210 protein-coding genes, 1 pseudogene and 3 riboswitches (2 of these 214 cut by a window edge) are annotated in these 226,007 nt (G+C 60.7%); of the genes and pseudogenes, 138 read left to right on the top strand and 73 right to left on the bottom strand.

Translation table 11 applies throughout. The annotated features are described in order from the left end of the window. The 8 genes from ACSEXW_RS05500 to ACSEXW_RS05465 all read left to right on the top strand — a co-directional run. On the top strand, nt 1-1,961 hold the 3' portion of the coding sequence (locus ACSEXW_RS05500) for a rhamnogalacturonan lyase family protein (protein WP_438445102.1). It extends 3,013 nt beyond the left edge of the window; only the last 1,961 of its 4,974 coding nucleotides appear in the window; its start codon lies off the left edge, out of view; its stop codon occupies nt 1,959-1,961. 155 nt (nt 1,962-2,116) lie between these two features. Further along, the gene (locus ACSEXW_RS05495; protein WP_438445101.1) at nt 2,117-2,908 is read left to right on the top strand and encodes a helix-turn-helix domain-containing protein; all 792 of its coding nucleotides are present in this window, start codon (nt 2,117-2,119) and stop codon (nt 2,906-2,908) included. Between the two features lie 85 nt (nt 2,909-2,993). Continuing rightward, nucleotides 2,994-3,893 carry a DMT family transporter gene (locus ACSEXW_RS05490; protein ID WP_438445100.1) on the top strand — a complete coding sequence of 300 codons (900 nt, stop codon included), beginning with the start codon at nt 2,994-2,996 and terminating at the stop codon, nt 3,891-3,893. A 115-nt stretch (nt 3,894-4,008) separates the two neighbouring features. Further along, on the top strand, nt 4,009-4,989 hold the full coding sequence (locus tag ACSEXW_RS05485; protein ID WP_438445099.1) for an aldo/keto reductase: 981 nt from the start codon (nt 4,009-4,011) through the stop codon (nt 4,987-4,989). 23 nt (nt 4,990-5,012) lie between these two features. After that, nucleotides 5,013-5,381 carry a MerR family transcriptional regulator gene (locus ACSEXW_RS05480; protein WP_438445098.1) on the top strand — a complete coding sequence of 123 codons (369 nt, stop codon included), beginning with the start codon at nt 5,013-5,015 and terminating at the stop codon, nt 5,379-5,381. 38 nt (nt 5,382-5,419) lie between these two features. After that, a complete protein-coding gene (locus ACSEXW_RS05475) occupies nt 5,420-5,722 on the top strand; it encodes an EthD family reductase (RefSeq protein ID WP_438445097.1) in 303 nt (100 codons plus the stop codon). Between the two features lie 116 nt (nt 5,723-5,838). Continuing rightward, nucleotides 5,839-6,690 (top strand): alpha/beta fold hydrolase, encoded by an 852-nt coding sequence (locus ACSEXW_RS05470; protein ID WP_438445096.1) that lies wholly within the window; start codon nt 5,839-5,841, stop codon nt 6,688-6,690. Nucleotides 6,691-6,710: 20 nt separating this feature from the next. Next, nucleotides 6,711-7,295, top strand: coding sequence for a TetR/AcrR family transcriptional regulator (locus tag ACSEXW_RS05465; protein WP_438445095.1), 585 nt, complete (start codon nt 6,711-6,713; stop codon nt 7,293-7,295). Nucleotides 7,296-7,307: 12 nt separating this feature from the next. Here the strand turns inward: ACSEXW_RS05465 and ACSEXW_RS05460 are convergent, their stop codons facing one another. Further along, nucleotides 7,308-8,162 (bottom strand): SDR family NAD(P)-dependent oxidoreductase, encoded by an 855-nt coding sequence (locus ACSEXW_RS05460; RefSeq protein ID WP_438445094.1) that lies wholly within the window; start codon nt 8,160-8,162, stop codon nt 7,308-7,310. A gap of 106 nt (nt 8,163-8,268) precedes the next feature. Here ACSEXW_RS05460 and ACSEXW_RS05455 point away from each other — a divergent pair, with 106 nt between their 5' ends. After that, the gene (locus ACSEXW_RS05455; RefSeq protein WP_438445093.1) at nt 8,269-8,763 is read left to right on the top strand and encodes a MerR family transcriptional regulator; all 495 of its coding nucleotides are present in this window, start codon (nt 8,269-8,271) and stop codon (nt 8,761-8,763) included. 13 nt (nt 8,764-8,776) lie between these two features. Here the strand turns inward: ACSEXW_RS05455 and ACSEXW_RS05450 are convergent, their stop codons facing one another. After that, on the bottom strand, nt 8,777-9,517 hold the full coding sequence (locus tag ACSEXW_RS05450) for an SDR family NAD(P)-dependent oxidoreductase (protein WP_438445092.1): 741 nt from the start codon (nt 9,515-9,517) through the stop codon (nt 8,777-8,779). Between the two features lie 119 nt (nt 9,518-9,636). On the opposite strand from ACSEXW_RS05450, the gene ACSEXW_RS05445 reads away from it, so the two are divergent. Next, complete coding sequence (locus ACSEXW_RS05445; RefSeq protein WP_438445091.1) at nt 9,637-10,521, top strand: LysR family transcriptional regulator; 885 nt, start codon at nt 9,637-9,639, stop codon at nt 10,519-10,521. 72 nt (nt 10,522-10,593) lie between these two features. Here ACSEXW_RS05445 and ACSEXW_RS05440 read toward each other — a convergent pair whose 3' ends face one another. The 3 genes from ACSEXW_RS05440 to ACSEXW_RS05430 all read right to left on the bottom strand — a co-directional run bounded on the left by ACSEXW_RS05440 (nt 10,594) and on the right by ACSEXW_RS05430 (nt 12,325). Next, nucleotides 10,594-11,187, bottom strand: a complete 594-nt coding sequence (locus tag ACSEXW_RS05440; protein ID WP_438445090.1) for an NAD(P)H-dependent oxidoreductase — start codon at nt 11,185-11,187, stop codon at nt 10,594-10,596. Beyond that, nucleotides 11,184-11,603, bottom strand: a complete 420-nt coding sequence (locus ACSEXW_RS05435) for an SRPBCC family protein (RefSeq protein ID WP_438445089.1) — start codon at nt 11,601-11,603, stop codon at nt 11,184-11,186. The genes ACSEXW_RS05440 and ACSEXW_RS05435 overlap by 4 nt, the downstream gene beginning before the upstream one ends. A gap of 68 nt (nt 11,604-11,671) precedes the next feature. After that, a complete protein-coding gene (locus tag ACSEXW_RS05430; protein ID WP_438445088.1) occupies nt 11,672-12,325 on the bottom strand; it encodes a TetR/AcrR family transcriptional regulator in 654 nt (217 codons plus the stop codon). A gap of 198 nt (nt 12,326-12,523) precedes the next feature. Here ACSEXW_RS05430 and ACSEXW_RS05425 point away from each other — a divergent pair, with 198 nt between their 5' ends. The 8 genes from ACSEXW_RS05425 (at nt 12,524) to ACSEXW_RS05390 (ending at nt 20,237) form a co-directional block, all read left to right on the top strand. Then, nucleotides 12,524-12,865, top strand: a complete 342-nt coding sequence (locus tag ACSEXW_RS05425; RefSeq protein ID WP_438445087.1) for a DUF1801 domain-containing protein — start codon at nt 12,524-12,526, stop codon at nt 12,863-12,865. Nucleotides 12,866-13,001: 136 nt separating this feature from the next. Further along, nucleotides 13,002-14,162, top strand: coding sequence for an epoxide hydrolase family protein (locus tag ACSEXW_RS05420; RefSeq protein ID WP_438445086.1), 1,161 nt, complete (start codon nt 13,002-13,004; stop codon nt 14,160-14,162). Nucleotides 14,163-14,235: 73 nt separating this feature from the next. Continuing rightward, nucleotides 14,236-15,351, top strand: a complete 1,116-nt coding sequence (locus ACSEXW_RS05415) for a winged helix DNA-binding domain-containing protein (RefSeq protein WP_438445085.1) — start codon at nt 14,236-14,238, stop codon at nt 15,349-15,351. A gap of 89 nt (nt 15,352-15,440) precedes the next feature. Further along, nucleotides 15,441-16,358 (top strand): helix-turn-helix transcriptional regulator, encoded by a 918-nt coding sequence (locus ACSEXW_RS05410; RefSeq protein ID WP_438445084.1) that lies wholly within the window; start codon nt 15,441-15,443, stop codon nt 16,356-16,358. A gap of 165 nt (nt 16,359-16,523) precedes the next feature. Continuing rightward, nucleotides 16,524-17,651, top strand: coding sequence for an acyl-CoA dehydrogenase family protein (locus tag ACSEXW_RS05405; protein ID WP_438445083.1), 1,128 nt, complete (start codon nt 16,524-16,526; stop codon nt 17,649-17,651). 23 nt (nt 17,652-17,674) lie between these two features. Continuing rightward, nucleotides 17,675-18,493 carry a phosphate/phosphite/phosphonate ABC transporter substrate-binding protein gene (locus ACSEXW_RS05400; RefSeq protein WP_438445082.1) on the top strand — a complete coding sequence of 273 codons (819 nt, stop codon included), beginning with the start codon at nt 17,675-17,677 and terminating at the stop codon, nt 18,491-18,493. Nucleotides 18,494-18,571: 78 nt separating this feature from the next. Next, nucleotides 18,572-19,765, top strand: a complete 1,194-nt coding sequence (locus ACSEXW_RS05395; RefSeq protein WP_438445081.1) for a cobalamin-independent methionine synthase II family protein — start codon at nt 18,572-18,574, stop codon at nt 19,763-19,765. Further along, complete coding sequence (locus tag ACSEXW_RS05390; RefSeq protein ID WP_438445080.1) at nt 19,749-20,237, top strand: hypothetical protein; 489 nt, start codon at nt 19,749-19,751, stop codon at nt 20,235-20,237. Before ACSEXW_RS05395 ends, ACSEXW_RS05390 begins: the two co-directional genes overlap by 17 nt. Nucleotides 20,238-20,252: 15 nt before the next feature. Here the strand turns inward: ACSEXW_RS05390 and ACSEXW_RS05385 are convergent, their stop codons facing one another. Beyond that, complete coding sequence (locus tag ACSEXW_RS05385) at nt 20,253-21,110, bottom strand: selenium metabolism-associated LysR family transcriptional regulator (RefSeq protein ID WP_438445079.1); 858 nt, start codon at nt 21,108-21,110, stop codon at nt 20,253-20,255. 193 nt (nt 21,111-21,303) lie between these two features. Between ACSEXW_RS05385 and ACSEXW_RS05380 the strand changes: the two genes are divergently transcribed. After that, entirely contained in the window at nt 21,304-21,768 is a 465-nt protein-coding gene (locus tag ACSEXW_RS05380; protein WP_438445078.1) for a nuclear transport factor 2 family protein, read from the top strand. A gap of 290 nt (nt 21,769-22,058) precedes the next feature. Here the strand turns inward: ACSEXW_RS05380 and ACSEXW_RS05375 are convergent, their stop codons facing one another. Further along, nucleotides 22,059-23,411: an MATE family efflux transporter gene (locus tag ACSEXW_RS05375; protein ID WP_438445077.1), complete on the bottom strand. Its 1,353-nt coding sequence runs from the start codon at nt 23,409-23,411 to the stop codon at nt 22,059-22,061. Nucleotides 23,412-23,548: 137 nt separating this feature from the next. Here ACSEXW_RS05375 and ACSEXW_RS05370 point away from each other — a divergent pair, with 137 nt between their 5' ends. The 9 genes from ACSEXW_RS05370 to ACSEXW_RS05330 all read left to right on the top strand — a co-directional run bounded on the left by ACSEXW_RS05370 (nt 23,549) and on the right by ACSEXW_RS05330 (nt 32,824). Then, the gene (locus tag ACSEXW_RS05370) at nt 23,549-24,274 is read left to right on the top strand and encodes a TetR/AcrR family transcriptional regulator (RefSeq protein ID WP_438445076.1); all 726 of its coding nucleotides are present in this window, start codon (nt 23,549-23,551) and stop codon (nt 24,272-24,274) included. Next, nucleotides 24,271-25,377: an MBL fold metallo-hydrolase gene (locus ACSEXW_RS05365; protein ID WP_438445075.1), complete on the top strand. Its 1,107-nt coding sequence runs from the start codon at nt 24,271-24,273 to the stop codon at nt 25,375-25,377. The genes ACSEXW_RS05370 and ACSEXW_RS05365 overlap by 4 nt, the downstream gene beginning before the upstream one ends. A 132-nt stretch (nt 25,378-25,509) precedes the next feature. After that, nucleotides 25,510-26,187: a nicotinamide riboside transporter PnuC gene (gene pnuC / locus ACSEXW_RS05360; protein ID WP_438445074.1), complete on the top strand. Its 678-nt coding sequence runs from the start codon at nt 25,510-25,512 to the stop codon at nt 26,185-26,187. After that, entirely contained in the window at nt 26,184-27,188 is a 1,005-nt protein-coding gene (locus tag ACSEXW_RS05355; RefSeq protein ID WP_438445073.1) for an AAA family ATPase, read from the top strand. The genes pnuC and ACSEXW_RS05355 overlap by 4 nt, the downstream gene beginning before the upstream one ends. 24 nt (nt 27,189-27,212) lie before the next feature. After that, entirely contained in the window at nt 27,213-28,100 is an 888-nt protein-coding gene (locus tag ACSEXW_RS05350; protein WP_438445072.1) for an NrtR DNA-binding winged helix domain-containing protein, read from the top strand. A 111-nt stretch (nt 28,101-28,211) separates the two neighbouring features. After that, nucleotides 28,212-28,676, top strand: a complete 465-nt coding sequence (locus ACSEXW_RS05345; protein WP_438445071.1) for a MarR family winged helix-turn-helix transcriptional regulator — start codon at nt 28,212-28,214, stop codon at nt 28,674-28,676. A 2-nt stretch (nt 28,677-28,678) separates the two neighbouring features. Further along, a complete protein-coding gene (locus tag ACSEXW_RS05340) occupies nt 28,679-29,260 on the top strand; it encodes a hypothetical protein (protein ID WP_438445070.1) in 582 nt (193 codons plus the stop codon). Between the two features lie 62 nt (nt 29,261-29,322). Continuing rightward, the gene (locus ACSEXW_RS05335; protein WP_438445069.1) at nt 29,323-30,915 is read left to right on the top strand and encodes a hypothetical protein; all 1,593 of its coding nucleotides are present in this window, start codon (nt 29,323-29,325) and stop codon (nt 30,913-30,915) included. Between the two features lie 190 nt (nt 30,916-31,105). Further along, the gene (locus tag ACSEXW_RS05330; RefSeq protein ID WP_438445068.1) at nt 31,106-32,824 is read left to right on the top strand and encodes a copper amine oxidase N-terminal domain-containing protein; all 1,719 of its coding nucleotides are present in this window, start codon (nt 31,106-31,108) and stop codon (nt 32,822-32,824) included. A 94-nt stretch (nt 32,825-32,918) separates the two neighbouring features. Here the strand turns inward: ACSEXW_RS05330 and ACSEXW_RS05325 are convergent, their stop codons facing one another. After that, a complete protein-coding gene (locus ACSEXW_RS05325) occupies nt 32,919-33,383 on the bottom strand; it encodes a DUF8821 family protein (RefSeq protein ID WP_438445067.1) in 465 nt (154 codons plus the stop codon). A 21-nt stretch (nt 33,384-33,404) separates the two neighbouring features. Next, the gene (locus ACSEXW_RS05320; RefSeq protein WP_438445066.1) at nt 33,405-33,884 is read right to left on the bottom strand and encodes a GyrI-like domain-containing protein; all 480 of its coding nucleotides are present in this window, start codon (nt 33,882-33,884) and stop codon (nt 33,405-33,407) included. A gap of 109 nt (nt 33,885-33,993) precedes the next feature. Between ACSEXW_RS05320 and ACSEXW_RS05315 the strand changes: the two genes are divergently transcribed. Next, nucleotides 33,994-34,956, top strand: coding sequence for a helix-turn-helix transcriptional regulator (locus ACSEXW_RS05315; RefSeq protein ID WP_438445065.1), 963 nt, complete (start codon nt 33,994-33,996; stop codon nt 34,954-34,956). Between the two features lie 106 nt (nt 34,957-35,062). On the opposite strand, the gene ACSEXW_RS05310 is transcribed toward ACSEXW_RS05315, so the two are convergent. The 8 genes from ACSEXW_RS05310 to ACSEXW_RS05275 form a co-directional block, all read right to left on the bottom strand. After that, nucleotides 35,063-35,857 carry an ABC transporter permease subunit gene (locus ACSEXW_RS05310; protein ID WP_438445064.1) on the bottom strand — a complete coding sequence of 265 codons (795 nt, stop codon included), beginning with the start codon at nt 35,855-35,857 and terminating at the stop codon, nt 35,063-35,065. A 38-nt stretch (nt 35,858-35,895) separates the two neighbouring features. Beyond that, nucleotides 35,896-36,699 (bottom strand): ABC transporter permease subunit, encoded by an 804-nt coding sequence (locus tag ACSEXW_RS05305; RefSeq protein WP_438445063.1) that lies wholly within the window; start codon nt 36,697-36,699, stop codon nt 35,896-35,898. Nucleotides 36,700-36,705: 6 nt separating this feature from the next. Beyond that, a complete protein-coding gene (locus tag ACSEXW_RS05300) occupies nt 36,706-37,587 on the bottom strand; it encodes an ABC transporter ATP-binding protein (RefSeq protein WP_438445062.1) in 882 nt (293 codons plus the stop codon). 33 nt (nt 37,588-37,620) lie between these two features. Beyond that, nucleotides 37,621-38,235 (bottom strand): TetR/AcrR family transcriptional regulator, encoded by a 615-nt coding sequence (locus ACSEXW_RS05295; protein ID WP_438445061.1) that lies wholly within the window; start codon nt 38,233-38,235, stop codon nt 37,621-37,623. 179 nt (nt 38,236-38,414) lie between these two features. Next, nucleotides 38,415-38,987 (bottom strand): CBO0543 family protein, encoded by a 573-nt coding sequence (locus ACSEXW_RS05290; protein WP_438445060.1) that lies wholly within the window; start codon nt 38,985-38,987, stop codon nt 38,415-38,417. A 76-nt stretch (nt 38,988-39,063) separates the two neighbouring features. Further along, complete coding sequence (locus ACSEXW_RS05285) at nt 39,064-39,906, bottom strand: DUF2935 domain-containing protein (RefSeq protein WP_438445059.1); 843 nt, start codon at nt 39,904-39,906, stop codon at nt 39,064-39,066. A gap of 79 nt (nt 39,907-39,985) precedes the next feature. Continuing rightward, nucleotides 39,986-41,224 carry a molybdopterin-dependent oxidoreductase gene (locus tag ACSEXW_RS05280; protein WP_438445058.1) on the bottom strand — a complete coding sequence of 413 codons (1,239 nt, stop codon included), beginning with the start codon at nt 41,222-41,224 and terminating at the stop codon, nt 39,986-39,988. 35 nt (nt 41,225-41,259) lie between these two features. Then, nucleotides 41,260-41,691, bottom strand: coding sequence for a MarR family winged helix-turn-helix transcriptional regulator (locus ACSEXW_RS05275; RefSeq protein ID WP_438445057.1), 432 nt, complete (start codon nt 41,689-41,691; stop codon nt 41,260-41,262). 124 nt (nt 41,692-41,815) lie between these two features. Between ACSEXW_RS05275 and ACSEXW_RS05270 the strand changes: the two genes are divergently transcribed. After that, the gene (locus ACSEXW_RS05270; protein WP_438445056.1) at nt 41,816-42,403 is read left to right on the top strand and encodes an NAD(P)H-dependent oxidoreductase; all 588 of its coding nucleotides are present in this window, start codon (nt 41,816-41,818) and stop codon (nt 42,401-42,403) included. Nucleotides 42,404-42,509: 106 nt separating this feature from the next. Here the strand turns inward: ACSEXW_RS05270 and ACSEXW_RS05265 are convergent, their stop codons facing one another. Further along, nucleotides 42,510-43,283: an AraC family transcriptional regulator gene (locus ACSEXW_RS05265; RefSeq protein ID WP_438445055.1), complete on the bottom strand. Its 774-nt coding sequence runs from the start codon at nt 43,281-43,283 to the stop codon at nt 42,510-42,512. A 129-nt stretch (nt 43,284-43,412) separates the two neighbouring features. Between ACSEXW_RS05265 and ACSEXW_RS05260 the strand changes: the two genes are divergently transcribed. The 3 genes from ACSEXW_RS05260 (at nt 43,413) to ACSEXW_RS05250 (ending at nt 49,050) form a co-directional block, all read left to right on the top strand. Continuing rightward, nucleotides 43,413-46,214: a glycoside hydrolase family 3 protein gene (locus ACSEXW_RS05260; protein ID WP_438445054.1), complete on the top strand. Its 2,802-nt coding sequence runs from the start codon at nt 43,413-43,415 to the stop codon at nt 46,212-46,214. Between the two features lie 373 nt (nt 46,215-46,587). Next, entirely contained in the window at nt 46,588-47,889 is a 1,302-nt protein-coding gene (locus ACSEXW_RS05255) for a GntP family permease (RefSeq protein ID WP_438445053.1), read from the top strand. A 21-nt stretch (nt 47,890-47,910) separates the two neighbouring features. Beyond that, complete coding sequence (locus ACSEXW_RS05250) at nt 47,911-49,050, top strand: glycerate kinase family protein (RefSeq protein WP_438445052.1); 1,140 nt, start codon at nt 47,911-47,913, stop codon at nt 49,048-49,050. Nucleotides 49,051-49,097: 47 nt separating this feature from the next. Here ACSEXW_RS05250 and ACSEXW_RS05245 read toward each other — a convergent pair whose 3' ends face one another. The 4 genes from ACSEXW_RS05245 to hprK all read right to left on the bottom strand — a co-directional run bounded on the left by ACSEXW_RS05245 (nt 49,098) and on the right by hprK (nt 52,774). Continuing rightward, nucleotides 49,098-50,126 (bottom strand): CdaR family transcriptional regulator, encoded by a 1,029-nt coding sequence (locus ACSEXW_RS05245; protein ID WP_438445051.1) that lies wholly within the window; start codon nt 50,124-50,126, stop codon nt 49,098-49,100. 88 nt (nt 50,127-50,214) lie between these two features. Beyond that, nucleotides 50,215-51,162 carry a sigma-70 family RNA polymerase sigma factor gene (locus tag ACSEXW_RS05240; protein ID WP_438445050.1) on the bottom strand — a complete coding sequence of 316 codons (948 nt, stop codon included), beginning with the start codon at nt 51,160-51,162 and terminating at the stop codon, nt 50,215-50,217. 49 nt (nt 51,163-51,211) lie between these two features. Then, complete coding sequence (locus ACSEXW_RS05235) at nt 51,212-51,655, bottom strand: carboxymuconolactone decarboxylase family protein (RefSeq protein WP_438445049.1); 444 nt, start codon at nt 51,653-51,655, stop codon at nt 51,212-51,214. 195 nt (nt 51,656-51,850) lie between these two features. After that, a complete protein-coding gene (hprK, locus tag ACSEXW_RS05230; RefSeq protein ID WP_438445048.1) occupies nt 51,851-52,774 on the bottom strand; it encodes an HPr(Ser) kinase/phosphatase in 924 nt (307 codons plus the stop codon). A gap of 109 nt (nt 52,775-52,883) precedes the next feature. On the opposite strand from hprK, the gene ACSEXW_RS05225 reads away from it, so the two are divergent. From ACSEXW_RS05225 to ACSEXW_RS05165, 13 genes are all read left to right on the top strand, one after another. Beyond that, nucleotides 52,884-54,359 carry a protein adenylyltransferase SelO gene (locus tag ACSEXW_RS05225; protein WP_438445047.1) on the top strand — a complete coding sequence of 492 codons (1,476 nt, stop codon included), beginning with the start codon at nt 52,884-52,886 and terminating at the stop codon, nt 54,357-54,359. A gap of 156 nt (nt 54,360-54,515) precedes the next feature. Next, nucleotides 54,516-55,202, top strand: coding sequence for a TetR/AcrR family transcriptional regulator (locus ACSEXW_RS05220; protein WP_438445046.1), 687 nt, complete (start codon nt 54,516-54,518; stop codon nt 55,200-55,202). Then, nucleotides 55,199-56,590: an MATE family efflux transporter gene (locus ACSEXW_RS05215; RefSeq protein WP_438445045.1), complete on the top strand. Its 1,392-nt coding sequence runs from the start codon at nt 55,199-55,201 to the stop codon at nt 56,588-56,590. The genes ACSEXW_RS05220 and ACSEXW_RS05215 overlap by 4 nt, the downstream gene beginning before the upstream one ends. A 144-nt stretch (nt 56,591-56,734) precedes the next feature. Further along, nucleotides 56,735-58,249, top strand: a complete 1,515-nt coding sequence (locus ACSEXW_RS05210) for an ArnT family glycosyltransferase (RefSeq protein ID WP_438445044.1) — start codon at nt 56,735-56,737, stop codon at nt 58,247-58,249. A gap of 163 nt (nt 58,250-58,412) precedes the next feature. After that, a complete protein-coding gene (locus tag ACSEXW_RS05205) occupies nt 58,413-59,219 on the top strand; it encodes an ABC transporter permease (protein WP_438445043.1) in 807 nt (268 codons plus the stop codon). Further along, the gene (locus tag ACSEXW_RS05200) at nt 59,219-59,998 is read left to right on the top strand and encodes an ABC transporter permease (protein ID WP_438445042.1); all 780 of its coding nucleotides are present in this window, start codon (nt 59,219-59,221) and stop codon (nt 59,996-59,998) included. Before ACSEXW_RS05205 ends, ACSEXW_RS05200 begins: the two co-directional genes overlap by 1 nt. 6 nt (nt 59,999-60,004) lie before the next feature. Further along, nucleotides 60,005-61,015 carry an ABC transporter ATP-binding protein gene (locus ACSEXW_RS05195; protein WP_438445041.1) on the top strand — a complete coding sequence of 337 codons (1,011 nt, stop codon included), beginning with the start codon at nt 60,005-60,007 and terminating at the stop codon, nt 61,013-61,015. 66 nt (nt 61,016-61,081) lie between these two features. Further along, nucleotides 61,082-62,335, top strand: a complete 1,254-nt coding sequence (gene yedE / locus ACSEXW_RS05190) for a selenium metabolism membrane protein YedE/FdhT (protein ID WP_438445040.1) — start codon at nt 61,082-61,084, stop codon at nt 62,333-62,335. A 1-nt stretch (nt 62,336) separates the two neighbouring features. Next, entirely contained in the window at nt 62,337-62,594 is a 258-nt protein-coding gene (yedF, locus tag ACSEXW_RS05185; RefSeq protein ID WP_438445039.1) for a sulfurtransferase-like selenium metabolism protein YedF, read from the top strand. Nucleotides 62,595-62,676: 82 nt separating this feature from the next. Beyond that, nucleotides 62,677-63,132 carry an 8-oxo-dGTP diphosphatase gene (locus ACSEXW_RS05180; RefSeq protein ID WP_438445038.1) on the top strand — a complete coding sequence of 152 codons (456 nt, stop codon included), beginning with the start codon at nt 62,677-62,679 and terminating at the stop codon, nt 63,130-63,132. Nucleotides 63,133-63,218: 86 nt separating this feature from the next. Continuing rightward, entirely contained in the window at nt 63,219-63,578 is a 360-nt protein-coding gene (locus tag ACSEXW_RS05175) for a nucleotide excision repair endonuclease (protein ID WP_438445037.1), read from the top strand. A gap of 166 nt (nt 63,579-63,744) precedes the next feature. Then, nucleotides 63,745-64,443 (top strand): cyclic nucleotide-binding domain-containing protein, encoded by a 699-nt coding sequence (locus tag ACSEXW_RS05170; RefSeq protein ID WP_438445036.1) that lies wholly within the window; start codon nt 63,745-63,747, stop codon nt 64,441-64,443. A gap of 14 nt (nt 64,444-64,457) precedes the next feature. Continuing rightward, nucleotides 64,458-64,886, top strand: coding sequence for a DMT family transporter (locus tag ACSEXW_RS05165; RefSeq protein ID WP_438445035.1), 429 nt, complete (start codon nt 64,458-64,460; stop codon nt 64,884-64,886). A gap of 119 nt (nt 64,887-65,005) precedes the next feature. On the opposite strand, the gene ACSEXW_RS05160 is transcribed toward ACSEXW_RS05165, so the two are convergent. Further along, nucleotides 65,006-65,374, bottom strand: a complete 369-nt coding sequence (locus ACSEXW_RS05160) for a hypothetical protein (RefSeq protein WP_438445034.1) — start codon at nt 65,372-65,374, stop codon at nt 65,006-65,008. Nucleotides 65,375-65,735: 361 nt separating this feature from the next. Here ACSEXW_RS05160 and ACSEXW_RS05155 point away from each other — a divergent pair, with 361 nt between their 5' ends. Genes ACSEXW_RS05155 through ACSEXW_RS05130 form a run of 6 tightly spaced genes read left to right on the top strand, consistent with a single transcriptional unit; the run spans nt 65,736 to nt 70,536 of the window. Then, complete coding sequence (locus ACSEXW_RS05155) at nt 65,736-66,113, top strand: GntR family transcriptional regulator (protein WP_438445033.1); 378 nt, start codon at nt 65,736-65,738, stop codon at nt 66,111-66,113. Nucleotides 66,114-66,115: 2 nt separating this feature from the next. Beyond that, nucleotides 66,116-66,835: an ABC transporter ATP-binding protein gene (locus ACSEXW_RS05150; RefSeq protein ID WP_438445032.1), complete on the top strand. Its 720-nt coding sequence runs from the start codon at nt 66,116-66,118 to the stop codon at nt 66,833-66,835. Beyond that, a complete protein-coding gene (locus ACSEXW_RS05145; protein WP_438445031.1) occupies nt 66,835-67,578 on the top strand; it encodes a hypothetical protein in 744 nt (247 codons plus the stop codon). The genes ACSEXW_RS05150 and ACSEXW_RS05145 overlap by 1 nt, the downstream gene beginning before the upstream one ends. Beyond that, complete coding sequence (locus ACSEXW_RS05140) at nt 67,575-68,660, top strand: DUF4097 family beta strand repeat-containing protein (RefSeq protein ID WP_438445030.1); 1,086 nt, start codon at nt 67,575-67,577, stop codon at nt 68,658-68,660. The genes ACSEXW_RS05145 and ACSEXW_RS05140 overlap by 4 nt, the downstream gene beginning before the upstream one ends. 9 nt (nt 68,661-68,669) lie before the next feature. Continuing rightward, the gene (locus ACSEXW_RS05135) at nt 68,670-69,599 is read left to right on the top strand and encodes an ABC transporter ATP-binding protein (RefSeq protein ID WP_438445029.1); all 930 of its coding nucleotides are present in this window, start codon (nt 68,670-68,672) and stop codon (nt 69,597-69,599) included. Continuing rightward, a complete protein-coding gene (locus ACSEXW_RS05130) occupies nt 69,583-70,536 on the top strand; it encodes an ABC transporter permease (protein ID WP_438445028.1) in 954 nt (317 codons plus the stop codon). Before ACSEXW_RS05135 ends, ACSEXW_RS05130 begins: the two co-directional genes overlap by 17 nt. Nucleotides 70,537-70,696: 160 nt before the next feature. Here ACSEXW_RS05130 and ACSEXW_RS05125 read toward each other — a convergent pair whose 3' ends face one another. After that, entirely contained in the window at nt 70,697-71,920 is a 1,224-nt protein-coding gene (locus tag ACSEXW_RS05125; protein ID WP_438445027.1) for an MFS transporter, read from the bottom strand. A 160-nt stretch (nt 71,921-72,080) separates the two neighbouring features. On the opposite strand from ACSEXW_RS05125, the gene ACSEXW_RS05120 reads away from it, so the two are divergent. The 6 genes from ACSEXW_RS05120 (at nt 72,081) to ACSEXW_RS05095 (ending at nt 76,815) form a co-directional block, all read left to right on the top strand. Further along, nucleotides 72,081-72,584 carry a MerR family transcriptional regulator gene (locus ACSEXW_RS05120; RefSeq protein ID WP_438445026.1) on the top strand — a complete coding sequence of 168 codons (504 nt, stop codon included), beginning with the start codon at nt 72,081-72,083 and terminating at the stop codon, nt 72,582-72,584. After that, nucleotides 72,581-73,012, top strand: coding sequence for an SRPBCC family protein (locus tag ACSEXW_RS05115; protein ID WP_438445025.1), 432 nt, complete (start codon nt 72,581-72,583; stop codon nt 73,010-73,012). Before ACSEXW_RS05120 ends, ACSEXW_RS05115 begins: the two co-directional genes overlap by 4 nt. A gap of 42 nt (nt 73,013-73,054) precedes the next feature. Further along, nucleotides 73,055-73,438, top strand: coding sequence for an iron chaperone (locus ACSEXW_RS05110; protein WP_438445024.1), 384 nt, complete (start codon nt 73,055-73,057; stop codon nt 73,436-73,438). A 120-nt stretch (nt 73,439-73,558) separates the two neighbouring features. After that, a complete protein-coding gene (locus ACSEXW_RS05105; protein ID WP_438445023.1) occupies nt 73,559-74,650 on the top strand; it encodes a threonine aldolase family protein in 1,092 nt (363 codons plus the stop codon). Nucleotides 74,651-74,716: 66 nt separating this feature from the next. After that, nucleotides 74,717-75,742: an SDR family oxidoreductase gene (locus ACSEXW_RS05100; protein WP_438445022.1), complete on the top strand. Its 1,026-nt coding sequence runs from the start codon at nt 74,717-74,719 to the stop codon at nt 75,740-75,742. A gap of 155 nt (nt 75,743-75,897) precedes the next feature. Continuing rightward, nucleotides 75,898-76,815, top strand: a complete 918-nt coding sequence (locus ACSEXW_RS05095) for a PadR family transcriptional regulator (RefSeq protein ID WP_438445021.1) — start codon at nt 75,898-75,900, stop codon at nt 76,813-76,815. Nucleotides 76,816-76,931: 116 nt separating this feature from the next. Here ACSEXW_RS05095 and ACSEXW_RS05090 read toward each other — a convergent pair whose 3' ends face one another. The 3 genes from ACSEXW_RS05090 to ACSEXW_RS05080 all read right to left on the bottom strand — a co-directional run bounded on the left by ACSEXW_RS05090 (nt 76,932) and on the right by ACSEXW_RS05080 (nt 79,878). Further along, entirely contained in the window at nt 76,932-77,948 is a 1,017-nt protein-coding gene (locus ACSEXW_RS05090; protein WP_438445020.1) for a hypothetical protein, read from the bottom strand. Continuing rightward, the gene (locus tag ACSEXW_RS05085) at nt 77,935-78,288 is read right to left on the bottom strand and encodes a PadR family transcriptional regulator (RefSeq protein WP_438445019.1); all 354 of its coding nucleotides are present in this window, start codon (nt 78,286-78,288) and stop codon (nt 77,935-77,937) included. The genes ACSEXW_RS05090 and ACSEXW_RS05085 overlap by 14 nt, the downstream gene beginning before the upstream one ends. A gap of 171 nt (nt 78,289-78,459) precedes the next feature. Next, on the bottom strand, nt 78,460-79,878 hold the full coding sequence (locus tag ACSEXW_RS05080) for an FAD/NAD(P)-binding protein (protein ID WP_438445018.1): 1,419 nt from the start codon (nt 79,876-79,878) through the stop codon (nt 78,460-78,462). 271 nt (nt 79,879-80,149) lie between these two features. Between ACSEXW_RS05080 and ACSEXW_RS05075 the strand changes: the two genes are divergently transcribed. After that, a complete protein-coding gene (locus tag ACSEXW_RS05075) occupies nt 80,150-81,652 on the top strand; it encodes a DEAD/DEAH box helicase (protein WP_438445017.1) in 1,503 nt (500 codons plus the stop codon). Nucleotides 81,653-81,723: 71 nt separating this feature from the next. Here the strand turns inward: ACSEXW_RS05075 and ACSEXW_RS05070 are convergent, their stop codons facing one another. Further along, on the bottom strand, nt 81,724-82,368 hold the full coding sequence (locus ACSEXW_RS05070) for a guanylate kinase (RefSeq protein ID WP_438445016.1): 645 nt from the start codon (nt 82,366-82,368) through the stop codon (nt 81,724-81,726). Between the two features lie 207 nt (nt 82,369-82,575). On the opposite strand from ACSEXW_RS05070, the gene ACSEXW_RS05065 reads away from it, so the two are divergent. The 6 genes from ACSEXW_RS05065 (at nt 82,576) to ACSEXW_RS05040 (ending at nt 85,851) form a co-directional block, all read left to right on the top strand. Then, the gene (locus ACSEXW_RS05065; RefSeq protein WP_438445015.1) at nt 82,576-82,824 is read left to right on the top strand and encodes a spore gernimation protein GerQ; all 249 of its coding nucleotides are present in this window, start codon (nt 82,576-82,578) and stop codon (nt 82,822-82,824) included. 13 nt (nt 82,825-82,837) lie between these two features. Next, nucleotides 82,838-83,218 carry a spore coat protein gene (locus ACSEXW_RS05060; RefSeq protein ID WP_438445014.1) on the top strand — a complete coding sequence of 127 codons (381 nt, stop codon included), beginning with the start codon at nt 82,838-82,840 and terminating at the stop codon, nt 83,216-83,218. Next, nucleotides 83,215-84,351 carry a zinc-dependent alcohol dehydrogenase gene (locus ACSEXW_RS05055; protein ID WP_438445013.1) on the top strand — a complete coding sequence of 379 codons (1,137 nt, stop codon included), beginning with the start codon at nt 83,215-83,217 and terminating at the stop codon, nt 84,349-84,351. The genes ACSEXW_RS05060 and ACSEXW_RS05055 overlap by 4 nt, the downstream gene beginning before the upstream one ends. 27 nt (nt 84,352-84,378) lie before the next feature. After that, nucleotides 84,379-84,573 (top strand): hypothetical protein, encoded by a 195-nt coding sequence (locus ACSEXW_RS05050; protein WP_438445012.1) that lies wholly within the window; start codon nt 84,379-84,381, stop codon nt 84,571-84,573. Between the two features lie 11 nt (nt 84,574-84,584). After that, nucleotides 84,585-84,884, top strand: a complete 300-nt coding sequence (locus tag ACSEXW_RS05045) for a spore coat protein (RefSeq protein ID WP_438445011.1) — start codon at nt 84,585-84,587, stop codon at nt 84,882-84,884. A 166-nt stretch (nt 84,885-85,050) separates the two neighbouring features. Further along, on the top strand, nt 85,051-85,851 hold the full coding sequence (locus ACSEXW_RS05040) for a GNAT family N-acetyltransferase (RefSeq protein ID WP_438445010.1): 801 nt from the start codon (nt 85,051-85,053) through the stop codon (nt 85,849-85,851). 24 nt (nt 85,852-85,875) lie between these two features. On the opposite strand, the gene ACSEXW_RS05035 is transcribed toward ACSEXW_RS05040, so the two are convergent. Beyond that, complete coding sequence (locus ACSEXW_RS05035) at nt 85,876-87,177, bottom strand: Nramp family divalent metal transporter (RefSeq protein ID WP_438445009.1); 1,302 nt, start codon at nt 87,175-87,177, stop codon at nt 85,876-85,878. Nucleotides 87,178-87,390: 213 nt separating this feature from the next. Between ACSEXW_RS05035 and ACSEXW_RS05030 the strand changes: the two genes are divergently transcribed. Beyond that, entirely contained in the window at nt 87,391-87,807 is a 417-nt protein-coding gene (locus ACSEXW_RS05030) for an Rrf2 family transcriptional regulator (RefSeq protein WP_438445008.1), read from the top strand. A gap of 156 nt (nt 87,808-87,963) precedes the next feature. Then, nucleotides 87,964-88,830, top strand: coding sequence for an SDR family oxidoreductase (locus tag ACSEXW_RS05025; protein WP_438445007.1), 867 nt, complete (start codon nt 87,964-87,966; stop codon nt 88,828-88,830). Between the two features lie 107 nt (nt 88,831-88,937). On the opposite strand, the gene ACSEXW_RS05020 is transcribed toward ACSEXW_RS05025, so the two are convergent. Then, a complete protein-coding gene (locus ACSEXW_RS05020) occupies nt 88,938-90,044 on the bottom strand; it encodes a GIY-YIG nuclease family protein (protein ID WP_438445006.1) in 1,107 nt (368 codons plus the stop codon). A gap of 210 nt (nt 90,045-90,254) precedes the next feature. On the opposite strand from ACSEXW_RS05020, the gene ACSEXW_RS05015 reads away from it, so the two are divergent. Further along, nucleotides 90,255-91,004 (top strand): hypothetical protein, encoded by a 750-nt coding sequence (locus ACSEXW_RS05015; protein WP_438445005.1) that lies wholly within the window; start codon nt 90,255-90,257, stop codon nt 91,002-91,004. Nucleotides 91,005-91,274: 270 nt separating this feature from the next. Here the strand turns inward: ACSEXW_RS05015 and ACSEXW_RS05010 are convergent, their stop codons facing one another. Then, nucleotides 91,275-92,831: an ABC-F family ATP-binding cassette domain-containing protein gene (locus ACSEXW_RS05010; protein WP_438445004.1), complete on the bottom strand. Its 1,557-nt coding sequence runs from the start codon at nt 92,829-92,831 to the stop codon at nt 91,275-91,277. A gap of 76 nt (nt 92,832-92,907) precedes the next feature. Beyond that, a complete protein-coding gene (gene thrC / locus ACSEXW_RS05005) occupies nt 92,908-94,296 on the bottom strand; it encodes a threonine synthase (protein WP_438445003.1) in 1,389 nt (462 codons plus the stop codon). Between the two features lie 252 nt (nt 94,297-94,548). On the opposite strand from thrC, the gene ACSEXW_RS05000 reads away from it, so the two are divergent. After that, a complete protein-coding gene (locus tag ACSEXW_RS05000) occupies nt 94,549-95,409 on the top strand; it encodes a ChbG/HpnK family deacetylase (protein ID WP_438445002.1) in 861 nt (286 codons plus the stop codon). 65 nt (nt 95,410-95,474) lie between these two features. On the opposite strand, the gene nudC is transcribed toward ACSEXW_RS05000, so the two are convergent. After that, nucleotides 95,475-96,350 (bottom strand): NAD(+) diphosphatase, encoded by an 876-nt coding sequence (nudC, locus tag ACSEXW_RS04995; protein ID WP_438445001.1) that lies wholly within the window; start codon nt 96,348-96,350, stop codon nt 95,475-95,477. A gap of 102 nt (nt 96,351-96,452) precedes the next feature. Further along, nucleotides 96,453-96,779: a thioredoxin family protein gene (locus ACSEXW_RS04990; protein ID WP_438445000.1), complete on the bottom strand. Its 327-nt coding sequence runs from the start codon at nt 96,777-96,779 to the stop codon at nt 96,453-96,455. Nucleotides 96,780-96,963: 184 nt separating this feature from the next. Between ACSEXW_RS04990 and rlmN the strand changes: the two genes are divergently transcribed. The 8 genes from rlmN to ACSEXW_RS04950 all read left to right on the top strand — a co-directional run bounded on the left by rlmN (nt 96,964) and on the right by ACSEXW_RS04950 (nt 110,506). Continuing rightward, nucleotides 96,964-98,028, top strand: coding sequence for a dual-specificity RNA methyltransferase RlmN (gene rlmN, locus ACSEXW_RS04985; protein ID WP_438445206.1), 1,065 nt, complete (start codon nt 96,964-96,966; stop codon nt 98,026-98,028). Nucleotides 98,029-98,191: 163 nt separating this feature from the next. After that, on the top strand, nt 98,192-98,812 hold the full coding sequence (locus ACSEXW_RS04980; RefSeq protein WP_438444999.1) for a TetR/AcrR family transcriptional regulator: 621 nt from the start codon (nt 98,192-98,194) through the stop codon (nt 98,810-98,812). 14 nt (nt 98,813-98,826) lie between these two features. Then, nucleotides 98,827-99,243, top strand: coding sequence for a DUF3995 domain-containing protein (locus ACSEXW_RS04975; protein ID WP_438444998.1), 417 nt, complete (start codon nt 98,827-98,829; stop codon nt 99,241-99,243). Between the two features lie 239 nt (nt 99,244-99,482). After that, nucleotides 99,483-100,229, top strand: a complete 747-nt coding sequence (locus tag ACSEXW_RS04970) for a hypothetical protein (RefSeq protein ID WP_438444997.1) — start codon at nt 99,483-99,485, stop codon at nt 100,227-100,229. 3 nt (nt 100,230-100,232) lie between these two features. Next, a complete protein-coding gene (locus tag ACSEXW_RS04965) occupies nt 100,233-101,726 on the top strand; it encodes a polysaccharide deacetylase family protein (protein WP_438444996.1) in 1,494 nt (497 codons plus the stop codon). A gap of 181 nt (nt 101,727-101,907) precedes the next feature. Further along, the gene (locus ACSEXW_RS04960) at nt 101,908-102,930 is read left to right on the top strand and encodes an agmatine deiminase family protein (RefSeq protein ID WP_438444995.1); all 1,023 of its coding nucleotides are present in this window, start codon (nt 101,908-101,910) and stop codon (nt 102,928-102,930) included. 50 nt (nt 102,931-102,980) lie between these two features. Next, the gene (gene aguB, locus ACSEXW_RS04955; protein ID WP_438444994.1) at nt 102,981-103,859 is read left to right on the top strand and encodes an N-carbamoylputrescine amidase; all 879 of its coding nucleotides are present in this window, start codon (nt 102,981-102,983) and stop codon (nt 103,857-103,859) included. Nucleotides 103,860-104,461: 602 nt separating this feature from the next. Further along, a complete protein-coding gene (locus ACSEXW_RS04950) occupies nt 104,462-110,506 on the top strand; it encodes an Ig-like domain-containing protein (protein ID WP_438444993.1) in 6,045 nt (2,014 codons plus the stop codon). 48 nt (nt 110,507-110,554) lie between these two features. Here ACSEXW_RS04950 and pepT read toward each other — a convergent pair whose 3' ends face one another. Together pepT and ACSEXW_RS04940 are read right to left on the bottom strand one after the other, a co-directional pair. Then, entirely contained in the window at nt 110,555-111,787 is a 1,233-nt protein-coding gene (gene pepT, locus ACSEXW_RS04945) for a peptidase T (protein ID WP_438444992.1), read from the bottom strand. 139 nt (nt 111,788-111,926) lie between these two features. Continuing rightward, nucleotides 111,927-112,676, bottom strand: coding sequence for an MBL fold metallo-hydrolase (locus ACSEXW_RS04940; RefSeq protein WP_438444991.1), 750 nt, complete (start codon nt 112,674-112,676; stop codon nt 111,927-111,929). Between the two features lie 140 nt (nt 112,677-112,816). Between ACSEXW_RS04940 and ACSEXW_RS04935 the strand changes: the two genes are divergently transcribed. Continuing rightward, entirely contained in the window at nt 112,817-113,245 is a 429-nt protein-coding gene (locus ACSEXW_RS04935; RefSeq protein ID WP_438444990.1) for an Lrp/AsnC family transcriptional regulator, read from the top strand. A 65-nt stretch (nt 113,246-113,310) separates the two neighbouring features. On the opposite strand, the gene ACSEXW_RS04930 is transcribed toward ACSEXW_RS04935, so the two are convergent. Further along, a complete protein-coding gene (locus ACSEXW_RS04930) occupies nt 113,311-114,564 on the bottom strand; it encodes a purple acid phosphatase family protein (RefSeq protein ID WP_438444989.1) in 1,254 nt (417 codons plus the stop codon). Nucleotides 114,565-114,750: 186 nt separating this feature from the next. On the opposite strand from ACSEXW_RS04930, the gene ACSEXW_RS04925 reads away from it, so the two are divergent. The 4 genes from ACSEXW_RS04925 (at nt 114,751) to ACSEXW_RS04910 (ending at nt 119,470) form a co-directional block, all read left to right on the top strand. Beyond that, a complete protein-coding gene (locus ACSEXW_RS04925; protein WP_438444988.1) occupies nt 114,751-115,464 on the top strand; it encodes a polyphosphate polymerase domain-containing protein in 714 nt (237 codons plus the stop codon). Nucleotide 115,465: 1 nt separating this feature from the next. Next, nucleotides 115,466-116,164: a DUF4956 domain-containing protein gene (locus ACSEXW_RS04920; protein ID WP_438444987.1), complete on the top strand. Its 699-nt coding sequence runs from the start codon at nt 115,466-115,468 to the stop codon at nt 116,162-116,164. A gap of 39 nt (nt 116,165-116,203) precedes the next feature. Next, the gene (locus ACSEXW_RS04915) at nt 116,204-118,096 is read left to right on the top strand and encodes a CotH kinase family protein (RefSeq protein WP_438444986.1); all 1,893 of its coding nucleotides are present in this window, start codon (nt 116,204-116,206) and stop codon (nt 118,094-118,096) included. Between the two features lie 216 nt (nt 118,097-118,312). After that, nucleotides 118,313-119,470, top strand: a complete 1,158-nt coding sequence (locus tag ACSEXW_RS04910) for an aldo/keto reductase (RefSeq protein ID WP_438444985.1) — start codon at nt 118,313-118,315, stop codon at nt 119,468-119,470. Nucleotides 119,471-119,546: 76 nt separating this feature from the next. Here the strand turns inward: ACSEXW_RS04910 and ACSEXW_RS04905 are convergent, their stop codons facing one another. Beyond that, complete coding sequence (locus ACSEXW_RS04905; protein WP_438444984.1) at nt 119,547-120,389, bottom strand: 1,4-dihydroxy-6-naphtoate synthase; 843 nt, start codon at nt 120,387-120,389, stop codon at nt 119,547-119,549. After that, entirely contained in the window at nt 120,386-121,042 is a 657-nt protein-coding gene (locus ACSEXW_RS04900) for a futalosine hydrolase (RefSeq protein ID WP_438444983.1), read from the bottom strand. The genes ACSEXW_RS04905 and ACSEXW_RS04900 overlap by 4 nt, the downstream gene beginning before the upstream one ends. 161 nt (nt 121,043-121,203) lie before the next feature. Between ACSEXW_RS04900 and ACSEXW_RS04895 the strand changes: the two genes are divergently transcribed. Further along, complete coding sequence (locus tag ACSEXW_RS04895) at nt 121,204-121,836, top strand: LysE family transporter (protein ID WP_438444982.1); 633 nt, start codon at nt 121,204-121,206, stop codon at nt 121,834-121,836. Here the strand turns inward: ACSEXW_RS04895 and ACSEXW_RS04890 are convergent. Then, nucleotides 121,833-123,260, bottom strand: a complete 1,428-nt coding sequence (locus ACSEXW_RS04890) for an amino acid permease (protein ID WP_438444981.1) — start codon at nt 123,258-123,260, stop codon at nt 121,833-121,835. The genes ACSEXW_RS04895 and ACSEXW_RS04890 overlap by 4 nt on opposite strands. Before the next feature lie 295 nt (nt 123,261-123,555). Between ACSEXW_RS04890 and ACSEXW_RS04885 the strand changes: the two genes are divergently transcribed. The 6 genes from ACSEXW_RS04885 (at nt 123,556) to thiM (ending at nt 133,204) form a co-directional block, all read left to right on the top strand. Then, on the top strand, nt 123,556-124,881 hold the full coding sequence (locus tag ACSEXW_RS04885; RefSeq protein WP_438444980.1) for an APC family permease: 1,326 nt from the start codon (nt 123,556-123,558) through the stop codon (nt 124,879-124,881). A 108-nt stretch (nt 124,882-124,989) separates the two neighbouring features. Next, nucleotides 124,990-125,114, top strand: a riboswitch (guanidine-I (ykkC/yxkD leader). A 51-nt stretch (nt 125,115-125,165) separates the two neighbouring features. Next, nucleotides 125,166-125,888, top strand: coding sequence for an urea amidolyase associated protein UAAP1 (locus ACSEXW_RS04880; RefSeq protein WP_438444979.1), 723 nt, complete (start codon nt 125,166-125,168; stop codon nt 125,886-125,888). Between the two features lie 20 nt (nt 125,889-125,908). Then, a complete protein-coding gene (locus ACSEXW_RS04875; protein WP_438444978.1) occupies nt 125,909-126,559 on the top strand; it encodes an urea amidolyase associated protein UAAP2 in 651 nt (216 codons plus the stop codon). Nucleotides 126,560-126,604: 45 nt separating this feature from the next. Next, entirely contained in the window at nt 126,605-130,315 is a 3,711-nt protein-coding gene (gene uca, locus ACSEXW_RS04870) for an urea carboxylase (protein ID WP_438444977.1), read from the top strand. Beyond that, the gene (gene atzF, locus ACSEXW_RS04865) at nt 130,312-132,108 is read left to right on the top strand and encodes an allophanate hydrolase (RefSeq protein ID WP_438444976.1); all 1,797 of its coding nucleotides are present in this window, start codon (nt 130,312-130,314) and stop codon (nt 132,106-132,108) included. Before uca ends, atzF begins: the two co-directional genes overlap by 4 nt. A gap of 80 nt (nt 132,109-132,188) precedes the next feature. After that, nucleotides 132,189-132,298: riboswitch (TPP riboswitch) on the top strand. Nucleotides 132,299-132,385: 87 nt separating this feature from the next. After that, nucleotides 132,386-133,204: a hydroxyethylthiazole kinase gene (thiM, locus tag ACSEXW_RS04860; RefSeq protein WP_438444975.1), complete on the top strand. Its 819-nt coding sequence runs from the start codon at nt 132,386-132,388 to the stop codon at nt 133,202-133,204. Nucleotides 133,205-133,692: 488 nt separating this feature from the next. Here thiM and ACSEXW_RS04855 read toward each other — a convergent pair whose 3' ends face one another. Together ACSEXW_RS04855 and ACSEXW_RS04850 are read right to left on the bottom strand one after the other, a co-directional pair. Further along, nucleotides 133,693-134,571, bottom strand: coding sequence for a transposase (locus ACSEXW_RS04855; RefSeq protein WP_438444974.1), 879 nt, complete (start codon nt 134,569-134,571; stop codon nt 133,693-133,695). Between the two features lie 420 nt (nt 134,572-134,991). Continuing rightward, nucleotides 134,992-135,652 (bottom strand): annotated as a pseudogene (locus ACSEXW_RS04850) (NAD(P)H-dependent oxidoreductase). A 144-nt stretch (nt 135,653-135,796) separates the two neighbouring features. Here ACSEXW_RS04850 and ACSEXW_RS04845 point away from each other — a divergent pair. The 5 genes from ACSEXW_RS04845 (at nt 135,797) to ACSEXW_RS04825 (ending at nt 139,041) form a co-directional block, all read left to right on the top strand. Next, entirely contained in the window at nt 135,797-136,162 is a 366-nt protein-coding gene (locus ACSEXW_RS04845; RefSeq protein ID WP_438444973.1) for a winged helix-turn-helix transcriptional regulator, read from the top strand. Next, entirely contained in the window at nt 136,163-136,687 is a 525-nt protein-coding gene (gene def / locus ACSEXW_RS04840; RefSeq protein WP_438444972.1) for a peptide deformylase, read from the top strand. It begins immediately after the preceding gene. A gap of 65 nt (nt 136,688-136,752) precedes the next feature. Then, complete coding sequence (locus ACSEXW_RS04835) at nt 136,753-137,430, top strand: response regulator transcription factor (protein ID WP_438444971.1); 678 nt, start codon at nt 136,753-136,755, stop codon at nt 137,428-137,430. Continuing rightward, the gene (locus tag ACSEXW_RS04830; RefSeq protein WP_438444970.1) at nt 137,427-138,479 is read left to right on the top strand and encodes a sensor histidine kinase; all 1,053 of its coding nucleotides are present in this window, start codon (nt 137,427-137,429) and stop codon (nt 138,477-138,479) included. The genes ACSEXW_RS04835 and ACSEXW_RS04830 overlap by 4 nt, the downstream gene beginning before the upstream one ends. Nucleotides 138,480-138,537: 58 nt before the next feature. Further along, nucleotides 138,538-139,041, top strand: coding sequence for a hypothetical protein (locus tag ACSEXW_RS04825; RefSeq protein ID WP_438444969.1), 504 nt, complete (start codon nt 138,538-138,540; stop codon nt 139,039-139,041). A gap of 33 nt (nt 139,042-139,074) precedes the next feature. On the opposite strand, the gene ACSEXW_RS04820 is transcribed toward ACSEXW_RS04825, so the two are convergent. After that, nucleotides 139,075-139,929: a helix-turn-helix domain-containing protein gene (locus tag ACSEXW_RS04820; RefSeq protein WP_438444968.1), complete on the bottom strand. Its 855-nt coding sequence runs from the start codon at nt 139,927-139,929 to the stop codon at nt 139,075-139,077. A gap of 138 nt (nt 139,930-140,067) precedes the next feature. Here ACSEXW_RS04820 and ACSEXW_RS04815 point away from each other — a divergent pair, with 138 nt between their 5' ends. Together ACSEXW_RS04815 and ACSEXW_RS04810 are read left to right on the top strand one after the other, a co-directional pair. Then, nucleotides 140,068-142,026, top strand: coding sequence for a glycoside hydrolase family 127 protein (locus ACSEXW_RS04815; RefSeq protein ID WP_438445205.1), 1,959 nt, complete (start codon nt 140,068-140,070; stop codon nt 142,024-142,026). Nucleotides 142,027-142,218: 192 nt separating this feature from the next. Further along, on the top strand, nt 142,219-143,301 hold the full coding sequence (locus ACSEXW_RS04810) for a GGDEF domain-containing protein (protein ID WP_438444967.1): 1,083 nt from the start codon (nt 142,219-142,221) through the stop codon (nt 143,299-143,301). A 40-nt stretch (nt 143,302-143,341) separates the two neighbouring features. Here the strand turns inward: ACSEXW_RS04810 and ACSEXW_RS04805 are convergent, their stop codons facing one another. Further along, nucleotides 143,342-144,016 carry an HNH endonuclease gene (locus ACSEXW_RS04805; RefSeq protein WP_438444966.1) on the bottom strand — a complete coding sequence of 225 codons (675 nt, stop codon included), beginning with the start codon at nt 144,014-144,016 and terminating at the stop codon, nt 143,342-143,344. A 122-nt stretch (nt 144,017-144,138) separates the two neighbouring features. Between ACSEXW_RS04805 and ACSEXW_RS04800 the strand changes: the two genes are divergently transcribed. From ACSEXW_RS04800 to ACSEXW_RS04775, 6 genes are all read left to right on the top strand, one after another. Beyond that, a complete protein-coding gene (locus ACSEXW_RS04800; protein ID WP_438444965.1) occupies nt 144,139-145,002 on the top strand; it encodes an MBL fold metallo-hydrolase in 864 nt (287 codons plus the stop codon). Between the two features lie 71 nt (nt 145,003-145,073). Beyond that, complete coding sequence (locus tag ACSEXW_RS04795; protein WP_438444964.1) at nt 145,074-147,605, top strand: WG repeat-containing protein; 2,532 nt, start codon at nt 145,074-145,076, stop codon at nt 147,603-147,605. A 153-nt stretch (nt 147,606-147,758) separates the two neighbouring features. Further along, complete coding sequence (locus tag ACSEXW_RS04790) at nt 147,759-150,131, top strand: ATP-dependent DNA helicase (RefSeq protein WP_438444963.1); 2,373 nt, start codon at nt 147,759-147,761, stop codon at nt 150,129-150,131. Beyond that, the gene (locus ACSEXW_RS04785; protein WP_438444962.1) at nt 150,124-151,296 is read left to right on the top strand and encodes an MFS transporter; all 1,173 of its coding nucleotides are present in this window, start codon (nt 150,124-150,126) and stop codon (nt 151,294-151,296) included. Before ACSEXW_RS04790 ends, ACSEXW_RS04785 begins: the two co-directional genes overlap by 8 nt. A gap of 153 nt (nt 151,297-151,449) precedes the next feature. Next, on the top strand, nt 151,450-152,229 hold the full coding sequence (pdaA, locus tag ACSEXW_RS04780; RefSeq protein ID WP_500797269.1) for a delta-lactam-biosynthetic de-N-acetylase: 780 nt from the start codon (nt 151,450-151,452) through the stop codon (nt 152,227-152,229). A gap of 88 nt (nt 152,230-152,317) precedes the next feature. Continuing rightward, on the top strand, nt 152,318-152,779 hold the full coding sequence (locus tag ACSEXW_RS04775) for a c-type cytochrome (protein ID WP_438444961.1): 462 nt from the start codon (nt 152,318-152,320) through the stop codon (nt 152,777-152,779). Between the two features lie 46 nt (nt 152,780-152,825). On the opposite strand, the gene ACSEXW_RS04770 is transcribed toward ACSEXW_RS04775, so the two are convergent. The 3 genes from ACSEXW_RS04770 to ACSEXW_RS04760 form a co-directional block, all read right to left on the bottom strand. Continuing rightward, nucleotides 152,826-154,211, bottom strand: coding sequence for an MFS transporter (locus tag ACSEXW_RS04770; protein WP_438444960.1), 1,386 nt, complete (start codon nt 154,209-154,211; stop codon nt 152,826-152,828). Between the two features lie 182 nt (nt 154,212-154,393). Further along, nucleotides 154,394-154,960 (bottom strand): hypothetical protein, encoded by a 567-nt coding sequence (locus tag ACSEXW_RS04765; protein WP_438444959.1) that lies wholly within the window; start codon nt 154,958-154,960, stop codon nt 154,394-154,396. 94 nt (nt 154,961-155,054) lie between these two features. Further along, complete coding sequence (locus ACSEXW_RS04760; protein ID WP_438444958.1) at nt 155,055-155,642, bottom strand: bifunctional transcriptional activator/DNA repair enzyme AdaA; 588 nt, start codon at nt 155,640-155,642, stop codon at nt 155,055-155,057. A gap of 160 nt (nt 155,643-155,802) precedes the next feature. On the opposite strand from ACSEXW_RS04760, the gene ACSEXW_RS04755 reads away from it, so the two are divergent. Then, on the top strand, nt 155,803-156,324 hold the full coding sequence (locus tag ACSEXW_RS04755; protein ID WP_438444957.1) for a methylated-DNA--[protein]-cysteine S-methyltransferase: 522 nt from the start codon (nt 155,803-155,805) through the stop codon (nt 156,322-156,324). Beyond that, complete coding sequence (locus tag ACSEXW_RS04750; protein ID WP_438444956.1) at nt 156,321-157,250, top strand: DNA-3-methyladenine glycosylase family protein; 930 nt, start codon at nt 156,321-156,323, stop codon at nt 157,248-157,250. The genes ACSEXW_RS04755 and ACSEXW_RS04750 overlap by 4 nt, the downstream gene beginning before the upstream one ends. A gap of 70 nt (nt 157,251-157,320) precedes the next feature. Here the strand turns inward: ACSEXW_RS04750 and ACSEXW_RS04745 are convergent, their stop codons facing one another. Further along, entirely contained in the window at nt 157,321-157,632 is a 312-nt protein-coding gene (locus ACSEXW_RS04745) for a (2Fe-2S) ferredoxin domain-containing protein (RefSeq protein ID WP_438444955.1), read from the bottom strand. Between the two features lie 165 nt (nt 157,633-157,797). Beyond that, complete coding sequence (locus ACSEXW_RS04740) at nt 157,798-158,136, bottom strand: L,D-transpeptidase (RefSeq protein ID WP_438444954.1); 339 nt, start codon at nt 158,134-158,136, stop codon at nt 157,798-157,800. Between the two features lie 167 nt (nt 158,137-158,303). Between ACSEXW_RS04740 and ACSEXW_RS04735 the strand changes: the two genes are divergently transcribed. The 5 genes from ACSEXW_RS04735 (at nt 158,304) to rarD (ending at nt 162,683) form a co-directional block, all read left to right on the top strand. Further along, a complete protein-coding gene (locus ACSEXW_RS04735; RefSeq protein WP_438444953.1) occupies nt 158,304-158,549 on the top strand; it encodes a YiaA/YiaB family inner membrane protein in 246 nt (81 codons plus the stop codon). Between the two features lie 149 nt (nt 158,550-158,698). Next, nucleotides 158,699-160,396, top strand: a complete 1,698-nt coding sequence (locus tag ACSEXW_RS04730; protein WP_438444952.1) for a methyl-accepting chemotaxis protein — start codon at nt 158,699-158,701, stop codon at nt 160,394-160,396. A 107-nt stretch (nt 160,397-160,503) separates the two neighbouring features. Then, nucleotides 160,504-161,421: an exopolyphosphatase gene (locus ACSEXW_RS04725; RefSeq protein WP_438444951.1), complete on the top strand. Its 918-nt coding sequence runs from the start codon at nt 160,504-160,506 to the stop codon at nt 161,419-161,421. Between the two features lie 32 nt (nt 161,422-161,453). Next, the gene (locus ACSEXW_RS04720) at nt 161,454-161,630 is read left to right on the top strand and encodes a YjfB family protein (protein WP_438444950.1); all 177 of its coding nucleotides are present in this window, start codon (nt 161,454-161,456) and stop codon (nt 161,628-161,630) included. Nucleotides 161,631-161,786: 156 nt separating this feature from the next. After that, on the top strand, nt 161,787-162,683 hold the full coding sequence (gene rarD, locus ACSEXW_RS04715; RefSeq protein ID WP_438444949.1) for an EamA family transporter RarD: 897 nt from the start codon (nt 161,787-161,789) through the stop codon (nt 162,681-162,683). A 71-nt stretch (nt 162,684-162,754) separates the two neighbouring features. Here rarD and ACSEXW_RS04710 read toward each other — a convergent pair whose 3' ends face one another. From ACSEXW_RS04710 to ACSEXW_RS04700, 3 genes are all read right to left on the bottom strand, one after another. Further along, nucleotides 162,755-163,138, bottom strand: coding sequence for a VOC family protein (locus ACSEXW_RS04710; protein WP_438444948.1), 384 nt, complete (start codon nt 163,136-163,138; stop codon nt 162,755-162,757). 34 nt (nt 163,139-163,172) lie between these two features. Beyond that, nucleotides 163,173-163,880, bottom strand: coding sequence for a class I SAM-dependent methyltransferase (locus ACSEXW_RS04705; RefSeq protein ID WP_438444947.1), 708 nt, complete (start codon nt 163,878-163,880; stop codon nt 163,173-163,175). Nucleotides 163,881-163,946: 66 nt separating this feature from the next. Further along, nucleotides 163,947-164,933, bottom strand: coding sequence for a MerR family transcriptional regulator (locus ACSEXW_RS04700; RefSeq protein WP_438444946.1), 987 nt, complete (start codon nt 164,931-164,933; stop codon nt 163,947-163,949). A gap of 215 nt (nt 164,934-165,148) precedes the next feature. On the opposite strand from ACSEXW_RS04700, the gene ACSEXW_RS04695 reads away from it, so the two are divergent. Then, entirely contained in the window at nt 165,149-167,032 is a 1,884-nt protein-coding gene (locus ACSEXW_RS04695) for a flagellar assembly protein A (protein WP_438444945.1), read from the top strand. 25 nt (nt 167,033-167,057) lie between these two features. Continuing rightward, a complete protein-coding gene (locus ACSEXW_RS04690) occupies nt 167,058-167,423 on the top strand; it encodes a response regulator (protein ID WP_438444944.1) in 366 nt (121 codons plus the stop codon). 117 nt (nt 167,424-167,540) lie between these two features. Here the strand turns inward: ACSEXW_RS04690 and rnjA are convergent, their stop codons facing one another. Continuing rightward, nucleotides 167,541-169,271 (bottom strand): ribonuclease J1, encoded by a 1,731-nt coding sequence (rnjA, locus tag ACSEXW_RS04685; protein ID WP_438444943.1) that lies wholly within the window; start codon nt 169,269-169,271, stop codon nt 167,541-167,543. A gap of 242 nt (nt 169,272-169,513) precedes the next feature. Here rnjA and ACSEXW_RS04680 point away from each other — a divergent pair, with 242 nt between their 5' ends. The 3 genes from ACSEXW_RS04680 (at nt 169,514) to sfsA (ending at nt 174,158) form a co-directional block, all read left to right on the top strand. Next, a complete protein-coding gene (locus ACSEXW_RS04680; protein WP_438444942.1) occupies nt 169,514-170,359 on the top strand; it encodes a DUF72 domain-containing protein in 846 nt (281 codons plus the stop codon). Nucleotides 170,360-170,387: 28 nt separating this feature from the next. After that, the gene (gene hrpB, locus ACSEXW_RS04675) at nt 170,388-172,985 is read left to right on the top strand and encodes an ATP-dependent helicase HrpB (protein ID WP_438444941.1); all 2,598 of its coding nucleotides are present in this window, start codon (nt 170,388-170,390) and stop codon (nt 172,983-172,985) included. Between the two features lie 474 nt (nt 172,986-173,459). Continuing rightward, nucleotides 173,460-174,158 (top strand): DNA/RNA nuclease SfsA, encoded by a 699-nt coding sequence (gene sfsA / locus ACSEXW_RS04670; RefSeq protein WP_438444940.1) that lies wholly within the window; start codon nt 173,460-173,462, stop codon nt 174,156-174,158. Nucleotides 174,159-174,192: 34 nt separating this feature from the next. Here sfsA and ACSEXW_RS04665 read toward each other — a convergent pair whose 3' ends face one another. Beyond that, on the bottom strand, nt 174,193-175,173 hold the full coding sequence (locus ACSEXW_RS04665; RefSeq protein WP_438444939.1) for an HD-GYP domain-containing protein: 981 nt from the start codon (nt 175,171-175,173) through the stop codon (nt 174,193-174,195). Nucleotides 175,174-175,326: 153 nt separating this feature from the next. Here ACSEXW_RS04665 and glpK point away from each other — a divergent pair, with 153 nt between their 5' ends. Both glpK and ACSEXW_RS04655 read left to right on the top strand, forming a co-directional pair. Beyond that, nucleotides 175,327-176,832, top strand: coding sequence for a glycerol kinase GlpK (glpK, locus tag ACSEXW_RS04660; protein WP_438445203.1), 1,506 nt, complete (start codon nt 175,327-175,329; stop codon nt 176,830-176,832). A gap of 83 nt (nt 176,833-176,915) precedes the next feature. Beyond that, nucleotides 176,916-177,557, top strand: a complete 642-nt coding sequence (locus ACSEXW_RS04655; RefSeq protein WP_438444938.1) for a DsbA family oxidoreductase — start codon at nt 176,916-176,918, stop codon at nt 177,555-177,557. Between the two features lie 75 nt (nt 177,558-177,632). Here ACSEXW_RS04655 and ACSEXW_RS04650 read toward each other — a convergent pair whose 3' ends face one another. Genes ACSEXW_RS04650 through ACSEXW_RS04640 form a run of 3 tightly spaced genes read right to left on the bottom strand, consistent with a single transcriptional unit; the run spans nt 177,633 to nt 179,259 of the window. Next, nucleotides 177,633-178,067, bottom strand: coding sequence for a GNAT family N-acetyltransferase (locus ACSEXW_RS04650; protein WP_438444937.1), 435 nt, complete (start codon nt 178,065-178,067; stop codon nt 177,633-177,635). Further along, on the bottom strand, nt 178,064-178,771 hold the full coding sequence (locus ACSEXW_RS04645) for a hypothetical protein (RefSeq protein WP_438444936.1): 708 nt from the start codon (nt 178,769-178,771) through the stop codon (nt 178,064-178,066). The genes ACSEXW_RS04650 and ACSEXW_RS04645 overlap by 4 nt, the downstream gene beginning before the upstream one ends. 17 nt (nt 178,772-178,788) lie before the next feature. Then, the gene (locus ACSEXW_RS04640) at nt 178,789-179,259 is read right to left on the bottom strand and encodes a hypothetical protein (RefSeq protein WP_438444935.1); all 471 of its coding nucleotides are present in this window, start codon (nt 179,257-179,259) and stop codon (nt 178,789-178,791) included. 199 nt (nt 179,260-179,458) lie between these two features. Between ACSEXW_RS04640 and ACSEXW_RS04635 the strand changes: the two genes are divergently transcribed. Next, complete coding sequence (locus tag ACSEXW_RS04635) at nt 179,459-181,135, top strand: glutamine--tRNA ligase/YqeY domain fusion protein (RefSeq protein WP_438444934.1); 1,677 nt, start codon at nt 179,459-179,461, stop codon at nt 181,133-181,135. Nucleotides 181,136-181,213: 78 nt separating this feature from the next. On the opposite strand, the gene ACSEXW_RS04630 is transcribed toward ACSEXW_RS04635, so the two are convergent. Continuing rightward, entirely contained in the window at nt 181,214-181,723 is a 510-nt protein-coding gene (locus ACSEXW_RS04630) for a GNAT family N-acetyltransferase (protein ID WP_438444933.1), read from the bottom strand. 73 nt (nt 181,724-181,796) lie between these two features. After that, nucleotides 181,797-183,035, bottom strand: a complete 1,239-nt coding sequence (locus ACSEXW_RS04625; RefSeq protein WP_438444932.1) for an aminopeptidase — start codon at nt 183,033-183,035, stop codon at nt 181,797-181,799. A 172-nt stretch (nt 183,036-183,207) separates the two neighbouring features. Here ACSEXW_RS04625 and ACSEXW_RS04620 point away from each other — a divergent pair, with 172 nt between their 5' ends. From ACSEXW_RS04620 to wsfD, 18 genes are all read left to right on the top strand, one after another. Beyond that, nucleotides 183,208-183,846 carry a hypothetical protein gene (locus tag ACSEXW_RS04620; RefSeq protein ID WP_438444931.1) on the top strand — a complete coding sequence of 213 codons (639 nt, stop codon included), beginning with the start codon at nt 183,208-183,210 and terminating at the stop codon, nt 183,844-183,846. 230 nt (nt 183,847-184,076) lie between these two features. Further along, entirely contained in the window at nt 184,077-184,859 is a 783-nt protein-coding gene (locus ACSEXW_RS04615) for an aldo/keto reductase (protein ID WP_438445202.1), read from the top strand. A 53-nt stretch (nt 184,860-184,912) separates the two neighbouring features. Next, nucleotides 184,913-185,185, top strand: coding sequence for a YkgJ family cysteine cluster protein (locus ACSEXW_RS04610; protein WP_438444930.1), 273 nt, complete (start codon nt 184,913-184,915; stop codon nt 185,183-185,185). Between the two features lie 209 nt (nt 185,186-185,394). Further along, nucleotides 185,395-187,083, top strand: coding sequence for a response regulator (locus tag ACSEXW_RS04605; protein WP_438445201.1), 1,689 nt, complete (start codon nt 185,395-185,397; stop codon nt 187,081-187,083). 11 nt (nt 187,084-187,094) lie between these two features. After that, nucleotides 187,095-188,150 carry a HEAT repeat domain-containing protein gene (locus ACSEXW_RS04600; protein WP_438444929.1) on the top strand — a complete coding sequence of 352 codons (1,056 nt, stop codon included), beginning with the start codon at nt 187,095-187,097 and terminating at the stop codon, nt 188,148-188,150. Then, nucleotides 188,147-189,610: a glycosyltransferase family 2 protein gene (locus ACSEXW_RS04595; RefSeq protein ID WP_438444928.1), complete on the top strand. Its 1,464-nt coding sequence runs from the start codon at nt 188,147-188,149 to the stop codon at nt 189,608-189,610. The genes ACSEXW_RS04600 and ACSEXW_RS04595 overlap by 4 nt, the downstream gene beginning before the upstream one ends. A 15-nt stretch (nt 189,611-189,625) precedes the next feature. After that, complete coding sequence (locus ACSEXW_RS04590; protein ID WP_438444927.1) at nt 189,626-192,820, top strand: hypothetical protein; 3,195 nt, start codon at nt 189,626-189,628, stop codon at nt 192,818-192,820. A gap of 532 nt (nt 192,821-193,352) precedes the next feature. Further along, nucleotides 193,353-194,438, top strand: a complete 1,086-nt coding sequence (locus ACSEXW_RS04585; RefSeq protein WP_438444926.1) for a BMP family lipoprotein — start codon at nt 193,353-193,355, stop codon at nt 194,436-194,438. A gap of 10 nt (nt 194,439-194,448) precedes the next feature. Next, entirely contained in the window at nt 194,449-196,002 is a 1,554-nt protein-coding gene (locus ACSEXW_RS04580) for an ABC transporter ATP-binding protein (protein ID WP_438444925.1), read from the top strand. Nucleotide 196,003: 1 nt separating this feature from the next. Then, nucleotides 196,004-197,086 (top strand): ABC transporter permease, encoded by a 1,083-nt coding sequence (locus ACSEXW_RS04575; RefSeq protein ID WP_438444924.1) that lies wholly within the window; start codon nt 196,004-196,006, stop codon nt 197,084-197,086. Next, nucleotides 197,083-198,033 carry an ABC transporter permease gene (locus ACSEXW_RS04570; RefSeq protein WP_438444923.1) on the top strand — a complete coding sequence of 317 codons (951 nt, stop codon included), beginning with the start codon at nt 197,083-197,085 and terminating at the stop codon, nt 198,031-198,033. The genes ACSEXW_RS04575 and ACSEXW_RS04570 overlap by 4 nt, the downstream gene beginning before the upstream one ends. Nucleotides 198,034-198,215: 182 nt before the next feature. Next, nucleotides 198,216-199,712, top strand: a complete 1,497-nt coding sequence (locus tag ACSEXW_RS04565; RefSeq protein WP_438444922.1) for an FGGY-family carbohydrate kinase — start codon at nt 198,216-198,218, stop codon at nt 199,710-199,712. A 168-nt stretch (nt 199,713-199,880) separates the two neighbouring features. After that, nucleotides 199,881-202,442 carry a S1C family serine protease gene (locus ACSEXW_RS04560; RefSeq protein ID WP_438444921.1) on the top strand — a complete coding sequence of 854 codons (2,562 nt, stop codon included), beginning with the start codon at nt 199,881-199,883 and terminating at the stop codon, nt 202,440-202,442. Nucleotides 202,443-202,486: 44 nt separating this feature from the next. Next, nucleotides 202,487-203,233, top strand: coding sequence for a class I SAM-dependent methyltransferase (locus tag ACSEXW_RS04555; RefSeq protein ID WP_438444920.1), 747 nt, complete (start codon nt 202,487-202,489; stop codon nt 203,231-203,233). 424 nt (nt 203,234-203,657) lie between these two features. Continuing rightward, entirely contained in the window at nt 203,658-204,020 is a 363-nt protein-coding gene (locus ACSEXW_RS04550; RefSeq protein ID WP_438444919.1) for an EamA family transporter, read from the top strand. A 7-nt stretch (nt 204,021-204,027) separates the two neighbouring features. Beyond that, nucleotides 204,028-205,290 carry an ArnT family glycosyltransferase gene (locus ACSEXW_RS04545; protein WP_438444918.1) on the top strand — a complete coding sequence of 421 codons (1,263 nt, stop codon included), beginning with the start codon at nt 204,028-204,030 and terminating at the stop codon, nt 205,288-205,290. Next, nucleotides 205,283-206,257, top strand: coding sequence for a phosphatase PAP2 family protein (locus tag ACSEXW_RS04540; protein WP_438444917.1), 975 nt, complete (start codon nt 205,283-205,285; stop codon nt 206,255-206,257). Before ACSEXW_RS04545 ends, ACSEXW_RS04540 begins: the two co-directional genes overlap by 8 nt. Further along, nucleotides 206,254-207,684, top strand: a complete 1,431-nt coding sequence (wsfD, locus tag ACSEXW_RS04535; protein WP_438444916.1) for a glycan biosynthesis hexose transferase WsfD — start codon at nt 206,254-206,256, stop codon at nt 207,682-207,684. The genes ACSEXW_RS04540 and wsfD overlap by 4 nt, the downstream gene beginning before the upstream one ends. Nucleotides 207,685-207,747: 63 nt before the next feature. Here the strand turns inward: wsfD and ACSEXW_RS04530 are convergent, their stop codons facing one another. Next, the gene (locus ACSEXW_RS04530) at nt 207,748-208,116 is read right to left on the bottom strand and encodes a VOC family protein (protein WP_438444915.1); all 369 of its coding nucleotides are present in this window, start codon (nt 208,114-208,116) and stop codon (nt 207,748-207,750) included. 253 nt (nt 208,117-208,369) lie between these two features. On the opposite strand from ACSEXW_RS04530, the gene ACSEXW_RS04525 reads away from it, so the two are divergent. After that, nucleotides 208,370-209,830, top strand: a complete 1,461-nt coding sequence (locus ACSEXW_RS04525; protein WP_438444914.1) for a CAP-associated domain-containing protein — start codon at nt 208,370-208,372, stop codon at nt 209,828-209,830. Nucleotides 209,831-209,900: 70 nt separating this feature from the next. On the opposite strand, the gene ACSEXW_RS04520 is transcribed toward ACSEXW_RS04525, so the two are convergent. The 9 genes from ACSEXW_RS04520 to ACSEXW_RS04480 all read right to left on the bottom strand — a co-directional run bounded on the left by ACSEXW_RS04520 (nt 209,901) and on the right by ACSEXW_RS04480 (nt 217,740). After that, the gene (locus ACSEXW_RS04520) at nt 209,901-210,629 is read right to left on the bottom strand and encodes a glycerophosphodiester phosphodiesterase (protein ID WP_438444913.1); all 729 of its coding nucleotides are present in this window, start codon (nt 210,627-210,629) and stop codon (nt 209,901-209,903) included. Nucleotides 210,630-210,753: 124 nt separating this feature from the next. Next, on the bottom strand, nt 210,754-211,809 hold the full coding sequence (locus ACSEXW_RS04515; protein ID WP_438444912.1) for a metallophosphoesterase family protein: 1,056 nt from the start codon (nt 211,807-211,809) through the stop codon (nt 210,754-210,756). Between the two features lie 197 nt (nt 211,810-212,006). Then, nucleotides 212,007-212,699 carry a PspA/IM30 family protein gene (locus tag ACSEXW_RS04510; protein ID WP_438444911.1) on the bottom strand — a complete coding sequence of 231 codons (693 nt, stop codon included), beginning with the start codon at nt 212,697-212,699 and terminating at the stop codon, nt 212,007-212,009. 36 nt (nt 212,700-212,735) lie between these two features. Then, nucleotides 212,736-213,113, bottom strand: coding sequence for a PspC domain-containing protein (locus ACSEXW_RS04505; protein WP_438444910.1), 378 nt, complete (start codon nt 213,111-213,113; stop codon nt 212,736-212,738). A 3-nt stretch (nt 213,114-213,116) separates the two neighbouring features. Further along, on the bottom strand, nt 213,117-213,425 hold the full coding sequence (locus ACSEXW_RS04500; RefSeq protein ID WP_438444909.1) for a LiaF transmembrane domain-containing protein: 309 nt from the start codon (nt 213,423-213,425) through the stop codon (nt 213,117-213,119). Between the two features lie 227 nt (nt 213,426-213,652). Next, nucleotides 213,653-214,171: a DUF116 domain-containing protein gene (locus tag ACSEXW_RS04495; RefSeq protein WP_438444908.1), complete on the bottom strand. Its 519-nt coding sequence runs from the start codon at nt 214,169-214,171 to the stop codon at nt 213,653-213,655. Between the two features lie 923 nt (nt 214,172-215,094). Beyond that, nucleotides 215,095-215,970, bottom strand: coding sequence for a MetQ/NlpA family ABC transporter substrate-binding protein (locus ACSEXW_RS04490; RefSeq protein ID WP_438444907.1), 876 nt, complete (start codon nt 215,968-215,970; stop codon nt 215,095-215,097). A gap of 92 nt (nt 215,971-216,062) precedes the next feature. Next, a complete protein-coding gene (locus ACSEXW_RS04485; protein WP_438444906.1) occupies nt 216,063-216,725 on the bottom strand; it encodes a methionine ABC transporter permease in 663 nt (220 codons plus the stop codon). Nucleotide 216,726: 1 nt separating this feature from the next. After that, the gene (locus ACSEXW_RS04480) at nt 216,727-217,740 is read right to left on the bottom strand and encodes a methionine ABC transporter ATP-binding protein (RefSeq protein ID WP_438444905.1); all 1,014 of its coding nucleotides are present in this window, start codon (nt 217,738-217,740) and stop codon (nt 216,727-216,729) included. Nucleotides 217,741-217,826: 86 nt separating this feature from the next. After that, nucleotides 217,827-217,974, bottom strand: a riboswitch (SAM riboswitch). Nucleotides 217,975-218,257: 283 nt separating this feature from the next. Between ACSEXW_RS04480 and ACSEXW_RS04475 the strand changes: the two genes are divergently transcribed. Continuing rightward, entirely contained in the window at nt 218,258-218,869 is a 612-nt protein-coding gene (locus ACSEXW_RS04475) for an acetate uptake transporter (protein WP_438444904.1), read from the top strand. 147 nt (nt 218,870-219,016) lie between these two features. Here ACSEXW_RS04475 and ACSEXW_RS04470 read toward each other — a convergent pair whose 3' ends face one another. Continuing rightward, nucleotides 219,017-219,664, bottom strand: a complete 648-nt coding sequence (locus ACSEXW_RS04470) for a GGDEF domain-containing protein (protein WP_438444903.1) — start codon at nt 219,662-219,664, stop codon at nt 219,017-219,019. A 354-nt stretch (nt 219,665-220,018) separates the two neighbouring features. Here ACSEXW_RS04470 and ACSEXW_RS04465 point away from each other — a divergent pair, with 354 nt between their 5' ends. Next, the gene (locus ACSEXW_RS04465; protein ID WP_438444902.1) at nt 220,019-221,212 is read left to right on the top strand and encodes an EAL domain-containing protein; all 1,194 of its coding nucleotides are present in this window, start codon (nt 220,019-220,021) and stop codon (nt 221,210-221,212) included. Here the strand turns inward: ACSEXW_RS04465 and ACSEXW_RS04460 are convergent. The 3 genes from ACSEXW_RS04460 to ACSEXW_RS04450 form a co-directional block, all read right to left on the bottom strand. Continuing rightward, on the bottom strand, nt 221,202-224,105 hold the full coding sequence (locus ACSEXW_RS04460) for a DEAD/DEAH box helicase (RefSeq protein ID WP_438444901.1): 2,904 nt from the start codon (nt 224,103-224,105) through the stop codon (nt 221,202-221,204). The genes ACSEXW_RS04465 and ACSEXW_RS04460 overlap by 11 nt on opposite strands. Next, nucleotides 224,102-225,721: an SWIM zinc finger family protein gene (locus ACSEXW_RS04455; protein WP_438444900.1), complete on the bottom strand. Its 1,620-nt coding sequence runs from the start codon at nt 225,719-225,721 to the stop codon at nt 224,102-224,104. Before ACSEXW_RS04455 ends, ACSEXW_RS04460 begins: the two co-directional genes overlap by 4 nt. 181 nt (nt 225,722-225,902) lie before the next feature. Continuing rightward, on the bottom strand, nt 225,903-226,007 hold the end of the coding sequence (locus tag ACSEXW_RS04450) for a GNAT family N-acetyltransferase (protein WP_438444899.1). It continues 405 nt past the right edge of the window; 105 of the gene's 510 nt are visible here — the last part of the coding sequence; its start codon lies off the right edge, out of view — the gene reads right to left on this strand; the stop codon is at nt 225,903-225,905.

Genomic DNA, 226,007 nt, shown 5'->3' with positions numbered 1-226,007 from the left:
TATTCAACGCGGCAACAGGCACGCCGGTGGATACGGTCGATTATTTTGCACCGTACAACATCACCTCCAACTGGGGCGATGCCAACAATAACCGCAGCGACCGCTTTAACGGAGCAGTGGCCTATATGCCGAAGAACGGCGTGTTTGGCGCAGAGCCTTATCCTACGGTGATCGAGGTGCGTGCCCACTATGGCCCGCAGTTTATAGCGGCGTATCAGTATATTGACGGTAAGATTGTGAAGGTCTGGTCGTTCACGCTGGCCGAATGGAACGCCGGCAATAATCAGGGCAATCACAATATTAAGGTTGCGGATGTGGATCATGACGGGTATAGCGAGGTTGTGCTCGGCGGCATCGCGATAGACCAAGACGGAACGATCGTATGGAGCACCAACGGAACCAGAGGGACGGTAGCCGCGGGTCACGGCGATGCCTTGCATGTAGGAGCCATGGTGCCTGACAGCAACGAGATCTATGTGTTCCAGCCCCATGAAGCCAGTCCTCCGAACAATGTGACCTTGGTTCGCGGTTCCTCAGGGGAACCGGTGTGGACGTATTCGGCAAACCTAGGCGATGTTGGACGCGGTGTTGCGGCAAATGTCACTCCTCTGCCAGGCTTCGAGGTATGGGGCATCCAGACGCCGATGTACAATATTGTGAGCGGTGAAGTGATTACAACTGACGTCGGCGGCATTGGCACAGCCAACAAGGCTCCCGTTAACTTCATCCTGTATTGGGACGGAGACCTCCTTAACGAGTTCTTCGACGGGCCGGATAATGCAACGACAACAGGCGCGCCATCCATTACGAAGTTTAATTATGATGTTGCAACCAAGCAAAGTGAGCTTACTACGCTTCAGACCTTGACGGGGACCTATTCCAATAACGGAACGAAGGCGAATCCAAGCCTGATCGCCGATATCTTCGGAGACTGGCGGGATGAGGTTCTTGTACGCACGAACGACAATAAGTCTCTACGAATCTACACGACGGATATTCCGACGGAGCATGTGATTTACACGCTGATGAATGATCCGCAGTATCGGTTGGCGGCGAACTCGCAGAACGCGATGTACAACCAGCCGGCACATCTGGGCTTCTATCTGGGTGAAGACATCCGCGGTGAAGTTCAGGGGATGAAGCTTCCGGTGCCGAACATTTATTATACGGTAGGGAGTTCTGGCGGATCCGGAGGCTCCGGCGACGGGTCCGGAAGCTCCGACGGTGGATCCGGCAACCCCGGCGGCGGTCCAGCAGCCCCGACGGCACCGGGTCCGGTAACTCCTGCACCGACTCCGGTTACTCCGTCTCCAAAGCCGGTACAGCCAACTCCGGAGAAGCCGGTGCTGAACCGTGCCATCGCGAATGCAGAGCAGACCAAATCTCACGCGGAGCAAGCGCTGCAAAAGAATCCGCCGGTTCACTTCTCCGACGTACCGGAGACACATTGGGCTGCGAAAGCAATCCAATATGCCTCTCAGCTTGGTGTGATTCAGGGCGGAATGAACGGGGAGTTCAACGGTTCGGATCAGGTGACACGGGCTGAATTCGCTGCGATGATCGTCCGTGCGGTAGGGATGGATACGAAGGGAGCGGACGCTTCCTTCTCCGACACCGATGGCCATTGGGCGGATGCTTATATCCGAGCCCTGCATCGTGCAGGTATTGTGAACGGTACGGGCAATGGCACCTTCAATCCGGATCAAGAGATCACTCGTGCCGAGATGGCGGCCATCCTTGCCCGTGTGCTGAGCATGAGCGCGGCTGGCGGGGCATCGAAGTTCTCCGATATCAGCGGGCATTGGGCTGCAGACTACATCGATCAGCTCAGCCAAGCAGGTATTGTGAACGGGGTCAGCGAAGGCAGGTTCGCACTGAACGATACCGCTACCCGCGAGCAGTCGGTGGCGATCATCATACGGATGCTGAACGTCGTGCTTGATCTCGGTCTCCAACTGTAACCATAACTAACCAAGGAGCTAAGCGGCTTTGCCCCGTTTAGCTCCTTGGCTTTTTTATTCTCCGCGGCTTTCCTTTAGGAAAATTATGGGGGGGGATCTGGCTAAGAACTTCGTTCGGATGTATCATGGTGAAAATGGTGGAAGGGGGGGATTCCATGAAACCGAACGGCAGCACTTCCAAGTTGACCTACCTTAAATGCATCGTGGATGGTGTGGAAATCAAACGGTGCCGGCAGACCTACCAAAGCTACAAGCCGCACGTGCACAACGAATTGTCCATCGGCTATATTGAGGAAGGCTCCACGCATGTGGAATTTGGAGGAGATACCCTATCCTTCGTCAAGGGCGACGGGATTGTCATTCCACCGCTTACGAGTCACTGCTGCTCCCCGACAGACATTCGGCAGTGGCAGTTCGTAATGCTCTATATTGAACCCCGCTATTACGAGGGCAGCGTGAGATTCGATCAAGTCATGAAGCTGTCCGGTGATTCCCTTCGGCAGGTAACCGCATTTGTTCACTTGTTGGAAACAGAAGAGGATAAAGGTACGCTGGAAAGCCGATTGATTGAACTGTTGGTGGAGCTGGGGGAGCCTATAGCGGGGGAGACCCATCCAGGTGAGGAAGACCATCAGGCGGAGCGGGTCATGGAAATACGCAATTGGCTGGTGGACCGGTATCAAGAGAACTGGACGCTGGAGACGCTGGAGAATACCTTCGGTCTCAGCCGTTTTGCCATCATCCGCCAGTTTAAACGCAGATTTCACACCACACCAAGAGCGTTCCAATTGCAGGTAAAGGTCGCTGCCTCCAAAAAGCTGCTTGCTGAAGGGGTTGAACCATTCGAGATCATGGAGCGGGTCGGATTTTATGACCAGGCGCATTTTATAAGGGAATTCAAGAAGATGAGCGGCGTTACACCGAAGGGTTATCTGCAGAGCTTATAGATGGGCGTGCCCCGTCAATTTCGTACAATACGGCCTCTTAGGGATCGGATACGATGAGAGTATTCTGGAAATAAGGGGTCTTCGAATGGATCGGTTGAGATTGACGCTTGTCATGGTCGTATGGGGAAGCATTGGGGTTTTTACGCGGCATATCGAGCTATCTCCTTTTGTGCTGGCTTTCTTAAGGGCGGTGATCGCCCTGCCGGTGTTGTTGGTATTAGGAATAAGGAGGCCTGCAGGCCAACGGGTTACTTTCCGCCAAACAAAGCCCTATCTGGTATCCGGCGCACTGATCGGATTAGCTTGGGCCGCCCTCTTCTACGGGTTCCAGAACACGAATGTCTCTACAGCAGTCATCATCTATAACATGTGTCCGGTGTATGTCATGCTGGTGGCACCCTTCGTTCTCAAGGAACGACTGACCCGATTGCGGATGGGCATCGTTGGATTCTCGTTTATCGGATTATGCCTGGTTGTAGGTACGGGGGGCTTCGGTGCTGCCGGGTTATCGTCTCAGGGGATGTGGGGGATGATTCTCAGTGGGGTGTCGGGCATGCTGTATGCGGCTATCGTCATCATCAACCGTAAAGCGGCCAATCAAGTGGATCATACTCTCGCTACATTGCTTCAAATGGGTGCAGCCGGTCTGGTTTTATTGCCGTTCGTGCTGGCGGAGGGGGAGTGGGGGCAGGTTCTGGCTGCGGACGGGACGGCGATCCTATTGACATGCATTCTTGGAGTGGTCCATACAGGCCTGGCCTACAGTCTTTACTTTTCAACCTACCACCGAGTGTCGTCCATCGAGATTGCCTCCTACGGCTATTTGGAGCCGGTGTTCGGTATTGTGTTTAGTGTCCTCTTGCTGGGAGAGACCTTTGCCCTGACGCAGCTGATCGGTGGCTTGATGATCCTGGGATCTACCTATTGGGGGGAATGGATGCATCAGATAAGGCCTAACTCCAGCAACAGCAAGGCGGCTACTTGAAGGCTCCATAAAAAAACGCTTGCCTTAAAGTGTACTTTAAGCTGTACGATGAATAGGAGCCAAAAACATATGCGTGGGTTTGGCCCTATTCTTGGATGGGAAGGTGTGGTAAACCTTGAAGCAAAGAACGTTAGGCAAGAGCGGTTTGGAGCTGTCTGCACTCGGACTCGGTTGTATGGGCATGTCTGATTTTTACAGCGGGCGTAATGATGAAGAATCGATCCGGACCATACACAGAGCGTTAGAGCTTGGTGTGACCTTCCTGGATACGGCCGATATGTATGCGGTCGGAAAGAATGAAGAGCTCATCGGCAGGGCCGTAAAGGGGCGCCGCAGCGAAGTCATTCTGGCAACCAAATTCGGGCAGGTTCGAGGCGGGGATGGTAAATTCCTAGGTGTCAACGGTCGACCGGAGTATGTAAGATCGGCTTGTGAAGCCAGTCTTCGCCGTCTTGGTATGGACTATATCGACTTGTACTACCAACACAGGGTTGACCCTCAAGTTCCGATCGAAGAAACGGTTGGCGCTATGTCCGAGCTGGTGAGCGAGGGCAAAGTCCGTTATATCGGCTTATCCGAGGCTGCCGCGGGGACGATTCGGCGTGCGCATGCTGTGCACCCGATTGCCGCACTGCAGACAGAGTATTCGCTCTGGAGCCGCGACGTCGAAGATGAGATATTGCCGGTATGCCGTGAGCTCGGGATCGGTTTCGTTCCCTATAGTCCGCTCGGACGGGGATTTCTTACGGGACAGATCCGGAAGTTTGAAGACTTGGCCGAGGACGATTTTCGGAGGTTCTCCCCCCGTTTTCAAGGAGATCATTTCGTGAAGAATTTAGAGCTTGTAAGACGTGTGGAAGAGATTGCAGCCGAGAAGGGCGTAAAGTCCTCTCAGTTAGCATTAGCTTGGCTGTTGGCGCAAGGGAACGACATCGTTCCGATACCGGGAACGAAGCGGAGGGAGTATCTGGAGGAGAATATCGGCGCTATTGCGATTGAACTGTCGAATGAGGAATTGGCTCGTATCGAAGAAGCGGCTCCTATAGGGGCGGCCTTCGGAAACCGTTATGCGGATATGAGAAGTGTAAACCTGTAACAGGGTTGCAGGAAGGTGTTCATGTGAGTATTTCAATCAAAGAAGTCTCGGAAAAGCTGGGGATTCCTCCCCATACCATCCGCTACTATGAGAAAGAAGGATTGCTCCGCCCCATTCAACGAGACCGGTATGGAAACCGGGTGTTTGAACAAAGGGATCTGGATTGGATGGATATCATGATGCGCTTGCGCGCAACCGGGATGCCGGGTGCTCTCATCAAGCAAATGGTCGATCTTGCCGTTCAGGGTGATTCCACGATACCGGAGAGAATAGCAATATTAGAGAAACACAAGCTCGAACTGCAAAGAAAGCAGGTAGAGCTGGATAAAGCGTATGAGGCTGTAAACAAAAAACTATCGATCTACGAGTCCTTACTTAGAGAACGATCATGAAGGATTGGGACGATCGACATGTGAAGGAGAGGTTCATTATGGTTGTCTTGTCATTTGCTTATCCTTATGGAGAAGTACTGGACTCCGAGTATTACATGACAAGCCACGTTCCAAAGGTCAAGGCGGTCTTGGCTTCATTCGAAGGCTCCCGGGCTGTAGTGCGTAAAGACATTGCTCCCGACAAAGGCCCCTATCAACTCACCATCTCCTTATATTTCCGTTCTGCGGCAAATATGGAACAGTTCCTTGCAGATCCCCGAATTCCAGAGCTTCAGCAAGATATCGCCAATTTCTACAGCGGCGCACCCCATGTCTTGACCGAGGAACAGGTTGAGGTTTGAAATAGATGAAGAAGGGCCATCCGGTAAGGGTGGCCCTCGGCCATTGACAGACAATGGTTTTTACCGTATATTTTGATTGACTGATGCAGTCAATCAAAATAAGGAGGGCGGGGGAAATGCCAAACTCAAAGGAGTTTTCCGCTGAACAAGGCTTGTTTCAGCAATGCGAGGTCCTGTCGAAGGACCGAACACGAATTGGATACAGATCGATCGGCGAGGGGCCTGGGATTATCCTTGTTCATGCTGCATTAAGGGATTCTGAAGACTATACCCGCTTAGCCATTGCACTTTCTCACTCTTTCACCGTTCACCTCATGGATCGAAGAGGCCGAGGCTTGAGTGGTCCACAGGGTCCGGAGTATGCTATGGATAAGGAATGCGAAGATGTTCAGGCCATCCGGGAAGCGACAGGCGCCAACTATTTGATTGGACACAGCTATGGAGGACTAGTCTCGCTGGAGTTGGCCAGAATGGACGATTCGATCACCAAAGTCGCTTTGTATGAACCTGGAGTATTAATTCATCCGATGGACGAAGCTTGGATGCACCTTTACGAGCAGGCGATGCATAAGAAGGATCACCGTGGCGCGTTTACTCACTTCGTGAGAGGAATGGGCTATACCCCCTTAACACAGCTCCCCTATTGGTATGCGAAGCTTATCTTAAGGATCATGGTGCAAGGAGACCATTGGGGGAAAACCGCCCGATTGCTTCAGCAAAATTTAAAGGAGCACCGTGAGGTGCAGCGACTTTCCTCTTCCTATCAACATTACAGCGATACCAGAGCAGATGTATTATTGATTCAAGGGGGCAAAAGTTCAGATTCCACCAAAGAAATGATCGAGATATTAAACCGGACGATCACTCGATCGACGGTGGAAACCGCCAACAAGCTGGACCATTTTGGACCTGAGAATAACGGCGGGCCTGACCAGATCGTGGGCCTGCTAACCACCTTTTTTCTTTAATCCCAAAGGAGTTTGAATCCATGCCGCGGTTAAAAGAAGACCAACTTCAAAAAATCTACGAGGAACGCAAGCAACAGATTACGTCGGCTGCAGTCCAAATATTTGCCCAGCGAGGCCTCCCAGGCACAAAAATCAGCATGATCACCGCAGAAGCAGGCATAAGCCATGGACTGTTCTATCATTATTTCAAAACCAAGGAGGAGCTCTTTACCTCCTTGGTCCGGGAAGCGGTTGAAACATCAATGAAGGAAATCGACAACTTAGGCCAATTAGCGGGATCGCCGATTGATAAGATAAGAGCTCTCACACAAAGCATGCTCGATGAGAACGGAGCTCCTTATTTTATGCTGCTCCATCGGGCCCGCAATTTCGAGGAGGTTCCTGAAGAAGTCAGCCAACTGATTCAAAACTACCCGATGGATGTTTACGTCAAACGGCTGCTCCCCCTATTTGAGGAAGGGCAACAACGTGGGGAAGTCGCAGATGGCAATCCGGAGGAGTTGATCGCTAATTACCTCACCATCCTATCCGGCGTGATGGTATTGGGCAAAGGCTATGCGACTCCCCAAGTGGATTGGCTGTTGAGATTTGTGAAGAAGCGATGATAGCTTACGATCTCAACGATGCAGGATATAGTCGTGCTCGTAAATCGCCTGGACCCGTTCCAGTACGTTCTGTGCTTGATCTTGAAACTGTAACGCTGCAACCTGACCCTTCACCAAAAACACCCCGGTCTTATCGCGATGTTCCCCGAGCGCACCTTCGTACAGCTTGCTGGCTCCGCGGGTAGGGGGGGCAAAGAACAGCTTCATAAGCACGGTTACGAAGAGAGGCAACCCGGATTTCTTCCCCTTACGAAGCGTATTGTTGCCGCCCGGATCAACACTGCGGATCTTGATGCCGTCCTTGGCTAGCTGCGGCGCAATGGCCTGCGTCCATAGGGAAAGAGCTAGCTTGGAGGTGGCGTAAGGACCAAGCAGCTTCCGGAAGGTTTTGGGATGCTCCAATATATCGACCGTAAACTCCTTCGTCCATTTCTGCGCAGAAGAGGAGGTGTTGATCACCGTTTTGAACTGGCCCCGCATAATCGGTTCCTTCAATTCCATCAGGATGATGTACGGAACAACCGTTAGCAGCTCATAATGCCGTTCACGCCCTTGCTTCGAATAGCTCAGCTCGGGAAAGGACCCGCCAGCGTTGTTAAACAGGATATCAATCCGCTGTTCCTTGCTCTTGATCTCTTCCAGGACCTGCCGCAAGCTGGCGTAATCGGCAAGATCAGCCGTTTTGTAAATTCGAAGCCGTCCAAGACGGAGTGCGGTTTGGATTCGCTCATCGTCCGACGGAAAGTCCGAACGATTCAGAGCAATCACCTGCCAGTCCTCCGACAGCAGCTTCCGGGTTAATTCCAATCCGATTCCTGCGCTTGCGCCTGTAATCAATGCGATCGATTCACTTGGTCTCCTGTTCATCGCACATCTCCTCCTGATACCGGGATTCCCCTTGATAGTGCACATTGTATAAGTTGGAGTCGACTCCAAGTCAAGAAGACCATCATCTACACAAGGAGGGGACAGGATGAAGGAAGAGCGGAGTTATACGATAAAGCAAACCGCCGCACAAACCGGAATTTCCGAGGATACGATCCGGTACTATGAGAAGATCGCGCTGCTGCCCCGGGCTGACCGGAAGGATAACGGGCACCGCATCTATCGGCAGGAGGACATCGATACGATCCGGCTGATCTCCTGCCTGAAGAAAACGGGGATGCCGCTCGGTGAAATGCGGCCCTTTCTGACCGTCTCCGCCGATGCCGATCCCGCGGAATATCCCGAGCTGGTGGAACACTTAAGAAGCCATCGGGAAACGATCATATCCCAAATCGCCTCTCTGCAGCAGGTCGTCGATTTCATCGATATGAAGCTGGGGGAGGGAAAAATTCGAAGAGATTGCTCCGATGACAGTCCGGAAGCCACGGCGGGAGAGGCGAAGCCCAAGCCCGTCTCACCTGTAGAGATGGCCTTTTTCCCAGGATCGGCTGGGGGGCGCAAGCCGCCGGCTTCCGGGGGGTAACCCGTAATAATCCTTACAAGGTTTGTCCGCTGTCAACGGTGATGATCTGACCGGTCATGGCTTCCTGTTCCAAGGCGGAACAGACCATGGACGCAATATCCTCGGGTGTCGAAATGCGCTGCAACAACAGATGCGGGGCCAGCCGGTTCATTTGGTCTTCCCTTCCGGCCCACCATCTTGTGGAGACGGCACCCGGTACGATGCAGTTGACCCGAATATCGGGAGCCAGCGCCCGCGCCAACGATTTTGTGAGTCCGTGAACGGCGGCCTTCGATACGGCGTAAGGCAGCGAGGAGCCTAGGCCTGTTTGGCCCGCTATGCTGCCGAGATTGACGATCGCCCCTTGATGATTGTTCTTCATGTAGGGGGCTACAGCCCGCGCGCAGTAGAACATCCCTTTCACATTCACCGCGAATAAGTCGTCCCATACCTCCTCCGTTGCCATCTCCAGATCATCCATTGGAATATGTCTGGTGATGCTGGCATTGTTAACGAGCAAATCCACGGTTCCGAATTGCTGAACAATGGTTTCAATCATGCCCCGGACTTCCTTGTCCTGGGAGACGTCTGCTTGCAGGGCTATAGCCCGCCCTCCCTTAAGGTTAATCGAATGCACGGTTTCCTCTGCATCGGTTTGAGAACGTGAGTAATTCACGATAACGGTTGCGCCTCGTTCAGCCAGTGCGCAGCTGGTCGCTCTGCCAATCCCCGTACCGCCCCCGGTAACAAGAGCCACTTTATTCTTAAGTTCCATCCTAACTCCACTCCTTTACGTTCTTTGATTTTCATTGTAATCGCCCCAACACTATTTGTATAATTGAATGAATTGAAGCATTAATTCAATTTCAATGAATTGTCGTAGGGGGATGGACCGTGGAGCTCAAGACGTTAAAAACTTTTCAGCTCATCGTGAAATACGGGAGCTTTATACGCGCGGCGCAAGAAATGAACTATGCGCAGTCCACCGTCACGATGCAAATGCAAAAGCTTGAATCCGAACTGGGGGTTCAGCTTCTAGAGCGTGGAAGAGAGATTAGCCTGACGGAAGCCGGAAGACTGTTCTATGAGCAGAGCCTGCAGATCGTAAGAAATATGGAGCACCTCCAGTCAAGCTTAACGGATCTGAAATCGGGCGAAACCGGGCATGTGCGCATAGGGGCCACGGAGCCAACAGCCAGTTACCGCTTGCCCGGCATCTTGTCGACATTCATGTCCGCCTATCCGAATATCCGCATTTCCGTGGAAATCTCGAACACTCCGGCCCTTAGCGAGCGCATCCTCAAGGGGGACATCGATTTCTCCCTTACTACGGCGCCTAACATGGGCACCGGCTTGTATTTCGAACCGTTATATCAAGAAGAGTTCGTGGCCTTAATGCCCGAGAATCATCCGCTTGCGCGGAAGGATGTCATAGAACCGGATGATCTTCGAGGCAGCAGGCTGCTCATCACATCATCGACCTGCCCCTATCGCAGGAAGCTGGAGATGGTGATGCAGGAAAAAGGGAATGTGTCTCTCGACACGATGGAGATCGGGAGTATGACGGCGTTGAAATTTTATGTGGAGAAGGGGATCGGAATCGCGCTTGTTCCTCAAATTATGGTGGAGCCCGAAAAGGGGACCGTAACGAAACCGATCGGTGGAAGCCTGGTCCATATGACCTGCGGGATCCTGTGCAAGGAGTCGGCATACCCATTCCAGCTGGCGAGTCATAAGCTCTATCAATATCTAAAGCAGGAGCTGGAGGCACATCCATAAAAAGTGAAAGCCCGCGCCGGCGGGATAGGATGATGATCCGGTACGGAACGGGCATGGTTGAAGAACCGCAAGCTAGAGGGATGCTGAACCGTTCCTCTTCATTTCGTCTAGTATACGTTTTCGAACAACGATGGGATTCAGGTCGGGAGAGGTGAGGTGCTCCACATAAGAAACCGCACTGTGATCGATCTCGTCCTCGCTGGCCTTGTTGGCGTTATAGAACTTATAATGCGGCAAGAACGTCATCCCGATCTGGTTGGCAAACACTTGCAACGGGCGTACCAGTTCGCTGATCGTGTAGCCAATCAGGCCGCCGGACTGGTAGGATGCTTCATGGCCTCCGATCGACATAGCCAGGAGGAGCTCTTTCCCCGCCACAGCCCTGCCGCCGTCCCCGAAGAGCCAAGTCGTGGTAAACACATCGTCCAGCCACATCTTGAGCAAAGCCGGCATGCTGTACCATTGGATGGGGAACTGCAAGCCGAACCGATCATGCTGGGCCAGAAGGCTCTGCTCCTTCTCCGCGTCGATGGAAAAGTCCGGATATGCCTTGTATAATTCATGAACCGTTATGGGATGGGGGGTGCCACGCAATTCCGCCAACCAGCGTTGATTGACACGAGACCGTTCGATATGGGGGTGAGCCACAACGACCAAGGTTCTCATTGGGCGGCACCATGTGCTGCAGCCTCGATCGTCGCTCGCATAACCTCTGCTCCCCGATGTACATGGGCTTCAATCTCCGGGGCGAGATGCTCGGGGAGGAAATCCGTGATCCAGACGAGCTTGGCGCCGTTATCGCCATGGGAAAAGACTTGAAAGGTTGCATGATGATGCAGCAATGGCATGCGTCCTTCCTTTACCGCGTACGCCATTCGGCGCTCCTTGTGATCGATGGAGATGATGAACTCCCGAACTTGACCGCCATTGGGCAGAATGAGCGTTCTTTCGTGACCGTTGATCAGGGTATTCTCGGTATAACCGGGGACAAGACGATAATGGACGGCACCTACATCGCTGACTGCAGCCCATACCTGCTCGGGCGATGCAGCAACCATAATTTCCTTGCGAATCGTTGGCAATGGATCACGCTCCTTGAGACCATTATATTTTTGATTGAGTTGTCAGTCAACCATAAAATGTAAACTGGTTATCCCAGTTTGAAGAACGAAACCGCCGACTCCGCGATTTGATCGAATTTCTCGCTAACGAAGCGGTTGATGTCGGCATCTGCCATACCTTGAGCGGTGAAATCCTGAAGCAGCTGATCCAGGTAATTCACTCCTTGAGAAATGGCTCCCCAAAATTGCATGGACATGAGATTCGCGTCTCCCGGACGGATAACGCCTTGTTGAATTCCCAGTTCAATGGCTTGTGTCATCGGTTTGATGAAGCTCTTCATCCATTCAAAGGGCGACAGCTCTCCAGGCTCATATAAATGATGCAGATCCAGACTGATTCGCATATAGAAACGCTGGGTCTCCGGATCTTGGACGACGCGTTCACAGTTGAGCAGGGCGAAGTTTTTGAATTGCTCCAGCACAGGGGCATGTTGTTCGAAATAGGCCGTCGTATATTGAAGGGACCGGGTCATCGTAGATTCGTAAAGCTCACGAAAGAGCTGCCTTTTATTCTTGAAGTAGTAGTAGACCAACCCATGTGCAAGACCCGCCTGGTCCGCCACATCGCTTAAGTTCGCGGCCGCATAGCCCTTTGCCACATAGACACGAATGGCCGCCTGCAATATCTCTTGCTTCCGCTGCTCTCGAATGGCCTCGTTCTGTTTCTTCGTACGGGGAGACATGTCATCAACACCTTATGCAGAAGTTATATCTCCAGTATACTCGATGCACCCCCGTACAGACAGCGCGATGAACCTTACCCTAAATTTTCGGAAGAATTATGGAAAAAAGGAGGGAATTGGAGTCTACAATCGAATCCACTTATACGGACTGGAGAAATACCAGCCTGGAGCACATCCATATCGAAGGAGGAGATGAATATGAACCCGGAAGTGACGAATTTTATTGAGGCTCTGAAGGAGCCGTGGCAGGTGGAGCTGGTGATTGCCCTGCGTGGAGTTGTCCATGAGGCCGTCGAGAACGTTCAGGAGCGTATCCAGTACAAGAAGCCTCATTTTCTGAAGAACGGCAAGTACCTTGCCGTCATCTCGCCCTCGAAGGACGCGGTCAGCTTCACGCTGTTCAACACGACTGGACTGGAGATTCCGGAGGATCTGTATGAGGGTCCGCCGGAGAGGAAGACGCTGAAGCTCCGCAAAGGGCAAACCGCCGATAGGGGCGAGCTTGCGGCTCTGTTGAGCAAAGCGGCTCAAACGTTATGAGTGCTGCAGGTCCCCATCGTTAGGTGGGGGCCTTTTTTTTTGACTATACGCAGGCACCTTGACATAAGGCTGTCAGGGTTCGTGGTTTAATATGGGTATTGTAAGCAAGATAATCCAATTCAAGGAGGCCATTCCCATGACAAACTCAAGACCAGCCCTTTCCGAGGCAAGTACCGAGATGGTTCCGTTCCACATCTCCATCCCGCAAGAGGATCTGGATGACCTCCGGAATCGATTGTCCCGGACTCGCTGGCCGGACGCTCTAGACGGAGCCGGCTGGAAATATGGGGTATCCCTCGACTATGTGAAAGAGTTAGCCGCCTATTGGGAGAAGGAATACGATTGGCGTAAATTCGAAGCCCGCTTGAATGCGTACCCCCAGTTCATGACGAATATTGATGGGGCCAACATTCACTTTATCCATGTCCGCTCGCCTGAACCGGATGCGTTCCCCCTGCTGCTCACCCACGCATGGCCCAGTTCGATTGTCGAGTTTATGGAACTAATCGGTCCGCTCAGTGATCCGCGCAGTTATGGCGGCGATCCGGCCCAAGCCTTCCACCTGGTCATCCCGTCCGTACCTGGATTCGGATTCTCGGGGCTTACAGCCGGATGGGATATCGCTCGCATCTCTCAAGCCTGGGATATCCTTATGAAGCGCTTGGGCTATATGGAATATGGTGCTCACGGCAGCGATTGCGGTGCACTTGTGTCGAGGGAGCTTGGTATCCAGAAGCCGGAGGGCCTTCGGGGCATCCATGTGCTGCAGCTCTTTTCTTTTCCTTCCGGGGATCCGGCGGAGATGGCGGACTTATCGGAGGAGGATCAGCGGAAGCTTCAATTCCTGGCCCAGTTCCAAGAGCGTGCGGGTTTCAACTCGATCCAATCCACACGGCCGCAGACCCTCTCCTATGGACTGTCGGACTCGCCGTCCGGCCAGCTTGCTTGGATTGCCGAATTGTTTTGCGGTTTCGGCGATCATGTGGATTTTATTGACCGTGATGCATTCCTGTCGAACGTCACCTTATATTGGCTGACCAATACGGCAGAATCGTCCGCTCGTTTGTATTATGAGAATGCACACAACCATGGTCCGGAGCCGCAGGGACCGAATACGATTCCTACAGGGGTGGCGGTATTCGGACATGATTTTAAATCGATCAAGCGGTTCGCCGAACGTGACAATACGAATATCGTGCAGTGGTCGGAATATGAGCGGGGAACCCACTTTGCCGCGATGGATGCGCCGGATCTCCTCATTCCCGATATCCGGAATTTCTTTCAACGATTCCGCTAACGCTAGAGAACAAGATTGGCTATAAAAGAGGGGAGCTACACGCATGGATGCAGCAAAAAGAGCACCGTTCGAAATGTCAGCAAACGATAGAGAGCCCGGTACCGTACTCTGCAACCGAGCGTTGAACCGCGCCTTGCTGGCAAGGCAATGGCTGCTTAGCCGTGCGAAGCTCCCCGTCTTGGAGGCCATCGAGAGTCTGGCCGGGATGCAGGCGCAATCCCCGGCTGCCCCTTATTTCGCTTTGTGGTCGCGGGTAGAGGATTTTCGGCACGAAGAATTGTCGGGGCTCTTAAGGGATAAGCGGGTTATACGGATGGCATTGATGAGGGCCACCCTGCACTTGGTCACGTCTCGTGATGCTTTGCGGCTTCGCCCCTTGCTGCAGCCCGTCATGGACCGCAGCCTGAAGGGAGCCTTCGGCAAGCAGCTTCAAGGAGTAGACCTCGAGGCACTTGCTGCAGCCGCAAGGGAATGGGTCGAGAAGGAACCTATGACCTTCCATGAATTGGGCCTGCGTCTAGGCGAGCATTGGCCCGGTCTCGACCCGGAGGCTGCAGCGGGTGTGGTTCGGAATAGGATCCCGCTTGTGCAAGTACCGCCGCGGGGGGTATGGGGGATGAGCGGTCAGGCTAAGCATACGTCCGTTGAGGCATGGCTAGGCCAGCCCTTATCCTACGAGGTCGAGCGGGAATGGCTCATTCGAAGGTATTTGACCGCATTCGGACCGGCAACCGTCAAGGATATTCAAGTATGGTCAGGACTTACACGTATTCATGAAGATATAGAATCTCTCCGTCCGTGTCTGATCCCATTCCGCAACGAACAGGGCGAGGAGCTGTTCGATCTGCCGGATGCACCTCGGCCTGATCCCGATACGCCATCTGCACCACGCTTCCTTGGCGAGTTCGATAATATGCTGCTGTCCTATGCGGACCGCAGCCGGATCATGGATGAGGCGTACCGCAAACGTCTGTTCACTTCCAATGGGATCGTCCGCGCAGCGATCCTCGTCGATGGATTCGTTGTGGGCAGCTGGAAGCTGACGAGCGGCCGTGACCGTGCGGTCCTGCATCTGGAGCCCTTTCGAGATCTTTCCCAACAAGATCAAGAGGCTCTATCTGAAGAGGGGGCACGGCTGCTTCATTTTGTAGTTCCGCATGCAGCTGCAACGGAGATTATTTTTCACTGACCGTTCGGGGACAGAGGGCCGGAGGATAAAGGTGTAGAATAAGGAATGGGTGATATTCCCATTACAGGTTCCGGATTGGAGGCTGTTCCATGAAGCTGGATCGCTTGCTCGCGATTACGATGACCTTATTAAATCAACCCCGCGTCAGCGCAACGGACCTTGCCAAGCGATTCGAGGTTTCCCTGCGAACGATCTACCGCGACATGGAAGCGATCAATCAAGCCGGTATCCCCATAGTGTCCTTCGCCGGATCGGATGGAGGGTATGAGATAATGCAGGGCTACCGATTGGATAAGCAAGTATTGTCGCTGGAGGATTTCGCCTCCATCTGCTCCGCCTTGCGCGGAATACGGTCCGCGGCGGATCATTCTGAGATCGATCCATTGATCGAACGAATCGGCGCGCTAATGCCTAAGAACACAGCGAGGGATCCGATCTATATGGATCTCGATTTCAAGCCGGCACCCAATGATAAAGTGCATATCGGCCCCCTGCACCAGGCGGTCAGAGACCTTCAGCTTGTTTCCTTCACCTACTTAGATAACAACGGGGTGGAAACCGAACGGAAGCTGGAGCCGATGGGTCTTTTTCTCAAAGGATATGTCTGGTACGTATACGGGTACTGCCTGACCCGAATGGACATCCGCGTATTTCGCCTGTCCCGTATAGGTGAACTGAAGATTTTGCCGGACCATTACATGAGGCGGGATTATTCGCTGGAAGATGTCGAACAGCAATTCATGAGCAGAGCGGATTATAAGAAGGTGCAAGCAGTATTACGGTTTCAACCGGTGATGAAAACCCGGGTGCGCGATGAATTCGGGTTCGACCAAGTCCAAGTGAATGCTGACGGCACCTTGTCGCTCACCACCTATTTCTCATCCATGGAACGTGCCATCGCCAAGATCTTGAGCTTCGGCAGTATGGTGAAAGTATTGGATCCCCCGGATTTATTCATGAATGTGAACCGTGAAATCCAGAATATGGTGGAGCTGTACGAGCTTTGATGAGGGCCATCCGACGCAGGATGGCCTATATTCCATTTTCTTATGGACTATATGAAAAATTATCACCCTATCTTTGAAAATATGATATATTAATTTAGATGAATTCTTATCGACTCGGAATGATAATCTACCAAACAATATTAAGAAGCAAAGGAAGGTCTCATTATGGAATCGATCTATCAGAGATGCAGAGATTTTGCAGCGTCCTTCATAGCGCCTTATACGGATCGGACGGACAGCGAGTCGAGATTCCCCGAGGAATCCTTCAAGGCGCTTGGGGAGCAGGGCCTCCTGAAGCTGCTGATTCCGGAGGCATACGGCGGGTTCGGCAAAGGACTGGAGGAGCACGCCCAGGCTTGTCTGGCCTTCGCGGAGACCTGCTCCACCACGGCTCTATGCTATATGATGCATAACGTTGCCGTCATGTGTCTGGTCACCCATGGCAGCGAAGAGCTGAAGAAGAGAGTCTTCACCGATGTTGTAGAACACGGGAAGTTCCTGGCGTTGGCCTACAGCGAGTTCGGGACCGGCACCCACTTCTATCTTCCGGAAATGACGGCGGTGGTGAGCGGCGACCACACCACGTTCAACGGGAAGAAGAGCATGGTCACGTCCGCATCCTACGCGTCCTACTATCTCGTTCTGGCACCTTCCGTGGAGGAAGGGAAGATCAACAACTGGGTGTTCCCTCTGGAAGCCGAAGGCCTTTCCTTCGAGATGTCCGGTTGGCAGGGGATGGGGATGCGGGGCAATTCGTCCTGCCCCATGCGGGTAGACCAAGTCAGGCTGGATTCCTCCTACCGCATCGGAGCGGAAGGCACGGGCGAGGAGCAGGTCTTCCAAGTCGTCGCTCCCTTCTTCATCACGGGGCTTGGCGCGATATACAGCGGGACGGCCCTGCATATGTTCGAGGTGGCCAGCGGCCATGCTGCGGGCCGGAAGTACCCGGATGGCAGATCGCTGTCCCATATTGAGACCGTTCAGGTCCATATCGGGAACATCTACAAGCAGGCCTCCGCCGCGAAAGCCATCACGCTGGAAGCGGCCCGAGCCGGGGCTAACGGAGAAGCGGACGCCCTTGCCAAGATTCTGGCGGCCCGCATCTTTGCCTCGGAGGCCGCTATCGAATGCGGAAGGCTGTCCATGAGAGTGGGCGGAGGGAAAGCTTACAATAAGGCGCTTCCGTTGGAGCGGCTGCTGAGAGACGCCTATGCCGGTCAGATTATGGCTCCAAGCGCCGACGTTCTGACGATCTGGCTTGGAAAAGCATTGACGGGTCAGATGATTCCCTAAAGAAAACAAAGGAGTGAGCTCCGTTGAGTAATACGAGAATAAGAGTCGGTGCGGTGATATATGATCCTAGGGTTACCGTGATCTGGGGGATCATCGCGGATTTTTTCAAAGAGGAAGGGCTGGAAATCGACTGTGTCTTCTACAAGGATTATGAAGGTCAGGTCGACGGCTTGATGAATCGGGAGATCGATATCGCCTGGAATTCCCCTCTGGCATGGCTGGATACCTACTTAAGGACCGACGGGAAATGTCAGATGGGATCCATGAGGGATACGGACAGAGACCGGAATACCGTCTTCGTTGTCCGCAAGGACAGCGGCATCACCGACCTCAAGGGGCTGAGAGGCAAGACGATCGGCTTCGGAGCCATCGATTCGCCTCAAGCAAGACTGATCCCCATCAACCACTTGCATCAGAACGGACTGGAGTATGGGGCGGACTATGTGGAGAAGAGGTTCGATATCGGCGTGGGGCTCCATGGAGACCATGTCGGAGGCGAGCTGGATGCTCTCAAGGCCTTGATGGCGGGCGAGGTGGACGCCTCGGTCACGCTGGACCTGAACTGGGAAGCTTGGAAGAAGGATGGCACCGCCGATGAGAATCAGCTGGTCTGCATCGATACAACGGCGTTGTTCGACCACTGCATCTTCACGGCACATCCGGATTTCCCGGTCGAGAGGTTCGCAGAATGGCAGAAGGTGCTTCACCGCATGGATTATACCAACGAAGCCCATCAGAAGATGATGGATATGGAAGGCTTGAAGGAATGGGTGGAAGGCAGAACGACGGGATTCCAGCAGCTGCGCGAAGCCAATGACTATCTGAAGTTCTTGAATAAGTAATTCCCCGAAAAGAGAAGCGTGGAGCTTTCCGCTACTTCTCTTTTCCCTATTTCTATATCACTTCGGGAGATTGAGACGATGAATAAGCAGATACCGTTATTCCCCACTTCCTTAATCGGCAGTATGCCCAGATCCAAGATGGTGCTAAGCGCCTTGAGAATGATGAGAAGCGGAAGGATCGACCCCAACGACTTCAAGCGGCTTATCGAGGAGGAGACCGGCAAGGTCGTCAAGCTGCAGGAGGAGCTGGGGATCGACATCATCACAAGCGGCGAGCTGGGACGGGATAATTATGTGTCCTTCGTCTCCGGTAAGATCGGCGGGGTACGAATGATGAGCATGAGTGACATGCTCGATTATGTGGATGACAAAAAGGCGTTCGAGGATATGCTGACCGCACTGGATGTTCCGGCTGTGAGTATTAAGAATGCGATCTGCGTGGGGAAGCTGCAGTACAAGGGGGATATCGTCGCCAACGAGCTGCTGAGCCTGAAGAGGTTCACCGACAAGCCCGTGAAGATCACCTTGCCGGGCCCCTATCTCCTTACCCGGTCCATGTGGCTTCCGAACCTCTCCGGTCAGGCTTATGGGAGCAAGGAAGAGCTCGGACAAGACGTGATCCGGATTCTGAAGGATGAGATCGATCACCTCGTAGGCATAGGGGTTGATGTGATTCAATTGGATGAGCCGGTATTAACCGAGGTGGTGTTCACCGAGGGAAAACCAAGGTCCTTCATGTGTGCGGCCCTCTCCGAGAGGAAGGATCCGAAGGAGGAGCTTGAATTTGCCGCTTCCTTGATCGGACCGGTCATGGAGCATCTCGGACGGACCGGGACGGTTGCTTCTCTGCATGTATGCAGAGGCAACTGGAGCAAGAAGGAAAGCACCTTATTGACCGGACCCTATACCCCGCTCCTGGAGCTGTTCGCCAAGGTCAATCCGAACTTGCTGACCCTTGAATTCTCAACGCCCCGAGCTGGGGAGCTGAATTCCTTGCTGGCTGATGCGAGGATTACCGGGCATACGGCGCTTGGCTTAGGTGTGATCAACCCGCGTACGGATGAGATAGAGGCTGTAGATCCAATCGTTTCACGAGTGGAGGAGGCCTTGACCTATCTTCCGCCGGAGCGGGTATGGCTGAATCCGGACTGCGGATTCGCGACCTTTTCCAATAGTCCGGTCAATGTCCTTGAGACGATATCGGGCAAGCTCCGCTCCTTAACGGAAGCGGCTGCCATCCTAAGGAGAACTTATCATGAAGCGGGCCAATGAGGATGCAGCCTCCCTATACGAGTCGAAGCGGTACGATATCAGCTTCCGAGGAACCTCGAACGATCTCTCCTCGGTGAAGATCTATACGAATAAGAACAGCTTTCAGATCGAGAAGCAGATCAGCTTTGACTCGGAGACCAAACCTATCAGCAGTGTGGAATACTTCGCAGGCTCCGTGTTAAGCAGCATCCTCTTATCGTTCCTGGAGCAGTCGAGAAAAAGAGGCTCCATCATCGAAGAGATGGAGGGGGTCTTGAACCTCTCTCTGGAGAACCCTCTATCGATGCTTGGCGTCAAAGGGTATGACGAAGAGCCGGTTATCCGAAGCATAACCGTGACGGTCTTCTTATATGTGGATCTGGAGGACCCGGCTTTTGATGAGTTTTGCCTGGAGGCGCTGGCCAAGTCCCCGATCTACAATACGTTAAAACGGTCCATGGAGCTGGAGGTTTTGTTCAAAAGGCTGATTTGAAGGGCCTTCTCTCTATCAGACGGGGGCCGTTGCCACTTGCACGAACGCCTCAAGAAGGGCTTGGCTGGAGGAGTCGCGCATCCATACCAAGTAAAATTGCCGCTCCGCCGGCAATTCCTGCACGACCTGAAGGCGGCCCTGCTGAATCAGGCTTTCGACCTCCAGATGGGAGACAACGGCAAGTCCCATTCCGGCTTCGACCAGCTGGATGATGAGCCCGGTATCGCTCACCTCTGCGGCACATTTCACTCGATCCGGCATCAGCCCCATGGCGGACACGGCCTGCTCGAAGGCGGCTCGCGTGCCGGAGCCGGGTTCCCGGAGCACGAACGGACAATCCCGCAGGTCCCGTTCCGCCCATTCGGGCTGGTTGGAGATGATGACCAGCTTGTCTGCCGCCATAGGGATGTATTGCGCCTCGGGATGCTCGGGCTTGGTCCCCACATAGGCAATATCAATGGAGCCGCGGTAGAGCGAATCGAGAATTTGCTGCGAATCCGTCACGGCGACGGATAATTCCACATGCGGGTAGGTAGAGTGAACGTTCATCAGGATCTTGGGCAGCAGGTGTTTGGCAGGGATGGTGCTGGCGCCGATGCGCAGGAGACCCGACAGCTGGCTGCTTGCACGGTGGCAGGCATCCGACAGCTTGTTCCATATCGCCAGAATATTCTTGCCGTTCGCATAGACTTCACGTCCGGCTTCGGTCAGCTTGATCCCATTGTCTTCCCGCCGCAGCAAGGTCACGCCGAGATTGGCCTGCAGGCGCCCAATCTGCTTGCTGACGCCCGGTTGGCTGATATTCATCGCATCGGCTGCGGCCGTAAAGCTCCCCAGCTCGCATACCTTTATGAAGGTCTCCAAGTATTTCATATCCAACGGGAATCACCTGCTTACACATCGTTATTACGCATCATACCTCACACGAACAAGCCTTGCCAAGGAACGCGCCAGTCGGGGGTTATCATGTCGCTTTCATACAATACAGCGGCTGCCGGACCATGAGAGGATGAAAGGGATGGTACGGCTTCGTTCAAGGTCCATCAATGAAAGGGAGGAATGTGTTGTGAGCGACAACCAAGAAATCATTCCATGGGTGAACAAGCTGTCTATAATGGAGACGGTATCCCGATTTGCCCTGCACGCGGATAATCGGGAGTGGGAGGAACTGCAGCGCCTCTTCACAGAAGACGTACAATTGGATTACACCTCCCTAACAGGCGGAGAGCCCGCTACGATTCCGGCGAAAGTGTTGATGGACAGCTGGCGAACCGCATTGACCCCTTTGAAGACACAGCACCTGATCTCCAATCATGTCATTGACTTCGAGAATGAACAACAGGCAACCTGCCACGCCTACTTTCAGGCGCAGCACGAACTTCCCAACCCCTTTGGCGGCAGCCAATGGACCCTTGGGGGGAAATACCGGTTCCGGCTTGTTAAACAAGAAGCCCATTGGATAATCGCGGAATTGACCATGACCGCCGTATGGGCGGCTGGAAACCAGAACATTATGAACCTGGGCAAGTAAGGATTTCATCGGGGTGAAAAGGATAGGCCTTCCCGCAAATATGGCACACGACTTCGATGGAACGGCCCGTCGTGCAAGCGTCCATCAGCTCGTCCTTGTCCCCCATAAGGCATATCGGTAATGCCCGGATGCAGATGTCGTGAAGCTGCATCACATTTTATCCTTGAAGCAGCTCGGTTTTGCTTTATATCCAATCCACCGTATCTATACTCGATACCAACGGGCGCTCGTAGGGCGCCTTTTTTACAAAAAAAGAGGGCCATCCCGTCAAGGGTGGCCCTTTGCCTTTTCTACTGAACCAAGGCTTCCATATCCGGCTGCAGCCGGTTCCGCAGCACATACAGCATGGCGGCTCCAACTAGGAACGCCACGGCATCCGCAATGACGAGCGACCAGACCACCCCATGGAAGCCGTTCGTTTGGTTGGCTACATAGAGCACGGGGATCAGAGTCACTCCCTGAATGACCGACATGATGAACGCGGCGGTTCCCTGCGCCGTTGCTTGGAAGATCCCCGTGAACAGCGTGGTCATTCCGGTAATAAACAGCGACAGGAACGTCACGTGCAGAATGTAGCTGCCCATCTCAATCAATTGCGGGTCATTCGTAAACAAGCCGATCAAGTGGTCCGATATCAGATAGACGATGATGCCGAATACGACTGCTAATGCCACGATGGTTTGGATGGTAAATCCAATGGTTTGTTTCATGCGCAGTTTGTTCGCGGTGAAGGTAAAGGCAATAAGCGGCACGACTCCCTCGCATAGTCCCATCAGAATAAACTCCGGGAATTGCAGCAGGCGGGAAGAAATGCCGTAAGCGGCAACCGCCTGATCTCCATACGCCACAAGAAAATGGTTAAAGACGAGCGACATGGCCCCCAGGAAGACGCTCATCACAAAGACGGGGACTCCGATCTTGAATACATTGCCGAGAATGTCCTTGGACAGCTTGAACCATCTTATGGAGACGGTTAGGAACGGGCTCTTGTATCCCATATGGAAGACATAGAAGATACTCGCAACCAGGTTCGAAATCACCGTAGCGGATGCGACGCCGATTACACCCCCATGGATCACGAAGATAACCAGCGCATCAAGGATCATATTCACGACAACACTGAGCATCATCCCGATCATTGATGTGATGGCCGCCCCCTCCGAGCGTACGATATTCTCCAGTGTGAAGAAGAGGACGACGCATGGCGAACCGATGAGCATCAGCGTAACGTAGTCCTTCGTAAAGCCGAAGGAGTCAGGCGTTGCCCCCAGGCCGCGAACGATGGAATCGATGAACGGGAGGCCTACAGCCATCACGATGAGTCCGAGAAGAAGGCTGCTATATAAGGCGAAGGAGGACACCTGCTTCACATCCGTCAATCTTTTCTCCCCCAGCAAACGGGAGATGAATGCGCCGCTGCCGATGCCAATCAAGTTCCCCAGTGCCATAATGACCGCAAACAACGGCAAAGTGAGCGCGAGTGCGGTTAACATGGCGGAATTCTGAAGGGTGCCGAGGAAATAGGCGTTCAAGATGGAATAGATGACGCTCATGGACGTGCCTAACATCATCGGTACGGCGAAGTGGGCGACGGCTTTAGCGATCGGGGCTCGTTCAAAGTAATGGAGGTTCTCTGTATCCATGCGGATCACCACTTTCTGCAAGTTTTAAAAACCTAATCTAACAGTGTTAGATTGAAACCTTACAGTGTTAGATGATATCATGAACATAGAAACCTGTAAAGCATAAACTTACACTGTTAGATAAAAGGGCGGATTCGATGAAAAAGCAGCAGCCTCAAATTTCGGAGGACAAAATTTTGGAGGCTTCATGGGTGCTTCTTGGAGAAGAGGGCATCGAGAAATTCAGCATGAGACGATTGGCCGACAGACTGGGGATCCAGGCCCCTTCTCTGTACTGGTACTTCAAGAGCAAGCAGAGCCTCTATCAGCGTCTGGCCAACCAGGTCTCGAAAATGATCTTGGAGGAGTTCCACTCCGAGGGGGACTGGAAGGAGCAGCTGACGGGGTTAGCGGTGACGGTGCGGCGTGTGCTCAGCCGGTATCCCTGCTCCACCCAGCTCATGATGATGACGCTGCCCCACGAGCCGGACATCATCCGCTTCACGAACCGGATGCTGCTCTGTGTGGAAGCGACGCCGCTGGAGCAAGAGCACAAAATTCAGGTGGTTACGACGCTTGTGAACTATGTGTTCTACTTCGTTCTGGACAATTACCAGCATGAGCGCAATGTCTCTACTATGCTGAATGACCAGGGAGCCGCCCCCGGCGAGGAGATGGTTCGCCTTCTGAATGGCATGAGCGAGCAGGATGCGGGATTGTTCCGGAGGATGTTCACGAATGGACTGTTCGAGCTCATGGGGACCGACCGGGCGTTTGAGTTCGGCTTGAGGCTGATTCTGCTGGGGATTGAACAGGTCATCGAAGAGCAGATGAAGGAGAACACAAAGACGCGATTCGATTCCAGAGAGGTTGATGAACAATGATCGTGATACTCCTCGTGATAGCGGCACTGGGCGTTGCCGCGGCATTGGTGATCAATCTGCATCCCGTATTCGGGGGCAACCCGAGCAGGGAGCAGAAGGAGCGGTACTTGACACTCGGCCATTATGTGAAGGGGAAATTTGTGAATCAGGTGCCGACCAAGATGGACATTAGCGTATCGGAGTACGTCTCGATGCTTAAGGAGACCTTATCAGGCGCCGAAGGCCGTAAACCTGCCGGTCCGCTGCTCGTTTCCAAGGTGGATTGGAGCAGGATCAACAAGGGGGAGGACAGCCTTACATGGTTCGGGCATTCCGCCTTTTTACTCACCCTCGACCAGAAAAAGCTGCTTATCGATCCGATGCTGGGGCCGGTAGCCTCGCCCGTGTCCTTCGTAGGAAGCAAGCGCTACAGTAAGGATCTGCTGCCGATCATCGACGAGATGCCGCGGATTGATGCGGTATTGATCACCCACGATCATTACGACCACCTGGATTACCCCTCGATACGAAAGCTGAAGGACAAGGTCGGTCATTTTTTCGTCCCCTGTGGGGTAGGGACCCATCTGATCCGGTGGGGAGTCGCCGAGGAAGCCATCACGGAGCTCCATTGGTGGGAGGAGGTGCAGTTCCAAGGCTTAACCATCGCCTTGACGCCCTCCCAGCACTTCTCCGGAAGAGGGCCCGCCAATCGGGATACGACCTTGTGGGGGGGCTGGGTCATCCTGGGGTCTAGTACCCGGTTCTATACCAGCGGAGATGGCGGGTACGGTGCACATTTTCAGGAGATCGGAGAGAAGTACGGCCCCTTCGATATAGCGTTAATCGAGGGCGGCCAATATGACCGGCGCTGGTCTTGGGTTCATATGACGCCCGAGGAAGCCGTACAGGCTCATGCGGATGTGCGGGGGAACACGATGATGCTCATTCATTGGGGAGCCTTCACCCTTGCCTATCACGGTTGGGCTGAGCCTATCGAACGGGCAATAACGGAGGCTGCAAAAGCGAATGTGAGGCTGATCGCCCCCCAAATCGGAGAAACCGTTGCCTTACACGGAGAGCTGACCGCCGCCGCGAATGCCCCATGGTGGAAATCACCGGTATGATCACCGGACTAAGCGTTGAAAAAAAGCAGGGCCGCCCATATAGGGCGGCCTTACTTCGTATGGCAAATATTTCTTGCCAATGATAGTAACATAATGTTACTATCATAACAACACGAAGATGAGGGTGAGCATATGGGGAAATTACTGAAAGGCTGGAATCTCTTTGAGCTGGCGTGGTTAGGTTTGTTTTCGGCAGTGGCAATCGTTCTGACGATTCTGATGAAGGATACTTTCTTTGGGTTTACGGTCTTCATAACGGGAGTGCTGTGTGTGGTTCTGGCGGCCAAGGGCAGCCTGATGACCTACGTGTACGGCATGTATAATACCTTCGGTTACGCCTATCTGGCTTACACCAACGGGTTGTATGGGGAGCTGATGCTCAATCTGCTCTTCTTCGTCCCGATGAATGCCATCGGATTCTATATGTGGAAGAATCATCGGCACGGCGGCAAGCTGGCCATGCGGCAGATGAGCCGGAGGAACCTGCTCCTTGTAGCCGCAGCATGTCTCGCCGGTACCTTGGGGTTAGGCTTCGGTCTATCCTTCATAGCCTCGCAGAACTCGCCTTATATCGACGCCCTGACGACGGTGCTGTCCGTGGCGGCAACCTTTTTGATGGTGTATCGGTTTAAGGAGCAGTGGCTGCTGTACATCGTGCTGAATATGTTCACCGTGCTGCTCTGGGTGATTCGTATGATTGACGGAAGTCCGGATGGCGGCATGATGATCGTCATGTGGGGGGCCTACTTGGTGAATGCCGTCTACGGTTACTACACTTGGAACAAGGGTGTGAAGGAGGCCCAGGTATGAAGACGCTGGGTTTGACTCTGGGGAAGTTCGCCCCGCTGCATAAAGGACATCAGTACATGATCGAGACGGCCCTGAGTGAGGTCGATGAATTGATCGTGGTCATCTACGATACGACCGTTACCACTATCCCGCTGCACATTCGAGCCAATTGGATACGCAAGCTCTACCCCACGGTTCGGGTGATCGAGGCTTGGGATGGTCCGGACGGGTATTCGAATGACCGGGAGCACGAGATCCGGGAGGAGCAGTACATTCTGGGGATACTGAAGGGCGAGCAGGTGACCCACTTTTATTCCAGCGAGTTCTATGGGGAGCATATGAGCCTGGCGCTGGGGGCCGTCGACCGGAGAGTGGATGAGGAACGGAAGCAGGTTCCGATCTCGGCAACGATGATTCGGTCCGATCCTTATCGGCATCGGGCCTTTATTGACGATCTCGTATACCGGGACCTGATTACGAAGGTGGTATTCGTCGGTGCGATGTCGACAGGCAAGTCCACCATAACCGAAGCCTTGGCCCGCAAGTATGGGACGACATACGCCAGCGAATACGGAAGAGATTATTGGACGGAGCATCAAGTGGACCGAAGAATCGGTCTGGAGGCTTTTGACGAGATTGCGGTCGGGCATGTGGAACGGGAGGAGCGGGCCCTACAGCAGGCCAACCGGTATCTGTTCGTGGATACGAATGCCATTACCACCTACATGTTCGCCTTGGATTATCATGGCCGTGCGCCGGAGCTGTTGACCCGGATGGCTATGGAAAACGCGCAGAGGTATGACCTGTTCTTCCTATGCGACGACGACATTCCTTATGAGGATACGTGGGACCGGAGCGGGGATCAGAAGCGGCACGTCTTCCACAAGCAGATTATCGCGGATTTAAAGGAACGGCGCATTCCCTACATTACGCTGCGGGGCAGTCTGGAGGAGCGGATGCGCAAGGTTGACGAGGTGTTGGGGCGGTTTAGGCCATACGCTAACTTTTACGGAGAGAATTGAATGAATGGGAAGGAGGGGTGACACGTGGATAGGCGGGATCGCGACGGTCTGACGGAACGCGAATTCATGGAGAAGTACACGGTGGACCATTACGAGCGGCCGTCGGTGGCGGCGGACATGGTGATCTTCACGGTTACGAATACGGAGAAGGACAATTACCGGAAGCTTCCCGGCAAGGAGCTCCGGGTACTGCTCATCCGGCGGGGCGCCCACCCCTTCCTGGCACACTGGGCCTTGCCCGGCGGGTTCGTCCGGCCGAACGAAACCACGGAGATGGCCGCGGCGCGGGAGCTGCGGGAGGAGACCGGCTTGGACCACGTGTACCTGGAGCAGCTGCATACCTTCAGCGACATCGGCCGGGACCCGCGTGCCTGGGTCATGAGCTGCAGCTATATGGCGCTGATCGACAGCGGCAAGGTACGGCTGGAGGCAGGGGACGATGCTGCCGACGCCGCTTGGTTCAAGGTTAGCTATCGTCTTCTGCGGGAGCAGAAGGAGCTGGTCGAAGACGGATCCGTCAAGACGCAGCAATATGAGCTCAAGCTGAGTGCGGAAGCGGGAGAGCTGGTGGCCATCGTACAAAAGACGGTGACGATCCGTTCAACCCTGTCCTCCACCGTGTACAGCATGGTATCGAATGAAGGACTGGCCTTTGACCATGCCAAAATCATCGCGTATGCCATCGAACGGCTGCGGGGGAAAGTGAACGATTCCGATATCGCGCTCCATCTGATGCCGCAGCGGTTCACCTTGACGGAGCTGCAGCAGGTCTATGAAGTGATTCTGGATAAGGAGCTGTTGAAGGCGGCGTTCAGACGCAAGGTGGCGGATCTGGTGGTGGAAACGGATCATTATACCGAGCATGCCGGCCATCGGCCCTCCCGCTTGTACCGAAGAAGGCTGGAGGATTAGGCGGGTTCGATGTTGAGGGCAAGGAGCTTGCCGGAAGTGCCGGGGTACGCTATAATCAGTGACATAACATTGATGATATGTCATTGATTAACGATGAAGGAGGGCTGTACCTTGAATCCCATTGAAGAACTGCGTTATCTGATCCTGGCGGCACAGCGGGAGGGGAGCCGGACCTTCACAGAGCTGCTGAAGCCGCTTGGGCTGACGACCTCCCAGAGTGAAGTGCTGCGGGTCCTTGACGACCATGAACCGTTATCCCTGATCGAGCTGGGGCAGCTGCTGGTCTGCGAAACCGGGAGCCCCAGCCGGCTGGTGAGCCGGATGGTAGAAGCGGGGCTTATCGAGCAGAGGCCGTCTCCCGTGGATTCCAGGAAGGTTCAGCTCTCCTTGACGGAGGAGGGCACGAGCAAGGCAAGGATGGTCAGGGAGATGGAGAACCGCTTCTATGATGCCCTGACCCCCCTGCTGGAGGGACGCCCGGTTCAGGAGCTGATGCAGCTATTGTGGATGCAAGTGAAAGGGAAGCCGACGGGCCGTGCGCTGGCGCTCCGCAAAGACAAAGAGGGGGAGGTATAGCCATGCCCGAACCCATGCTCCGAACGCTATACAAGTGGGCGACCCTAAGAACGGTGTTGCCCTTGCTGGCCCTGACCGCAGCCTTGATGATCGTGGTCAATACAGTCCATCTGCCGATAACGGTGCCCCGGATTCGGGAGGTATCTCCGGGAGCAGAGCTTCTCGATATGCACATCTTCTATACGAAATCTGAAACGTACTCGCTGCTGGATGGACTGCTGCCGGAGGGGCGGCGCATCTATATCGGAATGTTGGTGGGGTTCGATTTTATTTTCCCTGCGGTCTATGCCGTTACCTTCTCTCTGATCATCACCATGCTTTATCGAAACGTGATCTCTGTTCGGCCCTTAACCCGGGGCCTGGTATGGCTTCCCCTTGTGGCGGGGCTGTTCGATTGGTCGGAGAATGGGAGTATCCTGATGATCCTTCTTCATTATCCGGACGTGAGTGTCGCCGCTTATGCAGCGGGATATCTGACCTTGGGGAAGTGGATCTCCATAGGGCTGAGCTTGGGTGTCGCGCTAGCCGGAATCTTCTATAGGCCGGCCGCAGTACGGGGAAAAGACCACTCTGCTAGGAATTGACAGATGGATCGGTTTGGCATTATGGTTGCTATAGTGAATGCTAAGCGAAGGAGACGGCTTGTATGCAAATAACATCCGGAAGCGGACAAGTCAGCAGTTCCTATTATACCGATACCAGCGGCTCCACTGCCGTGAGAACGGCAACGACCGCAGACAGTACGTCCTCTTCGGGCACAACGGAGGAATCACCGGCAGCCATCTTTGAGCCGTCGGCTCCCAGTCCGGATATGTCGTTTCTCTATACGAAACCGATGGCGTCGGCTCAGACGCTCGCCGCGGAGTCTATTACGGCAGCAGAGGGCGACCCTCCTGCCGGGCCGCAGACCATATACGATCAATGGCTGGCTGATCTGGAGTCTGCCTTCCAGGATTATTCAGCAGCCGTAAACCAAGCGATCGATGACTTTGCATCCGTGCTCACCGCAGAGGATAAGCTGGCCATACACGACGGGGTCGAGAATTGGTTTCAGTCGAAGCGGGACGAGCTGGCAACCCTGCTGACGGACACGGAAGAAACCTCGAAGGCGACCCTCCTGCAGACGGCAGATGATGAACTGGCGGCGAGGAAGTCGACGTTTCACGATCAGGTCGGGGCCCGAATGGAATTTGCCGTATGGAACGAGACCTTGGCCGGTCAGGCTGTTACGATGAACAAGACCATATCGGATGCTATCCGTCAAAGCCCGGAAGGCGTATCCACATCGGATCTGGAGCAATGGATGGACCAGCTCGACACATGGGCGGCGGATATGCAGCAGCAGCTGAGCGACGAATTGGAAGGGTTCCCGGCTGACATTCAGGAAGCCTTTGTCTCGGAGGGCGAGCTGAACACCGCTAATTTGAAGCTGGCTATCCTGGAGCAGATGAGGGATACGTTAACGGCAAGGAATGAAGCGGAAGCAGCCGCCGGCGAATTCCATCAGAGCTGGCTGGACAGCCTGGATCCGCTTGCCTCCGGCTTCTTGGCCGAGGTCAACAAGAAGTTCTACAGTCTCAGCAGCGTCAGTTCACAGGACTTGGACCAGCTGGGGAAGAATATCGATCAATGGCTGAACGGCCTGCAAGGCAGCTATCAGACCGGATTGGCCGGTCAGATCGACGCTTCCATGGTGGGCGTCTCGCTGAAGTTCGGGGAACTCTCCGCCGACCAGCTCGACAGCCTGCGCAGCACGATGTGGCAATCGGTTACGAACCTTGCACGCCAACGCAATGCATACGTCGATTCGGGTATGGTGAAAGCCGTTGATCCGAAGACCGTCTTCTCCTCCGGCTACAACCGCGCCACCTACGAATACGGTACGGGCCCGAGCAAAGTGACGATGAAGCTCGAGAAGGTATCCTCCAGCAACCGTGATACCGCATGGTGTTATGTGGTGGATGCCAACGGGCAGAAGCGTGCGTTGAGCCTGTCGTTCGCCAATGATTCCATGACGGAGAAGATGCGCGAATACTTGAAGGAGACCAAGGTGTATGGAGCCACCCTCTCGCTGGAGAAGCTGAATGCTCTGATGGGCAAGGTTCGTTCGACCGCCTCTTCGTTCGAGGATATTAACTGGGACCGGCTGGAATCCAAGGTGAACGGTTCGGAGGAGAAGAGCCGATTAGGGGATTGGATTGCGCAGTTTGCGAAGCTGTTTGTTTCCATGAAGGCGTAAGCAGTCCCGAATACTGCAAGATAAACAAAAGGCTATCCGATTGAGGATAGCCTATTTCGATTGGGGCGTGCTACATGGTTGCCAACGATAGGTATGCGCCAAACGGACTAGGGAACGGAGATCATGGTTGTCGGATCATCAGGAAATTTGTTACAATAGTGGTGGAAATTATTTAAGAGGGGGAGAGCGTTTGAGAAGCTTAAAAACGGCATTCATTACGAGTACGCTTACGGCCGCATTGCTAATTCCGAATGCCGCCTATGCCAAAGAGGCGACACAGCTCCATGTCGAATTTAATCAAGTGAACATTAAAGTCAACGACAAAGATTTCATCGGGAATAATATTTTGTATGATGGAACCACGTATGTGCCCATTCGCGATGTTGCGGCGATGCTGGGGCTGGCCGTCAACTATTACGACAAGACGGAAACGGCCTATATCGGGCAGATTGGTGCAGGAGAATTTGCGGCGGATAACCACGACATCGATTCCTGGGATGTGATGACCCCTGCAACCCCCAGCAACGCTCCCGTTAGGGAGAAGTCGGACGCCACCATTAACGTCTATATGAATCAAGTCACCGTTAAGGTGCACGGGATGCAGCTGAAAGCCAATACGTTCTTATACGAGGGAACAACGTTCGTTCCCATTAGGGCCGCTTCCGAAAGTATTGATGTTCCGGTGAAGTACGATGAAGCGACCGGTACCGCCTATATCGGGAAGACCTCTCACACGTTCCCCACTGTCGTCGAACAGCCTAAGGCTCAGCCTAAAAGCGGCATGTATGCCGTCCCCGCGGAGGGGGACATGGCAGGCTGGCAATTATTAAAGGGCCACCCCTATGAAGGAAAAGCAAATATCTACTTCATGACTAAGGGTAGCGTCCAACAAGTCAAGATGGAGCCGATTCTTCAGGAGGACTTAGACCAAGTCGTGCAGTGGGTAGATTCCAACGGGAACAAGAGAACCAATACCGTAGGCCAACTGTATGAATTATTCGCAGGGTTGAGCAATCAATACACTACTGAGATTTTGGTCAATACGTTCGGAGATCTGTACATCAACTGGTTTGCGTCCAGTACGATCGATGCTTTCAGTGTGGTAGATCAGTATCTCAAAGAAACGGGACAGATCCCGGACCCGACAAGCAATGTGACCTTGAAGCCTGATTCCAAGATCGTCCCCGTAGAGCAGGACAACCTCAATAAGGGAGCGGGGGTCGGGACCTTCTTCCATGCCGTTGACAAATTCGGCACATACAAAGGCCAGTATCAGGACAAGGATGATCCGTATTATACAGCAAGGATTATCGATGGACGTCTGGTCGTACCCCCGCTCCTTTCCGAAGGCTGGATCGGACTTGATGTATTGGCGAAGATCTATAATGCGGATGTCGCAGTAGAGAATCAAGATATCATATTCAAGGCCAAACCCTCCGCAGGTAAACAGCAAGAGTATTTCCATCTGACCCTTCCTTCGGATTGGGGGACCAAGGATGGCAGTACGACGAAGGATGGCATCAAAATAAAGAACTTTACATACGGTCTTACGGATGAGTGGGTCGATGCGGACGGGCTGGAGGCAGCAGGTGTCTACGTCATCAATTATCCCAATTCTGATCCCGCAACCGGCGAACTTCAGAGCGTCCACCGGTTCTATACAGAGGATAAATCCCATAAGAGAACGACTCTGTATGAAATCGTGTTGCCTAATGCAACTTATAAGGAAAACGAAACTTATACGCTCAGTGGAATCCGCCTGAAACGAACAAGCGGAAACAACTACTCCTATAACACAGCGGACTTAATCAGTCATAATATCATCGGTTCGCAGACGAAGGTTAGGCCGTACTTTAATATTCAAGACTTGAAGAAAGCCGGCATTCTCAAAGAATATACCCCCAAATAAGCTTCATTCAAAGGAACAGGCCCATGCCGTTGTGCATGGGCCTTTCCTGTGCAGCGCGGCTTCTGTTCATCATCAAGCCACGGCATATGCAGCCTCAATATTCTCCCTTAATGACGAAGAAGGAGCCGCGAATGGTTCCGGCCAGCTTCGACTTCTGCCGGGCGAACTTGAACTTCGGTTCCAGCTCCTTAGGGATCTCCATCCCTTCGGAGAGCTTAAAGCCAACGGCCCGCTTCTTCGGATCATCCACCGTATACATCACGTTGACCCCAAGGCCATCCTCGTAGAAGACGAAGGCCCACCGGATATTCTCCACTTGGAAACGGGACGTCTCCAACGGCTTGGCCGCAAATTCAATATTGCGTTCTTCCTTCAAGATCCGGGTCACATAATCCAGCGTATCCTGGCTTTCACTGGCGGGTACAACCGTAAAGGCATGCTTGTACTTGTTCATAAAGTAGCGGGCTTCATTGGCCCGCAGACCGGCAAGGGCTTCGGCAACCGGCGAAGATTCCAGACCGATGGTGGACACTTTCGAGAAATCAACGGTATAGGACATGCTCAAGCCTCCTCGATCTGCTTATTTGCGAACAACGGGAATCCACATCTCCCCATACACCAGGCCGTCCCGTCTCCCCATCTCTACGCTTGCATTCGGTCCGCCGACATAAGCGAAATCCTCCGCTCCCGGCAGGACTTGGCCAAAGGCAATGCCGGTCAGGGTCAAGTTCAGCTCCCCTGCCGTCGGGGCTTCCCCTTTGACCACCAGGTACTCCCCCTTGGGGAACTGGATCAGCCTGGTTTCCCCCGGTACCGATGCGTGGGTCATGACGCCGGCATAATGCATCAGCTTGTGATTCACCGCTTCGTTTACGGCGAAGATGTAATCATTGTCGGCAACGGCCTTGAGAGAGTCCAGTCTTCCATCTTGTTGGACGGCCGTCCAGAAGACCGCCTTTTCCTTGTTGATACCGGCATAATCGTTGTAGCCGCTCTTCAGCTCCGTCCCAATACCCAGGACTGTGAAGCTATCCTTTTCTTCCAGGGTGTAAGCTGCCATATGGACACCGTCCTTTTTTCGTATAGGGTCAAATGAGTTGCCTTTTCATCTGACAAGATTATAATAACTTTAAATCATGTCAAAAGGTGAACCTATTTAGGAGGCCCCGATGAAAAAAGTGGAGCGGATCAATATCATCATGAGATATATCAACAATCGGGCCAGCTTCACCATCTCGGAGATCATGCAGGAGTTCAACATCTCCCGCTCCACCGCGATTCGGGACATCCGGGAGATCGAGGCTATGGGGATGCCGCTCACTGCGGAGGTTGGGAGGGATGGCGGATATTTCGTCATGAACAACTCCGTCCTGCCCGCGGTTCGCTTTACCGATAATGAGGTGAAGGCTCTTTTTGTCGCGTTTATGGCTACAAGAAATCAGCAGCTTCCTTATCTCAAGAGCCGGCAGTCCTTGGCGGAGAAGCTGCTGGGCCTCATCTCCGAAAGCCAGCAGGAGGAGCTGGTGCAGCTGAATCAGATCCTGCTCTTCGAAGGGACGAATCCCCATAATCCCGACTTGCTGGAGCTGTCGGACCTTCCCCATCCGATGCTGGAGACGCTCATCCAATTGCTGCTCTCGGACCGCTATTTGTGCTTGACCCTTCAGGAGGGGCGAGGACTCCGATCTTACCCGGTTTATCTTCTGCACCTGTATCAAGAGAAAGGAATGTGGCTGATTGAAGGCTTCGATCTGCAGGAGGAGAAGAGGGGGATATTCCCGGTGGACCAGCTCACCGAGGTGAAGCCATATCCGGAGAAGAAAAGAATGAGTAAGAAGAAGATCATGGAGGCCTTACGGAAGCAGCGGGAAGGAGTGAACCTGATCCTCGAGCTGGGTCCGAAGGCGATAGCCCAATATAAGAAATACCATCCGTTTAAGGTATCCCTTGCTTATACGGACCCTTACCAAACCAGGGCCTTGCTGAAAGCGGCTATCCCTGCGGATCGGACGGAAGAATGGGATGAGATGGCCGATTGGCTGCTTTTCCTGGGGAAGGATATCAAAATCAAGGAAATGCCTGAAGAGTTACAAGCAGGTCTGCAAGAGAGATTACGCCTATTCTGCCCCTAAGGGAGGGTGGACAAACGCCGAATCGTGACCGACTGTACGAGCTGCTAACCGAAATAGGTTCATAAAAAAGGAGGGGTACCGGAAGGTGCCCCTCTTGCTTCACGAATCAGATGGTGAGCTCCCGCTTCCGGTACAGGATGTAAGCGGAGGCAGCCAATCCTACCGCCAGTCCGATGGCCAGCAGAGCGATTCCCGCGTGAATGCCGTTGCCCTCCACAATGCGCGCATAGCTGAAATACTTGAACGGTGTAAGAAGGTTCAGGATGCTCAGGCGGTCGGTCAGGTCGGTGATCTTCGCCAGGACGAAGGTGCCCAGCATGATGCTCGCCGCCACGGAGCCAGACGTTCTGGGCTGCTTCAATGCCGCGGCTACCGCAGCTCCGAAGAACAGGAAGATGAGCTGAACCAAGAACAAGCTCACCATAAACAGTACGATCTCCCCGGTGATCGGCTCTCCCTTATTGTAAGCGGAGACCATGAGCAGGGACGAAAGCAGCGTGACAAGATTCAGGATCACGACATTCGCCAGGGCGGCCAGCAGCTTGGCCGTGATGATGGTCCCCCGCGATACGGGCTTCACCATCAGGAACTCGACGGTTTTGTCCCGTTCCTCCTTGGCGATGATTCCGCTCCCCAGCAGGACGGCATGAATGCCCGCCGCCAGCTCGATATACAAGAACAGCATGGCGAAGAAGCCGCTCATCTGCGTTACGTCGAACGAGGCGATACCCAACAAGGCCTTCACGGTTTGCGGCAGCTTGTCAAAGACTTCGCTGCTGGCTCCGCCGGCCGAATAGGCCGTATACTTGCTCATGCCGCTGACAACAAGCAGAAACATACATACACTCCATATGATCAGGGCCTTCCGATGCGCCTTCAGTTCCCTCAGGATGATATTCATCCTCCGACCTCCCCTTCGATGGAATCCGCCGAGCCGAATCAGCTTACGGCATGGATGTCTTTTCTCATATAGACCGCGTAGCTTAACACGACCGCCGCCCCGACAATCACGGTACCGGCGATCAGATACGGCACCTCGTACCCGGCATGGGCCAGAATATACGTGTTGTCGAAGTACCGGAAGGGCGAGAGGAGCCTTACTGCACCCGCCTCTTTGCCGGCCGCGAGCAAGGCGCCGATCATATACAAGCCGAATACCACGCCCAAGGATAACGGAAGCACGTTCCGCAGCTTGGAGAAAAAGACGGAGACCGCCATGCCGATGGCCAAGAAGATCAGCTGAATGAAGAACAGGGTCAGATTAATCAGGAGAAAGAGCTTGTAGCTGAAGTCCCCCGTTTGGATGCTGCCCGCAAGGACCGATGTCACCGCATTGAACAGGAGCTCTGTGACGACAAGGATGGAGAAGGCGGCCAGCAGCTTGGCGCTGACGATGGAGGCACGGGAAACGGGCTTCACCAGCAGGAAATCCGCGGTTCGCTCCCGCGTCTCCTTGGTCAGAATGGAAACCCCGAGGTTCATCGCTTGAATCGCCCCGCACAGCACGATGAACGAGAAGATCATGGAATACAGCCCCAGGATCGTGGTGATCATATCCAGGTTGATGCCAAGCATCGCCCGGACGCTCTCCGGATAACCGCCGAGCAGCTTTCGGAAATCCTCCGCATCCTTCGAGATGCTGGGGTAGAGGGACAGGTAGATGGCAGCCAGCGCGCTCATCGCGCAGGCCCAGATGAGGGCGGACTTCCTCATGGACTTGAGCTCATGCCACACCATATTCATGACGGATTAGTCCTCCTTCACGTAGTAATGCATGAAGATTTCCTCCAGGTCGGGCTCCACGATGGTGATGTTGGTAAGCTCAACCCCGGCGATCCGCTTCATCATGGCGTTGATGTTGCCCTTGAAGATAAAGTGGGCTGATGTGCCCTTCACCTGCATATTGCTGACGCCCTCCATCTCGATGGATGCCGGATCGATCCCGGCTCTGGACTCCAGGCTGATCTTCTTGTAGCTGTTCTCCTGCAGGTCGCTGATCTTCTCCTGCTTGATGATGCGCCCTTCCTTAATGAAGGCCACCCGGCTGCACATCTTCTGCACCTCGCTCAGGATATGGGAGGAGAAGAAGACCGTGGCACCCTTACGGTTCTCGAGCGCAATCAGCTCGAAGAACTTCTGCTGCATCAGCGGATCGAGACCGCTGGTCGGCTCGTCGAGAATGATCAGCTTGGGCTCGTGCAGCAGACCTTGGACGATGCCGACCTTCTTCTTGTTGCCGAAGGAGAGGTCCTCGATCTTCTTCTTCAGGTCCAGATTCATGATCTCAGCCAGCTCATGGATCCGCTTCGTACAGTCCTTCTTATAGAAGCTGGCGGAATACTGCAGCAGGTCGATGACGCGCATGCCGTCATAGTAGAACACCTCCGAAGGCAGGTACCCCAGCTCTCTTCGGATGTCGGGATGCTCGGCGCAGCTCTTGCCGAAGATGGTGGCGCTGCCGCTTGTCGGATGGATCAGACCCAGCAGCGTCCGGATCGTGGTCGATTTGCCCGCGCCGTTCGGACCGATAAATCCGAAGACTTCCCCTTCCTCCACCTGCAGGCTCACATTGGTGATGCCCCTGGCATTGCCGTAGCTCTTGGTGAGATCCTTCAGTTCAATCACGCTCATGGTACGTCCTCCTCTGGGTTAGGGACTCTCCCACTACAGATACTCCGGTTTATAAAAGTTAGCCCGCAGCAGGTCGATGCTCCGGAAAAAATCCTTCTCGATCGCCCGGATGTCAAACCGGTTTTGCTTGGACATCTGGGTGGTGAAGCCCTCTGCCATCCAGACCAGCATGCTCATCAGCAGCTTGATGTCGACATTCTCCTTGAACTTGGTCTCATCCACGCCGGCCAGGGCAATCCTGTTGCGGATGGCCTCCCCTTCGGACAGGATGGCCGCAATCTCCTGGCGAACCTCCTCGTTCGTCTCCATGAAGACGCTGGTCAAGAAGGCGAGAACACCCGCATGCTTCTCGATCACGGCCACCTTGATCTCCGTCGCTTGCTTCAGCCTGTCGAAAAAATCCGTCAGCGCATGGTCGAACTTGGCCTCGATTTCGTTCATGACCAGGTCGCTGCAGTAGCGGATCAAGTACAGATAGAGCTCCTTCTTCGTGCCGAAGTAGTGGAACACCATGGCCTTCGAGATGCCGGCATCCGCGGCGATATCGCTGATGGACGTCTTCTTGTAGCCGTTGGTGCCGAAGCATCTCAGCGCCGCATCGATGATGGTGGTCTGCTTCTCGATGGTCAAGCTCAGAAACTTCTCCACATGGTTCACCTCCCTGCGAATCATAAACCGATTCGGTTGATACGATCATAACGCCATAAACCGATTCGGTCAATAGATAAAAAATGCAGGCGCAGAGCCCCTATTGGATCAGGCTCCCGTCTGCATAGCGGGACAAAGTATAGGGAAAGAATGGGGACCACCTGACCGATGGAAGGCGGTTAGACAGAATGCTCCTTCTTCTGGGCGTGTACGAAGAGGTCCGTGACCCACTTGCCCAGCAAGCCGCCCGCGTAGAATAACAGGAACACCAGCCAGTAGGAGGCTTGATCCAGCCGGTACAAGTCGGCTGCAGACAGCAGGGGCTTGATCCCGTAGGCGAACATCAGGGAATAGAGAATCAGGTAGAGATAGTAATTCTTGCGGTGATGCAGCGTCCATTGATAGAAGAGCATAAATGTGGCGGCGATCAAGGACCCATCCAACCCGAAGCTGGCGGGAGGATAGGGGGATATCTTGTACGGATAAGCCCATAGATGATGCGACGTTGCATACAGATCCACATGGGTGGCGATCAGATGGATGGCCAGTCCGAAGAAACCAACGCGGAAGGCCATCTTCCGGTCGAGGAAAAAGACCAAGGCCACCAGGGGCAGAACCAGAACGAGGACGCAGACCCAGAACTGCCAGGATCCGAAGCTGGAGTAGGTCTTCCAATAATCCGAGAAGCCTTGGGTGACCGTTGCGAGTTGATCAGACAGCGAGCGTAATTGATCTTCCTGGTTATCCGTCATGATGGGTATCCCTCCATGCCTTAGGCTCCCACCAACTGCATGACCTATACATTTTTTCCATAAAATAAAAGCCGTCCTACTCGGTTTGAGCGGACGGGGTGAAGGAAGGTTTGGTCAAGCTGCAGTCCCGGACGGGGACATGCGGGACGTACAGGGAGAGCTTCCGCAGGAAGTAGCAGGACTCGGGAAAATGGTGCTCGATGAACCGCAGGCTTAGCCGGCTCAGGACACGCTGGTTGACCAGCAGCTGGACCACCTGGCGCACCACCACTTCGAAGCCGGTAACCGCTGCGGCGATATCCTCGGCGAATTGCAGCTGTACGGGGAAGTTGGGCGGGGTGAAGCGCAGATACTTCCGGATCTGCCGCTGCTTGATCATGAGGGCGGAGAAGGTGGTCTGGGCCCGCTGAACCTTCTCGATCCAGCCCAGCTCCGCCACGTCCAGATGGTTGATGAGCAGGCTGGCGTGTCCCAGCTGATCCTCCAGCCAGAGATCGACGAGATCGGCAAGCGACAGAGGAGCCGGCTGCTGACCGGCCATGTAGGAGGAGAGGAGCCGGAGATACTCGGCATTCTCGCTGCCAGTCCCGTTCATGTAGGTCGGAGTTAGATTCAGCTCGATCCGGTTCTCGATCCGTAGATGCTGCATCTGCCCTTCGAATTGAAAATACCCATAGGCGACGGGCTGCGCCGAGCGGGCCAATTGAATCATGGAGGGGTCCGACGTTTCAAGCCGGGGATCGAGCTTCAGCAGCTGCTCGAGCAGATCCCCGAAGGCTTGAATATAGCCGGCTGCCGTCTGAACGTTGCGGACATCACTGGGGGAGAGGGCGTTGTAGACGAAGTAAGCATGATCCTGCAGGATCTCCAACCAGAACCGGTGCTCCTCCCACGGGGTAAAATAGCTGGGCGGCGTCATCGTATTCCTCCTCATCGCACTGCATACTCTTACAGCCTATGACGGCTGCAGAGCATTCATACGTCCAGGCGGCACAGAATCAGGCGGGCGGGACCCATATCCAGGCGTCCTTGGAATAGCCTCGCTTCTCCCAGTAGCCGGTATGCTCTTCGGCGATCAGCTCGATCCGGTTCAGCCACTTAACCGACTTGTACGCGTACATCTGGGGGACCACCAGCCGGACCGGGCCCCCCAAGTCCTGGGGAATCCGCTTGCCGTCCAGCAATAGGGCCACCATCACATCCTCCATCCAGGTCTGCTCGATGGTGATGGCATCCGTATACTCGCCGTCCGACGAGTAGAACTTCACCATCTTCACCCCATCCTTCACCCCCGCATGCTCCAATAGCCGGTTCAAGGGGATGCCCTCCCAGGTGCAGCCGTTGACCGACCAGCCTGTCACGCAGTGAAAATCGCTGACCTGCACCTGGCGGGGGAAGGCCAGGAATTCCTCCCAGCTCCATCGGATGGGCCGGTCCACCAATCCGTCAACCGTAAAGGACCATTTCTTCGGCTCGAACTGGGGGATGTCGGTCACGGTGTAGATCCGGAAGCTGCCCTTGGCCCCGCCTCCTACGGGCGGGAGTGAATCGGGCAGAGGCACCGGCTGCGGGACGTCTGCAGCCCACGCATCGTGATCCTGCAGATTCGAGAGGTTGGAGCCGCCGGCGGCGGAGTTCCACCAGCGGATCAAGGAGGGGGCGGAGGCGGCCGCCAGAACCGCTCCCACTCCCGCCTTGATCAAGGATCTTCGGGACAGGTGGCGGAGGAGTCTGCCGGAAGAAGGCTCGTAGGTGCCGAGCTCCAGCACCTCCGCCGGTTTGGCCATCGGCGTATCCCGGTCTGCACGCCGCAGCCAGCGGCTCCGTGTAATCGAATGGTACACGGCATAGGGGATCCCGACCCATGTCAGCAGATCATGAATGAGCAGCGCCGCGTTGCTCCAGGCCGGCGGAAGCGAGCGGTACCCCCACAAGACCAGTCCCGATCCGATCCAGCCGGCCAAGAGCGCCAGCACGACCGCCAGGTTGCCCTGCCGGGTTCTGCGGCCGGACAGTTGGCGGAGATGCTGGCGGAGGTACGGCAGGTACAGGACGACCACCGCCAGCGACACAAGTCCGGCCGCGATATGGAGCTGCTTCAGCCATACCCGGCCTTCGCCTAACAGAGCCCGCATGGGCGGCAGATAGAGCACAATGCCGCTTACCGCCAGTAACAGTAAGATCCAAGCATTAGCCGCATGCAGCTTGCGCAGTTTCAAGCCCCATCCCCGAATCATATGGCGGTCACCCTCCCTTTTTCCCTATTATATGGTCAGCCCCCTGCGAATACCTTCTTCATGAGCACCTCAAGTGCGTGTTCCACTTCCGTACGTTCTGCTGTGGTAAGCGAGCGGGTGCGCTCGGCGAACCGGGCTTCGATGACCCGGAACACTTGGTTCATCAAGTCATGGCCCCGGGGAGAGAGGCGGATATCCTGCTTGCGCCGGTCGGCGCCGCCGGCCGCCTTCTCGCACAGCTGCTTCTCGGTGAGCTTCTTCAGCTCGCGGCTGGTGTTGGGCATGGACATGCCGGTACATTCGCTGATCTGGCTCAGCGTCACCGGCTCGCTGACGTAGATATATTCCAGGATCTTGTATTGGACCGGCGTGACGGCATCCAGCGGAAGGCCCTTGGTCATGTCGTGCGTCATCTCATGGACGGCGGTCGTAAAGCGAACGAATTTCTGAAACAGCGGGTTGGTCATGGCATGATTCCTCCTTCCTTCACCATAGCAAATCAGTTATCAAAAAACAATTATCATTTGACAACTATTCGTCAGGCGTGCTACCTTTTAGTTATCATATGATAAGTAATTGGAGGGAAGAAGCATGAACGTCCTGTTAATCTTTACCCACCCCAACCACCAGAGCTTGAATTACGCCTTCGCTCAGGAGGTGATCGAGGGATGCCGGGAGAATCCGAATGTCACCGCCATTGAGGTGCTGGACCTGTATGAGGAGAAGTTCGACCCGGTGCTGGTCTTCAACGAAGAGAAGCGGCGGCGTGACATGCACATGGATCCACGGCTGGAGAAGTACCGGAAGCAGGTCCTGTGGGCGGATAAGCTGGTCTTCGTCTATCCCATCTGGTGGGGGAGGCCTCCGGCCATGCTGCTGGGCTATATCGACCAGATGTTCAGCGCAGGGTTTGCGTACCGGTCGAACGGGGGGATTTTCCCGGAGGGGCTCCTGAAGGGCAAGTCGGTGGTCTGCATCTCCACCATGATGGGGCCGGCCTTGTACCCGATGCTGTGGCTGAACAACGCCCATAAGGTGCTGATGGGCCGGGCGCTGTTCCGCTATGTCGGCATACGCAAGGTGAAGTTCTTCGAGTTCGGCAGCATGGAGAGCAAGCAGGGGACGCAGCAGCGGAAGCTGGAGAAGGTCCGCCGGTATTTCAGGCGGCTTGCGGCCTAAGGAGCCGAACCGGCTCCTTGGCGGCGCAGCATCAAGAGCCCTTACGGCCACCGGAACGGATCCGGGGCGGGAAGGGCTCTTCGTCACTTGCGGACCGCTGCGCCGTCTACCGCGTATCCCGGTGATGAAGGCGGAACTCTTGGGCGGTGATCCCGCTGGTCGTCTTGAAGATGCGGCAGAAGTTGCCGAAGTCGGGGAAGCCGGACCGTCGGGCGATTTCCCGAACGGGCAGTTGGGTGGACGCCAGCAGGATCTTGGATTCCTGAAGCCGCCGGGCTTGGATGAACTGATAAGGACTCTGGCCCGTAATCTGCTTGAAGAGGGTGTGGAGATGCGGGATACTGATGCCCGCCATATCGGACAGCTGCTGCAGGTGGATCGGTTCAGCGAAGTGCGCTTCGATCCAATCGGTGACCCGATTGATCTCCGGACTGCGCTTGTGTCCCGGTTGGGCGGCCTCAGGCGGAGCTTGGCACTGCCAATACAGCTGCCCGTAGATGTAGCAGGCCAGCTTGCGCAGATCCGGCGTCCCGCTGTGGAACTCGGTCAGGATCCGACTGATGAAGTCGTGGAAGACGGCCCGGTCCTGCCACTGGCTCAGCCGGGGAACCGGACTGGCGGTCTCCCCCAGGAAGGCGACGACGATACATGCATACGGATCCTCCTGATCGGCCATATAGATCGTGGCATCGCCGGAACGGTGCCACAGGACGGTGCCGGCGGTGACCTCCACCGTGCGGTTCTCCAGCTCGAAGAAGCCGCGTCCGGAGACGAAGATCTCGATGTCCTGCCGGCCCTCCGGAATGATGCGGGGCATATGGTTGCGGGTACGGGGCGCTTGGTAATGCCAGATCGTGTGAAGTTCGGGAATCTCGATCATATAAACACCTAACTGTTCATCGTTTCCGACAATTTAACTTTCCATATTGCTATATTATTATAAGATTGATCATATTTTCAGACAAGTGCGGGGAGCGGATTCCCGGCTTGGCGTTGTGGAGGGAATCACTTGAGTGCACATCCGTTTGGCATACCCCTGGAGGGCTTCGCCGAATTCAGCCGGAAAGTCGCTGCGGAAGGAGCCGTGCTCCTGAAGAACGAAGGCGGAGCGCTTCCGCTGCGCGAGGGAGAGCGGGTCTCCGTCTTCGGGCGGAGCCAGATCGACTATTACCGCAGCGGGACAGGTTCCGGCGGCAGTGTGAATGTGGCCTATACGACCAACCTGCTGGGAGGGCTGCGCAAGAAGACGCAGCTTGCCGTCGACGAAGAGATGGCCGCAGTCTATGAGAAGTGGCGGGAGAGCCATCCGTTCGATAACGGTGGAGGCGGCTGGGCGGCGGAGCCGTGGCACCAGCAGGAGATGCCCCTGACCGATGAGCTGGTGGCCGAGGCCAGAAGCCGGTCCGGCAAGGCGATCGTGGTCATCGGCCGTACGGCGGGGGAGGACCAGGATAATGCCGACGCCCCGGGCAGCTATCGGCTGACGGCGGATGAAGAGGCGATGCTGAGGCTGGTCACGGCCCATTTCGAACAGACCATTGTGGTGCTCAACGTCTCGAATATCATCGACATGAGCTGGATGAACGATGGGGCGCATCTCCACCCGATTCCCTGTGTGATCTACGCTTGGCAGGGCGGCATGGAGGGAGGCAACGCCATTGCCGACGTGCTGGCCGGAGACGTGACTCCCAGCGGCAAGCTGACGGACACCATCGCCTATTCCATCGGCGACTACCCCTCCACCCGGAATTACGGCCATGAAGACCGCAACGTCTACCAAGAGGACATCTATGTGGGCTACCGCTACTTCGAGACGTTCTGCCCGGAGCGAGTACAGTATGCGTTCGGATACGGCTTGTCCTATACCGACTTCCAGGTGGAGTTCGGGGAAGCCAAGCAGGCGGACCGGGACGGAACCCTCTGCCTGGAGGCCGAGGCCACGGTGACGAATACCGGAAGCGCCTATGCGGGCCAAGAAACGGTGCAGCTCTACTACGAAGCGCCCCAGGGCCTATTGGGCAAGCCCGTCAAGGCGCTGGCCGCCTTCGCCAAGACGCAGCTGCTGCAGCCGGGAGAATCCCAGCGCCTGACGCTGCGCTTCCCGGTGAAGGCCATGGCCTCTTATGACGATGCCGGCGCCACCGGCCATGCTTCCGCATATGTGCTGGAGGCCGGAGTATACCGGCTCTATGCGGGCACCAGCGTAAAGGACGTGGTCCGGCTCACCGTAGAGGGGCAAGAGGGCTATGCGGTGGAGACGCTGCAGGTCGTGGAGCAGCTGGAGGAGGCACTGGCCCCGGCGGTGGCCTTCACCCGCATGAAGCCGGGTCCCCGCCGTCCGGACGGCACCTATGAGCTCACCTACGAATCCGTGCCGACGCGCAGGGAATCCCTGGCGGACCGCATCGCCCGGCGGATGCCCGTTACGCTGGAGCAGACGGGAGACCGGGGTTACAAGCTGCGGGATGTCCAGGAGGGCCGGGTCAGCATGGAGGCCTTCATCGCCCAGCTGTCGGATCAGGACCTGGCGGCCATCGTCCGGGGAGAGGGCATGTGCAGTCCGCTGGTTACCCCGGGGACGGCTTCTGCATTCGGCGGGGTCACGGATGGGCTGCAGCGGTTCGGCATCCCTGTGGCCAGCACGGCGGACGGTCCCTCGGGGATCCGGATGGACAGCGGGCACAAGGCCACCCAAGTGGCGATCGGCACGCTGCTGGCGGCTACCTGGAACCCGGAGCTCATCGAGGAGCTGTATGTGCTGGAAGGCCGCGAGCTGCTCAGCAACCACATCGACGCCCTGCTGGGGCCGGGCATGAACATCCGCCGCAGTCCGCTGAACGGCCGGAACTTCGAGTACTTCTCGGAGGATCCGCTGATCACCGGCCTCTTCGCCGCCGCGTGCACCCGAGGGATCAAGAAGGGCGGCTCCAACTCGACCTTGAAGCATTTTGCCTGCAACAACCAGGAGAAGTTCCGCCACACTGTAGATGCCGTCGTGTCGGAGCGGGCGCTGCGGGAGCTCTACCTGAAGGGCTTCGAGCGGGCGGTGAAGGAGGGGGGCGCCGATTGTATCATGACTTCCTACAATCCGGTCAACGGGCATTGGGCGGCCTCCAATTACGACCTGAACACAACGGTGCTGCGCGGGGAATGGGGCTTCGAGGGGATCGTGATGACGGACTGGTGGGCCAAGATGAATGACGTGGCGGACGGCGGTCCCGGCGATGTCCGGTACACCGGCTTCATGGTCCGTGCCCAGAACGACCTGTACATGGTAGTCAGCAACTATGGCGCGGAGATCAACTCCAATGACGACAATACGATCGAATCGCTGGAGAACGGCACGCTGACCCGCGGGGAGCTGCAGCGCAGCGCGGCCAACATCTGCCGCTTCCTGATGAAGGCGCCGGTCTTCTCCCACAGGACGGCCATCGTCGAGGAGACGGTGCAGGCCTTCCGGGCTCATCCGGAGCTGGCACCGGAGCTGGCACCGGAGCGGGTGCAGGCGCTGAGAGACGACGCGCGGGTGCGCCCGGATCCGAAGGGACCGACCTACATCCGGGCGGACGGCGAAGGCGTCTACTGGATCACGGTCCAGATGTGGTCCACGGACAGCCATCTGGCCCAGAGCGCCTGCAACGTGACGCTGAACGGCCAGGCCATGACCACGGTCCAGACCAACGGCACCGACGGGAAGCCGATCCGGCGGCGGCTGGTCAAGATCAAGCTGGAGGCCGGAGTCTACGAGATGCGGCTGGAGTTTATCAAGCCGGGTCTGTCGATCGACTGGATCGAATTTGCACAGGCGTAAGCAGGAGAAACATTTAGAATGTTAGCCAAAACCCAGGAGCAAACAGCGGCCTTATCTCGCTTAGCTTCTGGGTTTTTGGCGTCTGCGGCGGCCTGTTCAGCATAATGGGACACCTCTATTCAACGCCAGTCCCCTGGGTCTGATATTGTGCAAATGCACTATAAAATTCATGGTTCTATCAATAGATATTCGGGTCCGGCGATTCTATAATGAAACCGTATTCAGATTGCGCAGCTGTCAACCGGAGGGGGAGTAATGAAGGGGGTTGGCCGGATATGCGTGTGATTGTAAGCGGTTATGTGAAAAATAATACAAGCCGCGATTCCGTAGCTTAAAAAAACAACCAGACGTAACCTTAGGGAGGATTCATAAGATGACGACAGCATTGACAATCAGCTGGTTCGGCGCCGTAGCCGGCCTTGCCTTAGCCATTGGACTGATTCTATTGAGACTGGCTCCGACATACGCCTTGATTCTAGGAGCCATCGTCGGAGGCTTCATCGGCGGCGCAGACTTCTCGGAGGTCATCAAGATTCTGATCTCCGGCACCCAGAGCGTGCTGGGCACCGTAATCCGCATCATCGCCGCAGGCGTGTTCGCCGGAGTGATGATGGAATCGGGAGCGGCGGAGACCATCGCGAAGGTGATCGTAGACCGTCTCGGCGGGACCAAGGCCATGCTGTCCCTGGCCCTGGCTACGATGATCATCACGGCGGTCGGCGTATTCATCCCGGTGGCGGTGCTGATCGTGGCCCCCATCGCGCTGTCCGTCGGCAACAAGATGGGGTATTCCAAGGTCGCTCTGCTGGTCGCCTTGTCCGGCGGAGGCAAAGCGGGGAACATCATCTCCCCGAACCCCAATACCATCGCAGCGGCAGGCGGGTTCAAGCTCGACGTGAACCAAGTGATGCTGGGCGGACTGATTCCCGCGCTGTTCGGTCTGGCCGTCGCCGTCACCATCGCCTCGCTCATCAAGTACAAGGGCACCAAGGTAACGGATGAGGAAGCCGCCGAGCTGGAGAAGTCCAGCTCCACGAACCTGCCTCCTCTGGCCAAGGCGCTGGTCACTCCGGTCATCGCCGTCGTGCTCCTGATGATCAGCCCCATCGGATCCATGCTGGGGATCGACGCGCTGGCCCGGTTGAAGATCGACTCGCTGTTCATCCTGCCCTTCGCCGGGATCGTGGGCTCGCTGGCGCTGGGGAAGAGAAAGCAGCTGCTGGACTACTGCACCGCCGGACTGAACCGCATGACCCCCACCATCCTGATCATCATCGGCGCCGGCGCCATCGGCGGACTGATCACCGCATCGACGCTGCCGACCGAGGTGGTGGCTCTCGTGAAATCGTCGGGCATCTCCGGCATGTTCCTGGCTCCCATCGCGGGCGTTCTGATGGCGGCGGCTACCGCGTCGACCTCGACGGGCGTTATCCTGGCTACCGGCTCGTTCTCCAACGCCATCATCAATACGGGCGTCGCGCCGCTGTCTGCCGCGGTGATGACCCATGCCGGCGCTACGGTCATCGACCATCTGCCGCACGGAACTTATTTCCACGTCACGCGTAATGCCATGGGGATGTCCATGAAGGACCGGATGAAGGTGGTCCTCTTCGAGAGCATGGTCGGTCTGACGATGACGATCGTGTCCGTAATCATCTACGGTTTTATCGCCTAAACCAGAACGGGAGTGAATCATATGGGCAAGACATTCTTATTGGCACCGGATTCGTTTAAGGAAAGCATGACCGCCAAGGAGGTGTGCGAGGCGATGGAGCGGGGCATCAAGCGCGCCGTTCCGGATGCCGAATGCATCCACGTACCCATGGCGGACGGCGGCGAGGGCACCGTACAGTCTCTGATCGACGCGACAAGCGGCACCCTGATCGAAAAAGAGGTGACCGGTCCCCTGGGCACCCCGGTTCTCGCCAGGTACGGCATTCTCGGAGACGGGAAGACGGGCGTCATCGAGATGGCCTCCGCCAGCGGCATCCATCATGTGACCAAGGAAACGAAGAATCCGCTGGTCACCACGACGCTCGGAACGGGAGAGCTGATCCGGGATTGCATCGGCCGGGGGATCACGAGCATCATCCTCGGCATCGGCGGCAGCGCCACGAATGACGGCGGCACGGGCATGGCCAAGGCAATAGGCTACCGGTTCCTGGACAAGAACGGACAGGAGCTGCCCTTGGGGGGCGGGTATCTGGGCGAGCTGGACCGGATCGAGACCGCAGAGGTAATGCCGCAGCTGAAGCAGGTGAGCATCCTGGTGGCCTCGGACGTGACCAACCCACTGTGCGGGGAGCGCGGCGCATCGGCCGTGTTCGGTCCCCAGAAGGGGGCTACCCCGGATATGGTGAAGCAGCTGGACCGCAACCTGCTGCACTACAGCATGGTAGTGAAGGAGCAGCTGGGCATCGAGATCGCTGAGGTGCCGGGGGCAGGCGCAGCAGGCGGCCTCGGCGGCGGATTGATCGCCTTCACCAACTCGACGATGAGGAAGGGCATCGAGATCGTCATCGAGTATACCCAGCTCCGGGAGAAGCTCCAGGGTGTGGATTACTGCTTCACCGGCGAGGGTGGCATCGACTTCCAGACCAAGTTCGGCAAGGCTCCGTTCGGCGTGGCGCAAGCGGCCAAGAGCGTGGATCCCCGGATCAAGGTCATCGCGCTGGCGGGGTATATCGGCAAGGACGTGGAGACGCTGTATGAGGTGGGCTTCGACGCCATCTTCGGGATCGTGCCCGGAGCGGCGGAGCTGGAGACCCTGCTGACGCAGGGGCAGGACAATGTGGCCCGCACCGCCGAGAGCATCGCCCGGCTGCTGCAAGACTAATGAGAAGAGGGTGTTCCGCCTAAGTGCGGGACACCCTCTTTTGGGGTTCAATGGATCCGGTGGATCAGCATGAACAGAAGCTCGGTGAGCTCCAGGATATGCTTCGGGTCCTTGCCGGTCAGATCATGAATCCGGTTCAGCCGGTAATTCAAGGTGTTGCGGTGGATCATGAGCCGGGCGGCCGTCTCGTTGGCGTTCAGATTGCAGCTGAGGTAGACCTGCAGGGTCCGGATCAGCTCCTCGTTCTTCTCCAGCAGGTGGGAGAGCCGTTCGGCCCGCGGATCGTGCTTCAGGTGCTTCGACAGGTCGGCGATGAACTCGCATTGGGCATAGGAGATGGCCCGTTCGCTCCAATAGACCCCCTTCAAGACCCGCAGCGCAGCCTTGGCCTGAGTGAAGGCCTCTGCGACCGTATCGGTCCACTTGCTTACAGCCAGGACCGCTTGGGGGTCCGCCTGGAGAAGGCGCTGCTGCAGCGCCTCCAGCTTGGGAGCTTCCTGGACGATGATGCAGAGGGACTGCTGCGTGATCTTGAAAGTGGGAAGCTCCTTCGTGAGTTCCTCCGGAACCTCCCGGGGGAATTCCGCCACCACCACCAGGCTGGTCTTGCTGAGCTGGATGCCGTAGGAGGCGGAGAGCTCCGTCATCTCCTGGGTATAGACAGTGTCGGGATGGATCAGAGCGTTGAAAAATTCCTGCTTCCGGTGCTGCTTCAGATTCTCCCGTTCCAAGGCGATGCTCTGCTCGATCAAGAGAATCACCGTGGATCGGACCAGATTACCGAAGGGCCGAGTCTCCTCCACCTCGCCGCTGATCCCGACCGTTCCGACGATGGTGCCGTTCAGCTCGATCGGCAGATTGATGCCCTTCTTGGCGAGCTCCCCTTCCTCGTGGATCTCCACGGCTTCCCGCCGCCGGATGGCTTCCACAGCGCCGGGATGAAGCGTGCCGATCCTGGCTTTTTGGCCGCTGCCGATGATCATGCCGGTCCGGTCCATCAGATTGATGTTATAGGGGATGTCCTTCATCATCCGGTCCACGATGTTCTGGGCCTGCTGACGCGTCAGCTCGTACATGGTGCCACTCCCTCGTCCGGGACGGTTCGACCGTGAGGGTCCCGTACCCTTGTGCATACGAACAATGTTTGCGGGCGTTATGCCTCGCTTACAGTGTACCATCTGCGGACGGGCCGGGGGAATGGGAATCCGCCAGGCGGATCCGGGTCAGCTTCTCCGGGTTGGAGACCAGATAGAGGGTGCGGATTGCGGAGAAGTCTGCGGTCGGCTCCCAGGCGAACGCCAAGGGAGGTCGGTCCGGCCGGATCAGGAGCAGCCCGGGCTGGCCGCTGATCCGGACCGGGAGCAGCCGCCCCTGCAGCGACCCCTTGCGCGCGATGCCGGCGAAGAAGGCGGTGATTCGGTCCCGGCCTTGGATGGGACGGAGCGCTGCGCGCACGACGCCGCCTCCGTCGCTCAGCATGACCGCATCCCGGGTGAGCAGCCGGAGGAGGGAGTCGAACCGGCCGTTCTCCAGCGCCTGGGCGAAGGACTGCACGAAGCGCTCGACGGTGGCGTCAAGCGCTTCTTCGTTCCCTTCGGAGGGCCGCTGTCCCAGCTTGGCGGAGGCCCGGCTGAAGAGCTTGCGGCAGGCCGCTTCGGACCGGTCCAGCATATTGGCGATTTCCCCGTACTCGAGGCCGAGGGACTCACGGAGCACGAAGACGGCGCGCTCGGCGGGCGTGCAGGTTGCCAGCAGCACGAGCAGGGCGTAGCCCAGCCGCTCCCGCCGGAGCACCAGCTCCTGCGGCGTATCCTCCGGTCCCTGCGCGATGACGGGCTCCGGGAGCCACGGGCCGGGGTAGGTTTCCCGCTTGCGGGGAGCGGCCTTCATCATGTTCAGAGCCCGGTTGGTGACCAGCTTCAGAAGATAGGCCCGCGGATGTGCCATGGCAGGGGCGTCCGGTTTGCTGACGGCAACGAACACATCCTGCACCGCGTCCTCGGCCTCGCTGACAGAGCCCAGCATCCGGTACGCGACGGCTGTCAGCAGCGGTTTATATTCACGGTAGAGGCGCTCGATGCGATCTGCCGTCGCGTAATCCGTTGTCGTCATGATGCGGGCCTCCTTATGCGGGATTAGGGGAGGGCTGAAGTTCTGTCGTTCAGAAGCAGCCCGGGTACATGCCGGTTGTGACCGCCATGCGGTTCCAGCAATTGATGGCGTTGATGGCCATGAGCAGGGCGACGATCTCGCTCTCGCTGAAGTGAGCGCGGACCTCTTCATACAGGTCCTCGGACACGCCCTTCTCCGGAAGGCGGGTCACGGCTTCGGTCAGGGCCAATGCCGCTCTCTCCCTGCCGGTGAACACCGGAGACTCCCTCCAGACGACGACCAGGTTCAGACGCTGTTCCGTCTCCCCCATGCCCCGCAGGTCCTTGGTATGCATATCGACGCAGTAAGCGCAGCCGTTGATCTGGGAGGCGCGGATCTTGATCAGCTCGTAGAGCACAGGCTCAAGGCCCATCTTCTGGGCAGCGGATTCCAGCTGCAGCAGGGCCTGGAAGCCGGCCGGGTTGGCGGTACGGTGGTTCATGCGCAATTTCATGGTACACTCCTCCTGGGATTCGGATGGTTGCAAGATGGTTACGAGATATAGACAACCGAAGGCCCGGTTTTGTGACAGGAGGAGGGGCGGGAAGGTATGATAGAAGGGAGAGAAGGCAGGTCCCGAGAAGAAGTGCTTGGGAGAACGACGCCAAAAAGGGCCACCCCAATGGGCGGCCCCTCGATCCAACGGTGCTTAGCCCCCGTTCCTCTCACCTTCCATAAGACGGTTCATAAAATCTTCCGCCGCCACGTATCCCTGCTGCCGGAGGTACCAATTATTAGCCGCCGCTTCGACCAAGCCGGCTACATCGCGTCCGGGCTGAAGCTGAATCTCGATGTGGGGGATGCGCACCCCCATGTATTCGGTGAACTTGGGCTCCAGCTCCAGCTCGTTGTTCAGCGCGTCATCCTGCCACTTCGTGAGCTCGATGTCGAGCACGATCCGGGTCTCCTCCTGGAACGCCTTGCGCCCGTAGAGACGGGACACGTTGATCAGGCCGATGCTGCGCAGGGCCAGGAATTCCTTGGTGGCATTGTTGTGGGTGCCCAGGATGGTCTCCGGGCTGATCTTCTTCAAGACCACGATATCGTCGGCCACCAGCCGGTGCCCGCGGCGGATGAGGGTGTGGGCCGTTTCGCTCTTGCCGACGCCTGACTTGCCGCGGAGGAGAATCCCGATGCCGGAGACGTTGACGCAGACGCCGTGGACGGCGATCTCGGGAGCCAGGGCATTGGACAGGTAGATCTCCAGCAGCTCCTGGAACTGATAGGTCTCCAAGCCGGTGCGGAGGAGGGGGATCTGCTCGTCCTCGCAGTATTTGGTCAGATACTTCAGGCCTTCCTGGTTATTGGTGACGATGAAGCAGGGCGGATGGTACTTGACGATGTTGCCGATCCGCTCGTTGCGCTCCTCCTCGGTTAGCTTATGCAGGTAAAAAATCTCGCGGTGCCCCAAGAGCTGGATATGCTCCATCGGGAAAAAATCGAAATAACCGACGAATTCCAGACCTGGCCGGTGGGCCCGGGTCTTGGTGATGGGACGGTCCAATTGGGTGCCTCCGGCCAGAACCTCCAGGGAATACCGGGTCACCAAATCTTGTACGGTAACGAGCTTCATTGCGGATTCTCCTTCAACCGTGTATCGGATAAATTCATGAGTCATGGGGATTGCTCCACTTCGTTTTAGAATAAACTATGTTCCAAAAAGACACAACAAGGAGCCCAAAATGAAGGAAAACCTAATCGATCTTGCTGCCGGATGGAACTTTGACAACAGCTATGCGCGGTTGCCGGGAGACTTCTTCACCCGGATGAACCCCGCCCCGGTGCGGAGTCCCCGTATCGTCATCTTCAATGAACCGCTGGCGCTGTTCCTGGGGCTCTCAGCCGAAGCCCTCCAGACCCCGGAGGGAGCGGAGATCTTCGCCGGCAACCGCGTGCCCGAAGGAGCCGACCCGCTGGCACAAGCCTACGCAGGCCACCAGTTCGGGCACTTCACCATGCTGGGCGACGGCCGGGCCCTCCTGCTGGGAGAGCAGATAACCCCCCGCGGGGAGCGGGTGGACATCCAGCTGAAGGGCTCGGGCCGCACACCGTACTCCCGGAGGGGAGACGGCCGGGCCGCGCTGGGGCCCATGCTGCGGGAGTATATTATCAGCGAGGCCATGCACGCGCTGGGGATTCCAACCACGCGCAGTCTGGCCGTGGCGGCCACCGGGGAGACCATCTACCGGGAGACGGACCTGCCCGGCGCCGTGCTGACCCGCGTGGCGGCCAGCCATCTGCGCGTCGGCACCTTCGAGTACGCGGCGCAGTGGGCAGACGAGGCGGAGCTTCGCGCGCTGGCCGACTACACGCTGGAGCGCCACTATCCGGAGGCGGAGGCAGGCGGGAACCGGTATTTGACCCTGCTCCGGGAGGTCGCCATGCGCCAGGCGGCCCTGATCACCCGATGGATGCTGGTCGGCTTCATCCACGGGGTGATGAACACCGACAATATGGCCCTCTCGGGCGAGACCATCGATTACGGCCCCTGCGCCTTCATGGATGCGTACGACCCGGCGACGGTCTTCAGCTCCATTGATACCCAAGGCCGGTACGCCTACGGCAACCAGCCCCATATCGGGGCCTGGAACCTGGCCCGGTTCGCGGAGACGCTGCTGCCGCTCCTGCATGAGGACGGGGAGCAGGGCGTGAAGCTGGCGGAGGACGTGCTGGCCGAGTATCACGAGGAGTACGACCGCCGCTGGCTGGCGGGGATGCGGGCCAAGCTGGGGCTATTCCGGGAGGAGCCGGAGGACCGGGCCCTGGCGGAGGAGCTGCTGGGACTCATGCAGAAGCATCGAGCCGACTACACCAGCACCTTCCGGCTCTTGGCCGACGGCAAGGCGGAGGAGACGGCCATGGGGGACAGCCCCGAATACCGGGCGTGGCTAACGCGCCGGCAGGCCCGGCTCGCCCGGCAGCAGGAGGGGCCGGAAGCCGTGCAGCGGCTCATGCAGAGCAGCAGCCCGGCGGTGATCCCGCGGAACCACCGGGTGGAGGAGGCGCTGGAGGCCGCCGTGCAGGACGGCGACTTCGGCGTCATGGAGCGGCTGCTCGATGCCCTTCGCAGCCCGTACGAGAGCGTTCCTGAGCGGACCGAGTACTGCACCGCGCCGGCGGCGAACGGCCGGCCGTACCGCACGTTCTGCGGAACCTGACAAACAAGAGAGCCTTCCCAGTGCGGGAGGCTCTCTTGCGTTGCGGCGCACCGGATAGCTGTGGAAAGCTCGGAGCTCCCCTTGACAGAAGGAGGCGCTTGCCTATAATGAAACATAGAACGAATCGTCATTCTATACTTGAAAGGGGTCCGGACCATGGTTTACAGAACCTCCAAGGAAACGCAGGACCGCAAGGATGCCAAGCGCCAGCATATTCTCGATACCTCGGCGAAGGTGTTTGCCAAGCGGGGGTACCACCATACGGCTGTGAAGGATATCGTGGAGGAGGCCGGCGTGTCCGTCGGCAGCTTCTACTTCTACTTCAAGAGCAAGGAGGAGCTGTTCGAGGAGCTGTTCCTCTCCATCGTCCAGGCCTTCAACGACATGTCCGAGCAGGTGCTGGACGTGAAGCATTTCAGCCTGACCAAGAACATGACCCGGGTCATTACGGCAAGCCTGTGGATGCACCAGAAGCACAGGGAGCTGGCCAAGATAATGCTCATCGAAGCGGTGGGGCTGAATCCGGCGTTCGAGAAGAAGCGCATGGAGAGCTTCAAGGCCTCGTGCAGGACCATGGAGGAGTGGTTCCGGCGCTTCAAGCTCCACAATCCGGTCCATATTCCCGACGAGCGGGTAGCGGCGCTGGCCTTCGAGAGCTCGTTCCACTACCTGGCCATCGACTGGCTGGAATCGGACGGAAGCAAGCCGCTGACGGATTCGGCCTATGCCTTCTCCATCTACCATCTGCAGGCACTCAGAGTTCCTTTTGAGAATGCGGAGGTCGAGCGATATGCGCTGGAAGTATTGGATGAATTGAATGGACGGGAAGCGGGGGCCCCATGAAACCATCCTTCGGCAAAGACTTCACCACCGGCAGCATTCCCCGGCACCTGGTGCGATTCGCGCTGCCCATTCTGATCGGCAATCTGCTGGCCACCGGGTACAGCATCATCAACGCCATATGGGTCGGCAAGCTGCTGGGCAAGGATGCGGTAGGCGCCGTAGCCGTCAGCTTCCCTATCTTCCTCGGCACGGTGGCCCTGTGCTCCGGTGCGACGCTGGCCAGCTCGATCCTGGTGGCCAAGGCCTACGGGGCCAAGGATCACGCCGTCATCCAGAGAGTGGTCAACCATTCCTGGTCCATCGCGCTGATCCTGATCCTGACCGTGACGGCCGGAGGCTATCTGCTGTCGGATTCCCTGATTCGGCTGATGGGGACGCCGGAGGAAATTCAGTCCCTGGCCGCCGGCTACTTGAGGATCTCCTTCGTCGGCTTCGCCGGTCTCTATCTCTCTTACCTGGTCTCTTCCGTACTCCGGGGCGTAGGCGATACCGTGGTGCCGCTCCTCTTCGTCATCCTCTCGACCGTGGTCAACGCCGTGCTGGATCCGGTCCTGATCATGGGCCTGGCAGGCTTGCCCGAGCTGGGATTGAACGGCGCCGCGCTGGCCTCGCTCATAGCTACCGTCCTTACGACCGTCATGGGCATCCTCTACGTGAAGCGAAAATACAAGGGTGAGCCCATCCATCCCACCCGCCTGGAATTCGACGGCAAGGCGGTCGCCGAGATCTTGAAGCTCGGCCTCCCGTCCTTCGTCCAGCAGATGCTGCTGTCCATGGGCTACGCCTTCATCACGGTATTCGTGAACGGCTACGGTGCGGCGGCCATCGCCGCCTTCGGGGTGGCCAGCCGGCTGGACTCCATCGTCGCCATGCCCGCCATCGCCATGATGATGGCGGCTTCCACGCTGACGGCCCAGAACCTGGGGGCCGGGAAGGGCGAACGGATCAAGGACGTGCTGAAGTGGGGGATCGTCATCAATATTCCGGTGATCGTGGTCGTATCCGCCGTCTGCGTATCCTTCCCCGAGGCGGTCATGCGCATCTTCGTCCGCGAGCAGGACGTCATCTCGTCAGGCGTCGATTACCTGCGCATCGTCGGAGCGGGGTATCTGTTCTTCATCTTCTTCTACGTCTCCAACGGAATCATTAACGGAGCGGGGAAGACCGTCTCCACCTTGATCATCTCGTTCATCTCCCTGTGCGTCATCCGCATTCCGCTGGCGGCGCTGCTCTCGCACACGAGCCTGGGGCTCCGGGGCATCTGGGCGGCTATCGTCATCAGCTTCGCCGTGACGACGGCCAGCAGCCTGCTGTACTATGCCTCGGGCCGGTGGCTTCCGGACCGGGGCCGGAGCGGGGCGAAGCCCCATCGGATGGCGGCGGAGTAAGGACCGGCATTCATCCCTGCGCGCAGGCTCCCGCCATTACGGCGGGGCCTGTTTTTTGTCGGAGTCCGGCGGGCGGAGACTTTAAGCGCAGTTTCAGGCAGGGCGGCTATAATGGGCTCATCGAGAATCGGAAGGAGGCCGAAGATGAGAACCGTCCGCCATACGCTGGTCCGGGGGATCCAATCCATGGGATGGGTTGCCCTGGGGTTGATTCTGCTGGCCAATATCGTCTTCAACAGCGTCATTACCGGGAACGAACGGCTCCTGATCCGGGGGAACAACCTCCTGTTCGCCGGCACCGGCGCCATTCTCGCCGTGGTGCTGCTGCTCGTTCTCTTCCAAGCCGTCCGTAAGCTTCCCCCGGTCCTCTTCCTGCTCGTTACGCAGCTTCTGTACGGCACAGCGATTCTGGGGTGGATTCGCCTCTCCCGGGTGGTTCCCTTCGCGGATCAGGGAAGTGTCTATCAAGCTGCCCTGAACTTCAATGCGGGCCGCTATGCGGACTTCCTGAAGGGTGGCTACCTGGATCAATACCATCACCAGATTCCCCTGACGCTGATGTTCGCTCTCCTGCTAAAGACCTTCGGCGGCGGCTATCAGGTGCTGCAGGGCTTCATCGGCCTCTGCACACTCGGGCTGAATGCGGGCCTGTACACGCTGGCGCGGGAGCTTCATTCCGAGCGGGCGGGCCGTCTTGCGGTGCTGGTCTCCATGCTGTTCGTCCCCACGGCGCTCCTGACCATTTACGTCTATGGGGACATCATTGGACTATGCTTTTCCGTCTGGGCGCTCTTCTTCATCGTCCGATACGGGCGTGGAGGCCGCTGGACCTGTCTCCTGGCGGCAGCCATTCTGATCGGCATCGCCATGCTGTTCCGGACCAATATGATCATCCTTCTGGCTGCCATGGCACTCTATCTGCTGCTTAAGCTGCCGCCCCGGAGATGGGCATCGGTGCTGCTTCTGCTGGCTTCCCTAGGCGGGGGCTACGGACTCCAAGCGTATGCCGCTGCCAAGACGGGCTTCGACCCGGCCAACGGCATGCCCGCCGTGCTGTTCGTGAACATGGGCTTGGAGGAGGGGCCGAGGGCGGAGGGCTGGTACAATGCCTCCACGGTGCGGAACTACACGGCCTCCGGCCGGGATGCGGCCCGGGCGGCGGAGCTGGGAGACCGCTTGCTGGGGGAGCGGCTCTCCTATATGGCCGATCATCCGGTATATACAGCCCGATTCTTCGGGCGCAAATTCCTGACCACCTGGACGGAGCCGACCCAGGAGGCGCTCTACTTCACCATGCCCCATAACCAGAGCAAGGAGGTCTCGGCGTATTACAAGAGCGGCGCCTTCTGGAACAGCCTGTACGGCGGCCCGCTGGGGACCGCGGTGCAGTGGTTCTGCAAAGGGATCGTCTTGCTGGTGCTGACCGGGGCGTTCTTCAGCACGGTTCCCAAGGGAAGCCGTCTCTCGCCCGAGACGGTGCTGCTCCTGCTGGCCATCGGCGGAACGATGGTCTTCCACCTGGCCTGGGAGACCAAGTCGCGGTATATTTATCCCGCGTTCCTGCTGATGGTGCCTCTGGCGGCGGGAGCCTTGGCCGAGCTGGCGGAGGCTCTGCGGGAACGTCTGCTTCGGCGGACGGAGCTCCGGCAGGAGAGTTAGACTATACTCATACATTACATTGCCCGCCCTTGCGGGGAAGGACTATGATAAGCCGTGACGCGAGGTTACGGCTTTATCGGCATGGTGCCGCAGCGTTATGTAGGCGGCGCTCCTCTTAGCCCAGAGGAAGGCAGCCTTGATCCAACAAGGGAGAGTGATTCCCATGCAAGCCTTCCGGCTGATGCGCGCGGTGGCGTTCGCTTCCTACAAGCAGGCTACGGCGTTCCGGTCCCAGATGGCGGTGTCCATCCTGACGGGGCCGGTTTATTTTCTCATCCAATTCTTCATCTGGAGCGCGGTATACAGCACGAGAGAGACGGTCAACGGCATGACGTTCGGGCAGATCCTGTCCTACTACGGCTTGGCCGCCCTGATCAATTACCTGATCTTCGACTCGGCCGATTGGGACGTGCAGGACCTGGTCCATTCCGGAAAACTGGTGACCTTCCTGCTGCGGCCCGTTTCGTACCGGTTCTACGCCTTCTCGGCGAAGACCGGCAACCGGCTGCTGGCGTTCCTCCTGGAGCTGGTCCCCGTCTACTTCATCTTCTACGGCGTCTTCCACATCCACCTGGTGCCGAAGCACCCGCTGTGGTTCCTGGTCTCCGTCACGCTCAGCTTCCTGATGACCTTCCTCGTGAACTTCTGCATCGGCACCTGCGCGTTCTGGCTCATGAGAGCCCATGGGGTCCGCCGGATGTTCATGCTGTTCAAGGACTTCAGCGCCGGGGTGTTCGTGCCGCTGTCGTTCTTTCCCGATGTGCTGCAGACGCTGGTGTTCTTCCTGCCCTTCCAATTCATCAGCTACGTGCCGATCCAGGTGTTCCTCGGGTCCTACCAGCTGGCGGGGCATGCCATGAGCCTGCCCACCATCGTGGGGGTTCAGGCCTCGGCAGTCCTGGCCATGTGGGGCGTGGCAGAGCTCCTCTGGAGACTCGGCATCAACAAATTTACGGGGGTGGGGACCTGATGTCCGTCGTCCGACTATACCTGCAAGGCATGAAGACCTCCATCGCCGGTCGGATGACCGACCGGGCCGATTACCTGATCAGCATGGCGATCATGCTGTTCTTCGATATGATCATGCCCTTGGTGACGGTGATCATCTACAGCACGGGGGCCTCTTTTCCGGGGTGGGGGCTCTACGAGGCGCTGCTCATCCAGGCCATCTTCTTGTTGGCCAAGGGCATCTCTTATCCGTTCTTCTTCGGGCTCGTCTGGAATACGATCGGCCGGGTGCGGGACGGGACGCTGGATCTGCTCCTGATCAAGCCGCGGAGCCCTCTCGTCATGCTGATCGTGACGGCCTTCGACGCGGAGGACCTGGGCAAGCTCATCGGAGGCGTCTCCTTGTTCGCCGTGGCCTTGGCCCATCTCCCCGCCATGGCTTGGGCCGATTGGGGCGCCTTCTGGCTCCTGTTCGGGTCCGCCGTGCTGATGTTCTTCGCCTTCGCCCTGTTCATGTCCGGCATTACCATCGTCTGGGTCGGGACCTACCGGGTGTATGAGATATTCGATTCCGTCACCATGTTCTCGCTCTATCCGTCGTCCATCTTCTCCAAGTCGTTCCGGAACGTCATCACCATGCTGATTCCGGTGGCGGCCATGGGCTCCCTGCCGGCTTCCGTCCTGCTGGGGAGGCCCGCGGAGGGGGCGGTGGCGGCGGTTCCGGTGGTGCTGCTTTTTACGGCGGCGTCTTACGGGTTCTGGGTCCGGATGATGAAGCGCTACAAGAGCGCAGGAGGGTAACCACATATGATCCAAGTGCAGGGATTGAATAAGACCTACGAATCCTTCGAGCGGGGCCACACGTTCCTGGAGGCGCTTAAGAGTATGGTCGTCCGCAAGAAGAAGACCGTCGAGGCGGTCAAAAACGTCTCCTTCCAAGTGGCGGAAGGGGAGATTATCGGCTTCCTGGGGCCCAACGGAGCCGGCAAGTCCACGACGCTCAAGATGCTGAGCGGCGTCCTGGAGCCCAGCGGGGGATCGGTCCGCATCCTCGGGTACGTGCCCTGGAAGGAGCGGAGGAAGTATGTGGCCCACATCGGGGCCGTCTTCGGGCAGAAGTCGCAGCTGATGTGGGATATACCGCCGCTGGACGCCTTCTACATGAACAAGGAAATCTACGGCATCCCCAAGGAGCCGTTCCTCGAGACGCTGAATGAAATGACGGAGCTGCTCCAGGTGGAGGACGTCATCCGCAAGCCGACCCGCCAGCTGTCGCTGGGGGAGCGGATGAAGTGCGAGTTCATCATGGCCATGCTGCACCGGCCGAGGATCGTCTTCCTGGATGAGCCGACCATCGGGCTGGACGTGGTGGCCAAGGAGAAGATCCGGGGCTTCATCCAGGAGATGAACCGCAAGGGGGTCACCTTCCTGTTGACGACCCACGATATGGAGGATGTGGAGCGGCTGGCGAAGCGGATCATCGTCATCAATCACGGCGACATCGTCTTCGATGACGGGATCGACGTGCTGAAGCAGTATTTGGGGGCGAAGAAGCGGGTCCGGCTGGTGACGGAGCGTCCTTGGGACGGCGGGTGGAGCCATGCATCCTTCACGGTCACCGGCGTGAACACCGGGGGGGCGGGCCTCGAGCTGGAGCTGGATCTGGGGCGGATCAAGCTGATCGATTTTCTGGCGGGGATGGAGGAGCGGTACGGCATTGCCGACCTGTCGATGGAGGATATTCCGATCGAGAGCATCATCAAGGCGCTGTATGGAAAGCGGGCCAACCCATCTCAACCCGATACTGTCCGTCCTTGACAGGCTTTGTTATAATGGGGTTTGGCCTAATAGGGTCATTCCATTATGAAAGGACGACAAGCCTTTATGGGACTAGGTAGTTGGTTCGCCGAGCTGCGGGAGAAGTGGTTCGGCAAGTCGTGGAGCCCGATGTTCGTCACTGTGGCGGCGGGTATCCTAAGCGCAATGTACTTCGGCATTACAGGCACATTCTGGGCCGTGACCGGGGAATTCACCCGGTATGCGGGCCACGGGATGGAGCTGTTGGGAATCGATCCCCATCAGCTTACCTACATCGACAAGATCATGAAGCTGGAAGGGTCCACCCTGGACCGTATTGACGGCTGGGTGGTCGGGGGCATGTTCCTCGGAGCCTTGATGAGCGCTCTCTTGGCGGGTCAATTCAAGATCCGGATGCCGAAGCAGAAGCGCCGTCTGGTGCAAGGGTTCGTTGGCGGCATGATCGCGGGCTTCGGCGCGCGGCTGGCCATGGGCTGCAACCTGGCCTCCTTCTTCACCGGCATTCCGCAATTTTCGTTCCACGCTTGGCTGTTCACCATCGGCATGGCCGGCGGCACCTTCATCGGCGTCAAGCTGGTGCTGCATCCGCTCCTCTTGGGCAAGCCGAAGCTGACCAAGGCGGCTCCCGGAGCCCGGTCCATGGTCTCGACCCGCTCGAAGGTCCAGCCGTGGATCGGACTGGCCGTGCTGGTGCTGGGCGTAGCTTTCGTCGCCCTGGAGATCGGAGCGGGCAAGCCGAAGCTGGCACTGGCCGGATTGTTCGGCCTCACCTTCGGCCTCTTGATCCAAAGGGGTCAGATCTGCTTCACCTCGGCCTTCCGGGACCTGTGGATCACCGGACGGGCTACGATGATGAAGGCCCTGTCCGTCGGCATGATCGCGGCCACGCTGTGCACGGCGGTCATCATCAATCTGGGCGTTCCGCAGAAGATCATGTGGGCCAGTCCGGGCGCTCTGATCGGCGGTCTGCTCTTCGGCATCGGCATCGTAGTGGCCGGTGGCTGTGAGACCGGCTGGATGTACCGGGCTATGGAAGGCCAGGTCCAATTCGTCGTCGTAGGAGCCGGGAACATTCTCGGCGCCGGTATCCTCGCCTGGGGCTGGGACCATTGGAAGCTGTTCGACGGTCTGGTGGACGGCTACGAGAAGGTCAACCTGATCTCCAAGTGGGGCTGGTCGGGAGCCATTCTCGGCACGGTCGGCTTCCTGCTCGCGCTCTATCTCTTCGCTTCCTATTGGGAGAAGCGGGTCCGTTACAAGGCCCAGAGCAAGGGCCAGGCGGTTCTGATGCAAGCATCCGTAGCGAAGGAGATGGCGTAAGATGGCGAAGAAGAATCCCTTGTCGGACATTCGTCCGACCATGACGCTGGATCTGGAGGGGGAGCCTTGTCCCTATCCGGTGGTCTACAGTCTGGAATCCATGGAGCAGCTGAAGTCCGGTGAGATCCTGGAGGTGATTGCGGACTGCCCGCAATCCTTCTTCGCCGTACCGGAGGAAGCGCGCCGCGCCGGGTACGTGATGCTGGGCGAGCCGGTTACCGACGGGCCGGTCATCCGGTTCTATATCCTGAAGCCGTAACGATGCGAGGGCCCGCCCGGGTTGAATGACCGGGCGGGCCCTTCCTGCTGCCGATCAAGGAATAGAGGAAGGAGGGGGACGTGTGTCCAAGGTAGAACTGACGAACATGTGCATGGTCTATGATAGAGCCCGCCGGCGGGTCCTCGTGCAGGAGCGGGTCAAGTCCTGGAAGGGAGTGGCCTTCCCGGGGGGACACGTGGAGGACGGAGAGAGCATCACCGGGTCCGTCATCCGGGAGATCCGGGAGGAGACGGGGCTCACGGTCTCGAACCTGGAGCCCTGCGGCATCATCCATTGGTACAACGACGAGACCGGAGAACGCTATATGGTATTCAATTACCGGACGGAGGTCTATAGCGGCGAGCTGATCGGAGAGACGGCGGAAGGCAGAGTCTTCTGGGTGGACCAGGACGAGCTCTGGAGCCTGCCGTTCGCCGAGGGCTTCCGGGAGCGGGTGCCCATGTTCCTGGACCGTGCCTGGAACGAGGCTTACGGGATATGGAACTCCCAAGGGACGGGGCCGGTAAGCTGGCTGTAGCCGGGGCTGGATTAACCCGCCGGAATGTCGTATCATGAAGAGTCGGCATCAGGCCGGCCAGCAAGACAATCGAGGAGTGAACGTCCATGATCCTGATTACCATCCCAACCCCGGATGTGAGCATCACCAAGCAGGAAGCGCCGCAGATGAGCCACATATACGGGTTTACCGATTTCCACCTGATCCCGAGGGACCGGGGCGGAATCTTCATGTTCTACAATGAGAAGAACGAGCTGCTGTTCGTCGGCAAGGCGCGCAAGCTGCGTCCCCGGATCAAGAAGCACTTCGAGGACTCCGTGTCCGCCATCAAGATGAACCGGGACGAGGTCACCCGGATTGATGTCTGCGTCGTGGAGAATCCCGTGCACCGGGAGATCTACGAGACGTACATCATCAACGAGCTGAAGTCCAAGTACAACGTGGACAAGGTGCTGTTCGACCGATAAGCGGCATGAATGCGCGGCCATGGAGAAAGTCCGGGGAACCGGGCTTTTTTGGCGTTGGGGCGGAAAGGGCGTCTCGGACCGGCAACGATGGGACATATGTCCTTTTGGCGGCGGTGGAGGAAGGGTACAATGGGGACATCAAGCAGTCGCGGGAGGAGCGGGACGGATGAACAGGGTTCAAGACCAGGAGGCCATCCGGAGGATTCTTCGGGAGAGCGGGCTGGAGGAGGTGTTCCGTCCGGAGGTGGCGGAGGGTATGGAGCTCCGCACCTTCACGGACGGGGAGAAGATCTGCACCATGGGCGAGGTACTGGATGGGCTGTACGTGCTGGCCTCCGGCAAGGCGAAGATTTATACGCTTCTGCCCAACGGCAGGTCCATGCTGATCCGGTTCTCCCGACCGCCCAGCCTCATCGGGGATGTAGAGTGGATGGCTCAATACCCGGTGAACAACATGGTGGAGGCGGTAGGGGAGTGCACCCTGCTCTTCGTCAGCCGGGAGCTTATCCTGGGACGGGAGCAGGATCATACGGCGTTCCTGCAGTTTATGATCCGGAACTTAAGCCATAAGGTGTACACGTTGGGCAGTGCCTCGGCCATGAATCTGCTCTATCCGGTGGAGAACCGGTTCGCCAGCTATCTCTTGTCCGTGACGGAGGGCCCCGGTGGAGCGGAAGGAGCGGAGGAGCTCCGTACCTCCACGTTGTTGGAAACGGCGGAGCTGCTCGGCACCAGCTACCGTCATCTGAACCGGGTCATTCGGCAGCTTATCGCCGAAGGAGTGCTGGAGCGGAAGCGGGGACGGCTCACTGTCGTGGACGCCAGCCGCCTGCGCAAGCTGGCCAACAACCAAATGTATACATGAACGGGGGAAACGTTGTGATCGGAGTGTTCTATTCGCTCTTAGCCGGATTGGCTATAGCGGTGCAAGGCATCATGAATACGAAGGTGAGTGAGAAGGCCGGCTTCTGGCTGACCAACGCCCTGGTCCACGGCTCCGGGTTCCTCGTGGCGCTGGCCGTCTTCGGATTGGTCCGGGACGGACAGCTGGGGTCGCTGGGCAGCGTGAACAAGGGCTATTGGCTCGGGGGAACCGTGGGGGTCGTCATCGTCTACTCGGTGATGAAGGGGATCGGCCAGCTGGGAGCGACCTATTCCATCGCCATATTGCTGGTGGCCCAGCTGTCAGCGGCCTTGGCCATCGACAGCCTCGGCTTGTTCGGAGCCCGAATGGTGCCCTTCTCCTGGAACAAGCTGATCGGCATCGGGATCATGGCGGCGGGCATCGCCGTCCTGAAGTGGAAGTAAATCCGCCTTATGCGTGGGGGAAGCCGGGCACCGGGGCACCGGCGTTGGAATTAAGGCGGTGTGTGGCCATCGGCCGCGAGGCCCCGCGTGTTAGGCAGCCTCGGCGGGACTTGAGGGCCTTAGGGGACCTTGTAAAGCCCATCGATCGCTTGAACCGCCAGCTCCAACGCTTTGATTCTTCTCTCCAGCAACGTCCTCTGGGGACTGCCGGTCTTGGACTTCGCGTAGCTGTTCTCCACCGAAGGGAGTAAACCCGTCAGAACACGGCGGGCCTCCGCCGCATCTTCCGAGGTATAAGAATGGGGGCGTTGATTCCATACGTGCTCCAGCACCGCCAAGCCGATGGAAACCGCTTGGAGCCGTTTCTTGACCAGGGTCGTATTGGCGCCGCTGCGAGTCATCTGGGATAAGGCATTCTCCAGCTTGCGGATGGTTGATTGCATCGAGGCAAGGGACTCCAGCCGATCCGATACGGAACGCTCTTCCATGTGAGGATGCTCCTTTCTCGCCGTTACTCTCGCACCTAGTTTAACATAGCCCATGCCCCAAAAGCTGCCCTCCCCCAGACGGGAGGCCGGTTGCGAAGCCCCTAGCGGGCAGTATAGGTGCCATCCGTATATCCTTAAAGCCGACAGCCCGCCCGGGCTGGGGCAGCCAACCGGCGGACTTCGGTTCCGCCGGTTTTTTTGTTCGACTGGGGGGGACCAGTCAACGGCTCAGACGGAGTGAAGCAGGCTAAGCCGGTTATTTTTGGGAGGATCAGGGATTGACAAGGGGGCGGAAAGAGAATATTGTTATAGTGCACTAGTTCAATAGTGTACTGGTTGTGGTGTGAAGGGGGGCAGAACGGTGCAGCTGAATTTTAACAGCCCGAAGCCGATTTATCTGCAGATGGTGGATGAGGTCAAGAAGGCCTTGGCCAGAGGAGAACTCTTGCCGGGGGATAAGATTCCGTCCTTAAAGGAGCGAGCACAGATGTCGCAAGTCAATCCCAATACGGTGCAGCGGGCTTATCAGGAGATGGAGCGGGAGGGTCTCACCGAGACGCTTCGGGGCCAAGGCACCTTTATTAAGAAGGACCCGGAGCTGCTGCAGCGGATCCGTTCGGAGATGGCGCAGGCCGCCGTGCTCCAATTTATCGAAGAGATGCAGGGGCTGGGCATCGAGCCGGGCGAGACGGAGCGGCTCTTGCACGACCACTTATTCCGGGGACCGAAGGAGGGATGACCATGAGCGTGGCCATGGAAGAGCAGGTGAACATGATCAAGCTGGAGGGCATTCACAAGCGGTATCTGCTGAAGCATGCCGTGAACGGGATCGACCTTGAGATTCGGAGAGGCCGTATCGTCGGCCTCCTGGGCCCTAACGGCAGCGGCAAATCCACCCTGTTGAAGATGATGGCGGGCTTGATCCATCCCAGTTCGGGGACCATCCAGGTCAACGGAAGGGAGCCGGATGTGCACAACAAGCACCAGGTGGCCTATCTGCCCGAGATCGATCATCTGTACGGCTGGATGACGGTGAAGGAGACCCTCCGGTTCATCTCCGGGTTCTACCGGGATTGGCAGGCGGATAAAGCGGCGGAGATGGTCGGGACCATGGAGCTGGACGTCAACCAGAAGGTCCGGAATCTGTCCAAGGGGATGCGGGCCCGGCTGAAGCTCATCGCCGCCTTAGCCCGCCAAGTGCCGCTGGTGCTCTTGGATGAGCCGTTCTCAGGCATCGATCCGTCCTCCCGGGCCAAGATTATCCGCTCCATCCTCCGGGAATTCCAGTCTGACCAGCAGACCATCGTGCTGTCGACCCATTCGGTAAGCGAGTCGGAGCCGATGTTCGACGACGTGATTTTTCTCCAGCAGGGCCGGGTTAGGATCTACGACTCCACGGAAAACCTCCGTGCCGAGCACGGCTGCTCGCTGGAGAGCTTATGGGAGAGGGTGTACGGGTAATGGGCTTCCGGAATTTGTGGATGAAGGAATTACGGGGAGTTCTCCCCATCTATGCGGTGTATGCGGTGGCCGTCGTCATTCTGAACGCCATCATCTTCTACAAAATCGACATCATGCAGGATGACACCATCTTCGTGCTGTCGCTGCTGCTGCCTTTTATGCTGGTGTCCGCGCTGACCGTCGGTCTGGCGTATTACCAGCTTCATATCGAGTGGAAGACCAATACGGTCTACCTCCTCTTCTCCCTCCCCATGCGGGGGTGGAAGATCTTGACCGCCAAGCTGTCGGCCTTATTGCTCTTTTTAATTGCGGCTCTTTTATGGACCGGTGTCTGCTTCTCCCCACTTCTCTTCAAGGTGGATTGGGTGCACATCCGGTTCGATGAAGAGTTCCGGGAGATGCTGCCCGAGCTCCTCCGCGTGATGCTGAACTGCGCGTGGATCTTTCTTCTGGCGGTCATCTTCCTGCTGGTGCTGATCCAGTTCACCTTCCTGTGCGGACAGCTGGCGGCCAAGCTCAAGTGGGTCTTCATGCTCTGCGCCTTCTTCGGGATGTTATGGCTGGTTATGCGGATAAGCCCGCTGCTCACCGGCCTGCTCGGCTGGCTCCCCGGGATCCCGATGGAAGGGGACGAGTGGAATCAGGTGTTCCTTCAATCCGGCGCCTTCCTGGTGATGGCGTTCCTGTGCGCGGGGCTGACGGTCCTGAACGGTTATCTGATCGAGAAGGAGGTGGAGGTATGAGGACCCTGTGGTTCAATCGAAGGCTGCTGCTCCTTACCTCTGTCGTGGTGCTGCTGGCGCTCTCCATTCTCGATGTTTCCTTCCGGAAGGAGGAGGTGTTCGAGCGGTTCTTCCACCAGTTCGTGAATGAGGAGAAGATGGATGCAGTGCGTGAGGCGAGGCCGGAGGTGACGGTAGAGAGCCGATCCCAAGCCGAATATCCGAGCCAAGGACTCTCAAGCGTTGCCCTGCTGAAGACGGGAGGGAACGTGGAGGTTACCCGTTCGGAGGATGCAACCATCCGGCTGGACGCGCACATCCAGGCGACCGCTTCCGATGAAGCGGAGGCCGGACGCAGGCGCGACACCGTGCAGATTAAGGGGGAGACGCGGGACGGCCAGCTGACGCTCACTCCTGTTACGGCATCCGGCAAGCCGGTGGACTCCCGGAATATAACGATCGATTATACGCTCCGGGTTCCGGATGGCCTGCAGCTGAACCTGGAGAACCGGAACGGCACGGTCAGCATCCGAGGCCTCCGCGGGAACGCGGACGTGACGGCCGGCTACGGCTTGCTGGAGATCCGGGATACCGCCGGCAATCTCAGCTTGAAGCTGGAGGGCGGCAGCGTCTATCTGTCCCGCATTACGGGGAATGTGAAGCTGGATAACCGGCAGAGCCGGCTGACGGCCGACCATATCCAAGGCTCGGTGTCGCTGGACAGCCATCTGGGGCACAACGACTTGGCCGAAGTGAAGGGCTCCGTTACCGGGAAGATCGGGCAAGGCTCAGCCCGCCTGCGGGACGTAACCGGTCCCGTGGAGCTGGAGGGCGAGAATACCGATTTGCATCTGGAGGGAATCCGGGGGAACATGAAGCTGTCGAATGAGTACGGCGATACCACTCTCCTGCTGTCGGAGAAGGAAGGCTACTCGTTGGATGCGGCGCTCCGTGGCGGCCGGCTTCATACGGCGCTGCCGTTCCCGGCCGAGAAGCGGGAGAACGAAGAGGCGGATACGCGGTTGAAGGGAACCGTCGGAGCAGGGACATGGAAGACGGAGCTGAACACGCGCTTCGGCGATCTCTATATTCATACTAACTAGGAGGCGGACATGAGTCAGGAACCTATTGTAAGTTTGCGCCAAGTGACCAAACGGATCGGGCGCTCCACCATTATTGACGATCTGACGTTCGACGTGCCGCAAGGCGAAATATTCGGCTTTCTCGGACCCAACGGGGCCGGCAAGACGACCACCATCCGCATGATGGTGGGTCTGATGGCCATTACGAAGGGCAGCATCACCATCAAGGGCAAGGACGTGAAGACCCAGTTCGAGCAGGCGATCCGCCATGTGGGCGCCATCGTCGAGAACCCGGAGATGTATAAGTTTCTAAGCGGGTACCACAATCTGATTCACTTCGCCCGGATGGTCCCCGGCGTGACGAAGGAGCGGATCGACGAGGTGGTCTCGCTGGTGAAGCTGGAGAACCGGATCCACGACAAGGTGAAAAAATATTCCCTCGGCATGCGCCAGCGTCTCGGGGTGGCCCAGGCGCTGCTGCACCGGCCCTCCCTCCTGATCCTGGATGAGCCGACCAACGGCCTCGATCCAGCCGGCATCCGGGAGCTGCGGGACTACCTCCGGCACCTGACCCGGGTGGAGGGGATTACGGTCATCGTCTCCAGCCACCTCCTGTCGGAGATGGAGCTCATGTGCGACCGGGTGGCGATCCTTCAGAAGGGACGGCTGATGGATGTGAAGCCGATTCATGATTTCATCGGATCGAACGACCAGGCCCAGACCTATCTGTTCGAGGCGGAGCTGGATGATATTGCACTGGCGGCCGTCCGCGACATGGCAGGCGTGCGGGATGCGAGGGCTGTGCCGGAGGGGGCGGAGGTTGTGGTCGACCGGGAACGGATCCCGGAGATTCTCAACCTGCTCATGCGGATGGAGATCCGGGTATACGGCGTCCGGGCAATCCGGCAATCCCTGGAGGACCGGTTCCTGGAGATGACGGGGGGTGTGGCAGTTGGTTAATCTGATCCGCAATGAGAACATGAAGCTGTACCGCCGGCCGCGGACCTGGATTATGGTCGCATTCATGATTGTAGCGGTGCTTTTTGGCAGCATCATGAATTGGTATTACGACGGCCGGAATGTAGAGGCGGGGGCGTGGAGAAACCAAGTCACCCAGGAAAAAACGCAGTATGCGGAAATGCTGAAGGATTCGAAGCTTCCGGAGGAGAACCGGAGTCGGATTCAGGATAGGATCGCCGTTATCGACTACCGGCTGGAGCATGACATCCGTCCGGAGGACGGTACGATGTGGGGCGGCATCAACGGCTGTGCGGAGCTGGTTATCCTGATCACCCTCTTCACCGTCATCATCGCTGGGGACAGCTTGGCAGGAGAGTTCACCACGGGCACCATCAAGCTGCTGCTCATCCGGCCCGCCAGCCGGCTGAAGATTCTCGTCTCGAAGTATCTCTCCATGATTACGTTCGGTCTGCTCCTCTTGATCATTCTCTTTGTCGTCTCCGTATTGGTGAATGGGCTCCTGTTCCAATTCGGAGAGATGAATCTACCCTTGGTTACGGTGGATGGGACCGGGCACATCCTGGAGAGGAACATGGTGGCCCATCTGTGGCAGACGTATCTGCTGAACGGCGTATCGACGATCATGTTCGTCACGATGGCCTTCATGATCTCCTCCGCCTTCCGCAGCAGCACCATGGCCATCGGATTCTCCATCTTTGCGCTGTTCGCGGGCACCCTCTTCCTGGAGCTTCTGCACCAGTACGGATGGAGCAAATATATGCTGTTCGCCAATATCGACCTGTCGCAGTATTTGAGCGGAAGGCCGTACCAGGAAGGGATGACGATGACGTTCTCCATCCTGGTGCTGGCAGCCTACTTCATCGCGTTCAACCTGACGTCCTGGCTGGTCTTCACCAAGCGGGACGTGGCCACCTAAGAGTGACAACGAAGAAGCCGATTCCGGCTCCGCGTTCCATGCGGAGCCGGAATCGGCTTCTTGCGTGTTGGCATAATGAAAATCCGCGGATGAAGCCGCGGGCTCGGTTCCGGTTGGATTTCGTCCAGCGGCATCCCCCGGCGGATATGGCGGAACCGCGTCAAGCCCGCTCGGGCAAGGAGCGCATCCGACGGAGTCCGGGGAATAGCACCATCCACAGGCCGGCGACGGCCAAGGTGCCGATGCCGCCGATGAAGGCGGCGGGGACGGCTCCGACGAAGCCCGCCAGCGTGCCGGATTCGAATTCGCCCAGCTGGTTGGAGGTGCCGATGAACAGGGAGTTCACGGCGTTCACCCGGCCCCGCATCTCATCGGGAGTCTGAAGCTGCACCAGGGAGGAGCGGATGACCACGCTGATCACGTCCGAGGCTCCGGTCATCAGGAGGGCGAACAAGGACAGATACAGGTTGGTGGAGACGGCGAAGAGCATAGTGGCCAGTCCGAAGACACCGAGGGCTCCGAACAGGGTCAGACCCACGCCCCGCTTGAGCGGATAGTAGGCCAGCACAATGGACATCAGAAGAGCGCCGACGGCCGGTGCGGTCCGCATGAGCCCCAGTCCCCAGGGGCCGGTATGGAGCACGTCCTGGGCGAAGATCGGCAGAAGCGCCGTGGCCCCGCCTAAGAGGACGGCGAACAGGTCCAGCGAGATGGTGCCCAGGATCATCTTGTGCCGGAAGACGAAGACCATGCCGCCGAAGAGGGAGTGCAGGGTGACAGGCTCGGCCCGGCGGACGAAGGGCTGGCGCGTCCGGATGAAGAAGGTCAGGGCTGCGGCGGTGAACAAGGCCGTTACGGCCGTAACGTAGACGGTGGAGGGCCCAAAGGAATAGAGCAGGCCGCCCAGGGACGGGCCGAGAATCTGGGATGTCTGCCCGGCGGAGGTGGTCCAGGAGATGGCCTGTTGGAGAAGCTCCTTCGGCATCAATTGAGGCAGCAGGGCTGTGGAGGACGGATTCTCGAAGGCCCGGCAGGCCCCGACGATGGCGGCCATCAGGAGAATCTGCTCCCGTCCGAGCCAGCCGGACAAGCTGCCGGCCAGCAGCAGCGCCGCGACCAGGCCCTCGGTGATCTGGCACAGGAATACGATCCGGCGGCGGTCGAAGCGGTCCGCTACCTGGCCGACGACCAGGGTCAAGAGCACCATGGGCAGGAATTGGGCCAAGCCGACGAGGCCCAGGCTGAAGGCGTCATGGGTCAGCTCGTACATCTGCCAGCCGATGGCGACGGAGAGCATCTGGAAGGAGGTGGAGGACAACATGCGGGATATCCAATAATTCGTAAAGGAGGGCTGCTTCAGGACAGACTGGCGAGGTTCTAACATGATGATAGGCACGTCCCTTCGTTCACTTTCATAGAAATAACGTTTATTATACTACTAAATAAATCGTGCATAAATTGAAAAAAGGCTTGCACCTTACGGTACGTCACGTTTTATAGTGAAAGCAGGCAGGACAAGCCGGCATCACGACAGGAGGGGGAGCATGGCTTACTTGAAGGTAGGAGAGCTGGCCAGGCTGACGGGGCTTACCATCCGCACGCTGCGCTATTACGACCAGATGGGGCTGCTTCACCCATCGGCCCAGACGGAGGCCGGGCACCGGCTGTATGAGGAAGCCGATCTGGCGAGGCTGCATCAGATTCTGACGCTGAAGGAGTTGGGGCTGTCCCTGGAGGAGATCAAGGCGCTTCTGCTGAGCGGGCAGGTGACGCCGGAGGAGACCGTCCGGCTGCAGATGGAGCGTCTGGAGCAGGAGATCTGGCAGCGGAGCCGGCTCTTAGAGCTGCTCCGGCACGTCTCGAAGTCGATGCAGCGGAAGGCCCCGATCCCCCTGGAGGACTTCACCGGCTTGCTGCAGGCCATGAAGGCGGGCCACGAGAAGCTCGTCATCGGCAGGAGGACGGACTGGATGCACAGCCTCGAGCGGCTGGAGGCGGTCTTGTCCGAGGAAGAATCGAATAACCCAATGAAGGAGGAGTTGGAATGACCGAAAGATTCGTAAGGCACGCTACTTTTACGGTGGAGCACAGGTATGCCGCATCGCCCGAGCAGGTATACCGGGCATGGGCGGAGCCTGGATTGAAGGCCCGCTGGTTCTCGAAGGCCGAGCTCTTCGATTTCCGGGTGGGGGGACGGGAGTTCAGCCGGGGCGGTCCGCCCGAAGGACCGGTCTTCACCTTCGACGCCTGCTATCAGGAGATCGTCCCCGGGGAGCGGATCGTCTATTCGTATACCTTGGACGCTGGCGATACGCGGATATCCGTCTCTATCACCACCGTAGAGCTGTTCCCTGTGGAGGGCGGAACCCGGCTGGTCTTCACCGAGCAGGGCGCCTTCTTCGACGGGCATGACACGCCGGAGATCCGGGAGCACGGCACCCGGGAGATGCTGGGGACGTTGGGGAAGACTCTATAACAGCTGCCTCTCCACGGAGGCAGTCCATTGGAGGGGGATGGAATGGAAACATCGATCACGACCATCGACGCCTATATCGGGCAATTTCCCCCGGACATCCGGGAGATTCTGACGGAGATCCGCCGGATCATCCGGGAGGAAGCGCCGGAGGCGGGGGAGAAGATCGGCTATGTCATGCCGACGTTCACCTTGAACGGGAACCTGGTGCATTTCGCCGCCTTCAAGCATCACATCGGCTTCTATCCGGCTCCCAGCGGCATTGAGGCCTTCCAGGAGGAGCTGTCCGCCTACAAAGGGGCCAAGGGCTCCGTGCAGTTTCCCTTGGGAGAGCCGGTGCCATATGACCTCATCCGGAGGATCGTCCGGTACCGGGTGGAGGAGAACCGCAGCAAGGCCGGGACGGGGGCCAAGCGCAAGAAAACTTAAGATGGGACAGGAAGGGCCGCAGCCATGAAGATGGAGGCGGCGTTTTCTTTTTTGAACGGGGCGGCCTGTGGTATCTTAGAGATACGCAATCATTCTAACGGTACAGAAAGAAGGAATCCCATGGAGCAGACAACCGCTCTGCAGGAAGCATGGAAGGCGGCCCGCTTCCCCTTATCGGGTCACGGGAAAAGGAACGTCCGGGTGCTGACCGAGGCATTCCGGGAAATGGACGGACTTACCGACAGCGACATGTACGGCAAGGGGGAGGTCATCGAGGCCTTCCAAACCAAGATGGCGGCGGTGCTGGGCAAGGAGGCGGCGGTGTTCTTCCCCAGCGGGACCATGGCCCAACAGATCGCGCTCCGGCTCTGGTGCGACCTCAAGGAGCTCCGTCGGGTGGCTTACCATCCGCTGTGCCATCTGGAGATCCACGAGGAGGACGGACTGAAGCGGCTGCATCACCTCGAGCCGGTGCTGCTGGCTCAAGCGGACCGCCTGATTACCCTTGAAGATGTACAGAATATGGGGGACGGAATCGCCTGTCTGCTCCTGGAGCTGCCGCAGCGCGAGATCGGAGGGCAGCTGCCGGATTACGGCACCTTGAAGGCCATCTCCGCCTACTGCCGGGAGAAGGGGATCGCCCTCCATCTGGACGGAGCCCGTCTGTTCGAGGTGCTGCCTTACTACAAGAAGACGGCCGCCGAGGTGTGCGCGCTGTTCGACAGCGTGTACATCTCCTTCTACAAGGGCATCGGCGGGATCGCCGGGGCCATTCTGGCGGGAGAGGAGGCGTTCGTCCGGGAGTCGTCCGTATGGAAAAGACGTCACGGCGGCGACCTGATCAGCCTGTACCCGTACATCGTCAGCGCCGATTATTACTACGATCTGCGCGTCGGACGAATGGAGCGGTACTACGAGCAGGCCGTGGAGCTGGCCGCCTGGTTCAACGGCTGTCATGAAGCCGTGCGGACGCTGCCGGCGGTGCCGGTCAGCAACATGTTCCATGTGCACTTCGCCCGGCCCAAGGAGCAGATGGAGCCGCTGCTGGCCGGGATCGCGGCCGCAACGGGCGTCGCTTTCACGGCCCGGCTGAAGGAGCTGGAGGGAGCCTGCTCCTTCGAGCTCAGTATCGGAGACCAGTACGGGGCAGCTCCGAAGGAAGCGGTGGCGGAGGCCTTCCGGCTGCTGGGCCAAGGCTTGGCGGCCGTCTAGGGACGTCCGGCGCCATCTGCAACGAAGCAAGTCAAAAGCGGGATATCGGATATGGAGGTGGAAGGAATGAAGGTGCTTTTTATTGGAGGAACGGGGACGATCAGCTCCGCCATTACCCGCCAGCTGGCGGAGTCGGGGACTGAGCTGGTGCTGGTGAACCGGGGGAACCGGAGCGGGTCGCTGCCCGCAAACGTCACGGTGCTTCAGGCCGACATCAACGACGAGGGGCGGGTGGCGGAGCTCCTAGAGGGGATGGAGTTCGATGTGGTGGCGGATTTCATCGCGTTCCACCCGGCGCAGCTGGAACGGGATTACCGGCTGTTTAAGGGAAAGACGAAACAGTTTATTTTTGTCAGCTCCGCGTCCGCTTACCAGAAGCCGCTGTCGGATTACCGCATCACGGAGGGAACGCCGCTCGCCAACCCGTACTGGGAGTACTCCCGGAATAAGATCGCCTGCGAGGAGTATCTCATGAAGCAGTACCGGGAGACGGGCTTCCCGGTGACGATCGTGCGGCCGAGCCACACCTACGACGAACGCTCCATTCCTCTCGGCGTGCACGGCCGGAACGGCACCTGGCAGGTGGCCAAGCGCATGCTGGAGAACAAGCCCGTCCTGATTCACGGGGACGGCACCTCGTTGTGGACCCTGACCCACAACAGCGATTTCGCACGGGGCTTCATCGGACTGATGGGCAACCTCCATGCGCTGGGGGAGGCGGTCAACATCACCTCCGACGAGTCCGTGACCTGGAACCAGATCTACGAGACCATCGCCCGGGCGCTGGGGGTTCCGCTCCAGGCCGTGCACGTCTCTTCGTCGTTCCTCGCCGCCTGCAGCAAAGAGGACTACCGCGGAGGCCTGCTCGGGGATAAAGCGAACACCGTCGTGTTCGATAACGCCAAGCTGAAGCGGCTGGTTCCGGGCTTCACCGCCACGGTCCGCGTCGACCAGGGCATCCGGCAGACGGTGGAGTATATTCTGGCCCATCCCGAATACCAGCGGGTGGATGAGGAGTTCGACCAGTGGTGCGACAAGGTCATCCGGGCCTTGGACGCAGCGGCGCTGTCGGTGGCCGAGACGTTGTATTGACGGGAATGAGAGAGCCGCAAGGCAAGAAGAAGGCTGGACTTGGGATAACCGAGTCCGGCTTTTTTTGATGGATGGGTGCGGGGGAAGTTTACGTCAACAATATCATATGTTATTATTAACATAGGTTAAGGGATTTTAGAGAGGAGCTTGGAAGCATGTCCATCCCCCATGCCATCTTAGGCATCCTGAGCAGCGGGCCACAGACCGGGTATGAGCTGAAGAAGATCATCCAGGATTCTCCCTTCATGCCGTGGTCGGGCAATAACAACCAGATCTATAAAGCCTTGGTGGAGCTGTTGGAGGACGGGTTCGCCACCAACGAGGTTCATCACCAGGATAGCGCCCCGTCGAAGAAAATCTACACGATCACCGAGTCCGGCAGCCTGGAGCTGAAGAGGTGGGTGCAGTCGGCGCCGGAAGTCCCGGAGCTTCGAAATACCTTCCTGATTCAGCTGGCGTGGTCCGACGTGCTGAACCGGGAGGAGCTTCACCGGCTTCTGTCCGGGTATGAGAACGAGCTCCGGCTGCAGGCTGCGCTTCAGCAGGAGAAGCGGAGGCGGCCCGCCTTCGCTCCGGATCGGACCCCCAGGGAGCGGGTGCTGTGGGAGAGCATTCACGAGAATATCCTCTCCTTCTACCGCCACGAGCTGGAATGGATCGGACGGCTGCGGGACCAATTGGATATCCACCATTCAGAGGAGGCGAACGGCATGGGCCATGCTGTGATCGAGAAGAACAACCGCACGTATATTCAATGCGCTTCGGAGGAGGCGAGGCTCGGGTCCGAGCAGGAGGCGCTCGATCTGATCGGAGCCTGCTGGGAGCACGACACCCGGCTGCTTCTGCTGCACGCCGACGCGCTGCCGGACGACTTCTTCCGGCTGCGGACCGGCTTGGCCGGCAGTCTGCTGCAGAAGTTCGTCAACTACGGAATGAAGGTGGCGGCGGTCGTGCCGGACGAGAAGCGAATCCAGGGCAAGATGAAGGAGCTGCTGGCGGAGTCGAACAAAGGGAAGGACTTCCGGGTGTTCTCCGGCACAGAGGAAGCGGAGGAATGGCTTCTGAGCGAGTAAGCGGGCCGGAGAGGGAATGGACGACGGGGTAGTAACCACAGCTCAACCCCGATACGGAAATAAGACAGCTGCAGGGCGTATACAGCACGCCTTGCAGCTGTCTTTTTTGGTTCGGCTCATGAGCGGGATTGGCTCATCCGGTAGGCCTTGGCGGCAACGACCCCCAGGTGGATGACCAAGCAAAAGGCGATCAGCACCAGCATGCCCCCGGTGACGGCGTCCCACGCGGTCTGCAGGGAATCGAAGGCATCGCTGCCCGCCTGAACCAGCCCGGCATCCGCCGCCTGCTCCACGAAGATCGGGTTCCAGATGGAGGTGTCCGCGAACATGAATCCGGCGAGCACCAGCTGGTAGATGACCAGGACCAGCTCGAGAGCGGCCAGCTTCAGCGTCCACTTGCCGGTGATCAGCTTCACGCAGTCCTTCATCACGTTCAGAGCCAGCCACAGCCAGATGAAGGGAAGGAAGGGCCGGAACACCGTTTCGTCGAAGAAGCGGACCACCGTCATGGTACCGTCCCGCTGGATCCATAGCCCGAAGAGGTCGAAGGAGAAGGTGCACAGCACGAAGAGCAGCACCGTGAATATCATCCCCGTCACCGGGTCGCTCTTGCGGATCCGGAGCTTGGGGTCGGGAATCTGCTGCAGGTCGGATGGCTTCCAGGCCCGGGCAGATTTGGGCTTCAGCTTCTCCTGGATGCCCGCATATTCCGCATAGCCGAAGATGACGGTGACCCAGACGAAGCCCTGCATGAGCGCCGTGAGAAGGGAGGCCAGACCGCCTGCCATATGATGCAGCGCCTGAGGCGGCTCCAGCAGCGCCTCGACGGCGAATAGGACCGCCATGGCAATGGCGATGGAGGACAATACGATCTTGAGCACAGAGAAGTAGGCGGGGAACAGGTCCGGGCCGATGAGATAGCGCCGGGTACCCCGGTATTGATCCGCCAGCCGCTCCGGATCCCCCAGCTCCAGCAGTACCTCCTCCACCTGCTCCGGAGACGGCTCGCCTCCGGGAGCACGCTCCTCCAGCATATCCAGGATCAACCCGTGCAGCTCCTTCTCGACATCGGCCCTCATCGGCTCCGGCAGCCGGTGGATAACCGCATAGACATACCTCTTAATCAGCTCCATCGTTGTCCCCTCCATCCATTAACATCCTCACACTGGCCGCAAGCCGGCTCCATTCCTGACCCAGCTGTCGGTATACCTCGCGCCCGTCCGGACTCAACAGGTAATACTTGCGGGGACGTGATTCGTTGGTGTCCCATCGGCTCTCCAAGAGCCCCTGCTTCTCGAGCCGGCGCAGGAGCGGATAGAGCGTGCCGGGGTCGATGGCGACCCCCTTCTCCTCCAGGCTGGAGACCAGGCTGTAGCCGTATTGCGGCTCGGACAGCTGGCTCAGCACGCTAAGCACCAGGGTGCCGCGCCGCAGCTCCTGGGTAAGACCGCTAATCGTTTCCTGAATGTCCATGACGTTCATCAGCTCCTGCTCTCAGTATACTGTATGACACACACTATTGTGAATAGTACAATAATGCACTTTGCGCAGGAGCGGCAAAAAACCGCCACCCTCCGGCCGTAAGGCTGGACGAATGACGGTTCGGGACGGACGTTGTGCAGGCGGTCTTACCGGACCAGGCGCTCAAGCTTCCCGGGGCCAGGTGCCGACGAACTCGGGCTCGCCGTAGGCGTAGTATCCTTCCAGGATACGCTCCCGGTCGTCCTGGAACAGCTGGTCCGCCACCCCGGCGACGATCCTCGGGATGGCGTACTTCATGCCGGACAGGGCCGAAGCGGAGAGCCCGCAGCTGATCAGCGCGGAGTAGTTGAAGGAGAACAGGCCATGGAGCGGCTTCGCTCCCTCATCGGTTCGGCTCGTGAAGGCGAAGCCCGGGCTTAGATACGGGTGGGCGTCGATCAAGGCATTCGCCTGCTCCGACGGAGCCCGGTACCGGTCGCTCCAGCGGGCGATGTGGGCTTCTACCAGCCGCAGCTCCGGCCGCAGGGCGGGGTCCGTCAGCAGCCCGGTGCTGATGACGAGGAAGTCGAATTCATGCCGCCCCTCTGGAGTGGTCACCGCCGCCCCTTCCCCTTCGGGCTCCACGTCGAGCCAGGGGGCGCCCAGGTGCAGCCGGAAGCCGGGATAGGCCGCCGCCCGCTCGAACGTATCGTTGGTCGGAGGCTGGTTGAACTGGAAGAAGTGGGCCATCACGGCGTACTTGTCGGCATCCGAGAGTGAGGGGAAACGTTCGATCATGCCGGAGCCCTCCATCTGCCGGATCGGGTTGACCCGCGGCAGCTCCTTCCTCCGGACGAAGACGTGGGCCTCGGCCACCCCTTGGGAGAGAGCGAACTGGGCATTGTCGAAGGCGGAGGCGCCTCCGCCCAGCACGGCGATCCGCTTCCCCTCCAGGCGGGTGAAGTCGATGGCCTCCGAGGTATGGGCATACAGGCTGCGGGGCAGCCGGCCGGCGATCATCGGAGGCACGTGCCATTCCCCGCCGCCTTGGATGCCGGTGGCCAGGATCACCTTCCGGGCCAGCAGCAGGGGGGATGCGGCGCCGGGTCCCTCCACGCGGAGCCGATGGACTCCATCGCCGCCCGGCTCGATCAGCGACAGCTTCACCCCGTTCACGACCGGCAGGCCCAGCACCTTCCGATACCAGCGCAGGTAGCTCATCCAATCGCCGCGGGGAATCTTCCCAACGGCCTCCCAGCCCTCGGGCCCGTGTTGGGCTTCCCACCAGGAGCGGAAGGTCAGAGAGGGTATCCCCAGGTCGATGGAGGTCAGGTGCTTGGGGGTGCGCAGCGTCGCCATCCGGGCGTAGGTTTCCCACGGTCCCTCCTGGCCCTCGGGATTCTCGTCGATGACGAGAATGTTGGAGATGCGTTCCCGGAGCAGGCCGAAGGCGATGCCCAAGCCGCTCTGGCCGCCTCCGACGATGACCGCGTCATAGACGTGCCCGAGCGGATGCCGGAGGGGGCGCATCCAATCCGGACCGCCGTACGCAAGATAGGCGAGGTCCATTCGGACCCGTTCGTTCAAGGCTTCCAGGCTCATTGACGCTCACATCCTTCCTCACTGGCTTATTCCGCCATCCGTTGGAAAATGCTTTGGTCCTATCATATCGCCAGGACCGGTCATGTGAAAGTTGCTGACGCGATTCTTGTGCCGGAGGCCAAAAAAGCATCCGTCTTTTGTGTATGATGACGAAAGGCTCACTGGAAGAGCTTGACGGGTGATGGGATGTCCGCCAAGCCGGTGCTTTCTTTTGGCCCCAGGAATGTGGTATCCTTATGTGTTACCACTTTTTGCCGAAGAAGGAGAACCTATGACATTTCAAGATTTGAAGCTGATTCCCCCTATCCTTAAAGCCCTGGCGCAGGAGAACTACCAGACGCCAACTCCCATACAGGAACGGTCCATCCCGGCGGTGCTGGCCGGCCGCGATCTCTTGGGCTGTGCCCAGACCGGTACCGGCAAGACGGCGGCCTTCGCGCTGCCCATCATCCAGCTGCTCAGCGCCAATCCCCGCAAGCCCAAGCTGCCCCGGCGGATCCGGTCCCTGATTCTGACGCCCACCCGGGAGCTGGCCGTGCAGATCTCCGACAACATCAAGGCGTACAGCCGATTCCTGGATCTGCGCAACGTCGTCATCGTCGGCGGTGTGTCCCAGCATATGCAGGAGCGGCAGCTGGCGCAGGGGGCGGACATCCTGATCGCCACCCCGGGACGTCTGATCGACCTGATCAACCAGAAGCACGTCGATCTCCAGTATGTGGAGATTCTGGTGCTGGACGAAGCCGACCGGATGCTGGACATGGGCTTCATTCACGACGTGAAGCGGATCATCTCGAAGATCCCGCAGCAGAAGCAGACCCTGTTCTTCTCGGCCACCATGCCGCCGGAGATCATGAGCCTGGTCCAGTCTCTCCTGAAGGACCCGGTGAAGGTGGAAGTGACGCCCGTCTCCTCCACGGCGGAGCGGATCGAGCAGTCGGTCTACCTGGTGGACAAGGACAACAAGCTGAACCTCCTGATCGACATCCTGAAGGACCGGTCCATCGTCTCGGCGCTGGTGTTCACCCGGACCAAGCATGGCGCGGACCGCGTGGCCAAGGGCTTGCAGCGCGCCCAGATCCCGGCCCAGGCCATCCACGGGGACAAATCCCAGAACGCCCGGCAGAACGCGCTCAACAATTTCAAGAACGGCGCCACCCGCGTGCTGGTGGCCACGGACATTGCGGCGCGGGGCATCGATATCGACGAGCTGTCCCACGTCATCAACTACAACCTGCCGAACATTCCGGAGACCTACGTCCACCGGATCGGCCGGACCGGACGCGCGGGCCTGAGCGGCATCGCCATCTCCTTCTGTGAGGCGGAGGAGCTTCCGTACCTGAAGGACATCGAGAAGCTGATCAAAAAATCGGTTCCGGTGGTCAAGGACCACCCGTATCCGATGATGAACTACACCGCGGCGGTAGCAGCCAAGCCGGCCGGCGCAGGCCAGAACGCCGGGCGCAACGCAGGCGCCCCAGGCCGCAACGCAGGCGCCCCGGGCCGCAGCGGCGGCGGGCAGCCAGGCCGGGCCCCGGGCGGCCAGAGCGGCGCCGGAGGCCGGGCGGCAGGCGGCCGCCAAGGCCGCAGCGCCCAGGGACAGCCCCAGGGCCGCGGCCCAGCGGGCCCGAGCGCAGGCGCGCCGGGAAGCCAAGGCCGCAGCACGGGCAAGCCCGCGCCGGCGGCGAACCGCGGCGGGTCCGCGCCCGCCGCGCAGCCGACCGTCCAGCCGGGCCCGTCCCGGCGCCCGAAGGGCGGACCGGCGGGCCGGTAACAGCCGCCCGCCAACGTACAAAGTGCCGACTCTCCACCGGAAGCTCATCCGGTGCGAGGGTCGGCACTTTGTTATTTCTCCGGGGCCAGCTTGTCCCGGAGGAAGTCCTTGATCTTCCCGACGGTGGCAGCCGGGTCCATATTTTGCAGAAGGAATTCGGATTCCTTCTTGTAGATCACATCGTCGGGGTAGTTGCGCAGATACTCGTCCACCACCTCAGGCGGGGCGGATTCGCGCTCTAGGCGCAGCCGGATATCGTCCTTGGTCACGTAGAGGAAGACGCGGATCGCTCCGCTGCCGAACCTCTGCCGGAAGGCTTCCGCTCCATCGCGGTTCACGACCGCCACAGCCGGTTGGCCTCCGGCAAGCGCCGCATCCAGCTCCGCCGCTGCGATCCCGTAGCTGCCGCGGCCGAGACGGACGGTCTGGAAGAACGCCCCTGCTGCCTGCATCTCCCGGAAGACGGCATCCGTGACAAAGTGATAGTGCTCGCCGTCCTTCTCCTTGGGCCGGATGGCCCGTGTCGTATAAGGACGGACATAAGGAAGGCCGAGCTCCTGGCAGAGCTTAAGGGCGCAGCCCTTACGGCCGGACCCGCTGGTGCCGGTGATGATGATCACCTGAGGGCGTAGGGATTGTACAGGCATCTCCGGCGGATTCGGCTGGGGAACCGGTTGATCTTGGGGGGCAGGGGAAGGTTTGAGCCAGTTCCACATCGCAGCTCCCGCACGTTCGCCAAGGCTGGGCCTGGCGCCGGCGGGATTCACCTCCTGATCTCGGCGTTATACCTGATTATTCGACATTTGCCGCCCGGATTCCTACCGTCCCGGCTGCCTTAACCAGAATATTTTGACGCCTCTTCGCATAGGGAGGAACGGGAAGGAAAAGATACGCTTGTCCGAACCATTCCAGGAGGTGAAGCCATGAATCATCCGACTTGTCTCGCGCCCCATGAGGCCGTAGACATCCACGAAGTGCTGAATTTCAAGACCCTGTGCCTGGCCAAGTCCGCCTTCATGCAGGGCCTGGTCTTCGATCAGGAGCTGAAGGCGCTGCTGCAGAAGGATGTGCAGATGACCACCCAGGACATTGCCGCGCTGCAGGCGCTCTACGAGAAGGCTCCCTTCCGGTCCCCCGTGCCGGAGAGCCGTCCGGTCCCCACTCTTCAATGAAAGGTGTGAGCCCATGAATACCGATTACTTGGACCCGATCAACTCCTTGAATGTTCCGGAGCTGGCGGATACCACCCTGGCCATGGACTTCCTCATGCGGGCGAAGGAAGGCGTCCGGAATCTGGCCACCGCCCTGACGGAGTGTGCTTCCCCCGACGCGCGCGCGCTGCTGCGGACTCAGCTCCGTCAGGGGATTGCGCTTCATCAGGAGATTACCGAGCTGATGGTTCGCAAGAAGTGGTTTCACCCCTATGAGCTCACCGAGCAGTATCAGCTCGATCAGCTCTCGGCGAAGAATACGGTCATGATCGGGCAGATGAACCTGTTTCCCGGGAACACCTCGAGGAAGGGTCTGTTCGACCGGGTGCCGGATGGCGGAGGAGAGCAAGTATGAAGGCCGTTACCTATCAAGGCTTGAAGAACATCGCGGTGAAAGAGATGCCGGATCCCAGGATCGAGAAGCCGGACGACATGATCATCAAGGTGACCAGCTCCTCCATCTGCGGTTCGGACCTGCATCTGCTCCACGGCATGATCCCCAATCTGCCGGAGAATTACATCATCGGCCACGAGCCGATGGGCATCGTGGAAGAGGTGGGGCCCGGCGTCACGAAGCTGAAGAAGGGCGACCGGGTCATCATCCCGTTCAACGTGGCCTGCGGCGAATGTTTCTACTGCAAGCACCAGCTGGAGAGCCAGTGCGACAACTCCAATCCCAACGGCGACATGGGAGGCTACTTCGGCTACTCCCATACGACGGGAGGCTACGCAGGGGGACAGGCGGAGTACCTGAGGGTGCCTTTTGCCAACTTCACGCACTTCAAGATTCCGGAGAGCTGCGAGGAGCCGGATGAGAAGCTCTGCGTCATCGCGGACGCCATGTCGACGGCCTATTGGACCGTGGACAACGCGGGCGTCAAGGACGGGGATACGGTGATCGTGCTGGGCTGCGGCCCGGTAGGTCTCTTCGCCCAGAAGTTCTGCTGGCTGAAGGGGGCCAAGCGGGTCATCGCCGTGGATTACGTGGAATACCGGCTGGAGCACGCCAAGCGGACCAACCGGGTGGAGACGGTCAACTTCGACGCAGTTCCCGACGCAGGAAGCGTGCTGAAGGAGATGACGAAGGGCGGGGCGGATGTGGTCATCGATGCGGTGGGAATGGATGCCAAGATGACCGATCTGGAGTTTCTGGCTACCGGCATGAAGCTGCAGGGAGGGGCTCTCGGTCCTGTCATCCTCGCCGCCCAGGCTGTGCGCAAGGGGGGCACGATCCAGATCACGGGCGTCTACGGCGGACGGTACAACGGGTTCCCGCTGGGCGATATTTTCATGCGGAATGTGAACCTTCGCACCGGACAAGCCCCGGTCATTCACTACATGCCTTATATGTTCGAGCTGGTAGCCACCGGCCAAATCGACCCCGGCGACGTCATCACCCACGTGCTGCCGTTGAGCGAGGCCAAGAAGGGCTACGAGATGTTCGATACGAAGACGGACGGCTGCATCAAGGTGATTCTGAAGCCATAACGAACGAAGGGGAGGCTGTAAGCAACTATGGCTTATGCGCTGCACGAAACGTTGGAGGTTCATGAGATCGCCGCGTTCAAGACGGTATGTCTGACCAAGTCCAAGACCATGAAGGCATTGGTGACCGATCCGGCCCTGAAGGAGCTGATGCAGCTTGACGTGGACCTTACCACGCGACAGCTGCAGGAGCTGGGCTCGATCTTGAACCGGGCCTGTCCCTAGGAGGAGCACGCATGAATACGATACTGGAGCATCTGACCGGGATGCATACGTTGACGGACCAGGTTATCGCCATGGATTTCCTGAATACGGTCAAAAGCGGAGTCCGCAACTACGCCATGGCGGTTACCGAGGCGGTCACACCGGAGATCAAAGTGACGCTTACGCGCCAGCTGGAGGAGGCCCTCGATCTCCACGAGCGGACCATGCAGTATATGATGGAGCGGGGGCTGTACCATCCCTGGAACGTGAACGAGCAGGTGAAGGTGGACCTTGCGAACATTGAAGTAGCCTTGAAGGCCCCGAATCTATAGGGCTTGCTCTATAGGGAGCCGTCCGTGAGCGCGGGCGGCTCTTTCCTTTGGTTGACCGCCGCCGCTGCTGCGGGCGCGCCCATTTTCCACAGAAGGTTCGTGCTATGTACGGCTTGGGATGGGGGTGCTATAGTGGGATCATCAGGATGGAGGAGGTGCCGGCACCATGTCGGATCGAAAACCGGCCGACCGCAAGAGAGCGGTCGAGGCCATTGAGCTGGAGCTGACGAAGCTGAATGCCCGGAGGGCGCTGACCCCCGTAGAGAAGCGGCTGGAGGTGGCGGAGCTGGGAGGCTGCACGCTGCTTCGGGACCGGACGGCCCCAGGCTCCGTCTACTACAACCGGATCAAGGGGTTCGGCCCGGAGGACGTGCACCGGCTGGACGAGCTGCTGGCCTTATATCCGGAAGGAGCACCCTGCTTCGATATGACCCCGGATCACCTGACGGAGGAGACGGCGGCGGCCCTCGGACGCAAGGGGTACCTGCCGGTGGAGCAGCTGGTCTTCATGGAGGCGGAAACGGTTGCGGGGGGGAACGGAGAGGCTGTTGACGAACTGGTGATAGAGCTTGTTACGGAGGCGAATGCGGAGGAATATCTCGACTGGATCGCGGCATCCAACGGAGGGATGGAGCTGAATGCGGAAGCGGCTGCCCGTGCGCGGCCATACTTCTGCCGTTCGGACTTCCGGAACTATATGGTGCGGATCGGCGGCCAGCCCGCCGCCATGGCTTCGCTCTTCCTGCACGGGGACTCCGGCTACCTGGCCAATGACTACACCTTCGCGGCGTTCCGGGGGAGGGGCTGCCAATCGGCTCTGATCCCAAAAAGATTAGCCGATGCATCGGGACTGGGCATCCGGACGGTGTACACGGACGTGGAATTCGGCTCCGTCAGCCACGGGAACATGGAAAAGGCCGGGTTCCGCACCGTATTCCTGAACACCTTCTGGATGAAGCAGGAATAGCGGCAGGCGGTCCGGCCGGTAGAGCTAGAAGCTCTGGAGGATGAGCCACAGGTTCAGGAGCAGGATCACTCCCGCGCAGACGGAGGCGATCACCGTAATGGGCCGGCGGTTGGCCAGAACGCCCATCAGCGGCTTGCGGCTGGAGAAGTAGATCAGCGACAGGATGGGAAAAGGCAGCACCAGGCTCAGCACCACCTGGCTGATGACCAGGGTCCGGGTGGAATCGATGCCGAGGGCGATGATGATGAGGGTCGGCAGCATGGTCACGAGCCGCCGGACCCACAGGGGGATGGTAAACCCGACGAAGCCCTGCATGATCACTTGGCCGGCCATGGTTCCTACGACGGAGCTGGAGATGCCCGAGGCCAGCAGGGAGACGAGGAAGAAGGCTGCGGAGGCCGAGCCCAGGAGCGGGGTCAGCGTCTGATAGGCGGTCTGGATATCTCCCACCTGCTCGTTCCCGGTGGCATGGAATACGGATGCGGCCATATACATCATGGCCAGATTGACGAAGCCGGCGAAGCTCATGGCGATGACCGTCTCCCGCCGGTTGAACTTCTGAATGCGGAGCGCGTCCGCGTCATGGCGGGGGCGGATCCGGTTCTGGGTCAGGCCGGAGTGCAGATAGATGGCATGAGGCATGACGGTGGCTCCGACGACGCCGACGGCAAGCAGGGCGCTGCTGCTGCCGCCCAGCCAGGGCACCAGGCTGTGGTGGACGATCTGGCCGAAGCTCGGCTTGGACAGCACCGTCTCTACGATGTAGCAGCCGCCAATCGCAAGCGCGAAGCCGGCGATGAACTTCTCCATCGGGCGGAAGCCGTAGCGCTCCAGCATCAGGATCAGGTAGGTGGTCAAGCCGGTGAGCAGCGCCGCGTAGAACATCGGCAGGCCGAACAGCAGGTTCAGGCCGATGGTTGCGCCGAGGAACTCTGCCAGATCCGTTGCCATGGCCGCGATCTCGGAGACCACCCACATGATGTAGTTGATCCACTTGGGGAAGTAAATCTGGCACAGCTCCGGCAGGTTGTGGCCCGTGGCGATGCCAACCTTGGCGGACATATTCTGGAACAGCATGGCCATCAGATTGGCCAGGACCACGACCCACAGCAGCTTGTAGCCGAACTGGGAGCCGCTCTGGATGTTGGTGGCGAAGTTGCCGGGATCAATATAGGCGATAGACGCGATAAACGCCGGGCCCAAAAAAGGCAGCAAGGCCTTCAGGCCCTTGCGCTGGCCGGTGACGGATTCCCACATGGCCCGCTCGGTTTTGCCCAGGGCGAGGGAGGTGGGGACCGCAGACTTGGCGGTAGTGAGCTCATTCATGTTCCGCATCCCCTTTCGTCGAATGATTGCGTGTGAACAAATCTTTTGCCCGTATACAACTTATACGATGATTATATGACAAAAGACTCTAAACGTACCACTGAAACGGGATGGGAGAGTTTCCTTTTTTCAAGAAGCGGGCTTGTGAAAAAAGGTTCTTGACAGATGCATGTCAAGTAACCATAATGGTTACAACGGGGTGGTGATGGCAGAATGAAGAAGATCAGCAGCAGATTCTCCGTGGCGGTCCATATTCTATCGGTCATCGCCGCGAGTCCGTCCGAGAGCACCGGCGACTATATTGCGGGCAGCGTCAACACGAATCCGGTCATTATCCGGAGGATCATGGGCATGCTGAAGAAGGCCGGCCTGGTGGATGTCCGGCCCGGGGTGGGCGGCGCCGCGCTGAGGAGGGCGCCCGGGGAGATTACGCTTCTCGACGTGTATCGAGCGGTGGAGGTCATCGATGATGATGAGCTGTTCCATATCCACGAGGAGGCCAATCCCCAATGCCCCATCGGGCGGAACATCGAATCCGCCCTGCGCGAGGAGCTGGCGGAGGCCCAGCGGGCCATGGAGCGGCGGCTGGCGCAGGTGACACTGCAGAGTCTGGCGGAGAAGTTCAAGTAGCTTCTTCGGTTTGCCGCAGGTGCTGGTCCGGCAAGTAACGAGGTACCTTTGGTAACAAGAGCTCTTCGGAGCTTTTTTATTAATCACGTTGTAACCAATTCGGTTACTACGCAGTCTGGAATAACCCCAACATTCATTCAGAGGAGGAATTTTATCATGAAATTATTAGTTACAGGTGCAACCGGCAAGCTGGGCTCTCTCGCGGTGGAGGCGCTGTTGCGCAGTGTCCCGGCCGCGGAACTGGCGGTAAGCGTACGGGTTCCGGAGAAGGCGGAGTCTCTTCGTGCCCGCGGCGTGGAGGTCCGGTATGGAGATTTCGACCGGCCGGACAGTCTGGATGCCGCCTTCGCCGGCGTGGACCGGCTCCTCTTGATCTCCGCCGACGGGGACACCGAGACTCGGATCCGGCAGCATACCGCCGCCGTGGAGGCTGCCAAGCGCGCCGGAGTCGGCTTCCTCGCTTACACGAGCGCGCCTAATGCTCCGGAGAGCACCCTGTTCCTGGCCGAGGTGCACCGGGTGACGGAGGAGGCCATCCGGTCCTCCGGCATTCCGTACTCCTTCCTCCGGAACAACTGGTATCTGGAGAATGAGGCCGGCACCATCCAGGCTGTACTGGCGGGCGCGCCTTGGCTGACCTCCGCGGGCAGCGGCCGGACGGGCTGGACCCCCCGCCGCGATTATGCGGAGGCGGCTGCGGCGGTGTTGGCCGGCAAGGGCCACGAGAACACCGTCTATGAGCTCTCCGGCCCGCTGCGCACCCAAGAGGAGCTGGCCGCCGCATTGGCCGGGGTGCTGGGCCGTGAGGTGCCGGTGCAGCAGGTGGACGATGCCGCTTATGCGGTCATCATGAAGCAGGCCGGATTGCCGGAACCGGTGGTTCAGCTCGTGACGGCGATCCAGAGCGCCATCCGGGACGGGGCCTTGGATGTTCCGAGCGGCGATCTGGAGAAGCTGCTTGGCCGCCCGGCCACTCCGCTGGACGAGGGGCTCCGCCAGCTGGTGAACGGCCTGAAGGCATAACCCTCGCCACATAACGGCAAAAGCTGTCCCTATAGGCCGGAGACCCGGCCATGGGACAGCTTTTTGGGCTATTATGGGGACTGCGGATAAGTACTACGGATAAGGACTCATGGTCCATGCGGCGGTACATCCAACAGGGAATGAAGAGCGGCATCCAGGTCCGGGTGGTCCCCGTCGGCAAAGAGCCATTCCGCCGCCAGCACCAGGTGCCGGCAGGAGCCGCCGTTCAGATAGCTGTGGATGATCTGGGCTTCATCCACCTCATCGCGGGTAATCTCCCGTTCAGGCAGGCGGGCTTCGGCGCGGAAGACGCTTCGGATGGCGTGCTTGACGGCTGCATGGACACCGGAGGGGAGCAGGTCTGCGGAGTCCAGCTTTTCCCGGTGAAGGATCCGGTTCCGCTGGATCAGGAAGAGCTTCAGGATCCCTTCCTGCAGCTCTTCGACTACGGCGACCCGGTGGCTCTCCTCGGTAAACCGGATGACCTGCTCCCGGTGCCGGAGGAAGGACACCGTGCCGATGGCATCCCGGAGCTTGGCCGCCTTCTCGAAGTCCAGCGTCTCCGCCGCGTCCTGCATGCTCCTCTCCATCTCCTCCAGCAGTCCGCTGTCGCCCCCATCGAGGAAGGCGGCAATCTGCTCCATAATGGCCCGGTAATCCTCCCAGGCTTGTCCGCCCAGACACATCCCTCTGCAGAGGCCGATGGCATGGTTCAGGCAAGCCCGTTGGGCGCTGGCGGGGCTGCTGCACAGAATCCGGTGGTGCTCCTGGATGCTGTGGATGGCCCGCTCCACGGTGCGGCGGCTGGTGTAGGGGCCGTAGTACAGCGTGTCCTCCCGTTCGCCGGGTGCGGCGGCCGCCGCCACGGCCCGCAATCCTTGGGACAGCTCCAGGGCGATGTAGGTGTAGGACTGGGGCATTTTCATCTTGCGGTTGTACATGGGCTTGTATTCCTTGATGAGCTGGCACTCCAGCATGAAGGCCTCGAATTCCGTATCCGTCAGACGGAGCTCCAGATCCCGGATATGCCCGACGAGTCTCTTGGTCTTGGGCGTGTGGGACTTGGTATCGTGGAAGTAGGAGGAGACCCGGTTCTTCAGGTTCTTGGACTTGCCTACGTAGATGATGTTGCCGGCGCCGTCCTTCATCAGGTATACGCCGGGAGATTGGGGCAGGGAGCGAAGCTTGCCGGCTAGCACGGGCGGAAGCGTCATGGTGCAGCTCACCTCCTCGTTATCGTTAACTCTATCGTATCATAGGAAGAGGGACGGCGGGAGGTAGAGAGAGACAGGAAGATCTATCTATTAAGCGGATGTTCAGGCTGCGGTCAGGGAGAATTCAACTGGGCGGGTTAAGATGGTCTTGTAAGCAGGAAGCACAACAATCCATCATCATAAACGACAACCACTCAGGAGGAATGAACCATGATGCAGATGAACAAAAAAGTGATCGCCACAACCTTAGGTGCCGTATTCGCCCTCGGAGCCGTAACCTCCGTATTCGCCGCAGATGCGACGTCCCCTACCGCATCCACCGGCGCCACCCCGGCACCGGCCGTTACCCAGAAGGGCGACTTCGGCGGCAAGCGCGGCGGCGGCAAGAACCTGGAAGCCCAGGCAGCTGCCAAGGGCATCACGGTAGACGAGCTGAAGGCTCAGCTGGACGCCGATCGTCAGGCGAAGCTGGAAGAGCTGGCTGCCGAGAAGGGCATCACCGTCGATGAGCTGAAGGCGCAGATGGAGCAGCAGCACGGCCAGAAGGGCGGCATGAAGGGCGATCTGAAGGCCGGCCAGAAGGGCGACCTCGGCGGTAAACGGGGCGGCGGCAAGAACCTTGACGCGCTGGCCGCCGAGAAGGGCATCACCGTAGACGAGCTGAAGGCGCAGATGGAAGCTCAGCACCAGGCGAAGCTGGAGGCACTGGCCGCTGAGAAGGGCATCACCGTAGACGAGCTGAAGGCGCAGATGGAAGCTCAGCGCCAGGCGAAGCTGGAGGCACTGGCTGCGGAGAAGGGCATCACCGTCGATGAGCTGAAGGCGCAGATCGGTACTAAGGATAGCGACCTCATGGGCTTCATGGGCCACGGCGGCGGTCATGTGGGTCATGGCGGTCCCCGCGGTACACAAGGTGCAGCAGGCACCCCAACTGCGGCAGGCACCCAAGCGGCCCAATAATTCGCGGCCGTAATCTCCAGGCGATGAAGAGAGCCCTGTCCTAGCGCGGACCACACGAGTTTGTCGGTCCGGTCCCGGCAGGGCGGGCTCAACCGCCTGAAGCGTAGAAAGCCGACACTCCCGTTGAAGGGAGCGTCGGCTTCTTCGGTTTCATTGGATTTCGTCCACATACCTACTCCCGCCCAACCAGCACAAACAGGACCCGCAGGCATACCGCCCCGGGTCCCGTTACACGGGTCGATTCGTTCCTGCTCGCCCTACGGTCCTGTCCTAGAACACCTTCGTGGTCCAGGACTCGCAGTTCCAGACCTCCGTCACCACATCCCGGTAAAACTCCGGTTCGTGGGAGATGAGCAGGATGCTGCCCTTGTACGCCCTCAGCGCGCGCTTCAGCTCGTCCTTGGCGTCCACGTCCAGGTGGTTGGTGGGCTCGTCAAGCACCAGCAGGTTGGTCTCGCGGTTGATAAGCTTGCACAGCCGCACCTTGGCCTTCTCGCCGCCGCTCAAAACCGCGATCTTCGACTCGATGTGTTTGGTGGTCAGGCCGCACTTGGCCAGCGCCGCCCGCACCTCGAACTGGGTGAAGCCGGGGAACGCGCCCCAGACCTCCTCGATGCAGGTGTTGCCGCCCGCATCCTTCATCTCCTGCTCGAAGTAGCCGATGTGCAGGTAATCCCCGCGCTCCACCGAGCCGCCCAGCGGCTGGATCTCGCCCAGCAGGCTCCGCAGCAGAGTCGTCTTGCCGATGCCGTTGGCGCCGACCAGGGCGATCTTCTGCCCGCGCTCCATGCGCAGGTCCAGCGGCCGCGACAGCGGTTCGTCATAGCCGATGACCAGCTGCGTGGTCTCGAAGATCATCTTGCCGGAGGCGCGGGCCTCCTTGAAGTTGAACTGCGGCTTCGGCTTCTCCTTCGCCAGCTCGATGACGTCCATCTTATCGAGCTTCTTCTGGCGGGACATGGCCATATTCCGGGTGGCCACACTGGCCTTGTTCCGGGCCACAAAATCCTTCAGGTCCGCAATCTCCTGCTGCTGGCGCTTGTAGGCGGACTCCAACTGCTGTTTTTTCATGTCGTAGACTTCCATGAACTTGTCATAGTCGCCGACGTAGCGGTTCAGCTCCTGGTTCTCCATATGGTAGATCAGGTTGATGACGCTGTTCAGGAAAGGAATGTCGTGGGAGATCAGAATGAACGCATTCTCATACTCCTGCAGGTAGCGCTTCAGCCACTCGATGTGCTGCTCGTCCAGATAGTTGGTGGGCTCGTCGAGGAGCAGAATGTCCGGCTTCTCCAGCAGCAGCTTGGCCAGGAGCACCTTGGTCCGCTGTCCGCCGGAGAGGTCGTTGACGTCCTTGTCCAGGCCGATGTCGGTCAGGCCCAGACCCCGAGCGGTCTCCTCGATCTTGGCGTCGATCAGGTAGAAGTCCTGAGCGGTCAGCGTATCCTGGATCGTGCCGACCTCCTCCAGGAGCTGCTCCAGCTCCTCCGGGGACACCTCGCCCATGCGGCCGTACATGTCGTTCATCTCCTGCTCCATATCGAACAGGTATTGGAAGGCGCCCTTCAGCACGTCGCGGATCGTCATGCCCTTCTGCAGCACGGCGTGCTGGTCCAGATAGCCGACGCGCATGCGCTTGGACCATTCGACCTTGCCCTCGTCCGGCTGAAGCTTGCCCGTAATGATGTTCATGAAGGTGGACTTGCCTTCGCCATTGGCGCCGATGAGCCCGATGTGCTCGCCCTTTAAGAGGCGGAAGGAAACGTTATTGAAGATGGCGCGGTCGCCGAAGCCGTGGCTTAACCGCTCTACGTTCAGAATGCTCATATCCCGGCACCTTTCGTGAGTGAGTATGATTCGGAAAAAAGGCTACCCCATCGCGGGATAGCTCGGATTCATGCTATTAGAAGAAAGCAACCAGCCGGCTCTTCACGTCCTCGTTGGTTCCGCCAACGACCGTTTGATGCTGTGCCTTGTCGAACAAGGCTTGGATCTCCCGCGGATAGGTCTGGGTGATCTCCCGCAGGCGGATGGACTCGTCGAACTTGGCCGGGTGGGCCGTGGAGAGAGCCACGGTGACTTCCCCGTCGCCGGCCACACGGTCCGAAGCGGCAACGCCGCAGGCGGTGTGGGGATCCAGCAGGTAGTCATACTTGGCGTAGTAGTCGCCGATGACGTTCAGGCATTCCTCGTTGCCGACGGCATAGGCGGCGAAGGTCTCCTGCACACGCTCCAGCACGTCAGCCGGCACGATGACGCGACCTTGGGCCTTGAACTCGTCCATAAGCGCGGCCACCTTGGCGGCGTCCCCGCCGTAGAGGTAGTACAGGTAACGCTCGAAGTTGCTGGCCACCTGGATGTCCATGGACGGGCTGTGGGTGCTCTTGAACTCGCCGGGCTGGTAGACGCCCTCGTTCACGAAGTGGGCCAGGATGTTGTTCTCGTTGGTAGCCAGGATCAGCTTGCCGACGGGAAGCCCCATGGCCTTGGCCAGATAGCCGGCGAAGATGTCGCCGAAGTTGCCGGTCGGCACGCTGAAATTGGCGGGACCGGTATGCCCGTGGTTGGCCAACTGGAAGTAGGCGAAGAAGTAATACACCGTCTGGGCCAGGATCCGGGCGATATTGATGGAGTTGATGGCGCGCAGGTGGTACTGGTGCTTGAAGTCCACATCCGCGAACAGCTCCTTGATGATGCGCTGGCAGTCGTCGAAGGTGCCTTCGACGGCGAGGTTAAGCACGTTGGCATCGTCCACCGTGGTCATCTGAAGCTCCTGCACCCGGCTGACCTTGCCGTGGGGATGCAGGATGCAGATCTTGATGCCTTCCTTGCCGCGGACGCCCTCGATGGCCGAGGCTCCGGTATCGCCGGAGGTGGCGCCGACGATATGAATGATGGAGTTCCGCTTGCGGGAGACGTAGGAATAGAGGTTGCCCAGGAACTGCAGAGCCACGTCCTTGAAGGCGAAGGTCGGACCGTGGAACAGCTCCAGAACGTGAAGATCGTTGCGGATCCGGCGCACCGGGGTGACATCCTCATGGCGGAAGGTGGCGTAGCTGTCGTCAACCAGCTGCTTCAGCTCATCCCGCGGAATGTCTTGGTCCACATACAGGGTGAAGATCTCCAGAGCCAGCTCCTGGTACGACAGCCGCTGCCACTTCTGCAGGGTGTCGGCGGACACCTGGGGAATGCGCTCGGGTACGAGCAGACCGCCGTCGTCGGCCAATCCCATAAGAATCGCGTCGATGAAGCCTATGGGGGGGACTTTGCCCCGCGTGCTGATGTACTTCATAACGAATCTCCTTATTCGATAAAATTACTCCTATTGTAACGTAAACGCCGCCCGGTTGACAAAAGGAACTTTCCGTATAGGTATTCGGTGATAAAAGTATTTTTCGGCCAGGACGCCGCCACCCCCCCTTTACAAGAAGCAAATCGGGTGTATAATGACCCTGAATCCGGTGATGAACCGGAAAAAAGAAAGGCGCCGACACGGCTTATCGTGTCGGCGTCTTTTTGTCTATAAAACGGAGGATGGGATGAAATGGAGAAACAACTGATCGTGAATGCCGATGACCTCGGTCTATCGGAAGGGGCCAATGCGGCTATCCTGGAGCTGCTCCGCGAGGGGGCCGTGACGTCGGCTTCGCTTATGGCGCCAGGCCGAACGGTGGAAGCCGCGGCAGAGGCATGTGTCCGGCAGGGACTCGGAAGCATCGGGGTTCACCTGACCTTGACCGGGGTCGGCCAGCTGCGGCTTGCGCCGGTGTACCGGTCCCGCGACCTGCGGACGCTGACGGATGAGGAGGGCTTCTTCCATCGGAATGCGGGAGTTCTCGAGAGAACGGCGGACCCGGAGGAGGTCCGGCTGGAGCTCGATGCCCAGATCCGGGCCGTGCTGGACCTGGGGGTGAAGCCCTCTCACTTGGACAGCCATGAGGGCAGCGTGCTGGGGCTAGCGACCGGCAGAGATTATTTAGACATCGTGCTGGAGCTGTGTGAAGTGTATGGACTGCCTTTTTTGCTGCCGGCGGGAATGGCGGAGCATCCGCTGTTCGACGCGGGGGACCGGGCCCGATTCGCCGCCCGTATCGCTGCCGCCCGCGCCCGGGGAATTCCCCTGATCGACGGCATCATCAGCTTGCCCTACCGCCTGGAGTCCGGCGTGGATTATGCCGGGGCGAAGCGGCGTATGCTCGGCCTGCTGCAGGAGGTGAAGCCCGGGATCACGCAATGGACCGTCCACCCGTCCCTCCCGTCGGGGGAACCCGAGGAGGAGGCTGGGCGGGAGCGGGAATGGGAGTACCGGCTGGTGCAGGACCCCGAGGTTCGAGGCGCGCTCCTACAAGCGGGGGTCCGTCTGATCTCCTGGAGGGATGTCCGGGAGTCCGCCCGGCAGTTCTAAGCGGAAGGCGCCAGCATCATAATAAATAGCCCATCCGGCTTCCCGGATGGGCTATCGGCCGTACCTTACCGGCCGGCTTCGGCTGCTTGCGATACAACCCAGTCGATGATCTTGCGGGCGATGCTGATGTGGTTCGGCAGCTCGGGAAGGGACTCCGGCTCGAACCAGTCCGCGGCTACGATCTCCTCGCCGTCCACGGCGATCTCGCCGCTCTCGTATTCGGCGATGAAGCCGATCATGAGCGAATTGGGGAAGGGCCACTGCTGGCTGCCGAAGTACCGGATGTTGCGGACCTGGAGCCCCACCTCCTCGCGGATCTCCCGCTGGACGGCATCCTCCAGGGTCTCCCCGGGCTCTACGAAGCCGGCGATCAGACTGTGCATGTTGTTCGGGAAGTGCTTCGCATGCGCCAGCAGGATCTGCCGGCCCTTCATGATGGCCGTAATGACGGCCGGAGACACCGGCGGATAAGTGGTGAAGCCGCAGGCGGGGCACTTCTTGGCCCGTTCTGTGGCCAGATGCTCCATCGGGGTGGCGCAGCGGCTGCAGAACCGGCGGCTTGCATCCCAGTCGGCGATCTGATAAGCGCGTCCCGCTAGGTGGAACAAGCCCTCGTCGAAGCTGCCGTACAGGGCCCGCAGCAGCGTGAAGCTGCCGCCGGCAGGAGCCTCGGCTTCGGGTGCGATCTGGACCGTGTAGGCGGGGACACCCTCCCAGGTGCCCAGGTACAGCGGAGCTTGGGCCCCGTGCTCCTGCACGCCGGGAAGCTCCAGCTCCTCCAGCCTACCGGCCAGCGGCAGGCTCACCGGGCCGCCTTCCGTCGAGCGGACGAGCATTTTGCCGCCGCTGAAGACGAACCAATAAGAACCCCCGCCGTACTCCGGGTCGGGATTTACGGCGGGGATATATTGTTCATAGATGCTTTCTCTTGGATTAAGCATGTGCAGACCTTCCGTCCGTTCCGCCGGGGAGGCGGATTTTTTTCCTTAGAATAGCAGATCGGCGAAAGGCTGGCAATGCGAACATACGCTTAAGTGCAGTCCTTACGGCTGGCTCACGAGAGTGGTCAGGTACTCTTCAATCTGGGCGGGCGTCTTGGCGAACTTGCTGTGGAGGTGGGCGATCTTCTCGCCATTCTTGAAGACCAACAGGCTCGGGATGCCACGGACTACGTTCTCCTCTGCGATGGGCTGGAACTGCTCCGCGTCCATAGCGTAGAACTCCTTGTCCGGATGCTTCTCCACTACGGCGCCGATGAAGCGGTCCAGGTTCTTGCAGTCCGGGCACCAGGTGGTATCGAACTTGATGACGGTCAGGCCGTCGCGTTGGATCAGATTGCGGTACTGCTCTTGGGATTCGATGCGTTCCATTGATAATTCCTCGCTTTCAACTATAATTGTTCTAAATAGAATACACCATCCCGGACCCGTCTGCCAATGAAACGCCGCTAAGCCGCAGCAGAGGCGGGAGCCGGGCCTCCCGAGCTTGTGTTCCGGAATCAATAATGGGACAATGGGAGGAAGCACGGTGGGGAAAAGAGGATTCGATTCGACGATGAACAAACCTTCTATATATAGCTTCACCCGGGAGCAGCTCCGGAGCTGGCTGACGGAGCAGGGGCACAAGCCCTCCCGGGCGTCCCGCATCTGGGAGTACCTGTATCTGGACCGGGTCTCCTCCTTCGCGGAGATGGAGGAGGTGCTGCCCGAGGTGGTCCGGCTTCTGGAGGAGCACCTGGTGCTCCAGCCGCTCGCCGAGCATATCGCCCAGGAGGCCCAGGACGGCACCGTCAAGTTCCTGTTCCGGCTTCCGGACGGCAACCTGATCGAGACGGTGCTCATGCGCCAGAAGTTCGGACTGACCGTCTGCGTCACCACCCAGGTGGGCTGCAACATCGGCTGCAGCTTCTGCGCCAGCGGCCTTCTGGCCAAGAGCCGGGACTTGGACAGCGGAGAGATTACGGGCCAGATCATGATGGTCCAGCGTTACCTGGACAGCAAGGGCCAAGGCGAGCGCGTCACCCATATCGTGGTGATGGGCATCGGGGAGCCCTTCGACAACTACGGGAACCTGATGAACTTCCTGGCTACGGTCATGAACCGCAAGGGGCTGTCCATCGGACCCAAGCACATTACCGTATCGACCAGCGGTCTCGCGGACAAAATCCGGGAGTTCGCCGATGCGGACCTCCGGGTGAACCTGGCCATCTCCCTTCATGCGCCGAACAATGAGCTCCGCTCCCGGATCATGAAGATCAACCGGGGCATTCCCCTCGAGCGCCTGATGGAGGCCATCGACTACTTCATCCAGCGGACCAACCAGCGCGTGGCGCTGGAATACATCCTGCTCCGGGACGTGAACGACCATACGGAGGAGGCGGCGGAGCTGGCCGAGCTCATCGGGGACCGGAAGCGGCACATCAGTGTGAACCTGATCCCGTACAACCCGGTGGACGAGCACGGTCAGTACCAGCGCAGCGCCAAGGAGTCGGTGCTGGACTTCTTTGACATTCTGAAGAAGAGTGGCATCAATACGACCATCCGGGTGGAGCACGGGGCGGACATTGACGCCGCCTGCGGCCAGCTGCGGAGCAAGCAGATGAGGAACGCGCAAGGATAATAGCAAGGTTGCAAGGGCTGGTCTGTAAAAGGGCGCGGCCCTTTTTTTGATAGGTCTCAGGATGAGCAGGAAACGGACAGTTGAAAGAAGAAAACAGCTAGATTATAATGACTATAGTCAGATAATGACTATAGTCATTATTGATGATAAGGAGGTGCGTTCCATGCTCCGGGAAACCCGGAAGAGGGAGCTTAAGGAGCAGATGTTCCTGAAGGCGGTGGAGCTGTTCCACCGGAAGGGCTATGAGAATGTAACGGTGGATGAGATCGTGGCCGAATGCGGGGTGGCCAAAGGAACCTTCTTCAACTACTTTCCGAAGAAGGAGCATGTGCTCCTGCATCTGGGGGCCATGCAGCTGGAGAAGCTGGAGGAGCTGGTGGCGAAGCACCGGGGCATGGAGCTGAAGGATCGGCTCGGGCTTCTGTTCGACGGACTGCTGGAGCTGTATGGGGAGCACGCCGAGTTGATGAAATACACCTTGGCCGAAACGATGCGTTCCTCCCTGCTCCTGCAGGAGGAGGCCTCGAATATCGCCCGTCTTCAGGCCGGTCTGCAGGCGATGATCAGAGAGGCATTGGAAGCGGGCACTTTCCATTCGCGCTGGGAGCCGGCGGTGATGGCTCAGGTGTTGACCGGCCTGTATTTCAATGCCCTGATCGCCTGGTCTCAGCAGCCAGAGGGGCAGGAGAGGACGGCTTCCCAGATCTTTGGAGAGCAGCTGGAGGTCATCTGGCACGGGATGGGCAGCACGAATGAACGGACGGGGGAAGATAAACAGGACTAGGGAGGGTTCACCGCATGAGTGTTCTGATCGGGTGTGCCGTGACAGCGTTGGGCGTGGTCAGCTTGATCCATGTGTACTGGGCGTTCGGGGGAAGCTGGGGCGGTATGGCGGCGCTGCCGCAAAAGCCGGGAGGCGGTCCCCTGTTCCGCCCCCGGATGCCCGAGACGCTGACAGTGGCTGTGGGAACCGCGTTCCTGGCCCTGTTGCTGCTGGCCCAAGGAGGGCGGCTGCCGTTCTGGGAAGCGGGGGGACTCACCCGCTGGGGGTGCCTTGCGGCGGCGGGGGTTTTCCTGATTCGGGCGGTCGGCGACTTCCGGTACTTGGGCTTCTTCAAGCGGATCCGGCATTCGTTGTTCGCCCGCAACGACACGTGGTTTTACAGTCCGTTATGCCTGGCGCTTGCACTGATCTTCGGCTTGGCCGCCTTGTAAGTCCACATGTGCATTTATCGTCCGCACGGCCAGCAGAGAAGCCCTTCCTTATGACGGAGAGGGCTTCTTGGCCGTGGCTTCACCGGCCATGATCTGTCGGGCCGGGAGGGATGCGTATAGGACTAAAGGTCTATTTGTGAAAAGTAGTTAGGAAGCCCCACTACCCAACTGGATAATTATTCTATAATGAGATAGACCTATACGACAATTTGCGACTTTTTTTGGACGGGGTGGATGGGATGCTGGCTCCTTTTTTCAAACGGAAAGAGCAGGATGGGACGGACAGAGCGGTACCGGCGTCAGGGGCTGCCGCTCCGGAGAAGCCGGTGCATGCCTCTCAGGCGGCGCAAGCGGTAGAAGAGCAGGTGGAGGAGCAGCCCGCCAGGCCGGCGGCGCCTTCGGCCGCACCTTCGGGAAGGATGGACAAGCTGTCCCTGGATCTCCTGGGAGCGGCGGAGCAGATCATTCAAGCGAAGCTGCTGGCGGAGCAGAAGATCTCCGAGCTTCAGGACCGGCTGCATCAGGCCGGGGGACATATTGACCGCCTGAACCGGGACATCCGGAATCTGGACCAGATGGTGGGAGAGCGGGATCAGAGCATCGCCGACCTGGAACAGCGGCTGGCCGGGAAGAACCTGAAGGTGGACCAGGTGCTGGAGGATTACCGGGAGCTTCAACGGGCCATGTCCGCTGAAATCGAGGGATTGAAGGGCATGCTCGATATGGAGGGCACCAAGTACCGCACCCTTCTGCAGAAGCATAACGATACGGTGGCGGAGCATGCGGCCAAGCGCAATGAGCTGGAGGAGCGGATCGCCAAGCTGGAGATCGAGAACGGCCATCTGAATTCGAAGGTCGAATCCCAGCGCCAGGAGAAGGCTTATCTGGACCGGATGATCAACGACTTCACCAGCCGGATGACGGCTCCCTTCGAGAAGGGCGCCAAGCCGCGCTCCAATCATCCGGAAGGAAGCGGGGAGCTGTAGATCATGCCGCAAGATCACCATGTCCGGTCCCGGATGGTGGAGCTCTTGTCCGTCACCCTGCTTCCGGAGGCCTGCCGCCTGGAGGTGGGCGTGGACCTGGACGGGGAGACCATCCGATGCTTGATGGACATCCACCCGATCTATTATAAAGAGCTGGAGGCGCTTCAGCCGAAGAGCGGCGCTCGGGTTCGCCTCTCCCCCTATATGGGGTGGGACCCATTCCGGGAGAGGACGTTCGGAACGATGCACCGCTGGACCGGGGAGCGTCGGGAGCTGCATTATTTCGCATGCCCGAGTGATTTCGGGGATCGTCTGGAGCAGCTCATCCAGGAGGCGGCAGCCTCTAAGCCGGACCGTCCGGCAACGTGGACCGGCCTCCGGGCGCACGAGGTGAAGCTTCCGGAGGCGCCTAAGAAGCGCAAGCTGTGGCGGTGGCGCCTATACGACCGCCGCAAACCCCAATTGTGGAGGCGGCGGAAGCCTTGGATGCTGCGCTACGCGGTGGTGGCGCTGCTGGCAGCGCTCTTCGTTTTCCGGCCGGAGGGGCGGCTGTTCACGGACAGCGTCGAAGCCGGCGGCGGACCGATCATGCTGGCCGCGGGACGGGAGCAGGCGTTGCCCACGGCGGCGGACGCAGCCGGGGAGGCCGCCCGTACGGTCGGCGATGCCGGGCTGACCGCAAGCCGTGCCGCACCGGCCGCAGGGCCGGGCGAAGCCGCCGGCAGCAGCCCGCCGGCATCGCCGGCAGCGGCCGAACCCGGTGCGACGACCACCGATGCCGGCGCCGCGGTGCCGTCTCCGGCTGCGAGCGGTGCGGCTTCGGCTGCCGGTCCGCGCTTCTCGGCGGGCCCGCAGACGATTCTGGCCGCAGCCGGACGGACGGAGAAGGTCCGCACCGCCGAGCATGCCGAGCTGATCGAGATCACCGGCGACAAGAGCTTCTACCGGGTGGATAAGGGCTACGTGGCCTTATCCTTCGACGACGGCCCCTCCGTCTATACGAAGAAGATCGTCGACCTTCTGGTCGAAGGCCAGGCGGCCGCTTCTTTTCTATTCGTCGGCAAGAACGCCGAGCACTATCCCGATGCGGTGACCTACACCAGCAGCAAAGGCATGCCCGTGGGCAACCATTCCTGGGACCACAGCAAGCTGACCGCTCTATCCGCCACGGAGCGGAAGGAGAATCTGGAGCGGACGAACCGCTTGCTGGAGGAGCTGACGGGGCAGCCGGTTTCCTTGTTCCGTCCGCCCTATGGGGCGTTGGACGCCTCCGTCACCGAGACCGCCCAAGGGCTGAAGCTGAAGCTGCTCCTGTGGAACCGGGATGCGGAGGATTGGAACGCCAAGAGCGCGGCGGACATCCTCCGGTACTTCCATCAGGTAGACCCGTCCGGCGGTGTCTATGTGCTTCACGAGGACAAGCAGACGGTCGAAGCGCTTCCCGATATCATCCGTTATCTTCAGGAGCTGGGCCTGAAATTCACTGTTTTCCAATAGTATTCGGAACAAGCCTCCGTTTTGGGGGCTTGTTTTTATTTTTTCCTTTTCAGCGTGCGTCGGACAGGGAATAACTCTCGGATTGTAGCGCAGGCGGTTTTATTATATGATGAAAATTGTGCGTTCAACCGGACACTCCGGAACGCAAGCGCCGATTATGAACCCAAAGAGGGATGAATAGATGAAACCTAGAGAATTAACCTACAAGATGCCTCCGGAGTGGGCGCCCCACGCCCGCACGCTGATCTCCTGGCCGATCCAGGATTCTATGTGCTATCCGGATGATTATGAGAGTGTCTGCGGCGGCTATGCCGCCACCATTCGGGCCATCGCCGAATTCGAGCCCGTTACGGTTGTGGTGAACCCGGAGGATCTGGAGAAGGTCCGGGAGGTTTTTGCAGGGGAGGCGCGCATTGAGTGTCTGCCCATCGAGCATAACGACGCCTGGCTTCGGGACAACGGACCGACCTTCGTGGTCAACGAGCAGGGGGAACGGGCCGGCATCAATTGGCGCTTCAACGCCTGGGGCGGCAAGTATTCGCCTTGGGATCTGGACGACCAGGTGGCCCCGCAGATTCTGGAGCACTTCGGCGTACGCCGCTTCGACGCTCCGGTCGTGATGGAGGGCGGGTCGATCCATGTGGATGGGGAAGGCACGCTGATTACCACCGAGGAATGTCTCCTGAACCGGAACCGGAACCCCGAGTGGACCCGGGAGCGCATCGAAGAGGTTCTGAACGGCTACCTGTCCGTGGACAAGATCATCTGGCTGAAGCGTGGCTTAAGCGGAGACGAGACCGACGGACATGTGGACAATATCGCCTGCTTCGCGGCTCCGGGCAAGGTAATCCTGCAGGTGTGCAGCGATCCGGCGGATGAGAATTATGAGATAACGCAGGAGAATCTCCGCATTCTGGGCGAGGCCCGGGACGCGAAGGGACGCCCGCTGGAGATCATTGCGATCCAGCAGCCCCCGCGGCGCGAGCACGAGGGCAAGCGGCTGACGCTGAGCTATCTGAACTTCTACTTCGTAAACGGCGGAATCGTGCTGCCGGTATTCGGCGGCGAGGCCGAGGAGACCGACCGGATGGCGGTCGAAGATTTGGGCAAGGCCTTCCAGGACCGGGTGATCCGCACCGTAGACGGCATGGCCATCATCCGCGAAGGCGGCAACGTGCATTGTACCACTCAGCAGATGCCGTAAGGCTTCTGTGCCGATAGCATCATCACCATTACTCGCAAGGAGGGACCCCCATGAGAAAGGTCAAAGTCGCAGCCACCCAGATGAGCTGCTCCTGGGACATCGACGAGAACATCCGCAAGGCGGAGAAGCTGGTGCGCGAGGCGGCGGCTCAAGGTGCGCAGATCATTCTGCTGCAGGAGCTGTTCGAGACCCCGTACTTCTGCCAGAAGGAGAAGTCGGACTACTACCGCTACGCCACGGAGCTTGAAGCCAACAAGGCGGTGAACCATTTCAAGGCGGTGGCCAAGGAATTGGCGGTTGTCCTGCCGATCAGCTTCTATGAGAAAAAGAACTACGCCCGCTACAACTCCCTGGCGGTCATCGATGCCGACGGCACGGTGCTGGGCCACTACCGCAAGAGCCATATTCCGGACGGTCCGGGGTATGAGGAGAAGTTTTATTTTAACCCCGGGGATACGGGCTTCCAGGTGTGGAATACCCGCTATGCCAAGATCGGCGTGGGCGTCTGCTGGGACCAGTGGTACCCGGAAGCGGCCCGCTGCATGGCGCTGATGGGCGCGGAGCTGCTGTTCTATCCGACGGCCATCGGCTCGGAGCCTCAGGACAGCACCATCGACTCCAAGGACCATTGGCAGACCTGCATGCTGGGCCATGCGGCCGCCAACCTGATGCCGGTCATCGCGTCGAACCGGATTGGCGTCGAAGCGGACGAGGATTTCAAGATCACCTTCTACGGCTCCTCCTTCATCGCCGGCCCCCAAGGGCAGAAGGTGGCGGAAGCGGGGCGTACCGAGGAGACGGTGCTGGTCGCCGAGTTCGATCTGGACCAGTTGGAGACCGGCCGCCTGGAATGGGGCGTCTTCCGCGACCGCCGGCCGGATCTGTACAAGATCATCGCCACCTATGACGGGTCGACGCCCGTGAAATAACGCTGAGTATGAAGCCGAAAGCTGCCGGATGGGATCCGGCAGCTTTTTTTTGCGCAGATCAGGGGGGGCGGCGGAGATAAGGCGTCTGGAAGCCGCAAGTGGGAGCGAGACGGGGGCGTGGAGGAGATAAGGCGTCTGGAAGCCTTAATCGTAGGCGGGCGAGCCGGGGCTGTGTCTCGGTCCCAACTTAAGGCGTCTGGAAGCCGCAAGTGGGAGCGAGACGGGGGCGTGGAGGAGATAAGGCGTCTGGAAGCCTTAATCGTAGGCGGGCGAGCCGAAGTGGGGTCTCGGCTCCAACTTAAGGCGTCTGGAAGCCGCAAGTGGGAGCGAGACGGGGGAGCGAAGGAGATAAGGCGTCTGGAAGCCTTAATCGTAGGCGGGCGAGCCGGGGCTGTGTCTCGGACCCTGCGTTGGAAGCATGGCGACGACGACCACAACAAGCGAAAATGTCGAATAATGTCTAACCGAGTTGAATATAGTCAAATTTTAGGTCCATTTGAATCATATTTTAATCATTCTAATCTGGCAATCATGGTACTCTTATCCTATTACAAGGGTCGGCATTGCAGCCGTCCCGCGATAGGGTAAGGGGGACTTCTTAGATGAGGATGTTACGCCGGTCCATCTCCGTTATGATGGCCGCGCTGCTGCTGGCGGCGCCCGTTTTGGCTCATGTAACCGTAACCGAGGCGGCCGCTCCGATTGCAGCCTATAACGATGCGGAGCAGGCTTGGCCCGCATTCATTCCGTATGAGGATGCTTCCGGGACGTATGCGTATGACCCGGCCAATGAGCCGGGCATCAGCCCGGATGACGTGGATTTTATGAGTGGGGCCATGAAGGGGGCGGGGAGCTCGCCTTCCTATTACGTAGGGGGGAATGGAACCCATCTGTTCTTCCGTATGCGCCTGTTGGGAGACCCCAGCGACGTAAAAGGGGGCTTCCTGTCCTCGGTGTGGATGGTTCACGTGCTCCAGAACGGGGTCCATAAAGCCACCATCGGCTTAAATGGCAAATCCCCCCACGAGGACTATATCTACACCGCGAATGCGGACGGGTCCGTGGTACATTACATCAACAAGACCAACGCCAACGGCAACGCGGTACCCGGCACTCGTGTCACGGACGACGGCAGCGGAGGGTATTACCTGGATATCCAGGTCCCCATCAGCCGGCTGACTGAGATCGACAGCTCCCTGACGGCGGATTCGGTGCTCCAATTCCGCTTCGCCTCCTCGAAGGCCGCCAACCTGTCGGTCATTAACAAAGACGGCATGAACGCTGCAGGCGCTTATGCGTTGGCAGCACCTTTCGCGCTCTACAAGCCGACGATCGCCTTCACCAACTTGGCCGGCAGCTACACGACATCTCCGGCCACGGTTGCCGGCACCACCGCCAATGCGGCGGACGGCAGCGCCGTGTCGCTCTCGATTACCTCCAGCGCCACGGACAGCTTGATCGGCACATATCCGGCAACGGTCGCCAACCACGCGTGGACGGCAACCGGCTGGTCCGCCCTGCCGACCGGCTCTTACATGCTGAAGGCGACGGTGACCAACGAGTACGGCAGCAAGGCCTCCGTGTCGCAGCGGATCGATGTGGGTGCGGCCAAAGTGACCATCACCCCTCCTTCCAACGGGAAGTCGGAATACAGCACCTTCAGCTTTCCGACCAGCTTCGCAGGAACCCATGACCGTTCAGATACCGGCCAGCGGGGCGTGAATCTGTACGTCTACAAGCTGACCGGCTCCAACCCGGTGACCAAGACGCAGGTGGCCAGCAAGACCGGCATCAACGTAACGGGCAACAATCCGGGCGCTTGGACCAGCGGCACGCTCACTTATACGAATCTGCAGACGGGCTACGTCTATCAGGTGGAGGCAGTGGACCAGCTGAACACTACGGTCGTCGCCACCCAGAGAATCACCTATGTGGCGAACAGCGTCGGCATTACCGCTCCTGCGAACGGCACCCGCTCGACGGTGGCCACACCGACGGTAACCGGCACGACCAACGCGGGGCAGAAGGTGGAGCTGTACGTGGACAACGTCCTGTACGGAGAGACGACGGCGAATGGAAGCGGCCAATGGACCATGGAGATTGACAAGCCGCTGACCCGGAATGCCGACAGCAGCAGCTTCCACGCCTTGAAGGCCCTGATCCGGGACGAAAGCTCCAATACTCGGGAGGCTACCGTGAACTACGGGGTCGACGCGTATTCGGTCAGCATCGAGAACAGCTCGGATCCGGCCGCGCCGGAGTACACCTACGTCACGACCCTGGAGCCCGTCTTGAAGGGACGCTCCACAGACAGCCTGGTGAACGTGAAGGTCACGGACGCTGCCGGACAGAACGAGCTCTACAGCGCATCGAACGTGACGGTGACCGGGGGAAAATGGAACGTCCCGGTACCGGCGAACCTGCTGCAGAATCTGCAGTCGTACCGGGTCACGGTGACGGCCGTCCATGATGCCGCGCAGAAGGCCTACGCCTTCCTTCGGACCAAGACGTCCACCCGTGTGGACATCGCCAGCCCCCTGGAAGGGAGCACCGTGGCGCTCCGGGCTCCCCTGACCGGGACGACGGAGCCGAACGCGGAGGTGCTCCTAAACCTGAACGGCACCGTCCTGGTGACGGTTACGGCGGACGGCTCTGGTAGCTGGAGCCACACCCCCGCTGCCGATTGGCGAATCGGCGCCAATACGGTCACGGCCGTGACGTCGGATGAGGCCGGCAACATGGCGGAGGACCGGGCGGCGTTCACCGCCTCCTTGAACCCGCCGCCTCCGGCCCCGACGGTGGAGATTACGGAGGATGCGAATAATGATGGCTATATCGCCAAGGCGGAGCTGACGGGTCAGGTAGACGTCAAGGTGACGCTTCCGGGCGGCTTGCAGCCCGGCCATACCGTGACGGTGAGCGACGGGACGACGGTTACCACCATCATCCTGGATGCGGATCTGATCGCCGCAGGCACCTTAACGGCATCCTTCCCGGCGCCTCCGGACGGAGCGACCATTACGGTGAGCGCTGCGGTCTCCGACGAGAACACCTCTTCCGCCACAGCCACCGACAGTGCGGTGGTGAAGCTGGGCCCAACGGCTCCGACGGTGAATGGCCAGACCACCGGGGACCCGACACCGGAGATTACCGGCACCGCCCCAGCGGGGGATACCCTTACGGTTGAGGTCGGCGGAGTGACTTATCCCGTGGGGATCAGCTTGATACGCTCCGGAAGCGGCTGGACCCTGACCGTGCCGGAGGCCCATGCGCTTGCCGCAGGCACGTACTCGGTGACGGCCACGCTGACGGACAGCATCGGGAATACGGCGACGGATTCCACCAGCAATGAGCTGATCATTCTCCCCGGCATTACCGCAGGGGAGCTGGATATGACCGATGAGACCGACACGGGAGATTCCCAGTCCGACGAGCTGACGAAGAACGGGCACCCGGTACTGGTATTCCCGGGACAGGCGGGGCTGATCGTGCTGCTGGAGGGTCCGGACGGGAGCGCCTTGACCGAGCATTCGCATTATAACGTGGATTCCGGAAGCGGCTCTTACACCGTAACCCTGGTGGATGCCCAACCGAACGCAGGGGGAACGGAGCCCTTCGGAACCTATGATCAAGGCACGCCGATCGGCAACCCGGAGAGTACGGCAGATGGTCTCTATACCGTCAAGGTCCGCGATACCTGGAACCAGAGCAAGACCATCGGAACCTTCCGGATCGATACGACCGCTCCTGCTGCACCTACGGTCACCAGCCAGACGACCAACAACCCGAGGCCGGTCCTCGCGGGGACCGCTGAGCCGGGAACCCTTCAGGTGACGGTGAACGGGGCGACTTACGGAACGGGCACTGGCCTGATCCGCAGCGGTACGGACTGGACGCTCCAGGTGACGGAGGCTTTGGCCGACGGCACCTGGAGCGTAACGGCCGCGCTGACCGATGCGGCAGGCAATACCTCGGTGGACAGCACCACCGATGAGCTGACCATCATCACCAGCATGACGCTCGGGCCGCTTCATATGACGCCCGAGACCGATACCGGCCGCTCCCAGGAGGACCGGATTACGAAGCACGGGCATCCGGTCCTGACGCTCACGGCGCAGCCGAATCTGATCCTGACGCTGACGGGACCGGGTGGAGGCACCTTGGTGCCGAGTGTGCATTACAGCGTATATGGCGCGGACACCGGCGAGTACGTGATCCGGCTGCTGGACGCCGTCCCGAATGCGGACGGAGCCCAGTCCTTCGGGACCTATGTGAACGGTTCCCCGACATACAACGCGCCGGATCAGGCAGACGGCGTATATACGCTGGCTGTTTCGGACGGAGTGGGTAATAATGCAACGGCAGGAACCTTCGTGATCGACACGACGGCACCGGCCGTTCCGACAGTCGAGAGGCAGAGCACCAACGATACCACGCCGGTGATTCGGGGTACGGCGGAGGGGGACAAGCTGACGGTGGAGGTTGGCGGAACCGTCTATGGGGCGGAGCCGGAGCTGCTCCGGAGCCAAGCGTCCTGGACCTTGACCCTCCCGAATGAGCTGGCACCGGGAACCTATCCGGTGACGGCGCTTGCCGAGGACGCGGCAGGGAACCGCTCCGCGGACCTTACATCGGACGAGCTGACGATCCGGTCCGTGGACCAGGATTTGCTGGAGGCGCTGAAGCTGGTTCAAGTCCGATATTCAGTTACGGATACGGTGAGAGATATCTGGGAGAGCGTGACCCTTCCCGTCTTCCTGGTCAAGGACGGAGCCAAGGAAACCGTCGTAGGCTGGAGGTCCAGCAATCCGGATGTTATCTCCATCCTCCCGGACCCGGAGCCGGAATACCCGGATGAGTACAAGGCGGTGGTGACCCGCGGAGACAAGGATGTCAGCGTCATATTGACGGCCACGGTCTCCAAGAACGGACGCCATATGGACCGTACCTTCCTGCTGATCGTGAAGAGCCGGATCGTCCTGGAGGCCAAGGCCACCACCGGACGCAGTGACGGCACCATCGACATGGGCGGCAGCACCGTTCCGGCGACGATCACCCGTACGACCTTGTCCAACGGCAATCTGATCGATAAGCTGATCGTTTCTACAACGGCTATGGACACTTTGATCACCGGGGTTTCGAACAACCAGATGTCCTTTACGTTCACCGATCAGCCGCAGAATGCCAATCGGGCGGATGAGCTGGCCGTGGAGATTCCGATCGGTTCCTTGAGCAAGGTCAGCCCTTCCACCGGAGTCGAGATCAAGACTCCGCTGGCCCGCATCAACCTGCCGGCCGCCTCGGTGGCCGGCATGCAGGATAGCGGAAGCGACCTGTTCTTCCGCGTCGTTCCTATCCGGGATACGGGGGCAACGGACGGGATTTTCCAAGAGACGAAGGCCAATAGCGGCGTACAAGCGTCTGCAGCCGGTAAGCAGGTGCTGCCCCTGGGCGAGCCCAAGATGATCGAAACCAACTACACGGGCTACAGCACCGAGCTGACGCTGCCCTTCACCAACATGACGCTGCCGTCGGATCCGGTCCAGCAGCTGGCGTACGTGAATTCGCTCCGGGTCTTCATCCAGCACTCCGACGGAACGACGCGGGTGGCTGGGGGCTCTCATCCGGGTGACCTGCCGGGAACCATCGTGTATGAGAACGGGCAGCCGGTCGGCATCAAGTTTGCGGTGACCCACTTCAGTACCTTTACGCTGTTCCGGGTGGTGGATCCGGTTGCAGCAGCTCCGGCACCTGCGCCCGAGCTTCCGAAGATTACCGTCGTAAGCGCCAAGATTCTGGAGCCCCGGAATCAGCTGGAGGTTGTACTGAGCGGCGCCATCGGCTCCGTGTATGCCAAGGACTTCACGGTGACCGTGGGCGGACGTCCGGCAGAGGTGGTGAAGGCGGAGCTGAACGGGGCGGGGAATACGATCCGCCTGCAGCTGGCAAGCCTGATCCCGGCCGGACGCAGAGTGGTGATCCAGCATGCCGGGTACCCGGTATTTACCGTAGAGATTCAGAACGAATCGATCCATAAGAAGTATATCAACGGTTATCCGGACGGCCTGTTCAAGCCGGAGCAGAGCATCAGCCGGGCGGAGATCGCCACGATGCTGGCCCGGTTGACCATCGAGGGCGGACAGACCAAGCCGGCGAAGATGGCCTACAAGGATCTTCCGCTGACCCACTGGGCCGCAGGCTATGTGGAGACCGCCCGCCTCTACAGCATCATGCAGGGCTACGAGGACGGCACCTTCATGCCGGACAAGCCCATCAGCCGGGCGGAGATGGCGGCGGTCATGATCCGCTTCCTGGGCCGTAACGAGGCCAAGGCGCAAGCGGCGGCACCGTTCCGGGACGTGTCGGGGCATTGGGCGGAGCCCAAGATCGCCCTTCTGACCGAGATGGGCATGGTCACGGGAGAGAACGGCTTGTTCCACCCGGACCGGGAGCTGACCCGTGCGGAGGCGGTGACGATGATCAACCGTGCCGTGAACCGCGGCATTCTGACCGGAGGCTTCGCGCCGTCCTGGCCGGACGCTCCGAAGAGCCATTGGGCCTTCGGCCACATCGAAGAGGCCTCCCGCAACCATGAGTCCACCCGGATCAACGATCTGGAGGAATGGTGGTTCAGCCACTTGGATTGAGAACACGCCATACACAAGAAGCCGCCCTCGCGAGAGGGCGGCTTCTTGTCATGAGTGAGCGGCGTAGCGCTTGGCGATCTCGACGATCACCTGGGCGGCCTTGACCATGTGGTCCACGGAGATATACTCGTAGCGGCCGTGGTAATTCATGCCGCCGGTAAATATATTCGGCGTCGGCAGCCCCATATAGGACAGCTGCGAGCCGTCGGTGCCGCCCCGGATGGGCTTGACGATGGGCTCCACGCCCAAGTGCTTCATCGCCTCGTAGGCGATGTCGACGATGTGGCGGACCGGCTCGATTTTCTCGCGCATGTTGTAGTATTGGTCCTTCAGGTCCAGAACGACGTTGGCCTCGCCGTAGCGGGCCCGGCATTCGGCCGTCAGCTTCTCCACCAGCGCCTTGCGGGCCAGGAAGAGCTCCCGGTTATGGTCGCGGATCAGCAGGTGGATGGTGGTCTCCTCTACGTTGCCGTTAATGGAGACCAGGTGGAAGAAGCCCTCGTAGCCTTCCGTATGCTCGGGCGCTTCTGCGGCGGGCAGACCGCTAAGCCAGGCCATGGCCATCTTGTTGGCGTTGACCATCTTGTCCTTGGCGTAGCCCGGGTGTACACTCTTGCCCTTGAAGGTAACGTAGGCGCGGGCGGCGTTGAAGCTCTCGTACTCCAGCTCCCCCTGGGTGCCCCCGTCGATGGTGTAGGCGTACTGCGCGCCGAAGGCCTGCACATCGAACTTGTGGGCGCCCCGGCCGATCTCCTCGTCCGGCGTAAATGCTACGCGGATCCTGCCGTGTGGGATCTCCGGATGCCGGATCAAGTGTGCCATGGCGGTCATGATCTCGGCGATGCCGGCCTTGTCGTCGGCGCCCAGCAGGGTGGTGCCGTCAGTGGTGATCAGGGTGTGTCCCTTGTAGGAGGGCAGCTCCGGGAACACCTCCGCCGACAGCTTCACGCCCAGCTGCTCGTTCAAGACGATGTCCTGGCCGTCGAAGTTCTCGATGATCTGTGGATTGACGTTGGTCCCGGTCAGGTCCGTAGCGGTATCCATGTGGGCGAGGAAGCCGATGACCGGTACCTCGTGCTCCACGTTGGAAGGCAGGGTGGCCATGACATAGCCGTTCTCGTCCAGGGTCACCTCCTGCATGCCGAGTTCCTTCAGCTCCTCCACCAGCTGGCGGGCCAGGTTCCATTGGCCGGGCGTGGAAGGGCAGGTGTCGCTGTCATAACTGGATTGAGTCTCCACCTTGGCATAGGAGACGAAGCGTTCGATGAGTTCCTGTTTCATAAGATAGGGTTCAGCTCCCGGAGGTTTGTTTTTCCCCATTCTACCATGATTGCCGCGGGAATGAAAAAACCTCCGGCTGGCCCGAACACAAGCCCTGTGGTAAAGTTAGGAAAATGCCTCCGGCCCCCGGAAGAGCCGGTCAGTCGAACCATTCGCCGTCCTGGGGCACCGCTACGCGGTCCGCCAAGGCGTGGTGAGCGAGGACGTCCCGAAGCTGGGAACGGGTCTCGTGACAGTGGTTGATGGCTTCGAGATGGACGGCGGCCACCCGGGTATAAGGGGCGTAGCGGCACAGCTCCGCGATGCCGGCGCCGTCCATGGTGATGGGGTCCCCCTCCAGGAACCGGGCCCCGCCCGCATTCACGACGGTGAGTGCCGGCCGGAAGGTGTCCAGCGCGGACGCCACCTCGCCGCACCAGATGGTATCGCCGGCGATATAGAGCACCGGCTCGCCGGGTGCCTGTAGCACGAAGCCGGAGACCGGGCCCATGGCGGCCCCGATGTCGCCTGTTCCATGGCGGCCGGAAGTGCGCGTCAGGGTGACGCCCCGGAACAGCGCCGCCTGCTCCAACGGAAGCACGGTGCGGAAGCCCGCTTCCCGGAGGGGCTGCTCCGAGCCCGGCTGGGTGAATACCGGCACCTCCTTCCCGATGGCCGCCGCCGCGGCGCGGTCCCAATGATCCTGGTGCAGGTGGGTGACCAGCACGGCGTCGGGAGCAGCTAGCTCCTCCGGCGGCACCGGCAGGGGCACCAGAGGATTGTTCCTGGGGTTGGCGGTGCGGGGGATAGGCGGATTGGCTCCCGGGTCACTGAGCATGGGGTCCACCAGGAACCGGTTCCCTCCGTATTCGAGCCATAGTGTGGCGTGGCGGATCAGACGTAGCTTCATGCGGATTCCTCCTTAAGGGCTGTTGGCGCCCCGAGGACGCCCTGCCATTTAAGGATACCGGAATCCGGTGGGTCTCGTGAATAAGCGGGTGAAAGGAATGCGAACCGTTTCGTTTCAGAATGAAAGGAGTGCAGCTTACGATGGCGCAGCCCGAATGGGATGAACTGGACCGCCGGATTCTCGAATGCCTTCGGGAGGATGCCTCGCGGACTCACAAGGAAATCGGCCAGGAGGTCCATCTGACCGGGCAGGCAGTGGGCGCCCGTATCCGCAAGCTGGAGGATCTGGGCATCCTCGAGGGCTTCACCGTCAAGTGGAGCCCGGAGAAGGTGGGCTTAGCGGTCCATGCCCTGGTCACCGTATTTATGAATTCCGGCACGCGTCATGCGGCGTTCCAGTCCTTCGCGAAGGAGCATCCTGCCGTCGAGGAGGTCCACCGCGTCAGCGGGGAGGGCTGCTACTGGATGCGGGTTAGGACAGGTACGCAGGAAGAGCTGGCCGACTTCCTGGATGAGCTGCTGCCTTACGGCAACTACAGGGTCAGCCAATCCATCGGCAGGGTCAAGTAAGACGAGGGGGAGCCCCGGGACAAGCAGGCACGGCCTGCTGAATCCCTGGGCTCCCCCTTTGGCGTTTAATGCTGCAGCACGAACCGGTCCCACAGCTTCCCGTCCGCGTCATAGGCCTGGAAGGTCAGGGTATTCCCCGTGACCGTGATGCCCGCGAACATTTGTTTCTTGTTCTGGAAGTGGACGGCATGGTAGATCAGGTCCTCCTTCTTGTCATTGAACTTGGTTCCGGAGGTGTTCACCACGGTATAGACGGTGCCGGTCCGGCCGCTGTAGCTCGACTTGTCCGTGCTGGTCACCTGTCCGCCTCGAAGCGGATAGGACCGGGAATATTCGTGGTTATGTCCCTGAAGCACCAGGTCTACCTGGAATTCATCGAAGAGGGGCGCCCAATCCTGGGCCTTGTCGTATTCGCTGCCCCCGTAAGCCCCGCGGTGGATGGCGACGAGCTTCCAAGGCTTGTTCGTGGCCGACAGGTCCTGCCGCAGCCAGTCCGCCTGCTTCTTGAAGCTGCCCTCCGTGTTCAGCACCGCCACATGAACCGGTCCGTAATCGAAGGAATAGGAGGTGCCGGGCAGAGGCCCCTTGGCTCCGTTGGCCGGCAGGCTGAAGTGGGAGAGATACCGGTCCGCGATACCGTCGATCTCGTCATGGTTGCCCGTCACCGGCATCAGCGGAATCCGGGTGAGCCACTTCTGGGGCAATCGGAAGAAGGCGTCCCAGGCGGTCTCATCCTCCGGGTTCTCGGTCAGATCCCCGTTATGCACGATGAAGCGGGCATCCGGGAACAGGGAGAAGGCCTTGTCCAGCGTCCGGCTCCATTGGGCGAAGTCGGCTTCCGTCTCCCCCTGGGAATCGGTCACGTTCAGGAAGGTGACGGTCTGAGCCTCGGACGCCCCTTCCGTGGTGAATACGGCCGGCTCGCTCCAGACGGTCTTGTCTCCCGGGGTTCCGACGCGATATATATACGTTTGCCCCGGTGTAAGGCCGGTGGCGACGGCTTTGTGGGCTGCCTGACGGCGGCCTTTTTCCGTCTCAACGGGTTCGTTCGAGGCCGTAATCTGGACCACGCCTGCGCCATCCAGCGCCGAAGGCTGGTCTCCCTGCGCCAGCTCCAGCACGCCGGCCGCCTTCGGATCCTCCGTGTACCACGCGAAGGCCCGGCTGGTTCCCGCCGGTCCGGAGAAGGTGGTGACGATGGATTTGGGAGCGGCGGCGCTGGAGGGCGTATTTCCTCCCGACTGGGAGCAGGCGCAGCAGGCGGCCAGCAGCAAGAGGGCGGCGGAGAGGCGGCCGCGCTTATTTTGGAACGATATCATGGGGCTTCGCCTCCTTGGAATGGAATCCTTCTTGAATCAAGCCCATTGTACACGATTCGCAGGTTCAATTGTTAAGCCATTGTAAACATTCAGTTGACTCTCAGGTTCCCCTAAGGGTGGGTTAAGGAAGGGCCGATAGAATACAGAGCATAGAGACCAGCCGCCGAAACAGGAGGTGCCAGCCAGATGGAACAGGCCTTGAAATTCCGGCATGAACTGAAATTTTTCATTAATCCGCAGCAGTCCTTCATTATCCGTCAGCGCCTGAGGGGCCTGATGCAGCCCGATGAGCATGCGGGGCCGGAGGGAGAGTACCATATCCGGAGCTTATACTTTGACGATATGTACAACAAGGCATTGACCGAGAAGCTCGGAGGAGTGCAGGACCGGATCAAGTACCGGATCCGCATCTACAACGGCAGCGACAAGGTGATCCACTTCGAGAAGAAGATCAAGAAGAACGACTTCATCGCCAAGGTGAAGGAGCCTCTGACCCGGCCCATGTACGACGCCATTATGGCGGGGGATTACGAGGTGCTGAACGTGCCCGGCAAGCCCTTCCTGATGGAGCTCTACCGGGAGATGAAGGGGAGTCTGCTCCGGCCCAAGGTCATCGTGGACTATGTGCGCGAGCCTTACGTCAGCCGGTACGGCAATGTGAGGATCACCTTCGACAAGGAGCTTCGGACGGGATTGCATGCGACGGATATTTTCCAGCCGGGGCTTGCGCCGGTACGAGCCATCGACGACAACATGACCATCCTCGAAGTGAAGTACGACGAGTACCTGCCGGGCGCCATCCGGTCCGGCCTCCAACTGGAGGGGCTGATCCGGCAATCCGCCTCCAAGTACGTCATCTGCCGCAAATATCTCAAAACCAACACCTGGGAGGATTATTAGAATGGATACTTCAACAACGGCCAACACCAGCTTTACGGATCTGATCAAAAATTCGGTCATCGAGAACTTCTCCTCGAGCTTGAATCTGGCCAAGATGACGCTGTCGCTCAGCATCGCTTTTCTGATCGGGTTCTTCATCTACATTCTCTATAAGCGGGTCTTCAGCGGCGTGCTCTACTCGAAGAGCTTCAACGTGTCGCTGATCGGCATGACGATGGTGACGGCCATGGTCATCATTGCGGTGAATTCCAACCTGGTGCTATCCCTCGGCATGGTCGGCGCGCTGTCCATCGTCCGTTTCCGGACCCCGATCAAGGATCCGACGGACCTGATCTTCCTGTTCTGGGCCGCGGCGGCAGGCATCGTCACCGGAGCCGGCTTCTACTCCCTGGCGGTCATCAGCTCGGTGGTCATCGGACTGATCCTGTTCTTCTTCATCAAGCGTTCCTCCTACGAAACCCCCTACCTGCTGGTGGTGAACTGCGATAGCGACGAGTCCGAAAAATCGGTCTACGGCCAGGTCGGCCAAGCCGTGAAGCGTTACAACGTGAAGCAGAAGACCATCACCGAGGGCAACATCGAGATGACGCTGGAGGTCCGGCTGAATGAGAAGGAAGGCTCCTTCGTCAACAAGCTCTCGGCGCTTCAAGGCGTGCGCAATGCCGTGCTGATCAGCTACAGCGGCGATTACGTATCCTAATGAGCTCCCGCAAGGCGGGGACCGAATGGAGGGGATAGGATGAAGATCAGAGCTGCAGCTTGGGTCTGGGGCCTCGTTATGGCTCTGGGCCTTGCGGGCTGCTCCGCAGGAACGGCGTCTGTGCCGGCTGCCGGCAAAAATGGAGCGGTCACCGTCAATCCGGTGGGGGACGTGAGCGGCAGGCTGCTGGACGAGAAGGTGTTCCCCAAGGACAAGGTCGTGGATGTGAAGATCACTCTTGATCCGGCGGAGTTCCAGAGTCTCCTGGACACCGCATCCGAAGAAGCCTATAAGTCGGCTTCCGTGAACTATAACGGGCAGCAGCTCGATAATGTGGCCATCCGGGCCAAGGGAAATCTGACCCTGCGGAGTGTGGTCAGCTCCAACTCCGACCGCTTCAGCTTCAAGCTCTCCTTCGACGAGTACGTGCCGGGCCAGGAGCTGTACGGGGTGGAAAAAATTAATCTGAACAACGGCTACAGCGACGTCACGTTCATGCGGGAGTTCCTGGCTTACGAGCTGGCGGAATCCATGGGCCTGCCTACGCCGAAGTACTCCTTCGTCAACGTCTACGTCAACGATCAGCGGTACGGCCTTTACCTGGCGGTGGAGCAGATCGGGGACAGCTATCTGGAGCGGCAATTCGGGAACTCCAAGGGAGCGCTGTATAAGGCGAACGGTGGGACCGGCAGCGAGCTGAACCGGCTGGATTCCGTCGCAGCGTATACGGGGCTGGACCTGAAGTCCGGCAAGACCGACGAGCAGGCGTTCCTCGCGTTCATGGACGAGCTGAACAACGGAGCGGATTACAAGAAGGTGCTGGACGTAGAGGAAGCGTTGAAATTCATCGCGCTGAACGCGGTGACGGTCAACATGGACAGCTATCTAGGGCAGTTGAAGCACAATTATTATCTGTATGAGCAGCAGGGGGTCTTCTCCATCCTGCCGTGGGATTACAACATGGCCTTCGGCGGCATGGGCGGCGGCGGCTCAGGCACCGTCTATCTCGACGAGCCGACCCAAGGCGTGGTGGCGGACCGACCGCTGGTGGCGAAGCTGCTGTCGGTGGAGGCCTACAAGACGGCTTATCATGATATCGTCCGGAGCATGCTGACCGGCTACCTGTCGGATGCCCGCTTCCAAGCGCGGATCCAGCAGCTGGATGCCTTGATTGCAGATTCCGTGGAGAAGGATCCGACGAAGTTCGTAACGATGGACCAATACAAGACGGGCTTGGACTCCTTGAAGTCTTTCGTCTCCACCCAGGTCCAGAACCTGACCAAGCAGTTGGACGGCTCCAGCCCGTCCACGAATAACGGGCAGGGCAGCGGTGGAGGCTTCGGCAGGGGAGGCGGCATGCCGGGTATGGGCGGCGGCCAAGCCGGCCAGCGGGTCCGCAGCGGCGGCAATGCCCAAGGCCAAGCGGGGCAAGGGCAGCAGGGCCTGGCGCAGCAGGGACAGCAGGCGGCTCCCAACGGGCAGCGGACGAACCGGCAGGGCCAGAAGGGCATGATGCCGGGAGGCCAGCAGGGCCAGGCGCAGGGGCAGATGCCCATGGGGCCGGGAGGCCAACAAGGCCAAGGACAAGCCCAGGGCCAGTTGCAGGGGCAAATGCCCATGGGGCCGGACGGTGCGGGAGCGCCGCCGGACATGATGGCGTTCGGCAACGGCGGGCCGAACGGGCAGCAGCCCCCGGACGGCGGCTTCCAGGGCGGAGGCGGCCGGATGGGCGGTGGAGGCTTCCCCGGCGGACCCGGCGGCGGCGCCAGCCCCAAGGGGCAGGGCCCGCTGGGCAGCTCCGGCAAGACCGCCGGGGAGCCCGCCGTCAACGAGGCCGGCGCCATGACCCAGGCTGCTGCTGCCGGCGTCTCTGTCGGAGCGCTCTTGATCGCGGCGGCCGTCATCCGTTTCTACAAGCGCAAGACCTGGTAACAGGCAGGGAGAGGGGCATAGGCCACTCTCTTTTTGCCGTGTAGAGGAGCTTAGTTTTTTTAGGAGGTTTATTGACTTCCGGGTCTGGGACGGGTGTATGATGGAGAGGGATTGTATACGGGCTGGGAACAGGAAGTCAAACTCCTGACTCTTTACTATCGGCTCGCATACATATGTGATTATTTTCACACTACATTGCTCCAGGAGGGGACTTTCATGCAATACAGAACATTCGGGAAGACAGGGGAATCCGTATCCGTGCTGGGCTTCGGCTGTATGCGCCTGCCGGTTGTCGGCGGCGTTGCCAGCCAGATCGACGATGCCAAGGCGATTCCGATGCTTCGCCACGCTATCGACTCCGGGGTCAATTATGTGGATACGGCGTACCCGTATCACGGAGAAGGCTTCGGCAAGGCCGGCTTCAGCGAGCCGTTCGTAGGCCGTGCCCTGCGGGATGGGTACCGGGAGAAGGTGTTCCTGGCGACCAAGCTGCCCAGCTGGCTGGTGGAGACCCGAGAGGACATGGACCGGCTGTTGAACGAGCAGCTGCAACGCCTGGAGACGGACCGGATCGATTTCTACCTGGTGCACGCCTTGAACGCGGGAACCTGGAGCAAGCTTGTATCATTGGGCATCGGGAAATTCCTGGACTCGGCTCTGAAGGACGGACGGATCCGTTACGCGGGCTTCTCCTTCCACGATGACCTGCCGGTCTTCAAGGAGATTGTGGACGCCTACGACTGGAGCTTCTGCCAGATCCAATACAACTACCTGGATGAGTATTTCCAGGCGGGCAAGGAAGGCATGGAGTACGCTGCGGCCAGGGGCCTGGGCATCTCCATCATGGAGCCGCTCCGGGGCGGCCGGCTTGTGAACGATCTGCCGGAGGGCGTAAGGAAGGCCTTCGAAGGAGCCTCCCAGCGGAGGACGCCTGCCGAGTGGGCGCTGCGCTGGGTCTGGAACCACCCGGAGGCTCATGTGACCTTAAGCGGGATGGGCACCATGGAACAGGTGGAAGAGAATATGCGCACCGCCGCCGAAGCGGCCGCCGGATCCATGACGGCGAAGGAGCTGGACGTCGTCGCGCAAGCCCGGGACGTGTTCCGCTGGACCAAGGTGAGCTGCACCGGCTGCGAGTACTGCATGCCCTGCCCGGTTGGGGTAGACATCCCGGCCAACTTCAAGTTCTATAACGAGTATTATTTTTTGTCCAACGACAACCAGCGTAACGGCTTGAAGAAAGTCTACGACACCAAGATTCCGGCCGATGCACGGGCATCGAGCTGCGTAGAGTGTGGAACCTGCGAGGAGCACTGCCCGCAGCATATCGCCATTCCGCAGGAGCTTCGTTTGGCGGCGGAAGTTCTCGGCTAAGGGAGCTGCCGTACCGGAGCAGCACGAAGAGAGACGGATCCTCGGGATCCGTCTCTCTTCGTCTGTTCGGCTTCCGTTATCCGAGAAGCCGGTCCATATCCACGGGAGGAACCAGTCCCTCCCGGGCGGCACGTTCCAGAAGGGCTCGGACGGCCGCCAGCCCGTCCCCGCCGAGGTCGGCCGAGAACGCGTTGACATACAGGTCGATATGGGCTTGGACCACCTCCGGCGCCAGCTCCTGCGAGTGGCACAGCACATACTCGCGGGAGGCCTCCGGGTGGGCCCAGGCATATTCGACGGAGGAGCGGATCCAGCCGGCCAGCGCCTTCAGGTCCATGCCGCGGCGAGCCACGATGGCCCCGAGCGGGATCGGCAGCCCGGTGTCCGCTTCCCACCAGCTGCCCATGTCGGCCACGAGAGTCAGGCCGAAGGTGTGGTAGGTGAAGCGGGCTTCATGGATGACGAGTCCCGCGTCGACCCGGCCATCCCGTACGGCCGGCATGATCTCATGGAACGGCAGGATGACGATCTCGCCGACGCCCCCCGGGATGTTCTGGGCCGCCCACAGCCGGAACAGCAGGTACGCCGTGCTGCGTTCGCTGGGGACGGCCACGCGGCGGCCGGCCAACGCAGCCGGCCCTTGGGTGCGGACGGCCTCGTCCGCTGTCAGCACCAGGGGGCCGCAGCCCCGGCCCAGCGCACCGCCGCAGGGCAGGAGCGCGTACTCGTCCAGCACCCAGGGCAGCGCGGCGTACGAGATCTTCACCACGTCCGGTCCTTGGCCGACGGCCGCTAATGTATTGGTCACGTCGATGTCTGCATACGTGACCTCCGGGACGGGTGAACCCGGAACCAGTCCATGCACCCAAGCGTGAAAAATAAACGTGTCGTTCGGACACGGAGAGAACGCAATCTTCATGCCAGCACCTCCAATAGAATGGAGCAGGCCGCCTCCAGCCTGCCCAGGGCTTCGCCGATGCGCCAGGCGGCCCGGTCCCGGGGGCCGACGGCGTTGGAGATCGCACGGATCTCCAACACCGGGATGCCCCGGTCCGCGGCCGCTGCGGCGACGCCGAAGCCCTCCATGCCCTCGGCGGCCGCCCCGGGCACCCGCTGGGTCCGCGCCTCGGCGGTGGCGGAGGTGCCGGTGGCGGTGGACACGGTGAGCACCGGTCCCTGCACCGCGGGCAAGCCCGCCGCTGCAAGCGCTCCCGTCCAGCGCCCGGCCAAGCCGACGTCCGCCTCCACCGTGGAGCTGCCGAAGCCCAGCTCGTCCACGGTGCTGAAGCCGTCGGCGGTCTCCACGCCCAGGTCGGCGGCAATGATCCGGTCGGCCACCACCAGGGAGCCCACCGCCGCCCGCCCCGGGAAGCCGCCGCCGATGCCGGCGCTGATCACGAGCGACCAGCCGCCGCCGGCCAGTGCCGCTGCGGTTCTGGCGCCGGCCAGCGCCGGGCCGACCCCGGCCAGCCGCACCTCGAAGCGCGGGTCACCGGCCAGTCCGCGCAGCACGGCTTCCCGCTCGGCCTCCACCGCCGTCATGATCAAGATCCTCTTGCTGGTGTCCCCCATCCGATCTCCTCCGCATCCGTCAGCCCGTACAACGATTCGTAACTTACTATACGCCGATCCCCCCGGTTTTTCAAAAAAAAACAGCCCGGTTCTATCCCCCAGGCTTGCCCCATAAGATGTACAAGATGAGGCAGAGACCTTACACGAGGAGTGACAACCGGATGAACGCGTATATCAGCTACATTCTGCTAGGCTTGACCTTAGCGGCCCCCATCGGGCCCATTAACGCCGCCCAATTGGACAAGGGCATCAAATACGGCTTCCTCCACTCCTGGCTCGTCGGATTGGGGGCCATGATCGCGGATGCCGTCTTCATGTTGCTCATTTATTTCGGCTCCGCCCAATTTCTGGACATGCCGTTCCTGAAGACCTTCCTGTGGCTCTTCGGGTGCTTCGTCCTGACCTATACCGGCATCGAGAGCATGTCGAGCGCCAATGATCTGCTGAGCGGCGGGAGGGGAGCCGCCAAGTCCGAATCCTACTCGAAGTCCTTCTCCTCGGGCTTCCTTATGACCTTGTCCAACCCGGTCAGCATTCTCTTTTGGCTGGGGATCTACGGCTCCATCCTGGCGACGGCGGCCCAGAGCCACGGGACCTGGGAGCTTCTGATCTACAGCTCAGGCATCTTCGTCGGCATCATGTGCTGGGATTTCGCCATGGCGGTGATGGCCAGCGCCTTCAACCGGTTCCTGAGCCGAGGGGTCCTGCTCTGGATCTCCCGTCTGGCGGGGCTTTCCATGATCGGCTTCGGCGTCTACTTCGGCTTGCAGGCGGCCCGGGAGCTGTTCGGTTAAGTGCGCGCCTTCTCGCGACGCCCCTTCCGCGGCATCCACATGCCGATGGGCGGTTCCTCCTCCGAAGAGTCGCTGCCGGACGGGAGGCCTTCGCCGCCGCCCGTCTTGCCCTCCTGCTTCCAATGCTTGCGCAGGCCGAACGCGATGGAGAAGATGATGACCAGGAGCGCCAGACTGGCGTACAAGCCCGGCCGGGTGGAGCTCTCGAGCAGCGTGCCGGTGACGCCGGCCAGGATCAGCACGACGGCGATGACGCATTTGACGTGCCCCCAGACGGACAGCTTCAAGAGCTTCCAAGCCGAGAGGACCATCATGAGCCAAGTATAGAGCAGCATCAGGCCGCCGGCGGTCGTCACGTATTCGTACACCTCCTTGGGCAGCAGGAGAGCGGTCAGAATGGACAGAACCATCCCCCCGATCGTTAGGAAAAGAGCGTGGTAAGGGATCTTGCGCTTCCCCTCCGTGCCGAAAAACTTGGGCGCATCCCCTTCTTTGGCGATCATGAAGACCATCCGGGTGACGGAGTAGAGCGAGGCCACCAGACTGCTGAACCCAGCCAGAATCAGGATCCCGTTAAAAATATGCACGACCACCGTAAACCCCAGGTCCTTCAGGGACGTGACGAAGGGGCTCTCGTGGGCGGAGAAATCGTCGAAGGGGGCCATCAGGAGGACCAGCGAGATCGATACGATAAAGAGCAGCGCCACCACCGGAATCATCAGCCGCCCTGCCTTGGGGGCTTCCTTGGGATTCTTCAGCTGCGTCGCCATGATGCCCATCACCTCGATGCCGGCGAAGGCGAAGAAGGCGAAGACCAGCCCGGTCCACAGGCCGCGGAAGCCGTGGGACATATAATGCTCGGTCTTGGTCGGCAGGTGCATATGGGCGAGGTGCCGGCCCAGAATGCCGGGGAAGACCAGGAACGCCAGGATGATGAACATCAGAATGGCGGAGATCTTCACGACGGCCAGAATGTTCTCGGTCTCCTCGAAGCCCTTGGTGCCCAAGAGCACCACCCCGACCCCCAATACGGCAAAAACCGCCGCCAGCAGCCAGAGCTGCAGATTAGGGAACCAGAACTGAACGAACAGCCCCAGCGCCGTCAGCTGGCTGCCCAGGATGAGGATCTCCGAGCTCCAGTAGATCCAGCCGTGGCTGAAGCCGGCCCAGTGGCCGAAGGCCTTCTTGGAATAAGAGCGGAAGGACCCCTCCAGCGCCTGCTGTGCGATCATGCCGGCTAAAGCGCCGTACACGAAATAAACCCCGATGGCCGCCAACAGGAATAAGAGCACGACGGAAAAGCCGCTCTGTTCGATAGCGAGGCCCGAGCCTAAGAAAAAGCCGGTGCCTGTCGTAAAGCCCATGCCTAGAAGGGCTAGCTGCCACCAAGAGAGACTGCCCTTGGATGCGGATTGGTTAGCCATAGCTGATTATTCCTCCGTTACTCGCGAATACATCATTTACTTGCCGTACGCTGTGTTTGTATAGGGTGCGACCATATCCGGTGAAATATGTAATTCATCCGAACCCTTAAACTCCCCGCTTCACAACCTTCCCGGCTTTCTGCAACCAAATGTCACCTTTCGACACATCTCCTCCCTCTTTTTCGCGCGATTTTCGGGATTTCGACATCTATATATGTTATATTAATTGACATGTAATCAATGGTTACATAAACTAACGATATATGTCATGTTGATGTCGGGAGGAACGAGTGCAATGAACAAGGGAGCCGATCTGCGCCCGACCTTGTCCTTAACCCAGGTGATTGCCCTGGGCTTGGCCTGGATGACACCGATGATTTACTTCTCCGTATTCGGCCTGGCCTACGAGGCGGCGAAGGGGGCCATTACGGAGGCCTACGTGCTGGCGGTGGCCGCCATTTTTTTCACGGCGTACAGCTATCGGATCATGGCACGCCTGTATCCGGCCTCGGGCTCGGCGTATACGTACGTGAAGCGCTCCATCCATCCGTTCCTGGGCTTTCTCATAGGGTGGGCCGTGCTGTTGGATTATCTGTTCTCGCCGATCATTGCGGTGCTGACCTTCGGTATCTATCTGCACGCACAGTTTCCCCTGGTGCCGTCCGCCGTATGGATGCTGCTTTTTAACGCTGCTTTGGTGGCGGTCAATATGGCGGGCGTACGGTTTTCGGCCGGAATCAGCAAAGCGGTCGTGCTGGCGCAAATCCTGTTTATCGTGGCGTTCGGGGGACTGCTGGCCGGGCGCCTGTACGCCGGAGGGGGAGGGGCGGTGCCATTCGTCCATACGGGAGCGGGGCTGCCGACGCTGCTTTCGGCCGCTTCACTCGTGTGCTTTTCCTTCCTGGGGTTCGATACGGTTACGACTCTGTCGGAGGAGACGAAGGACGCCGGGAGGACCATTCCGAGAGCCATTCTCTGGATTATCGGCGTGGCCGCGGTCCTCTATGTCGGCGTGTCCTTTTTGATCCAATCCGTGTACCCGGGGCTGGTCTTCGCCGATGCGGATTCCGCAGGGATGGAGCTCATGAGAATCGCGGGAGGAGCCCTGTTGGGAGCCTTATTCATCACCGTGCTCTTCATGGCCATCTTCACGCAGGGGGTCACCTCTGTCACCAGCGTTTCCCGCCTTCTGTACGTGATGGGCAGGGACCGGATTCTGCCGGCCGGTTTTTTCGGATATCTGGATCCCAAGCGGGGGACGCCGGTCAAAAATATCGGGCTTACCGGTGTCATCTCCATGTTAGCCTTAGTCATCCCGCTGGAGATGGCGGTGAAGTTCGTCAGCTTCGGAGCGCTGGTCTCCTTCGCCTTCGTCAACATGTCGGTCATTGCGGAGTGCTATGTCCGGCGGAAGCGGAGGAAGCCCTTGGAGGCCTTGCGGTTTCTGGTTTTCCCAATGGTAGGAGCCTTGTTCATCCTGTGGCTCTTGACCCTGCTGGATGAGCATGCCTGGAAGCTGGGGAGCTGTTGGCTGGTCATGGGCGGAGCTTACTACCTGTTTCGAATGCGGCAGCGCGGGGAACTGGCATCAGAACCGGCGGCGGCTCGAACGGAAATGTAATTATACCTAACATCGGTATTGACAGTGTTTGGGAGTCGGGGATATACTACGGGTAAATGTTAGATAACATGACAACCACATATCGGTTTCTCTCCGATCGGAGGGAAACGCCAAGCTGTCTAGGGTTCCGCTCCCCTGTAGGGAAGGACTGGTCCAAGAGACGGCGTACGGGAAGGACGGGGTTTCGGCACCGCCCGGAGCGTATGACACGGAAGGATAAAAGCCTGGGAGATCTTATGGTCTCCCGGGCTTTCTTTATTTTGAACAAGCGGGAGGAATGGGGAATGGATCGGACATGGAGCAAGGTCCTGGGTGCCGGCGGCAAGTGGTCGGGAAGGATTGGCAAGGGGATGCTGGTTAGGTTTACGGCTATGGAGCCGGGGGCGAATGCGGCGGTGCTGCTGTATCACGCCGAGGATTTGACGGAGCGGTACAACATGCCGGACACCCTGAAGGCGCAGCATACCTCCCGTCTGACCCGGGGGAACGTACTGATGAGCGACAACGGAAGGGTGCTGGCCGGTATCGTGCAGGACAGTCTCGGGTGGCATGATCCGGTTTGCGGGGTGACAACCCGCAGGAGCACGGATGCCAAGTACGGGGCGACCACCTATCAGGAGCAGCGGAACGAACGGCTGAACAGCGGCTTGGAGAATTTGACCGTAGAGCTGGTCCGGAACGGCCTGGGTCCGAGGGATATGATGCCCGTGGTGAATCTGTTCTCCAAGGTGGTCTGCGGCGAAGACGGGACCATGCGCTTCGTGGAGGAGCATTGCCCCGCTGGAGCGACGGTGACGCTTCGGACGGAGATGGAGGTGCTTCTGGTGGTTTCCAACACGCCGAATCCTCTGGATCCGAGAACCCCTTACCCGTCGGTGCCCGTACGGATCGAGGTGTTCCCGGCGGAGCCGCTCGCAGAGGATGACCTCTGTGTCCACCATCGTCCGGAGAACCGCCGGGCTTATGAGAATACATGGGACTATTACGCCCTGAAGGGCCGTTCATAACCAATAAGGAGGCGATTGCCATGACCGTATTCAATCGGGTCGAAAGTCCCCGCCAAGCGGAGGATGCCCTATACGACAAGACCATCCTGGCCGGAGACGGCTGGATCTATGATTTGGAACCGGGCCAGGTGCTTCGGATCGTGGACGTGGAGGGCAATCAGGCGGCGGATACGCTGTTCTATGATGCGGACCGGCCGGAGGACCACTACAGCGCGACGGCGACGATCGCCGGTCAAGGCAACGTCTACCTGACGGCCGGATCGGTGCTGCTTGCGGAGTCGGGCAAGGAGCTGCTCCGGATCGTAGCCGATACGTGCGGCAGGCACGATACGGTAGGGGGCTCCTGCTCGGCTCAGAGCAACACGGTGCGTTATGCCCATGAGAAGGAGCACATGCACAACTGCCGGGACACCTTCATGCTGCAGCTGGCGACCCGGGAGGGGGCTTACTCTAAGCGTGATCTGGCGCCGAACATCAACTTCTTCATGAATGTGCCGGTTACGTCCGAGGGCGGGCTCCGGTTCGACGACGGGGTATCGGGACCGGGCTGCTACGTGGAGCTGGAGTCTCTGTGCCGGACGACGGTGCTCATCAGCAACTGCCCCCAATTGAACAATCCATGCAACGCTTATAATCCGACGCCAATCCGTGTGCTGATCTGGAACGGCTGAGGCTTCCGAGGCAGACCAACATCTTTGTAGAAGGAGCGGATTCCTATGTTCCACAAAATATTGATTGCCAACCGCGGGGCCATCGCCGTTAGGATCGAGCGGACGCTCAGGAAGCTGGGAATCGCGTCCGTAGCGGTGTATACGCAGGCGGACCAGGACAGCCTGCATGTGGACGGCGCCGATGAAGCGGTGCTGATCGGAGAGGGCCCCGCCAAGGATAGCTACCTTGATGCGGAGCGGATTCTGCAGACGGCGCTTGAGACCGGGGCGGAGGCCATCCACCCCGGCTACGGCTTCCTAAGCGAGAATGCGGAATTCGCCCGGGCCTGCAGGGAGCGGGGCCTTGTCTTTATCGGGCCGACGCCGGAGCAGATGGAGCGCTTCGGCTTGAAGCATACCGCGCGGGAGCTGGCCGAGGAAGCCGGGGTGCCGCTTCTGCCGGGGACCGGATTGATCACGGAGCTGGAGGACGCGCTGGAGCAAGCGGCGTCCATCGGCTATCCCGTGATCCTGAAGAGCACGGCAGGGGGCGGCGGCATCGGCATGCGGGTCTGCGCAGACGAGGAGGCCCTGCGGGCCGCTTACGACGGAGTAAGGCACCTGGCGGAGACGAACTTCCGGAACGGAGGCCTGTTCCTGGAGAAGTATATCGCCCGGGCCCGCCACGTCGAGGTGCAGATCTTCGGCAACGCCTACGGCGAGGTCGTTGCCCTGGGGGAGCGGGACTGCTCCATCCAGCGCAGGAACCAGAAGGTTATCGAGGAATCGCCGGCGCCGAACCTTCCGGCTGCCGTCCGGGCGGAGATGCTGGACGCCGCCCGCAGATTAGCGGCTGTGGCCGGCTACCGGAGCGCAGGAACCGTGGAGTTCCTCTATGATCCGGAGACCTGCGGCTTCTACTTCCTGGAGGTCAATACCCGCCTGCAGGTGGAGCACGGGGTTACGGAGGAAGTGCTGGGCATCGACCTGGTGGAGTGGATGGTCCGGGAGGCCGCAGGAGAGCTGCGGGGGCTGGAGGCGTTGGTGCGGGAGCCGGCGGGGCACAGCATTCAGGCCCGGATCTATGCGGAGGACTGCCTTCAGCAGTTTCGTCCCAGCGCCGGTCAACTGGATCAAGCGCTCTTCCCGGAGGATGCGAGGATCGAGACCTGGGTCAGGGACGGCATCGGCATTACGACACTGTACGACCCGATGCTGGCCAAGATCATCGTACACGGCACAGACCGGGCCGATGCCATCCGCAAGCTGATCGCGGCTTTGGAGAAGACCCGCCTCTACGGCATCACCACCAACCTCCTGTACCTGCAGGAGCTGCTACGGGACCCGGCGGTCGGGGAGGGGCAGGTGTACACCCAGCTTCTGAACGGCTTTGCGCCGGCGGAGCGGGCCATAGAGGTGCTGGACGGCGGCGTGCAGACCACCGTGCAGGATTTTCCGGGCCGGACCGGACACTGGGACGTAGGCGTGCCACCTTGCGGCCCGATGGATCCGCTGGCTTTTCGGACCGGCAATAAGCTCCTGGGCAACGCCGACAGTGCCAGCGGCTTGGAGCTGACCCTGCGGGGTGGCTCCTACCGGTTCCGCGACGGCTTGTGGTTCTGCATCACCGGAGCCGATATGAAGCCGGAGCTCGACGGCGTTCCTGTACCGCTGTACCGTCCGCTGCGGGCGGAGCGCGGACAACTGCTGGCCTTCGGCGAAGCCCAAGCGGGTCTCCGCACCTACCTGCTGGTGGAAGGCGGCTTCGATATGCCGAAGATTCTCGGCAGCTCGGCCACGTTTACGCTGGGCGGCTTCGGCGGGCACGGCGGCCGGGCGCTCCGCACAGGGGATGTGCTGCGGGTGAATGCAGCGGCCGTCCCCGCTTCCCTTATCGCAGCGGTTCCCCTGAATGCGCCCTCCCTGACCCGGGAGTGGACCATCGGGGTCATTCCCGGCCCCCATTGTACGGGCGAATTCCTGCGGCCGGAATACTTGGATCTGCTTACGTCGACCTCATGGGAGGTTCACTTCAACAGCTCCCGGACCGGTGTCCGCCTGAAGGGGCCTGCGCCCTTGTGGGTCCGGGAGGACGGAGGCGAGGCAGGCCTGCATCCGTCCAACATTCACGACAACGCCTATGCAGTCGGGACCTTGGATCTTACCGGTGACATGCCGATTCTGCTAGGGCCGGACGGACCTAGTCTGGGGGGCTTCGTCTGCCCCGTCACCACCGCTTGGGCCGAGCTGTGGAAGCTGGGCCAGCTGCATCCCGGCGATGAGGTCCGCTTCCGCCTGATCACCTTGGAGGAGGCGGACTGGCTTCGGCACATGCAAGAGATGTGGCTTCAACAGCTCGGGGCCCAGGCGACCGGAGGAGAGATTGAGTCTGTAACAGCACGCGGTACGTCCGCAGCTCACCTGACGGCGATTGACCGTGCATTGGAGCAGCTGCCCGCCCGCCAGGATGCCGGAGCCTCGCTAAGTCCGGAATACCCGGTACTGGCCCGGGCCGAGCACACCCCCGGCCTGCCGGTCACCATCCGGTGCAGCGGAGACGACAATCTCCTGGTGGAGTACGGAGACATGGAACTGGATTTGGTGCTCCGGTTCCGCGTCCATGCTTTGATGGAGGCCATAGAGGAGAAGGGGGCCGTTCCGATCCTGGATCTGACGCCGGGAATTCGTTCGCTGCAAGTGCATCTGGACCGCACGCGCATTGCGGTCCGCGAAGCCTGCAGCCGCTTGCTGGAGCTGGATGCCGGGCTGCCGCCGCTGGAGTCCATCCGGGTGCCTTCCCGGATCGTACGGCTCCCGCTGTCCTGGGACGATCCCGCCACGCGCCTGGCCATTGAGCGCTACCAGCAAAACGTCCGTCCCGATGCCCCCTGGTGCCCGAGCAACCTGGAGTTTATCCGCCGGGTGAACGGTCTCGGCAGCGAGGATGAGGTGCGCCGGATCGTGTTCGACGCCAGCTACTTGGTGCTGGGGCTGGGAGACGTATACTTGGGGGCGCCGGTAGCGACACCGATGGATCCGAGACATCGCCTCGTCACGACCAAATACAATCCTGCGCGAACCTGGACTCCGGAAAATGCCGTAGGCATCGGTGGCGCGTATATGTGCGTCTACGGGATGGAGGGTCCCGGCGGCTACCAATTCGTCGGCCGCACCATCCAGATGTGGAACCGGCTGCGTTCCACCGAGAGCTTCAAGCCCGGCAAGCCCTGGCTGCTGAGATTCTTCGACCAGATCCAATTCTATCCGGTGGAAGCGGAGGAGCTCCTGCGGTTAAGAGAAGACTTCCTGCGGGGACGGTTCGAGGCGGACATCACGGAGACCGTCTTCGACTTGGGAGAGTACCTGAGCTTCCTGGACTCGATCAAGGACAGCGCAGACGACTTCCGGACCGTTCAGCGCAATGCCTTCCGGGAAGAGAGGGAGCGCTGGAAGGCGGACGGCTTGGCCGAATATGTATCCGAGCTGGAGACGGCCGGTTCCGTCCAGGAGAACCCGCTGCCCGAAGGGGCGGATGCCGTGCGCTGCTCCATGCCGGGCAGTGTTTGGAAGGTTCTGGTCGAGCCAGGACAGCATGTGCGCAAGGGCGATCCCTTGATCATCGTGGAATCGATGAAAATGGAATTTTCCCAGCCGGCCGCGTTTGACGGTATCGTCGCCGAGGTGTGCGTCAAGCCCGGTGACGGAGTGAACGCGGGGCAGTTAATCGCCGGCATGATCCCGGCCCCAACCGATGAAAAGGAGCTGACCTGTGCATGAGTAAACCGATTCCCGAGTCGCTGACGGTGGAAGGCTTGCGCAGCCTGTATCTGGAGAGGGTTCTGAATCCGCGGGAGGTTATGGAGGAAGTCGTACGGCGGGCGGAGCGGGATGCCGGCATGAACATTTGGATCACGCCTCCCGCCATGGAGCGGCTGGCCCCCTATCTGGAACGGCTGGAGCAATCCGGCCCGGAATCGCTGCCGTTATGGGGGATTCCGTTCGCCGTGAAGGATAATATCGACGTGGCGGGGTTACCGACGACAGCCGCCTGCCCCGACTATGCGTATGAGCCGACAGTTCATGCGGCAGTCGTTGAGCGGCTGATTGCAGCCGGCGCCATTCCCATAGGCAAAACCAACCTCGACCAGTTCGCCACCGGCCTGGTCGGCACCCGAAGCCCCTACGGCGAGACGCATAACGCACTTCGCCCCGAGCTGATATCCGGCGGCTCCAGCTCCGGGTCTGCCGTATCCGTGGCGAGGGGGCAAGCGGCCTTCGCCTTGGGAACCGACACCGCCGGCTCCGGGAGAGTGCCGGCAGCTTTGAACGGCTTGGTCGGCTACAAGCCGAGCTTGGGAGCTTGGCCGACCCGAGGAGTGGTGCCGGCTTGCGCCAGTCTGGACTGCGTCACGGTCTTCGCGCACAGCCTGAATGACGCTTGCGCAGTAGACGCGGCAGCACGCGGGGCGCATCCGGAGGATCCTTGGTCACGCCATGTGGCGGTCCCGTCCGGGTCCAAGCGGCCCTCCAAGCTGTGCCTTCCGCTGCAGGCTCCCGAGTTTTTCGGTCCCTATGCGTCGGAGTACTCGGCGGCTTGGGCGAAGACGGTGGAGCGGTTGGCCGGGCTCGGCTTGCCCGTCCATTATGTGGACACCGGCCTGTTCTCGGAGGCTGCCGCCATCCTATATGAGGGGCCATGGGTCGCGGAGCGCTGGGCGGACCTTGGTGGCTTCATCGAATCCCATCCCGGCGCAGCCTTCCCGGTAACGGAGCGGGTGCTGCGATCGGGGGCCTCGCCCGATTATGATGCGGCCTCCGTCTTTCGGGCCATCCACCGGCTCCAGGCGCTGAAGCTGGAAGCGCGCAAGCTGTTGGAGGACGCCGTGCTGGTGCTTCCGACGGCCGGCGGCACCTGGACCCGGGAACAGGTCCGCGAGCAGCCGGTGGAGGCGAACCGGGATATGGGCCGCTATACCAACCACTGCAACCTGCTGGATCAGTGCGCCGTTGCGGTTCCTGCCTGCGACGCGGCGGACCGGGTTCCGTTCGGCATCACCTTTTTCGCCTCCTGGGAGCGGGAGGACTTGATCCGTGGAGCGGCTGCATGGTTCTCGGCAAGCGGAGAGCCGGAGGGAGCTTTCCCTGCAGCGGCGGAAGCGTCGGCTGCCGTTGCTAAGGAGTCTCTGGAAGCTCCTGTGACCTTGGTGGCGGTATGCGGCTTGCATATGCGGGGCTATCCGCTGGAGAAGCAGATGCAGGCGTGCGGAGCCCGTTTTGTGGAGGAGGCGGAGTCCGCTCCGAAATACCGCTTCGTCAAGCTCCCGACCACCCCGGCCAAGCCGGGTATGATCAAGGCTGCGCGGGGAGGAGGCGCTGTGCGGCTGGAGCTGTGGGAGATGCCGCTGGCGGCCTTCGGCGGCTTCGCAGCCTCCATCCCGGCCCCCCTCGGCATCGGCAAAGTGGAGCTGGCCGACGGCCGGGAAGTGCCGGGCTTCATCTGCGAGGGCTATGCGGAAGAGGGGGCGGAGGACATAACGGCCTTGGGCAGCTGGCGCAGCGTGCATAACTAGGTTGACCGGCAGGGCTCGTCAGAGCAGCTTGCCCGTCTCCCGTTGACCCGCGGTCTCCGGTGAATTATGATAAGAGCAATCGAATACAGCGTGGGAGTCCGAAGGAACGGGCTGAGAGTACGGCTGGGCCGCCGTTTACCATTTGAACCTGTTGGATCATGCCAGCGTAGGGAGAGGTCGTGGAAGGACACTTTGCTATGGGGCGGAGTGTCCTTCTGTCGTATACGGGTTCATGGCGCTGGATCTCGGAATACATCGGTTGGAGGAGAGTTGGGTCATGAGGGAAAGCGGAATCGCGTTGGGCAGTCAGTTGGAGAAGGTTAGATCGGACAATCCGTTGGTCCATAACATCACCAATGTGGTGGTGACCAACTACACGGCGAACGGGCTGCTGGCACTGGGAGCTTCTCCGGTGATGGCCTACGCCAAAGAAGAGGTCGCCGATATGGCCCGAATCGCTGGCGCCCTGGTCTTGAATATGGGCACCTTGGACGAGACAGTGGTCCACGCCATGCACGTGGCCGGCCATTCAGCGAATGAGCACGGAGTTCCGGTGGTCTTCGACCCGGTTGGTGCGGGAGCTACGCCTTACCGGACGGAGACGGCCCGCCGGATGATGGACGAGCTGCGAGTCACCATATTGCGCGGCAATGCCGCCGAGGTGGCCAATGTTATCGGAGAGGCGTGGGCGATCAAGGGGGTGGATGCCTCCGGAGAAGCAGGAGACGCCGGTGCTTTGGCGCGCAGGGCAGCGCTGAAGCTGGGCTGCACCGTTGCCGTAACCGGCAAGGATGACTTTGTCAGCGACGGCACGGTCACTTATCGCATCAGCAACGGCACGCCGCTTCTGACGAAGGTGACGGGTACCGGGTGCCTGCTGACCTCAGTCATCGGGGCCTTCGCCGCAATAGCGGCAACCCCTGCCGAAGCGGCAGTAGCCGCCCTGGCTTACTACGGCGTGGCTGCCGAGGCCGCCGTCGCCGTATCCGGACCGGACCGGCCGGGTACCTTCCAGATGGAGCTGTTGAACCAGCTGCACAAAATCACGGCGCAAGAGGTGGATCAATCCGCCAAGGTATCGGTGGTCGAGCTCTAAATGGATTTCCCCGGGAGGATTTGTCCCGGGGTATTTTTTTGCCGGAGTGACCGGGTGGGGGTGAGAGATAGACCTTAAGTGCGAGTCGGGGCTAGTGAGGTAGAGGGGTTGAGGGTTCTCCCTCCGCCGCCCTTCTGGGCATTATCCCCTTCGCTCAGGAAAAAATAGTCGGAACCTCGATGGTGGGAAGATGTAGTAGTCCAGGGATGGAGTGGTACGGATCAAAGAATGGTTCGAGGCTAAAGAGCCAAAGACTCATCGGTGGGGTCTCGGGGTATGAGGAATTGGGAAAAGGTCAGGACTTCGCTGAAGGGATGGGGATGCTTCGTTCGGGGGGGATCCAAGCGGCTGAAACATAAGAGGGCAACACGATACGTGCTCCTTGAGAGAAAAGACAAGAACAGAGCTCTCGCTTATGGAGCGTAAGCACCGGAACTGGACTTGTGGCAAGCAGTCTCCCATAAAGGATGGGAGGTAAACGGTAGCGCTCAGGTGAGACACACCTTCTGAATTAAAGAGGGATAGGTGATGGTGCCGAAGCATGCGCATATACGGCTGAGCTCCTCGAAGATGCTAGTAGAGGAGGTCCGCTGCAGGTTGGTACGGCAGCAGAATTCGTCGAGGTAGGCTTGGAGGTGCTTCTTCCCTAACCCGTGGAAGGTCCGGTTGATCCAACGGCAGGCAGAACGAAACAGCGGCATAGCCAGCTTCCGCTTCGGGGCGGCGTACCGCAGAATATGGAGCTCCACTTGGGAAGCCCCTACTGAAACATGCTGCTCCACGAATTGGCGGGCGGCGGAGGAGAGGATCTGTCTGCCGGCAAGCAGTTCCTTCGGTACGGCTGTAACCTGAATATGCGTTGGCTGATCGTTCTCGATGACGGCCCCGACCAGAACGGGCGTTTCTTGAGGATGACGATGGACGGAGGAATTATGGGGGCGTCCGTAGCAAGCATCGTGGATGAGTACTTGCCCCGTCAGGCGTTCGGAGCGAAGGGATGCTCCCATGGCATGGCGGATCTTCTGGAGCATGCTCCATGCCGTCTTGTAGGAAACGGCAATGATACGGCTCAAAGCCAAAGCGCTGATGCCGCGCTCCGGGTCGGAAACAAGTTGGATGGCGAGAAGCCACTTGCCCAGGGAGGTGCGACTGCCCTCCATGACCGTGCCGGCCAAGAGAGAAGTCTGGTGCTTGCAAACGCTGCATTCGTAGAGAGGCAGATGCCGTGTTGTGATGGTATATGCGTGCCAATGCATACAGGAAGGACAGGAGAAACCATGCGGCCACTTCAACCGGTAAAAATACTCCACGGCATCTTGCTCTTCCCATTCCGGAGTCGGATAGGCATCGGAATCGTGAATCAACATACAGCCACCCCTTCAAAAAGGCTGATTACGAACGTGTGTTTCCATTATAGCAAACAAATGTTCCCATTGGAAGAGACTTTCCGGGTTTTTTGTAAAAAATTAGTATTCCTGAGCGAAGGGGATAATGGTCAGAAGTGAGTCGGCGGGAACCCAATAGGTGGGAGAAGTGAGTCGACGGGAACCCAATAGGTGGGGGAAGTAAGTCGGCGGGATGCCAATAGGTGGGAGAAGTCTGTGGGATGCCAATGGGGAGAAATGAGTCGGTGAGATACCAATAGAAGGAGACGCCGCAGCGCCTTAATGGAAGGGGTTATTGCGGTAGGGTTTAGCTCTGCATGATTAGGTTAACAAAAAGAAACGGACCCTCAGTCGGCAAATTCGATTGCCGGTAAGGGCCCGACTCTTCGAAGCCGAGCGGGATTAGAGCACCCAGTCGACGACCTGGTCCAGGGGGCGGCGGGTTTTGCCGCGGGGATCGCGGACTCGATAGCCGAAGGCGGCCATGCAGGAGAGGCCGTATTCCTCCGGATTCAGAATGCCGGCTTCCTGCAGAATGGGCTCCGCTTGATCCTTAATGAAGCCTTCGATGGGGCAGGAGTCGATACCGATCTGGGCTGCGGCAGTCATCATGTTGCCCAGAGCGATGTAGGTTTGGCGGCTGGCCCACTCGAACACGAGCCGCTCGTCGTCCCACAGGTTGAAGTCGGATTCCAGGAAGGCGCGGTAGGCCTCTCCCTTCTTGGCGACGACCTCCTCCGGCAGCTGCTGGATGTCTTTCATCATGGACTGGATGTGCTCGGAGCCGGGCGCCATCCCCTTGCGGGTCCGGGTGAGGAGGAGCACGAAGTGGCTGGCGGTGGGCAAGGTTTTCTGAGCGCCCCAGGTGACGGGGAGCAGCTTCTCACGGATGGCACGGTTCTGGAGCACGACGAATTTCCAAGGCTCGAAGCCGAAGGAGCTCGGGGACAGCCGGCCGGTCTCCAGAATGAACGCGAAGTCCTCCTCGGGAATGCTGCGGTTGGGGTCAAATTCCTTGCAGGCGTGGCGGAAGGTAGGCCTCCAGAATCTGCTCTTTTGTCATTATGAATTCCTCTCCTTTATCCGACCTTCAGATTAGGATGTTTTTAACATCTGCTTTTTATTATAATGAATGTACAACGATGGAGTAAGTACGCACATTTTTGTGATATAGTACCCATTTGTATACCAAGGAGGCGGATTGACGATGAACCCAACAACGGATAAAACGGCGCTGTGCCCGGGGAAATCTTCCCCATGTCCCGTGGAATTCACGCTGGATGTGATCGGAGGCAAGTGGAAGTGTGTGCTGTTGTATCACCTGATTGAAGGACCCAAGAGATTCAATGAGCTGCGCCGGATCTGCCCGGCCATCACCCAGCGGATGCTGACGCTCCAGCTCCGGGAGCTGGAGGAGGACGGGATCGTTCACCGGGAGGTATACCAGCAGGTTCCTCCGAAGGTGGAATACTCGCTGACTCCGCTGGGAGAAACTCTGGTGCCGATCATTCTGCAGCTGCGCGAGTGGGGCAAGACCAATCAAGGCATGCTCCGCGGAAAGGAGTCCGTCTAGATGACCGTCAAGACCATTGTCCCCTTCGGAGACCCGATTCTGCGCAAGATGGCAAAGCCGGTGGAAACTCCGCTCTCGCCCAAGATGCTCACGCTCCTCGACGATATGGCCGAAACCTTGTACGCCTCGGACGGCCGGGCCGGTCTGGCTGCACCGCAGGTTGGTATTCTTCGCCGCCTGGTGGTCATGGACTGCGGGACCGGACTCATCGAACTGATCAATCCGGTGATCACCGACAGGAGCGGGGAGCAGACGGGACCGGAGGGCTGCCTGTCCTACCCGGGATTTTACGGCATCGTACAGCGCGCCGAGCGGGTGACCGTCACAACCTTGAACCGGGAGGGCCAGGAGGTGGTGCTGGAGGCCGAGGGCTATCTGGCTCGGTGCATCCAGCACGAGACGGACCATCTGAACGGCATTCTCTATATCGACCATGTACGCGAGCAGTGGCTGTATCACGAACAGACCCGGCAGCGGTTCCCGCTGCTGGACGCCATCCGCCAGGCAGGACCTTCGAATCGTTAACATTCCGTTTAAACAAGGATGGTATCCTTCAGGTAATAGAAGCCGACAGAGAGGAGCGGGGCCCCGTGACACAGCTGCTTATCGTAGATGATGATCTTCACCTGAGAGAGCTGACGAAGCTGTTCCTAAAAGAGGAGGGCTTCCGGTTGCTGGAAGCCGAGGATGGGGTAGAGGCGCTCCGCATCCTGGAGAGCAACCGGGTGGATCTGGCCATTGTCGACGTGATGATGCCCCGCATGGACGGCTGGGAGCTGTGCCGGGAAATCCACCGGCATTATGAGATTCCTGTCCTGATGCTGACGGCCAAGGGGGAAACGGCGGATAAGGTGAAGGGCTTCCAGCTGGGGGCCGACGATTATCTGGTGAAGCCCTACGAGCCGGCGGAGCTGGCCGTACGGGTGAAGGCTCTTCTCAGGCGGTACCGGATCGCGTCCTCCCAGTCCGTCCAGGTCGGCCGCCTGAAGATGGACCGCAAAACCTACGAGACGACGGCAGACGGGGAGACGATCACCCTCCCGATGAAGGAATTCGAGCTCCTGTTCAAGCTGGCCGGCATGCCGGGCAAGACGCAAGCCCGCGAGCAGCTGATCGAGGAGATCTGGGGCTATGACTTCGAAGGCAATGAGCGGACGCTGGACGTCCACATCAACCGGCTGCGGGAAAAGTTTCCGGAGGACCGCATGGGCTTCCGGATCAAGACGATCCGCGGGATCGGGTATAAGCTGGAGGAGTGCTCACCATGAGCAAGCTGCGACAGAAAGCCAAGGCCGTGCTTGGGGTCACGGCAGTCATCAGTTACATGAGCCTGGCCTGGGTCGTCGCCTACTATGCCACGATCGCCATCGCCCGCTTCTTGGGATGGGAGCTGCCGGCCTTGGTCAGTCATCTGCTGACCGGAGCCTCCGGATTCGTGATCTGGGGGGTTACCATCGCGGCGATAGGCCGCTTCCTGCAGCCGCGGCGCTCCGAATTCGTCCACCGGCTGCTGGATGCCATCCGAAGAATCGCCAAGGGTGACTTCAACGTGACGATTGAAGGGCATAGAAGCCTGGGAATGTTCAATTCGCTGGTAGACAGCATCAACCATATGGCGGGGGAGCTCGGTCAGATGGAGAAGCTTAGGCAGGAGTTCATCTCGAATGTCTCGCACGAGATCCAATCTCCTCTAGCCTCCATCGGCGGCTTCGCCCGGGCGCTGCAGCAGGAGGATCTGGAGCCTGACGAGAGACGGCGGTATCTGGGGATCATCGAGACGGAGTGCAGACGTCTGTCTCGGCTAAGCGATAACTTGATGAAGCTGACTTCATTGGAATCCGAGCATCATCCGTTCGACCGGAAGCCTTACCGGCTGGATAAGCAGCTAAGCCGCCTCATTCTGGTTATGGAGCCGCAGTGGAGCGCTAAAAATATCGAGATGGAGGCGGAGCTGGAGGAGACAACGGTTACCGCCGACGAGGAGCTGATGGGCCAGGTCTGGATGAATCTGATCCATAACAGCTTGAAGTTCACCCCGGACAACGGAACGGTCCGCATCCGGGTATCGCCGGCGGAGCACGGAGGGGCCACAGTGGTGGTGGCGGATACGGGGATCGGAATCTCACCGGAGGACCAGGCCTGTATGTTCGACCGCTTCTACAAAGCGGATAAATCCCGGAACCGGAATCTGGGCGGAAGCGGGTTAGGGCTGGCGATTGTCCGGAAGATCGTCGAGATGCATGGCGGTTCCATCCAAGTGGCCAGTGAGCCGGGCCAAGGAACGGCAATCACGGTGCGGTTAATTGGAAGCGGTTAGAATATTCTGCTTATAAATGGTTACCTTACTGGTTAATACAACCGTGAGGTGATATCACATGGTACACTTGGCGATCTTATGGGCGATGCTGATTTTTCCGTTGGCATCGCTGTTTTTTATGGATGGAGGGTCCTTAAGGCGGTTTCTCCCGGCAGCGCTGTTCATTACGGTGATCAACACGATCGTCTGCCAGCTGTCCGCTTATTACGAATGGTGGAGGCTCCGAACCACCTTGTTCGCCTGGTCTGGCGAGAATTTGGATGCACCGGTCGTCTATGGCCTGTTCTTCGCCGGAACGATCTGGATCATGCAGCTCTCCTACGGCAGAATTCTGCGGTATCTACTGGTGAACGCGGGGATGAATGCGCTCTTCAGCTACGGAATCATCCCTCTGATGGACCGGTTGAAGGTCGCCATCAAGGGAAATTTGCCGCTTACCGGAGTCTTCTTCCTGATGTTCGGCTCCGCCCTGCTCCTGTATCTCTTCCAGCTGTGGTACGAGCATGAGGATGCGGAGGTGTACATTCGAGGTGGGGATTGGGGCCGGCGAAGGGCTCGTTAGTATAGAGTCGTACCCGGGGGAACCGTACACCCCTCACCTGCGAGGGATAGAGCTCTGGGGAACGGTGTACTGCTTGCGGAACTGCAAGGGGGACACCTGATTCCGTGCGGTGAAGCATCGGGTGAAGTAGGGAGCGTATTCGAAGCCTACCTCCTCGGAGATGCGGGTGACGGACCAATCCGTCTTGATCAGGAGGAGCTTGGCTTGCTCCAGGCGGACCTGCATCAGGTATTCCATAGGCGACATCCCGTAGACCTCCTTCATACAGCGGATCAGGTAGTTGGGGTGGAAGTGAAGGTCCTGGGACAGCCGGGAGTTGTTCAGTCCGATGCGGTAGTTCAGCTTGATATAGGCCTCCGTCTGCTCGGCAACGGCCAAGGCCCGGGAGCCTTCGCGCTGGGAGCCGGCTTCGTCCAGCTCCCGAAGAAATTCGAGGAACAGGCTCTGCTCCTGCCAGAAGGCCTCCGACCGGCGTACCTCGGCCAACGAAACCAGCTTGCTGAAGCGCTTGCAGGTCTGTCCGGGCGAGGGCAGCGTTCCGTATTGGGGAAGCCGGATGCTGTAAGGCTGCAGCGGTGAGATGGCGGCTTCCCGTCCCTGCCCGGATTGGAAGTGGAGCCAGTAGAAGCGGGTCTCCTCCGTGCAGGGCTGTACGGAGTAGTGGTAGCGGTCCGGCAGCAGCAGAAGAACCTGGCCGGGACCCACCTCCCAGCGGGAGGCCTCCTCCCCCAAGTGCAGCATGCCTTGCTCGACGACGATCAGGTCGAAGACGCCGAGGTTGCGCCGGCTGGGATGCTGATCCCCCGGCAGGTAGCGGACATAGCCGGATTCCAGGTAGTAGGGCGGAGGGATGGAAGGGAGGGTAACCGTAGGGATCTCGGACAGCATGGATGGGGTCACCGCCTGTGTGAAAATGTATAAAAAATGAGGTTCATCCGTATAGGATCCGCCCCCATTGTATCCCTTAGAATAAGGGTTGTCGAGATGGTTTCGAATCCATGGATATGGGGTGCGGATAAGATGAACATGAAGGTCATTCCGGCGGACCGTGCGGTTCCGCTGCAGGACGTCAAGCTGGAGGATGCATTCTGGTCTGGCTACGGACGGCTGATCCGGGAGGTTGTGCTTCCGTATCAATACGAGACGCTTCACGACCGGGTGCCGGGGGTGGAGCTCAGCTATGCCATCCGGAACTTCCGCATCGCGGCGGGGCGGGAGGAGGGCGAATTCGGGGGCATGGTCTTCCAGGACAGCGATGTGGCCAAGTGGCTGGAGGCCGTGGCCTACTCGCTCCATACCCATCCGGATGCGGCACTGGAAGCGCAGGCGGACGAGATGATCGATCTGGTGGCGGAGGCCCAGCAGCCGGACGGCTACCTGAACACCTATTACACCATTAAGGAGCCGGGAAAGCGCTGGACGAATCTGACTGAGTGCCATGAGCTGTACTGTGCCGGCCATATGCTGGAGGCGGCGGTCGCCTATTACCGGGCCACGGGCAAAAGCAAGCTGCTTCAAGTTATGAAGCGCTTCGCCGACCATATCGATACGGTCTTCGGCCCGGAGGAGGGCAAGCTGAAGGGCTATGACGGCCATCAGGAAATCGAGCTGGCCCTTGTGAAGCTGTACCAGGTCACCCAGGAAGAGAAGTACCTGAGGCTGGCCCGGTATTTCATTGATGAACGGGGCAGAGAGCCGTCCTTCTTCCACCGGGAGTGGGAGCAGCGCGGAGGTGTCTCCCACTGGTCAGGCAAGAAGGAAAGCAAACCGCCCCATCTACCCTACTTCCAGGCCCATAAGCCGGTGCGGGAGCAGGAGGTTGCGGTCGGCCACTCGGTCCGCGCCGTCTATATGTATACAGCTATGGCGGATTTGGCTGCCTATACCCGGGATGAGACCTTACTAGCCGCATGCAGGCGGCTGTGGTCCAATATGGTCCACAAGCAGATGTACATTACCGGAGGCATCGGCTCCACCCATCACGGGGAAGCCTTCACCTTCGACTACGACCTGCCCAACGATACGGTCTATGCGGAGACGTGCGCCTCCATCGGGCTCATCTTCTTCGCCAAGCGGATGCTGCTGCTCGAGGCGAAGTCGGAATATGCCGATGTCATGGAGCGGGCGCTGTACAATACCGTAATCGCGGGCATGGCCCAGGACGGCCGGCACTTCTTCTACGTGAATCCGCTGGAGGTCTGGGCGCCGGCCTGCCGGCACAACCCGGGCAAGCACCATGTGAAGCCCGTCCGGCCGGGCTGGTTCTCCTGCGCCTGCTGTCCGCCGAACGTGGCCCGGCTCATCGCCTCCCTGGGCGAATACATCTATACCGCCGGCCGGGACACCTTGTATACCCACCTCTACATCGGCGGGGAGGCCAAGGTGGAGCTTGGCGGGGCGATGGTGACCGTCCGGCAGGACAGCCGTCTGCCGTGGGAAGGGACGGTCCGCCTGCAGGTGGAGCCGGACCGTTCCGCCGCCTTCACGCTGGCCCTGCGGGTGCCGGGCTGGTGCCCGGAGGCCAAGCTCCGCGTAAACGGCCAGGCGCTGGACCTGTCGGGCTGCATCCGCGACGGGTACGCCTGCGTGACGCGGACCTGGGAGCCGGGGGACCGGGTGGAGCTGGAGCTGGCTATGCCCGTGCTCCGGGTCCGGTCCCATCCCCAAGTCCGGGCCAACGCCGGCAAGGTGGCGCTCCAGCGCGGCCCCTTGGTCTACGCCTTCGAGAGCGCCGACAATCCGTCGCCGCTCTCCTCTCTGGTGCTGGACCGGCAGGCCCCGCTTCAGGCGGAGTATGATGCCGGCCTGCTGGGAGGCGCCGTGGTTCTGACTGGGCCGGCCGTCCTGGAGGACGAAGCGGCTTGGGGCGATGCGCTGTACCGGCCCGCTGGCCGGGAAGGGCGGCAAGTGCAGGTGAAGGCGGTTCCGTATTATCTCTGGGGCAACCGGGGCGAAGGGGAAATGACGGTCTGGATCCGGGAGTAGTCCGATAGTCCCTCCCCCCGATAGAACAGTGGTTCATCAACATGCCGCTCTACCCGTAAGGGGCGGCATGTTTTCTTTTTTGTGGAAGGCATTGATAAAAAGAGGAATCTCATGATCCGTGTCGAAAAAGATAAGGAACATCGTAGTTACAAAGTCCTATACCATCATGGCATATTACGGGAGTCGGTTAGGATGAGCATCGAAGAATTCGACGGCAGCAATCTCCGGTTATGGAACCGGAAGTTTCTCATCTCCTTCTGGTACGCGGTGCTGATCACCGCGTTGACGGAGGAGCTGTATTTTACGGCGGTGGGAATGATGACCTGGGAGAGCCAGCTGCGCTACATGCTGCTGCCCACCGGCATCAATACGGCAATTCTGCTCTTGACGGAAGTGCTGCACCGTCGGGCGAAGGCGAGCTTCCCCTATATCCTGCTGCTGGCGGCCAACCTGATGGCCTCGGTCATCATCTCCGTGCACCATTCGCTGGATTACATCCAGTGTCTTCTCATGCTGCCCATCCTGATCTCCACGTTCTATTACAGGCGGAGCCTAGTCATCTATACCTCGGGGCTGTCCATCGGCGCCTTCCTGTCTCTGACCTGGTTCCACCCGTATATTCGGGAGCGGACGAATGCCGGGGAATGGATCAGCATGCCGATGATCCTCTTGGTGTCCACGGTCATTGCCCTGGGGGTGATGGAGCGGGGTATCGAGCTCTTGCAGGAGCTCCGCAGCGAGACGAAGGACAAGGAGAACCTCATGATCCAGAACGTGATCAAGGACAAAATGGTCCGCACCGACACTTTGACGGGTCTGTATAACCGCGCTGCGCTCTTCGAGCATCTGGAGATGCTGCTTCGCTATACGCAATCGGAGGGTTTCCCGCTCCATGTGGCCATGCTGGACATCGACCATTTCAAATCCATCAACGATACCTTCGGCCACCATATCGGAGACGTGGTGTTGAAGCGGGTGGCGGAGGTGATCCGGGATGGGACGGATCCGGGGGATTTCGCGGCGCGGTACGGGGGAGAGGAGTTCACGCTGGTCTTCACGGACCGGACTCTGAAGGAAGTGCTGGGGATTCTCGAGAAGGTGCGGCGCCAGATGGAAGAGCTGGTGCATCCGGAGCTGGACGGCCGCTCCGTGACGGTGAGTATCGGCATCCACCCGTACAGTCTCGGGATGGGCCGGGAGCAGCTCATCGGCGAAGCCGACGCCTGCCTATACCAGGCCAAACGGACGGGCCGGAACAAAATCGTCAGCCATTAGCAAGGGGAAGAACCCGCACGGCCTACAAGCCGGCGGGTTCTTATGCGTTGGAGGACGGGAGCTCCCCGGGGGTATCCGGCAGGAACTCGTCCAGACTGCGGTCCGCCTTGCTCTGGTTGCAGAGGTTGCAGGCGCATACGCAGTTCAAGGGCGTGGTGTGGCCGCCCTTGGAGCGGGGGAGCAGGTGATCGATGGTATCCCCGTATTCGCCGCAGAAGTGGCACGTATAATGATCCCGCGTCAGAATGTACTTGCGGAATTTCTTGTTGCTGTAGATACGCCGGATGGTATGCGGATTGACGACCACGGCGGCATATTCCTTCACGAGGACTACGGCTGTCTCTAAGTCGGTCTCCTGGTACCACCGGCGACCCTTGTCGGTGATCCCGCGCATGCGGACGATCCCTTCCTTGGTGGGGCGCAGAATCGACGGATCGGGTCCCTCCGGCTTGGGCGGGGCCTTCGGCAGCGGCCGCTTGACCAGCAAACGGGGCGGAAGGGCCGTGTCCAGGGCTTCTTCGGGGGCCGGATTCGGCGGCACGGCCATCTCGGGAGGGGCGGCCTGGTTCTTGCTCTTCTTCCGGCAGGCGCGGCAGATGCCGCGGCGGGAGCCGTTTCCGGAGCGGCGGCCGGACCGGCGCATGAAATGGGACAGCGGCTTCTCCCGGTTGCAGCGGCTGCATGTCTTGGTTATCGTAGGGGCTTCGTTCTCCATATTCCCACCTGCCTTCTTTCTTCTATTGTACCGCGAAGTGGGGGGATATGCATACCCGCGACATCTTCCAGACGTGTCTGCTACAATTAACGGGAAGATTGGATGAGAAAGGGAGGCCTCATATGTCCAAGTTTGAACGGATTACCGAGCATATCACCCTCATGCATGCCGAGCATGAGGCGGATCGTCCGATTCTGGCGGCTATCGCCGGAGAGAGAAGAACGCTGCTCTTGGATGCGGGCAATTCAACGGCCCATGCAGCCCTGTTCCGGGCGGAGCTGGACCGCAGAGGGATCCGCCGCCCGGAGCTGTTGGTCCTGACCCATTGGCACTGGGACCACACCTTCGGCATGGCCGGATGGAACATTCCTGCGGTGGCGCAGGAGGAGACGGCGGCGGCGCTGGCCGTCTTGACCGGAGCCGATTGGAGCGAAGCGGGGCTTGCGCGTCTGATCCGCGAGGGCTACGCCAGCGACAGCACGGTCCGTCACATCCGGGCGGAATACGGAGAGGAGCTGGGTGCCATTCGCGTAGTCCGGCCGGAGATCCTGTTCCGGGACCGGATCACCTTCGATCTGGGCGGCGTCACCTGCGAGGTGGAGCGTGTGGAAAGCGACCACTCCCCCGACAGCTGCTTCGTGTACGTAGCGGAGGACCGTGTGCTGTTCACGGGTGACGCCCTTGGGCCGTCCGTATACGGAGGTCCCCGCCGGTATACGGCGGACCGCTTCCTCCGGCTGATGGACCGGATCCGCGGCTCCGGGGCGGAGATCATCGTGGAGTCCCACGGCGTTCCGATGAGCCGGGAGGCCTTCGCCGAGGACATCCGCCCGTGGGAGGAGCTGGCCCGGATCGTACGGGAGTCGTCTCCCTCCGCCGGGACGGAGGAGTGGACCGCCGAGCTCCGGAGGGTGCTCGGCGTCCAGAGCTTGTCCGCCGATCTGGTGAAGGCGGCGGAGTATTTTGCAGCCGGACGGGCCGGCTAAAATGTAGGCATGCGTGACCGGAACCGCCCATATGCTAGTGGCGACACTACAATGGGAGCGGAGGTTCCGGGATGTTCCATGTGATGGCCGATTTCGACGGCGACGGGTATTGGGAAGGCGTGCTGGTGTACAGGCAGCATGACGGCGCGGCGGTGGAGGTATATAAGCATAACGGCCGGCACTGGGGGCTGGCGGACCGGTGGGCGGGATGGGGCTACGACATCCATACCCTGTACCAGGCGGAGGGGGATGCGAGAAGCGGCGGCGCCAGCCGGCTGGTCATAGGCTGGCGGGCTGTTGACGGCTCCGCCTATTGGTCCGTGTACGAGTGGGCCCGGGGAACCTTCCGGGAGACGGAGCGTTATGAGGAGTCTAGAGGCGTCTGGGGAGAAGAAGCTGTCGCTCCCTACCGGGGAACGGCGCTGTATTCTGCATCGGTGAAGACGGTGGACGGGATCCAGTGGGGCTATATCGATCCGTCCGGCCGGATGGCGATTCCGCCCCGCTACGATTATGCACGTGAATTTCAGGACAATGGCCTGGCCATCGTATCGGTGAAGGACCGGGACGGTGCCATTGATGCGACAGGTGCCTATCGGATTGAGCCTCGGTGGAGCTCCATCAACGACTTCTCCGAGGGCCTGGCTATCGCCATGGATGAGAAGGGGTTCCATGTGATCAACAGCGCAGGCGCCGAGGTGACGGCGAAGCCCTATGATTACATCAGCTCGTACCGGGACGGCCGGGCGATGTTCTCCGTGACGCAAGGGGACGGCCCCGCCAAGTATGGCTACCTGGATCCTGCGGGCAAGGAGGTTATTGCGCCCCAATATCTGGAGGCCGGAGACTTCCATAACGGCAAGGCCGTGGTGAAGGCCGGCGACAAGGAATACCGGCTGATCGGGCGGAACGGGGAGAAGCTGGCCACTTATCCGTATCCTTTTGTCGGGGCGCTGGGGGAGGGACTTCTGGCCTTCCAGAAGGAGGTTCCGGGCAAATACGGCTACCTGAATGAAAAAGGCGATGTGGTCATTCCGCCGAAGTTCACGGGAGCGATGGCATTCCAGGAAGGGCGGGCCGTGGTCAACACGGCGGAGGACTACGGCAATAAATACGGTCTGATCGATACCAAGGGAGAATACGCCGTACAGCCGGGCTACAACGACATTCTGCAGCTGGGAGAGGGGCGCGTGGCCCTGGGGCAGGCCATTCATCCGGACCAGCCGTACATCGGCTCCCGCTATGCGATTGCCGATCTGAACGGGCATGTTCTCACCGCCTTCGCCTACTATGACGTGCAGGATTATGCCAACGGCTACGCCTCGGTGAACGACGGCAAGAACACCTTCTTCATCGACCGGACCGGCGCCCGGGCGGCGGGTCTTCCCGCGGTTCCCGGCACGGGGACCCTGGTCATGATGGGTTCGCTGATCCAGGCGAACGTGGATATCCGGGTATCCTACCTGGACCGCTCCGGCCGGATCGTCTGGGAGCAGAACAAGGTGATTCCCCTGACACCTCCTTACCGCGTGGTGGAGGTCAAATATAAGCCGAACAAGGACTATCTGGTCTACTATCCGCAGGTGGAGGGCATGAGGGATCGGGCGGCGGAGAAGCAGGTGAACGCCAAGCTGAAGGAGCTGGCGCAGGTGAAGCCGGTGGATCCGGCCGCCCAGTTGGACTCCACGTATACGGGGGACTTCTCCGTCGCCTTCTTCCGGCAGCAGCTCTTGGTGCTGGAGCTGAACGGGTACGACTATCCCTTCGGTGCCGCCCACGGCATGCCTTACCGGGTCTACGCCCATGTGGACCTGGTGACGGGACGCTTCTACACGCTGGCGGATCTGTTCAAGCCGGGCAGCGATTATGCCAAGGTGCTGAGCGGCATCGTGGCCGAGCAGATCAAGAACGATCCGCAGTACAGCTACGTCTGGCCGGACAGCTACAAGGGCGTGGCGCCGGACCAGCCGTTCTATGTCACCGGGGAGGCGCTCCACGTGTATTACGCCCCGTACGAGATCGCTCCATATGCCGCCGGATTCCCCACCTTCACCATTCCCTTCGCCCAGTTGGAGTCCATTCTGGCGAAGGACGGCGCCTTCTGGCGGTCGTTCCACCCGCAGGCGGGCGGCTCTCATTCCTCCAGAGACCTCGACGAGGTCCGGCGTCCACAGCCGGCGAGCTACAAGACCCTTCAGGAGGCGCTGGTCCTGGTGAGGAAGGCGATTGCCGGCGAGCGGGAGGACGAATTGTTCTATGACTACCTGATCAGCGAGGCGCCGACGGCGGAGGCCAAGGAGATCATCGGCCGGATCCGGGACGATGAGCGCAAGCACAGGAGGATGTACCGGGAGATCTACCGGGTGCTGACCGGGCAGCCTGCTCCGGCAGGCGAGGGGGAAGAGTTCGAGAAGCCGGCCTCCTACCCGGAGGGGCTTCGGAAGGCCTTCTTCGGGGAGCTGGCCGCCATGGAGCGTTACCGGGATATCCGGGCGGGGATGCCGAACCGGGTGTTCCGCGACATGGTGTTCGAGATTCTGACGGATGAGCTGAAGCATGCCCAGCTGTATCAATACCTGATGACCCTTCCGGGCGGGCGGTAAGCGGACGGAAGTTGTGCCGGCACGTCCGGTCCCGGAAGGGGCGGACGCTGCCGGTTTTTTCCGTGTGACAGGCGATGCGGGCCGGAGCGATGTGGTATAATGGGCGAATCGGGAACGAGTGTTCGAATCGGAAATGGCGGGTGAGGGCAGAGCATGGCGGAGACCGTACAGCTGTCGGTCCGGGGACTGGCGGAATATGCCTGCAGGGGCGGCAGTATCGAAGCAGGCTTCCGTCTGCCGGGCTCCATGGCGGAGGGGACGAAGATTCATAAGGGCATCCAGGCGGCCTATCCGGAGCCGGACCGGAGCGAGGTCTTCGTCCAGGGCGAGCTGGAGCAGGAGGGGATTCTGTTCCGGCTGGAGGGGCGGTGCGACGGCATCCGCTATGGGGGCGAGGCCTCTTCGGGGGAGCCGGGGCTGGTGACGGTGGAGGAGATCAAGTCCACCTCGGGCGACCTGCGGCTCATCGAAGAGGATAGCTTTCCCGCCCACTGGGCCCAAGCCGTCTGCTACGCGTACCTCTTCTCCCGGAGCGAGGGACTGGACCGGATGGGAATCCGGCTCCTGTACGTCCAAGCCGACTCCGGGGAAGAACGGCGCTTCGAGCGGACAGCCGGGGCGGAGGAGCTGGAGCGGCAGGTCCGGGCGCTGCTGTCGGCCTATGTGCCCTACGCCCGGCTCCAGCTCCGCCACGCGGAACGGCGGACGGCCAGCATCAAGGCGCTGCCCTTCCCCTACGGCTCTTACCGGCCGGGCCAGCGCCATCTGGCCGGCGCCGTGTACAAGACGGCGGCGGAGGGCCGCAGGCTGTTCGCCCGGGCCCCCACCGGCACGGGCAAGACCATCTCCACCCTGTTCCCGGCGGTGAAGGCCATCGGGGAAGACCAGCTGCGCCGGGTCTTCTACCTGACGGCCCGGACAACGACCCGGGCCGCAGCCGAGGAAGCGCTGGCGCGGATGGAGGAGCACGGTCTTCGGCTGCGCAGCGTCACCCTGACCGCCAAGGAGAAGATCTGCTTCCAGGAGGAGGTGCGCTGCACTTCAGAGGCCTGCCCCTACGCCGACGGCTATTACGACCGGATCAACGGCGCGCTGCTCGACATGCTGGAGCGGGAGACCCGGATGACCCGGGGCGTGGTAGAACGCTACGCCCGGAAGCACCGGGTCTGCCCCTTCGAGATGTCGCTGGATGCCGCTTATGCGGCCGATGCGGTCATCGGGGATTACAACTACGTGTACGATCCCCGGATCGCTCTGAAGCGGCTGTGGGAGGAGGACAAGCGCCGGACGGCGGTGCTGGTGGACGAGGCCCACAATCTGGCCGACCGGGCGCGGGAGATGTACTCGGCGGAGCTGGCCAAGGGGCCGTTCCTGGCGCTCCAGCGCCTCTTCAAGGGGCGCAGCGAGCCCCTGTACCGGGCGGCGAAGGCGGTGAACGGCTTCTTCATCGCCCTCCGCAAGGAGCAGGATGGCCGCCAGGGGATTCCGCCCCGGAAGGAAGCTCCGTCGGAGCTCCTGCCCCTGCTGGAGGAATTCGTCCTTCAGGCGGAGCGGGAGCTGGCGGCCGGGAATCCGGGTGGGGACGGAGAAGGGGCGGAGCTGCTCCAGGATGTCTATTATGCGGCGCAGAACTTCATTCGCATCGCCGGGCTCTACGACGAGCGGTACGTCACCTATGCCGAGGAGGAGAACCGGGAGCTGCGGCTGAAGCTGTTCTGCCTGGACCCGTCCCATCTGCTCCGGCAGACGTCCAAGGGGTACCGGGCGCAGATCTTCTTCTCCGCCACCCTGTCCCCCCTGGGGTTCTACCGGGAGCTGCTGGGCGGAGACGCGGAGGATTACACGGTAAGCATCCCGTCGCCGTTCCGCAAGGAGCAGCTGCAGGTCCGGCTGCTGCCTCTGTCCACCCGCTACCGGGACCGGGAGGCCACCTACACGCCCATTGCGGCGCTTTTGCAGGAACGGGTCCGGCTGGACGGCGGCAACCTGATGGTCTTCTTCCCCTCCTACGAGTATATGAAGGAGGTGCACACCCGCTTCATGGAACGAGTGACGGCGGCCCAGGTGCTGCTTCAGGAGCCGGGGATGGCCGAGGAGGAGCGGGACCGCTTCCTGGGAGAGTTCCGGGCGGATGCGGAGCGGCCGGTGATCGGTTTTGCCGTGATGGGGGGCATCTTCTCCGAGGGCATCGATCTGGCCGGCGACCGGCTAACGGGCGTGGTGGTTGTGGGAGTCGGTCTGCCGCAGCTGGGGACCGAACGGAATCTGATCAAGGACTATTACGACAGCATCGGGAAGAGCGGCTTCGAGTATGCCTACGTCTACCCGGGCATGAACAAGGTGCTGCAGGCGGGAGGACGGCTCATCCGCACCGAAGAGGACCGGGGGACGCTGGTGCTGGTGGATGACCGGTTCCGCCAGCCGGGGTACCTGCAGCTCCTGCCCGAGGAGTGGAAACCGCTGGACATCATGGGAGAGGGGGCTGGCCGCATGGACCGATCCATATGGCGGAAGCTCTATGAATAAACGATGGGCGGTATACGCCGTTTCGCTGGCGGCCTTTCTCGGGCCGTTCACCCAAACGATCTACACGCCCCTCCTGCCGGAGGTGACGGACGCGCTGCACACCACGCCGTTCCTGGTCAACGTGTCCATCTCCATCTTCACCGTGGGGCTGGCGCTGATGCAGCTGGTGTACGGTCCCCTGACCGACACCCGCGGCCGCAGGAAAGTTCTCCTGGCGGGCATCTCCATCTACATCCTGGCCTCCCTCGGCTGCTACTTCTCCGGCGGGATCGCCGGGATTCTCGTCTTCCGGTCGCTGCAGGCCATCGGTATTGCGGCGGGCTCCGTGGTGGCGGTGACGGTCATCGGGGACCTGTACGACGGCCCGGCTCGGGGCAAGGCCATGGGCACCTTCCAGATGATGGTCTACCTGGGGCCGGTCGGAGGCCCGATCATCGGCGGCCTGCTCGGCGGGCGGTTCGACTTCCACACCGTGTTCCTGGCGCTGACGGGAGCCGGCCTGCTGATCCTGGCGGGCAACGCGATTCTGCTGAAGGAGACCAAGCCGGCTACCGGCTCGGGGAGGCGGTTCTCCCCGGCGGATTATGCCGCCGTGCTGAAGGACCGGGTGGGCTCGGCTATCATCCTGCTGGGCTTCGTGCAGTACTACGTCTTCTATAACTTCCTGGTCTTCGTGCCGGGCATTCTGACGGACCGCTATGGCCTCTCCCCCGAGCAAAAAGGTCTGGCCCTCCTCCCCATGTCGGCCATGATCGTAGCCGGCAGCTATATCGGGGGCCGGCTGCAGCTGCGGCTGGACGGCCGTCGACTGGTGACGGCCGTCAGCTTCTTGAACCTGCTGGCGGTGGCGCTTTTCCTGCTGCTCTACCCCCTGTCCCTGGGGGCTCTCCTCGGGGGGACCCTGTTCATCGGGCTGTTCCTCGGCGTGTCGCTGCCGGTCCAGACCACCCTTCTGACGGAGGAATTCGTGGAGACCCGGGCCACGGCCACCGGCATGTACAACCTGTTCCGGTATCTCGGGATGGCCTGCGGGCCGGTGCTCGGCAGCTTCCTCCTGAGTGCCGGGGGCTATGGGCTGCTGTTCGGCTTTGCGGCGGCGGGCCTGCTGGGCTGCGCCTTGTTTATGCGGGGGCGGCTGGGGGAGGGACGGCGTCGCTTTTCCTGAACCTGGGTTGGTTGGAGCGCCGGATTCGGTGACATATTACCTGTGTTGCCACATGATCCAAGGAATCTCCAATCCTACCAAGGAGTGAGCAGGTTGAACCCAATCATCGGCATTCTGTTGGCAGCCGCCGTGTGGAGCGGGGCAGGGAAGCCTCTGCCTGCCGCAGCGGATCCCTCACCCGTCTCCGCAACGGAAGGCGCTTCGCTGGAGAGCCAGGCCGCGGCCGCGAGCGGCTCCTACCACTTCGGCTTCAAGAAGAGCCGCAACGGCGAGCTGCCGTCCATCGCGCAGGAGGGCTTCCTCGAGGTGCTGAAGCGCCACGAGGCGATTTTTCTCGGGAATACGGGGGAAAAGGAACTGTACCTGACCTTCGACAACGGTTATGAAAATGGCTATACCGCCCAGGTGCTGGACGTGCTGAAGGAGAAGCAGGTGCCCGCGGCGTTCTTCGTGACGGGGCATTACATCAAGGACCAGCCGGAGCTGCTGAAGCGGATGGTGAGCGAGGGGCACCTGGTAGGCAACCATTCGTGGAGCCACCCGGACCTGAGCGCGACGCCCGACGGCAAGATCGCCGAGGAGCTCGACAAGGTGAAGGCCGGTGTGGCGGAGGTGACGGGCCAGAAGGAGATGAAGTACCTGCGGCCGCCGCGGGGCATCTTCAGCGACCGTCTCTTGGGCGCGGCCAAACAGCTGGGTTATACCAGCGTCTTCTGGTCGGTGGCGTACAAGGATTGGGACACCAAGGACCAGAAGGGCGCCCAATATGCTTACGACAAGGTGATGCCCCAGCTCCATCCGGGAGCGGTTCTGCTGCTCCACAGCGTCTCCCGCGACAACGCGGAGGCCTTGGGCCGCATCATCGACGATGCGAGGAAGCTGGGCTTTACCTTCAAGAGTCTGGACCAGCTGACGGTCCGGGAGTACCGGTAAGCCAGAGGCCGTGAGTCCGTATAAAATCCCCGGCGATCCCCCATATTAGTACTGGCAATATAAAACAAACGAGAGCGGGGATTCAATCATGCGCAAGATGGGACAAGCCCTCCTATTGGCGGGGGCGGGAGCCATGATTCTGGCGCTGGCGGCGTGCGGCGGCAACAAGAATGCCGCAAGCCCGTCGCCTACGGCAGCATCGCCCAAGGCGACGGCCGGGGCGGGTGCGGCGTCTCCCGGAGCTGCGTCGCCGGGTGCGGCATCGCCTGGCGCCGCAGCTCCGGGCACAGCGGCGTCGCCGGCGGCCGGCGGGGCCACAACAGCCAACGTGGAGGCGCTGTACAAGGCCAACTGCGTCGCCTGCCACGGGGACAAGATGGACGGCAACGGGGCGGCGAACCGGAACATCGCCAAGGTGGGCGCCAAGTACACGAAGGAGCAGATCCTGGGCATCATCACCAACGGCCGCAATGGCATGCCGGCCTTCAAGGGCAAGCTGAAGGACGAAGAGCTGAACGCGCTGGCCGATTGGCTGGCCGCCAAAAAATGAACGAAACCCTCCGAAGCTGTGGAAGAGCCTCGGAGGGTTTTGTTCGTTATTCGGCCGCCGTGGACCGGGCGGAGGCTTCCGCTTCGAGCGAAGCCGGGCGCGGCTCCCGGAGCATCAGGTAGAAGCAGGCGGCGGATGTGATATACAGGGCGCCGGTCAGGCAGAAGGTTATGGCATAGCCCCAATAGACGCCGTAGCGGGCCAAGATGGCCGGCTGCACGTAGCCCATGAAGGCCCAGCCCAGCATGAACATGGTCTGGTTGATGGAGTTGGCGGCGCCGCGGCGGGCGGGCGAGACCCGGTCCACCAGAATCGAGGAGTGGATCGGGTTGGCCGCGTTCATCAGCGCTTGGCGGAACAGGTAGCCGATGGTGGCGATCCACAGCATGCCCGTGAAGCCCGTAATAAGCAGGAACGGCAGGGACAGCAGCTGGAAGGTCAGTACGGCCCGGACCTGGCCGACTCTCTTGACCAGCCGCGGCCCCATGAGCATGGAGGCGATGGTCATGATCTGGCCCAGCGAGATCAGGATGCCCACCATGGTCAGCGAGACGGAGAACCGGTCGGTGAAATACAGGTTCAGGTACGGAATGACCAGTCCGGAGCCGATGCCGATCAGGAGCTGGGTGAAGGCGAACTGGGCGATGATGGTCCGGTCGCGGCGGGCGTCGGCGGGCTCCGGCGCGGGTACAGGGGCCGGCGTAGGGGCTGCGTCCGGAGCATGGGCAGCGTCCGGTTCGCGTTCAGCGTCCCGAGGTGCGTCGCCCGCCGACTCCGCAGCCGCAGCCTGTGTGCCCGACACGGCCGGTGCTTCCCCGGTGCGCCTCTGCTCCCGGATGCCCATGAGCGGAATGGCGGCGGCCCATACGGCTGCACTGCCCACCGCCAGGGCAATCTGCAGGCTGGCCGTCCGGCCGGTGCCCGTCCACTGGAGCAGGTCCGCCAGCAGACCGCCTCCCGTACTGCCCAGCACCTGCGCGGCCAGCGTGGCGGAGAAGTGGTAGCTCAAGAGCCGCAGGCGCTCCTCTTTCTTGGCGTAATCCGCCAGAAACGGTACCGCCAGCACCTGGATGGCCGCCATAAACAGGCCGTGCAGCACGGCGAAGCCCTCGAGGGCGGCTGCGCTTTCGGCGAAGGAGCGGCCCAGGCCGGCGATGCCGGTGCCCCAGATGCCGATCGAGAGGAGCCGCTTGCGGCCGAACCGGTCCCCGGTGATTCCAATAGGGATGAACATGAGGGCCGTGGCGAAGGAGGCCAGGCTGATGAGCTGGCCGTTCAGCGTCTGGCCGTAGCCCAGGGCCTGCACGTAGAGATTATAGAGAACGGAGAACATCCCGCTGCCGGCTTGGAACAGCAGGTTGGTCAGGAAGAAGAGTTTGATGTTGCGGTCCCAGCCGCGTACGGTCCGGACCGCGGTCTGCCATGGTCCCATACGGGCACCTCCGTGAGGGCGATATAAGGCTCCATTCTATCAGGAATCCCTGCACCAAAACAGGAAAAAGACTCCGGCTTCCTTCCCCTTTTTCTAAGCTGCTCCAGCCGGGGGGGGGGCAAAAAAAGCCGCTTCCGGCCCACAGGGTTCCGGGGAGGCGGCTTGCTGTACAGGAATTCGGATCAGAAGCGCTGCGCTTGCTGCAGCGGGAACAGACGGGTGGTTGGCGCTTCGCCCGAGGGTCCGGGGGCCGGCACAGGCTTGCGGGCAGGCGGGCCGCCGATCTCCCCGATCTGGAGGCAGTTCCAGCCCAGCTCGTTCTGGGGCTCATCCGTGCGGATCAGCGTCCACTTGAAGTCGCGGTCGAACAGGTACAGGGTAGGGGGACACAGGTCCAGATTCCGGACAATCTCGCCGAATTGCACCGCACAGACCCGGTTGCCGGACGGAAACGCGGAAGGGGGCTCCATATAGGTGCAGTCCCAATACACCAGAAGATCGGACAGCTTGTGGGAATAGCTGCGGAAGGTGGCCTCCGAGATGATGTAGGGCCTCATGCGGGGCTTGTCGTCCAGATAGTCCCAGAACTTGAAGCCGCTGTTCCGGTAGCCCTTGTTGCGGCGCAGCTTCTCGAGCATCAGATACGTCGGGAACGACATCCGCTCCGGGTCGAGGAACGATTCGATGTACCGCTTCAGCACCACATCGGACAATTTGGCCGATAGGGGAATCAGGGTGATATCCGCCATAGTAGTCATCCTCCGGTCGTGCTGCCCGGTCCGGCGGCGGCCGTATGCGGGCAGGTATGAGGACATTATACCGGAAGCAGCCCATCTTGCGAATCTAATTCTTCAGCAGCCCGCCTGCCAGCCGATATTCGGTGGGGGTGACGCCCGCCGCCTTCAGGAACGCGGTAGAAAAATAGGCCGGACTCGAGAATCCCGTCATCCGCGCGATGTCTGCGGCCGACAGGTCGGGGCGTCCGGTCAAGAGACGCTTAGCCTCCTCCACCCGCAGCTCCAGGGCGTATTCGGCAGGGGAAACTCCGGCGGTCCGCTTGAACACCCGCTGGAGATAATACGGGCTGAGATGCAGCTCGGCGGCCAGGGTGGCCAGCGTTACGGAGCCGGGCAGCCTGCGGCGGATGGCCTCCCGGACGGCCTTCACCAATGCGGCGTCGGGGTTGTCGGGTCCCGGTGTCTCAGGCCTGCAGCGCTTGCAGGGGCGGAACCCGGCCTCCAGCGCGGCCTGGGCGGAAGGATAGAAGGAGACATTCCGCCGCAGGGGCGTCCGGGCCCGGCACGAGGGCCGGCAGAAGATGCCGGTGGTGTGCACGCCCGTATAGTAGATGCCGTCATAGACGGTTTCCTTGCGTGAGACGGATGCGTAGATGTGTTCGACCAGCTCCGGGTCGCGGATAGGTGAATTCACGGCGCCTGCCTCCTCATCGGGATTCCCCAGAAGGGATGTTTACCCCTCCAGTATAGCAGGCCCCCCTTTTGAAATCTTGCGCTCCTGGTTCCGCCCGCTTATCATTCGAGGCTGTGGGAGGTATACTGGGAACAGATGTTTGTGAAGGGGAGGGATGGTCATGGGACAACGACTGGTCTGGCGCTCCGCCGTTCTCCCCCGCTTCGGCGGGGAGAAGCTGTATCTGATGGCGACCGGGGAAGGGCTGTGCCGGATTACGTGGCCCAATGAGGAAGCCGGGGCGCTTCAAGCCTGGAGAGACCGGCACGCTCCGGGGGCGGAGCTGGTGCAGGATGACGAAGCGCTGCTTCCGGCTGTCCGGGAGCTGGAGGAATACCTGGAGGGGGAGCGGCGGCAGTTCGGGCTTCCGCTGGATCTGAGAGGGACTCCGTTCCAGCTGCGGATCTGGGAGGAGCTCCGACGGATTCCGTACGGCAGCACGCGGAGCTACGCCGAGCTGGCGGCTGCCGTGGGGCGTCCCGCAGCCGTACGGGCCGCAGGCGCGGCCAACGGCGCCAACCCGGTGCCCCTTCTGGTGCCCTGCCACCGGGTCATTGGCAAGAACGGCAGCCTGACGGGCTTCCGAGGCGGCCTAGCGGTCAAGGAGACGCTGCTGCGGTTGGAGGGGGTGCCCTTCGGATGACGAAGGCTCATCTTTCTCCCGACGGACTGATGGTGCTGGATACCCCTGGCGATTATCACTTCGAGGAAGCGCTGGTCTACTTGAACCGGTCCGAATCGGAATGTCTGCATCAGGTAGAGGGGCGGACCGTCTACAAGGCGCTTCATACCTCGGGGGGACCGGTACTGATGGCCATCGGGCTCGATACGGAGGAGGCCAGGGGAGCCGTCAGCATCCGGTTTCGGAACGGAGTGCCGGAGCCCGGCCCCCGGGAGGAGGCGGCACGGTATGTCCGGGAATGGCTGGACCTGGATACGGACATCGGGGAATTCCTGGCCCTTTGCGCGTCGGACCCGATCCTGGCGCCCATCGCCGACCGGAACCGGGGGCTCCGGCTGATCGGCGTGCCGTCGCTCTTGGAGGCGCTGTGCTGGACGGTGGCGGGCCAGCAGATCAATCTGGCCTTCGCCTATACGCTGAAGAAGCGCCTGGTCGAGACGTACGGCACCCGGCTGGAGGCGGAGGGCCGGGAGTGGCGGCTCTTTCCCGGGGCACAGACGCTGGCCGCCCTGGAGCCGTCCGACCTGCAGGCGCTGCAGTTCACCCGCAGCAAGTCTGAGACGCTGCTGCGGGTCGCCCGGCTGATCGCCGGGGGAGAGCTGTCCAAGGAGGCGCTGCTGCTGGAGGGCATGAGCCGGGCGGAGCCGGCCTTGACCTCCATCAAGGGCATCGGGCCTTGGACGGCCAACTACGTCATGATGCGCTGTCTTCGCCATCCGGATGCGTTCCCGCTGACGGACGTGGGGGTGCATCATGCCATCCGCAGGCGGCTGGGCCGGACGGAGAAGCCCTCCCTGCAGGAGGTGGAGGAGCTCTCTGCCGCCTGGTCTCCCTGGCGGGCCTACGCCACCTTCTATCTGTGGGCTTCCTTGGCCCAGGACGTCTAGAACACGAACGAGGGTGTCCCCATCATCTGTGGGGACACCCTCGTTTTCGCCTAGCCTCGTCCGCCTATGTTCAACCGCCGATCTTCAGCATGACCAGCTCCTCCACGGGCTCGTTGTTCACAAAGTGCTCCGAGGTGATGCGCTGGGCGTCCTCCGGCGTCAGGTTGTAGTACCAGATCCCATCCGGATAGACCAGGGCGAACGGACCGTTGCCGCAGATGCCGAGACAGCTGGTCTTGTTCATCATGACCTGCTTGTGGATGCCCGCCTCCACCAGCTGCTCCTTGAAGGCTTCCATCAATTCCTCCACCTCTTGGTTCTCGCAATGCTCACTGTGGCAAAAAAACAAATGCCGCTTGAGTGCTTTCAAACGCATGTTCATAGTCCCCGTCTCCTCTCCCGAATGGGAATATATCTAACATATCTTAAGGAGATTATACGGGAAAACCGAAGATTTTGGACGTATCCCAACCCATTGTTGCGTAAAACGTAACAATCTCATCATGGAAACGCTGTTTTGTGTAAGATAACCTAACACAATAAAGGTTTATGGCCGGATTTGGACCGGAGTTCCGATGGAGACCAGACCCGCCAGCTCGGTGACGTCCTGGTTGTACATGCGGATGCAGCCGTGCGAGACCCGCTTGCCGATGGACGACGGATTGTTCGTTCCGTGGATGCCGTAGTGCGGCTTGGACAGCCCCAGCCAATAGGCGCCGAAGGGGCCTCCGGGGTGGGGCGCTTTGTTCACGATGGTGAATCGTCCTGTCGGACTGGCCGCGGCCAGCGCTCCGATGGCGACAGGGTACATTTTGACAGTGCGGTCTCCCTCCAACAGATAGAGCTTGCGTTCCGACAGGTCGACGATGATCCGATTGTTCGGCATGGTAATCCCTCCCTTGCTATCAGCCTATTCGGCGGAGGGGACCGGGGATTGGGCGAAACGTATGTTCTGGTACTAGGGGAAGTTAGTACTTATGCCGAGGCCAAATTTCCGTAGAATAGGATTTAAGAGCTGGTGCTAATACCAGCAAACACAGGAGGGAATAACTGATGAAAACAAGAAAAAGAAACACCAACGCGTTTACCTTTATGGCTTGGACCTCGTTCGTCTTATCCTTCGCCGCTATGCTTATCGGCATCTACACGCTGGAAGAGCCCCTGTCGGTGAAAGGTTACTATGCCGTAACGGCCATGTTCCTGACGATGTCGGCCTTCGTGCTGCAGAAGACGATCCGCGACAACCAGGAGGACGAAGAAGGCACAGGCCATGGATCCCACGGTGGTCTGGATGTCTAAATGCAGGTTCCAGGAACCGCGGCCGCCAAGCCGCTGCGCCAGCCCTAACCGGGCGGTGCAGCGGCTTTTTGTGTTTGAAGCAGGAGAAATAGCGAAAAATGTCGAACTAAGTCGAATGATGCAAAAATAGCTTCGGAAAGGGACGAATCATGAACATCATTCGCAATGTGAGGCTTGGAGTCAAAATGTTTCTGCTGTTCTTCCTGATCATGCTGGTGCTCGCGGTGGTGATGGCGGGAGCCTCCTCCCGCCAGATGGAGACGGGAATCCGGGATGAGGTATCCGACAATGCCCGGGATACGGCCATGCTGGGGCTGAAGCTGATGGAGGCCCGCTATCCGGGTCCGTGGCAGGTCAAGAATAACGAGCTGTACAAAGGCGACCGGAAGCTGAGCGGCGACAATGAGCTGCTGGATGAGATTCATGAGATGACCGGCGGAGAGGTCACCGTATTCCTTGGCAATACCCGGGTCGCCACGACCGTTCAATCGGAGGGCAAGCGTGCGGTGGGCACCAAAGTATCTGCAGCCGTCGAGGAGGCCGTGCTGAAGGGGAAGAACATCTATCAGGGGCATGCGGAAATTCTGGGCGTGCCTTACCAGACGGCCTATATTCCACTCTTCGGGGCGGATAAGCAGGTCATCGGCATGTTCTTCACCGGGCATTCCGAGGCGGTCATCGGCAAGCGTGTGAGCGATTCACTGGTCCAATTTCTCTGGATTCTCGGCGCTTCTCTGGCGGCGGCGGCCGTGCTGGTGCTTCTGTTCGTCTGGCGGCTCTCCTCCCGGCTGCGGAAGGTGCGCTCGGCCATGGAGTCGGCCGGTTCGGGCGATTTCACCGTCGAGGTGAAGGACGGGAGCGGGGATGAGATCGGGCAGGTTGCCGCAGGCTTCAACCGGATGCGGGAGAGTCTCCAGAGTCTGGTGCAGACAGCAGTGTCCACCTCCCTGCAGACGGCTTCGACGGCGGAGGAGCTTACCGTCAGCGCGGACGAAACGAGCAAGGCGACTGAGCACATTGCAACGGCCATGCAGGATATAGCAGGCGGAGCGGATCGTCAGCTGGCGGTGACGGAGGAGGGCGTCGCGCTCATGCAGGCCATCGGCGAGGGCATCCGGCACATCCACTCCGGCACGGGACAGGTGCTGGAGCTGGCGGGGAATACCACGGTCCTGGCCGGCGAGGGCGGCGAGTCCGTCCGCCTGACGGTGGAGCGAATGGGCGGGATCCGGGAGGCGGTGGAGGGATCGGATCTGTCCATCCGCTCCTTGGCCCACCGTTCCGGACAGATTGGGGAGATGGCGCAGGTCATCTCGCAGCTGGCGACCCAGACGAACCTGCTGGCTCTCAACGCAGGCATCGAAGCGGCCCGGGCGGGAGAGAGCGGGCGCGGATTCGCGGTTGTGGCTGCGGAGGTCAAGAAGCTGGCGGAGGGCTCCCGGGAATCCGCCGCCAAGGTGGCGGAGCTGATCGACGGCATCCGGGAAGATATCGGTCGGACGGTCGGAGCCATGGACAAGGTGAAGAGCCAAGTACAGGATGGCATCGCCGCCGTCCAGGAGACCGACCGGAAGTTCGGGCTGATCCTGGGCTCCATGGACGAACTGGGAGCCCGGGTCCAAGAGACGGCAGAGATCTCCGAGCGGATGCGAAGCGGAATGGCCGAGACGGAGGAGACGGTCCGTACCTTGTCCGAGGTGGCAAGAAGCACCTCCATGGGAGCCCAGACTATCGCGGCCTCTTCGGAGGAGCAGCTGGCTTCCATGGAGGAGGTGTCGGCCTCGTCCGCCTATCTGGCCAAGCTGGCGGAGGAGCTGCAGCAGATGCTGGCCCGCTTTAAGGTGTAGCTTCGAATTTCTACAAATTTTGCGAATATTTTATGAAAAGGTAGTTCTTTTTTACTGCGTGGGAATGTTAAAATGGTTATAATCTGGAGGCTGTAGGAGGTACAATCATGCGTTTGGTTACAAGATCCGATTTTGACGGCTTGGCGTCGGCGGTATTGCTGAAGGAGCTGAAGCTGATCGATGATATGAAGTTTGTCCATCCGAAGGATATGCAGGACGGACTGGTGGAGATCACCGATAACGATATTCTGACCAACGTACCGTACGTGCCCGGCTGCGGCATGTGGTTCGATCATCACGCAAGCGAGGTCCGGCGGGTTCAAGAGGCCGGTTACTCCTATCAGGGCGAGGCTCGGGTGGCGGACAGCGCCGCGCGGGTGGTCTATGACTACTTCGGCGGCCGGGAGAAGTTCGGTCCCCAATTCGACAGCATGATGGAGGGCGTAGACAAGGCGGACGCCGCCAAGTTCGGCCGGGAGGACATCCTGAACCCGAAGGGCTGGGAGCTGTTGAGCTTCCTGATGGATTCCCGCACGGGTCTGGGCCGCTACCGGGATTACCGGATCAGCAACTATCAGCTGATGGAGAAGCTGGTCGGGCTCTGCGCCTATATGACGGTGGAGGAGATTCTGGAGGATCCGGACGTGAAGGAGCGGGTGAACCGCTACTACGAGCTGGATGCGCAGTTCCGCGAGATGCTGGGCCGGCACACCCGCACCGAGGGCAATGTGATCATCACCGACCTTCGCGGTGTGGAGACCATCTACCCGGGCAACCGGTTCATGATCTATGCCCTCTACCCAGAGCAGAACGTGAACCTCTGGATCGTCGACGGCTACCAGAAGATGAACTGCGCCATCGCCTGCGGCCACAGCATCTTGAACAAGACCTGCGGCACCCATGTCGGCTTCCTGCTCCGCGAATACGGCGGCGGCGGCCACGAAGCGGCCGGCACCTGCCAGGTGCCGTATGCGGATGCGGACCGGGTGATCGGCGAGCTGGTGGCCAAGTTCAAGTCATGCTGATCCGGCGCTGGCCGGTACAGGAGGGATGAAGCATGGATATCGCAGCCTTATCGACGGCCGTCAGCCAAGCCAATCTGGCGCAGGCCGTCAGTCTTCAGGTGATGAGTCTTGCCAAGACCCAGGCTGTCCAACAGAGTACGGATATGATCCGGATGATGGAGATGAGCATTCGCCCGAACCTCGGAGCCAATCTTGATATCCGGGTATGAATGGCCAAGCGGCGTGCCGCTTGGCTTTTTCTTTGCCTGGCCGGAAGCTTCTTCAAGAAACGGACATCTTTGCAAGATGCCGCTCGGGCCGGGGCCTGCTATAATTATCCCTTAGTACATGAAAGCGGCATTGCGCCGCCGAAGGGGAACGACACGATGAATAAAGGATTGCCTTACGCGCTGCTGGCATATCTGGCGTGGGGATTTTTGCCGTTGTATTGGAAGGCGCTGGACGAGGTGCCGGCATGGGAGATTCTCGGGCACCGGGTGGTCTGGTCCACGGTGTTCCTGATGGGGATGCTTGCGGTCACCCGCCAGTTCGGGGCCTGGAGGACGGCCATCCGGGACGGCAAGACCTTCCGCCTGGTGCTGGTGTCCTCGCTCATGATCAGCGTCAATTGGCTGGTCTTCATCTGGGCGGTGAACAACGGCCATATGGTGGAGACGAGTCTCGGGTATTACATGAACCCGCTTCTGAACGTGCTGCTCGGCGTGGTGCTCTTGAAGGAGCGCCTGCATGCCGGACAATGGGCGGCCATCGCGCTGGCCCTGGGCGGGGTGGCGGTGGTGACGGTGGAGTACGGACGGCTTCCGTGGATCTCGCTGGTGCTGGCGGGCACCTTCGCCCTCTACGGCTTCTTCAAAAAGAAGACCCGGATGGATTCCACCACCGGCCTGGCCTGGGAAACCGTGCTGGTGACGCCGATCGCCGCCGGCTACCTGCTCTACGTGCAGGCGGGCGGCCATGCGGGCACCGGGGAGCTGGGGCTGCTGGGCTGGGTGCTCCTGCTCCTGGCGGGGGTGGCCACGGTGCTGCCGCTCTATTGGTTCGCACAGGCGGCCCGACACCTGCCGCTGTCGACTATCGGCTTCATTCAGTACATCGGGCCGACCATTACCTTGGGCATCGGGGTGTGGGTGTACCACGAGAGCTTCGATACCGCCCGCTGGATCAGCTTCGGGCTGATCTGGGCGGCGCTCGTGGTCTACACCATCGCCTCCGTCCGGCATTCGGCCCGCAGCCAGCAGAAGGACGCCCATCAAGCGGCGTAACGAAAAGAGGCGATCCTCGTGCCATGCAGAGCATGGCGGGGATCGCCTCTTTTTCTTTAGCGGTGGGCGGGTTATACCGCCACTTCGCTCATCAGCGCATGCGTGTTGCCGTCCGGATCCTTGAAGAAGAGCATCCAGGTGGCGATGCCGTCCCTCTCGGCAATCTTGTGGGGATTGCCGGCCAGCTCTGCTCCATGGGAGACCAGGGCATCATAGCCGGTGTGGATATCGGGCGTGCGGAAGTAAAGGATGGAGCTCTTATGGTCGAATTCCGGCCTTTCCGGCACGGAGAGCAGGAGGCGGACGCCGCCGGACTCCAGGAAGGCCATGCCGGGCGCCTGGAACAAGAGGGGCAGGCCCAGGGTGTCCCGGTAGAAACGGATAGCGGCATCCAGGTCCTTAACGGGGATGGAGACTTGGCCGATGCCTTGAACAGCGACGGGGGGAACGGACATGTCGGGCCTCCTGACAATTTGGAATAATTCCAAATTAACCCAAACGGGCAGGGGCTGTCAACCACCACATTCCCGCGTATTCCTTCACGGTGGAGAGGCGTTCCCGCCGCACCTGGTCGGCCAGCCCGTCTCCGAAGAAGGCCCGAACGCAGCGCTCGGCCTCCCGCCAATCCCCGAACGTATAGTCGAAGGGGAAGATCCTGCGGGCGAAGCCGTACCGCTCCTCCATTAGCCGGTAATACCCGGTCAGAAAAGACGGGGGCTCCGGCTTCTCCACTCCCGTGCCCATGGTCTCGAACAGCACCAGGGTGCCATCCGTACGCAGCACCCGGCGGAACTCGGCCAGCGCCCGGTCCAGATCCGCCTCCCAGTCCGGACGGTTGCTGCTGGCCAGGTAGCAGACGCTCCAGCCGGATACCAGCAGATCGCAGGAGGCGTCCGGCAGCGGCAGGCGACGGTGGTCGGCGGCGGCGCACCGCCACCGCTCCTGCGGCAGTCCGGAGGCGGCGAGCTTCTGCGCTGTGAGCGCCAGCATGGCCTCCGACGCATCCAGCGCCGTCAGGCTGCGGGCATAAGGGGCCAATACGGCGGACAGCCGGCCGGTGCCGGCTCCTGCATCCACGATATCGAGCCCCCGGACTGGGCGGATGCCGTTCACCAGGTCGAGGAGAGACGGCTGCTTGGAGACGAGGGCTTCATAGAGCTCGGCTTGCTGATGGTAAATCTTGTCATGATCAGGCATAACGGTAGTTATTACCTCCTTGGGATGGTATTCCGTCCCATCGTAAGGTCTTCCGTTACGGAGGAGTCAAGACCCGGGCCGTCCCCGGTGCATGGGGACGGCCAGCAGCACGGCGACCCCGGACGCCGGAGCGAGCAGCTGGACCAGGAAGCCCTCCGATCGCAGCAGCCCCACCAGCGGCCCCCATGCCTCCTCCGGCAGGGGGCAGGCCAGGCCGAGACGGCCGTGGGGCTTCAGGATCCGCAGGGCTTCCCGCAGGGCCAGCAGCCGCTCGTCCGGGGTCAAGCGGTGGAGCACGTAGCTCGACACGGCCAGGTCGAAGGTGCCCTCGTAGTAGGGCACCGACAGCAGGTTGCCGAGCTTCGTCTCCAGAAGCGGATGCTTGCGGCGGCACAGGCGAAGCATCTCCCGGGATTGGTCCACGGCCTTCATCCGGACGCCGCGGGCGAGCAGCGCGCCGGCCAGATTGCCGGTGCCCGTCCCCAGGTCGATGCCGCTCTCCCCCTCCCGGGGGTCCACCGCCTCCAGCAGCGTGCGCAGCGCTTCCGCATAGCCCGGATAGTCCGGGCTTCCGTTCCCGACCTCCTGGTCGAAGGTGTCCGCCTGCCGGTCGAAGCGGTAATGGTCCGCCCAGCCGTGGCGCACCTCCCGTTCCCGCCGGGCGGCCTCCGCCCGGCTGAACAGGGCGTCGGCGGACAGCTCTCCGCCGGTACGGAGGGAGGCGATGACCTCCTCGTTCAGCCGGATCCGGCTGTCCAGATCCAGCCGCTCCGCGTACAGGACGGAGCGCTGCAGCTCCATCAGGTACAGAAGCTCCTCCCGTTGGTCCATGCCGTAGGTGTCCATCACCGTATGGAGGTCCGAGAGGGAGAGCCCGGTTTCCCGCAGGGCGAGCAGAGTCTGGAGGCGGAGCAGGTCCTGGCCGGTGAAGAGGCGGTAGCCGTTATGAGGAGTCTTGGAGGGGGAGATGAGCCCCTTCTCCTCGTAGAAGCGGATGGTCCGGACGCTGATGCCCAGCCGGGCTGCGGCCTCGGCGATTTGGATGGGCTGCATGGAAGTCTCCTTTCGGACCGGAGAGGCGTAGGCCTGTGGTCATTATTTTCCAGTTGCAATCTAGTTAAAAAGGACTATACATCCGGTACGGAATCTCCGATAATACAAGTAAGAGGGTTCACAATATTGACGCATTTTCAAGACCGTCCCCTGACGGACGGGATCCGTAACCGGCGCATCAACCCTGCACCACATGTTGAAGAGGAGGGGTTCCTGTGTCCAAGTATATTTCGGAAGACGAGCTTGTCAACCTGGTCAAAAAATTAAGCGTCGATCCCGCCGACCCCGCTCCGGATCTTCCGGAATACGAGTCCCGCGGTTCGGTTCGCGCCGAAGGGAAAGGGCTCCTGCTCCGCGTGGAGGACAACAAGGTCCTGCTGGTGGAGACGGACCAGTCCCAAGGCTACCCGACAGTCCAAGCACTGCCTCCGGTACAGCTCCTCCGTAACGGCAAGGTTTGTACCGATCCGATTCTGGTGATGCCGGGGGATAAGCTGGATTGGCAGATCGCGGAGGAGCCCTTGTTTACCGTTGAGGTTTCGGAAGACCGGCTGTGCGCCTATCTTCAGGTGAAGCGGAAGAACCGCTGCGGCTGGCGCTTGCTTCCCCGGGAGGACCGGCAGCAGCTCTTGGTGGAAGCGGAGCGGGATGAGTCCATGGTGCTGGAGACCGTCCGGCTGGCCGATGTTATGAAAGCGCTATCAGACCGCAAGATCACCAAAAACATCCGGACCTCCGCCATCTTCCAGGAGCTGCAGATGCCGACCGGGGAGAAGGTGCCGGTGGCCCACGGGGTGGACAAGGAGTCCAGCGTAGACGCAAGGCTGGAGATCTACTTCTCCGAGGAGATCGAGAACGTCTTCTGCGAGAATGAGAGGACGGGCACGGTGGACTACCGGAACCACGCCCGGATCCCGTCGGTGAAGAAGGGGGACTTGATCGCCCGCAAGATTCCCATGAAGCAGGGCGTCATGGGCTATGACGTGTACGGCGATTTGATCCGCCCGGCGCCGCCCAAGGATATTACCGTCATCGCCAAGGATCATGTGGAGATCCGTCCGGACGGCGGGGTGTACGCCCTGAAGGACGGGCGTCCCCGGGTGACGGGTTCGGAGATGATCAAGTATTTTGACATTACGACCGCCTATGTGATCTCCGGGAACGTGGACCTGAAGACGGGCAATATCGTATTCTCCGGGGATGTGGTCGTCTACGGGGATGTGACGGAGGGGATGATTGTGGAGTCCCTCGGCAACGTGTACGTTTTCGGCAGTGTCTATCAAGCTACGATCACGGCCACCGGCAGCATTACGGTGAAGGGCAACATCATCAATTCCAATCTGTACTCGGGATACTTCGGCGTCATCTTCAACCGTCTGTACGTCAGCTGCAAGGCCTTGGATACCGCCCTCGGCAACCTCCGGCAGGCCGGCAAGCTCCTTGTGGACATGATCGAATCCCGGGGCCAGGTGGTCCGCATCGGACAGGTGATGAACATCCTGATCGAGAGCAAGTTCAAGGACGTCCCGGAGCTCGCCTCGGACTGTCTGGTCTCCATCCGCAGCCTGCAGCGGATTACGGAGAGCGAGATGGAGGAGCTGAAGGAGAAGCTGAAGCTCCTGATCGATCCCCACAAGATCCTGGCCTTCGATTCCTTCAATCATCTGTACGCCATACAGAATCATGTGCACGAGACCCACCAGATGATCGAACGGATGCAGGAGTCCTACGTCTTCATCGACATCGCCCAGTGCCACCTATCCAATCTGAAGTCGACGGGAGATATCTTCATTCGCAAGGAAGGCGTGCTCCGCAGCAACCTCTACGGCAAGGGTAACATCGCCTTCTTCGACAGCCACTCGGTGTGCCGGGGAGGAGAGATCGAAGCGCTGGGCATCATTTCGGCCATGACGGTCGGAGGTGACGTGGGGGGCGAGACCCATCTGAAGGCGGGCAAGCGGGTGACGCTCCAGCGGATGCACTACGGCCGGATTACCATCGGGAAGCACTCGAGGGTGATCCTGGAGCCGATGAGCCAAGTTCAGGCGTATCTGGATCAGAACCGATTCGTGTTGGAAGGAACCGCAGGGGACAGCTGAGATGAAGCTCCGAGGAGGCGGTACGATGGCGAAGGTGATGATCGTGGACGATGCGGCGTTTCTCCGGACGATGCTGAAGGATATCGTGGCGGAGATGGGCCTGGAGGTGGCCGGCGAGGCGGGGAACGGCAGGGAGGCGGTGCGCATGTACGCGTCTTACCGTCCGGATCTGGTCACCATGGACATCACGATGCCGGAGATGGACGGGATTCAGGCGGTGCAGGAGATCATGAGGCAGCATCCGGAGGCCCGGATCATCATGTGCTCCGCCATGGGCCAGCACAAGCTGGTGCTGGAAGCCCTGCATGCCGGAGCGAAGGATTTCATCGTGAAGCCCTTTGACCGGAAGCGGGTGATGGAATCGATCCTGAATACCTTGAAGCGGGTTTGAAAAAAAAGGATGAAGCCGCGTGACGCGACTGCCGATCTCCAATCCGATGCATCCCATGAGGAAGAGCCGCTCCGGCAAGGAGCGGCTCTTTCATTAAGGGAATGGGCGCGGCCCGGGTCAGTCGGGCTCCACCTCGGAGATGACGGTCAGAATCTCGGGCGAGCGCTGGAGCTTGGATTCGAAGAAGGAATGCAGCGCGTCGGCGAATTCCTTCTTCCAGACGTTGACCGAACGGACCTCCCGGTCCGAGAGCCGCTTGATGACGCGGCGGAGCACGGCTTCGGCCTGGGCGATCAGCGCGCCTGAATCGCGGATGTAGACGAAGCCGCGGCTCACGATGTCGGGGCCGGCCAGGACCTGCATCCGCTCCTTGTCCAAGGCCGCCACGACGATGATCAGGCCGCTGTCCGACAGCTTCCGGCGCTCGTCGAGAATGGAGCGGTCCAGGCCGCCGGGCATGGAGCCGTTGACGAATACCTCGCCGGCCGGAATCGGGCTCCCGCGGCGGGCCTCCGTGCGGGAGATGGTCAAGGTGTCGCCGATCCCCATCAGGTGGATGTCCGAGCGCGGAATGCCGATCTTCTCCGCCAGGGCGGCATGCTGCACGAGCATCCGGTATTCCCCGTGGATCGGAATGAAGAACTTGGGCTTCATCAGGCGGAGCATGAGTTTCAGGTCCTCCTGGCAGCCGTGGCCGGAGGTGTGGATGTCCACGATGGAGCCGTAGATGACATGAGCTCCGGCGCGCAGCAGGCGGTCGATGCTCTGGTTGATGTTCTGCGTGTTGCCGGGAATCGGCGAGGAGGAGAAGATGACCGTATCCCCCGGCTGAATCTGGATGTACTTATGGGAGCCCGAAGCGATCCGGGACAGAGCCGCGTTGGGCTCGCCCTGGCTGCCCGTGCAGATAATGACGATTTCCTCGTCCAGATAGCGGTCCACGTCGCGGACGTCGATCAGCATGCCCTCCGGCAGACGGATGTAGCCCAGCTCCTGGCCGATGTCGAAGACCTTCTCCATGCTGCGGCCGATGACGGCGATCTTGCGCCGGTGCTCGATGGCCGCTTCGACCACCTGCTGGAGCCGATGCACGTTGGAGGCGAAGGTGGCGAACAGAATGCGGCCCCGGCACTTGCCGAATGTAGTGTTGATGGCCCTGCCGACGACCTTCTCGGAGGGGCTGAAGCCGGGCTTCTCGCTGTTGGTGCTGTCCGCGAGCAGGGCCAGAACGCCGTCTTCTCCGAGCTTCGCCATCTTGTAGAGATCCGCGGGCTTGTCCTCGGGGCTGAAGTCGAACTTGAAGTCCCCGGTATGCACCACGGGCCCGATGGGCGTATCCACCACGACGCCGAAGGCGTCGGGAATGCTGTGGCTGGTCCGGTAGAAGCGGACCTTCAGCGCGTCCAGCGCAATGACCGTGTCGTCCTGGATGACATGCAGCTGGGCCGTGGCCAGAAGCCGGTGCTCATCCAGCTTCGAGCGGATCAGCCCGATGGTCAGCGGCGCGCCGTAGACCGGTACGTTCAGCTCCTTCAGAATGAAGGGCAGGCCGCCGATATGGTCCTCGTGGCCGTGGGTGATGAAGATGCCCTTCACCTGATCCTTGTGCTGGAGCAGATACTCGATATTCGGGATGATGTAGTCCACGCCGGGCATGTCGCGTCCCGGGAATTTCACGCCGCAGTCGATGACGACGATCTCCTGCTTGTATTGAATGCCGTACATGTTCTTGCCGATCTCGCCCATGCCGCCTAAGCCGAAGATCTTGACTAGACCGCGGGACGAACGTCTGCGGGCAGGCTTTTTGCGCTGCTCGGTGGTCGGTTCGCTGGTAGGGTTCTGATTCATGAAGAGTCCTCTCTCTTTAGTCCATATTGGAAAGTTCCTGCTCAACTCGGTCACATCGTGAAGGTCCGTTCCGTTCAAGCCGTTACTTCATTGTACCCGCTATGCTTCGTATTAGTCAAAATCTGCAAGCCTGAAACTTGCCGCAGGCCCCATAAAAAAGCCCAAACCCTGCTCTCTTCGCAGCTTTGGAGGGTGTGGGGTATAATGGGAGGACGAGAAAACGGCGCGGAGGAGGTTCCGTAGTGATCCGGATCGGACTTGCAGGGTGGGGAGACCAGGAGGAGTTATACCCGGAGGGGCTGCCGCCCCGGTTGAAGCTGAAGACGTACGCGGAGCACTTTCCCGTTGTGGAGGTGGACAGCTCCTTTTATGCCGTACAGCCGGCGGCCTATTACGAGCGTTGGGTGCAGGAGACGCCGGAGGGCTTCGCCTTCGTGGTAAAGGCCTACCAGGGGATGACGGGACACAGCCGTGGGGCGGCTCCCTTCACGGACGAGGCGGACCTGTTCCGGGAGTTCCGGGCCTCCGTGGAGCCGGCGGCTGCAGCGGGGAAGCTGGCCATGGTGCTGTTCCAGTACCCGCCCTGGTTCGACTGCACCCGGGATCATGTGGAGACGCTGCGGCGCGCCCGGTCCCTGCTGCCGGAGCTGCCCTTGGCGCTGGAATTCCGGAACCGGAGCTGGTTCACGGAGGAGCACCGGGAGCGCACGCTGGCCTTCATGCGGAGCGAGGGCTGGATTCATGGCGTCTGCGACGAGCCGGATGCCGGCCCGGGCTCCGTGCCGACGGTGCTGCGGGCGACCCATGAGGGCGCCACGCTGGTCCGTTTCCACGGGAGGAATGCGGAGGGCTGGACCCGCAAGGAAGGGCGGAACTGGCGGGACGTGCGCTATCTGTACGACTATTCCCGGGAGGAGTTGGCCGAATGGGCGGACCGGCTGCGGGAGCTGGAGCGGGAATCGAAGACTGTCGATGTCATTTTCAACAACAACTCGGGCGGCCATGCGGCGGGCAATGCCAAGCTGCTGCAGGAGCTGTTGGGCCTTACGCCCAAGGAGCCGCCGCCGAGACAGCTGGATCTGTTCTAAACCGGGAAGGAAGCGGAGGCCGCATAAGATGGAGCATGGAATGGGCGAGAGGCAAGAGAGAGTAGGCGCAGGCGGGAGACTGCCGGTGGAGGAGGCGCTGCCGGAACTCCGGAGGGTGCTCCGGACCGGAACGAACACCGTGCTGGTGGCTCCTCCGGGAGCAGGCAAGACCACCCGGGTTCCGCTGGCGCTCCTGGAGGAGCCTTGGGCGGCGGGGGGCCGGATCCTGATGCTGGAGCCCCGGCGGCTGGCGGCCCGGTCTGCGGCCCGGTACATGGCTTCCCGCCTGGGGGAGCCCGTGGGCCGGACCGTAGGCTACCGGGTCCGCATGGATACCTGCGTCGGGCCGGACACGCGGATCGAGGTCATCACCGAAGGGGTGCTGACCCGGATGCTCCATACGGACCCGGCACTGGAGGGCGTGGCGGCGGTGCTGTTCGACGAGTTCCACGAGCGGAATCTTCACGCCGACCTGGGCCTGGCTCTGTGCCTGCAGGCGCAGGGGCTCCTGCGGGAGGAGCTGCGTCTCGTCGTGATGTCAGCCACGCTGGAGGCGGAGCCGGTAGCGGCCCTCATGGGGGACGCCCCGGTAGTCGTCAGCGAGGGGCGGGCCTACCCGGTGGAGACCCGCTACGCGGAGCGGCGGCCGGAGGGCCGGCTGGAGGACGCGGTGGCTCCGGCGGTGCTGGAGGCCCTCCGGTCCTGCGAGGGCGATGTGCTCGTGTTCCTGCCGGGAGCAGGGGAGATCCGCCGGACGGAGAACAGGCTGGGCGAGGCGTTGAAGGGCCGGCAGGTGAAGGTGCTGCCGCTGCACGGCACGCTGCCCCAGGAGGCGCAGGATCAGGCCCTGGCCCCGGCGCCGCCCGGCTGGCGCAAGGTGGTGCTGGCCACCTCCATTGCGGAGACGAGCCTGACCGTGGACGGAGTCCGGGTGGTCGTGGACGGCGGCCTGTCCCGGGTACCCCGGTTCTCACCCCGGACCGGCATGACTCGTCTGGAGACGGTGCCGGTGTCCCGGGCTTCGGCGGACCAGAGGCGCGGGCGCGCGGGCCGGCAGGGCCCGGGCGTCTGCTTCCGGCTGTGGACGGAGCAGGATGACCGGCAGCTGCCGCCCCGGACCACCCCGGAGCTCCTGGAGGCCGATCTGGCTCCCCTGGCGCTGGACTTGGCCGCCTGGGGAGCCGTGCCGGAGGAGCTCCGGTGGCTCGACGCGCCGCCGGCGGCCGCCATGGCCCAGGCGCGGGAGCTCCTGACGCGCCTGGGCGCCTTGGGGGCGGACGGGCAGATTACGCCCCACGGCAGAGCCATGGCCGGGCTGGGACTCCATCCCCGGCTGGCGCATATGGCCCTGCGGGCGGTCCCGCTAGGGCTGACGGGGCTCGCCTGCGAGCTGGCGGCCATCCTGGGCGAGCGGGACTTCCTGCGCGCTCCGGCGGGCGCCCCGCCCAACGCGGACCTGCGGCTCCGCGTGGAGGCGCTGCGCCGGGAGGGCGCAGGGGAAGCGGCGGCCCTGGGCCTGTCCGCCGACCCGGCGGCGCTGCGGCGCATCCGGGCGGAGGCCGCCCATTGGCGGCGCGAGCTGGCCGCCTTGGGCCGCTCCGGACCCGGCGCATCGGAACGGGCCCCGGCTTCGGCGGCCCCAGGCGGTGCGCCGGCCGGCGAGCCCGCCGCCTGCGGGCTGCTGCTGGCCCTGGCCTACCCGGACCGGATCGGCCAGCTTCGCGCCGCCGGCCGGTTCACGCTGCGCAATGGCCGGGGGGCCGCCGTGGCGGAGGGCCAGCACCTGGCGCATGCGCCGTACATCGTGGCGGCCGAGCTGGACGACCAGGGGGCCGACAGCCGGGTGTACCTGGGCGCCCCCGTGGAGCTCGCCCAGCTGGAGCAGCACCTGGCCGACCAATTGGAGACGGAGGTCCAGGTGGTCTGGGACCGAGCCGCCCAAGCTGTCCGCGCCCGCAGGAGAGTCCGTCTGGGAGCGCTGGTCCTGCGGGACCAGCAGGTGCACAATTCGGACCCGGACCGGGTGGCGGCGGCGTTGCTCGAGGGCGTGGCCGAGGAGGGGCTGGAGCTCCTTCCCTGGTCCAAGGCGTCCCGCCAGCTGCTGGAGCGGCTGCGCTTCATGCACTACGCGGACCCGGCCTGGCCGGATGTGTCGGAGCAGGCGCTCCTGGACACGCTGCCGGAGTGGCTCGGGCCCTTCGTGGCCGGGATGCGCAGCAAGAGCGACCTCGGACGGCTGAACATGGCCGAGGTGCTGGGGGAGCTGCTGGACTGGAACCGGAAGCGGGAGCTGGACCAGCATGCGCCCACCCACCTCGGCGTGCCGAGCGGCTCTCGGATTCCGGTGGACTACAGCGACCCTGAGGCACCGGTGTTATCCGTCCGGCTGCAGGAGCTCTTCGGCCTGACCGAGACCCCGCGAATCGGGCGGGGCCGGGTGCCGGTGGTGCTCCACCTGCTGTCCCCTGCCCAACGGCCGGTCCAGGTTACGAGGGATCTGGCGAATTTTTGGCGGGAGACGTACTTCGAGGTGAAGAAGGATCTGAAGGGCCGGTACCCCAAGCATTACTGGCCGGACAACCCCTTGGAGGCGGTGCCTACCAACCGGGTTCGTCCTCGGAATTAGAACGGCAGCACAACGAAGACCGGAGGCCTATAATATACCTTCGGTCTTTCTTGTGCTGCGCCATATCGTTCAGGTAGGCGGAGAAGCTCTTCAGAACGGCGTCACTCTGCATATCACCTTCTGGATCGCCTTCCCGTCGGCCCGAATCCGGGCGGCGGGATCAGGGTGCAAGCTCGGCTGCCCATAAGGGCCTGAGCGGCGCTTCCGGGTACTATCCCACTCGCTCAGGAAAAATCGGGTTCCTGAGCGAAGGGGATAGTACCCGGAAGGATTTGCGGGACACCCCATTAAGGGGGCCAGGCAGGCTGCAATAGCATGGATAGACCACAGGGGTGCGGACGCTTTATCGCCACGGTGGAGGAATTGGAGGTTGCAGGGGAGGCCGCGTCCGGATGCCGGGGATAAACGCCCTCGGCCTCTTGCCGTCCCCCGCGGAACCATGAGACAATCAGTCTAAAAAAGGAACGGTGCATCATGAACTATGCCCAACCTGTTACCGGCGTCTTTGTGAGGAGGCCGAACCGTTTTATCGCGGTGGTGGAGGTGGACGGGGCGCAGGAGACGGTCCATGTGAAGAATACGGGGCGCTGCGCCGAGCTCTTGCTTCCCGGAGCCCGCGTGGTGCTGGAGAAGGCGGCGGAAGGGTCCTCCCGGAAGACTGCCTATTCCCTCGTCGCCGTGTACAAGGGGGAGCTTCTGATCAACATGGACTCTCAGGCTCCCAACAAGGTGGTCTACGAGGCGGCGCTGGCCGGAAGATTGGACGAAATCGCGGGAGGGCCCCTTGCGCGAGTCCAGGCCGAGGTCACATACGGCAAATCCCGGTTCGACCTGTTTTGGGAGACGGCGGCGGGAGCGCGTGCCTTCCTGGAGGTGAAGGGTGTCACGCTGGAGGAGGACGGCATCGTCCGGTTTCCCGACGCTCCGACGGAGCGGGGGACGAAGCATGTGCTGGAGATGATCGGAGCGGTCCGGGAAGGGTATGGGGGCGTGATCTTTTTCCTGATCCAGATGAAGGGGGTGCGTCGGTTCGAGCCTAACGGAGTGACGGACCCGGCCTTTGCCGAAGCCTTGCGAAGAGCCTCGCGGGAAGGGGTGCGGGTCCTGGCCTATGATGCCCAGGTGACGCCGGACGGGATGGTGCTGGGGGAGCCGGTGGAGGTCGTTCTCTGACCGGGACAGCCAAAAAGCCTGCCATCCGGCAGGCTCATGCGGTGATCGAGCGGGAGATCACAAGGGTCGGATGGTCCGTCAGGGCCAGCTCCTCGCCGGTATCCGTGTACCGGATGGTGGGGCGCTGCATGTGGGAGGAGATCTTCACCACGATGGCCGGACGGCCGTTGTGCAGCTGGACCAGGGCGCCGGGCGGATACGAGGGGATCACCCGTACGAAGACGTCCACGATGGCGGGGGCGTAGGCGGTTCCGCTCAGCGTCATGATGTACTCCATGACCTCGTGGGAGGTCAGATCCTTGTTCGAGGTCATGTTCTCGTACTGGTTGCACAGGCCGCAGATCTGGGCGTACTCGTGGAAGGCGTTGCCGCTGATGCCGCGGGGATATCCCGTTCCGTCGAACCGCTCGTGGTGCTGGAAGGCGATATGGGCGGCCAGCAGATTCAGCTCCCGGACGTTGCGGAGGAGGTTGAAGCCCTCCTGAGGATGGTCGTCCTCCCGGGCGGCCACCGCCTTGCCGATATCGTGGATCAGGCAGCCGATAGCCAGATCCCGCAGCATCAGATCGTTGTAACCCATGCTCTTGCCAATCTGCAGGGCCAGAAGCGCCACATTGACCGCATGGGCATAGGGCTGGACCTCATCCGGCATGGAGGACGTCTGGATGGGCAGCACCAGGGGGCGGTGCTTCACCTCGGCGATCAGCTTGCCCGCGCTGGCGTTCAGCTTCAGGACGGGAAGGGGTCTCCGGGCCTTGGCGGCCGCGAAGGTCTCCGCCACCACCTCGATGACGTCCATCCAGGTGGGCATGTCGATCAGCTCCTCCATGGTGATGCCGCGCGACTCCGCGTCCTCGACGAAGAGGGTTCGAATGCCGATCTCCTTCATTTTCTCAATGTATTTGGGGTGAACCGTGTTGCCGGCAGCCAGCAGAATTCTCCGGAAGCGGTCAAACACGGGCTTGGCCAGCTGCATGGTCTTCTCGTTATATTTATGGATCGATACGATTCTCATGGCTCCTCCATCAAGATTCTCTATAGAATCGGATTGCAGATAAGGCTTCCAGCCTATTTTATAACAAAACGCGACAGAGCTGAAAGCACAAGAAATTCCAATAGGGGACCGCGGCAGGCGCCGCAGCCCATGGGAGGTGCCCATATGGCCAAGATGCCGGGCAAGGAGCAGGAGCGTTATATCCTGGCTCTGGATCAAGGAACCACAAGCACAAGAGCCATTCTCTTCGACCGCCGGGGAAGGCCGAGGCATACGGCTCAGAAGGAATTCCCCCAATATTTCCCCAAGCCCGGCTGGGTGGAACACAATGCGGATGAGATCTGGGTCTCGGCCCTGTCGGTCATCGGCACGGTGCTGACGGAGAACGGGATCGACCCTTCCCGGATCGAGGCCGTCGGCATCACGAACCAGCGGGAGACCACCGTCGTATGGGACCGGAGCACGGGTCTGCCGATCCATCATGCCGTCGTATGGCAGTCCCGCCAGACGGCGGATATCTGCGAGGCGCTGAAGGCCCGGGGCCTGGACCGCACGTTCCGGGAGAAAACCGGGCTTCTGGTGGATCCTTACTTCTCCGGAACGAAGATCAAGTGGCTGCTCGATCATGTGGAAGGCGCCCGGGAGCGGGCGGCCAAGGGCGAGCTGCTCTTCGGCACCATCGACACGTGGCTTATCTGGAAGCTGACCGGCGGGAAGGTTCATGTGACGGACCCGTCCAACGCCTCCCGGACCCTGCTCTACAACATTCACGAGCAGCAGTGGGACGACGAGCTCCTGGAGCTCCTGGACGTACCGGCCGCCATGCTGCCGGAGGTCCGCTCCTCGTCGGAGGTGTATGGGGTCACCGCTCCCTATCATTTCTTCGGGCGGGAGGTCCCCATTGCGGGGGTCGCCGGCGACCAGCAGGCGGCGCTGTTCGGGCAGGCCTGCTTCCAGGCGGGGATGGCCAAGAACACCTACGGCACGGGCTGCTTCATGCTGATGCATACGGGCAGGAAGGCGGTACCCTCGCAGCACGGCCTCCTGTCCACTATCGCCTGGAAGGTGGACGGGGTTACGGAATACGCCCTGGAAGGCAGCGTATTCGTGGCGGGCTCGGCGGTGCAGTGGCTCCGGGACGGCCTGCGGATGTTCAAGTCCTCCGGCGACAGCGAGGCATATGCCCGGAGGGTGCCGTCCACAGACGGCGTGTATGTGGTGCCGGCCTTCGTGGGCTTGGGCACGCCTTATTGGGACAGCGACGTGCGGGGCGCCGTATTCGGGCTGACCCGGGGGACGCGCAAGGAGCATTTCGTACGGGCGACGCTGGAGTCTCTGGCCTACCAGACCAAGGATGTGCTGGACGCCATGGAGAGCGATTCGGGTATCGCCCTGGCGACGCTCCGGGTGGACGGGGGCGCGGTGCGCAACCGGTTCCTGATGCAATTCCAGAGCGATATGCTGGGCGTGCCGGTCGAGCGTCCGTCGGTTCAGGAGACGACGGCTCTTGGAGCGGCTTATCTGGCGGGGCTGGCAGTAGGCTTCTGGAAGAGCCGGGAGGAGCTGGCCGGGTTGTGGGCCGTGGAGGAAGTGTATGGGCCTGCCATGGAGCGGGAGCAGCGGGACCGGCTGTACGCGGGCTGGAGGAAGGCGGTTCAGGCGGCGATGGCCTTCCGGTAGGAGGACGGCCCCGGAAAATTGGAACCCGTGGAACGGTTGAGCTATAATGGGGGCATTCCGAGTCGTGAAAGGGGAGTTGTCCCGTGAGAATAGACATTTTCAGCGATAATGTGTGCCCATGGTGCCGCATCGGCAAGCAGAATCTTATGGAGGCGCTGCACCTGTGGGCGAGCCCGGAGCCGGTGACGATCCGCTGGCGTTCCTTCCAGCTGGATCCTTCCATTCCGGCCGAAGGCCGACCCTTCCGGGAGTCTCTGGAGAAGAAATTCGGCGGGGCGGAGCAGATGGACCAGATCATCGGGCACGTCTGCAAGGCGGGAGAAGCCTGCGGGACCGCCTTCGCCTTCGAGAAGATCCAGGTGGAGCCCAATACGTTCTTGTCCCATCAGCTGTTGAAGCTGGTGCCGCCGGAGAAGCAGACGGAAGTGGCGGATGCGCTCTTCCGCGCCAACTTCGAGGAGGGCCGCAATATCGGCGACCTCGATGTGCTGGCCGCCATCGCCGATGAGGCTGGTCTGGACGGCGCAGCCCTGCGGAAGCGGCTGGCTGCGGGAGAAGGAGCCGATGGGGTGAAGGAGGACCTGGAATTCGCGCAGCGGGCCGGCATCCGGTCGGTGCCGTACTTCATCTTCGACGACAAGTACGGCTTGTCCGGCGCCCATCCGGTTCAGTCGTTCCTGCAAGCGTTCGCCCGCCTGCAGGATGAGGGTTCATCCAAGGCATAACGCGGTCAACGCACAGCACAGAAGCCGGCAGACGGGGGAGTCCCGTATGCCGGCTTCTATGCGTGCCTGTGAGGTTTATTCCGGCAGCTCCTTGATGAAGGCCTTGCTTCTCTCCCCGTTGTAATCCAGCCGGCTGTAGAACTCGTGGGCTTCCGTCCGCTTCATGTTGCTCGTCAGCATGACCTTCACGCACCGGTGCTCCCGGCACAGACCCTCGATGTAGCGCATCAGCTGCGTGCCATAACCCTTGCCCTGATGCTCGCCGGCTACGACAACCCGTTCCACCACCCCGAAGGGGCGGGTCCCCTCCAGCGCGTCCAGACAGAGGTGGAGATGGGCGGTTCCGACCAGCCCCTCCTCGTTCTCATACACAAGCAGGAAGCTGTTGGGGTTGGCCCGGATCTCAGCAATCCGATCCTCCAGCACGCGAACGGTTCTCCCGCCCCCGAACAGCTCCCCGTACAACCGTTCAATTCCCTGTGCATCCTTCGGTACGGCTTCTCGAATCATGGTTCGATCCTCCTGGTATGATGATGGGTATTGGCTTGCTTGCGCATGATGCATCTCCACTTGTAAAGCAGCCACGTCCGCCAGAGAGGCTCCTGGCAGTCGTGGCAGGCCAGACGGTGGCGGAAGGGGAAGTCCTCGGGCCCCACCTCGATGGAGGCGATTGGCGCCACGGGGCCGGGATTTACCCATTCGTTAAAGGAATAGACGCCGTTCCCAGACTTGCGGAAGCTCTCCATCGGCAGAAAATAGACGGTCCCCCATGTCCACGGATCCCCCGGAGGAGCCGCCCGGTCCCGGGAGAACAGATAGAATCTCTCCGACGAGCCCAGTACGCCGATGCAGGCGTTCCGGATGCTGCGTCCCGCCCGGCCCCGGTCCAGCACGGCGAAGAATAAGGACCAGATGGCGTCACGGGTGGCGAAGACGGCGTTCACGGGGGTTCCGTCGTACCGGGTCTGTCCGGCCGGCTCCAGCAGGCGAATGCCGGCATGGTTGGAGCCGTGCAGCACAACGGGCTTGGTCCGAACCACGTATTGGATGAACCGCCACTTGGGGTAGGGGCTGTCGTACCGGACCGTGCCGTCCGAGCGGGCGGCCTCCTGGAGGAGTCTCTCGTATACTTCCGCCTCTTGGACCGTGAACCGGTAACGGGGACCGGTATAGAACATGAGACGCAGCGGCAGGGTCAGAAGATGCGAGCTCATCGGCTACCCTCCTTTTTTCACTCTTGCTCCGGTTCGTCAGGGGCAGGGAAAAAATAGTCGTCCAGCACCCCCTGGGCGCTGCCCCCGCCGGGGACCCGGCCGATCTGGAAGCGGAGGCCCTCCGGCTTCCCGGCGATCACGAGGTCGACGGTATCCGGACGGCCGTCCACCCATTGGTAGCCGAGCAGGCTATCCCGGGGGATCAGGTCGGAGTTGGCCTTCAGGCCGTAACGACCGAGGCCGTCCCGCTCCAAGAAGCTGACGGCCCACCAGACCAGGGCCATCAGGACGTATTTGCTCCACCCTTCGATTTGTATTAGGAGCAGGGAGGCGGTTATGCCTGCGGCGAAGTTCCATCTTAGCTTTCCGTCTATGACGGAGCCGGTCAACAGAATGGGGCCGGCGGTTTTTTTGGCGCGATACGCCCGTAAGGCCGCAATGGCTGTGCTAAGCAGCAGCGCGGAGATTAGGATGGAGAAGAAGCTCATTGGTAAGGCTCCTCTTGACATGGATTCCATAATTTGGTTCCTATTCGGATCATACCATAGATCCGGCGGGCCGGGCAGCCTTTTCTTGGCGCGGCGGAGGGCAGGCCTCCTCTATATTCCTTGCTTTTTTTGTGTATAATAGTAAGAAGTTCTTATTGGATCGATCTGGCAATCATTTACCGCGAGAAGGGCTGGTTTTATGGAGAACAAAAGTACGGCATCCAACTTTATCAAAACCATCATGCAGGAGGATCTGAAGGAGGGCCGCGTGAAGGAAGTGGTCACCCGCTTTCCTCCGGAGCCCAACGGCTATCTGCATATCGGACATGCCCGGGCCATCACCATCAACTTCGAGCTGGCGGACCAGTTCGGCGGCCGGACCAACCTCCGCTTCGACGATACGAACCCGCTGAAGGAGGACGTGGAATTCGTCAACTCCATTCAGGAGGACGTCAAGTGGCTGGGCTTCGAATGGGAGGGGCTTCACTATGCTTCCGACTACTTCGAGGAGATGTACGAGCGGGCCCTGGTGCTGATCCGGAAGGGGCTGGCTTATGTGGACGACCAGTCGGCCGAACAGATCCGCGAGACCCGCGGCACCCTGACGCAGCCCGGCAAGGAAAGTCCCTACCGGAACCGCACCCCGGAGGAGAACCTGGATCTGTTCCAGCGGATGCGTGCCGGCGAGTTCAAGGACGGCGAGCGGGTGCTCCGCGCCAAGGTCGACATGAATTCTCCGAATATCAATATGCGGGACCCGGTCATCTTCCGGATCTCCCATACCCATCACCATAACACCGGCGACAAGTGGTGCATCTACCCGATGTATGCTTATGCCCACCCGCTGGAGGACGCCATCGAGGGCGTCACCCACTCGCTGTGCTCGCTGGAGTTCGAGGATCAGCGGCCCTTCTACGACTGGGTCATCCGGGAGACGGAGATGCCCCATGTGTCCCGCCAGTATGAGTTCGGCAAGCTGAAGATCGCAGGCGCCATCATCGGCAAGCGGTACATCAAGCAGCTGGTCGAAAAAGGTGTCCTAGACGGCTGGGACGACCCCCGCGTCTATACCGTGAGCGGCATGCGCCGGCGGGGCTTCACCCCGGAGGGCATCCGGGCCTTCATCCGCGAGGCCGGCGTCTCCAAGAGCAACGGCACCGTGGACCCGCGGATGCTGGAGCACTTCATCCGCGAGGATCTGAAGCTGAAGGTGCCGAGAACCATGGGCGTGCTGCGGCCGCTGAAGGTGGTCATCACCAACTACCCGGAGGGGCAGGTGGAGATGCTGGACACCGAAGTGAACGCGGAGGTGCCGGAGATGGGCATGCGGCAGATTCCGTTCTCCCGCGAGATCTACATCGAGCAGGACGACTTTACGGAGAACCCGCCGCCCAAGTACCACCGCCTGTATCCCGGCAACGAGGTGCGACTGAAGGCCGCTTACTTCATCAAGTGTGAGGAAGTGGTGAAGGACGCCGAGGGCAACGTCGTGGAGCTGCGCTGCACCTACGACCCTGAGACCAAGTCGGGCTCGGGCTTCACGGGCCGCAAGGTGAAGGGGACCATCCACTGGGTGGAGGCCACCCGGGCGGTGCCCGCCGAGTTCCGTCTCTACGACGCCCTGGTGGCGGAGAAGGGAGCGGACGAGGAGAATGAGGAGGAAGGCGCCGCAGCAGGCGACGACATCCTGAAGGGGATCAATCCGAAGTCCCTCGAGATCATCCAGGGCTTCGTGGATCCGAGCCTGAAGGGCGCCAAGCCCCAAGACAAGTTCCAGTTCTTCCGCCACGGCTACTTCAACGTGGACTCGAAGAACAACACGCCGGAGAAGCCGGTGTTCAACCTGACGGTGTCGCTCAAGAGCTCGTTCGATTAAAGATTGCAACGTCCAAAAAAACCGGCCTTCCATCGAGCGGAAGAGCCGGTTTTTGGCATGCATACAGGTGGTGTGCGATTAGGATGAGGCCTGGTACTCGTGCTCCAGAATGGAGAGGATGGTGACCGATACGTACTGGCCGTCGAGGAAGAGGCAGTCCCGGAGGGTGCCCTCCACCTGGAAGCCCTCGGATTCGTACAGGCTCCGGGCCAGCGGGTTGTTGCTGCGGACGTCGAGCCACAGCCGGTGGGCGTTCCACCGGTTGAAGGCGCAGCGCTTCGCCAGCTTCAGCACGTCGCGCCCGATGCCCTGCCCCTTCTCGGTGACTACCAGCCGCAGAAGCTCGATGCTCCGCGCCGGGTTGTTCAGGCCGGCCAGGATCATGTAACCGGAGGGCTCCATGTTCGTCTCGATGATGACGTGCGCCGTATCGGTGCCCTCCACCGCCTTACGGTGCTGCTCCTTCGTCCATTGGCTGACGTAATTCCGGTTCTCCGGATGGTTCTCGGCCTCGAGGACAAAGTCCAAATCGTTCGGACGGGTCACCCGCAGGATGACCCTCTCCGAGCTTGCCAAGATCATGGCCATGTTCGTCAACTCCTTTCAACCATCATACCATATTTTAGGGGGTTGCGAGGAGGTGGCGGGATGACGGCCGGGATCAGAGCGCCCAGTTGCCCTGCCGGAACAGCGGCTCCAGGCTGCCGTCCGCGGTTTCGCCGTCGATGTCGAGCCCCGCCGAACCCATCATGAAGTCCACATGCGCCAAGCTCCGGTTGGCCCCGTGCCGGTCCAGCTCCTCCGGCGTCATGCCGGTGCCGTCCTTCAGCGTGTACGGATAGGCGTTGCCGATGGCCAGATGGCAGGAGGCGTTCTCGTCGAACAGCGTGTTGTAGAAGATAACGCCCAGATCCGAGATCGGGGACCGGTGCGGGACCAAGGCCACCTCGCCGAGGTAATGGCTGCCCTCGTCCATCTCGATCAGGCTTGTCAGGGCCTCCAGGCCCTTCTCCGCGGAGTAATCCACGATCCGGCCATCCCGGAACGTCAGGGAGAAGCCTTCGATCATGGTGCCCGAGTAGTTCAGGGGCAGCGTCCCCTTAACGGTGCCGTGGACCCCATCCTTGCGGGGCAGTGTGAAGACCTCCTCCGTCGGCAGGTTTGGCAGGAAGCGAACGCCTGCGGTCGTCGGGTTGGAGCCGCCGAACCAGACGTGCCCCTCGGGGAGCTCCACTCTGAGATCGGTGCCCGGACCCCGGTAGTGCAGCGCCCGGTACCGCTTGGCGTTCAGAAGATCCACCCGGCTCTGCAGGGCGGCCAGATGGGCCTCCCAAGCGGCGACGGGATCCTCCTCGTAGATCCGGTTCACCCGGAAGATCTTGTCCCACAGCTCCATCGCAGCCGCCTCCGGATCAAGCTCCGGAAATACCTTGGCAGCCCAGGCAGGCGTGGGCACGGAGGCCATGGCCCAGACGTTGCTGCCCTTGTACAGGTAGGAGCGGAAGCCCTTGTTGGCCTCCGCAGCCGTCTTGTTGGCAGCCGACACCCGGCCGGAGGGGATGCCCTTCAGCAGCTCCGGGTTGGGTGCGTAAATCTGCAGATAGGCGCCGCCCTGCTCCATGAACTCCTCCAGCCCCTTGGATTTCCAGAGGGGATATTCGGTGAAGGCCTCGTCAGGAGCACATTCATACTTGATCCGCGTCACCGTCTCGTCGTTCCAATCCACGTAGACCTGCCGCGCTCCGGCCTCGTAGGCTTTCCGCACGACCTTGCGCGCGAACGGGGCGGAATCCAGATTGGCATTGACGAAGAGCGACTGTCCCTGCTGCAGATTCAGCCCGATGCGCACGATCAGCTCGGCGTACCGGTCCATGTACGTTTCCAAACGCTGCTGTTCCATAAGGACCCTCCTTAGAGTCAAAAGTTCAGTTCTTCTATTATCGCCTGCTCCCGGCTCAATGTAAAATCAACCGGCGCCGCCTTCGGGCCTCCGACATTTCCTCCAAAAGGCCCACACCTCCGGGGCGGAGCGCCATAGGGTGTAGAGAGTGGAGAAGGAGGTTTAGTCACATATGGGTAATTGCACGGATACCGTCTATTTATCTTCCCGGGTTCAGCCCGGAAGCGGCGTCGGAGCCCGGGTGAACGGGCCTGCGGCTCTGGCCTCGGCCTTGCAGAAGGTGGCTCGCCGCATGGCGCCCTTCTACCGGACGGTGGCCGAAAGCCGCAAGTTCGCCGAGCGCTGGTCCGACGCGGTAACGGGGCTGGAGCTGGACCGCATGCTGAAGCTGCTGAAGGCGGCTTCTCCCCGGATCGGAACCGTCTTTCCCGGAACGAACAGTATCGGGTATTTCGTCACCTTCCCGATTCCCGATCCGGTGGGGCCGTACGCCAACGGAACCACCATTCCGCCGGGAACGACCCAGTCCGTCTTCGAGCCCCGGGCCCATCAAGCTGTTGCGGAGGCCGTTCGGCCCTTGTACCGGTCCTTGGCGGCCAACCGGGCGTTCGCCCTTTCCTTGGCCAAGGCCATAACGGATGAAGATGCGGAGGCGGCAGTCCGGCTGGTCAGAAGCAGGGTCAAAACCGCGTCGCTGCGCTCCGTATCCGTGGATGCGGACGGAATCGCCATGAACTTCCGGTTCGCATTCACCAAATATACCTATCGCAATCTGTTGTTCCGCGATGTGGAGGAAGGAGACGCCGGCTAAACCGGCGGATTCGCGCCGGTCCCCGTTCGCTTCCTCCGGGGAGCCTGCTGCAGGGCCGGCATCCCTGCGTTTCTGCGCACCAATGCGTCTCCGGTACATTTCGTATTTCGGCTCCCCTGTGCTAAAATATGGAAGGGGCATATGGGCCCGTCTTATAACCACTGGAGGAGCGTGTCGGAACTGTGCCAACATCGATAACAGATTGTGCGGTATTGAGCAACGGCGTCAAGATGCCTTGGTTGGGGCTTGGGGTATTTAAAGTGGAGGATGGCGTGTCCGTATCGGAAGTGGTGAAGTCGGCCATAGCCGCAGGCTACCGGTCCATTGACACCGCCATGGTCTACCGGAACGAAGCCGGCGTGGGCCAGGGGATCCGGGAGTCCGGCGTTCCCCGGGACCAGCTGTTCATTACGACCAAGGTATGGAATGCCGATCAGGGGTATGAGTCGACCTTGAAGGCTTTTGAAGATAGCATGGAGCGTCTGGGGCTGGACGATCTGGACCTGTATCTCGTGCATTGGCCGGTCAAGGGCAAGTATGTGGAGACCTGGCGGGCATTGGTGGAGCTCTATCAGCGCGGAAGGGTCCGGGCCATCGGGGTCAGCAACTTCCAGATCCACCACCTGGAGGACGTGATCCGGGACAGCGGCGTGGTGCCTATGGTCAATCAGATCGAGTACCATCCGCATCTGAGCCAGAAGCCGCTGCTTGAATTCTGCAAGCGGAACGGCATCCAGCCGGAGGCCTGGAGCCCGCTGGCCCAGGGCCGGCTGACGGATCATCCGGCTCTGGCGGATATCGGGTCCAAGTACGGCAAGACCCCGTCCCAGGTAATCCTGCGCTGGGATCTGCAGCACGGCGTGGTGACGATTCCGAAGAGCGTCCGGCCGGAGCGGCAGAAGGAAAATGCGGAGATCTTCGACTTTGAGCTGAGCGCAGACGACATGGCCGCTATCGACGCCTTGAATCTGGACCAGCGGATCGGGCCGGATCCCGACAACTTTAACTTCTAAGCGCGGATTGCGGCATGTGGTATACTGGATCAAACGCGTAAGGATGTGGATCCATGGAATGCCGTGCCGGATGTGCCGCCTGCTGCATCGCCGTATCCATCTCGTCTCCGATCCCCGGCATGCCGGAAGGGAAGCCGGCGGGGGTACCCTGCGTCCAGCTTACACCGGACCTGCGGTGCCGGCTGTTCGGCCAGCCGGACCGGCCGGCGGTGTGCGGCAGTCTGGCCGCCTCCGAGGAGATGTGCGGGAAGTCGAATCCGGAGGCCTTCGCTTATCTGGAGGAGCTGGAACGGCTCACTTCGCCGAAGACGATAGCAGCGGAATAAGAGAATCCTTGATCGAGAAGCCTCTCCCCGGCCTGGCCGGGAAGAGGCTTTTTGCCGTATTGGGGCGGGTTAGGCGGAGGGGGCCGCTTCCGTTGCCAATATTTTGCCTACTCCGCTCTTATAGGCAGTCCTACCTCCGAATAGTATAATAGAATAACTCTAAATAATTGTGGAAGATTCCCATAACCCCGAGGCGGTGGACTCTTGTGATGCACAAATACCGGAATCTGTTTCTCGATTCCCTTGCTCAATCGATCGACAAGCTCAAAGGCTCCTCCGCCGCGGAAGGACGGGAGGTATACCGCCTGCTGCACAGCGTGCGGGGGACGGCCGGCACCTTGGGGCTGGACCGATTCTCCCTGCTGGCGGCGGAATGGCTGGAGCAGCTGGACGAAGAGGACGACTCCGTCTGGCCGGAAGAGACGCTGAAGCGGCTCCTCGGGCAGCTGGAGGCAGCCGCTCGGGAGCTGCAGTCGGCCGCGGCTTCGCTGCAGGCCGAGGCGGCGGGCGTGCCGGAGTCCCGCACGGCTGCGCAGGCCAAGCGGAGCTTGTCCGGCCAGGCGTCCGGCACCTTGGGGCTGCAGGAGCATGCGTCGGAGAAGAGCGCGCTGGTGCTGGTGCTGGACGACGACCCGGCTCTCCTGCAGGCCGTCAAGGACGGTCTGGAGACCGCGGGGTGGATGGTGCTGGCCGTGCAGGACGCGAAGCAGGCGGAGCGTCTGTTCTTCGAGATGAACCCGGACCTCGTGATGCTGAACATCCTCCTGACGGCGGAGAGCGGCTTCGACGTGCTGCGGCGCATCGCACCGCTTGCGGAGAATGCCTTCGTGCCGGTCATGATGATGAGCGGGAAGACCGACAAGGCCACCCGGATCCGCTGCTACGAAGAGGGCGCCGACGCTTTCTTGGCGAAGCCCGTGGACTTGGAGGAGCTGGTGCCGTGGGTGGCCCGGCTGCTGGAGCGACGCATCCGCCTGAAGCGGATGCTCCTGCAGGACCCGCTGACCGGCGCCCACACCCGGATGTTCTTCCGGATGGAGCTGCAGCGGAGACTGGCCGTGCAGGCGCAGCCGGGCAGCGTGGAATATGTGGCCTGCTTCGACATCGACGGCTTCGGGGAGATCAATGACTATTACGGCCACTCGGAAGGCAACCGCCTGTTGACGGAGCTGGCCCGGCTCATCCGCCGCGTGGCCCGCGGCGGCGATATGCTGATCCGGGACCATGGGGACCGGTTCTTCCTCATGATGGCCCGAGAGAAGCCGGAGGATGCCGCGCAGACGGTGGAGGAGGTGCTCCGGGAATTCAAGGCGGCGGTCCGCCGGACGGAGCTGGGCTCCTATTCCCGCACGGCTTCGGCGGGCTTGGCGGCGGTCCTGTCCCCGGGAGCCGAGCCGGAGGAATGGCTGGACCGGGCCCAGCAGGCCATGCGGTCAGCCAAGGCGGACGGAGGCGGTCTGCTCCGCATCTTCGACCAGGAGCATCCCTCCTGCACCCTGCCTCAGCTGCGGGTGGCCATCGTCGACGACGATCCGCTTCTGTGCCAGATGCTGCAGCGCCAGCTCGACGGGCTGGGCGGCCCGGGAATCCGCACGGATATCCGGACCTATCCCGACGGGGAGCAGTTCCTGGAGGACGAGTGGCATACGGGACCGGGCACCACGCTGCTGGTGCTGGACCGCTTGATGCCGCGGATGAACGGCATGGAGGTGCTTCGACGGCTGCGGGCGTCCTATGACCGCCGCAAGTACCGCATCGTCATGCTGACCGGAGTGGACGCGGATGCGGACGTGGCCAGCGCCATCGAGGAAGGCACCGACGACTACCTGACGAAGCCCTTCAGCCTGGTGGAGCTGGAGGCCCGGCTGAAGCGCTTCGTCCGGGGTATACGCAAATGAGGCCGCCTTCGATGACACTGACGGAGGCCATATGGGCGGCGGGCGCCATGCTTGCGGCGCTGCTGCTGCTCCTGGCTTATCTCGTCGCCTTGAAGGCCGCAGCCAACCGGCGGGAGCACCGGAAGCAGCTCTGGCTCCATAGACTGGCGGAGGACAACTCGGCCTTCGAGCGGTATCTGTCCGGCGGAGACCGGGAGTCCCGCACGATGGTTCCGCGGCGGGCGCTGGACCTGCAGGTGTTCGAGGAATACCTGCTCCACCGCCTGAAGCTGAATCAGACCGCCGCCGAGGCGGAGCGGGTTCGGGATTACGCCGAGCGCTACCTGAGCGGCTACTGCCGCAGCAGGCTCCGGCACCGGCGCAAGAGTGAGCGCCTGAACGCCATGCTGGCGGTGGAGAGCTTCCGCCTCTCGAGCCTGATTCCGGAGGTGGCCCGGTTCTTGGACGGCGGGGAGCCGGAGGAGCGCCATCTGGCGTTCCGGGTGCTGGCCCGGCTCCAGTACGGGCCGGCTGCGGAGCGGCTGGCGGAGAACCGCCCGCCCCTGCCCGTGTTTGTCATCCGGCAGGTGCTGCAGGTGCTGGACGCCGGAGTGCTGGAGCAGCTCATGGACCGGCTGGAGACGCTGCCGGCAGAGGTGCAGGCCAACCTGATCGACGCGGTCCGGATCCGCAATCTCCGGACGGAGGGGCTCCTGCACCGGTTGGAGGAGCTGCTCGAATCCGGCCAGGCGGAGCTGCGCATCCGGGCACTGAAGGCGGTGGCCAACTTCGGCTATATGACCGATGCCGCCGTGGAACGATTCCTTCGGCGGCTGGCGGAGGAGCCGCCGGAGCAGTGGCAGGAGCGTCTCATGGCCGTCCGGCTGATGGGCAGCCTGCGGGATGAGCGGTTCGCCGGCCGGCTGGAGCAGCTGATGGGAGATCCCGTCTATCTGGTCCGCATCGAAGCGGCCAAGTCCTTGGGTATGCTGCGGGGCGGCCGGGACCGCCTCGTGCGGATTGCGGCGGAGCATCCGGACCGGTATGCCCGGGAGATGGCACAGGAAAGGCTGGTGGCCGGAGGATGAGCGACGTATGGATCTACCGTCTGGGACGGGTCCTGGAGGCATTCAATATGGGCCTGATGGTGTATGTGGCGCTCGTATCCTTGTTCTACCTGGTGCTGTTCGCCGTGTCCGCCCGGAAGCTGCGTGCGGAGCGGGGGCTTCGGGCGGAGGCTTATGAGGAGGCCCTGAACTCGGCCTTCACCCCGCCCTTGTCCATCATTGTGCCGGCCTACAACGAGGAGGTCGGCATCGTCTCCAGCGTCCGGTCCCTGCTCAGCATCAGCTACCGGGAGTACGAGATCGTCGTGGTGAACGACGGCTCCAAGGACGGCACGGTGGACAAGCTGATCGGGGAGTTCGACATGCTGGAGCTGAAGGAGAAGGTGATCTGGAGCGGCCTGCGCAAGGAAACCAAGCCGATCCGCAAGGTGTACCGGTCCCGGAGGCACGCGAACCTGCTGCTCATCGACAAGGAGAACGGCGGCAAGTCCGACGCACTGAATGCGGGCATCAACATGTCGCGGTATCCGTACTTCGTCTCGCTGGACGGGGATACGGTGCTGGAGCCGGACGCCTTCTTGAAGGTGGTCCGCCCGATCATGGAGGCCAGTCCGGGGGAGGAGATCATCGCCACCGGAGGCAACGTGGGCATCGCCAACGGCAGCGGCATCGTCAGCGGGCACCTGGCCCGGGACGCCGTGGGACTCTCGCGCAACCGGCTGGTGGTCATGCAGGTCATCGAATACCTGCGGGGCTTCCTGATGGGGCGCATCGCCCTGGCCCGGTTCAATGTCCTCCTGATCGTCTCGGGGGCCTTCGGCGTGTTCCGCAAGGACTGGGTCATCGAGGCCGGTGGCTATGAGGTCGATACGGTCGGCGAGGACATGGAGCTGATCGTCCGCCTCCACCGGATGATCCGGGAGAAGAAGAGCCGGGCCCGGATCGCTTACATCCCCGATACGGTCTGCTGGACCGAGGCGCCGGAGTCTCTGACGATTCTGCGGAGGCAGCGCACGCGGTGGCATCGGGGGCTGTTCGAGAGCCTGTGGCGGCACAAGCGGATGCTGCTGAATCCCCGCTATGGCCGGATCGGACTGCTGGCGTTCCCGTACTACGTCTTCGTAGAGCTGCTGGGGCCTCTGGTGGAGTTCTTCGGCTACCTGACGCTCTTGGCGGACGGGATTCTGGGCAATGTGTACTGGGCCTATGCCGGCGTCCTGTCCGTGCTCCTGCTCCTGTACGGCTCGTTCCTCTCCATGGGGGCCGTGCTGTTGGAGGAGTGGAGCCTGCGCAGGTACCCGAGGATCGGGCACCTGATCCGATTGTTCTTCTATGCGGCGTCGGAAACCTTCTGGTACCGTCCGGTCATGACGGTCTGGCGTTTTCAGGGCCTCTTCCAAGCCCTTCGCGGCAAAAAGCACGGCTGGGGCGACATGGTCCGCAAAGCCGGCGTTATGGACCGCAAAACCATCTCAAAATAGCGGGAGGGAGCCGCCATGAACATGAAACGCATCAAAGGGCTTCTCCCTTATCTGACGGTCCTGCTGCTCGCCGCCGCGCTGGCCGCCCCCTGGGCGTTGTGGATGCTGAAGCCGACCCAGCCTGTGAAGACGGTCATTCTGGACAAGACCGTGCCGGACACCAGCTACCGGGAGCACAAGGGCCTGATGTGGCTCTTGAACCACAAGAAGGTAGGGAGCGGACTGGGAGGGGGCGCCTACCGGTATGATAAGGACTATTACGGGTTCTATCCCGGGAACGACAAGGTGTTCCGGGTCCGCGACCTGCCCGCTGACCTGGGTGAGAACGGGACGGATCTGCTCTACGTGACGGATGCTTACGGCGTATACGAGGAAGAGTTCACGGGCGCCAACCCGTCCGGGAACCGGTCCAAGAGCCTCTACGGCGGCATGACCCGGGAGGACGCGGCCAAGCTCCGCAGCTACCTGGCGGCGGACCGGCCCTCCACGCTGGTGGCGGAGTTCAACACCTTCGGCTCGCCGACGGAGGAGGCCGTGCGGGAGGAGCTCTATGAGCTGCTCCGGGTCCGCTGGACCGGCTGGATCGGCCGCTATATCCCGGATCTTCAGGAGGGGGGCGAGGCCCCCGGCTGGGCCGTGGACAACTATGAGCGGCAGACCGGCCGGGAATGGGCGTTCCGCGGGCCGGGCTTCCTGTTCGTGGACGATGCCGACCGGGTGCTGGTACTGGAGGAAGGCAAGGACACGGGAAGAGGCGGGCTTACGATCGGCTTCACCGGGGAGGGCCAGGCGCTGACCGGGCTGAAGGGCTCCTATTATTACAATTATTGGTTCGACGTGGTGGAACCCCTGTCCGGCGGGCGGACGCTGGCTGAGTACAAGCTGGACGCCACTCCCGAGGGGCTGGCGAAGCTGGCGGAGCAGGGCATTCCCGCCGTCTTCCCGGCGGTGATCCGGGGCTCCTCGGGCCCCCATGCCACCTACTACTTCTCAGGGGACTACGCTGATAAGGGGACGGTCCCCGGATACTACCAATACGAGGGCCTGGCCCGCCTGAAAAGCTGGCTCACCCCCGACCGCCGGGGCAGCGAGGAGGCCTTCTTCTGGAAGGTCTACGCGCCTCTGATGGACGGGGTAATCCGGGAGCTGCACTCCAGGGTGGAGGCCTTCCGGCCTGCTCCGCCGCCCGAGCCGCTCGTAGAGGGCGGCGTGAAGCTGGCTGCACGGACCTCCGGGCAGATGCTGCAGGTGTACCGGAGCGGCTCGTGGGCGGACTACTTCGTGAAGGGCGTCAACATGGGGATGGCCCGGCCGGGCCAGTGGTTCACGGAGCTGCCCCGGGACGTGAACGTCTATTACCGCTGGCTCGAGGGCATCGGCTCCATGAACGCCAACACGGTCCGCGTGTACACGCTGATGCCGCCGGAATTTTACCGGGCGCTGCTGTCCTATAACGCTTCCCACGGAGACCGGCCGCTCCTGCTGCTGCAGGAGATCTGGCCCGAGGAGAGCCCGGAGGGAATGAATGTGCTGGCGCCGGCTTACATGGCGGAATACCGCAAGGAGATCGAGGCGGCGGTGGACGCGGTTCACGGCAGGGCGGACATCCCCGAGCGGAAGGGCCGGGCCTACGGCAAGTACGAGGCGGACGTGTCCGCTTACGTGCTGGCCTATCTGGTAGGCCGGGAGCTGGAGCCCGACGAGGTGAGGGGCACGGATGCCAAGAATGCAGGCTACGCCTTCAACGGCACGTATCTGGCTACAGAGGGGGCCAGCCCCTCTGAGGCTTGGCTGGCGGCAAGCATGGACCACGCACTGACCTACGAGGCGGACCGGTATGGCTGGCAGCACCCGGTGGCCTTGGTCAGCTGGCCCACGCTGGATCCGATGGAGCATGACTCCGAGTGGAACCCCCAGGGGAAGAAGGAGCTGGAGTTCAACGACAGCGCCGTCATCGACATCCGCCATCTGAAGGCGGGACCCGGCCTTCGGACCGGCTTGTTCGGCGCCTACCACATCTATCCGAACTATCCAGACTTCATGAACAACGAGGCACAGTATGACGCGTACCGGGATGAGGAGGGGCGGCTCCGGTACGGAGGCTATCTGCAGGAGCTCATGGCGGCGCACACCGGGTACCCCGCCCTGGTGGCTGAATTCGGCCTTGCGACCGGCATGGGCAATGCCCACACGAGCCCCGACGGATACAACCATGGAGGCTTGACGGAGGAGGAGCAGGGCCGGGGCATCGTCCGGATGATGAAGGCCATCCGGCAGGAGGGCTACGCAGGCGGCGTCGTCTTCGAATGGATGGACGAATGGGCGAAGAAGACCTGGGTCACGGAGCCGTTCATGATTCCGTACGACCGCCACGCCGTCTGGCACAATATGGCGGACCCGGAGCAGAATTACGGGCTCTTGGCTATGGAATCCCTCAAGCCCGGCCCTGCGGGGGCCGCCCTGGACGGGAAGGGAGCCGTCCGTCGGCTGGAGCTCCGGGGGGATGCGTCCTATCTCTATATGGACGTGACGTTGGCGGAGCCCTACAACCCGGAGCGGACCGAGCTCCTGCTGGGCATCGATACCCTGGATCGGGCCCGGGGGGAGCGGTATTATCTCGACAGCCGCGTCGAGGCTCCGTCGGCGATGGAGTTCACGGTGGTCATTAGGGGCGCCGGAAATTCCAAGCTCCTGGTCATCCCCTCCTACAACCGGACTAATCTGAAGTTCTCCCCGGGTGTGTCGGAACAAGGGCGCTTCGAGGAGATGAAGACCCTCATCAACAAGATGAGGGTGGCCCGGGACGGACGGGTCTTCCCCATGGATTACGAGGCCTCCGGCGACCTGCGGTATGGGACTCTGGACGATTCCACACACCAGTGGTACGCGGAAGGCAATCAGGTCCATGTCCGGATTCCCTGGGGACGGCTGAACGTGACGGACCCGTCGCGGGGCACCGTGCTGGATGATCCGGGCCGGTATACGGACATTCCGGGAAGGGATGTCCTGCGGACGGCCGCCTCGGACGGCGTGGCCGTGTCGGCGGCGCTCCGCTCCCCCGGCATGCCGGACCTGCTGGGTGCCCTTCCGGACACGGGGTCCCATGAGCCGTTGGTGCTTCCTTGGAAGCCGTGGGACCGCCCCCTGTACCGGGAGCGGCTGAAGGGAAGCGTTCCGGTGATCCGGGATTACTTCGGAACGCTGCCTTGATAAGGAACTGCCTCCAATTCCTGCGGGAGTTGGAGGTTTTTTTGTGCGGAATAGGGGTGGTCTTGGTGGCTATGACCAAAAATCCTCTCGAAACCATTGCAGCACCGGGTTATAGATGTTAGGATATATGACAACGAATAGAGGGGTTACTTGGAAAGAGGGGGAATCCGCTAATTATGCGTGATATAAACTTACATTGAACTCGTCGGCATTGGGTCAAGGGGGTGAAACCGCTCATTGGGATCCCGCAGCACATTTGGATGAAGATACATAATGACGGAGGAAACAGGGAATGGTAATCACGAACTCCGCCTATCTTCGCATGCTTACGGGCCCTGCAGGCATGTCGATCGCAGGAATATATTGACGTCCGGTCAATTGGGGCGATAAGATGGTTTTTGGAGACAAAAGCCATTCTAATCTGGGTCTTCCGCCAGGGGGACCGGATCGGAGGACGGCTGCGCCTTCTTAAGGCGGAATTCCTACATAAGCGTCAAGACAGAACAATAATCGAAAAGCGAGGGGACTTAGAATGAAGAAGATCGGCATTATTTTGACTGCGGCATCTTTGGTATTCGTATCGGCTCTGGCCGGCTGCGGCAAGAAAGAGGATAACAAGCAAGGCGCAGGTGCTTCGGCTGCTCCTACAGCTGCGGCAACCGCAGCAGCAAGCCCGGCGGCAAGCCCGACAGGCGGCTCCGGCAAGGGCGCCAACTTCAAGATCGGCATGGTAACCGACGTAGGCGGCGTAAACGACAAATCCTTCAACCAGCAAGCCTGGGAAGCACTGCAGAAGCTGAATAAGGATACCGGCGCTCAGGTGAAGTACCTTCAGTCCAAGGGCGACACCGACTTCACTCCGAACCTGAACACCTTCGTGAAAGACAACTATAACCTGACCTGGGGCATCGGCTTCATCATCGGCGACGCGATGAAGGATGTCGCCACCAAGAACCCGAACGCCAAGATGGCCATCATCGACAACACCGTCGATGCGCCGAACGTGAAGTCCATCACCTTCGCCGAACATGAAGGCTCCTACCTGGTGGGCGTGGTCGCAGGCCTGATGACCAAGTCGAACAAGATCGGCTTCGTCGGCGGCATCGAGATCCCGGTTATCAAGCGCTTCGAAGCCGGCTTCAAAGCGGGTGTCGCAGCTGTTAAGCCCGACGCCAAGGTGCTGGTGAACTACACTGCCGCCTTCGACAAGCCGGACCTGGGCAAATCCGCCGCAGCCACCATGTACAACGACGGCGCGGACATCATCTTCCACGCTGCGGGCGCAACCGGCAACGGCGTGTTCAATGAAGCCAAGGACCGCGTGAAGGGCGGCAAGAAAGTATGGGTTATCGGCGTGGATAAGGACCAATCTCTGGAGTTCGGCACCGACGTAACCCTGACCTCCATGATGAAATATGTAGACCGTGCGGTGTATGAGGCCTCCAAGTCCCTGATCGAGAACGGCACCTTCGACACCAAGCCGGTTACCCTGGGCTTGAAGGACAACGGCGTAGGTCTTCCGGCCAACAACCCGAACGTACCGGCCGACGTCATCAAGAAGGTCGACGAGTACAAAGCGAAGATCGTAAGCGGCGAAATCAAAGTTCCGGAAAAGTGAGCGTGATTCCATGAACCGAGCGGCAGCCTTAGAATCCGCTCCCGTCGTGGTCGAGATGCGCGGGGTGACCAAGCGGTTCCCCGGCATCGTGGCGAATGATTCCATCTCCCTGGAGCTGAAGAAGGGCGAGATCCACGCGCTCCTGGGAGAGAACGGCGCCGGCAAGTCGACGCTCATGAATATCCTCTTCGGGCTGTATCAGCCCGAAGAAGGGGATATTCTCGTGAACGGCGAACGTGTCGTCATCGACGGGCCGAATAAAGCAATCAAGCTCGGTATCGGAATGGTGCACCAGCACTTCAAGCTGGTGCACCCTTTTACCGTAGCGGAGAATATTATTTTGGGAAGCGAGCCCAAGAAGGGCCTCGCGATTAATATCCGTCAAGCGGCGGCCGAGGTGCAGCGATTGTCCGAGCTGTACGGCCTGAAGGTGGACCCCTACGCCCGGATCGAGGATATCTCGGTCGGGATGCAGCAGCGGGTGGAGATTCTCAAAACCTTGTACCGCGGTGCGGATATTATTATTTTGGACGAGCCGACGGCGGTCCTGACTCCGCAGGAGATCGAGGAGCTCCTCGACATCATGAGGAATCTGGTGGCCCAAGGCAAGTCCATCATTCTCATCACCCACAAGCTCAAGGAAATTATGGCCATTGCAGACCGGGTCACCATCATCCGCAGAGGCAAGGTGGTAGGCTCCGTTCAGACGGGGGAGACAACACCCCAAGCTTTGGCGGAAGCCATGGTGGGTCGCAACGTCTCCTTCGAGATCGCCAAGGGCGAATCCAAGGTGGGACAGCCGGTGCTGCAGGTCCGCGAGCTGACCGTCCGCGACGCCCGGGGGCTGAAGGCGCTGAACGGCATCTCGCTGGAGGTCCGCAGCGGAGAGATTCTCGGAGTGGCCGGCGTGGACGGCAACGGGCAGAGCGAGCTGATCCAGGCTCTGACTGGACTGGCCAAGGCGGAGGGAGGCCAGATCCTGCTGAACGGCAAGGATCTGACCAACCGTACCCCACGGGTGATCTCCGAGGCGGGACTCTCCCTGATCCCGGAGGACCGGCACAAGCACGGGCTGGTGCTGGACTTCAGCATGCGGGAGAATATGGCGCTCGGCACCTACTACAAGCCGCCGTTCAACAAGAACGGCTTCATGAACGAAGAGGCCATGGAGGAGCATGCGGTCCGCCTGATCCGGGAGTTCGACGTCCGGACTCCGGGTACGCACACCAAGGCCCGCTCGCTCTCCGGCGGCAACCAGCAGAAGGCCATCATCGCCCGGGAGGTCGACAAGAACCCGGACCTCTTGATTGCGGCTCAGCCCACCCGCGGGCTGGACGTAGGTGCCATCGAATTCATCCACAGCCGCTTGATCGAGCAGCGGAACAAGGGCAAGGGCGTCCTGCTGGTCTCCTTCGAGCTGGATGAGATTCTGAAGCTGTCCGACCGGATCGTCGTCATGTATGAAGGACGGGTGGTCGGCGAGGTCCGTCCGGAAGAAACCAATGATCAGGAGCTGGGCTGCCTCATGGCAGGCAATACCGGCGGGAAAGGAGCGGAGGGATAGCATGGGCAAGTACATGCGTTGGTTTGTCAAGGATTCCGCTCTCATCCCGCTGGCGGCGATCGTCCTCGGTCTTCTGTGCGGAGCGGCCATCATGCTGATCGGGGGCTACAATCCTCTGGTCGCGTATCAGGCACTGTTCATCAAGGTGTTCGGAACCCGGTATGACTTCGGGGAGACGCTGCGGCAGATTACGCCGCTCATCCTGACGGGTCTGTCCGTCGCCTTTGCCTTCCGCACCGGCCTGTTCAACATCGGGGCCGAAGGCCAAGTGATCATGGGCAGCCTGGGTGCGGTATGGGTCGGCATCAAGGTAGACTTCCTGCCCGCCTTCCTGCATGCTCCGCTGGCCGTGCTGGCCGGAGCCGTTGCTGGCGGACTCTGGGGCGCCATTGCCGGCTGGCTGAAGGCCGCTCGCGGCGTCAACGAGGTCATCACCAGCATCATGCTGAACTGGATTGCCCTGTTCCTGTCCAATTACGTCATCAGCCACTTCCTGCTCCGCAAGGGGCAGCAGCGGTCCGAGAACATCCATTCCACGGCCTCCCTCACCTGGAGCCAATTGGGCGAATGGATGGGCGGTTCCCGCATCCATTGGGGCATCCCACTGGCGCTGGTGGCGGTAGCCGTCTTCTTCATCATTCTGTGGAAGACCAAGATGGGCTATGAGCTGCGGGCGGTGGGTCATAATCCCCATGCAGCTCAATATGCAGGGATCAACGTAAACCGGAACGTGGTCAAGGCCATGTTCATCGGCGGTGTCTTCGCCGGCTTGGCAGGCGTGTTCGAGGCGCTGGGCGTATTCGGCTATCAGACCGTTGCGGCGGCCAGCTCGGGCTATGGCTTCGACGGGATCGCGGTGGCGCTCCTCGGCGGCAACAACCCCGTCGGCGTGCTGCTGGGAGCAACCCTGTTCGGCTCCCTGACCTACGGCTCCGCAGGCATGAGCTTCGAAGCGGGTGTTCCCCCGGAGATCATCCGGGTGGTTATTGCGCTTGTCATATTCTTTGTGGCGGCCAGCGGCATGGTCCGCTGGTTGCTGCGCCCGCTGACCGGCGGCCGCAAGAAGGAGGGGGCGGCAGGGTGAATCTGGCAGAGCTGATCAATATCACGTTGGTATTCTCCACGCCCCTGATCCTGGCGGCCATGGGCGGGATATTCTCCGAACGGTCCGGTATCGTCAATATCGGGATCGAAGGCTTGATGGTGGTTGGTGCGTTCGGGGCGGGAGTCTTCTCGTTCTATGCCGAGGACGGAGGGATGGGCGCCCTGTCCCCCTGGGTGGGCATGCTGGCGGCCTTCATCCTAGGCATGCTATTGTCACTCGTCCATGCGGTGGCGACCATCACCTTCAAGGCGGACCAGACGGTCAGCGGCGTCGTCATCAACTTCCTGGCGGCGGGCTTGTGCCTGTACCTGGTGAAGCTGCTCTTCGAGGGCTCGGCGGAGACGACGCACCTGAATGAGGTCTTCTCGAAGACGGCGGTGCCCTTCCTGTCGGACATCCCGTTCCTCGGAGCGGCGCTGTTCCGGGCCTATCCGCCGACCTATCTGGCGTATGCCGTGGTGCTCATCACCTGGTACGCGCTGTTCCGGACGCCGTTCGGCCTGCGGCTGCGCGCCGTGGGCGAGCACCCGAGTGCTGCGGATACCGTCGGCATCAAGGTACAGCGGATGCGCTACATCGGCGTTATGCTGAGCGGCGCCCTGGCGGCATTGGGCGGGGCGACGATCACCCTGACCACTACCAGCGCGTTCTCGCACAACACCATCTCCGGCCAAGGCTTCATCGCCATCGCGGCCATGATCTTCGGCAAGTGGAACCCGTTCGGCGCCCTGGGGGCCGCGGTGTTCTTCGGCTTCGCCACCTCGCTGCGGAACGTGGTGCAGCTGTACGAGTGGTCGGCGAACATTCCGCAGGAATTCATCTTCATGCTTCCCTACGTGCTCACCATTCTGGTGCTGGCAGGGGCTGTCGGCAAGGCAGTCGCCCCGGCCGCCCTGGGCGAGCCCTACGACCCGGGCAAGCGGTGATCCCGAGACCGGCCTAGAGCAAGCTTCGCGACATGCGAGGCTTGCCCGGGCCGGTTTTTTTGTCTTCGGGAGCGGCCGCACACCTGAACAACTTGTACGTACATTTATCGTTGCGAATTTGTCCGGGGCGGGATAGAATGAAACATGAATCGTGACTACGTGAACAAAACGGAGGAAGCCCCATGCTTCTTGGCATCGATATCGGCACGACCAACAGTAAAGCCGGCTTGTTCGGCAAGGACGGCAAGGCCCTCGCCATTGCCAGCCGGCCCACCGCGACCCATCAGAATGAGCGCGGAGAATTCTATTATGAGCCCGAGGAGATGTGGAAGCTCCTGGCGTCGGCGGTTCGCGAAGTGACGCGGGGCGTGGACCCGGCCAAGATCGAAGCCGTCGGCATCACCAGCATGGCGGAGAGCGGCCTCTTGGTGGATCTGGACACCGGCAAGCCCTTATCCCCCTTCATGCCCTGGTTCGATACCTGCTCCAGGCCCCAGGCGGACTATATCAAGTCCCAATGCGACACCTTCGAGCGCTTCCAAGCCAGCGGCCTGCACCTGAGCTTCAAGCTGGGATTGGCCAAGCTCCTATGGTTGAAGGAGCATTACCCGCAGGCCTTCACCCCGAAGGCGCGGTGGCTGTCGGCCTCCGGCTACATCGCGTACCGGCTGTCCGGCGTCATGGGCTTCGACTATTCCCTAGCGGCACGCACCTATGCGTTCCGGGTCGATACGAAGCAATGGGATGAGCCGTGGCTCCGGAAGTTCGGCATCGATCCGGCCATCTACCCGGAGGCGACCCCGTCCGGCACCACGCTCGGCGGCATCACGCCGGCCGCAGCGGCGGAGACCGGCTTGGCCGAAGGGATGCCGGTGGCCATTGCGGGCCATGACCACGTGGTGGCCGCCCTGGCGGTGGGCGCCATTACCCCCGGCGTCATCTATGACTCCATGGGCACGGCGGAGACGCTGGTGGGCACCTTGGAGGAGAAGCCTCTCGGCCGCCAGGAGTTCGAATCGGGCTTGTCCTTCGGCTGCCATGTGGCCAAGGACCGCTTCTTCTGGATGGGCGGCAACTCGTCCTCCGGCGGCTCCGTGGAATGGCTCCGCGCCCAACTGGGCGAAGAGCCCATCTCCTACGAGCGGATGCTCGGCCTGCTCGACAAGACGAAGCCCGGGCCTACCGGCATTCTGTACTTCCCGTATCTGACCGGCAGCGGGGCGCCCGCACCGGATACGAAGGCGAAGGCCGCCTTCATCGGGCTGACGAAGGAGCACGGCCAGGGCGACATCATCAAGGCGCTCCTGGAGGGCACTGCCTACCAGCTGGAGGCCATCCGGCGCTCGGCGGAGGAGATTGCGGGCAGCCCCATCGTCCGGCTGCAGGTCGTCGGCGGCGGCACCCGGAATCCCCATTGGCTGCAGGTGAAGGCGGACGTGTCCGACTTCACGCTGGAGCTGCCTCCGATTCCGGAGGCTACGCTGCTCGGCGCAGCCATGGCGGCCGGCATCGGCGCCGGCTCCTACGCCAGCGCGGAAGAGGCGGCGCAGGCCATCGACAAGAGCGGGGCCCGCACCGTCTCCGGAGATCCGGAGCGCCACACGCTCTACCGGAAGCTCTACGAATCGGGCTACGAGGCCCTGCAGAAGCCGCTTCGCGGATATTATCAATCCTTATAAGAGCCATCCCTTCAGCAAGGCGGGTGTCCGAGGCGGGCATCCGCCTTTTCGCTACCCTTCGACAAAACCCTTCATTGTGGGAAAACCCAACCCATGTTACATTCAGAGTACAGGCAGTACGTATAGAGAAGATCACAGCCGGGAGAGGCTTGGAGGGAGTAGTGAACGATGAAGAAATGGGGATACCGGATTGCCGCAGGAGCCATGGCGGCGGCCCTTCTTCAAGGAACGGCATGGGGAACGGCGGTTCAAGCGTCGCCGTCTGAGGGAGATCCGGGCGTGACGATGAGCATCGGTCCCGTGAAGACCATGATCAGTGCGGAGTCCAACGATACGAACGGACAAGGGGCCGGCTCGGGGAATATTACCCAGGCGATCCAGGCCACCTCGCCCTCGGTCGTAGCCATCATCGGCAAGCACAAGACGGCGGGGAGCAGTGCGGGCCGCTTCGATCTGGCCCACGGCACAGGTGTGATCGTGCGCTCCGACGGCTACATCGTAACCAATGCGCACGTCGTGCAGGAGATGGACCCCATCGTGGTCGTCACCGCCGACGGCAAACAATACGCAGGCAAGACCACCCACATGGACGAGGAGAGCGATCTGGCGCTGGTTCGCATCGAGGCCACGGGCCTGAAGCCGGCGGTATTCGCCGCCCCCACGGCGGCTCAGGTGGGAGATACGGTGATCGCCATCGGCACACCGATTTCTTTTTCGCTCCGGAATTCGGTGACGGTGGGCGTCATTAGCGGTCTGGACCGCTCCGTTAATTCCACGTACCGGCTGCTTCAGACGGATGCGGCCATTAACCCCGGCAACAGCGGCGGCGCTCTCGTGAACCTGAAGGGGGAAGTCGTCGGGATCAATACGCTGAAGTTCTCCGACTACGGCGTGGACAACCTGGGCTTCGCCATTCCGTCGGATACGGTTCAGTACGTGCTGAAGCATTTCCTGCAATACGGCAAGGTGAAGCGTCCGTACGCCGGTCTGGAGCTGGAGGAGAGCTGGGCCGCCGTCGTCGGAATCCCCAGTGACGAGCCGCCGACCGTCAGCTACGTGGAGCCGGGCTCCCCGGCAGACAAAGCCGGCATCAAGAGCGGCGACAAGCTGTTGTCCGTCGGAGGCAAGCCTGTGCGGAACCTGGTGGAGTTCAACGAGCTGCTGAAGGGATACCTGCCTGGGGAATCCGCCAACTTCGCGCTGGTATCGGGGACCTCCGACGTAAGCCGGAGCGTGACGTTCGGCGAGCTGCAGCAGGAGGACGGCATATCCGGCGCTGCAGCGGGGAAAGAAGGGGACTTCGACTCCGACGCGGGCAAGACCCATATCGGCGACAGCCGGTACGGCTGGTCCATGAAGTATCCCTCCGGCGCGGATACGTACTACCAGTCGAAGAAGGGCAACTCCATCACCCTGGGCGATGCCAAGGGGGAGTACTCCCTCCATGTGTCGGTCGAGGAGAAGTCGTACGAATATTCCAAGAGCGCTCTCCTGAAGTCTCTCTCCTCCCAAGCGGAGGGGGGCACCATTCTGGACCGCAAGTATGTCGACGGCAAAAACGGCTCCTATGCCCGGGTCATCAGCAAGGACGACTACGGCTATTACGAGCTGCGGGCATATGATCATGGGGATTACATCTACTACGTGGGCGCCGCCATCTACTCGGAGCAGGTCTACAAGAACAGCATGAAGCGCAAGGGCTACACGGAGCTCCTGGACAGCTTCACCTTCGCCTTCGACAAGAGCGACAAGACCTTGAAGGATATTGCCGTGGAGGATTCGGGCTATCAGCGCTACGTGCATCCGGAATACGGCTACTCCTTCTCCGTACCTGCGGAGTGGGAGGAGGATTACAGCGTCACCGGGCGTTATGAGAACAGCGGCAGCACCCGGCATGCGGAGGTGTATATGGCCTCGATGGCGGAGGGAGATACGCTATCCGCATGGGCGGACCGCACCGCCAGCCGGATCGCCGGCCAATATGCCGCCGGCTATGTCGAAGCCGGGGAGACGGAGAACGCCAAGGTGGCGGGACTGGCCGCCAAGGAGTGGACCTTCAGCTACACCCTGGGGGACAAGTGGACGACGGTGAAGTATTTCTTCGTGGAGAAGGACGGGTACAAGTACCGCCTCGAGATCGGCTATCCGAAGGAGACGCCGGCCAAGGAGGCGGAGGAGCTGGTGTCCAAGGTGAAGGCCTCCTTCGAGCTGTCCGGCAGCCGCAACGCCTCCATCGGCTACATGGAGGACGAGGAGGACCTGATCGACTACGCCAACAAGGTGGAGTACCGCAGCAAGGACTTCGGCTATGCGCTGGAGGTGCCGGAGTATTGGGAGCGGTCGGGCCGTACCGGATCGGCGGGGGATGACGACGAGGGAGAGAGAGTGACCTTTGCGTTCACGGGAGGCAGCTTCTCCATCTCGGCGGATAAGTCCCAGTCCTACGCCGAGCTTCTCGAGGAAATGGAGAAGAGCCAGAAGGAGAGCAAGGAGAACGATGCCGACTACAAGCTGGAGATCACAGACATCGAGATCCTGGGCCTTCCGGCCAAGCAGTTCGATGTGCATTACTCGATCCACAAGGTTCCTTACGAGGATAAGAGCATCCTGTTCGCGAAGAACGGGGTCACGTATGAGGTTCGCCTGCGCCTGAAGGATGCCGTCCGGACCGAAACGAACCTGAAGGACCTGAAGGGGGCGCTGGAGTCCCTGCGGTTTAAGGGCGAGTAAGCGGGCACACTAGAAAGATGACGCGGCAAAAGGTGGGAAAGAACGTGGGCTTCTATGAAACGCTAAGCCGGTATTATGACGAGCTGTTCCCCGCATCGGCCCCCCAGGTCCGGTTCGTGGCCGGACGGGTTCCGGCGGGTGGCGCCATCCTCGACGTAGCGGCGGGAACGGGCAATCTGGCCTTGGAGCTGGCGAAGCTCGGATACCGGGTGACGGCCATCGATGTGGATCCGGCTATGACCGAACGGATGGAGGTCAAAGCGGCGGAGGCCGGAGGCGAGGGCTTCCGGCCGCTGCAGATGGATATGCGGGGCCTGAACACCCTGCCGGCCCAAGCTTATGATGCGGTGCTGTGCGTAGGCAACTCCTTGGTGCATCTGGACAATCTCATCGAGATCGCCGATGCGGTGATCCGGATGTACGACCGGCTGAAGCCGGGAGGCACCCTGGTCCTCCAGGTCGTCAATTACGACCGGATCCTCCGGGACCACGTGAAGGAGCTGCCCTTGATCGAGCGCCAAGCGGGAGAGGACCGGGTGGTCTTCCGGCGCACCTACGAGATGGGGGAGGACGGCATCCTGTTCCTGGGCCACCTGACGGTGGAGGGACGGGAGGCTCGGGAGACCTACGAGAGCGAGGTCCGGCTCCTGCCGCTGCAGAGTGAAGAGCTGCTGCAGATTATGGACCAGTTCGGACTGCCGGTTCCCGAGCTGTACGGCAGCTTCCAGGGCGAGCCGTACGCTCCGGATTCGCCGGCCATCGTGGCCGTGCTGCGCAAGCCGGAGGACTGAACGGCTGGATAGGAACGGCAGGATAGGAACGGCAGGATAGGAACGGCAACGGGAAGAGAGGCTGCGGCCTCTCTTTTTTTGTTTGGTGTTGTGTTGGGCGGAGGGGGCGTCTCCAGGGTGGAGGCTGGGTTAGCTAACGGTTGCCAGAAGGGTTATTCGCCTGATGATCCGCGATTTTGCATGGTAACGGTTGTCAGGAACGTTATTTCTTCGTCTACAGCAACGGGGAAGCGATATTTTGACGAATAAGCGCTATAGCAACCGTTAGAAAATGAAGTTGCCCTCTGGCGAGCGAATAAGCTCCGTGGCAACCGTTAGACGTCGCTGATCACGCTGCGCCTCCCCCCAAGCGAAGGGGGGTTGGAATTCGGCTGGTAAATTCGGTAAGATAGGAGAAGTGTTTCTTGAAGGAGGAAAGATGCGCATGACCCCGGTCTCATTCATACTCATTGTGATTAACACCCTGATACTCGTGAGCGGGCAGTTCCTGTGGAAGTTCGGCATGCAAAAAAGCCCCGGCGGCTTCGGCACCGTCGGCGGGGTGTTCCAGCTGTTCCTGTCGCCCTACGTGCTCTCCGGACTGGCGATGTACGGGGTGGCCACTGTGCTGTGGCTCTACATTCTGTCCCGGGTACCGCTCAGCATGGCTTACCCGATCCAGAGCCTAGCCTATATCCTTGCCGTCATCGGCGCTTACTATATCTTCGGCGAGCCGCTGAATGCCGCCAAGATCATCGGCTGCGTGCTGATCCTGGCCGGCGTCTCCTTGATTGGGTGGAAGGGGTAGAGGCGGCGTGAACGAATTGGATACTCATACACAGCGAGGCCCCCGAGCCTCCTGGACCACCCATCGATACCGGAAGACGGTCCTGATCCTCCTGGCCGCAACTTTCCTGCTCAAGTGCCTGCTGATCGGCTTCTTCGGCACGCGGTACGATTACGGCTCCGATGACCGGGGTTATTTGGAATCGGCCCGGATTCTGGCGGAGGAGGGACGCTTCACCTACAACGACCCGAACCGCCCGACCGTCTTCATCACCCCGGCGCTGCCGGGAACCCTGGCGCTTCTCTACAAGATCACCGGCGGAGGTGTCGCCCTGGAGCAGACCTTCCGGGTGCTACAGGCCGCTATGGTCGGCGCCGCTCTGTATCTGCTATACCGGATCGGCTCCCGGATCTTCGGGGAACGGACGGCCATTTGGGCCGTAACCCTAAGCTCCTTCTATCCGCCGCTCTGGCTCATGTCCCTGTTCATCTTCACCGAGTCACTGTTCCTCCTGTTCCTGCTGCTGCTGGTCTATGCGGCGCTTCGGGCCATGGAGGAGCCCAGCTCCCACTGGGCGCTCCTCTTCGGCCTGTTGTGGGCGGCCGCCGTCTATGTCCGTCCCACCATCGCGCTGTGGCCGGGACTGGTCTTTTTCTATTACCTCTACGGGGCGAAGATCCCGTGGAGGAAGCTCGTCAACTGCGGGCTGATCACCTCGGCCGTGTTCGTCCTCTGCCTTGCCCCCTGGTGGGCGCGGAACTATGAGGTGTCCGGCGGACACTTCATCCCGCTGACCAAGGCGGGGGGCAATCCGCTCCTGCTGGGAACCTACCCGTGGACCGTTCCGGCGCTGTTCCTGGAGGAGCAGCGGACCTGGCACACGACGGACGATCTGTGGATCAACGACGAGCAGGACACCGCCATGGCCAAGGAACGCATCCGGAAGGGCTTCTCGGAAAAACCGTTCCTGTACCTGTCCTGGTACACGGTCGGCAAGTTCGCCCTCTTCTGGGGCGACGTCTTCTACTGGATGGCCCTGCCGGGGATCCCGCTGGCGGTGCCCATTCTGTACCATTACGCCTTGCTGATTCCGGGCTTCATGGGCATGTGGCGCATGCGGCGCCACAAAGAGGCCGGGCTGCTGCTCCTCTTGTTCGGCTACATGTCCCTGCTTCACATGGTGTATCTGGCCCATTCCCGGTATTCGGTGCCGCTGATGCCCTTGGTCGCGCTCTTCGCGGCCCATACTTTAATCCAACGAAGGAAGAAAGGGGACCTCCCCCATGTCTGACGAAACCCAAGCGTGGGACGCCCTCCCGTCCGGCGGCAAGCTGAAGCCGGTGGAGTGGGCGCTGCGCCGCACTTATTTGCCGGCTCTCTTCATCCTGACGGCCGGCGTCATCTATGCCATCACCCGGGTCCAGAGCTGGAGCTGGATCTGCGTCCTGCTTCTGGCCGCCGCTCTCATCGGTGTCCGGCGGGATGCGAAGCAGATCAGCTGGGTGAATTTTATGCCGGCGGGACTGTTGACGCTGCTGGCCTTTTACCTGATCTACAATTATGCGAATCCCTTCTGGCACCGGGTGGTGGGCTGGCAGACCGAGTCGGTGCGCCATATATTCCATTGGAATGAAGCCTTCGACCGGATTCCGCTGAACGACGCGGCCTTCCTGCGCCATTGGCAGCCCCATTGGCTCACCCGTTACATGCAGTGGGTGTATGCGTACGGCTTTACGCTCTCGTACTGGATCTGCGTCATCCGGGCTTTCTTCACCAAGGATGTGGCACGCATGGGCCGCTATTCGCTGGCAGGCTATCTGCTGCAGGTGCCTCTCATTCTGCCGTTCTACAACACCATTCTGCTGCAGGAGGTATGGTACGTGCAGGGAACGCCGGATCTGCTGGAGCGGGTCATGACACCGGAGCAAACCTTCCAGACCGTGCTCAATTGCTTCCCGAGCATGCACACCTCCATCGCGTTCGCCGGTCTCCTCTTGTCCCTCCGGGAGAAGAGCCGCTGGTATAAGACGATTCTCTCGATCTACTGCATCTCCATCATCCTGTCGACCATGTACCTGAAGATCCACTGGGTCATCGACGTCTTCGGAGGCATGCTCTTCGCTTGGCTCTGCGTCAAGCTGGCCGATTGGATCGTAGGCTCCCGGGCGTTCACCGCATTCACCGTGAAGTTCGAGGGGCTGGGCGCCAAGCTGCAGCAGCGTCTCGGTACCGGCAAGGGAGGGCAACAAGCATCATGAAGCCCAAAAGCTACGGCATCGAATGGATCGCCGCTGCTGCGGCCGCCGTCATCCTGGCGGTGCTTCTGCTGACAGGCCCCGTGGTGGGGATGGCCGACAACGGCGATTTCCAACGGATCATGGGGACCGTAGGTCTGGGGTATACCGATCCTTCGATGACCTACGAGGACAAGTTCTTCGGATACTTCATCCGGGAGTTCAAGCTGACGGAGATGGGGCTGGGCGGCTATGTCACCAGCTCGCTGGTGCCGGTGCTTGCAGCCAAGGGGCTCAGCTGGGCACTGCTGCGAGACGGCCTGTTCGATATGCGGATGCTGGCCTTCCTCTACATCGCCCTGTTCGTGGCGGCAGCCTGGATGGTGCTCCGTTATAACCGGATCAGTCACCCGGCCGTACGCGCCCTTCTGGCGGTTCTCTTCGTGCTCATGTTCGCGGACGTCGGCTATTCGGCCTATTACAATTCCTTGTTCAGCGAGCCGGTATCCTTAATATTCCTCCTCCTGACGCTGGGCTTCGCCCTGCGAATGCTTGCCCAGGAGGAGCCGTCCAGCGGAGCGCTGACGGGCTTCTTCATCTCCGCCCTGTTCCTGATTGCAGCCAAGGTGCAGAACGCTCCGGTGGGCATTCTTCTGGCGCTGCTCATCTGGCGCTTCGCTAGTCTGCGGATGAATCCGGGCTGGCGGAAGAGGATCTACATGTTAACGGGCGTGCTGGTGCTGGCGTCGGCAGCCATCTATTTTTCATTGCCCCGCGAAATCAAGATCATCAACGAATACCAGACCGTCTTCTACGGGGTGCTGAAGGGCTCGGACACGCCGGAGCAGGACCTGCGGGAGCTGGGGCTGCCGGAGAAGCTGGCGGTGAATGCCGGGACCAACTACTTCGAGAAGGCGCCCATCGACCAGAAGGATCCCGTGTTCGCCAACGAATACCATCCCCGGTTCAGCCATGCCAAGGTGGGGCTCTTCTACTTGAAGCATCCGGTCCGCTTCTACCACAAGCTGGAGACGGCGGCGGAGAACGGCTTCAGCATCCGGCCTTATTACCTGGGCAATTACGAGAAAGCGGAGGGACGCCCGCGCGGCGCTCTGTCCGATACGTTCAGCTATTGGAGCGAGTTCAAGCATGAGGTGCTGCCGAACCGGCTGTGGTTCATCGCCCTGGTGTTCGCCGGTTACTTCGGGGTTCTGATCCGGAGCTACTGGAGGGCCGGAAGCGCCAAGGAGCGGATCTATCTGGAGCTGTTCGCCTTCGTCGGGCTCATCGGACTCCTCCAATTCGTGACGCCGGTCATCGGAGACGGGGAAGCGGATCTGGGCAAGCATCTGTTCGGCTTCAACATCTCCTTCGACCTGATGCTGCTCTCGTCCGTGGTTTGGCTGGCGGACCGCGGGCTGAAGCTGACAAGACGATTCCGGTTCCGGTAGGTACAATGAAAAGCGGCCCATGGCCGCTTTTTCGTTATGCTTAGCGACGCCTAGGGGGGAGCCCTAATCGCCGATTTCAATAATGTTGCCCTCGGGGTCTGCAATGAAGAAATTTCGCTGGCCCCACGGCTTGGTGGACAATTCTTCAAGGATTCGGACATCCAGCGCTTTCAGCCGTTCATATTCCAGATCCACCTGAGCGGTGGCGAAACGCATATACATCTCCATGGTCAGGTTGATGCCGCTCGGCGGAACATAGGCTTCGCCGATGGACTCGGCAAAATGCTTGCGGTCGAACATAAACAGCTGATCCGTCTCCTTCTTGAACGTCGCGAAGAGGCCGCCGTCCCAATCGGTTTCAAAGTTCAGAACGTCGCGGTAGAAGGTGACCATCCTCTCCATATTTCCTACGAATAGGCCCACGTCAATCATACTTCTCATCCTCCTTATGATGCTGCTAACGGATGCCTTCCTGGGTGCCGAAATCCTCTGAAATCAGTATATACCCCTTTATGTCATAGAGGGGGATTAGAGTTTCAGCACTCTTCGACATTGGGAAAGGAAACATATTCCATAATTCTTCTTATTTCTTCTGCATTCGACAGTTTTCACGTCTCCCAAAACAAAGTAGAATAGAGTTGGATAGAAACGGCTCGTCTACTATCGATTAGGGAGACTCGACATCATGAACCCATTGGCCAAATGCTTGCGCTTGATCCTCTCGTCCGCACTGCTGCTCTCGTTACTGGCCGGTACCGGCGGTCCTGCCGCCGCTATGGCCAAAGGTTTCCCGGATACGTCGGCCCATTGGGGGAAGACGGCCATTGATTGGGCGTTGGAAAAAGGGATCGTCACCGGCTACGACGACGGCTCGTTCCGCCCGGAGAACCGGGTGACGGAGCCCGAGTTCCTGGCCATGCTGATCCGGGCGTTCCCGGAGGCGGGCTCTGCGGCGGCACCGAAGCCCGGGGAAGAATGGTACGCTGCGTATTACAATGTGGCCGGCCAGCGGGGCTGGAGCATGCTCCGGGATGTAGACGGCTCGCGCTTTGACCGGGGCCAGGTAGCCCGGTTGATTGCCAGCACGCAAGGCAGGCAGCTGGGGGTTCCGGATGCCGTGCAGTATCTCTTGGACCGCAAGCTGTCCGAGGGCAAGACCTCCGCTACGGTGGACGGCTTCGGCGTCTCCGATCCGCTGACGCGGGCCGAGGCGGTGCAGTTCCTGCGCAATGTGCGGGAGCGGGGCTTGACCCTGCCGGCTTCGGTCGTCAAGACGGCGGAGTCGACGAAGGACTCGAAGGTGATGGCGGTCCGCGGCGTATCCCTGGGGGATTCGGAGGAGTCGGTGGTGGCCAAGCTGGGCCAGCCGGCGCGCAAGGATGCGAGCAAGTATGGCTTCGAATGGTTTGTATATAATCGGGAACCGGCGAATTACGCCCAGGTGGGGATTCAGAACGGGAAGGTGGTCGGCCTCTATACCATCGGCTCGGATTGGCAGCTTCCGAACGGGATCAAGCCTTCGGCCTCGCAGGCCGAATTGACGGTTGCTCTCGGGAAGCCGCTGGAGGCCATCGTCAAGGGGGATGTCTCCTACCGACAGCGGACTGACGGCCATGCCGGCGTATTCAAGATCGGGGATGCCTATGCCAAGCTCTATTATGATCTGCATGAGTTCGGGCGGATCAGCGGCATCGAGATCATTCAGTCGGATGTGGAGCAAGCGCTTCATTCCTTCCATGGCGCACTGAGTGAACGGCTGCGGCAGAGCTACGAGAAGGAGATCTTCGATCTGGCCAATGCCGTGCGCGCCCAGAAGGGCTTGTCCCTCTATGACTGGAGCGAGCCGGTGGCGGCGGTGTCCCGCCTGCACAGCCAGGACATGGCGGACAAGGGCTACTTCGAGCACCGGAACCTGGAGGGGCAGATGCCCTGGGACCGGGCGGAGGCCAAGGGGCTTCGCTTCAGCACCTATGCGGAGAATATCGCCGCCGGACAGACGGATGCCATGGAGGCCCACCACTGCTGGATGAACTCCGAGGGCCACCGCAAGAGCATCCTGGGCATGTCGCAGGAGCTGGGCGTGGGCGTCTACTTCGGCGGGGACATGAAGGCCTATTATACGCAAAATTTCTACTCGCCCTATTAATCTCGCGATACATAATGAAGACAGCCCCCGGGGATCCAGGTCCTCCGGGGGCTGTCTTCATGTTGTTCCACTAAGCCTGCCCTTCCAGGAAGGCCAGGAGCCGTGCAGGGTAATTCGTGATGATGGCGTCAACGCCGGCAGCGGTGAGGGCGGCCCACTCCTGCTCCGAATTAGCCGTCCAGGGGCGGACCTTCAGACCTGCTTCATGAGCCGCATCCGTGAGCTCCCGGTTGATGCTGTAGAGATAGGGGTGAAGGGCCCTTGCGCCTACCGTAGAGGCATAGTCCCAAGGCCGGTACAGCCCGGCTTCGTACAGGATGCCCGACTCGATCTCGGGAGCGAGTCGCACCAGCTTCGCCACACTGTAATGGTTGAAGGAGCTGAAGACCACCCGCTGCTCCAATCCGTATTCCCGAACGAGCCGGACAGCGGCCTCCTCCATGCCGTCGTAGAGGCGGATGCCGTTCTTTAGCTCAATGTTCAGTTCAAGCGATGTGGGGACGAGCAGCTCCAGCACCTGGGAGAGCAGCGGTACGGGCTCTCCCTTATAAGCGGGGAAGCGGAAGGAGGCATCCGCCCGCCGGATCTCGTCATAGGTCAAGTCGCCGACCCAGCCCTTCCGGTCGGTGGTGCGGTCCAGCGTTTCGTCATGGATCACCGCGAGAAGTCCGTCTGCCGTCATCTGGACGTCAAGCTCGATGCCCTCGGCGCCCTGCTCCAGGGCCAGCCGGAAGGCGGCCATCGTATTCTCCGGCGCATCGCCGGAGGCGCCGCGGTGGGCGTAAACCAATGGTTTCATATCGGGAATCCCCTTCCTGTAGGTTCGCTTCCCATCCAGTATAGGCCAAGCCGGTTATGCCGGTGTTAACCGGACTTGAAGCGGATGTTAAGATGCCGGCCTTCGGGCGGGCTCCCTTCCTGCTTTAGGCCAGCGGAATGTCCCAATCCGCCTGGGGGATCCAGGCCTTCTCGCTGAATTCGCGGCCCTTGATCACGACGGCACCCTCATAGACTTGGATGGACAGCCCCTGGGCTTTGTTTCCCGTTCCCCCCCGGGTCCGTCCGACGGAGGCGTTGATGAACCAATGGAAGGTCTCCTTGGTGTAATGGCTGCCGCCGGACAGGTCCTGGTGCGTATGCCCGGAGAAGACGAACACGTTGGGGTAGGGGGCCAGAATCGCACGGAATTCCTTAGCGCGGATCAGGCGGTGGGTGGCGCCGTCCGTCCCTGCCGGAGGGAGGGGCTGGTGGATGAACACCAGGGCGGGGCGGCCGTCCGCATGGGGCTCCATCGTCTTCTTGAGCCACGCCAGCTGCTCATCGGTGTACCAGGCGCCTTCGCCTACGTCGGCCTTCTCCTGCACATAGAGGTCCTGCGATACCAGGATGAGATGCACGCCGTTCACCCAAGCGTCGCCGTAGTGCTTATCCGTGCGGAAGAACTCGCGGAACCGCTTGCGGGCTTGCTCGTCGGTCTTGCCGTTGGGTACCGTCTCGGTGGACCAGCCGCCGTCTTTGTTCAGATAGATGTCATAGTAGTCATGATTGCCCATGTTGCCATAGAGCGGGGGGAGCTTATACTCGTTCAGAATGCGGCGCAGAAGGGCGTAATCGCTGGCCCGGCCGTAATCCGTCAGGTCGCCGCCGAACACGATGGCCTCCGGCTTGCCTTGACCGGCTTCCAGGGCCGTCACGTCATCGAGCGCCATCCGGAGCTTCTTCGACATCGTATCCTCGCTGACGGAGATATGCATGTCGCTGAAGAGGAAGGTGGAGAGGAGCAGCTTGCCCTTCTCCTTCACGGGCTTCGGCGTCGGAGAGGGTTCGGGAGTAGGAGTGGGGCTTGCGGCCGTTGCGGCCGGGGCCGAGGCTTGCCCGGATTCGCCTGCTTCCATCAGCTTCTGCAGCCAGACCCACAGGCCTCCGAACAGCAGAACGATTCCTCCCAGCAGCCATTTAACAAATCCTCGTCTGGACATGAGTCTTCTTACCCCTTTCGGTCCGGCAGCCGGATCGGAAGTCTGGCACTCGGAATGAGTTGTGATATCAGTCATTATACATGGAATTTCACCGCCAAAAAAGCGGACCGGGCCTATTTCTCCCTCCCCCGATCGGAATAATAAAAAAAGGCCTTCCACCCGCGGAACATCCGGTTCCTGGGGATGGAAGGACCTGGTTACAGACCGTTGGATTGTCTTTCGCGGAGCCGGTAGAGCTCCTCTTCGATCCGCTGCTGGCGGACCGGGTCAAGCGGGGGATACGCCCCTCCGGAGTAGCCGTTCAAGGCGGGGGTCACCGCCATAACCCGGCGCACATCGGCTTCGGCCTCCAGCTGCAGAATCTTCTCCTCCATGCGGTGGAAGCCGGAAGCCGCGGAGCCTGTCTCGATCCGGTTCAGGTAGAAAATATCCGCCGTCCGCTTCTTCGCCTTGGCCAGCTCGGCCCGGTGCTGCAGCTCGTTCTTCTTGCTGCGCATCCGGTAGAACTCATCCTTCATCTCCTGGAGCTGGCGCAGGAGCTCATCGGCCTGTGCCTTCGATTGGGTATGGAAGGCAACCAGATCGCGGGAGCGCTCGTCGGCGGCCACCTTCTCCTCCAGGAAACGGCGAGCCTCCTCCTCCCGTCCGCCACGCAGCGCCTCCTCGGCCCGGCGCTCGCAGATGGCGCTGCGGGACAATGCGTCCGCCACGCGTTCCTTCAGCATCCGCTCGTTGGCGATCTGCTTGGCCGTGACGACCTCGGCCTTGGCGATTTCCTCCTGCATGTCGCGGAGGTACTGGTTCAGCATGGCCAGCGGATCCTCGATCTTATCGAGAAGGTTGTTGGTGCTGGCTTTGGTCATGTCTTTCATTCTGCGGAATACACCCATGGGATTCCTCTCCTTTTTGGTTCGATTAGGTTGGGATTAGAGTTGGTCTTCGTAACGGGCCAGCTTGGCACGCAGCTCGCGGATCTCCCGGACCATGGCTTGCTCCTCCAGGTCCTGCATCAGGGAATCCATGCGGGCGGGCTGATGGTAGCCGGGATAGGCAGCGGCACCGCCGAATGCATAAGCCTCCTGGGCGGGGACGTACCAGCAGTCTCCGGTGTAGCTGCGATGCAGGGGCTCCTTCGGCACAAGCATGGAAGCCACGATGTAGATGAAGAAGAGGGTGCCGCCGGTCAACAGAGTGCCGGCGATCAGTCCGAAGCGGATCCACCCGGTTCCGATGCCGGAGGTGCGGGCGAGACCGGCGCAGAGGCCGAAGAGGCGGACGTCTGTGCGGGAGCGTTCGAGTCTCATGGGTTATACCTCCGTTTCCATATGGTTATTGTTCTTCAGAAGGGTGATGCCGTAGTAGATGAAGCCGGCGGCAATCACGATGGCGATCAGTCCGGACAGCTTGCACAGCAGGGCGAAGGTGCCGATGCCGAGCAGGGCCCAGCCCAGGAATGTGCGTCCTCTCTTGATGCCGTAGTAGCCGAGGTACGCGAGAGCCAGAGGGAAGAGATAGCCGGCCAGGCCGTGGAGCACAACCCCCATTTTGCTTAACAGAATCAAGGCGCCGCAGCCGATGAGCAGAAGGGCGAAGCCGCTTTTACCGGTTACTTTCATTATCGATCATCCTTTCGTTGGGTTCGTTTCTCGTCTTGCTTCATGTCTCTATCTTAAGGTCTGGAGGGTCCGGCCGGAACGGACCACCGTCGGTTTTTGGAACTGGACCTAAGGCGGGGAGCCGCCGGACCTTGGGACCGTGATACGGCAGGCTTCGGGCGGAGCCGCCCCCGGATATATAGAAAAGCCGCACCTTCATGGGTGCGGCTTGAGTCTTCATCAGGGGTTTAGGGTAGAGGGGCTTGGGGCTGAACCAGCATCCGGTAGAGACGGTCCTGGTCCAGGTCGGTGGGGACCCCGCGGGCATCCCAATGCTGGCGGCATCCGCTGTAATCCAGGATGACGCATTGGGCCGGGATGCCGAGGGCTTCGGCGCGCCAGCCGCCGGCGAGCAGGTTCAAGGCGCAGGCGACCCCCACGATGCCGATCCCCTCACGGAGCAGGCGGGCCACCGCCTCACGGGAGAAGGCATCGCTCTCGTGGGGGGCGATGAGCACCTCGAAGCCGGAGCGGTCCCCCGCCTTGGCGATCTGGCCGATCCGGCAGTCCGGCGAGCACCGGAGGCAGCTTAGGGGCTCTCCCCGCCGGTCGGCGGCGCAGCCGTGGGGACCGGGCTGCTTCAGGCAGGCGGGGAGCAGGGCGGCCCGCTTCCCGGTACGGCGGTAGGCGTCCCGGTAAGCCCGGTTCAGGAGCTCGGCGCCGACCAGGTTCAGGTGGTACTCGACGCGGCGCCGGTCGAGAAGCACCGCATCCTCCCGGCGGCGGAAGCGGGCCCGGTTCCGGAAGCGGAAGGCGTCGACCCTGCGGGTGTAGCGACCCAGGGCGGCCTCTGCCGCGCCCTCGAACCAGGCGGCCTCCGCCAGCGCCGCCCGGACGACGCCACGGGCCTGCGGCTCGGGCAGCTCCGCCAGCCAGCTGTGCCACCACCGGAAGCGGGCCGCCTCCTGGCGGAACTCGCCTGTGGCCTCCAGCCACCGCAGCAGGCGGTCCAGCTCCGCGGCGGTGCCCGGCGAGGCGTCGGCCGCGGCTGGCGCTGGCGGGCTGGGGCTCGTTCCGCGCCGGCCCGCGAGCCAACGGCTGCCCAGCGCTCCGCGGAGCCGGTCGGCCGCAGGCTTCAGCCGCGGGGACACGGCCCGCAGGTCCGCCAGTCCGCGGAGCAGCCGCCCCTGCCAGGGCCGAAGGGTTCTGGCGGCGGGGGCGTATACCCGCCACAGAACCCCCAGGGCCAGCAGCTCGAAGGCGGCTGCAGCGACGGCCTCGGCGGCGGTGCTGCTGCTGCGGCCCGGCCCCGTCTGCGGCTGCCCTGCCAGCGCGGCTGTGCAGTAGGCTTCGGCGTAGGGCCGCAGGGTGTTCTCCAGACGGCCGAGCACCTCATCGGCCAGCCGCTCCGCCGCCAGGTAGAAGCCGCGGGAATCAGGCTCGCCGTCACGCAGGGAATAGGTCGGTCCCTCCATGGAGCATCACTCCGTTCAATGTTCGGTATATTCACTATATGACGAAGTACGGCGAAATCTCCCGGTCGGCTCACCGAATCCCCAGATGTCACCAATCGGCCACAGAACGGGCGAGGCTAAAGGCCCCCAGCGGCCCTCCTGGTCAAGCTCCGCCCAAACAAAAACTCCCCGCGCTGACGAATCAGCCTCGGGGAGCTTCACTGGGAAGTCGGATCTTAGAATGCCGGAACGACGGCGCCTTGGTACTTGTCGTTGATGAATTTCTTCACGTCTTCGGTCTGCAGCGCCTTGACCAGCTTTTTCATGGCTTCGGAGTCCTTGTTGTCCGCGCGGGAGACCAGGATGTTCACGTACGGGGAGTTCTTATCCTCGATGAAGAGGGCGTCCTTGGTCGGAACCAGCTTGGCTTCCAGCGCATAGTTGGTGTTGATGGTGGCGATGTCTACTTCGGCCAATACGCGGGGCAGCATGGCGGCCTCCAGCTCCTTGACCTTCAGGTTCTTCTTGTTCTCCACGATATCCTTCACGGTGCCGCTGATGCCAGCGCCGTCCTTCAGCTTGATCAGGCCGGCCTTCTCCAGAAGGACCAGGGCGCGTCCGCCGTTGCTCGGATCGTTCGGGATGGCGACGGTGGCGCCGTCCTTCAGCTCATCCAGCTTCTTGATCTTGCTGGAGTAGACACCGAAGGGCTCGATGTGGATGCCGGCTACCTTCACCAGGCCGAAGTTCTTGTCCTTGTTCTGTTGGTCCAGGTACGGCACGTGCTGGAAGAAGTTCGCGTCCAGCTGCTTCTCGGACACCTGTACGTTCGGCAGGACATAGTCGGTGAAGACCTTGATCTCCAGCTTCACGCCTTCCTTGGCCAGCTTATCCTTGACGAATTCCAGGATTTCGGCGTGGGGAACGGCGGTGGCGCCGACCTTCAGCGTCACTTCCTTGGCGGGTGCGGCGGAAGCGGCTGTGCTCGCGGCAGCGGTCGGAGCAGCGGCTCCGCTGGTTTTGTTGTCGGTGCTGTTCTTCTCGCCGCAGGCGGCAAGAACGAGAGTCAGGGTGAAGATCAGGGCAAGCAGGGTGAGCAGATTCTTTTTCATGTACGGTTCCTCCTCAAGATAATAGTTGTATGAGATCCCCGCGAAGGGTCGGATATGGCTCCGAGGCTCTATTTTTCCTTCGCGAAGGGGGATTACTTGCGGCTGAAGCGCAGAACCAGTCGGTCTCCGAAGGTCTGCAGCAGCTGTACCAGAATGACCAGAATAATGACCGTGACCCACATAACGTCGGGCATGAAGCGCTGGTAGCCGTACCGGATGGCCAGATCTCCCAGGCCCCCGCCTCCGATGACGCCGGACATGGCGGTGTACGAAACCAGGGTGACGGTGGTGATGGTGATGCCGGCGATGAGCCCCGGCACGGATTCCGGCAGCAGCACCTTGCGGATGATCTGCCCGTTGGAGGCGCCCATGGCCCGGGCGGCCTCGATGACGCCCTTGTCGATCTCGCGCAGCGTGGTTTCCACCAGCCGGGCGAAGAAGGGGGCGGCGGCGATGACCAGAGGCGGGATGGAGCCCTTAACCTCGATGGTGGTGCCGACCAGCACCTTGGTGAACGGCATGACGAGAATCATCAGGATGACGAAGGGCACGGAGCGCACCACGTTGACGACGAAGGACAGCAGCAGGTAGAGCGTCCGGTTCTGCAAAATCTGTCCCTTGGACGTCATAAACAGCACGATCCCCAAGGGAAGGCCGATCACGACCGTGAACAGGGCCGACAGGCCCAGCATGGTCAGGGTGGCCCTAGTAGCCTCCCAGATTTCGGAGGGGTCGACATTTTGGAACCAATCCATGCTAGAGCACCTCCACATCGAATCCGCGCGTACGCAGAAGGGTAATGGTGTCGGACACCTGGGAATCGGAGCCGCCGAACTCCACCACCAGCTGGCCGTACGGCGTATCCTTCATGCGGGAGATGGTCCCCTGAAGAATGGAGATCGGGGTCCCTGTCTCCCGGGCGGCCTCGAACAGCACCGGCTCATAGGTGGTCTCGCCCAGGTAGGTGATGCGCACGATGCTCCGGCTGCCCGCCGCTTTCTCGTGGGCCAGGGCTTCCTTCAGCTCGAAGCGGTCGGCCACCTGCTCCACGAAATCCTTGGTGGTCGGATGCTGGGGCTTCAGGAACACCTCCGTCACCGGACCTTCCTCCACGATGGTCCCGCCGTCGATGACCGCCACCCGGTCGCAGATGGAGCGGATCACGTGCATCTCATGGGTGATCAGCACGATGGTGAGACCCAGCTTCTTGTTGATGTCGAGCAGGAGCGCCAGGATGGAATTGGTCGTCTGCGGATCCAGCGCCGAGGTGGCTTCGTCGCAGAGCAGCACCTTGGGCTCGTTGGCCAAGGCCCGGGCAATGCCCACCCGCTGCTTCTGGCCGCCGGAGAGCTGGGACGGATACTTATCCGCGTGCTCCTCCAAGCCGACCAGCGCGAGCAGCGACCGGACCCGGTCCCGGATATCGGCCTTGGGCAGCCCGGCCAGCTCCAGAGGGAAGGCCACGTTCTTGGCCACCGTCGCGGACGAGAGCAGATTGAAGTGCTGGAAGATCATGCCGATCTTCCGCCGCTCCTCCTGCAGCCTCTTGTCCGGCAGCGCGGAGAGCTCGACGCCGTCGACGAACACCCGGCCTTCAGTCGGGCGCTCCAGCAGGTTGATGCAGCGGATCAGAGTGCTCTTGCCGGCGCCGGAATGGCCGATGACGCCGAAGATTTCCCCTTGCTTGACGTCCAGATCGACGCGGCGCAGTGCGGGAACGGTCAGCTTGCCGACGGTATAGGATTTCTCGATGTGTTCCAGCCGGATCAACGGATCCACCTCCTTGGACATAAAAAGCCCCTTTTCGCAGAGCAAAAAGGGGCAGTCGTCAGCATGGGCTGAAGCGGTCGTATCCCTTCTCATCTGCCGGAACCGGGCACGGTTCCGAAGGAATTGGCACCAAGACGCCGATCCGAGCGGACGCCGCTTGCACGCGTCGATTGCTCCGGATGACCGGTTGCCGGGCTTCATAGGGCCTTTACCCTCCGCCTCTCTTGATAAGAAGTATTCCAATGGGATTGGAATAACAGTATGAAGTTATGGAGCACCGTTCGCGGATTCCAAGAACGCCCATCCGAATTAACGGGTACTGGGTGTAATTATAATCAACCAGCGGGGTGCTGTAAAGCATTTATTTTCAGGAATTTTCAGGAATTGACCATCCGAACTTTGGAGATATTGTGATAAAGTTACGAAATTGTTCACTCGAGTTTCATGTCGAATTCTGAGAGAATGGAGAAGTATGTTTAACGTTAACTATGAAGAGGTCTAGGAGGAAAGCAAGCTAATGAGCAATCCGCAGCAAGTGAAGATTACGAATGCCGATCCGTCCGCCATCGGTCTGTTCGGCTTGGCCATGGTCACCCTGGTGGCCTCCAGCCAGAAGCTGGAGTGGACCACCGGCTTGTCCTATGTCATACCTTGGGCGATCTTCCTGGGCGCCTTCGCCCAATTGTTCGCCTGCATCGAGGATTCCAAGCGGGGCAATCACTTCGGCACCACCGCCTTCGGCGCGTACGCCTTCTTCTGGTTCGGCGTAGCCGCCTCCTGGATGATCAAGATGGGCGTATTCGGCGAGGCATTGGCCAAGAACGTGGATACCCATCAGTTGGGCTTCGCCTTCGTCGGCTACCTGATCTTCACCCTGTTCATGACCATCGGTGCCATGGAAGCGAACAAAGTGCTCTTCATCATCTTCGTGCTGATCGACTTCCTGTTCATCGGCCTCTCCCTGAGCACCTTCGGCATCGCCGAAGACTTCACCCACAAGCTGGCCGCCGTATCCGAGCTGTTCATCGCGATCGTATCCTTCTACGGCTCCGGCGCCAACGTCCTGAACAACCACTTCGGCCGGGTCTTCCTGCCGGTGGGCAAGCCGTTCGGCATCTTCAAGAAATAAGCTTCGCCTCCATCGGAACCCCGGGAGCGGCCTTGAGCCGCCCCGGGGTTTTTTGGTGCGGGGACGATGATTGACCGGTCCTCCCGGTCGGGCGGGGGACCAAACGAAACAAAGCCTCCGGGATCCGGAGGCTTCGCTTCGTTATGGTCAACTGACGGCGGCGGGAGAACCCTTGGCGTCGTGCTTTTTCTCATACATGCGGTGGTCGGCAATGCGGATCAGATCCTCCAGCTTGGAGGCATCGGACGGAAAGACAGCGGTTCCAACGGAGACGGAAAGCGGGAAATTCATCTCTTTGGACAGCAGAGCCAGCTCGTGCTCCAGCCTGTCCATCATCACTTGGGTGACGGAGTGGTCGGCATAGTCCGCAATGACCAGGAACTCGTCCCCTCCCCAGCGCACGACGTAATCGTCACGTCGGATATTGGTGATGAGCAGACGCGATACGCCCTGAAGCACCAGGTCGCCGACGGCATGTCCGCACTGGTCGTTGATCTTCTTGAAATCGTCGCAGTCGATCAGCGTGATGCTGATCGAGGCCTGGCGCCGGGTTGCCTTCGCCAGCAGGGAAGGCATCGTGCGGGTGACGAACCTCCGGTTGTAGGCTTGGGTCAAGTCATCCTTCAGGGAGGTCAAGAGAACCCGGTCGAACCAGTAGCCCAGCCCGAAGCCCAGAATTCCGTTAAGCATAAGGTACAACGACGTCCGCTCCATATGCGTCCATAGGGAAGGACACAGCCCGATCCACCCGGAGGAGGCAGCCAGCATGACGCCGGATCCAATCCATCTGCCCATGTTCTTCAATGTCTTCACCATCCACCATGCTTTGGTATTACGGTCAGGAGATTTTCCGAACATGGGTGTAAGATCATCGGTGCTTCTCCGTCTACAAGTCTCCATTATAAATCAACAGATGTATGATTTCTGTAAAAACCTGTCGAAGAAATAAAATTTATTTACAAATCGCCATCAAAAACAAGGGGCGAAGGACAGGGGGATTTGGTCGCATAATGTCGAAAAAAACAGAAAAATGATCATATAACGGGGCGAATGAGATGAATGTGCATTGCATGCTCTCTCGGGGCTGTTGTACAATGACAAAAAAGTGATGTTATTTTATATGACATGGCGTCAGAGGGGGATGCTTTCATGCTTGACAACCAGATACTTCCGATTCCCTCTGGACAGGTAATGCCCTACTTCCAGCCGATCCTCTCGCTGCAGACCATGTCCGTCATCGGGTACGAAACACTGGGGCGGGAGCTGACCGGCGGCGAAGTCCGCAGCCTGGGCCCCTTCTTCCACGATCCGAACGTGCCCGAGGCCCTGCAGATCTCCGTGGACCGGAAGCTCCGGGGGATGGCCTTCGAGAAGGCGGCCACGGAGCGTTATCCGGGGCTGCTCTTCGTCAATCTGAAGCCGGGCTGGATCTACAAGATGTTCCGGGACACACGGACGCTTCCGACGCTGCAGCTGCTGGAGCGGTACGGGCTGCCGGCCGATCAGCTGGTGGTGGAGATCACGGAGGAAGCCTTCGCAGGGAAGCTGAAGGAGCTCAAGGAGATCGTCGACATCTACCGGCGCCACGGCTGCCGGATTGCGGTGGATGACGTGGGCAGCGGCTACTCCAGCCTGGACCGGATCGCCATGTTCCAGCCGGATATCATCAAGATGGATCTGAAGATTCTGAAGAAAAGCGCCGTTCACGACGGTTACCGCGCGCTCCTGCGTTCGTTCTCCATCATCGCAGAGCAGATGGGCGCCTCGCTTCTGCTGGAGGGCGTGGAGACGGTGGCGGACCTGAACAACGCCATGTCGGCGGGAGCCCGCTACGTGCAGGGCTTCCTGTTCTCGCCGGCCCAGGCGGAGTTCCAGGCACCGGACCGTTACTCCGCCATGCTGCGCACCGAAACAGCCCGGTACGGCAAGGAATCCTTCGCCGCCTACCAGAGGCTGATGGAGACGGAGCTAAGGCTGGTCCAGCTGGCTGAGCATACGGCAGCGGTAGGTTCCGGAGGGGATCCGGACCTCTTGGTGGAGGGGCTGCTCCACGCCGTGCCGGACAATGGCCTCCGGGTCTATCTATGCCGGGAGGACGGGGAGCAGGTCTCGTCCAATTTCGAGCGGGGCCCGGACGGCGCTTGGCGCAAGAATCCCTCCATCCGCGGCTCCAATTGGCTGTGGCGGCCCTATTTTATCCCGAGCATCGTCCATATGCAAAAACAAAGGTCGGGTCTGCTCTCTCAAGCCTACACCGACCTCGATACGACGGAACCGATCCAAACCTATTCCTGTCCCATCGGGGACGACCGGTACCTGTTCCTCGACCTGGTCATCCGTTGATCCATTCCCGCCGGAGGGAGAACAGCTCCTTCAGATCGTCGGTGGACAGCTCGGTGATCCAGCCCTCGCCGCCCCCGACGATCTGCCGGCTCAAGTCCTGCTTGCGCTCGATGAGATCGTCGATGCGCTCCTCCAGCGTCCCCAGGGTGACGAACTTGTGCACCTGGACGTGCCGGTTCTGTCCGATCCGGTAAGCCCGGTCCGTGGCCTGGTTCTCCACCGCCGGATTCCACCAGCGGTCGAAGTGGAACACATGGTTCGCCGCCGTCAGATTCAGACCGATCCCGCCTGCCTTGAGCGAGAGTAGGAACACGCCGTTCCGCTCCGCATCGGGCAGGCTTTCATTTTGGAAGCGGGCCACCATCTCGTCGCGGACCTGCTTGGGGGTGCCGCCGTGAAGGAAAGGCACCTCCTCGCCCAGCTCCTCCTGCAGCACGGTCTTCAGCATGGTTCCCGCCTCGACGAATTGGGTGAAGATGAGGCAGCGGTCGCCCTCCAGGCGCAGCTCCCCCACCATGTCGATGAGCCGCTCCAGCTTGTTGGAGCGCTCGCGCCACTGGACTCCGCCGCGGTGCTCCTTGTTCAGGAGCTCCGGGTGGTTGCAGATCTGCTTCAGGCGGGTTAGGGCGGCCAGGATCAAGCCCCGGCGCTCCATGGGACCCAGCCGGTCCAGACGTTCGAACATGTCCTTGATGTAGTTCTCGTAGAGGGACGCCTGCTCCGGAGTCAGGGAGATGAACACCTTGTTCTCGTCCTTCTCCGGCAGGTCCAGGCGGATGGCCGGATCCTTCTTCAGGCGCCGCAGCAGGAAGGGCCGGATCAGGCGCTGGACCTGTCCGATGAGCACCGGGTCGTTCTGCCGCTCGATGACCTGCACGTAGCGCTGGCTGAACTCCCGCAGGGAGCCGAAGTAGCCGGGGTTCAGGAAATCGAAGATGGACCACAGCTCCGTCAGCCGGTTCTCGATGGGCGTGCCCGTCATGGCGATCCGGTGGAAGCCCTCCAGCCGTCGGACGGCGCCGGACTGCTTGGTATAGGCGTTCTTGATATTCTGCGCCTCGTCCAAGCAGATGCTGCTCCAGTAGACGGTGCCCAGCTCCTTCTCGTCCAGGTGCGCCAGGGTGTAAGAGGTCAGGACCAGATCGGCGGCTTCCGCCTCCTTGCGGAAGTCGTCTCCCTTGGCCCGGCCCGGTCCGTAGTGCAGCAGCACCTTGAGCGATGGGGCGAACCGCTGCAGCTCCTTCTGCCAGTTGCCCAGCACCGAGGTGGGGCAGATCAGCAGGCTGGGGGGCAGTGCAGCGGGGGTGCCGCTTGCGGGTGTCATGGCTTGGGCAGCGGAGGCTTCCTGCTCCTTGACGGCCAGGAGATAGCTGATCCACTGGATCGTCTTCCCGAGGCCCATGTCGTCGGCCAGGCAGCCGCCTAGCCCGAACTGGCGCAGGAAGAGGAGCCAGGAGACCCCTTCGGCCTGGTAGGGCCGGAGCGTGCCCTTGAACCCGGGTGGCGGCCCCTGCATCGGGACGCCCTTGTGCTCCTTCAGCCGTTCGATCAGCTGGCGGAGATGGTCATTCAGCTCCACCTCCAGCTTCAGGTCGAACGTGTCATGCTCCGGATCGAAGTCGGCAACGCCGTCCTCGTCCTCCCGCAGATGAAGCTCCAGCACGTCGCGGAGGGAGAGGCCCTTCCGCTTCTTGACCTGCTTCATCGCCTGCTCGATGGCGCTAAGCGTCTTCGGATCCAGCTGGATCCAGCGCCCGCGGAAGCGGACGAGCCGGCGCTTCTCCTCGATGAGCGTCCGGAACTCCTCCTCCGTCAGCTCCATGTCGCCCACGGCCAGCCGCCAGTCGAATTCCATGAGCTGGGACAGGCCAAAGGCGGAGGCGGCGCCTCCTCCCACGGAGGAGCGGAGCTTGGCGCGCAGCTTGGGGCGCGTGCGGCGCAGCCGCTCCCACCAGGCGGGCAGGAACACGGAGGTGCCCGCCTCGACGAGCCGCAGGCTCCCCTGGGCCAGGAACTCCCACGCTTCGTCGTAGGAGAGTTCGGCCAGGAGCCGTTCCGGCTCCCCGGGGTCGCGCAGTCCGGGCAGGATGTGGAGCCACCGCTCCACATCCCGCGCTGCGCGCTCGTGGTCCGCCTGCCACGCCTCGGGCAGGCGCTCGCCCTCCAGTGGCCGGCCGGCGGTGTCGCAGGCCACGAAGAGATCGGGCTGCTGCCGGTCCTGCAGCAGAATCTGCAGGCGCCACGCCCGTCCCTCCTCCGGCTCTACGAGCTGGAGGCACGTGCGGAAAGGGGCCGTGTCCGGCTTCCAGCCGATGGACACGAGCCAATCCTCCTCGTCCAGCCACAGGTCGGCGGACATGTCTCCCCGGGCGATCCGGGGCACGGTGCCGGACAGCCGCTCCAACGCGTCCTGGAGCTCAGGACGCCGGCGCACCTCGGACTCGATGAGGGAGTCCGTCCAGCTCTTGAAGAGGGGCGAGGATTCGCCGCCTCTTAGCTCCTCCGGCAGCTCCAGCTTCCAGCCGATGGCGCCCTGGCGCCACTTGTCGTAGTCCGGCATCACCTTGCCGGCGGCCAGGGCTTCGCGGATGGCGCAGGCGGCCTTCTTGAGCGGTGCCGTCTCCGGCGCCCACTCGATGGCCGCATGCTGCAGCTCCGAGGTGTCGCAGAAGTAGTGGAGGGCTTCCTCGGCCGCCACCAGCACCCCTTCCTTGCCCAGGAGCTCGGCGGTCTCGATGAAGGTGCCGTAGAAGCTGGGCGCATGCCAGGCGAACAGCAAATACTTCAGCTCCGTGGCATCCACCGAGCCTCCTTGCTTCCGGCTGCCCCAGAGAAAGAGGGAGCCCGCCTGGAGCCAGAAGGCGTGTACCGTATAGGGTCCTGCTGCGATCATAGGGTCCACGGTCCTTTCGCCAACTCTTCCCGGAAGGCGCGCAGCCGCGCGTACTTGACGTGCAGCCGGGCCAAGTAATCCTCCCACAGCTCGGGCTTGCCGAGCTGCTTGTAGAGGCTGTGCAGCTTCTTCATATGGCGGATGGCCAGCTTGTAGGAGTCCCGGTTCTTCTCCATAACCGCCCGTTCCACGGACTGGTGGAAGAGGGGGAGCAGAAGGGACGGGTTATCCGCCTCAACGGTCTTCAGCTCCGCCGTATAGAGGTTGGCGGGCGTGACGCCGGCGGCCAGCTGCAGGTCTACCCATTGCCGGTAGCGCTTGGTCTGCATCAGGTAATCGGTATAGTAGTAATAGCTGCGGGGGAGCAGGGACAGCATGACGCGGAGCCATTCGTCGTCCGACGGCTGGTGCTTCATGGCCTCCACCCAGAAGGCGCAGCCCGCATTGAACTCCTCCTGCTTGGCCTTGGCCAGCACCGGCAGCAGCCAGCGCAGCCACTCCAGCATCCGTCCCCAATCGCCGCTCTCCGCAAAGCGCTCCAAGAGCACGTAGAAATCCGCAAACTGCTTCGTATTCAACTCCTCCAGCCGCTTCATGGCCTCGGCGTCCCGGCCCTCCATGACGTCGAAGGTGGTCAGAGCCAGCAGGAGGCCGTCCCGGGTCCGGGGCGTGCCGGAGGGCTGGTCCAGGAGCAGCTCCAACCGCCGGCGCTCCTTGGCGGCCAGCTCCGCCGCCTCCGATCCGGTGCCGTGGAACAGCTTGAACCACAGGTAGCGGTAGACGTCCGGCCAGTGTACCGGGCCCGTACGGGCCTTGGCGGCTCCGGCTCCCACCAGGGAGAGGGTCTCCTTCCAATGGGCCGGATAGGCATCGGCGGCGGACCGGATGGCCGAATCCTGCGCCGTGTGGTCGCGGAGCTTCTCCCAGCATTGCCCGGAGACGATCTTGCAGCCGTTCTCAATATAGTAGGACAAATACGACGACAGGTTGTCGGTATGGAACTGGTCGATCTTCTTCAGGATGTAGAGCGTCAGATGCAGCCGGTACAGCTCCCGGAGAGGCTCCGGCCAGTCCTTGGCCAGCTCGCCCAAGGTGTCCCAGACCGCTTGCTGGAACTGCTCTACGGAGTGCTGGTTGGAGAGGGAATAGCCGTGAAACCGCTGCTCGAACAGCCGGGCCCACTCCTTCGGGGGCAGCTCCGGCAGGATGGATGCGGCGGGGTCTGCCGGAGTCTTGTCGGCAGACGCCTTGCCCCCAGATGCCTTGGAGGTGCGTCTCCGGGTCAGAATGGACTGCTTTAGCCGCATGAGCAGGAGCTCGGGCCGTCCGTGGGCGGAATACGCGTAGAAGATGACGGCCGCCATATGCTTGCAGTAGCCCTCGAAGGCACAGGTGCACTCGCTCTTCTCGAAGGTCTCCAGATCCAGACTGACCAGGAAAGTGTCCTTGCCCCGGACGTGGGCCTGCAGGATGTAGCCCTGCACCAGGTTCACATGATCGACCAGTCCCCGGTGGAAATATTCCCAGCCCCGTTCCAGGACCGGCAGCTTCATGCGGCGTTCGGCACCGGAGGCGAGGAATTCGATCCGGTTCTTGGGCAGCTTCAGCTTAAGCATCGGTTTCACCTCCATTCCTGCTGTCGTAGCGGCTGCGAAAGCCAGTGCCGCGCGTTGGAATTCCCATCCTTCTAGGGTATGCCGCCGTCCGCTTGCTTACGAATCTTCGGCGGCTTGAATCTCACGAAGGGCGGGAATCCGATCCTTTAATAGTACCCCTTCCGGCTCTTCGTGCGCAAGTTCAGAGCCTGCCCAGCGTCTCCTCGTGAACCATGCAGAGGAACTCCATAGGACCCTTCGGCGTCGGCCGCTCGTACCGGTCGGTGACGACGAAGCCGGCTTTGGC

It is taken from the genome of Oryzibacillus soli (genome assembly GCF_051594765.1).
Taxonomy (GTDB): Bacteria; Bacillota; Bacilli; order Paenibacillales; family NBRC-103111; genus Paenibacillus_AR.
This window is presented reverse-complemented; position numbering and strand designations above follow the sequence as displayed.

Excerpts from the sequence above, each read along its gene's own strand:
- ACSEXW_RS05495 (WP_438445101.1), top strand. The coding sequence starts at position 2,117 with ATGAAACCGAACGGCAGCACTTCCAAGTTGACCTACCTTAAATGCATC.
- ACSEXW_RS05490 (WP_438445100.1), top strand. The coding sequence starts at position 2,994 with ATGGATCGGTTGAGATTGACGCTTGTCATGGTCGTATGGGGAAGCATT.
- ACSEXW_RS05475 (WP_438445097.1), top strand. The coding sequence starts at position 5,420 with ATGGTTGTCTTGTCATTTGCTTATCCTTATGGAGAAGTACTGGACTCC.
- ACSEXW_RS05470 (WP_438445096.1), top strand. The coding sequence starts at position 5,839 with ATGCCAAACTCAAAGGAGTTTTCCGCTGAACAAGGCTTGTTTCAGCAA.
- ACSEXW_RS05465 (WP_438445095.1), top strand. The coding sequence starts at position 6,711 with ATGCCGCGGTTAAAAGAAGACCAACTTCAAAAAATCTACGAGGAACGC.
- ACSEXW_RS05460 (WP_438445094.1), bottom strand. The coding sequence starts at position 8,162 with ATGAACAGGAGACCAAGTGAATCGATCGCATTGATTACAGGCGCAAGC.
- ACSEXW_RS05455 (WP_438445093.1), top strand. The coding sequence starts at position 8,269 with ATGAAGGAAGAGCGGAGTTATACGATAAAGCAAACCGCCGCACAAACC.
- ACSEXW_RS05450 (WP_438445092.1), bottom strand. The coding sequence starts at position 9,517 with ATGGAACTTAAGAATAAAGTGGCTCTTGTTACCGGGGGCGGTACGGGG.
- ACSEXW_RS05440 (WP_438445090.1), bottom strand. The coding sequence starts at position 11,187 with ATGAGAACCTTGGTCGTTGTGGCTCACCCCCATATCGAACGGTCTCGT.
- ACSEXW_RS05430 (WP_438445088.1), bottom strand. The coding sequence starts at position 12,325 with ATGTCTCCCCGTACGAAGAAACAGAACGAGGCCATTCGAGAGCAGCGG.
- ACSEXW_RS05425 (WP_438445087.1), top strand. The coding sequence starts at position 12,524 with ATGAACCCGGAAGTGACGAATTTTATTGAGGCTCTGAAGGAGCCGTGG.
- ACSEXW_RS05420 (WP_438445086.1), top strand. The coding sequence starts at position 13,002 with ATGACAAACTCAAGACCAGCCCTTTCCGAGGCAAGTACCGAGATGGTT.
- ACSEXW_RS05415 (WP_438445085.1), top strand. The coding sequence starts at position 14,236 with ATGTCAGCAAACGATAGAGAGCCCGGTACCGTACTCTGCAACCGAGCG.
- ACSEXW_RS05410 (WP_438445084.1), top strand. The coding sequence starts at position 15,441 with ATGAAGCTGGATCGCTTGCTCGCGATTACGATGACCTTATTAAATCAA.
- ACSEXW_RS05405 (WP_438445083.1), top strand. The coding sequence starts at position 16,524 with ATGGAATCGATCTATCAGAGATGCAGAGATTTTGCAGCGTCCTTCATA.
- ACSEXW_RS05395 (WP_438445081.1), top strand. The coding sequence starts at position 18,572 with ATGAATAAGCAGATACCGTTATTCCCCACTTCCTTAATCGGCAGTATG.
- ACSEXW_RS05390 (WP_438445080.1), top strand. The coding sequence starts at position 19,749 with ATGAAGCGGGCCAATGAGGATGCAGCCTCCCTATACGAGTCGAAGCGG.
- ACSEXW_RS05385 (WP_438445079.1), bottom strand. The coding sequence starts at position 21,110 with ATGAAATACTTGGAGACCTTCATAAAGGTATGCGAGCTGGGGAGCTTT.
- ACSEXW_RS05375 (WP_438445077.1), bottom strand. The coding sequence starts at position 23,411 with ATGGATACAGAGAACCTCCATTACTTTGAACGAGCCCCGATCGCTAAA.
- ACSEXW_RS05370 (WP_438445076.1), top strand. The coding sequence starts at position 23,549 with ATGAAAAAGCAGCAGCCTCAAATTTCGGAGGACAAAATTTTGGAGGCT.
- ACSEXW_RS05365 (WP_438445075.1), top strand. The coding sequence starts at position 24,271 with ATGATCGTGATACTCCTCGTGATAGCGGCACTGGGCGTTGCCGCGGCA.
- pnuC (WP_438445074.1), top strand. The coding sequence starts at position 25,510 with ATGGGGAAATTACTGAAAGGCTGGAATCTCTTTGAGCTGGCGTGGTTA.
- ACSEXW_RS05355 (WP_438445073.1), top strand. The coding sequence starts at position 26,184 with ATGAAGACGCTGGGTTTGACTCTGGGGAAGTTCGCCCCGCTGCATAAA.
- ACSEXW_RS05340 (WP_438445070.1), top strand. The coding sequence starts at position 28,679 with ATGCCCGAACCCATGCTCCGAACGCTATACAAGTGGGCGACCCTAAGA.
- ACSEXW_RS05335 (WP_438445069.1), top strand. The coding sequence starts at position 29,323 with ATGCAAATAACATCCGGAAGCGGACAAGTCAGCAGTTCCTATTATACC.
- ACSEXW_RS05325 (WP_438445067.1), bottom strand. The coding sequence starts at position 33,383 with ATGTCCTATACCGTTGATTTCTCGAAAGTGTCCACCATCGGTCTGGAA.
- ACSEXW_RS05320 (WP_438445066.1), bottom strand. The coding sequence starts at position 33,884 with ATGGCAGCTTACACCCTGGAAGAAAAGGATAGCTTCACAGTCCTGGGT.
- ACSEXW_RS05315 (WP_438445065.1), top strand. The coding sequence starts at position 33,994 with ATGAAAAAAGTGGAGCGGATCAATATCATCATGAGATATATCAACAAT.
- ACSEXW_RS05310 (WP_438445064.1), bottom strand. The coding sequence starts at position 35,857 with ATGAATATCATCCTGAGGGAACTGAAGGCGCATCGGAAGGCCCTGATC.
- ACSEXW_RS05305 (WP_438445063.1), bottom strand. The coding sequence starts at position 36,699 with ATGAATATGGTGTGGCATGAGCTCAAGTCCATGAGGAAGTCCGCCCTC.
- ACSEXW_RS05300 (WP_438445062.1), bottom strand. The coding sequence starts at position 37,587 with ATGAGCGTGATTGAACTGAAGGATCTCACCAAGAGCTACGGCAATGCC.
- ACSEXW_RS05290 (WP_438445060.1), bottom strand. The coding sequence starts at position 38,987 with ATGACGGATAACCAGGAAGATCAATTACGCTCGCTGTCTGATCAACTC.
- ACSEXW_RS05285 (WP_438445059.1), bottom strand. The coding sequence starts at position 39,906 with ATGACGCCGCCCAGCTATTTTACCCCGTGGGAGGAGCACCGGTTCTGG.
- ACSEXW_RS05280 (WP_438445058.1), bottom strand. The coding sequence starts at position 41,224 with ATGATTCGGGGATGGGGCTTGAAACTGCGCAAGCTGCATGCGGCTAAT.
- ACSEXW_RS05275 (WP_438445057.1), bottom strand. The coding sequence starts at position 41,691 with ATGACCAACCCGCTGTTTCAGAAATTCGTTCGCTTTACGACCGCCGTC.
- ACSEXW_RS05270 (WP_438445056.1), top strand. The coding sequence starts at position 41,816 with ATGAACGTCCTGTTAATCTTTACCCACCCCAACCACCAGAGCTTGAAT.
- ACSEXW_RS05265 (WP_438445055.1), bottom strand. The coding sequence starts at position 43,283 with ATGATCGAGATTCCCGAACTTCACACGATCTGGCATTACCAAGCGCCC.
- ACSEXW_RS05255 (WP_438445053.1), top strand. The coding sequence starts at position 46,588 with ATGACGACAGCATTGACAATCAGCTGGTTCGGCGCCGTAGCCGGCCTT.
- ACSEXW_RS05250 (WP_438445052.1), top strand. The coding sequence starts at position 47,911 with ATGGGCAAGACATTCTTATTGGCACCGGATTCGTTTAAGGAAAGCATG.
- ACSEXW_RS05245 (WP_438445051.1), bottom strand. The coding sequence starts at position 50,126 with ATGTACGAGCTGACGCGTCAGCAGGCCCAGAACATCGTGGACCGGATG.
- ACSEXW_RS05240 (WP_438445050.1), bottom strand. The coding sequence starts at position 51,162 with ATGACGACAACGGATTACGCGACGGCAGATCGCATCGAGCGCCTCTAC.
- ACSEXW_RS05235 (WP_438445049.1), bottom strand. The coding sequence starts at position 51,655 with ATGAAATTGCGCATGAACCACCGTACCGCCAACCCGGCCGGCTTCCAG.
- hprK (WP_438445048.1), bottom strand. The coding sequence starts at position 52,774 with ATGAAGCTCGTTACCGTACAAGATTTGGTGACCCGGTATTCCCTGGAG.
- ACSEXW_RS05225 (WP_438445047.1), top strand. The coding sequence starts at position 52,884 with ATGAAGGAAAACCTAATCGATCTTGCTGCCGGATGGAACTTTGACAAC.
- ACSEXW_RS05220 (WP_438445046.1), top strand. The coding sequence starts at position 54,516 with ATGGTTTACAGAACCTCCAAGGAAACGCAGGACCGCAAGGATGCCAAG.
- ACSEXW_RS05215 (WP_438445045.1), top strand. The coding sequence starts at position 55,199 with ATGAAACCATCCTTCGGCAAAGACTTCACCACCGGCAGCATTCCCCGG.
- ACSEXW_RS05210 (WP_438445044.1), top strand. The coding sequence starts at position 56,735 with ATGAGAACCGTCCGCCATACGCTGGTCCGGGGGATCCAATCCATGGGA.
- ACSEXW_RS05205 (WP_438445043.1), top strand. The coding sequence starts at position 58,413 with ATGCAAGCCTTCCGGCTGATGCGCGCGGTGGCGTTCGCTTCCTACAAG.
- ACSEXW_RS05200 (WP_438445042.1), top strand. The coding sequence starts at position 59,219 with ATGTCCGTCGTCCGACTATACCTGCAAGGCATGAAGACCTCCATCGCC.
- ACSEXW_RS05195 (WP_438445041.1), top strand. The coding sequence starts at position 60,005 with ATGATCCAAGTGCAGGGATTGAATAAGACCTACGAATCCTTCGAGCGG.
- yedE (WP_438445040.1), top strand. The coding sequence starts at position 61,082 with ATGGGACTAGGTAGTTGGTTCGCCGAGCTGCGGGAGAAGTGGTTCGGC.
- yedF (WP_438445039.1), top strand. The coding sequence starts at position 62,337 with ATGGCGAAGAAGAATCCCTTGTCGGACATTCGTCCGACCATGACGCTG.
- ACSEXW_RS05175 (WP_438445037.1), top strand. The coding sequence starts at position 63,219 with ATGATCCTGATTACCATCCCAACCCCGGATGTGAGCATCACCAAGCAG.
- ACSEXW_RS05170 (WP_438445036.1), top strand. The coding sequence starts at position 63,745 with ATGAACAGGGTTCAAGACCAGGAGGCCATCCGGAGGATTCTTCGGGAG.
- ACSEXW_RS05160 (WP_438445034.1), bottom strand. The coding sequence starts at position 65,374 with ATGGAAGAGCGTTCCGTATCGGATCGGCTGGAGTCCCTTGCCTCGATG.
- ACSEXW_RS05150 (WP_438445032.1), top strand. The coding sequence starts at position 66,116 with ATGAGCGTGGCCATGGAAGAGCAGGTGAACATGATCAAGCTGGAGGGC.
- ACSEXW_RS05145 (WP_438445031.1), top strand. The coding sequence starts at position 66,835 with ATGGGCTTCCGGAATTTGTGGATGAAGGAATTACGGGGAGTTCTCCCC.
- ACSEXW_RS05140 (WP_438445030.1), top strand. The coding sequence starts at position 67,575 with ATGAGGACCCTGTGGTTCAATCGAAGGCTGCTGCTCCTTACCTCTGTC.
- ACSEXW_RS05135 (WP_438445029.1), top strand. The coding sequence starts at position 68,670 with ATGAGTCAGGAACCTATTGTAAGTTTGCGCCAAGTGACCAAACGGATC.
- ACSEXW_RS05125 (WP_438445027.1), bottom strand. The coding sequence starts at position 71,920 with ATGTTAGAACCTCGCCAGTCTGTCCTGAAGCAGCCCTCCTTTACGAAT.
- ACSEXW_RS05120 (WP_438445026.1), top strand. The coding sequence starts at position 72,081 with ATGGCTTACTTGAAGGTAGGAGAGCTGGCCAGGCTGACGGGGCTTACC.
- ACSEXW_RS05115 (WP_438445025.1), top strand. The coding sequence starts at position 72,581 with ATGACCGAAAGATTCGTAAGGCACGCTACTTTTACGGTGGAGCACAGG.
- ACSEXW_RS05110 (WP_438445024.1), top strand. The coding sequence starts at position 73,055 with ATGGAAACATCGATCACGACCATCGACGCCTATATCGGGCAATTTCCC.
- ACSEXW_RS05105 (WP_438445023.1), top strand. The coding sequence starts at position 73,559 with ATGGAGCAGACAACCGCTCTGCAGGAAGCATGGAAGGCGGCCCGCTTC.
- ACSEXW_RS05100 (WP_438445022.1), top strand. The coding sequence starts at position 74,717 with ATGAAGGTGCTTTTTATTGGAGGAACGGGGACGATCAGCTCCGCCATT.
- ACSEXW_RS05095 (WP_438445021.1), top strand. The coding sequence starts at position 75,898 with ATGTCCATCCCCCATGCCATCTTAGGCATCCTGAGCAGCGGGCCACAG.
- ACSEXW_RS05090 (WP_438445020.1), bottom strand. The coding sequence starts at position 77,948 with ATGGAGCTGATTAAGAGGTATGTCTATGCGGTTATCCACCGGCTGCCG.
- ACSEXW_RS05085 (WP_438445019.1), bottom strand. The coding sequence starts at position 78,288 with ATGGACATTCAGGAAACGATTAGCGGTCTTACCCAGGAGCTGCGGCGC.
- ACSEXW_RS05080 (WP_438445018.1), bottom strand. The coding sequence starts at position 79,878 with ATGAGCCTGGAAGCCTTGAACGAACGGGTCCGAATGGACCTCGCCTAT.
- ACSEXW_RS05075 (WP_438445017.1), top strand. The coding sequence starts at position 80,150 with ATGACATTTCAAGATTTGAAGCTGATTCCCCCTATCCTTAAAGCCCTG.
- ACSEXW_RS05070 (WP_438445016.1), bottom strand. The coding sequence starts at position 82,368 with ATGTGGAACTGGCTCAAACCTTCCCCTGCCCCCCAAGATCAACCGGTT.
- ACSEXW_RS05065 (WP_438445015.1), top strand. The coding sequence starts at position 82,576 with ATGAATCATCCGACTTGTCTCGCGCCCCATGAGGCCGTAGACATCCAC.
- ACSEXW_RS05060 (WP_438445014.1), top strand. The coding sequence starts at position 82,838 with ATGAATACCGATTACTTGGACCCGATCAACTCCTTGAATGTTCCGGAG.
- ACSEXW_RS05055 (WP_438445013.1), top strand. The coding sequence starts at position 83,215 with ATGAAGGCCGTTACCTATCAAGGCTTGAAGAACATCGCGGTGAAAGAG.
- ACSEXW_RS05050 (WP_438445012.1), top strand. The coding sequence starts at position 84,379 with ATGGCTTATGCGCTGCACGAAACGTTGGAGGTTCATGAGATCGCCGCG.
- ACSEXW_RS05045 (WP_438445011.1), top strand. The coding sequence starts at position 84,585 with ATGAATACGATACTGGAGCATCTGACCGGGATGCATACGTTGACGGAC.
- ACSEXW_RS05040 (WP_438445010.1), top strand. The coding sequence starts at position 85,051 with ATGTCGGATCGAAAACCGGCCGACCGCAAGAGAGCGGTCGAGGCCATT.
- ACSEXW_RS05035 (WP_438445009.1), bottom strand. The coding sequence starts at position 87,177 with ATGAATGAGCTCACTACCGCCAAGTCTGCGGTCCCCACCTCCCTCGCC.
- ACSEXW_RS05030 (WP_438445008.1), top strand. The coding sequence starts at position 87,391 with ATGAAGAAGATCAGCAGCAGATTCTCCGTGGCGGTCCATATTCTATCG.
- ACSEXW_RS05025 (WP_438445007.1), top strand. The coding sequence starts at position 87,964 with ATGAAATTATTAGTTACAGGTGCAACCGGCAAGCTGGGCTCTCTCGCG.
- ACSEXW_RS05020 (WP_438445006.1), bottom strand. The coding sequence starts at position 90,044 with ATGACGCTTCCGCCCGTGCTAGCCGGCAAGCTTCGCTCCCTGCCCCAA.
- ACSEXW_RS05015 (WP_438445005.1), top strand. The coding sequence starts at position 90,255 with ATGATGCAGATGAACAAAAAAGTGATCGCCACAACCTTAGGTGCCGTA.
- ACSEXW_RS05010 (WP_438445004.1), bottom strand. The coding sequence starts at position 92,831 with ATGAGCATTCTGAACGTAGAGCGGTTAAGCCACGGCTTCGGCGACCGC.
- thrC (WP_438445003.1), bottom strand. The coding sequence starts at position 94,296 with ATGAAGTACATCAGCACGCGGGGCAAAGTCCCCCCCATAGGCTTCATC.
- ACSEXW_RS05000 (WP_438445002.1), top strand. The coding sequence starts at position 94,549 with ATGGAGAAACAACTGATCGTGAATGCCGATGACCTCGGTCTATCGGAA.
- nudC (WP_438445001.1), bottom strand. The coding sequence starts at position 96,350 with ATGCTTAATCCAAGAGAAAGCATCTATGAACAATATATCCCCGCCGTA.
- ACSEXW_RS04990 (WP_438445000.1), bottom strand. The coding sequence starts at position 96,779 with ATGGAACGCATCGAATCCCAAGAGCAGTACCGCAATCTGATCCAACGC.
- rlmN (WP_438445206.1), top strand. The coding sequence starts at position 96,964 with ATGAACAAACCTTCTATATATAGCTTCACCCGGGAGCAGCTCCGGAGC.
- ACSEXW_RS04980 (WP_438444999.1), top strand. The coding sequence starts at position 98,192 with ATGCTCCGGGAAACCCGGAAGAGGGAGCTTAAGGAGCAGATGTTCCTG.
- ACSEXW_RS04975 (WP_438444998.1), top strand. The coding sequence starts at position 98,827 with ATGAGTGTTCTGATCGGGTGTGCCGTGACAGCGTTGGGCGTGGTCAGC.
- ACSEXW_RS04970 (WP_438444997.1), top strand. The coding sequence starts at position 99,483 with ATGCTGGCTCCTTTTTTCAAACGGAAAGAGCAGGATGGGACGGACAGA.
- ACSEXW_RS04965 (WP_438444996.1), top strand. The coding sequence starts at position 100,233 with ATGCCGCAAGATCACCATGTCCGGTCCCGGATGGTGGAGCTCTTGTCC.
- ACSEXW_RS04960 (WP_438444995.1), top strand. The coding sequence starts at position 101,908 with ATGAAACCTAGAGAATTAACCTACAAGATGCCTCCGGAGTGGGCGCCC.
- aguB (WP_438444994.1), top strand. The coding sequence starts at position 102,981 with ATGAGAAAGGTCAAAGTCGCAGCCACCCAGATGAGCTGCTCCTGGGAC.
- ACSEXW_RS04950 (WP_438444993.1), top strand. The coding sequence starts at position 104,462 with ATGAGGATGTTACGCCGGTCCATCTCCGTTATGATGGCCGCGCTGCTG.
- pepT (WP_438444992.1), bottom strand. The coding sequence starts at position 111,787 with ATGAAACAGGAACTCATCGAACGCTTCGTCTCCTATGCCAAGGTGGAG.
- ACSEXW_RS04940 (WP_438444991.1), bottom strand. The coding sequence starts at position 112,676 with ATGAAGCTACGTCTGATCCGCCACGCCACACTATGGCTCGAATACGGA.
- ACSEXW_RS04935 (WP_438444990.1), top strand. The coding sequence starts at position 112,817 with ATGGCGCAGCCCGAATGGGATGAACTGGACCGCCGGATTCTCGAATGC.
- ACSEXW_RS04930 (WP_438444989.1), bottom strand. The coding sequence starts at position 114,564 with ATGATATCGTTCCAAAATAAGCGCGGCCGCCTCTCCGCCGCCCTCTTG.
- ACSEXW_RS04925 (WP_438444988.1), top strand. The coding sequence starts at position 114,751 with ATGGAACAGGCCTTGAAATTCCGGCATGAACTGAAATTTTTCATTAAT.
- ACSEXW_RS04920 (WP_438444987.1), top strand. The coding sequence starts at position 115,466 with ATGGATACTTCAACAACGGCCAACACCAGCTTTACGGATCTGATCAAA.
- ACSEXW_RS04915 (WP_438444986.1), top strand. The coding sequence starts at position 116,204 with ATGAAGATCAGAGCTGCAGCTTGGGTCTGGGGCCTCGTTATGGCTCTG.
- ACSEXW_RS04910 (WP_438444985.1), top strand. The coding sequence starts at position 118,313 with ATGCAATACAGAACATTCGGGAAGACAGGGGAATCCGTATCCGTGCTG.
- ACSEXW_RS04905 (WP_438444984.1), bottom strand. The coding sequence starts at position 120,389 with ATGAAGATTGCGTTCTCTCCGTGTCCGAACGACACGTTTATTTTTCAC.
- ACSEXW_RS04900 (WP_438444983.1), bottom strand. The coding sequence starts at position 121,042 with ATGGGGGACACCAGCAAGAGGATCTTGATCATGACGGCGGTGGAGGCC.
- ACSEXW_RS04895 (WP_438444982.1), top strand. The coding sequence starts at position 121,204 with ATGAACGCGTATATCAGCTACATTCTGCTAGGCTTGACCTTAGCGGCC.
- ACSEXW_RS04890 (WP_438444981.1), bottom strand. The coding sequence starts at position 123,260 with ATGGCTAACCAATCCGCATCCAAGGGCAGTCTCTCTTGGTGGCAGCTA.
- ACSEXW_RS04885 (WP_438444980.1), top strand. The coding sequence starts at position 123,556 with ATGAACAAGGGAGCCGATCTGCGCCCGACCTTGTCCTTAACCCAGGTG.
- ACSEXW_RS04880 (WP_438444979.1), top strand. The coding sequence starts at position 125,166 with ATGGATCGGACATGGAGCAAGGTCCTGGGTGCCGGCGGCAAGTGGTCG.
- ACSEXW_RS04875 (WP_438444978.1), top strand. The coding sequence starts at position 125,909 with ATGACCGTATTCAATCGGGTCGAAAGTCCCCGCCAAGCGGAGGATGCC.
- uca (WP_438444977.1), top strand. The coding sequence starts at position 126,605 with ATGTTCCACAAAATATTGATTGCCAACCGCGGGGCCATCGCCGTTAGG.
- atzF (WP_438444976.1), top strand. The coding sequence starts at position 130,312 with ATGAGTAAACCGATTCCCGAGTCGCTGACGGTGGAAGGCTTGCGCAGC.
- thiM (WP_438444975.1), top strand. The coding sequence starts at position 132,386 with ATGAGGGAAAGCGGAATCGCGTTGGGCAGTCAGTTGGAGAAGGTTAGA.
- ACSEXW_RS04855 (WP_438444974.1), bottom strand. The coding sequence starts at position 134,571 with ATGTTGATTCACGATTCCGATGCCTATCCGACTCCGGAATGGGAAGAG.
- ACSEXW_RS04845 (WP_438444973.1), top strand. The coding sequence starts at position 135,797 with ATGAACCCAACAACGGATAAAACGGCGCTGTGCCCGGGGAAATCTTCC.
- def (WP_438444972.1), top strand. The coding sequence starts at position 136,163 with ATGACCGTCAAGACCATTGTCCCCTTCGGAGACCCGATTCTGCGCAAG.
- ACSEXW_RS04830 (WP_438444970.1), top strand. The coding sequence starts at position 137,427 with ATGAGCAAGCTGCGACAGAAAGCCAAGGCCGTGCTTGGGGTCACGGCA.
- ACSEXW_RS04825 (WP_438444969.1), top strand. The coding sequence starts at position 138,538 with ATGGTACACTTGGCGATCTTATGGGCGATGCTGATTTTTCCGTTGGCA.
- ACSEXW_RS04820 (WP_438444968.1), bottom strand. The coding sequence starts at position 139,929 with ATGCTGTCCGAGATCCCTACGGTTACCCTCCCTTCCATCCCTCCGCCC.
- ACSEXW_RS04815 (WP_438445205.1), top strand. The coding sequence starts at position 140,068 with ATGAAGGTCATTCCGGCGGACCGTGCGGTTCCGCTGCAGGACGTCAAG.
- ACSEXW_RS04810 (WP_438444967.1), top strand. The coding sequence starts at position 142,219 with ATGAGCATCGAAGAATTCGACGGCAGCAATCTCCGGTTATGGAACCGG.
- ACSEXW_RS04805 (WP_438444966.1), bottom strand. The coding sequence starts at position 144,016 with ATGGAGAACGAAGCCCCTACGATAACCAAGACATGCAGCCGCTGCAAC.
- ACSEXW_RS04800 (WP_438444965.1), top strand. The coding sequence starts at position 144,139 with ATGTCCAAGTTTGAACGGATTACCGAGCATATCACCCTCATGCATGCC.
- ACSEXW_RS04795 (WP_438444964.1), top strand. The coding sequence starts at position 145,074 with ATGTTCCATGTGATGGCCGATTTCGACGGCGACGGGTATTGGGAAGGC.
- ACSEXW_RS04790 (WP_438444963.1), top strand. The coding sequence starts at position 147,759 with ATGGCGGAGACCGTACAGCTGTCGGTCCGGGGACTGGCGGAATATGCC.
- ACSEXW_RS04785 (WP_438444962.1), top strand. The coding sequence starts at position 150,124 with ATGAATAAACGATGGGCGGTATACGCCGTTTCGCTGGCGGCCTTTCTC.
- ACSEXW_RS04775 (WP_438444961.1), top strand. The coding sequence starts at position 152,318 with ATGCGCAAGATGGGACAAGCCCTCCTATTGGCGGGGGCGGGAGCCATG.
- ACSEXW_RS04770 (WP_438444960.1), bottom strand. The coding sequence starts at position 154,211 with ATGGGACCATGGCAGACCGCGGTCCGGACCGTACGCGGCTGGGACCGC.
- ACSEXW_RS04765 (WP_438444959.1), bottom strand. The coding sequence starts at position 154,960 with ATGGCGGATATCACCCTGATTCCCCTATCGGCCAAATTGTCCGATGTG.
- ACSEXW_RS04755 (WP_438444957.1), top strand. The coding sequence starts at position 155,803 with ATGGGACAACGACTGGTCTGGCGCTCCGCCGTTCTCCCCCGCTTCGGC.
- ACSEXW_RS04750 (WP_438444956.1), top strand. The coding sequence starts at position 156,321 with ATGACGAAGGCTCATCTTTCTCCCGACGGACTGATGGTGCTGGATACC.
- ACSEXW_RS04745 (WP_438444955.1), bottom strand. The coding sequence starts at position 157,632 with ATGAACATGCGTTTGAAAGCACTCAAGCGGCATTTGTTTTTTTGCCAC.
- ACSEXW_RS04740 (WP_438444954.1), bottom strand. The coding sequence starts at position 158,136 with ATGCCGAACAATCGGATCATCGTCGACCTGTCGGAACGCAAGCTCTAT.
- ACSEXW_RS04735 (WP_438444953.1), top strand. The coding sequence starts at position 158,304 with ATGAAAACAAGAAAAAGAAACACCAACGCGTTTACCTTTATGGCTTGG.
- ACSEXW_RS04730 (WP_438444952.1), top strand. The coding sequence starts at position 158,699 with ATGAACATCATTCGCAATGTGAGGCTTGGAGTCAAAATGTTTCTGCTG.
- ACSEXW_RS04725 (WP_438444951.1), top strand. The coding sequence starts at position 160,504 with ATGCGTTTGGTTACAAGATCCGATTTTGACGGCTTGGCGTCGGCGGTA.
- ACSEXW_RS04720 (WP_438444950.1), top strand. The coding sequence starts at position 161,454 with ATGGATATCGCAGCCTTATCGACGGCCGTCAGCCAAGCCAATCTGGCG.
- rarD (WP_438444949.1), top strand. The coding sequence starts at position 161,787 with ATGAATAAAGGATTGCCTTACGCGCTGCTGGCATATCTGGCGTGGGGA.
- ACSEXW_RS04710 (WP_438444948.1), bottom strand. The coding sequence starts at position 163,138 with ATGTCCGTTCCCCCCGTCGCTGTTCAAGGCATCGGCCAAGTCTCCATC.
- ACSEXW_RS04705 (WP_438444947.1), bottom strand. The coding sequence starts at position 163,880 with ATGCCTGATCATGACAAGATTTACCATCAGCAAGCCGAGCTCTATGAA.
- ACSEXW_RS04700 (WP_438444946.1), bottom strand. The coding sequence starts at position 164,933 with ATGCAGCCCATCCAAATCGCCGAGGCCGCAGCCCGGCTGGGCATCAGC.
- ACSEXW_RS04690 (WP_438444944.1), top strand. The coding sequence starts at position 167,058 with ATGGCGAAGGTGATGATCGTGGACGATGCGGCGTTTCTCCGGACGATG.
- rnjA (WP_438444943.1), bottom strand. The coding sequence starts at position 169,271 with ATGAATCAGAACCCTACCAGCGAACCGACCACCGAGCAGCGCAAAAAG.
- hrpB (WP_438444941.1), top strand. The coding sequence starts at position 170,388 with ATGGAGCATGGAATGGGCGAGAGGCAAGAGAGAGTAGGCGCAGGCGGG.
- sfsA (WP_438444940.1), top strand. The coding sequence starts at position 173,460 with ATGAACTATGCCCAACCTGTTACCGGCGTCTTTGTGAGGAGGCCGAAC.
- ACSEXW_RS04665 (WP_438444939.1), bottom strand. The coding sequence starts at position 175,173 with ATGAGAATCGTATCGATCCATAAATATAACGAGAAGACCATGCAGCTG.
- glpK (WP_438445203.1), top strand. The coding sequence starts at position 175,327 with ATGCCGGGCAAGGAGCAGGAGCGTTATATCCTGGCTCTGGATCAAGGA.
- ACSEXW_RS04650 (WP_438444937.1), bottom strand. The coding sequence starts at position 178,067 with ATGATTCGAGAAGCCGTACCGAAGGATGCACAGGGAATTGAACGGTTG.
- ACSEXW_RS04645 (WP_438444936.1), bottom strand. The coding sequence starts at position 178,771 with ATGAGCTCGCATCTTCTGACCCTGCCGCTGCGTCTCATGTTCTATACC.
- ACSEXW_RS04640 (WP_438444935.1), bottom strand. The coding sequence starts at position 179,259 with ATGAGCTTCTTCTCCATCCTAATCTCCGCGCTGCTGCTTAGCACAGCC.
- ACSEXW_RS04635 (WP_438444934.1), top strand. The coding sequence starts at position 179,459 with ATGGAGAACAAAAGTACGGCATCCAACTTTATCAAAACCATCATGCAG.
- ACSEXW_RS04630 (WP_438444933.1), bottom strand. The coding sequence starts at position 181,723 with ATGGCCATGATCTTGGCAAGCTCGGAGAGGGTCATCCTGCGGGTGACC.
- ACSEXW_RS04625 (WP_438444932.1), bottom strand. The coding sequence starts at position 183,035 with ATGGAACAGCAGCGTTTGGAAACGTACATGGACCGGTACGCCGAGCTG.
- ACSEXW_RS04620 (WP_438444931.1), top strand. The coding sequence starts at position 183,208 with ATGGGTAATTGCACGGATACCGTCTATTTATCTTCCCGGGTTCAGCCC.
- ACSEXW_RS04615 (WP_438445202.1), top strand. The coding sequence starts at position 184,077 with ATGCCTTGGTTGGGGCTTGGGGTATTTAAAGTGGAGGATGGCGTGTCC.
- ACSEXW_RS04610 (WP_438444930.1), top strand. The coding sequence starts at position 184,913 with ATGGAATGCCGTGCCGGATGTGCCGCCTGCTGCATCGCCGTATCCATC.
- ACSEXW_RS04605 (WP_438445201.1), top strand. The coding sequence starts at position 185,395 with ATGCACAAATACCGGAATCTGTTTCTCGATTCCCTTGCTCAATCGATC.
- ACSEXW_RS04600 (WP_438444929.1), top strand. The coding sequence starts at position 187,095 with ATGACACTGACGGAGGCCATATGGGCGGCGGGCGCCATGCTTGCGGCG.
- ACSEXW_RS04595 (WP_438444928.1), top strand. The coding sequence starts at position 188,147 with ATGAGCGACGTATGGATCTACCGTCTGGGACGGGTCCTGGAGGCATTC.
- ACSEXW_RS04590 (WP_438444927.1), top strand. The coding sequence starts at position 189,626 with ATGAACATGAAACGCATCAAAGGGCTTCTCCCTTATCTGACGGTCCTG.
- ACSEXW_RS04585 (WP_438444926.1), top strand. The coding sequence starts at position 193,353 with ATGAAGAAGATCGGCATTATTTTGACTGCGGCATCTTTGGTATTCGTA.
- ACSEXW_RS04580 (WP_438444925.1), top strand. The coding sequence starts at position 194,449 with ATGAACCGAGCGGCAGCCTTAGAATCCGCTCCCGTCGTGGTCGAGATG.
- ACSEXW_RS04575 (WP_438444924.1), top strand. The coding sequence starts at position 196,004 with ATGGGCAAGTACATGCGTTGGTTTGTCAAGGATTCCGCTCTCATCCCG.
- ACSEXW_RS04565 (WP_438444922.1), top strand. The coding sequence starts at position 198,216 with ATGCTTCTTGGCATCGATATCGGCACGACCAACAGTAAAGCCGGCTTG.
- ACSEXW_RS04560 (WP_438444921.1), top strand. The coding sequence starts at position 199,881 with ATGAAGAAATGGGGATACCGGATTGCCGCAGGAGCCATGGCGGCGGCC.
- ACSEXW_RS04550 (WP_438444919.1), top strand. The coding sequence starts at position 203,658 with ATGACCCCGGTCTCATTCATACTCATTGTGATTAACACCCTGATACTC.
- ACSEXW_RS04540 (WP_438444917.1), top strand. The coding sequence starts at position 205,283 with ATGTCTGACGAAACCCAAGCGTGGGACGCCCTCCCGTCCGGCGGCAAG.
- wsfD (WP_438444916.1), top strand. The coding sequence starts at position 206,254 with ATGAAGCCCAAAAGCTACGGCATCGAATGGATCGCCGCTGCTGCGGCC.
- ACSEXW_RS04530 (WP_438444915.1), bottom strand. The coding sequence starts at position 208,116 with ATGATTGACGTGGGCCTATTCGTAGGAAATATGGAGAGGATGGTCACC.
- ACSEXW_RS04525 (WP_438444914.1), top strand. The coding sequence starts at position 208,370 with ATGAACCCATTGGCCAAATGCTTGCGCTTGATCCTCTCGTCCGCACTG.
- ACSEXW_RS04520 (WP_438444913.1), bottom strand. The coding sequence starts at position 210,629 with ATGAAACCATTGGTTTACGCCCACCGCGGCGCCTCCGGCGATGCGCCG.
- ACSEXW_RS04515 (WP_438444912.1), bottom strand. The coding sequence starts at position 211,809 with ATGTCCAGACGAGGATTTGTTAAATGGCTGCTGGGAGGAATCGTTCTG.
- ACSEXW_RS04510 (WP_438444911.1), bottom strand. The coding sequence starts at position 212,699 with ATGGGTGTATTCCGCAGAATGAAAGACATGACCAAAGCCAGCACCAAC.
- ACSEXW_RS04505 (WP_438444910.1), bottom strand. The coding sequence starts at position 213,113 with ATGAGACTCGAACGCTCCCGCACAGACGTCCGCCTCTTCGGCCTCTGC.
- ACSEXW_RS04500 (WP_438444909.1), bottom strand. The coding sequence starts at position 213,425 with ATGAAAGTAACCGGTAAAAGCGGCTTCGCCCTTCTGCTCATCGGCTGC.
- ACSEXW_RS04490 (WP_438444907.1), bottom strand. The coding sequence starts at position 215,970 with ATGAAAAAGAATCTGCTCACCCTGCTTGCCCTGATCTTCACCCTGACT.
- ACSEXW_RS04485 (WP_438444906.1), bottom strand. The coding sequence starts at position 216,725 with ATGGATTGGTTCCAAAATGTCGACCCCTCCGAAATCTGGGAGGCTACT.
- ACSEXW_RS04475 (WP_438444904.1), top strand. The coding sequence starts at position 218,258 with ATGAGCAATCCGCAGCAAGTGAAGATTACGAATGCCGATCCGTCCGCC.
- ACSEXW_RS04470 (WP_438444903.1), bottom strand. The coding sequence starts at position 219,664 with ATGGGCAGATGGATTGGATCCGGCGTCATGCTGGCTGCCTCCTCCGGG.
- ACSEXW_RS04465 (WP_438444902.1), top strand. The coding sequence starts at position 220,019 with ATGCTTGACAACCAGATACTTCCGATTCCCTCTGGACAGGTAATGCCC.
- ACSEXW_RS04460 (WP_438444901.1), bottom strand. The coding sequence starts at position 224,105 with ATGATCGCAGCAGGACCCTATACGGTACACGCCTTCTGGCTCCAGGCG.
- ACSEXW_RS04455 (WP_438444900.1), bottom strand. The coding sequence starts at position 225,721 with ATGCTTAAGCTGAAGCTGCCCAAGAACCGGATCGAATTCCTCGCCTCC.